At 59.8% G+C, this 230,686-nt stretch carries 178 protein-coding genes, 1 tRNA gene and 1 riboswitch (2 of these 180 running past the window's edge); of the genes, 86 read left to right on the top strand and 93 right to left on the bottom strand.

Translation table 11 applies throughout. The annotated features are described in order from the left end of the window. Together U1A53_RS22475 and U1A53_RS22470 are read right to left on the bottom strand one after the other, a co-directional pair. A protein-coding gene (locus U1A53_RS22475) for a serine hydrolase domain-containing protein (RefSeq protein WP_322284107.1) crosses the window boundary here: on the bottom strand, positions 1–1,184 show its 5' portion. It extends 1 nt beyond the left edge of the window; 1,184 of the gene's 1,185 nt are visible here — the first part of the coding sequence; it begins with the start codon at positions 1,182–1,184; the stop codon is cut by the window's left edge — 2 of its three bases fall inside, at positions 1–2. Positions 1,185–1,213: 29 nt separating this feature from the next. Further along, positions 1,214–2,575, bottom strand: coding sequence for a hypothetical protein (locus U1A53_RS22470; protein WP_322284106.1), 1,362 nt, complete (start codon positions 2,573–2,575; stop codon positions 1,214–1,216). Positions 2,576–2,721: 146 nt separating this feature from the next. Beyond that, positions 2,722–2,830: riboswitch (TPP riboswitch) on the top strand. A gap of 58 nt (positions 2,831–2,888) precedes the next feature. Here U1A53_RS22470 and thiC point away from each other — a divergent pair. From thiC to U1A53_RS22450, 4 genes are all read left to right on the top strand, one after another. Continuing rightward, positions 2,889–4,853, top strand: coding sequence for a phosphomethylpyrimidine synthase ThiC (gene thiC, locus U1A53_RS22465; protein WP_322284105.1), 1,965 nt, complete (start codon positions 2,889–2,891; stop codon positions 4,851–4,853). 3 nt (positions 4,854–4,856) lie between these two features. Next, on the top strand, positions 4,857–6,044 hold the full coding sequence (locus U1A53_RS22460; protein WP_322284104.1) for a PDDEXK nuclease domain-containing protein: 1,188 nt from the start codon (positions 4,857–4,859) through the stop codon (positions 6,042–6,044). A gap of 246 nt (positions 6,045–6,290) precedes the next feature. After that, complete coding sequence (locus tag U1A53_RS22455) at positions 6,291–7,448, top strand: DUF4062 domain-containing protein (RefSeq protein ID WP_322284103.1); 1,158 nt, start codon at positions 6,291–6,293, stop codon at positions 7,446–7,448. Positions 7,449–7,768: 320 nt separating this feature from the next. Beyond that, positions 7,769–8,473, top strand: a complete 705-nt coding sequence (locus U1A53_RS22450) for a hypothetical protein (protein ID WP_322284102.1) — start codon at positions 7,769–7,771, stop codon at positions 8,471–8,473. 10 nt (positions 8,474–8,483) lie between these two features. On the opposite strand, the gene hrpB is transcribed toward U1A53_RS22450, so the two are convergent. Further along, a complete protein-coding gene (hrpB, locus tag U1A53_RS22445) occupies positions 8,484–11,006 on the bottom strand; it encodes an ATP-dependent helicase HrpB (protein ID WP_322284101.1) in 2,523 nt (840 codons plus the stop codon). A 129-nt stretch (positions 11,007–11,135) separates the two neighbouring features. After that, positions 11,136–11,594, bottom strand: a complete 459-nt coding sequence (locus tag U1A53_RS22440; protein WP_322284100.1) for an SRPBCC family protein — start codon at positions 11,592–11,594, stop codon at positions 11,136–11,138. Positions 11,595–11,904: 310 nt separating this feature from the next. Here U1A53_RS22440 and U1A53_RS22435 point away from each other — a divergent pair, with 310 nt between their 5' ends. The 3 genes from U1A53_RS22435 (at position 11,905) to U1A53_RS22425 (ending at position 15,851) form a co-directional block, all read left to right on the top strand. Continuing rightward, on the top strand, positions 11,905–13,794 hold the full coding sequence (locus U1A53_RS22435) for a DUF1592 domain-containing protein (protein WP_322284320.1): 1,890 nt from the start codon (positions 11,905–11,907) through the stop codon (positions 13,792–13,794). A gap of 7 nt (positions 13,795–13,801) precedes the next feature. After that, the gene (locus U1A53_RS22430) at positions 13,802–15,181 is read left to right on the top strand and encodes a DUF1552 domain-containing protein (RefSeq protein WP_322284099.1); all 1,380 of its coding nucleotides are present in this window, start codon (positions 13,802–13,804) and stop codon (positions 15,179–15,181) included. A 94-nt stretch (positions 15,182–15,275) separates the two neighbouring features. Further along, positions 15,276–15,851: a hypothetical protein gene (locus tag U1A53_RS22425; RefSeq protein WP_322284098.1), complete on the top strand. Its 576-nt coding sequence runs from the start codon at positions 15,276–15,278 to the stop codon at positions 15,849–15,851. A 65-nt stretch (positions 15,852–15,916) separates the two neighbouring features. Here U1A53_RS22425 and katG read toward each other — a convergent pair whose 3' ends face one another. The 3 genes from katG to U1A53_RS22410 form a co-directional block, all read right to left on the bottom strand. Next, a complete protein-coding gene (gene katG, locus U1A53_RS22420; RefSeq protein ID WP_322284097.1) occupies positions 15,917–18,169 on the bottom strand; it encodes a catalase/peroxidase HPI in 2,253 nt (750 codons plus the stop codon). 115 nt (positions 18,170–18,284) lie between these two features. Next, on the bottom strand, positions 18,285–19,253 hold the full coding sequence (locus U1A53_RS22415) for a DUF3500 domain-containing protein (protein ID WP_322284096.1): 969 nt from the start codon (positions 19,251–19,253) through the stop codon (positions 18,285–18,287). A gap of 65 nt (positions 19,254–19,318) precedes the next feature. Beyond that, positions 19,319–19,990 carry a hypothetical protein gene (locus tag U1A53_RS22410; protein ID WP_322284095.1) on the bottom strand — a complete coding sequence of 224 codons (672 nt, stop codon included), beginning with the start codon at positions 19,988–19,990 and terminating at the stop codon, positions 19,319–19,321. Positions 19,991–20,134: 144 nt separating this feature from the next. Between U1A53_RS22410 and U1A53_RS22405 the strand changes: the two genes are divergently transcribed. Further along, positions 20,135–20,578 (top strand): hypothetical protein, encoded by a 444-nt coding sequence (locus tag U1A53_RS22405; RefSeq protein ID WP_322284094.1) that lies wholly within the window; start codon positions 20,135–20,137, stop codon positions 20,576–20,578. A gap of 290 nt (positions 20,579–20,868) precedes the next feature. Here the strand turns inward: U1A53_RS22405 and rplQ are convergent, their stop codons facing one another. The 6 genes from rplQ to U1A53_RS22375 form a co-directional block, all read right to left on the bottom strand. Beyond that, positions 20,869–21,357, bottom strand: coding sequence for a 50S ribosomal protein L17 (gene rplQ, locus U1A53_RS22400; RefSeq protein ID WP_322284093.1), 489 nt, complete (start codon positions 21,355–21,357; stop codon positions 20,869–20,871). A gap of 31 nt (positions 21,358–21,388) precedes the next feature. After that, positions 21,389–22,510, bottom strand: coding sequence for a DNA-directed RNA polymerase subunit alpha (locus tag U1A53_RS22395; RefSeq protein ID WP_322284092.1), 1,122 nt, complete (start codon positions 22,508–22,510; stop codon positions 21,389–21,391). A gap of 199 nt (positions 22,511–22,709) precedes the next feature. Continuing rightward, positions 22,710–25,133 (bottom strand): hypothetical protein, encoded by a 2,424-nt coding sequence (locus tag U1A53_RS22390; protein WP_322284091.1) that lies wholly within the window; start codon positions 25,131–25,133, stop codon positions 22,710–22,712. 175 nt (positions 25,134–25,308) lie between these two features. Next, positions 25,309–26,214: a hypothetical protein gene (locus tag U1A53_RS22385; RefSeq protein ID WP_322284090.1), complete on the bottom strand. Its 906-nt coding sequence runs from the start codon at positions 26,212–26,214 to the stop codon at positions 25,309–25,311. 32 nt (positions 26,215–26,246) lie between these two features. Further along, the gene (locus tag U1A53_RS22380) at positions 26,247–27,947 is read right to left on the bottom strand and encodes a hypothetical protein (protein ID WP_322284089.1); all 1,701 of its coding nucleotides are present in this window, start codon (positions 27,945–27,947) and stop codon (positions 26,247–26,249) included. Between the two features lie 256 nt (positions 27,948–28,203). After that, positions 28,204–29,526, bottom strand: a complete 1,323-nt coding sequence (locus U1A53_RS22375; RefSeq protein ID WP_322284088.1) for a Trx7/PDZ domain-containing (seleno)protein — start codon at positions 29,524–29,526, stop codon at positions 28,204–28,206. Positions 29,527–29,629: 103 nt separating this feature from the next. Between U1A53_RS22375 and U1A53_RS22370 the strand changes: the two genes are divergently transcribed. Together U1A53_RS22370 and U1A53_RS22365 are read left to right on the top strand one after the other, a co-directional pair. Then, a complete protein-coding gene (locus U1A53_RS22370; protein ID WP_322284087.1) occupies positions 29,630–30,700 on the top strand; it encodes a zinc ribbon domain-containing protein in 1,071 nt (356 codons plus the stop codon). Between the two features lie 6 nt (positions 30,701–30,706). Beyond that, the gene (locus U1A53_RS22365; RefSeq protein WP_322284086.1) at positions 30,707–31,831 is read left to right on the top strand and encodes a hypothetical protein; all 1,125 of its coding nucleotides are present in this window, start codon (positions 30,707–30,709) and stop codon (positions 31,829–31,831) included. 6 nt (positions 31,832–31,837) lie between these two features. Here U1A53_RS22365 and U1A53_RS22360 read toward each other — a convergent pair whose 3' ends face one another. Further along, on the bottom strand, positions 31,838–32,224 hold the full coding sequence (locus tag U1A53_RS22360) for a hypothetical protein (RefSeq protein ID WP_322284085.1): 387 nt from the start codon (positions 32,222–32,224) through the stop codon (positions 31,838–31,840). A 202-nt stretch (positions 32,225–32,426) separates the two neighbouring features. Between U1A53_RS22360 and U1A53_RS22355 the strand changes: the two genes are divergently transcribed. Further along, a complete protein-coding gene (locus U1A53_RS22355; protein ID WP_322284084.1) occupies positions 32,427–33,299 on the top strand; it encodes a uracil-DNA glycosylase in 873 nt (290 codons plus the stop codon). 29 nt (positions 33,300–33,328) lie between these two features. Further along, the gene (locus U1A53_RS22350) at positions 33,329–34,549 is read left to right on the top strand and encodes a molybdopterin-dependent oxidoreductase (protein WP_322284083.1); all 1,221 of its coding nucleotides are present in this window, start codon (positions 33,329–33,331) and stop codon (positions 34,547–34,549) included. A 1-nt stretch (position 34,550) separates the two neighbouring features. On the opposite strand, the gene U1A53_RS22345 is transcribed toward U1A53_RS22350, so the two are convergent. The 3 genes from U1A53_RS22345 to U1A53_RS22335 are packed head-to-tail and all read right to left on the bottom strand — an operon-like array spanning position 34,551 to position 38,922. After that, entirely contained in the window at positions 34,551–36,704 is a 2,154-nt protein-coding gene (locus U1A53_RS22345) for a response regulator (RefSeq protein ID WP_322284082.1), read from the bottom strand. An 11-nt stretch (positions 36,705–36,715) separates the two neighbouring features. After that, positions 36,716–38,257: an ATP-binding protein gene (locus U1A53_RS22340; RefSeq protein WP_322284081.1), complete on the bottom strand. Its 1,542-nt coding sequence runs from the start codon at positions 38,255–38,257 to the stop codon at positions 36,716–36,718. Beyond that, positions 38,245–38,922: a hypothetical protein gene (locus tag U1A53_RS22335; protein ID WP_322284080.1), complete on the bottom strand. Its 678-nt coding sequence runs from the start codon at positions 38,920–38,922 to the stop codon at positions 38,245–38,247. The genes U1A53_RS22340 and U1A53_RS22335 overlap by 13 nt, the downstream gene beginning before the upstream one ends. A 742-nt stretch (positions 38,923–39,664) precedes the next feature. Between U1A53_RS22335 and U1A53_RS22330 the strand changes: the two genes are divergently transcribed. Continuing rightward, complete coding sequence (locus U1A53_RS22330) at positions 39,665–40,393, top strand: hypothetical protein (RefSeq protein ID WP_322284079.1); 729 nt, start codon at positions 39,665–39,667, stop codon at positions 40,391–40,393. 24 nt (positions 40,394–40,417) lie between these two features. Here U1A53_RS22330 and U1A53_RS22325 read toward each other — a convergent pair whose 3' ends face one another. Next, positions 40,418–41,215 (bottom strand): phthiotriol/phenolphthiotriol dimycocerosates methyltransferase, encoded by a 798-nt coding sequence (locus U1A53_RS22325; protein ID WP_322284078.1) that lies wholly within the window; start codon positions 41,213–41,215, stop codon positions 40,418–40,420. 135 nt (positions 41,216–41,350) lie between these two features. Between U1A53_RS22325 and U1A53_RS22320 the strand changes: the two genes are divergently transcribed. Further along, positions 41,351–43,270, top strand: a complete 1,920-nt coding sequence (locus U1A53_RS22320; protein WP_322284077.1) for a DUF6600 domain-containing protein — start codon at positions 41,351–41,353, stop codon at positions 43,268–43,270. A 109-nt stretch (positions 43,271–43,379) separates the two neighbouring features. Continuing rightward, positions 43,380–43,721, top strand: coding sequence for a zinc ribbon domain-containing protein YjdM (locus tag U1A53_RS22315; RefSeq protein ID WP_322284076.1), 342 nt, complete (start codon positions 43,380–43,382; stop codon positions 43,719–43,721). 6 nt (positions 43,722–43,727) lie between these two features. On the opposite strand, the gene U1A53_RS22310 is transcribed toward U1A53_RS22315, so the two are convergent. Beyond that, on the bottom strand, positions 43,728–44,960 hold the full coding sequence (locus U1A53_RS22310; protein WP_322284075.1) for an SGNH/GDSL hydrolase family protein: 1,233 nt from the start codon (positions 44,958–44,960) through the stop codon (positions 43,728–43,730). Positions 44,961–45,326: 366 nt separating this feature from the next. Here U1A53_RS22310 and U1A53_RS22305 point away from each other — a divergent pair, with 366 nt between their 5' ends. The 4 genes from U1A53_RS22305 to U1A53_RS22290 all read left to right on the top strand — a co-directional run bounded on the left by U1A53_RS22305 (position 45,327) and on the right by U1A53_RS22290 (position 48,854). Continuing rightward, a complete protein-coding gene (locus U1A53_RS22305) occupies positions 45,327–46,610 on the top strand; it encodes a lactonase family protein (RefSeq protein ID WP_322284074.1) in 1,284 nt (427 codons plus the stop codon). 54 nt (positions 46,611–46,664) lie between these two features. Further along, complete coding sequence (locus U1A53_RS22300; protein WP_322284073.1) at positions 46,665–47,129, top strand: hypothetical protein; 465 nt, start codon at positions 46,665–46,667, stop codon at positions 47,127–47,129. Between the two features lie 90 nt (positions 47,130–47,219). Further along, positions 47,220–47,891: a hypothetical protein gene (locus U1A53_RS22295; protein WP_322284072.1), complete on the top strand. Its 672-nt coding sequence runs from the start codon at positions 47,220–47,222 to the stop codon at positions 47,889–47,891. A 333-nt stretch (positions 47,892–48,224) separates the two neighbouring features. After that, positions 48,225–48,854, top strand: a complete 630-nt coding sequence (locus U1A53_RS22290) for an SGNH/GDSL hydrolase family protein (RefSeq protein ID WP_322284071.1) — start codon at positions 48,225–48,227, stop codon at positions 48,852–48,854. 1 nt (position 48,855) lies between these two features. Here the strand turns inward: U1A53_RS22290 and U1A53_RS22285 are convergent, their stop codons facing one another. Beyond that, a complete protein-coding gene (locus tag U1A53_RS22285; protein WP_322284070.1) occupies positions 48,856–49,800 on the bottom strand; it encodes a class I SAM-dependent methyltransferase in 945 nt (314 codons plus the stop codon). A 111-nt stretch (positions 49,801–49,911) separates the two neighbouring features. Between U1A53_RS22285 and U1A53_RS22280 the strand changes: the two genes are divergently transcribed. The 4 genes from U1A53_RS22280 to U1A53_RS22265 all read left to right on the top strand — a co-directional run bounded on the left by U1A53_RS22280 (position 49,912) and on the right by U1A53_RS22265 (position 53,996). Continuing rightward, a complete protein-coding gene (locus U1A53_RS22280; protein WP_322284069.1) occupies positions 49,912–50,880 on the top strand; it encodes an MBL fold metallo-hydrolase in 969 nt (322 codons plus the stop codon). A gap of 718 nt (positions 50,881–51,598) precedes the next feature. Then, positions 51,599–52,867 carry a Gfo/Idh/MocA family oxidoreductase gene (locus tag U1A53_RS22275; protein WP_322284068.1) on the top strand — a complete coding sequence of 423 codons (1,269 nt, stop codon included), beginning with the start codon at positions 51,599–51,601 and terminating at the stop codon, positions 52,865–52,867. Positions 52,868–52,948: 81 nt separating this feature from the next. Beyond that, the gene (locus tag U1A53_RS22270) at positions 52,949–53,185 is read left to right on the top strand and encodes a hypothetical protein (RefSeq protein WP_322284067.1); all 237 of its coding nucleotides are present in this window, start codon (positions 52,949–52,951) and stop codon (positions 53,183–53,185) included. A 139-nt stretch (positions 53,186–53,324) separates the two neighbouring features. Then, positions 53,325–53,996, top strand: a complete 672-nt coding sequence (locus U1A53_RS22265; protein WP_322284066.1) for a HEAT repeat domain-containing protein — start codon at positions 53,325–53,327, stop codon at positions 53,994–53,996. A gap of 9 nt (positions 53,997–54,005) precedes the next feature. Here U1A53_RS22265 and U1A53_RS22260 read toward each other — a convergent pair whose 3' ends face one another. The 4 genes from U1A53_RS22260 to U1A53_RS22245 form a co-directional block, all read right to left on the bottom strand. Then, positions 54,006–56,483, bottom strand: coding sequence for a c-type cytochrome (locus tag U1A53_RS22260; RefSeq protein ID WP_322284065.1), 2,478 nt, complete (start codon positions 56,481–56,483; stop codon positions 54,006–54,008). A gap of 52 nt (positions 56,484–56,535) precedes the next feature. Continuing rightward, positions 56,536–57,279, bottom strand: coding sequence for a platelet-activating factor acetylhydrolase IB subunit (locus U1A53_RS22255; protein ID WP_322284064.1), 744 nt, complete (start codon positions 57,277–57,279; stop codon positions 56,536–56,538). Positions 57,280–57,346: 67 nt separating this feature from the next. Next, entirely contained in the window at positions 57,347–58,402 is a 1,056-nt protein-coding gene (locus tag U1A53_RS22250; RefSeq protein WP_322284063.1) for a serine hydrolase, read from the bottom strand. A gap of 1 nt (position 58,403) precedes the next feature. After that, a complete protein-coding gene (locus U1A53_RS22245) occupies positions 58,404–59,087 on the bottom strand; it encodes a type I 3-dehydroquinate dehydratase (RefSeq protein ID WP_322284062.1) in 684 nt (227 codons plus the stop codon). Positions 59,088–59,202: 115 nt separating this feature from the next. Between U1A53_RS22245 and U1A53_RS22240 the strand changes: the two genes are divergently transcribed. Beyond that, complete coding sequence (locus U1A53_RS22240) at positions 59,203–60,570, top strand: sugar transferase (RefSeq protein WP_322284061.1); 1,368 nt, start codon at positions 59,203–59,205, stop codon at positions 60,568–60,570. A 50-nt stretch (positions 60,571–60,620) separates the two neighbouring features. Next, a complete protein-coding gene (locus tag U1A53_RS22235; RefSeq protein ID WP_322284060.1) occupies positions 60,621–60,971 on the top strand; it encodes a VOC family protein in 351 nt (116 codons plus the stop codon). Positions 60,972–60,978: 7 nt separating this feature from the next. Here U1A53_RS22235 and fabV read toward each other — a convergent pair whose 3' ends face one another. Further along, positions 60,979–62,172 carry an enoyl-ACP reductase FabV gene (gene fabV, locus U1A53_RS22230; RefSeq protein WP_322284059.1) on the bottom strand — a complete coding sequence of 398 codons (1,194 nt, stop codon included), beginning with the start codon at positions 62,170–62,172 and terminating at the stop codon, positions 60,979–60,981. A 79-nt stretch (positions 62,173–62,251) separates the two neighbouring features. Between fabV and U1A53_RS22225 the strand changes: the two genes are divergently transcribed. Beyond that, positions 62,252–63,019 carry a class I SAM-dependent methyltransferase gene (locus tag U1A53_RS22225; RefSeq protein WP_322284058.1) on the top strand — a complete coding sequence of 256 codons (768 nt, stop codon included), beginning with the start codon at positions 62,252–62,254 and terminating at the stop codon, positions 63,017–63,019. Here the strand turns inward: U1A53_RS22225 and U1A53_RS22220 are convergent, their stop codons facing one another. Continuing rightward, positions 63,020–63,349 (bottom strand): cupin domain-containing protein, encoded by a 330-nt coding sequence (locus U1A53_RS22220; protein WP_322284057.1) that lies wholly within the window; start codon positions 63,347–63,349, stop codon positions 63,020–63,022. Between the two features lie 114 nt (positions 63,350–63,463). Here U1A53_RS22220 and U1A53_RS22215 point away from each other — a divergent pair, with 114 nt between their 5' ends. The 3 genes from U1A53_RS22215 to U1A53_RS22205 all read left to right on the top strand — a co-directional run bounded on the left by U1A53_RS22215 (position 63,464) and on the right by U1A53_RS22205 (position 65,883). After that, on the top strand, positions 63,464–64,480 hold the full coding sequence (locus tag U1A53_RS22215; RefSeq protein ID WP_322284056.1) for a hypothetical protein: 1,017 nt from the start codon (positions 63,464–63,466) through the stop codon (positions 64,478–64,480). Continuing rightward, the gene (locus U1A53_RS22210) at positions 64,480–65,505 is read left to right on the top strand and encodes a hypothetical protein (RefSeq protein WP_322284055.1); all 1,026 of its coding nucleotides are present in this window, start codon (positions 64,480–64,482) and stop codon (positions 65,503–65,505) included. The genes U1A53_RS22215 and U1A53_RS22210 overlap by 1 nt, the downstream gene beginning before the upstream one ends. A gap of 168 nt (positions 65,506–65,673) precedes the next feature. Further along, positions 65,674–65,883, top strand: coding sequence for a YHS domain-containing protein (locus tag U1A53_RS22205; protein ID WP_322284054.1), 210 nt, complete (start codon positions 65,674–65,676; stop codon positions 65,881–65,883). 91 nt (positions 65,884–65,974) lie between these two features. On the opposite strand, the gene U1A53_RS22200 is transcribed toward U1A53_RS22205, so the two are convergent. Next, positions 65,975–66,262 carry a translation initiation factor gene (locus tag U1A53_RS22200; RefSeq protein WP_322284053.1) on the bottom strand — a complete coding sequence of 96 codons (288 nt, stop codon included), beginning with the start codon at positions 66,260–66,262 and terminating at the stop codon, positions 65,975–65,977. A 15-nt stretch (positions 66,263–66,277) separates the two neighbouring features. Next, positions 66,278–67,345, bottom strand: coding sequence for a nucleoid-associated protein (locus tag U1A53_RS22195; protein ID WP_322284052.1), 1,068 nt, complete (start codon positions 67,343–67,345; stop codon positions 66,278–66,280). 238 nt (positions 67,346–67,583) lie between these two features. Here U1A53_RS22195 and U1A53_RS22190 point away from each other — a divergent pair, with 238 nt between their 5' ends. The 6 genes from U1A53_RS22190 (at position 67,584) to U1A53_RS22165 (ending at position 73,655) form a co-directional block, all read left to right on the top strand. Then, entirely contained in the window at positions 67,584–67,892 is a 309-nt protein-coding gene (locus tag U1A53_RS22190; protein ID WP_322284051.1) for a DUF2934 domain-containing protein, read from the top strand. Then, a complete protein-coding gene (locus U1A53_RS22185) occupies positions 67,889–68,116 on the top strand; it encodes a hypothetical protein (protein WP_322284050.1) in 228 nt (75 codons plus the stop codon). The genes U1A53_RS22190 and U1A53_RS22185 overlap by 4 nt, the downstream gene beginning before the upstream one ends. Positions 68,117–68,149: 33 nt before the next feature. Beyond that, positions 68,150–68,833, top strand: a complete 684-nt coding sequence (locus U1A53_RS22180; RefSeq protein ID WP_322284049.1) for a hypothetical protein — start codon at positions 68,150–68,152, stop codon at positions 68,831–68,833. Between the two features lie 118 nt (positions 68,834–68,951). Further along, positions 68,952–71,789 (top strand): PAS domain S-box protein, encoded by a 2,838-nt coding sequence (locus U1A53_RS22175; RefSeq protein ID WP_322284048.1) that lies wholly within the window; start codon positions 68,952–68,954, stop codon positions 71,787–71,789. Then, positions 71,786–72,493: a response regulator transcription factor gene (locus tag U1A53_RS22170; RefSeq protein WP_322284047.1), complete on the top strand. Its 708-nt coding sequence runs from the start codon at positions 71,786–71,788 to the stop codon at positions 72,491–72,493. Before U1A53_RS22175 ends, U1A53_RS22170 begins: the two co-directional genes overlap by 4 nt. 73 nt (positions 72,494–72,566) lie before the next feature. Further along, positions 72,567–73,655 carry an SAM-dependent methyltransferase gene (locus U1A53_RS22165; RefSeq protein ID WP_322284046.1) on the top strand — a complete coding sequence of 363 codons (1,089 nt, stop codon included), beginning with the start codon at positions 72,567–72,569 and terminating at the stop codon, positions 73,653–73,655. On the opposite strand, the gene U1A53_RS22160 is transcribed toward U1A53_RS22165, so the two are convergent. Further along, the gene (locus U1A53_RS22160; RefSeq protein ID WP_322284045.1) at positions 73,624–73,860 is read right to left on the bottom strand and encodes a hypothetical protein; all 237 of its coding nucleotides are present in this window, start codon (positions 73,858–73,860) and stop codon (positions 73,624–73,626) included. The genes U1A53_RS22165 and U1A53_RS22160 overlap by 32 nt on opposite strands. Positions 73,861–73,871: 11 nt before the next feature. Between U1A53_RS22160 and U1A53_RS22155 the strand changes: the two genes are divergently transcribed. The 5 genes from U1A53_RS22155 (at position 73,872) to U1A53_RS22135 (ending at position 97,295) form a co-directional block, all read left to right on the top strand. After that, on the top strand, positions 73,872–74,792 hold the full coding sequence (locus tag U1A53_RS22155) for a methylated-DNA--[protein]-cysteine S-methyltransferase (RefSeq protein ID WP_322284044.1): 921 nt from the start codon (positions 73,872–73,874) through the stop codon (positions 74,790–74,792). Between the two features lie 194 nt (positions 74,793–74,986). Continuing rightward, positions 74,987–75,688, top strand: a complete 702-nt coding sequence (locus U1A53_RS22150) for a PEP-CTERM sorting domain-containing protein (protein WP_322284043.1) — start codon at positions 74,987–74,989, stop codon at positions 75,686–75,688. 9 nt (positions 75,689–75,697) lie between these two features. Beyond that, positions 75,698–94,930: a GEVED domain-containing protein gene (locus tag U1A53_RS22145; protein WP_322284042.1), complete on the top strand. Its 19,233-nt coding sequence runs from the start codon at positions 75,698–75,700 to the stop codon at positions 94,928–94,930. Positions 94,931–95,024: 94 nt separating this feature from the next. After that, positions 95,025–95,645 (top strand): OmpA family protein, encoded by a 621-nt coding sequence (locus tag U1A53_RS22140; RefSeq protein ID WP_322284041.1) that lies wholly within the window; start codon positions 95,025–95,027, stop codon positions 95,643–95,645. Between the two features lie 252 nt (positions 95,646–95,897). Further along, complete coding sequence (locus U1A53_RS22135; protein ID WP_322284040.1) at positions 95,898–97,295, top strand: amidase; 1,398 nt, start codon at positions 95,898–95,900, stop codon at positions 97,293–97,295. 99 nt (positions 97,296–97,394) lie between these two features. Here the strand turns inward: U1A53_RS22135 and U1A53_RS22130 are convergent, their stop codons facing one another. After that, positions 97,395–98,366 (bottom strand): hypothetical protein, encoded by a 972-nt coding sequence (locus U1A53_RS22130; protein ID WP_322284039.1) that lies wholly within the window; start codon positions 98,364–98,366, stop codon positions 97,395–97,397. Positions 98,367–98,449: 83 nt separating this feature from the next. Continuing rightward, complete coding sequence (locus U1A53_RS22125; RefSeq protein ID WP_322284038.1) at positions 98,450–99,061, bottom strand: DUF3267 domain-containing protein; 612 nt, start codon at positions 99,059–99,061, stop codon at positions 98,450–98,452. A 243-nt stretch (positions 99,062–99,304) separates the two neighbouring features. Between U1A53_RS22125 and U1A53_RS22120 the strand changes: the two genes are divergently transcribed. After that, positions 99,305–100,036 (top strand): ThuA domain-containing protein, encoded by a 732-nt coding sequence (locus tag U1A53_RS22120; RefSeq protein ID WP_322284037.1) that lies wholly within the window; start codon positions 99,305–99,307, stop codon positions 100,034–100,036. A 408-nt stretch (positions 100,037–100,444) separates the two neighbouring features. Here U1A53_RS22120 and U1A53_RS22115 read toward each other — a convergent pair whose 3' ends face one another. The 7 genes from U1A53_RS22115 to U1A53_RS22085 form a co-directional block, all read right to left on the bottom strand. After that, the gene (locus tag U1A53_RS22115) at positions 100,445–101,359 is read right to left on the bottom strand and encodes a Dam family site-specific DNA-(adenine-N6)-methyltransferase (RefSeq protein ID WP_322284319.1); all 915 of its coding nucleotides are present in this window, start codon (positions 101,357–101,359) and stop codon (positions 100,445–100,447) included. Then, the gene (locus U1A53_RS22110) at positions 101,359–102,213 is read right to left on the bottom strand and encodes a type II restriction endonuclease (protein ID WP_322284036.1); all 855 of its coding nucleotides are present in this window, start codon (positions 102,211–102,213) and stop codon (positions 101,359–101,361) included. Before U1A53_RS22110 ends, U1A53_RS22115 begins: the two co-directional genes overlap by 1 nt. A 410-nt stretch (positions 102,214–102,623) precedes the next feature. Further along, positions 102,624–102,854, bottom strand: a complete 231-nt coding sequence (locus U1A53_RS22105) for a hypothetical protein (protein ID WP_322284035.1) — start codon at positions 102,852–102,854, stop codon at positions 102,624–102,626. 48 nt (positions 102,855–102,902) lie between these two features. Next, positions 102,903–104,507, bottom strand: a complete 1,605-nt coding sequence (locus U1A53_RS22100) for a hypothetical protein (RefSeq protein WP_322284034.1) — start codon at positions 104,505–104,507, stop codon at positions 102,903–102,905. 40 nt (positions 104,508–104,547) lie between these two features. Next, a complete protein-coding gene (locus tag U1A53_RS22095) occupies positions 104,548–105,681 on the bottom strand; it encodes a hypothetical protein (protein WP_322284033.1) in 1,134 nt (377 codons plus the stop codon). Beyond that, positions 105,678–107,009 carry a sulfatase-like hydrolase/transferase gene (locus tag U1A53_RS22090; RefSeq protein ID WP_322284032.1) on the bottom strand — a complete coding sequence of 444 codons (1,332 nt, stop codon included), beginning with the start codon at positions 107,007–107,009 and terminating at the stop codon, positions 105,678–105,680. Before U1A53_RS22090 ends, U1A53_RS22095 begins: the two co-directional genes overlap by 4 nt. A gap of 173 nt (positions 107,010–107,182) precedes the next feature. After that, the gene (locus U1A53_RS22085; protein ID WP_345786502.1) at positions 107,183–108,250 is read right to left on the bottom strand and encodes an SPFH and helix-turn-helix domain-containing protein; all 1,068 of its coding nucleotides are present in this window, start codon (positions 108,248–108,250) and stop codon (positions 107,183–107,185) included. A 169-nt stretch (positions 108,251–108,419) separates the two neighbouring features. On the opposite strand from U1A53_RS22085, the gene U1A53_RS22080 reads away from it, so the two are divergent. The 3 genes from U1A53_RS22080 (at position 108,420) to rpoN (ending at position 113,047) form a co-directional block, all read left to right on the top strand. After that, positions 108,420–110,387 carry a phospho-sugar mutase gene (locus tag U1A53_RS22080; RefSeq protein ID WP_322284030.1) on the top strand — a complete coding sequence of 656 codons (1,968 nt, stop codon included), beginning with the start codon at positions 108,420–108,422 and terminating at the stop codon, positions 110,385–110,387. A 166-nt stretch (positions 110,388–110,553) separates the two neighbouring features. After that, the gene (locus U1A53_RS22075; protein WP_322284029.1) at positions 110,554–111,459 is read left to right on the top strand and encodes a hypothetical protein; all 906 of its coding nucleotides are present in this window, start codon (positions 110,554–110,556) and stop codon (positions 111,457–111,459) included. Positions 111,460–111,628: 169 nt separating this feature from the next. Next, entirely contained in the window at positions 111,629–113,047 is a 1,419-nt protein-coding gene (gene rpoN / locus U1A53_RS22070) for an RNA polymerase factor sigma-54 (RefSeq protein WP_322284028.1), read from the top strand. 15 nt (positions 113,048–113,062) lie between these two features. Here rpoN and U1A53_RS22065 read toward each other — a convergent pair whose 3' ends face one another. Next, positions 113,063–113,893, bottom strand: coding sequence for an AraC family transcriptional regulator (locus tag U1A53_RS22065; RefSeq protein WP_322284027.1), 831 nt, complete (start codon positions 113,891–113,893; stop codon positions 113,063–113,065). Positions 113,894–114,016: 123 nt separating this feature from the next. On the opposite strand from U1A53_RS22065, the gene U1A53_RS22060 reads away from it, so the two are divergent. Beyond that, on the top strand, positions 114,017–114,979 hold the full coding sequence (locus tag U1A53_RS22060; protein ID WP_322284026.1) for a 3-hydroxy-5-phosphonooxypentane-2,4-dione thiolase: 963 nt from the start codon (positions 114,017–114,019) through the stop codon (positions 114,977–114,979). An 8-nt stretch (positions 114,980–114,987) separates the two neighbouring features. After that, a complete protein-coding gene (gene dhaL / locus U1A53_RS22055; RefSeq protein ID WP_322284025.1) occupies positions 114,988–115,614 on the top strand; it encodes a dihydroxyacetone kinase subunit DhaL in 627 nt (208 codons plus the stop codon). 16 nt (positions 115,615–115,630) lie between these two features. Here dhaL and U1A53_RS22050 read toward each other — a convergent pair whose 3' ends face one another. After that, positions 115,631–116,950: a hypothetical protein gene (locus U1A53_RS22050; protein ID WP_322284024.1), complete on the bottom strand. Its 1,320-nt coding sequence runs from the start codon at positions 116,948–116,950 to the stop codon at positions 115,631–115,633. A 169-nt stretch (positions 116,951–117,119) separates the two neighbouring features. Here U1A53_RS22050 and U1A53_RS22045 point away from each other — a divergent pair, with 169 nt between their 5' ends. Then, on the top strand, positions 117,120–120,470 hold the full coding sequence (locus U1A53_RS22045) for a family 16 glycoside hydrolase (RefSeq protein ID WP_322284023.1): 3,351 nt from the start codon (positions 117,120–117,122) through the stop codon (positions 120,468–120,470). 6 nt (positions 120,471–120,476) lie between these two features. Here U1A53_RS22045 and U1A53_RS22040 read toward each other — a convergent pair whose 3' ends face one another. Both U1A53_RS22040 and U1A53_RS22035 read right to left on the bottom strand, forming a co-directional pair. Continuing rightward, positions 120,477–121,091: a nucleotidyl transferase AbiEii/AbiGii toxin family protein gene (locus U1A53_RS22040; RefSeq protein ID WP_322284022.1), complete on the bottom strand. Its 615-nt coding sequence runs from the start codon at positions 121,089–121,091 to the stop codon at positions 120,477–120,479. Further along, positions 121,046–121,372 carry a hypothetical protein gene (locus U1A53_RS22035; protein ID WP_322284021.1) on the bottom strand — a complete coding sequence of 109 codons (327 nt, stop codon included), beginning with the start codon at positions 121,370–121,372 and terminating at the stop codon, positions 121,046–121,048. Before U1A53_RS22035 ends, U1A53_RS22040 begins: the two co-directional genes overlap by 46 nt. 82 nt (positions 121,373–121,454) lie before the next feature. Here U1A53_RS22035 and U1A53_RS22030 point away from each other — a divergent pair, with 82 nt between their 5' ends. Then, positions 121,455–122,876 carry a sulfatase-like hydrolase/transferase gene (locus U1A53_RS22030; RefSeq protein WP_322284020.1) on the top strand — a complete coding sequence of 474 codons (1,422 nt, stop codon included), beginning with the start codon at positions 121,455–121,457 and terminating at the stop codon, positions 122,874–122,876. Between the two features lie 7 nt (positions 122,877–122,883). Here the strand turns inward: U1A53_RS22030 and U1A53_RS22025 are convergent, their stop codons facing one another. Further along, positions 122,884–124,020 carry a M20 family metallopeptidase gene (locus tag U1A53_RS22025; protein ID WP_322284019.1) on the bottom strand — a complete coding sequence of 379 codons (1,137 nt, stop codon included), beginning with the start codon at positions 124,018–124,020 and terminating at the stop codon, positions 122,884–122,886. An 89-nt stretch (positions 124,021–124,109) separates the two neighbouring features. On the opposite strand from U1A53_RS22025, the gene U1A53_RS22020 reads away from it, so the two are divergent. Both U1A53_RS22020 and U1A53_RS22015 read left to right on the top strand, forming a co-directional pair. Beyond that, complete coding sequence (locus tag U1A53_RS22020) at positions 124,110–126,869, top strand: PSD1 and planctomycete cytochrome C domain-containing protein (protein ID WP_322284018.1); 2,760 nt, start codon at positions 124,110–124,112, stop codon at positions 126,867–126,869. Between the two features lie 98 nt (positions 126,870–126,967). Then, positions 126,968–127,285 carry a PadR family transcriptional regulator gene (locus U1A53_RS22015; RefSeq protein WP_322284017.1) on the top strand — a complete coding sequence of 106 codons (318 nt, stop codon included), beginning with the start codon at positions 126,968–126,970 and terminating at the stop codon, positions 127,283–127,285. On the opposite strand, the gene U1A53_RS22010 is transcribed toward U1A53_RS22015, so the two are convergent. Further along, positions 127,272–127,856, bottom strand: coding sequence for a class I SAM-dependent methyltransferase (locus U1A53_RS22010; RefSeq protein WP_322284016.1), 585 nt, complete (start codon positions 127,854–127,856; stop codon positions 127,272–127,274). The two genes, U1A53_RS22015 and U1A53_RS22010, sit on opposite strands and share 14 nt — an antisense overlap. Before the next feature lie 164 nt (positions 127,857–128,020). On the opposite strand from U1A53_RS22010, the gene U1A53_RS22005 reads away from it, so the two are divergent. Genes U1A53_RS22005 through U1A53_RS21980 form a run of 6 tightly spaced genes read left to right on the top strand, consistent with a single transcriptional unit; the run spans position 128,021 to position 133,611 of the window. Beyond that, the gene (locus tag U1A53_RS22005; protein WP_322284015.1) at positions 128,021–129,205 is read left to right on the top strand and encodes a methyltransferase domain-containing protein; all 1,185 of its coding nucleotides are present in this window, start codon (positions 128,021–128,023) and stop codon (positions 129,203–129,205) included. A 7-nt stretch (positions 129,206–129,212) separates the two neighbouring features. Beyond that, positions 129,213–130,169, top strand: coding sequence for an arsenosugar biosynthesis radical SAM (seleno)protein ArsS (arsS, locus tag U1A53_RS22000; RefSeq protein WP_322284014.1), 957 nt, complete (start codon positions 129,213–129,215; stop codon positions 130,167–130,169). Positions 130,170–130,182: 13 nt separating this feature from the next. Further along, complete coding sequence (locus U1A53_RS21995) at positions 130,183–130,818, top strand: hypothetical protein (RefSeq protein ID WP_322284013.1); 636 nt, start codon at positions 130,183–130,185, stop codon at positions 130,816–130,818. Further along, positions 130,815–131,621: a sterol desaturase family protein gene (locus U1A53_RS21990; RefSeq protein ID WP_322284012.1), complete on the top strand. Its 807-nt coding sequence runs from the start codon at positions 130,815–130,817 to the stop codon at positions 131,619–131,621. Before U1A53_RS21995 ends, U1A53_RS21990 begins: the two co-directional genes overlap by 4 nt. After that, positions 131,618–132,328 carry a TVP38/TMEM64 family protein gene (locus U1A53_RS21985; protein ID WP_322284011.1) on the top strand — a complete coding sequence of 237 codons (711 nt, stop codon included), beginning with the start codon at positions 131,618–131,620 and terminating at the stop codon, positions 132,326–132,328. The genes U1A53_RS21990 and U1A53_RS21985 overlap by 4 nt, the downstream gene beginning before the upstream one ends. A 5-nt stretch (positions 132,329–132,333) precedes the next feature. Beyond that, positions 132,334–133,611 (top strand): TIGR04283 family arsenosugar biosynthesis glycosyltransferase, encoded by a 1,278-nt coding sequence (locus tag U1A53_RS21980; RefSeq protein ID WP_322284010.1) that lies wholly within the window; start codon positions 132,334–132,336, stop codon positions 133,609–133,611. On the opposite strand, the gene U1A53_RS21975 is transcribed toward U1A53_RS21980, so the two are convergent. The 4 genes from U1A53_RS21975 to U1A53_RS21960 are packed head-to-tail and all read right to left on the bottom strand — an operon-like array spanning position 133,603 to position 136,503. Beyond that, entirely contained in the window at positions 133,603–134,262 is a 660-nt protein-coding gene (locus U1A53_RS21975; RefSeq protein WP_322284009.1) for a class I SAM-dependent methyltransferase, read from the bottom strand. The genes U1A53_RS21980 and U1A53_RS21975 overlap by 9 nt on opposite strands. A 45-nt stretch (positions 134,263–134,307) precedes the next feature. Beyond that, positions 134,308–135,513, bottom strand: coding sequence for a methionine adenosyltransferase (locus tag U1A53_RS21970; protein WP_322284008.1), 1,206 nt, complete (start codon positions 135,511–135,513; stop codon positions 134,308–134,310). 27 nt (positions 135,514–135,540) lie between these two features. Then, on the bottom strand, positions 135,541–136,161 hold the full coding sequence (locus U1A53_RS21965) for a class I SAM-dependent methyltransferase (RefSeq protein WP_322284007.1): 621 nt from the start codon (positions 136,159–136,161) through the stop codon (positions 135,541–135,543). 21 nt (positions 136,162–136,182) lie between these two features. Then, on the bottom strand, positions 136,183–136,503 hold the full coding sequence (locus U1A53_RS21960) for a DsrE family protein (RefSeq protein WP_322284006.1): 321 nt from the start codon (positions 136,501–136,503) through the stop codon (positions 136,183–136,185). A 185-nt stretch (positions 136,504–136,688) separates the two neighbouring features. Here U1A53_RS21960 and U1A53_RS21955 point away from each other — a divergent pair, with 185 nt between their 5' ends. The 4 genes from U1A53_RS21955 (at position 136,689) to U1A53_RS21940 (ending at position 143,100) form a co-directional block, all read left to right on the top strand. Next, on the top strand, positions 136,689–137,462 hold the full coding sequence (locus U1A53_RS21955; RefSeq protein WP_322284005.1) for a sulfite exporter TauE/SafE family protein: 774 nt from the start codon (positions 136,689–136,691) through the stop codon (positions 137,460–137,462). A gap of 147 nt (positions 137,463–137,609) precedes the next feature. After that, positions 137,610–140,801, top strand: a complete 3,192-nt coding sequence (locus tag U1A53_RS21950) for an efflux RND transporter permease subunit (RefSeq protein WP_322284004.1) — start codon at positions 137,610–137,612, stop codon at positions 140,799–140,801. A gap of 23 nt (positions 140,802–140,824) precedes the next feature. Beyond that, positions 140,825–141,814: an efflux RND transporter periplasmic adaptor subunit gene (locus tag U1A53_RS21945; RefSeq protein WP_322284003.1), complete on the top strand. Its 990-nt coding sequence runs from the start codon at positions 140,825–140,827 to the stop codon at positions 141,812–141,814. Then, complete coding sequence (locus U1A53_RS21940; RefSeq protein ID WP_322284002.1) at positions 141,811–143,100, top strand: TolC family protein; 1,290 nt, start codon at positions 141,811–141,813, stop codon at positions 143,098–143,100. Before U1A53_RS21945 ends, U1A53_RS21940 begins: the two co-directional genes overlap by 4 nt. 63 nt (positions 143,101–143,163) lie before the next feature. Here U1A53_RS21940 and U1A53_RS21935 read toward each other — a convergent pair whose 3' ends face one another. Further along, complete coding sequence (locus tag U1A53_RS21935; protein ID WP_322284001.1) at positions 143,164–143,445, bottom strand: putative quinol monooxygenase; 282 nt, start codon at positions 143,443–143,445, stop codon at positions 143,164–143,166. A gap of 77 nt (positions 143,446–143,522) precedes the next feature. Here U1A53_RS21935 and U1A53_RS21930 point away from each other — a divergent pair, with 77 nt between their 5' ends. The 3 genes from U1A53_RS21930 to U1A53_RS21920 are packed head-to-tail and all read left to right on the top strand — an operon-like array spanning position 143,523 to position 146,171. After that, positions 143,523–144,665 carry a leucine-rich repeat domain-containing protein gene (locus U1A53_RS21930; RefSeq protein ID WP_322284000.1) on the top strand — a complete coding sequence of 381 codons (1,143 nt, stop codon included), beginning with the start codon at positions 143,523–143,525 and terminating at the stop codon, positions 144,663–144,665. A gap of 54 nt (positions 144,666–144,719) precedes the next feature. Next, on the top strand, positions 144,720–145,670 hold the full coding sequence (locus U1A53_RS21925) for a prolyl oligopeptidase family serine peptidase (RefSeq protein ID WP_322283999.1): 951 nt from the start codon (positions 144,720–144,722) through the stop codon (positions 145,668–145,670). A 24-nt stretch (positions 145,671–145,694) separates the two neighbouring features. Then, positions 145,695–146,171 (top strand): Fur family transcriptional regulator, encoded by a 477-nt coding sequence (locus U1A53_RS21920; protein ID WP_322283998.1) that lies wholly within the window; start codon positions 145,695–145,697, stop codon positions 146,169–146,171. A 100-nt stretch (positions 146,172–146,271) separates the two neighbouring features. Here U1A53_RS21920 and U1A53_RS21915 read toward each other — a convergent pair whose 3' ends face one another. Beyond that, positions 146,272–147,822 carry a hypothetical protein gene (locus tag U1A53_RS21915; RefSeq protein WP_322283997.1) on the bottom strand — a complete coding sequence of 517 codons (1,551 nt, stop codon included), beginning with the start codon at positions 147,820–147,822 and terminating at the stop codon, positions 146,272–146,274. Between the two features lie 187 nt (positions 147,823–148,009). Between U1A53_RS21915 and U1A53_RS21910 the strand changes: the two genes are divergently transcribed. From U1A53_RS21910 to U1A53_RS21900, 3 genes are all read left to right on the top strand, one after another. Continuing rightward, positions 148,010–148,663: a TPM domain-containing protein gene (locus U1A53_RS21910; protein ID WP_322283996.1), complete on the top strand. Its 654-nt coding sequence runs from the start codon at positions 148,010–148,012 to the stop codon at positions 148,661–148,663. A 19-nt stretch (positions 148,664–148,682) separates the two neighbouring features. Next, positions 148,683–149,831 (top strand): hypothetical protein, encoded by a 1,149-nt coding sequence (locus tag U1A53_RS21905; protein WP_322283995.1) that lies wholly within the window; start codon positions 148,683–148,685, stop codon positions 149,829–149,831. Between the two features lie 1,249 nt (positions 149,832–151,080). Then, on the top strand, positions 151,081–152,043 hold the full coding sequence (locus tag U1A53_RS21900; RefSeq protein ID WP_322283994.1) for a hypothetical protein: 963 nt from the start codon (positions 151,081–151,083) through the stop codon (positions 152,041–152,043). 31 nt (positions 152,044–152,074) lie between these two features. Here the strand turns inward: U1A53_RS21900 and U1A53_RS21895 are convergent, their stop codons facing one another. Then, positions 152,075–153,433, bottom strand: coding sequence for a DUF1552 domain-containing protein (locus U1A53_RS21895; RefSeq protein ID WP_322283993.1), 1,359 nt, complete (start codon positions 153,431–153,433; stop codon positions 152,075–152,077). Between the two features lie 142 nt (positions 153,434–153,575). Here U1A53_RS21895 and U1A53_RS21890 point away from each other — a divergent pair, with 142 nt between their 5' ends. The 4 genes from U1A53_RS21890 to U1A53_RS21875 all read left to right on the top strand — a co-directional run bounded on the left by U1A53_RS21890 (position 153,576) and on the right by U1A53_RS21875 (position 157,750). Beyond that, positions 153,576–154,049, top strand: a complete 474-nt coding sequence (locus U1A53_RS21890; protein ID WP_322283992.1) for a plastocyanin/azurin family copper-binding protein — start codon at positions 153,576–153,578, stop codon at positions 154,047–154,049. Between the two features lie 24 nt (positions 154,050–154,073). Further along, on the top strand, positions 154,074–154,601 hold the full coding sequence (locus U1A53_RS21885) for a hypothetical protein (RefSeq protein ID WP_322283991.1): 528 nt from the start codon (positions 154,074–154,076) through the stop codon (positions 154,599–154,601). A gap of 187 nt (positions 154,602–154,788) precedes the next feature. Continuing rightward, positions 154,789–156,399, top strand: coding sequence for an ammonium transporter (locus U1A53_RS21880; protein WP_322283990.1), 1,611 nt, complete (start codon positions 154,789–154,791; stop codon positions 156,397–156,399). A 661-nt stretch (positions 156,400–157,060) separates the two neighbouring features. Next, positions 157,061–157,750 carry a PIG-L family deacetylase gene (locus tag U1A53_RS21875; RefSeq protein WP_322283989.1) on the top strand — a complete coding sequence of 230 codons (690 nt, stop codon included), beginning with the start codon at positions 157,061–157,063 and terminating at the stop codon, positions 157,748–157,750. Positions 157,751–157,765: 15 nt separating this feature from the next. Here the strand turns inward: U1A53_RS21875 and U1A53_RS21870 are convergent. Further along, positions 157,766–157,841 (bottom strand) — tRNA-Lys (locus tag U1A53_RS21870). 93 nt (positions 157,842–157,934) lie between these two features. Next, positions 157,935–158,957 carry an alpha/beta hydrolase gene (locus U1A53_RS21865; RefSeq protein WP_322283988.1) on the bottom strand — a complete coding sequence of 341 codons (1,023 nt, stop codon included), beginning with the start codon at positions 158,955–158,957 and terminating at the stop codon, positions 157,935–157,937. Positions 158,958–159,042: 85 nt separating this feature from the next. Here U1A53_RS21865 and U1A53_RS21860 point away from each other — a divergent pair, with 85 nt between their 5' ends. Continuing rightward, positions 159,043–159,813 (top strand): polysaccharide lyase, encoded by a 771-nt coding sequence (locus U1A53_RS21860; protein ID WP_322283987.1) that lies wholly within the window; start codon positions 159,043–159,045, stop codon positions 159,811–159,813. Positions 159,814–159,852: 39 nt separating this feature from the next. On the opposite strand, the gene U1A53_RS21855 is transcribed toward U1A53_RS21860, so the two are convergent. The 4 genes from U1A53_RS21855 to U1A53_RS21840 form a co-directional block, all read right to left on the bottom strand. Beyond that, positions 159,853–163,041: a WD40 repeat domain-containing serine/threonine-protein kinase gene (locus U1A53_RS21855; RefSeq protein ID WP_322283986.1), complete on the bottom strand. Its 3,189-nt coding sequence runs from the start codon at positions 163,039–163,041 to the stop codon at positions 159,853–159,855. A gap of 48 nt (positions 163,042–163,089) precedes the next feature. Beyond that, complete coding sequence (locus U1A53_RS21850) at positions 163,090–165,615, bottom strand: hypothetical protein (protein WP_322283985.1); 2,526 nt, start codon at positions 165,613–165,615, stop codon at positions 163,090–163,092. A gap of 226 nt (positions 165,616–165,841) precedes the next feature. Then, positions 165,842–166,222 (bottom strand): hypothetical protein, encoded by a 381-nt coding sequence (locus U1A53_RS21845; RefSeq protein WP_322283984.1) that lies wholly within the window; start codon positions 166,220–166,222, stop codon positions 165,842–165,844. After that, positions 166,215–166,838: a ParA family protein gene (locus U1A53_RS21840; protein WP_322283983.1), complete on the bottom strand. Its 624-nt coding sequence runs from the start codon at positions 166,836–166,838 to the stop codon at positions 166,215–166,217. Before U1A53_RS21840 ends, U1A53_RS21845 begins: the two co-directional genes overlap by 8 nt. A 491-nt stretch (positions 166,839–167,329) precedes the next feature. On the opposite strand from U1A53_RS21840, the gene U1A53_RS21835 reads away from it, so the two are divergent. Continuing rightward, a complete protein-coding gene (locus U1A53_RS21835) occupies positions 167,330–168,514 on the top strand; it encodes a replication initiator protein A (protein ID WP_322283982.1) in 1,185 nt (394 codons plus the stop codon). Here the strand turns inward: U1A53_RS21835 and U1A53_RS21830 are convergent. Together U1A53_RS21830 and U1A53_RS21825 are read right to left on the bottom strand one after the other, a co-directional pair. Next, entirely contained in the window at positions 168,503–169,387 is an 885-nt protein-coding gene (locus U1A53_RS21830; RefSeq protein WP_322283981.1) for a J domain-containing protein, read from the bottom strand. The two genes, U1A53_RS21835 and U1A53_RS21830, sit on opposite strands and share 12 nt — an antisense overlap. Positions 169,388–169,415: 28 nt before the next feature. After that, a complete protein-coding gene (locus tag U1A53_RS21825) occupies positions 169,416–170,951 on the bottom strand; it encodes a TraM recognition domain-containing protein (protein WP_322283980.1) in 1,536 nt (511 codons plus the stop codon). Positions 170,952–171,272: 321 nt separating this feature from the next. Here U1A53_RS21825 and mobF point away from each other — a divergent pair, with 321 nt between their 5' ends. The 3 genes from mobF to U1A53_RS21810 are packed head-to-tail and all read left to right on the top strand — an operon-like array spanning position 171,273 to position 176,269. Then, positions 171,273–174,530 carry a MobF family relaxase gene (gene mobF, locus U1A53_RS21820; protein WP_322283979.1) on the top strand — a complete coding sequence of 1,086 codons (3,258 nt, stop codon included), beginning with the start codon at positions 171,273–171,275 and terminating at the stop codon, positions 174,528–174,530. A gap of 6 nt (positions 174,531–174,536) precedes the next feature. Further along, positions 174,537–174,953, top strand: a complete 417-nt coding sequence (locus tag U1A53_RS21815; RefSeq protein WP_322283978.1) for a hypothetical protein — start codon at positions 174,537–174,539, stop codon at positions 174,951–174,953. Positions 174,954–174,958: 5 nt separating this feature from the next. Further along, positions 174,959–176,269: a hypothetical protein gene (locus U1A53_RS21810; protein WP_322283977.1), complete on the top strand. Its 1,311-nt coding sequence runs from the start codon at positions 174,959–174,961 to the stop codon at positions 176,267–176,269. Between the two features lie 184 nt (positions 176,270–176,453). Here the strand turns inward: U1A53_RS21810 and U1A53_RS21805 are convergent, their stop codons facing one another. The 3 genes from U1A53_RS21805 to U1A53_RS21795 form a co-directional block, all read right to left on the bottom strand. Beyond that, positions 176,454–176,753 carry a hypothetical protein gene (locus tag U1A53_RS21805; RefSeq protein ID WP_322283976.1) on the bottom strand — a complete coding sequence of 100 codons (300 nt, stop codon included), beginning with the start codon at positions 176,751–176,753 and terminating at the stop codon, positions 176,454–176,456. Between the two features lie 479 nt (positions 176,754–177,232). Further along, a complete protein-coding gene (locus U1A53_RS21800) occupies positions 177,233–177,427 on the bottom strand; it encodes a hypothetical protein (protein WP_322283975.1) in 195 nt (64 codons plus the stop codon). Next, positions 177,424–178,320 carry an ArdC-like ssDNA-binding domain-containing protein gene (locus U1A53_RS21795; protein ID WP_322283974.1) on the bottom strand — a complete coding sequence of 299 codons (897 nt, stop codon included), beginning with the start codon at positions 178,318–178,320 and terminating at the stop codon, positions 177,424–177,426. Before U1A53_RS21795 ends, U1A53_RS21800 begins: the two co-directional genes overlap by 4 nt. A gap of 547 nt (positions 178,321–178,867) precedes the next feature. Here U1A53_RS21795 and U1A53_RS21790 point away from each other — a divergent pair. After that, on the top strand, positions 178,868–182,263 hold the full coding sequence (locus U1A53_RS21790; RefSeq protein WP_322283973.1) for a TM0106 family RecB-like putative nuclease: 3,396 nt from the start codon (positions 178,868–178,870) through the stop codon (positions 182,261–182,263). A gap of 10 nt (positions 182,264–182,273) precedes the next feature. Here the strand turns inward: U1A53_RS21790 and U1A53_RS21785 are convergent, their stop codons facing one another. The 9 genes from U1A53_RS21785 to U1A53_RS21745 form a co-directional block, all read right to left on the bottom strand. Further along, complete coding sequence (locus U1A53_RS21785; protein WP_322283972.1) at positions 182,274–182,885, bottom strand: hypothetical protein; 612 nt, start codon at positions 182,883–182,885, stop codon at positions 182,274–182,276. A 593-nt stretch (positions 182,886–183,478) separates the two neighbouring features. Next, positions 183,479–183,742, bottom strand: a complete 264-nt coding sequence (locus U1A53_RS21780) for a hypothetical protein (RefSeq protein ID WP_322283971.1) — start codon at positions 183,740–183,742, stop codon at positions 183,479–183,481. A 66-nt stretch (positions 183,743–183,808) separates the two neighbouring features. Then, positions 183,809–184,054, bottom strand: a complete 246-nt coding sequence (locus tag U1A53_RS21775; RefSeq protein WP_322283970.1) for a hypothetical protein — start codon at positions 184,052–184,054, stop codon at positions 183,809–183,811. A gap of 696 nt (positions 184,055–184,750) precedes the next feature. Then, positions 184,751–185,113 (bottom strand): DUF6876 family protein, encoded by a 363-nt coding sequence (locus tag U1A53_RS21770; protein ID WP_322283969.1) that lies wholly within the window; start codon positions 185,111–185,113, stop codon positions 184,751–184,753. Positions 185,114–185,422: 309 nt separating this feature from the next. Continuing rightward, the gene (locus U1A53_RS21765) at positions 185,423–185,926 is read right to left on the bottom strand and encodes a hypothetical protein (RefSeq protein WP_322283968.1); all 504 of its coding nucleotides are present in this window, start codon (positions 185,924–185,926) and stop codon (positions 185,423–185,425) included. Positions 185,927–185,961: 35 nt separating this feature from the next. Beyond that, positions 185,962–186,480 (bottom strand): hypothetical protein, encoded by a 519-nt coding sequence (locus U1A53_RS21760; protein WP_322283967.1) that lies wholly within the window; start codon positions 186,478–186,480, stop codon positions 185,962–185,964. A 16-nt stretch (positions 186,481–186,496) separates the two neighbouring features. Then, positions 186,497–188,557: a BREX system Lon protease-like protein BrxL gene (gene brxL / locus U1A53_RS21755; RefSeq protein ID WP_345786503.1), complete on the bottom strand. Its 2,061-nt coding sequence runs from the start codon at positions 188,555–188,557 to the stop codon at positions 186,497–186,499. Between the two features lie 61 nt (positions 188,558–188,618). Beyond that, positions 188,619–191,126 (bottom strand): BREX-1 system phosphatase PglZ type A, encoded by a 2,508-nt coding sequence (gene pglZ, locus U1A53_RS21750; protein ID WP_322283965.1) that lies wholly within the window; start codon positions 191,124–191,126, stop codon positions 188,619–188,621. Continuing rightward, entirely contained in the window at positions 191,119–193,431 is a 2,313-nt protein-coding gene (locus U1A53_RS21745) for a helicase-related protein (RefSeq protein WP_322283964.1), read from the bottom strand. The genes pglZ and U1A53_RS21745 overlap by 8 nt, the downstream gene beginning before the upstream one ends. 27 nt (positions 193,432–193,458) lie before the next feature. Here U1A53_RS21745 and U1A53_RS21740 point away from each other — a divergent pair, with 27 nt between their 5' ends. Continuing rightward, positions 193,459–193,668, top strand: a complete 210-nt coding sequence (locus tag U1A53_RS21740; RefSeq protein ID WP_322283963.1) for a hypothetical protein — start codon at positions 193,459–193,461, stop codon at positions 193,666–193,668. Between the two features lie 128 nt (positions 193,669–193,796). Here the strand turns inward: U1A53_RS21740 and U1A53_RS21735 are convergent, their stop codons facing one another. From U1A53_RS21735 to U1A53_RS21690, 10 genes are all read right to left on the bottom strand, one after another. Next, positions 193,797–196,082, bottom strand: coding sequence for a dynamin family protein (locus tag U1A53_RS21735; RefSeq protein WP_322283962.1), 2,286 nt, complete (start codon positions 196,080–196,082; stop codon positions 193,797–193,799). Between the two features lie 19 nt (positions 196,083–196,101). Beyond that, positions 196,102–199,626: a BREX-1 system adenine-specific DNA-methyltransferase PglX gene (pglX, locus tag U1A53_RS21730; RefSeq protein ID WP_322283961.1), complete on the bottom strand. Its 3,525-nt coding sequence runs from the start codon at positions 199,624–199,626 to the stop codon at positions 196,102–196,104. Continuing rightward, complete coding sequence (locus U1A53_RS21725; RefSeq protein WP_322283960.1) at positions 199,623–200,945, bottom strand: hypothetical protein; 1,323 nt, start codon at positions 200,943–200,945, stop codon at positions 199,623–199,625. Before U1A53_RS21725 ends, pglX begins: the two co-directional genes overlap by 4 nt. Before the next feature lie 66 nt (positions 200,946–201,011). Then, on the bottom strand, positions 201,012–204,515 hold the full coding sequence (brxC, locus tag U1A53_RS21720; RefSeq protein ID WP_322283959.1) for a BREX system P-loop protein BrxC: 3,504 nt from the start codon (positions 204,513–204,515) through the stop codon (positions 201,012–201,014). Positions 204,516–204,520: 5 nt separating this feature from the next. Further along, a complete protein-coding gene (locus U1A53_RS21715; RefSeq protein WP_322283958.1) occupies positions 204,521–205,060 on the bottom strand; it encodes a DUF1788 domain-containing protein in 540 nt (179 codons plus the stop codon). Positions 205,061–205,128: 68 nt separating this feature from the next. Then, positions 205,129–205,755 carry a DUF1819 family protein gene (locus U1A53_RS21710; RefSeq protein ID WP_322283957.1) on the bottom strand — a complete coding sequence of 209 codons (627 nt, stop codon included), beginning with the start codon at positions 205,753–205,755 and terminating at the stop codon, positions 205,129–205,131. Positions 205,756–205,979: 224 nt separating this feature from the next. Next, complete coding sequence (locus U1A53_RS21705) at positions 205,980–206,318, bottom strand: hypothetical protein (protein ID WP_322283956.1); 339 nt, start codon at positions 206,316–206,318, stop codon at positions 205,980–205,982. Between the two features lie 6 nt (positions 206,319–206,324). After that, positions 206,325–206,558, bottom strand: a complete 234-nt coding sequence (locus tag U1A53_RS21700) for a hypothetical protein (protein ID WP_322283955.1) — start codon at positions 206,556–206,558, stop codon at positions 206,325–206,327. Further along, positions 206,555–206,986 carry a dual specificity protein phosphatase gene (locus U1A53_RS21695; protein WP_322283954.1) on the bottom strand — a complete coding sequence of 144 codons (432 nt, stop codon included), beginning with the start codon at positions 206,984–206,986 and terminating at the stop codon, positions 206,555–206,557. The genes U1A53_RS21700 and U1A53_RS21695 overlap by 4 nt, the downstream gene beginning before the upstream one ends. 5 nt (positions 206,987–206,991) lie before the next feature. Continuing rightward, a complete protein-coding gene (locus tag U1A53_RS21690) occupies positions 206,992–207,666 on the bottom strand; it encodes a vWA domain-containing protein (RefSeq protein ID WP_322283953.1) in 675 nt (224 codons plus the stop codon). 78 nt (positions 207,667–207,744) lie between these two features. On the opposite strand from U1A53_RS21690, the gene U1A53_RS21685 reads away from it, so the two are divergent. Beyond that, complete coding sequence (locus tag U1A53_RS21685) at positions 207,745–208,797, top strand: WYL domain-containing protein (protein ID WP_322283952.1); 1,053 nt, start codon at positions 207,745–207,747, stop codon at positions 208,795–208,797. A 139-nt stretch (positions 208,798–208,936) separates the two neighbouring features. Further along, complete coding sequence (locus tag U1A53_RS21680) at positions 208,937–209,908, top strand: tyrosine-type recombinase/integrase (protein WP_322283951.1); 972 nt, start codon at positions 208,937–208,939, stop codon at positions 209,906–209,908. Here the strand turns inward: U1A53_RS21680 and U1A53_RS21675 are convergent. Continuing rightward, positions 209,905–210,300, bottom strand: a complete 396-nt coding sequence (locus U1A53_RS21675; protein ID WP_322283950.1) for a hypothetical protein — start codon at positions 210,298–210,300, stop codon at positions 209,905–209,907. The two genes, U1A53_RS21680 and U1A53_RS21675, sit on opposite strands and share 4 nt — an antisense overlap. Before the next feature lie 148 nt (positions 210,301–210,448). Beyond that, positions 210,449–210,700, bottom strand: a complete 252-nt coding sequence (locus tag U1A53_RS21670) for a hypothetical protein (RefSeq protein WP_322283949.1) — start codon at positions 210,698–210,700, stop codon at positions 210,449–210,451. A 106-nt stretch (positions 210,701–210,806) separates the two neighbouring features. On the opposite strand from U1A53_RS21670, the gene U1A53_RS21665 reads away from it, so the two are divergent. Beyond that, complete coding sequence (locus U1A53_RS21665) at positions 210,807–211,070, top strand: helix-turn-helix transcriptional regulator (RefSeq protein WP_322283948.1); 264 nt, start codon at positions 210,807–210,809, stop codon at positions 211,068–211,070. A 284-nt stretch (positions 211,071–211,354) separates the two neighbouring features. On the opposite strand, the gene U1A53_RS21660 is transcribed toward U1A53_RS21665, so the two are convergent. Together U1A53_RS21660 and U1A53_RS21655 are read right to left on the bottom strand one after the other, a co-directional pair. After that, positions 211,355–212,455 carry a site-specific integrase gene (locus U1A53_RS21660; RefSeq protein ID WP_322283947.1) on the bottom strand — a complete coding sequence of 367 codons (1,101 nt, stop codon included), beginning with the start codon at positions 212,453–212,455 and terminating at the stop codon, positions 211,355–211,357. Next, positions 212,452–213,168 carry a serine/threonine-protein kinase gene (locus tag U1A53_RS21655; protein WP_322283946.1) on the bottom strand — a complete coding sequence of 239 codons (717 nt, stop codon included), beginning with the start codon at positions 213,166–213,168 and terminating at the stop codon, positions 212,452–212,454. The genes U1A53_RS21660 and U1A53_RS21655 overlap by 4 nt, the downstream gene beginning before the upstream one ends. A gap of 250 nt (positions 213,169–213,418) precedes the next feature. Here U1A53_RS21655 and U1A53_RS21650 point away from each other — a divergent pair, with 250 nt between their 5' ends. Further along, complete coding sequence (locus tag U1A53_RS21650) at positions 213,419–216,013, top strand: FG-GAP-like repeat-containing protein (protein ID WP_322283945.1); 2,595 nt, start codon at positions 213,419–213,421, stop codon at positions 216,011–216,013. A 98-nt stretch (positions 216,014–216,111) separates the two neighbouring features. On the opposite strand, the gene U1A53_RS21645 is transcribed toward U1A53_RS21650, so the two are convergent. Beyond that, positions 216,112–216,843: a hypothetical protein gene (locus U1A53_RS21645; protein WP_322283944.1), complete on the bottom strand. Its 732-nt coding sequence runs from the start codon at positions 216,841–216,843 to the stop codon at positions 216,112–216,114. 209 nt (positions 216,844–217,052) lie between these two features. Here U1A53_RS21645 and U1A53_RS21640 point away from each other — a divergent pair, with 209 nt between their 5' ends. After that, a complete protein-coding gene (locus U1A53_RS21640) occupies positions 217,053–217,691 on the top strand; it encodes a PEP-CTERM sorting domain-containing protein (protein ID WP_322283943.1) in 639 nt (212 codons plus the stop codon). A 172-nt stretch (positions 217,692–217,863) separates the two neighbouring features. Then, a complete protein-coding gene (locus tag U1A53_RS21635) occupies positions 217,864–219,411 on the top strand; it encodes a hypothetical protein (protein WP_322283942.1) in 1,548 nt (515 codons plus the stop codon). A gap of 79 nt (positions 219,412–219,490) precedes the next feature. Here the strand turns inward: U1A53_RS21635 and U1A53_RS21630 are convergent, their stop codons facing one another. The 3 genes from U1A53_RS21630 to U1A53_RS21620 form a co-directional block, all read right to left on the bottom strand. Beyond that, positions 219,491–219,700: a hypothetical protein gene (locus U1A53_RS21630; RefSeq protein WP_322283941.1), complete on the bottom strand. Its 210-nt coding sequence runs from the start codon at positions 219,698–219,700 to the stop codon at positions 219,491–219,493. Between the two features lie 137 nt (positions 219,701–219,837). Further along, positions 219,838–220,803 carry a PmoA family protein gene (locus U1A53_RS21625; RefSeq protein WP_322283940.1) on the bottom strand — a complete coding sequence of 322 codons (966 nt, stop codon included), beginning with the start codon at positions 220,801–220,803 and terminating at the stop codon, positions 219,838–219,840. A 50-nt stretch (positions 220,804–220,853) separates the two neighbouring features. Then, positions 220,854–221,687 carry a TatD family hydrolase gene (locus tag U1A53_RS21620; RefSeq protein WP_322283939.1) on the bottom strand — a complete coding sequence of 278 codons (834 nt, stop codon included), beginning with the start codon at positions 221,685–221,687 and terminating at the stop codon, positions 220,854–220,856. Positions 221,688–221,733: 46 nt separating this feature from the next. On the opposite strand from U1A53_RS21620, the gene U1A53_RS21615 reads away from it, so the two are divergent. Beyond that, positions 221,734–223,212: a hypothetical protein gene (locus U1A53_RS21615; RefSeq protein WP_322283938.1), complete on the top strand. Its 1,479-nt coding sequence runs from the start codon at positions 221,734–221,736 to the stop codon at positions 223,210–223,212. Positions 223,213–223,276: 64 nt separating this feature from the next. Further along, on the top strand, positions 223,277–224,011 hold the full coding sequence (locus U1A53_RS21610) for an MIP/aquaporin family protein (RefSeq protein ID WP_322283937.1): 735 nt from the start codon (positions 223,277–223,279) through the stop codon (positions 224,009–224,011). A gap of 1 nt (position 224,012) precedes the next feature. On the opposite strand, the gene ppk1 is transcribed toward U1A53_RS21610, so the two are convergent. The 4 genes from ppk1 to U1A53_RS21590 form a co-directional block, all read right to left on the bottom strand. Continuing rightward, on the bottom strand, positions 224,013–226,151 hold the full coding sequence (gene ppk1 / locus U1A53_RS21605; RefSeq protein WP_322283936.1) for a polyphosphate kinase 1: 2,139 nt from the start codon (positions 226,149–226,151) through the stop codon (positions 224,013–224,015). Continuing rightward, a complete protein-coding gene (locus tag U1A53_RS21600) occupies positions 226,126–227,682 on the bottom strand; it encodes an HD domain-containing protein (protein ID WP_322283935.1) in 1,557 nt (518 codons plus the stop codon). The genes ppk1 and U1A53_RS21600 overlap by 26 nt, the downstream gene beginning before the upstream one ends. A gap of 69 nt (positions 227,683–227,751) precedes the next feature. Further along, positions 227,752–228,780, bottom strand: a complete 1,029-nt coding sequence (locus U1A53_RS21595; RefSeq protein ID WP_322283934.1) for an ROK family protein — start codon at positions 228,778–228,780, stop codon at positions 227,752–227,754. A gap of 61 nt (positions 228,781–228,841) precedes the next feature. Continuing rightward, complete coding sequence (locus U1A53_RS21590) at positions 228,842–230,092, bottom strand: acetylxylan esterase (protein ID WP_322283933.1); 1,251 nt, start codon at positions 230,090–230,092, stop codon at positions 228,842–228,844. 96 nt (positions 230,093–230,188) lie between these two features. On the opposite strand from U1A53_RS21590, the gene U1A53_RS21585 reads away from it, so the two are divergent. Beyond that, positions 230,189–230,686, top strand: the 5' portion of a protein-coding gene (locus U1A53_RS21585; RefSeq protein ID WP_322283932.1) for a type II CAAX endopeptidase family protein. The gene runs 870 nt beyond the window's last position; the window shows 498 of its 1,368 coding nt (coding positions 1–498); the start codon lies at positions 230,189–230,191; its stop codon lies off the right edge, out of view.

The following is a 230,686-nucleotide window of genomic DNA, read 5'->3' as shown; positions in this document are numbered from 1 at the left end:
CACTTGTCTTTCTTCTTCGCCACAGGCGGTGACACCACCTGGATGCCAGCCGCTTCCATCACCAGGTGTTGAAAGGCATCCTTCGGCCTGCCGCTGTCGGGCACGAGGACGTTTTGCACCATGAACACCGTGACGATCTTGCTCTGAGGATCAATGCAGCCGTTGGTCGCAAAAGCCCCGCCATGACCAAAACTGCCCACCGGCATCTGTGCGTTCACCCGCTGTGCCTGGATGTTCACCTGCCAGCCGCAGGCATAGTTGAGCGGTTTGCCGCCGGCGGTCACCGGCGTCGTCATGTCGCGCACGGCTTTTTCACTGAGAATGCGCGTGCCATCCAGCTCACCGCTGTTGGCAATCATCGCATAGAAGCGGCCCATGTCGGCGGCGGTAGAAAACAAACCGCCGGACGGCTCCACCATGTGGGTGACGCTGGCCTCGCTGGTGACAAAGGGATTGTAGCCGGGCGCGAGTTCGTGCGTTTCGTCGTCCATCTTATAGGTGCGGGCGATGCGGGCGCGATGCGCGTCATCAGGATTGAACAGCGTGTCCTGCATGCCGAGCGGACCAAAGAGTTTTGCTTTCAGAAACGCGTCATACTTCATGCCGGAGGCTATTTCGAGGATGTGACCGGCCACCGTGGGCCCAAAACCATACTCGTAGGCACTGCCGGGCTGGAAGGCGAGCGGCGTCTTGATCAACGTGGCGACGTAAGCCTTCAGCGAAATCGCCCCGTCGGTCGGTTTGCGTGAGGGAAACGCAATGCCCGCCGTGTGGCTCAGCAGCATGCGCAGCGTGATGGGCTTTTCGGGTGCGCTGCCATCGGCGAGTTTCACCTTCGCCAGTTCCGGCAGCCATTTGGAGGCCGGTTCATCGAGCGCAAGCTTGCCTTCATCGACGAGCACCATGATGGCGGTGGCGTTGACCGATTTCGTCATCGAGGCGATCCAGAACAGCGCGTCTTTCTCCATCGTCCGGCCTTTCGCCACATCGGCCATGCCTGCGGCGGCGTGATGAACGATCTTCCCCTTCTCCATCACCAGCGTAACGATGCCCGCGGCCTGCTTCGCCTGCACCGCCGCCTCCATCGCTGGGTGAATGGCGGCGAGCTTCGCCTCATCCAGAGCGTGAAGCAGCGCGGGATACAGAACGAGGGTAAAAACAATAGAACGTGCGAGGGGATGCATCGCGAAGAAACGCCCGCGTTGAACGTGATCTAGCGACGGCGTGGGCCGAAGAGAAACAGACCGGCGCCGAGCATCACCAGCAGCACTCCCGCAGGCTCCGGCACGAGGGCGAAATTGTTGCCCACCACATAATCTCCCACGGCGCTGCCGATGAGCTGTCCGTCCGTGGCTGACGTGCCAAACTGATATCCGCCGTAGATGCCGCTGAGCACCGCCTCATCCGCCGCCTGGCTGAAACTGGTGTAATTGCGCGTCAGATCGGTGCTGCCGTCGCCATTGATGTCGCTGCCCAGACTGAAGGCGACACTGTCACCAAGATAGGAGGCAAGGACCGTGGCGGCGGCCTCGCTGATCGTGCTGCCAAGTGCCACGTATTCAGGAAACGAGGGGGAGGTGATCAGCGGCGTCCAGGCCACATCCACATCGGTGCTGCCATTGCCATCGGCATCACCGTTCGCGATGGCGGTTTCAGGGCGCCAGAACTGCGTGTCATAGCTCGTGGCCATGGCGGTGATGCCTGCATCCGCCATCGCCACATTCACCGCCGCAAACAAACGTGCGGTGTCCGTGACGGAGAGTCCGGCGCTCGCGGCCGCCGTTTCCGCCACTTGATTCCACATGCCGGTGGTCTTGACCGTGTCATCGCCCGCCGCCCAGAAGTAGGCCTGGTTCGTCTCGTCGGAGGTGCGCGTGAGGCTGAAGGAGGAACCGATGTCCTTCACCTGATTGTAGTCCGTGGCATACTGGCCCGTCAGCAAATACGATGTGAGCGTGCCGCCCGGCAGCGTGCTCATGTAGGCTCCCGTGCCTGGAATCGCAAAGGTTCCCACCGTTCCCCAGCCCGGCAGCAAGGCCCCTGAGGCAGACGTTTGCGCCCAGTAGCCGGCGGTTCCGACCGGTGAGTACGGCGTGCCGGCCGCCGTCGAGGCACCATCTGTCGAGCGCCAGGTCAGCATGTCATTCGCGATGCTGATGCCCCAGGCGATGCCGTCGTCCTTCGCCTGCCCGTCGGCAATCGCACCGAGCTGCGTGGTGTAGAGCGAGGTGAATGCCGCGCTCGATCCCGAATACAGGCTCTGCATCACCGTGTTCGCCGCCGCGACCATCGCCGCCTCATAGGAGGCTCCCGCCGGGCCCGACCCTGGCGCGACGTAGCTGCCGAAGCCGTAGGTCTGATAGCCGCCGCGAATGGTTTCCGAAGCGTTGTAGATCGAGGTATGCAGGATCGCCAGATCACGCGCCATCACCGGGGCCTCGGTGCCCGTGCGCATCGTGGTCAGCGCCAGCGCATTCCATTCCGTGACAAGGTCCGCACGCACCGCCGTGACTGAGGTCAGCAGCAGTGCGGCACTTGCCAGCAGGCGGGAAAAAGGATGACGAAGAGGGGGCATCACGAGGAGGTAACCGTGTACCGTATTATAAATTCCATAATACAGCAATTCATTTCCCCTTCCTTTACCTTTAGGCCCTCCCCCAGACAGGCCGCTGGCTCTGGAAATTGCCTTTGACCTTCGCCATTGCAGCCGGACAATCCGCCTCGTTACGACAGGGGCGTCCCGCGCAGGGACTGAGACTTTCCGCAGGGAAAGAACCCTCCGAACCTGATGCGGGTCATGCCGCCGAAGGGAGTTCGCTCGGAGGTTTCTCAGTTCACGGCCACAGGCCGCCCCAACCAAGAACGAAGAACCAAGAACTTTCCCCGCCATGATTGCCGATCCCAAAACCTCCTTCGAAGGCCACTCCTCCGAGCAGCTCCCCGCCTCTACCCGCGTTTATGTCCAGGGGCAGATCCACCAGGACGTCCGCGTCCCCATGCGCGAGATCACTCTCTCGCCCACGAAAGCTTTCAACGGTCGCATCGAGGTGAATGAACCCGTTCGCGTCTATGATTGCTCCGGGCCCTGGGGTGATCCCACCTTCCACGGCAAGTCCGAAGAAGGCCTCCCTGCCCTGCGCGAGTCTTGGATCGCCGCTCGTGGCGATGTGCAGGCCTACGATGGCCGCGAAGTGAAGCCCCAGGACAATGGCTACCTCAGCGGCAAGCACGCCGAGTTCGCCAGCACCGCCGAGCGCAACCGCCTCGTCGAATTCCCCGGCCTGCACGGCGAGCGCCGCCGACCGCTCAAAGCCACCGGCCACCCCGTCACGCAGCTTTGGTATGCCAAGCAGGGCATCATCACCCCGGAGATGGAGTTCATCGCCATCCGCGAGAACCTGAAGCGCGCCGAGATCGCCGACTTCAAAGACGATATCCGCCGCGACGACCTCGACAAGCAGCACGCCGGCTCCACGCAGATCCAGAGCGACTACACGCCCAGCGTCTTCAAGCGCTTCCCCCAGCGCATCCCGAACGAAATCACCCCCGAGTTCGTCCGTTCCGAAGTCGCCGCCGGCCGCGCCATCATCCCCGCCAACATCAATCACCCCGAGCTGGAGCCGATGATCATCGGCCGCAACTTCCTGGTGAAGATCAACGCCAACATCGGCAACAGCGCTGTCGCCTCCAGCATCGAGGAGGAAGTCGAGAAAATGCGCTGGGCCACCAAGTGGGGTGCGGACACCGTCATGGACCTCAGCACCGGCAAGAACATCCACGCCACGCGTGAATGGATCCTGCGCAACAGCCCCGTGCCCATCGGCACTGTGCCCATCTACCAGGCGCTCGAAAAAGTGAACGGCAAAGCCGAGGACCTCACCTGGGAACTCTTCCGCGACACCCTCATCGAGCAGGCCGAGCAGGGCGTCGATTACTTCACCATTCACGCCGGCGTCTTGCTGCGCTTCATCCCCATGACCGCCTCCCGCATGACCGGCATTGTCAGCCGCGGCGGCAGCATCATGGCCAAGTGGTGCCTCTCCCATCACAAGGAAAGCTTCCTCTACACCCATTGGGACGACATCTGCGACATCATGGCCGCCTACGATGTCAGCTTCTCCATCGGCGACGGCCTCCGCCCCGGCTCCATCGCCGACGCCAACGACAAAGCCCAATTCGGCGAACTCGAAGTCCAGGGCGAGCTCACCAAGCGTGCCTGGGCCAAAGGCGTCCAAGTCATGAACGAAGGCCCCGGCCACGTCCCCATGCACATGATCGAGGAAAACATGGCCAAGCAGCTCGAATGGTGCCACGAGGCCCCCTTCTACACCCTCGGCCCCCTCACCACCGACATCGCCCCCGGCGACGACCACAACACCAGCGGCATCGGCGCCGCCATGATCGGCTGGTATGGTTGCGCCATGCTTTGTTATGTGACCCCCAAGGAACACCTCGGCCTCCCCAACAAGGAAGACGTGAAAGTGGGCGTCATCACCTACAAACTAGCCGCTCACGCCGCCGACCTCGCCAAAGGCCACCCCGGCGCCCAGTATCGAGATAACGCCCTCAGCAAAGCGAGATTCGAGTTCCGCTGGGAAGACCAGTTCAACCTCAGCCTCGACCCCGTCACCGCGAGAGAATACCACGACGAAACCCTCCCCCAAGACGGAGCAAAAAGCGCCCACTTCTGCTCCATGTGCGGCCCCCACTTCTGCTCCATGAAGATCACCGAAGACGTGCGGAAGTATGCCGCCGAACAAGCCATCTCCGAGGAAGAAGCGCTCCAACGTGGGATGGAAGAGAAAAGCAAAGAGTTCGTCGAAAGCGGAGCCGAAGTCTATCAGCCAGCCTGATCCATGAAAAAGCCGTCCGTCTCCAAAAAAGCGATCACCCCGGCCAAAACGAAGCCGGACGGCCTCACCTCCCTCCTCACCGAAGTCCGCCAGCTCATCCAGAGCGCCCGGCGCGGCGTGTCCACCGTCGTGGACACCTTCCAGGTGATGACCAACTTCGAAATCGGCCGCCGCATCGTCGAGCACGAGCAAAATGGCGCGAAGCGTGCGGCCTATGGTGCGGAGCTGTTGAAGGAGCTGTCTGCGCGGCTCACGGAGGAGTTTGGGAGAGGGTTTTCAGCCGTGAACCTTTCTCAGATGAGGCGGTTCTTTCTCGTTTGGCAGGATCGGGCTCAGATTTTTCAGACAGCGTCTGAAAAATTGGGTGGCACCGGAATTCTTCAGACACTGTCTGAAAAATCCGCCTCGTCAGAGATTCCCCAGACAGCGTCTGGGAAATTGATCCCCACCTCAATTCGCCAGACGCCGTCTGGCAAATCTCCCTTCACCCTCAGTTGGTCGCACTACGTCGTGCTCATGACCATCAAGGATCCGGACGAACGCAGCTTCTATGAAATTGAATCCCGTCAGGCAGACTGGGATGTTCGCGAACTCAAGCGCCAGAAAGCCTCCTGCCTCTACGAGCGCCTCGCGCTCAGCCGCGACAAGGAAGGCATCCGTAAGCTCGCCAAGGAAGGCCAGGTCATCGTCAGACCGGAGGATTTGCTGAAGGAACCGCTCGTGCTCGAGTTCCTCGGCCTCGATGCGCAGACCAGCTACTCCGAGACCGACCTCGAGCAGGCCATCATCAATCGCCTGGAGCACTTCCTCCTCGAACTCGGCAAAGGCTTCCTCTTCGAGGCCCGCCAGAAGCGCTTCACCTTCGATGAGGACCACTACTTCGTGGACCTCGTCTTCTACAACCGCCTCCTCCGCTGCTACGTCATCATCGACCTCAAGCTCGACAAGCTCACGCATCAGGACCTCGGCCAGATGCAGATGTATGTGAACTACTACGACCGCGAGGTGAAGCTCCCGGAGGAAAACCCCACCATCGGCCTCCTCCTCTGCAAATCCGCCAAAAAGACCGTCGTCGAACTCACCCTGCCGAAAGACGCCAACATCCACGCCAAGGAGTATCAGCTCTACCTGCCCTCCAAGGAACTGCTGAAGCAGAAGCTCGACGAATGGAGCGCCGCCGCTTCCCGCTGATGTGAAGCTTGCCAAACGAACCACTCCCATCCACCACTTGCCCATGAAGCTTACGAGAAAACCCTTCCGATCCTGTGGGACTGACAGACAAGCCAACCTCAATGCGGAGGCGCTTCAGCCTGGGATGCCGGCGAGGTCAAAGGAGCCTGTCGAAGCGGGATCGAAAGTTTGCACGAATGCATAGCAGACAAACAAGATTTCTATCGATGAGACATCGCTGTTAACTCTAGCAACCAATATCACTGTATGGCGAAACCACGCATCTTCATTAGCTCCACCTACTACGATCTAAAGTATATCCGCCGAAGTGTGGAGCAGTTCGTGGAATCGCTCGGATATGAGGCGTCAGTTTTTGAAAGTGGAGATGTCCCATTTTCCCATGACGCGCCGTTGGATGAGTCTTGCTATCGTGAGATTGGTCTTTGCCACGTTCTTGTATTGATCATTGGTGGACGTTACGGAAGCGGCACATCCGAAGAACGAGCCAAGAGCGCTGCTCCAAGGACGGAAAGCGCTGCTGCTTTAGAGAAACAGAAGCCCAAGCAGGCGGACAAAGATAGGAAGTATGCTTTCTACAACTCAGTCACAAGCAAGGAGTATCAAACCGCTCGTGAGCTTGATATACCAATTTACATTTTCGTCGAAAAAGGCGTTTTGGCAGAATACGAAACCTACAAGAAGAATCGGAATGTTGAACTTAACTGGGCTCATGTTGACAGCACCAATGTATTTCTCCTACTGGATGATGTTTTCTCTCAATCGAGAAATAACTTGGTCAAAGATTTCGCAACCGCAGACGACATCACGTCGTGGCTTCGTGACCAGTGGGCAGGATTACTGGCACATTTTATCTCGAAGCGCCGGGATGATGTTAATGTCGGACAACTCAAGGCTCAGATGGATTCGCTCACGAGTGTTGTAAATGCGTTAAAAACTTATTCCGAACAGATTGTCCGAAATGTGGCAAAAACTGAATCGGAGACAATTATCAGCAACGTCGATAAGGAACTCCATGCTCGTCAAAGGCAATCGTTGCTTCGGAGTGTGAATGGATTGACTCATATGATCGATGACCACAGCGCAAATGCTGACGCTGTGTTTCAGGCTTTTTCAGATGCCACAGACTTTGACGACCTTTTTGGACGTCTTGACAAATGTATGAATGGCGAGGCGTGCGGTGCAGCCAAGGACATGCTCATCTCCTCACAAAACGACGTTAACAATGTGAGGATAGCGCTAGGACTGAAGCCTTTTGAAAAGAAGGACTTGGGGGATTTCGAATTCCATCACGGACGGATTCATGAAATGCGCGACAGGAGGCTTCGCGAAATGCGAGCGGAGCGAGAGCGTGAAATTAAGGGCAGGAAATCTGAAAAGGATGGCGGGCAGGAATCGAAACCGTAACGGCCAAAGACCTGAAACTCTGGCATGTGGACACCCGACCAAGTCCAAGGTCGAATTCGGCTGCATGGGCAAGAACGGCTTCTTCGACGATCTCAAGATCTGGAACGCGGCACCCGCCAAGTGACGGCTTGAAGAACTGGAGCGGACGCCTAAACTCCCCGCCATGATCAGCGCAGAAGAACTGGTGGGCGAGGAGTGGGCCGAGTGGTATCGGCTGACTCCGGCTCAACGCTGGACAGAGACCTCGCGTCTCTGGCAGACTTACCTTGCACTTGGAGGCTCCCTTGATCCCGAACCCGATACGCAAAGTCCTTTCTTCGATGCGCGAGCACCAGGTCCAGTGCCTGCTCATGGGCGGCCAGGCCTGCGTGTTATACGGCGCAGCGGAGTTTAGCCGCGATACCGATCTGGCGATCCTCGCCAGTGAGGAAAACGCCGAACGGCTCACGAAGGCCATGCAAGCCCTCGAAGCCGAGGTCATCGCCGTGCCGCCTTTCCTGCTCCAGCACCTCAATGCCGGCCACGCTGTTCATTTCCGCTGCCGCCACCCCGAAGCCGCTGGCATGAGGGTGGACGTGATGTCCCGCATGAGAGGCGTGACGGACTTTCCCACGCTCTGGGAACGTCGCACCACGCTGGTGATGGACGACGGCACTCTGTGCGATCTCCTTTCCTTGGGCGATCTCGTGCAGGCCAAAAAAACCCAGCGAGACAAGGACTGGCCGATGATCCGTCGCCTTGTGGAAGCCAACTACTTTGCCAATCAAGCCGATCCGAGTCCTGAGCAGCTCACCTTCTGGTTCCAAGAACTCCGCACGCCAGAACTGCTGCGTGATCTCGCCCAGGCGCATCCTCTCCTCGCCCAAGATGCAGTCACATCCCGTGCTTTGATCCAACACGCTATCACCGATGATGTCCCCGCACTCACCCTGTCTCTGGAAGACGAGGAGCGTCAGGAACGACTCGAAGACCTCGTCTATTGGCAACCTCTGAAGCAAGAGTTGGAGCGTCTTCGTCGGCTGTAAGGGGGCTTCGCTACCTCCACAAAACCCCTGGAAACTTCTTCGCCACCGCCTGTCGATGCTTCGGCCATTCGCGTGCCACGAAACCCGGCCAATCACTTGTGATGGCGAGGCGTTTACCATCAGGCGTGCAGAGCTGGAGTTGCACAGGCAGCCTTCCTTCGCAAAGCGTCGGGTGTGCTGTGAGCGCGAAGCATTCCTGGAGTTTTACCTGAGCTTCGGGAGCGTCGTTGACGTAGCTGAGCTTGATCGTGCCGCCGCTGGGCCAGGGGGTGGTGAGGGGCGCTAACTCATCGAGCCAACTGACTTGGCCTTTGTCTAGATGCTGATGGAAGGCGGGGATGAGGGGCGCGGCTTGGGCTTCTTTGGCGAGGGAGAGGCTGGTAAAGGCTCGGGCGAGGCAGGTGGTGATGGCGGCTTCATCGAAGGGGGCGAACTCCAGTTCGGGCAGGGTGGCGTGGACGAGGTTCACGCGGGCGATGAACTGTTTCAGCCGATGATCCATGAGCGGCAAATCGAAGGCTCCGGCGCGGTGGGCTTCGGCGAGGCAGCGTCCGCTGGCGATGGGATCGAGGTCGCGCTGCTGGGCTTTTTGCTCGATGACGAGATCGCGATAGCGCACGAGCTTCATGGCGGCGACGCGCTTGTTTTGGGCATCAAAGAGGTGCTCCACGGTGGTGCTGAGATGCTGGGGAAACATCTCGGCGATCCACGCAGGCTGCACGGCGGTGGCGAGGCTGAGCAGCGTCTGGCGCGACGGCGTTTCGCGCAGATTGGCAGCGACGATATAGGTGGCGTCGGTCACCACGCTTTCGCGCACGAGCTGGCCTTGGCGTTGATCGGTGAGATCGCACTCGGGTTTGCCGGGAGCGCGGCGTTTGGCGAGTTGATCAACGAAGCCGGCCATGAGGCAACGCAGCAGCGCATCGCTTGATGTCGCCTTGGCATCATGACCAGGAAGCGACTGCTTCACCGCGTGCATGATTTGCTGAAACGTCTGCTCCACCTGGCGGGCGACTTGGGCGTTGATGCCGTAACTGCGGCAGCGATCAAAGCTAAAGCCGTTCGCTTTGGCGAAGTCGTAGGCTCGCATCAGCGTGATGAAATCGGAGTCCGCGCTTTCCTCGAACATCTCGCGCGCGGCCTTGGTTTGCGCATCATCGCGATCCAGTCGGGCGAGCAAGTCGCGACCACTCACCAAAGCGGCGCACAAGGCGGCATCGGGCACGCAGCCGCGCTGGCTGGCCTCGATGAGCATGCGCGAGTAGCGCGGATGCATGGGCAGGCGCAGCATTTGGCGACCGATGGGCGTGAGGTCTGCATCGAGCAAAGCGCCGAGCATAGTGAGCAGGCGCTCGGCTCGCACCACGGCCTGCGGATCGGGTTTGTCCAGCCAGTCAAACGCAGCGGCCTCGCGGATGCCCAGCGAGTGCAGCAGCAGCACGACCTCGGCGAGGTCGCTGCGCTGAATCTCCGGCGTGTTCCGTTCCTCGCGGTCCTTGTGCCCGATCACCGTCCACAAGCGATGACAGGTGCCCGGCGCAGTGCGACCTGCGCGGCCTTTGCGCTGATCCGCACTGGCGCAGCTGATCGGCTCCAGCAACAGCGTGCCGATGCCGCGCTCCGCATCATAACGAGCCACGCGAGCCACGCCGCTGTCCACGACATGACGAATGCCGTCGATGGTGATGCTGGTCTCCGCGACGTTGGTGGCGACGATCACTTTGCGCAGCGAGTTCGGCGCAAAAGCGCGGTCCTGCTCCTGCGGTTCCAGTTCGCCATGCAACGGGATGCAAGCCACACGCTCCCGCGTTCTCAGGCCGCGCAAAGCATCCAGCGTGCCATGGATCTCGCCACGCCCCGGCATGAAAATGAGGATGTCGCCGGGGTCTTCGTCTTGAAGGATGCGTTCCACCGCCTCCGCCGCCTGCACGGTGATCGGGCGCGGATCCGGCATCGAAAGATAGCCCACCTCCACCGGATAACTTTGCCCCTCGGAGACAAGGATCGGGCATTGATCCAAATACGCCGCCACCGGCTCCGCATCGAGCGTCGCCGACATCACCACCATCGCCAAATCCGGCCGCTGCGTCTGCTGCAAATGCTTCACCAACGCCAGCGCCACATCGCTGAGAAGATTCCGCTCATGGAACTCATCGAACACCACGGCACCGATCTTCGACAGCGAGCGATCATCCTGAAGCCAGCGCAGCAGGATGCCCTCCGTGACAAAACAGATGCGCGTGCCGACGCTCGTGTGATCATCAAACCGAATCTGATACCCCACCTCCGCCCCCAGCTTCCCCTCACGCTCCCAAGCCACCCGCGTCGCCACCGTGCGAGCCGCCACCCGCCGAGGTTGCAGCACCACGATCATCTTCTCCCCCGCGATCCCCGCATCCAGCAGCATCTGCGGCACCTGCGTCGTCTTTCCCGATCCCGTAGGCGCGACGAGCACCAAACGATTGCCGTCCTGCAATGTGCGCAGGATCTCAGCGTGGATTTTCCAAATGGGAAGCGCGGTGGAGGCAGGCATGAAGTGGGGCACACATGCTAGGACTCAGCGCGGTGGAATGCGAACGCGAAGCTCGGCCGCAACGACTAACGCAGCACACCCTCCCCTCGTTCCCAAGTGGTGCTTGGAAATGGAAGCATCGATTGATGCTCAGGGCTGGTCGGGGATCTCGGGCTCGACGAGCTGAGCGAGAAGGGTCAATGAATCGTGCCAGCCCATGTAGCAGGCCGAAGCCGGAATCACGGCGGGCACGCCTTCCTGCGTGATGTGCAGGTCGGTGCCGCAGAAGACTTCCTTCAGCACCACCGTGATGTGCATTTCTCCAGGCAGATTTGGGTCCTCGAACGTGTCGGTGTAGCAAATGCGCGTGTACGGCGTGAGTTCGGTGTACGTGCCGCCGAAGAAATGGCTCGATCCGGTGGTAAAATTCGTGAACGACATCCGGTAAGTGCCGCCAACCCGGGCGTCGAGATGATGCACCTTGCCGGTGAAGCCGTGGGGCGGCAGCCATTTGGCCTTGGCGTCGGCATCCAGGAAGGCGCGATAGACGCGCTCCGGTTTGGCACGGAGGACGCGGTGAAGACGGATGGTGTGGGTGTCGGTGTTCATGAGGGATGGAAGATCGGTTTCAATAGAACAGAAAACGGCGGCGGCAGGGTGCAGGATATTCTCCCGACAACGACCTGTTGGGAAAGTGGAATCACGCTCCCATCCACTCCCAATCGGAGTTGCGCGCCGCCTTGGCATCCATGCTCTGAATCACTCCGCCCCACGGCTCTCTGCCTCTCTGCGGCAAACCCGAACAGCCTTCGACCTGTGGCTTGTTCCAAAGCCGATAGAGCCGCGGCCCATCGCCCGTCATATAAAGCCCCGTTTGAAGCCCAAAAATCCCAAAATCCAAAACCCTCGCTGTGGCGTGATGGCACTGTCCCTGCTGTGCCTTGCGCTTGCCTTGACTCACTCGTGTCCGGCGCAGACGGCCGAAGACCAAGAAGCATCCGCGCAGTTGGCGAATGCGAAAAAGTCCTTCAAGCAGCACGTCGAGCCTTTCGTGAAGAATTACTGCGTGGAATGCCACGGGAACCGGAAGTCGAAGAGCGCGATCAACTTCGAGGTGGCGGTGCGGAAGCCCGGCGACGCGGCGTTCAGCGAAAAGTGGACGCAGGCCTTCGCCAACGTGAACGCGCATGACATGCCGCCTGAGGACGAGGACAAGCAGCCGACGGACACGGAGCGCCAAGGCTTCCTGGACAGCATCGCCAAGATCAAATACCTCAGCGCGCGCGATCCCGGCCCCTTTGTGATCCGCCGCCTGACAAAGATGGAGTATGGCAACACGCTGCATGATCTCTTCGGCGTTGATCCAGCAGTGGCCAATGAACTGCCGGATGAAGTGGCGGGCGAGGGCTACATGAACTCGCTCTCGCCGCTGCAGTCGGAGCAGTATCTCGGCATCGCCAATGAAGTGCTGAACCGGACTCTGGCCCCGAAGGGAAAACCGTCCACGGAAGTGCAGAAGCGTCTGTTGGGTGATTTGCCCATGCCCGGAGCCGATCTACGCACGGAGGCGGGCAAGATCGCCCGATCAGTGGCCCGTCTTGCGTATCGCCGCCCGCCCTCGGATGCGGAGGTGGACACGCTGCTGGGTGTCTTCGATCTCGGTCGCGCCAACAAACTCGACTACACGGAATCGCTGCGCCTGATGCTCAAGGCGGTGCTCGTCTCCCCACAGTTCCTCTTCATCACTCCCGCGAAGGAGGCGGACGCGGGCCAGAAGATCGTGCCGCTCGATGATCATCAACTCGCATCTCGTTTGTCCTATCTGCTGTGGGCGACGATGCCCGATGCGGAGCTGTCCGAACTCGCCGATGCCGGTGAACTCCACGAACCGAAGACACTCAAAGCGCAGGCGAAGCGTTTGCTCGCGGGCCGTCGTGCGCGAGCCTTGTTTGACGGCTTTGGAGCCCAGTGGTTGGGACTGGCAGAGCTGAAAGACAAGACCTTCGACACCGCGAAGTTCCCGCAGATGACGAGCGTTATGCGCACGGCGATGTATGAAGAAGCGCGGCTGTTCTTTGACAGCATCGTGCGCGAGAACCGCAGCGTCGTCGGCTTCGTGGACAGTGATTACACCTTCCTCAACGGCACCCTGGCCACGCTTTACGGCCTGGAAAAAACCGTCACCGGACCAGCCATGCGTCAGGTGAAGCTAACGAATGCGAATCGCGGCGGCATCCTCGGCATGCCCGGCATTCTGGCGACGACCTCCTTTCCCAACCGAACCAGCCCCGTGAAACGCGGCGTGTGGGTACTAGAGCAGGTGCTGGGACAACATGTTCCCCCTGCCCCGCCAAACGTGCCTACTTTGGAAAAGCAGGATCAGAAGAAAGTCGCGAACCTCACCCTGCGCCAGCGCACCGAGCTGCACCGCACGAACGCCGTCTGCGCCAACTGCCATAAGATCCTCGATCCCATCGGCTTCGGTCTCGAAAACTTCGACGCCATCGGACGTTGGCGCGATCAGGATGACACAGGCGGGAAGATCGACGCCGCAGGCGAGCTGCCTGGCGGGAAGCGCTTCTCCTCTCCGAAGGAACTGAAGACCATCATCGCCGCACGAAAGGACGATCTGGCGCGTAATTTGACCGAGAAACTTCTGGCCTACGCTCTGTGCCGAAAGCTGGAAGGCTACGACGAGATCGTGGTGGACCGCCTGATTGGAACCATCGCCAAAGATGGCTACCTCATGCAGACGCTCATCACCGAGATTGTCACGAGCTATCCCTTCACGAACCGCCGCATCCAATAACACGCCCATGAGAAGCAATCACCTCATTGATCGCCGCGCCTGCTTGAAAGGCGTCGGAGCCTCGCTCGCGCTGCCGCTTTTGGAAACCATGGGCTGGGCCGAGGCCGTCAGGGGCAAGGCGGTCAAGCCGCCGGTGCGCATCGGTTTCATGTACATGCCGCATGGCGTCATCATGGATCAGTTCTGGCCCGCGACAGCGGAGAGCTTTCTGAAGTCACCCCCGCCCGCTTTGGAATCGCTTCGGCCTGTGCTCGACCAGATTCTGCTGATGAAGGGCATCTCGGGCGTGCCGATCTCTCCTTTCAATGGCGCACCTCATGCGCTGGAACTCTCCACCTGGCTCACTGCGCGACTGCCGGATGTGGACAGGCGCAGTCAGATCAACATCGCCATCTCGGCGGACCAGATCGCCGCGAATTACATGGGCGGACTCACTTCCCTGCCCTCGTTGGAACTCGCGACGATGCCGCAGACGCACAAGGAGAACCAGGAAGGCCTCAACGAAGGTTACTACTCGCACTGCAGCTACCGCTCGCCCACCCAGGCTGTGCCTGCCGAGACAAATCCGCGCAACGTGCTGAACCGCCTGTTTGGAAAGTCTGACAAGCCCGGAAAGGCAGGCCAAACCGACCCGCTGGACCGCCAGATGCTGGACCTGGTCATCGGCGGCGCGAAGGATCTGCGAAAGAAGCTGCCACAAAACGATCAACACAAGCTCGATGAATATCTCGACAGTGTTCGCTCCGTCGAGCGCCGCATCGCCTCCATCGAGTATCGCCAGAAGGAGGCCGCTTTGGAAAAAGCAGGCGTCGCCTCAAGCAAACGCAACGCCTCCGATTCACCATCCATCGAGATCAAGATCCCGGTGGGCGACAAGCGCAGCGAATACATGCAGGTCATGTGCGACCTCAACGTGCTGGCCTTCCAGACCGACACGACCCGCGTCAGCACCTACATCGGCTCCACACCGAATGGCGTTTCCTATCCGGAGCTCGGCTTCACGGACACCCATCACTCCCAAACCCATCACAACAATGAGGCTGGCAAGGCCGGTAAAGTCGCCGCCATTACCAAGTTCAACATCGACCAGTTCGCCTACATGGTGAAGAAGATGGCCAGCCTGCGTGAGGGCGAAGGCACCCTGCTCGACAACTGCCTCATGATGTGGGGTTCCGGCCTTGAGGACGGCAACAAGCACTCCCGCGAAAATCTTCCCTTCATCATTGCCGGCAAGGGCGGCGGCTCCGTCAACACGGGGCGTTTCTTTGCTAATACCAAGGGCAACCAAGGCGACCTGCTCACCACGATTCTCGCCTGCGCCGGTGTGCCGCTGGATCGCCCCATCGGCATCGCGACCAAGCAGTTGACCGAGATGATGAAAGTCTGAGCCGGGAAGCGGAACTGTGCCCGAACCCGATCCTCAGGTCAGCCATTCAGGGCTTGTGCAGCGCTCATTCCCAGCTTCTTAAGGGGTTGCAGCCATGAGCGAGCATCCGCCTCCACCCCCCACTGAATATTTTTTCGAACGGCATCCTTGGAACAACCAGTGGATCCTGTTCGCCATCGCCTTGGTGGTTTCCTGCTTCGACTACCTGGCTGGCCCCATTGTCTTCTTTCCCATCCTGTTCGTGATTCCCGTCGCGCTGATGGCGTGGAACTGCGGACTCCGCACCGCCTTGGTACTGGGAGCCATCCTGTGTGTCATTCGATTCTCCATCCAGTATGCCTGGGGCATTCCCTACACGCTGCCCGTGGCCATCATCAACGCCGGCGTGCGCCTCGCCGTCCTGTTCATCATCACCTTCCTGTGCGGCAAACTGTCCGAACAGACTCAAGCCCTGCGCGCCCGCGTCCGCACGCTCGAGGGTCTCCTGCCCACCTGCGCCTTTTGCAAAGACATCCGGGACGAAACTGGAAACTGGCACCAGATTGAAGAATACGTCGCCTCGCGATCCGAGGCCCGCTTCACCCACGGCATTTGTCCGAATTGCGTCACCAAGCACTACGGCGACATTCTGAACAAGAACCCGAAGAACATCGAGCCGCCCGCTGCCTAAAATGACGCCCCGAACCCATCTGAGGTCCGGGGCGCACTTTCAGATTTAACCTCCAGCCTCGGAAATTACGCGAGGTCGTAGCGATCGAGGTTCATCACCTTGGTCCACGCCGCTAAGAAGTCCTGGACGAACTTCTTCTGCGAGTCCGCCGTGCCATAGACTTCCGCGAGGGCACGCAGCACGGAGTTGGAGCCGAAGACCAGATCGACGCGCGTGGCGGTCCACTTGGAGGCACCAGATTTGCGATCAACGCCTGCGAAGGCGTTCCCGCAGGGCGAGACGGACTTCCACTCCGTGCTCATGTCGAGCAGGTTCACGAAGAAGTCGTTGGTCAGGGCTTCGGGGCGCTGGGTGAAGACGCCGTACGGCGCGCCGTCGGCATTGGTGTTCAAGACGCGCATGCCACCGATGAGCACCGTCATCTCCGGTGCGGTGAGCGTGAGCAATTGTGCCTTGTCGATGAGCAACTCCTCGGCGGAGACGCTGTATTTGCCTTTGAGGTAGTTGCGGAAGCCATCGGCGATGGGTTCGAGCACGGCGAAGGACTCGGCATCGGTCTGCTTCTGCGAGGCGTCCATACGACCGGGCTTGAAGGGCACCTTCGCGGTGACTCCGGCCTTCTTCGCGGCCAGTTCCAGACCGACATTGCCGGCCAGAACGATGACATCCGCCAGCGAGACCTTCTTGCCACCTTTGGCCGTCTTGTTGAACGCGCTCTGAATACCACCGAGAACCTTGAGCACCTTGGCGAGTTGCTTCGGATTGTTCACTTCCCAGTCCTTCTGCGGAGCGAGACGGATGCGTGAACCGTTCGCACCGCCGCGCTTGTCGGAACCACGGAAGGTGGAGGCCGAGGCCCAGGCAGTGGAAACGAGCTGCGAGATGGTCAGGCCCGATGCGGCGATCTTCGCCTTCAGCGACACGATCTCTTTCTCGCCGATCAACTTGTGATCCACGGCGGGGATCGGGTCCTGCCAGATGAGGTCTTGCTTCGGAACTTCCGCTCCAAGGTAACGCGCACGTGGACCCATGTCGCGGTGCGTGAGCTTGAACCAGGCGCGGGCAAAGGCGTCGGCGAACTGTTTCGGGTTCTTCAGGAAGCGGCGCGAAATCTTCTCGTAAGCCGGGTCAAAGCGCAGCGCGAGATCCGTGGTCAGCATGGACGGCGCGATCTTCTTCGACGCCTCATGCGCATGAGGCACGGTGCCGTTGCCTGCGCCATTTTTTGGCGTCCACTGCTGCGCACCGGCGGGGCTCTTCATGAGTTCCCAATCGTAGCCGAACAGGTTCTGGAAGAAGTTGTTGCTCCACTTGGTCGGCGTGGTGGTCCAGGTCACTTCCAGGCCGCTGGTGATGGCGTCGCCGCCTTTGCCAGTGCCAAAGCTGCTTTTCCAGCCGAAGCCTTGCTCCTCAAGACCAGCGGCTTCTGGATCAGCTCCCACATGGGAAGCTGGGCCAGCACCGTGTGTTTTGCCGAAGCTGTGACCACCGGCGATGAGCGCCACGGTTTCTTCGTCATTCATCGCCATGCGGGCGAAGGTGTCACGGATGTCGTAGGCCGCTTTGATCGGATCAGGATTTCCGTCCGGGCCTTCGGGGTTCACATAAATCAGGCCCATCTGCACTGCGGCCAGCGGATTCTCCAGGTTGCGACTGTGGATGTCCCCATCCGCCTTGTCATCGGACACGAGCACCGCGCCTTCTTTGGCGACGCCCTCAGAACCGTGGGCGTAGCGCTTGTCACCGCCCAGCCAGACGGTTTCGCGGCCCCAATACACATCGTGATCCGGTTCCCATGTGTCCTCACGCCCACCAGCGAAGCCGAAGGTTTTGAAGCCCATCGTTTCGAGCGCGACGTTCCCCGTGAGGATCATGAGATCGGCCCAGGAAATCTTCCGGCCATACTTCTGCTTGATCGGCCAGAGCAGGCGGCGCGCCTTGTCCAAGCTCACGTTGTCCGGCCAACTGTTCAGCGGTGCGAAACGTTGCTGGCCTCTGCCGCCACCGCCACGGCCGTCACCCGTGCGATAAGTCCCCGCGCTGTGCCAGGCCATGCGGACGAACAACGGACCGTAGTGGCCGAAGTCGGCGGGCCACCAGTCCTGCGAGTCGGTCATCAACTTCGCGAGATCTTTCTTCAGTGCCGCGAGGTCGAGACTCTTGAACGCCTTCGCGTAGTTGAAGCCCTTGCCCATGGGGTCGGACTTCGTGGAGTGCTGGTTCAGCAGATCGACTTTCAACTGGTTCGGCCACCAGTCGCGGTTGGAGGTGCCGCTGCCTGCGGCGTGATTGAAGGGGCACTTGGCTTCGGTTGTCATAGGTTTGTTTTTGGGATGGGTTGAAAGAAGGTGCTTGGACGAGCTTCACGATTACGCGCAAGGGCACAGATCAGAGATGATTCATTGCTTGGAATCTGCCCTTCGGCCACGCCACTCATGCCGCCAGATGGAAGTAGCCGTGGATGTGTGGCACGCCGCGGAAATACCAGACCATGTCCGGTCCCTCGATCTGCCAGGTGTCCCAGACCTTGTCGTCGCCGATGTCGAAAGCACCGCCGTAACAGGAGACGAAGAGCCGCTCGACGAGCTTCTTGTCCTCAATGGTTTTCATGGTGGCGGTGACGTCATCAGGTCGGAAGCACGCAAGCATGCGGCGCATGGTGTCGAGCAGCTTGGCTTGCTGGTCCTTGCTGAGGTCCGCGCCGCTGATGCCTGGGAGGTCGGTCTTGCTCTTCAGGATGACGGTGGCGGGGTTCTCCTTGCGAGGCTCGCGCCCGACGAGGATTTTCTCCTGCTGCCTGCCATCAAGGGCGGTGAAGAACTCGTTGAAGAGAAGCCCCTGATACCAGAAGGGATTGCCCTCGTGATCCTTGGTTTCACGGAAGGCTTTGGCAAAGTTGCCGTAGAAGATCGGGGCGCTGCCAAAGCCGAGCCCTTTGTCGGTGTGAGCGTTGCAGCGCCGTGTGACGTGATGCCCGGTGTAGATGAACTCGAAGTCCTTGTCTTTCGGTGTGCCGAAGAAGCCGACGGAGGGCGTGTTCTTGATCTGCCCCATGAGATCCTTCTGCACCTGCCAGTTCATCTTCTCACGATACTCCGGTGCATGAAGCGACTCGAAGATCTGCTTCACCAGATCTTGCTGATCCTTGGTGTAAAAGGTGTGCAGCCGCTGCTCGGGGCAGATATACCACCAGTTGCTGATGAACTTTCGTTTCTCGTGATCCGCCGGCAGGACGATCTTTGCGTGCTGCTCTTCGGTGAGGCTCTTGTAGAACTGCATCGGCAGGGAATCTTTGTCCGTGGTGGCCGCTCGCAAGCTGGGGAAAGCGGCAAGCGCGGCCGTGGCACCGAAGCCACGGAGGATCTCGCGGCGACTGAGGCATTTCATGTCGGTGGAGTGCATGATGGATTTCATGTGGCCATGCTCTCTCGAATCCTGGAAAAACGCCAGCATGATTTCTGGTCTGATTACTGCCCTTCCCAGAGCTTCACGTCATCAATCTGGCAGGTGCCGAAGTCGAGGGCCTTGAAGTCGATCTGCGCCTGACCAGTCATGTCGATGTTCTCGCTGTGGAAGATATGCTTCTTCCCGTCGATCATGAGGAGGAGCGTGCCCTTCTTCAACTCGATGGCGACGTTATGCCATTGATTGAGTGCAAAGAGCGGATGCTCCAGCGGCAGTGTCTCGACGTTCTTCTTGATCGTGAGCGTCGTGGCCTTCTCACTGAAGCTGATCGTGTGGATGTGATGGCCGATGTCGAGCAGCGGTGAGCCCTTCGTGTAGGCTTTGCCGTCGTAGCGCACGCGCATCGTGCAGACGAAATTCTCGGGCACTTTCTTGAGCCAGATGACAGGCTTCAAGCCAGCGTGGGATGGATCATCGCTGGCCTTCTTCTTCTCTTGAAACTCCTTTGATGAAGGGCTGCCGGTCAGCACCCCATCCTTGATCGTCCATGTGGTGTTTTGGCGGACTTCCCAGAAGTCGGTGTTGAGTGGTCCGTCAAACGTGTCCGCATACACAAGCTTCGTGCTCTTGAATAACTCCGGCTGGTAGTCCGGGCTGCCAGCCTGAAGGCGGGGAACCGGCGAAAGAGCCAGAAGGACGAGTGAGAAACAGAAGATGCGTGAAGAAAGGTTCATGAGGAGTGTGGGAACGCGGTCTTTGTCCTTGTCTTGCGCGGCAGCTCTGACATGAGCTTCACCCGCTGCCGCTGGAAGGCCGTGAATGAATGATTCTTGATTCGGGCCTCGCGTTGCGTCAGCCTGAGGCACGGAGGATTCATCATGAACACACCCACCGTCGAACCTGCCCCGGACTGGCTCATCTTCGCCATCGTGGGTGGCTTTCTCGTCGTCTTTCCCCTGTTCTGGTGCCTGGTGGTGTGGATTCTCAGCCGCGTCAGCGGATGGCATCGACTGGCGGCCCGGCATGCCAGCGCCAGCCGCCCAGTGACCGGTGCCCGCCATGACGGCGTGACCGGCATGGTCGGCGGTGTGAGCCATCGCGGCACGCTGACGCTGCATTTCGACACCGAGGGCTTTTTTCTGGAGGTGATGCCGCTGTTCAGGATCGGCCACCCGCGGTTGTTCATTCCCTGGTCGGAAATCACCGGACGCAGGCCCTTCGCCGTTCTGTGGTGGAAGGCCATGAGACTCAGCGTGGGCCAACCCATCATCGCCACGATCACCCTGCCGACCGCTCTGGTTGAAAAGCATGACCCGGCATGAATGCGCCTCCATGATGGTTTACCGCAGAGGGGCGGTTAGGCAGAGATGGCAGAGTTATTGAATCAGCATCCTTTTGCCTTCTCTGCTCCTTTGCCTCTCTGGATGAATCCGGAAGTGCGCAACAGCCTCGCCCGCCATTCCCTGCTTGATGCCCTTGGCGAAGTTCGCAAACCATTTACTCACGCATGAGCGCCGACGGACAGGAACGTGTCATCCGCACGCAGCCAACAAAAAACGCGGGAGCCTTGCGACTCCCGCGTTTGGATGGGTCTCGATGAGAGACGCCGGGCTTATTCAGCGGCGGCGGCTTTCTTCTTCGGAGCGGCCTTCTTCTTGGCAGGTGCCTTTTTCTTCGGCGCTGCTGCCTCGGCGGCAGGTTCGGCTGCGGCTTCGGCTTCAGGGGCTGCGGCGGCCTTCGGCACGTAGGCATCGACCCACTCGATGTAGGCCATCGGGGCGGAGTCGCTGCGGCGCTGGCCGAGCTTGGTGATGCGGGTGTAGCCACCGACGCGGTCCTTGGAGGCGACGGCGATCTCCTCGAAGAGCTTCTTCACGCTGTCCTTGTGGCGCAGCGAGGAGAGGGCGGTGCGGCGCGCATGCAGGGTGCCGCGTTTGCCGAGGGTGACGAGCTTCTCCGCGTAGGGGCGGAGGGCCTTGGCCTTGGCGAGCGTGGTGCGAATGCGGCGGTGCTCGATGAGCGAGCACGTGAGATTCATGAGCAGCGCGTCGCGGTGATCCTGCTTGCGCTGAAGTTTGACGATTTTTCTTCCGTGTTTCATGTCCTAAATGGTCTTTTCTTCCTGTGATTGGTTACTCGTCCTCGTCGTCGGCGTCGGGGATGTGGCTGTCCACGAGCTTGGTGAAGTCGATGGAGTCGGCTTCTTCATCGTCGTCGCCGAGCATGCTGCTGCGGGCGAGGAGGGAGACACCGCCAGGGGTGGCCTCAAGCAGCGCAGGATCGAACTTCATGCCAAGAGACAGGCCAAGCTCGGCGAGCTTTTCCTTGATCTCGGTGAGGGACTTCTTGCCGAAGTTGCGGTAGCGGAGCATCTCGCCCTCGGTCTTCATGGCAAGCTGGCCGACGCTGGTGATGTTCGCGTTGTTCAGGCAGTTCGCGGCGCGGACGGAGAGTTCGATCTCGTTGACGCTCATGTTCAGGAGCTTGCGCAGCTCGCTGTTTTCCTCGCTCTGGGCTTCCGGGGCGGCTTCGAATTCGACGGCCTTGTCGTCGTAGTTGACGAAGACGTCGAGGTGGTGGCGCAGGATGGCGGCAGATTGCAGGAGGGAGTCCTGCGGAGTGATGCGGCCGTCGGTCCAGATGTCGAGCACCAGCTTGTCATAGTCGGTGTTCTGGCCGACGCGGGTGTTTTCCACGGCGTACTTCACGCGGGTGACCGGGCTGTAGATGGAGTCGATCGGAATGACGCCAATCGGGGTGTCAGGGCGCTTGTTTTCCTCCCAGGTGGAGAAACCGCGGCCGACGCGCACTTCGAACTCGCACTCGAACTTCGTTTTGCGGTCGAGCGTGCAGATGACGAGGTCCTTGTTGATGACTTCGTAGTGGTTGTCATCCTTGATGTCACCGGCGGTGACGGGGCCTTCTTTGTCGGCCAGGATGGACAGGAGCCGTGGTTCCTTGGCGTCGCTGTGGTGCAGGAACTTCACCTTCTTGAGGTTCAGGATGATCTGAACCACGTCCTCAAGCACGCCAGGCAGCGTGGTGAATTCGTGTTCCGCACCGCGGATCTTCACGGAGGTGATGGAGGCGCCTTCCAGAGAGGAGAGGAGGACGCGGCGGAGGGAGTTCCCAATCGTGTGACCGTAACCTTTGTCGAAGGGTTCGGCGATGAACTGGGCGTAGGTTTCGGTGGCCGTGGCCTCGTTTTTGACAAGGCGGCTGGGCATCTCGAATCGAGCAAGACGTACTGACATGGGATGTGTGATATGGCCGGGTTACCTCCGGGCGAGAATCCTGACATCTCAAAGAGAGGCAGGCACGGAGACCAACGGCGAATTGAGGGGGGGACTCGCGGGGGCGTGGATAATGCAGGTCGATCCCCGGAATGCAAATGGGAATTTCAGACCGGAAACGGACCTGCGGTACACTCGCATCCTGCCTCCCAACAGCCCGTCAGCGCACCACCAGCAGCCGCATGAAACGGCGGGGCGCCACGCTCAGACTCACTGTGTCACGGACGATGACGGTGTCACTGATGATCGTGGGCGTGGTGCTGGGACCACCACTGACCGTCACGATGTTTTCGGCCACCAGACCCGGCCCTGCGGCCAGATTGTTACCGGGCGCGATGGTTGTGACTGTGGTCCATGGGCCGGAGGGACTGTCCGCAGCCTGAACCTCATAGGTGAGGTCCATGGCATCTGGATTGCGAGGGAACGTGATGCTGAGATAGCGCTCACTCTCATGTTCGATGACGCCGACGGGCGGTTGCACCCCCGGTTGGGCGGGAGACATGCCCAGGGCAAATTTCATGAGGTTCGGAATACCATCGCCTGCCGGAGTGGCGGTGTCCGCCGCGTCTCCTGCATTGGCCGTGACACCAAAGTGCTGCTGCCGCCAGGCCTCGACGGGTGCGACGGTGGTGAAAGTGGCATCCGCGCCGTAATAAACATTGCCGATGTTGTCGGCCAGTTTCAGGCAGTAATGGTAGGTGGTGAGAGGCGACAGGCCGGTGACAGTAGCAGCCGGATTTTGTGTCGAGTTGGTGTTCCCGCCACCGATGACGATGCCACCACCACCACCGCCACCGCCGATGATGATACCACCACCTCCTCCACCCAGAATGATGCCTCCAGGGGCGATGCTGGAGCCATACGCGGTGGTGCGGCCGTACTCGAACGTGACGGTGTAGTTGCCCTCATGCATGTGATAGGTGCCATTGAGAGTCGCCGAGGTGGCGCCGACAGGGCTGGCGGCATTCGTGGTGACATCCGGCACCGGCAGTGTGGTGAAGGTGACGTCGGCGCTGGAGGTGGTACCTTCATTGTTCGTGGCCCTGGTGCGGAAGTGATAAGTGGTGCCGGGCGTGAGTCCGGTCAAAGTCTCTCCAACGAGGGAGGAACTGCTCACAGGATAAGATGTCGGCGAGACGGCCTGAAAACCGTAATTGGTGTCGAGACCGTAGTCGAAAACGACCGTGGTGGCGGAACTGCCGGTTTGAAGGCTGACAGCGAGACTCGTGGCGGTGGTGTAACGAGGCGAGAGGATGGCCGACGGCGTTCCCAGCATGGGCGGAGTGGCCGCAGCACTGGTGGTGAACATCACGTCTTCCCCGTAGGTGATGTGGCCGTTGGAGGTGCTGCGCAGCCGGTAGTGATAGACGGTGCCCGGAAGAAGCTGGGACAGAGAAACCGAAGCGATCTTCAGATTGGGGTTCAGCGTGTCACTCTGAACCTGGGAGGCGAATTGGGTCGAGCCATAGCTCGCGGTGGTGCCGTACTCAAAAACGTAGCTGTAGCTGCCGCCACCTGCGCCCGTGTCCACCGTGCCGTTGGCGGTGGCGCTGAGGTCCGTCACGGCCGTCGCCGGCAGGCTGGTGACATTTGAAGGCGTGGCAAAGGTCATGTCGGCCCCGTCATAGTAACCTCCGTCGTTCCACGAGTCGGCTCCACGGAGCCGGTAGTGATAGGTCATGCCGGGGAGCAAATCCGTGAGCGCGGCGCTGACATTGGTCGTCCCGCCGCCGCTCACCTGGAAGGGCGTGGCATTGGCGGTCGAGCCGTAGCTCGTGCTGGTGCCGTATTCGAAGATCATCTGCAACGTGTGCGCCAGCGGTGTTGCCGAACCGGCAACACTCGCGGAAAAACTCGTGACGCCAGTGGCCGCGCCGGTCGTGACAGTGGCGGGCAACGTGGTGGTGAAGGTGGCGTCCGCGCTAGTGGTGACGCCCTGTTCATTGGTCACCTTGACGCGGTAATGGTAGGTTGTGCCGGGAGTCAGCCCGGTGGCGTTGATTTGGGCAAAGGACCGCGTCGTGTTGGTCGCCATCGTTTCAGCCATCGTCACCTCGGCGCCGTAGCTGGCCGTCGGACCATATTCAAAGGTCGTGGTGGCGGGCGAACCGCCGCTGGTGGTGTTCCAGATCACGAAATTGACCAGTGTGTCGCCAATGATGTCCGCGTACGCGGATTGAAACGCGGGTAGAGTGACGGCTGGCCCGGTGGTGAAACTCATTTCTTCCCCCACCCAGCCGCCGCCGAATTGACTCGGGCTGAGCACGACGCGGTAATGATAGGTGGTGTTCGGGAGCAGCCCCGGCGGGCTGGCCGTGACACTGACTGGCATGGTGCCGATCACGTCATAGGGATTGCCATTGATTACGGAAATCGGACCTGGTTCAGCCCAGTACTCGAACCGTACATACCGGTAATTGGTGGTCGAGCCGGGGGTCACCTGCCCGCGCAGAGTGGCGGCGATGTCCGTCACGCCCGTGGCGGCCTGGGTGGTGGCCGATTGTGCCCCGGCTTCCACGGCTGACATCCATAGCAATCCAATCGTCCCGATGATGATGATGATGCGGCGATGGAAGTCTCTCATGTGTGGAGAAAAGCGCGGAAGATCGGCGAAGATGTCCAAACCCACTGGTTCTGGCAAGTGTTTCGTGAGAAGCAGATGCTTTCCCCTTGTTCCCGCCGTTCTACTGCTGCGGCAGTTTGAATTGCAGCCACTTTTCTCCCCGCAGCACGACGAAGGGCAGGAGATCTGCCCTCCATCACGGCTTGGTGATCTGCACGCGGTAGAACTTCCTCGTGCCGGTGGCACTGGTGTCGGTGATGGTGCGCTGCTGGCCAGCGTCCGTCGTAGTGAAGGTGGTGAGCGGAGCCCAGTCCGTAGAAGCGAGCGTCGTGTTGCACTGCACCGTGTAGGTGCGGTCCGGCAGGCGCGGGCTGATGACGATATTCATCTGGCCGGGTTGATTGGGGACGGGAGCGCTGTCGATGAGGAAACGGGAGGTGCCGCTGATGGGGCTGAGGCCGGCGATGAACTCGAAGAAGTTCGTCTGACCGTCAAAGTCAGAATCGAGGGTGGGCGCGGCGTTGGGATTGTTCAGGCCGAAGTATTGCACCTGCCAGGCATCGTCGAGTCCATCACTAGAGTAGCCGGGGATATCATCGGTGTTCACGTTGAGCACGGTGAGGCCCAGTGTGCCGGTGTGTCCGGCATAGACGCCCTGGCCGGTGGCAAGGGTGTCTTGATAGACCGTGGCCGCAGTCACCAGACCGTTCGTGTTGATCCCGATGAGCGGGCCGCTCTGGATGCTCCAGGTGATGCTGGCGACGGGCACGATGTTGGTGGTGAGATCATCGAGCAATGCCACGCCGCTGAGCTGCCGCGTGCCGCCTTCGTTCACGGTCATGGGCGTGGCGACAAGTTGCAGGGCGGTCACTTCGGTAAGCTGGCCGATGTAGCCGTGCTTCGCGGTTTCGGCGGGTGTGGCGACGGTGGAAACGCCCACGATACCGCCTGCACTGCCGTCATTGGTGTAACTCGCGCTGGTGGTGCGTTTGCCGCCGCTGTCGGCAGCATCGGTGACCACTATGTAGTTCGTGCTGGTGCGCGGATCGGCGTGGGCGGTGAGCGTGAGCAGTGCGAGGAAAAACGCAGCGTGTGTTTTCATGGCGTGGTAAAAAGGTGCGCCGCAGTGATGACTCAGTTCCGCTGGTAGAGATAAAAGATTCTGGCGGGTGTCAGCCGCGAGCCATCGGAGAAATAACTGCCGCTGCTGGTCCCGCCCCAAACAATCCCTTCACTGCCGGTCCACACCATCGTGTGGTCGGCTCTCGCAGCGAGATTCGAAGTGGAGGTGGCCGTCCATGCATCAGAGGTGGGCGTGTAATACGCACCGGTGGAAACGCGGGAGCCGCCAAAGCCGCCCCACACGATCATTTTGTCCCCGGTCCACACAGCACCGTGATTCGCACGACCTGAGGGCGCAGCGGTCGCCGACAGCGGCACCCAGATGTCCGTCGTTGGATTGTAGCGGGCGCCGTCACCGAGGTAAGTGCCGTCATAGCCGCCCCACACGATCATCTCGTTGCCAGTCCACACCGCTATGGGAAGTGAGTCTCTTCGCGCGCTCGGTGCATTGCTTGTAGCAATGGGCGCGCTCCAAGTATCCGTCGTTGGATTGTAACGGGCACCATCGTTATAGTAAAGCGCACCCGTGCCACCGCCCCAGACAATCATCTCAGTTCCCGTCCACACGGCATAATGCTGATAACGCGCAACCGGCGCGTTGGTGGTGGACATGGCAGTCCAGACATCGGTGGACGGATTGTAACGGGCACCGGTGTTGTGAAAAGTGGGGCCGCTGCTGCTGCCACCCCAGACAATCATTTCCGTGCCAGTCCACACGGCGCTGTTCTGGGTTCGGCCATTGCTTGGCGCATTGGTGGTGGACGTGGCGGTCCAGACATCGGTGGAAGGATTATAACGGCCGCCTGTGTTGAAGCTGGCAGCACCGGCATTCCCGCCCCACACGATCATTTCGCTCCCGGTCCAGACGGTACGCTGCTTCCACCGCGCGCCTGGCACATTGGTCTGCGTCATGGCAGCCCAGGAGTTGGTCGCGGGATTGTAGCGACCACCGGTGTCCAGATAGCTGCCGTCGTAGCCTCCCCAGACGAGCATTTCCGTGCCAGTCCACACGGCACAATGGTAGCCTCTTAGAGCCGGCGTGTCCGTGGTCTGCGTGGCGGTCCAGGATTCACCGAGGGAAATCGTTGAGTTCCCGAACTTCGTGTAGCCGGCACTCAACAGGCTGGGTGAACTGGAATCGACCGACAGGACAATGCCGCCGCTGCTCACACCGCTTTGATTGCCGGATGCCAGGTTGGCAGCGGCGGCTCCGCTGGCGAGTTGCGTTGATGTGACGGCTCCGTTGGCAAGCTTCGCGGAAGTGATCGCGCCATCAGGCACATTGCCTGCCATCATCGCGTAACCCACCGCCGCAATGCGCTGATCAGGCGTGAGCAACTGCGATCCATTCGTGCCGTCATTGAACCACACGCGCAGACGCACATCGGCGTTGGTAAAGACCGTGGCGGGCACGACGGTCATGTTGGGCAGCGTGGCATCGCCGAGCAGTACGGAGTAGAGGCCTTTTGTTACCGTGAGCGAGACGGCAGCGGTTGGCTGCGAGCCTGCGGTGCTGGTGCCGTCATTGCTCCAGTAGGTCGTGCTGCCATCCGCATTCATGAGGGCGAACTTGAACTGGCCGGTGCCCTCGAAGTTCATCGTGCCCACGGCGACGCGGCCCTGGTAGCTGATGAGCTGTGGCACCTGCGCGTGCAGGACGGTGGCAGAGGCAAGCGCAAGCAGGGCAAAACCCCTCACGATAAGTATGACCATGGTGTATTCCCTTCGGCTAAGGTTGAGGCGCGGCATCTTCCATTCAGCCCGGCAGGACACCCTTACGGTGCCGCGCAGAAAGGAATAAAAACACCCCGCCCGAGAGCGAGGCGGCCCGAGCATCGGGGAAAGAACGCTTTGGCACAAGACATTTGCTTAGCCCCCTGCGAATGATGATCCAGTCACGCTGGCGCTTGTGCTGGGAACGGTTTCCCGCGAGGACGTGGGAAACGGCACGCGGGACGCGTGCGCTCCATTACTGCTGCGGCAGCTTCAATTCCACCCGCTTCCCGCCCCGCATGACCGCGGCAGGAAGTTTTTCTCCCGGCAGGTGATGCAGCAGCAGGTGGCCGATGATGGCGCTTTCAGTGATGCGCTGTTTGAGGTCGCCGACCTCGACCAAGATGTCGTCTTTTTGGAAACCCGCCTGCTTGGCCTTCGCATGCTCGCCGTACTGGCCGACATGGAAGATGCGCAGGGCCATCTGATCCTTGCTGAGGCCGAGGGTGCCGCGCTCGGCGTCCTCAATGTCATCCATCTTCATCCCTCCGAAGGCCATCGCACGCATGGGCCAGGTGCCGGCGCGCTTGCCGATGTCCGACTTCAAGCGCCAGCCGGCAGGGAGATCGAGGATGAGGGCGGTTTCTTTGCCACCACGGAGAATTTTGGCCGGGATCGAGCCGGAATCCGGCGAGCGATGCAGCACCCAGCTCACATCGGCGATGGAAACGAGCGGCTGACCGTTGAGGGAAGTGAAGGTGTCCCCGGTTTGCACGCCCGCCTTGGCCGCGGGTGAATCCGGGGCCACGGCCTCCACTTTGGCGATGTCATCGGTCGCAAGTGTAATGCCGAGTGTCTCTGTGGAAGGCTGCGGATAGATCCATTCGACCGGCACGGGCTTGTTCTGGCTGCGATAGTGCGCGCGGAACGCGTCGCCGACCATGTGGCAATGAACGCAGCTTTGCATGACCTTGCCCTCCCAGTCGAGCTTGCTCGGATACTTGGCGGCGAGCGTCGGAAACTCGACGGGTGTCTGGTAAGGTGTGGGTCCGCCCTGTTTGCCGGTGAGCGTGGCTTTGTTGGCCGGATAGTCCTTATGGATCGCCAATGTGGCATCGAGCGCCTTTTTGAAACTGGCCGTCGTTTTGTTCAGCGGGTCTTTTTGATGGAGCCAGGAGCCGTAGCGACCGTAGATCGTGCCGTCGCCATTGAACATGATCGCCGAAAACGAGAGATCGTAATCAAACTGGAACTTGGCCAGATCGAGTGCGTTCGCATTGATGACGCGGACGCAGACGAATTGATCCAGCAGCGGCACCAACTCCGGCTCCTGCAGCACGCTGGCGTCGATGCCCGCGCAGGACAGGCAGGGAACGCAACGCAACACGACGAGCAGCGGCTTGCCGGTCGTTTTGGCCATACGGAAACCGCCGTCGATGTCGCTCCAGTTCCAGCGGGTGTCGTTTTCCATCTTTGCCTTCTCACCACGCACCGCGCCCTCGCGGTCTTTGACGGTGGCGGCATGAACAGACACGGAAAGGGCAAGCAGGATGGCGGGGAGGTGCAGTTTTGCTTTCATGAACGCATTTTGCTCAGAAGTGCCCGCGTCAGGCAAGCCGGGAAAATTCTTCGCCAGGTTTTTGGAATGGACAGAGTGCGCATTTCTCCGGTAAATCGCGCCCATGTCCGAAGTCACCGCCATTTCAAAATTCGCCTGTCCGGCCTGCGGGGCCGAGGCTGTCTGGACGCCGTCGAAACACGCGCTCGTCTGTCCCTACTGTGGCACCGAGTCGCCTGCTGAGTTGAAGGCTGACGGCACTCTGGTGGAGGAAAACGACCTCGTCGCCATGCTGCGAGCCATCCCGGATGACCAACGCGGCTGGGCGGCAGTGCGCAAGACCGTGAAGTGCCAGAGCTGTCATGCGATCTCGGTTTTCGATGAAAAACGTGTGGCGCAGAACTGCGACTTCTGCGGTTCCCCCGCGATTCTTGCCGTGGACGATGTCGGTGCGCCGATCCGGCCCGGCAGCCAGCTTCCATTCAAGATCGCGCAGAGCCAGGTGCGCGAGGACATCCGCCGCTGGTATGGCAGCCACTTCTGGGCACCGAACGCGCTCGGGCAAAAAGCGCTCACCGACACGCTGCATGGTCTGTATCTGCCTTACTGGACCTTCGACGCGCATGCCGAATGCCCGTGGGAAGCGGAGGCAGGCCACTATTACTACACGACCGACAGCAAGGGTAACCGCACGCGCCACACGCGCTGGGAATATGCCTCAGGTCATGTGAGCACTGATTTTGACGACGTGCTCGTGCCTGCGTCGAAAGGCGTGCATCCGAACCTGCTCGAAAAGCTCCAGCCCTTTCCCACCACGACGGATTTGTTGCCCTACGATCCCGGCTATCTCTCCGGCTGGGTCGTGGAGCAGTATCAGATCGATCTCATCAACGCGGCGCAGGATTCACGCGGTCGCATGGATGACATCCTGCGGAGCCAATGCATCGCCCAGATCCCCGGCGACACGCATCGCAACCTGCAAATCTCCCCCACCTTCAGCGCCCAGACCTTCAAGCACGTCCTGCTGCCCGTCTGGTTGCTCACTTACACCTACGGCACGAAAAACTACCAGGTGGCCGTGAACGGAGCCACCGGCAAGATCACCGGCGAGTATCCGCTGAGCTGGGTGAAGATCACCATCGCGATTGTGATCGCACTCATCATCATCGGCATCTTCCTTGCCTTCCAAGACTGAGCCGCTGTGAGCTTCCGCTTCCGAGAACTGCCCATCGCCATCGCGCTGCTCGCGATTGTCGCATTCTTTGCCTTCAAGGAACCGGCGTTCCTCGGCGCGCGCAATCTGTCGATGCTCGCGACGGAACTGTCGATCACCGCCACGCTGGCGATGGGCATGCTGCTCATCCTGCTGCCAGGACACATCGATTTGTCCGCGGGCAGCGGCGTGGGATTGCTCGGCGGCATTGCGAGCGTGCTGGTGTTTCATCATCACCTGCCCGCTCCTGCCGCGCTTGGATTGGGCCTGCTCTGCGGCGTGCTGATCTGGATGGCGATGGGCGCGTTCATCGTCCGCGAGCGAATGCCATCGTTCATCGTCACTCTTGGGGCGCTGTTGATCTTCAAAGGCCTGTTCTGGCTCGTCATCGACAACGCCACCGTGCCCGTAGCTCCCGGCGGCCAGAGCAATCTCTACTCGCTGCTCACCACCTATTATCTGCCGGTGCATCTCGGCTGGATGCTCGCAGCGGTGCTCGTGCTCGCGTTGGTTTTCACCACGATCAGCGCCCGCAAACGCCGCCTCGCGCATGGTTTCGCCGTGGACAGCAAGGAGATGGCCTTCATGCGGCTGTTCATCACGGCGCAGGCCATCGCGTTGTTTGTGCTCGTCACCGGCCAGTTTCGCGGCATTCCCCTGCCATCGCTCATTCTCGGTGGCGTAACGATGATTGTTTATGCCGTGACACAGCACACGGCTCTTGGCAGGCATTTGTATGCCATCGGAGGCAATACCGAGGCCGCGTTCGTTTCCGGCGTGCCAATGAAACGCACCGTCATCGCGGCTTACAGCGGCATGGGAGCCATCGTGGCCATCACCGGCTTCATGCAGACCGCATATGCAGGTTCATCCACGACGACGGTCGGTGATCTGATGGAACTCGATGCCGTCGCCGCCTGCGTCATCGGTGGTGTGAGCTTGCGCGGCGGACGCGGCACCGTTTTGGGCGTGCTGCTCGGCGCTTTGATCATCGCCTGCCTCCTGAACGGCATGACGCTCATGTCCGTGCCGCCGGAACGCAAATTCATCGCCCGCGGCGTCGTGCTGATTCTCGCCGTGTGGATGGACATGCGGCTGAGCCGCAGAGCGTGACCCTCTTCAATCCTCCCCGGCCTTGCCAGCCTTGTGAGTAGCTGCGATGGCCTCCTCGATGTTGTGCAGGGCCTTGTCGGCGAGGCCGTTCTCCAGATCCTTGGCAGCCTGACCGCTGAGACGGTAGGCGCTTTCCTTGAAGGAACCGTGCTTGTTGCCCCGGTCCTTCGACAATTGGATCTCGGCTTTTTTGAGATACACGACGGCGTCGGCCACTTCTTTGGCACTGCCTTTGGCGAGTTCCTTGGCCTTGGCGAGCTGCTTGAGGGCGGCGTTGATGTTCTTCTGCTTCGGGTAGTCCGGCAGTTTCGGTGATTTGGACTTGTCGGCTCCTGCGGCGCAGGTGACGACGATGAGGAGCACACTGACCGCGAGAGTGAAGATTCGGTTCATGGCGTGAGTGGATGGTTGATGCGGATGTTAAGACTCCGCCGCCAAGTGCAAGGGCTAAAATTCACCACCGCGCAGCAGCGAGCATGGCCATCTCCGCATTCGACATTCATGCATCGTTCGCCATTGATACGCTTCGCTACCCTCCGGGCTCCTTTCAGTCGTCTGTCTCGCTTCGCTCGGCTCTCCATTTGTCATTCCCCACATGTCAGCCGCCTCCAGCCTTCTCAAACAACACCTGCAGCAACGCCAGCTTCAGGGCGTGACGCACATCCCGCTGCGTCCAGGAACGCTGGACAAGGTGCAGGGACTTAGCCGCAAACCTGCAACGCGGGATATTCCTGAACCGGAGCCGATCTCCATCGAGTCCTCGCCCTCGGCACGACGCATTCTCGAGAATCCACCAGCGGAGACGAAGAAAGTCGATTTGATCGAGGTCGCAGGCGATACGATTGAGGAGAGGCTCGCCGCGCTGCGTGCGCTGGCTGAAACGTGGGAGCCAGCGCGTGCGATGAACAGTCTGCGCAAGACGATGGTCTTCGCCGTGGGCGATCCACATGCGTCTTTGATGTTTGTGGGCGAAGCACCGGGCGCGGAGGAGGAAAAACTGCGCGAGCCTTTTGTCGGCCCTGCCGGCCAGAAGCTCACCGCCATCATCAAGGCGATGGGGCTCGACCGACCGCAGGTGTACATCAGCAACATCTGCAAATTCCGCCCCGCGATGGACAACCAGGGCAGCGGCAATCGCAAACCGACTGCCGAGGAGATGCGCGCCTGCCTGCCCTTCGTGCTCACCGAGATCGATCTCATCAAACCGCAGGTCATCGTCGCTCTTGGTGCCACCGCCGCAGAAGGACTCGGTATTCCCGGCAGCGTGGGCGGCCTGCGCGGTCGTTTTCACAGCACCAGCGGCATTCCCACCATGATCACTTATCATCCATCGTATCTCCTGCGTGAGGAGAAAATGGGCGACGGCATTCGTGCCAAACGCCAGGTGTGGGAAGACATGCTCAAGGTCATGGAAAAGCTCGGCCTGCCCATCAGCGAGAAGCAGCGCGGCTATTTCCAGGCAAAGTGAGCCAGGGTGCGACCGTTTGATCTGTCGCCATGAAACCGAAATCGTTCAGCCGCCGCGACTTGTTCAAACTCGGCGCCGCAGGGGCTGCGGCGTTCACCAGCGCAGAAGTACAGGCCGCCGGGAAGAAGGCCGGCCCAGTGTGCGAGGACGGTGGATGCTGCATCACGCCTTCGGGTGATTTTTACAACGTGGAGCGCGGCAATCCGCTGCCCTACAAGCTCCCCATCGAGAAACAACGCGAGATCGGCATGGTGCGCGAGACGTGGCAGCTTGAGATCATCACCGATCCGGCCAGTAACTCAAAGATCGAGCGCCCCATGCTGCGCAGCAACGGCACCGCTCTCACGTTCGACAAGCTGATGGAGATCGCGAAGACGAAGGCGGTGAGTTATTTGAAGGTCATCACCTGCAACAACCTCGCCGATCCGCTCGGTCATGGGCTGTGGGAGGGCGTGCCGTTGCGCGATGTGCTTTGGCACTGTGGTCCGGTCGAAAATCTGCGCCACGTCTGGTATCACGGTCATCACAACGAGGATCCGAAGCAGATGTTCAAATGCTACCTGCCGATGAACCGCGTCTTTGAAGATTCGCCGGGCGAACTGCCGGTGATTCTCTGCTACAAGCTCAACGGCGAATTCCTCACCGGTGAACGCGGCGGTCCCGTGCGCATGATTGTGCCGGAGGCGTATGGTTTTAAATCGGTGAAGTGGCTGCAGCGCGTCGGCTTCACCAACGCGCATCAGTCCGACGACACCTATGCGAACGGCAACAACGACATCAACAGTTGGCTCAAGACCTTTGCCCGCTTCGCCGATCTGCCCGGCAAAATCAGCGTCAGCGACGCCTACACCATCCACGGCAACGCCCAGATCGGCATCTCCGGCCTGAAAAAGGTGCAGTTCTGGCTGCGCGATGTGCGCGAGCCACTTCCTGCGAATGATCCTCACTTCACCAAAGCTCCGTGGCAGGACGCGCAGATCGTTCCCTTTGATGGCACGACGATTGCGGGCTTCAAAAGCGCGCCGTTGCATCCAGCGCAGTTTGATCCTGTCACGAAAAAGCCGCGTGAATGGCCGCTGCGCCACACGCTCTGCCGCTGGGCTGCGAAACCGCTCAAAATCGCCCCTGGCAGCTACGAGCTGCGCTGCCGAACGATTGATGCGAATGACATCGCCCAACCGATGCCGCGTCCGTTTCCGAAATCTGGGAAGAATAACATCCAGAAGATGCTGCTGGAAGTGATGGCGTGAGTCAGGCTCCCAGTGTGCAGCACAGTGTTTTCAGCAGGGTTTCGGCGGTGTAGGGCTTGGGGATGAAGTGTTTGACGCCAGCGTTGACGGCCTTGGCCTCCATGCCGTTGGCATTCACGCCGCTCGCGGCAATGATGCGGACCTCCGGATTGATGCGTATGAGCACCTGGATGGTTGCCGGTCCGTCCATGGTGGGCATCATCATGTCGGTGAGCACCGCCGCGATGTCATGCTGCCGGGACGCGTAGAGTGCAGTCGCCTCGGCTCCGTCGGCCGCCAGCAGCACCTGGTAGCCAAAGGCCTCCAGTGTCTGCCGGGTGATCTGCCGCACCTCGGACTCGTCATCCACGACGAGCACGAGTTCGCCGTGCCCGCGAGGCAGCTCCATGGGAAGGGGGGAGACAGTTCCTGCCTCGGGCACTTCCTGCGATGGCAGATGGACACGGAACTGGGCGCCCTTCCCCACCTCGCTGTGAACGCGCATGAAGCCGCCGTGGTTCTTGATGATGCCCAGGGTGGTGGACAGACCCAGGCCGGTGCCCTTGCCCAGCTCCTTGGTGGTGAAAAACGGCTCGAAGATACGCTCGATCACCTCCGGCGGCATGCCGGTACCGGTGTCCTCCACCTGGATCATAATGTGCGGGCCCGGGTTGCCCTCACCATTGAGGCCGACGTAGTTCTCATCGATCATCAGATTGCAGGCGGAGAGCTTGAGCATGCCGCCGTTGGGCATGGCATCACGTGCATTGACGCAGAGATTGAGCAGCACCTGATGGAGCTGGGTGGGATCGCCCTGAACGGTCCATAAATCCGCCGGGATTTCGCTGCGCACCTCAATGGTCTTGAGGAAGGTCTCATTGGCGAATTTTTCAATCTCCTTGAGCAGATGGCCGACCTGCACCACCAACTGCCGCCCTTCAACCCCGCTGGCGAAGGAGAGCAACTGCCTGACCATGCCGGCGCCACGTTTGGCGCTGCTTTCAATGGTTGAGAGCACGCTCGCGCGGCCCGCGTCTTTTTCCTGGAGCTTCAGCAGCTCGATGGACATCAAGATGGGAGTCAGCGCATTGTTAAGATCATGCGCGATGCCGCCGGCCAGGGTGCCGATGCTGTCCATGCGCTGGGCGCGAAGGAACTGCTGTTCGAGTTTCTTCTTTTCCGTGATGTCCGTGTTGATCGCGAGGATGCCATGCGGCTGACCGTAGGAGTCGCGCAACAAGGTGCAGCGGCCTTCGACCAGCAGCGGCGCCCCGGCCTTGTTGACCTCGTGCAGCTCTCCGTTCCACTCACCATTCCGAACGACGGTGGCGCAGGCCCGTTCAAACGGCGCGGCCTCACGATAGAGCAGCTCGGTGATCCTGCGGCCGATGACTTCCCCGGCGGTCCAGCCGTAGATCAGCTCGGCGCCCTTGTTCCAGTAGGTGATGCGATGCCCAAGGTCGCGGACAACGATGGCATCACGGGTTTTATCGAGCAGGGCGGCCTGTTCGCGAAAGCGTTCCTCCAGTTTGCCGCGCTCCACCATTTCATGCCGGAGGATTTCACAGGCCTGCCGCTCACTTTCGCGGTTGCGCACGGCTTCCTCCATCATGTTCATGGCGGCGAGCCGGGATGACTCCAGCTCCTGCGTGCGCATCTGCACCCGTTCTTCGAGATCGTGCATCTGCCATCTGGATTCCTGGAGCAGCCGCCATTTTTCGGTCAGCATATTGGCCATCTGCAACACCTCGACGGTATCGAAAGGCTTTTTCAGGATGAGCAGGCGGTCACGCGGTGTGATCTGCTCCTGCATCTGATCCCAGGAGTAGTCGGAGTAGGCGGTGCAAATCACGATCTGCATGTCCGGGCAGACGGCCCAGATCTGCCGCGTTGTTTCGATCCCGTCCCAGCCAGGCGGCATGCGCATGTCCATAAAGGCCATGGCATAGGGCCGGCCTTCAGCAAGGGACTGCTGCACCATGGCCAGTCCTTCCTCACCCTGTGAGGCGACGTCAATTTCACAGAACATCGTGGACTTCGATGCACTGGTGCCAAACAGGATCTCCTCGTCGGCCAGCAGATCATCGCCCGTGGTGGCGGGCGGACACAGGATTTTACGGAAATCGGCGTGGATGGCGCGGTTGTCGTCGATGACAAGGATGCGCCGGTTGGTCATGGAGGAGTGCATTATTGGAGGTCTGGGTTGTTGATGGGCAGCCGCAAGGTGAAGACCGCGCCCTGGCCCGGACCGTCGCTGCTTGCTGTCAGAGCGCCGCCCAGCTCACGGGCCGCCAGGGCACCACTGTGCAGGCCGAAGCCGTGGCCTTCGTCCTTGGTGGTGAAGCCATGGCCAAAGATCTGCGTGAGGTTTTCCGCCGCGATGCCGGTGCCATTGTCGATGACGGCGATCTCGACATGATCCGCCTCGACGAGGGTCACGCGTACCACGAGCCGTTTGTCTCCAGTGTTGTGGTCCACGGCGTATTTGGCATTGCTCAGCAAATTCACGAGTATCTGCAGCACCTTGTGGCGGTCGGTCACCACGGGCGGCACGGTTTCATATTCCCGGACCAGATGCACACCGTGGCGGTGCAAAGCGGCATTGTTGATGCGGATGGCGTCCTCGACCATATCGATGACCGGGAAGGTTCCCACCACACCCGACCGGCGGGCGTAGGCCTGCTGCATGGCCACGACTTCCTTGATGTGCTCGATGTTGTTCTTGAGCGACTCCACCTCCTCCAAGATCTCATTCTGGGGTCCGGCCAGTTCATCGGCAAGTTTCACCAGATAATCCGGGAGCACACGGCCCTTCGGGTCGCTGGTGAGAAACTCGGGCAGTGTTTCGCGATGCTCGGTGAGCAAGGCGGCCACACTTTTGAGACGGCCGATTCTGAACTGCCGGACTTTCCCTGCCACCGACTCGGCGGAAACGTTGACGCTGTTGAGCACGTTGCCGACGTTGTGCAGGACGTTGGTGGCGATCTCCGCCATGCCAGCCTGACGCGAAGCATTGACCAACTGCGCCTGCGCGGCGCTGAGTTGCGCGGTGCGCTCCGTCACCTGCCGTTCGATCTCCACATTATTGCCCTCAAGTCTGGCACGACGCATGGCGACCTCGAACATGGCACCCAGCATCCTGCCGTTGGAGAGCAGCAGAAAGGCGTCTTCAAAGAGCACCCAGCCTGCGTGCTCAAGCCAGCGCCAGGGGCTGGCGGTGAGCACGCCGAAGACGGATTGCGGCCAGAACAGGCCACGGGCCAGATGATCTGCGGCCACCACCACCGTGGCCGTCAGAAGCACACGCCAGTCCCGGTAGAACGCGAGAAAAGCCAGCGAACCGAAGACATGGAAGTGTGTTTCAATACGTCCGCCGGTCAGATGGATCAACAGCGCTGAGGTTAGCATCTGGGCGGCGGCAATGACATGGCGTGTCAAGGGCCGGCCGGGCTGCCGCCAGGCCATCCAGACCGGCAGACCGCTGATCGCTCCGCCGAGGAACAGCGCGGCCCATACATGCACATGGGTCTCGCTCGAAACGCCGATCCAGGTCCGGGGAGAGATCCACAACGCGGCGGCAATGCCGGCCACCCACTGGAAGATCATCAGCTTGGCAAACAGTTGATCCGTGTGCTTGTGCAGGTCGTTTTCTGCGGCCTGAAACAGCGCCATCGCGCGTTGTTGCAACGCGGTGTCCGGCGGAGGTGTGTTTGCGATCATGGTTTGCATGCCACACATCCTTTCTGAATTTCTGCCACACCCAGAGCACAGCCGAAGACCCATGTTTGGGCAGGATCAGAACTCTCGTGCCGCACCAGAGACTCCACGGCACTGCGCCCGGGATTGTCCCCGGCATGACTGCGGGAAAGGGTTATGCCGCCTTGGAACAGCAAGGCCCCGGCAGGATCGTAGAGCAACGTCTGGCCTGATGTCAGCGCCTGAAAGCGTCGGGCTTCGACGCCGGCGTGATCACAACGAACACTCACGCCGGGAATGGCTGCCGCGGTATGCCATAAGCCGGTGTGCGCCCACGCCTCGGACATCTCCGCAGGCTGGACGAACAGGACCTGAGCGCTGACCTGCCCCTGGCAGTGCGTCATGATCTGTTCCAGTTCGCCGATGCTGGCTCTGGAGCATGGGCAGTGCGGATGCAGGAACAAGATCAGGCTGTGCATGCCGGTTGACTGCGGCACCAGGCTTGCAACCGGCCATTGTGCGGGAGGATTCCCTGCAAGGCCGGCCGCTTGGGAATAACGCAGCAGCAGGAACATGCCGGCGAGAACGACCACGAGCCAGGCTGTACCTGCGGCCAGGGTGAAACTGACAGCCGGCCGGCCAAGCAGATGCAGTGCCCGCTCAGCGGCGTTGGTATCTTGGGGTTTTATTTCATTCATGGGAAAGCAGGAAAAACTTAGGATCAGAGCCGCCGACGGCTTTCGTCAGGCCCGAGCGCCTCGATCAGACTTCACAACGCTAAACCGGACAGACGGAAGTGGACGGTAAGCAAAGGCTTAAAAACACCTCCGTATTGTCCCGGGGTGGTGGCGGGCAAAGTTTACCGACAAACAGGGAAGTTTGCAGGCACTGGCGCTGATCCACCAGCCGAGCGAAGCAAGCAGGCTGTGCCCGGCTCCATCTCGATTCCGGTGTGCCGCGATTCTAACGGTGCAGGAGCATGAACATCACGTGCATCGCTTTGCGATGGAGCTTTGAAGCCATGTGAAGTGTTGCCGATGCTCCGGTCAGCCGCATAGGCCATGCCATGGTCACAACCAATTTTTCATTGTGTTCCCAAGATCATTGACCATGCTTCCAAGTGCCGTCCTGCCCGGCGTGGCGGGGAGGTGCGCGAAGGGTGCTTTGCGCCAACCAACTTCGCCATTTTGGAGGCCAGCCATGAAAAAACGCACGTGGTTCAAACGGTCCAGCCTGATTTTGTCCGCCGTGGTGTCAATGGCGGCACCCACGGGGAAGATCAATCTGTCCAAGGAGACGAAACCCTCCAAGGGTTGCAAAAAGTCCAAGTCCCCGTTCTCCTGTGTCGCGGGTGAGGAGTACGAGGACAGCAGCCCGCCGTTTGGAGACCGTCCTCCTCATGGGAAATCACAAACTCGACACCTCTCAACCGCACATCATGTGACGCACTCTCCCCCTGCTGAAAAAGTGAGCCAAGCCGAGACTGCGGACAGCCACGCGTGGAAGTGCCACATTAACACCACGGTCTTCTGGATCGGTGAAGATCCCTCAGCGAATAATCCCGTGCCCAACCATGCGAGCAGTTGGGACGAGAACTGGGCGAAGCATTACGGCGGTTACGACGACCCCAGTCCCAAGGCTCGAAAGGGCTTTCTGCCTGCCAACTTCACTCCGAAGCAGAACCCGTTCTATGTGGCGCTCCCCTACAACGACATCGCGCAGAATGGTCATAAGAAAGAAGCTCGCAGCCTCATCCCGTGGTTCAAGGAGGGCTTCACCAGCAAGTGGAAGTCCGTGTGCAAGGGCCGCTGGATCGCCATTCGCAAAGGCGACCGCGTCTGCTACGCGCAGTGGGAGGATGCCGGACCCTTCACCACAAATGACTCGGAGTACGTCTTTGGCGATGCGCGTCCGAAGCCCAATCCCAATCACAACGCCGGTCTCGATGTCTCGCCCGCCGTGCGCGATTTTCTCGGCCTCGATGGCAGTGACATGACGGACTGGAAGTTCGTGGAGTTCGCGGATATCCCCGAGGGACCGTGGGCCGAGTATGGAGAAAACAACCACTTCGTCATGAACCGCAAGGCAGACGACAAGCGCACTCTTGCCATGGCTGCGCCACGGGAAGACCGCGTCATCCGTCGCCGCAGCCATGCTTCGGAAGGCTGAGCGCACACGTCTGCCCATTTTGGTTCAGCTTTTGCGCAGGCACCACGAGCGGTAGGCCAGATCGCCGCCCTTCAGCGCCTCGTACACGCGTGATCCGGGCAGACCGGCGAAATCGCGGCCCAGGGAATGCAGAAACTTGGGCAGACGCTGGCAGATGAGCGCCTCGCTGCGTGCCGCATTGCAATTCATGCCACGCAGGACTTCGTCACGGATGTTGCGTGTCTGCACGATTTGCAACGGTGCGTTGGCCATGACGCTTTCCCAATCAGCGAACTGATCGCGAAAACGAAAATCGGCATATAAGAAGTGGCCGCCTGGGCGCAGCACGCGCGCGACTTCGGCGAGGAAGCCGGGGAAATCAGGGTAGCAGTGCGAGGCTTCGACATTGATGACGGCGTCGAGCGAGTTGTCGGGCAAGGGGAGCTTCTGTGCATCTCCCTGTACAAAGGTGAGGCCGGACACGCGATGGCGCTGCTGGCAAAAATGAATGCCCGTGGGATTGAGATCGAGACCGGTATAGCCAGACGGCTGCATCGTGCGCGTGAGCCACGACGCGCCACCACCATGGCCGCAGCTCACTTCGAGCACCTCTTTGCCGCGCAGATCGACCTGGGTGGCGACGTGATGATAAAGCTGGATGCAGGCGCGGTTCGGTTCGTCATCAGGATCGAGCTTCAAACCGACCGGTGGATCGGTTTCAAAGGCGTAGTTGAGAAACAGCACCTCCTCACCCTGCAACCGCCGCGTGAGAAAAGGATACCACAGCCGCCAGATGCCTTTGCGGATGACCGGGATGGAAAAGAGGCGTTCGAGGAGAGACATGAGGATGGGGAGGGAAGGAAACCAGTCCTCCTGAGGCATCTATCAGGCAGCCAGGAACCCCTTTTGAGCCGGATGATAAAGAGCAACCGTCGTATCCAATGACGATGATAAACACAACTCAACCACCATCCAACCATGAAACATCTTTCTTTTCTGCTGTGCGCCGCCCTTTTCGCGGTGGCCACACCAGTGCCGACTGCCCGCGCGGACGTGGGGATATCCATCGACTTCTTCTACGATGCTCTCGATTCCTACGGTGATTGGATTTACACCCGAAACTACGGTTATGTCTGGGAGCCGAGGGCGTCACGAAATGCCTATTGGTCGCCTTATTCCGACGGCTACTGGGCCTATACAAACGCCGGCTGGACCTGGATCTCGAATGAGGACTTCGGCTGGGCCACTTATCACTATGGTCGCTGGCTGCGCATGTTTGGTCGCTGGGTTTGGGTGCCCGGATACGAATGGGCGCCAGCCTGGGTGTCTTGGCGACAAACCGATGACTACATCGGCTGGGCACCGCTGCCACCCGAAGCACGCTGGAACATCAGCATTGGCTTCAACTGGTGGACGGACAGCTACTACGATGTCGGTCCCGCTTACTATAGCTTTGTCCCCATCCGCTCGTTCGCCACGCGCTCGTCGTTGCGTCCCTTCATCGTGGACCGCAGCCGTAACTTCACCTTCATCGACCGCTCGGTAAACATCACCAACATCACGTATCAGCAGAATGTTGTGAACAACATCTTTGTCGGCGGCCCCGATCCGACCCGCATCGACAGGCTGGGTGAAAACCGCGTGAGACGCCTGACACTTCGTCGCGACGAAGACAGCTTCCGCCGCGACTGGATCGACAATCAGAACGCACGTCATGGAGGCTTCCGCAGCCTCTCCCGCATCGAGAATGATCAGTTGGTGGTTGCCGCCCCCACGGTGAAGAAAGAAGAAACACGAGCTTTGCCGCCGCGCGTGCGTGAACGCTTTGACCGCCCGGAAATTGACCGTGGCTGGAGCGGCCTCAGCGACTCCAATGCTGCGGAGCGTCTGCGTGCTCGACAGCGTGAGGAACTCGCGAAGGCCAAAGCGGAAAAACTGCCGGAAAAAACGCCTCTGGTCGCCACCAGCGATGTGCCGCCGCCTGCTGTGGGCCGGGCTCTGCAACCTCAGGAACGCTGGGGCACCGCCCAGCGCCCCGATCCACGCCGCGTCGATGATGAAGTGCGCAAAGCTCAGCCATTAAGCCCCGAGGGCAAACCCGGCGTGAAGGAGGATCCTCCTGCACCGGGCGAGGCACGCCGTCCTAGCATGCCGGGCCGTGCGGACCGCCCCGGTCTGGGGCCGGACAGTCGTCCAGATTTACGCCCCGATGGCCGTCCCGGCCGTGGTCCCGATGGCCGCCCTGACAGCGATGACCGTCCATCCGGGATCAAGCCTGGGGAGGGTTCAAAGCCGCAACTCGTTCCCGGCAAACCCGGCACTGAAACCAGTCCGAAAGCGGATGGTAAGCCCGCCACCCCCAAGCTGGTACCAGAGCCTAATCTAACGCCTCCCAAGGTGAGGCCTGATCTGCCTGGGAATCGTGATGGCAGGCTTGATTTCGGACCGGGAGGGCGTCGCCCTTTGGCCCCCGATTCACCGCCACCCAGCCCACCCAAAGCGCGCCCGGTGCCCATGCCAGAACCTCAATCCGAGCCCAAGGCACGACCGCCGAGCCCGATGCCCCGACCGGAAGCTCCCAGTGTGAAGCCAGCTCCCATGCCGCAACCTGTGCAACCGCCTCAAGTTCGTCCACCAGAGATTCAGCGCCGCCCCGACGTCCCTGAGAAAGCTCGTGAGGAGAAACGTGCGGAGACTCCGCAGTTCCGCCCCTTCCAGCCCCAAGCACGTCCCATGCCTCAGCCGCCGCTGGCGGCACCCCAGCCGTCGCCTCAGGGCCAGGAGACCCCACCTCAACTCCGCCCACCTCCCCCAGCAAGACAGGCACCCTCACCCCCGCCTGCTCCTCAGCCGGCCGCCCCGCAGGAGAAAAAGCCTGAGGAAAGGCGGCAACGCTGACAAACAGTTCACTCCAGTCGTCGAGGAGGCACGGTTTCCTCCTCGACGAGTTCGAAGAGCTGGGTGGAACCTGTTGTGTTCGAGCAGGATGTGGTTCTTCTGTCTGCCTATGAGCAACCCAGCCTGCCCGATGTGCGAGATGAACGACGTTTTGGACCACCCCGAACGCTTTGAATGCATGACCTGCGGTCACGAATGGCCCAAAGAAGCCGCGCCGGATGCGCCCGATGCCGAACGTGTCGTCAAGGATGCCTACGGTGCAGTGCTCGCCGATGGTGACATCGTGGCGATGATCAAGGACTTGCAACTGAAGGGGTCTTCTCAGGTTCTCAAAATCGGGATGAAGTCCAAGCCCATCCGCCTTGTGGACGGCGATCACGAGATCTCCTGCAAGATGGAGGGAGTGCTCATTGGCCTGAGGGCCTGCTTTGTGAAGAAGGTGGTGAGCTAGCCTTCATCACTCATCGCCCGTCCTCTTCACTTCGAAATGAACCGTGGCGGGTGACGCATACTTGCGCTGGAGAGCTTCCAGGCTCTCCAGTGTGGCCTGGGTTTCCTGGCGCACGGCCTCCACGCCTGGATGGTTTGACAGGAAATTCTCGCTGTAGGATTGCGAGCCGAGGATCTCCATACGCGCATCAGTCACCATCTTCAGTGCGGCGGCCTGGGCATCCCACGGACCACCCGGTTCCCAGCCGTTCGCAGTCATGGAGGAAATGTTCAGACCGGCGGCAAGTTGTTTGTTGGTAAACTTGCCCAAGGCCCGTCCACCGGCGCGCAGATCATACTTTCCGGCCGCGAGGCCACGCACGGTGAGCATATAGCGGTTCAGCTCCTGGGGCACGGGGATGAACATGAAGTTCAGCGCACCGAAGGTGCCGAAGTTGAGCGGCAGCCCTTCGTCGAGCCGGTCAAACACCACGCTGTCCGCCGTCGCCTTCACATTGGTGATCGTGCATCCGCTCGCGGCAAGCGGACGCGCGGATGCCGCATCGATCTCCGCCGATGAAACCTCCGCAGGCGCACCGAGGCCTTTCAAGAGGGCGACCGCCATGGCGAGCTGGCCGAGTTCATTCAAATGCACGCCGTCCTCCACATGCAGCTTCGTGTGCCTGGCCGGATCTTTTTGCGTCTTGTTCACGACGAGCACATGGCGCTGCACCTTCCGCATCGAGCGCAGAATATCGACCGTCTCCGCGCCGAGACTCTTTGCCAGCGCGAGCCCCTCATCGCACATCTGCTGCAAAAAGCCTCTCTCCGAGCGATCCGGGTCTTCGTTGGTGATGGCCGGTGAGCAGAGAAACACGCGCACCTGCTTTTCCTGGCAACGCTCGATGAGCGTGCGCAGCGAGCGGAGATACGCCGCCTTGTGCTCCTCATCCGCCTTCATGCCCCAGCCGATGTCATTCACGCCAAAAGCCACCGTAAGCACCGTCGCATGACGATCAAAGACCTCGCGCTGCAATCGATCCAGGGCGCCCGTCATCGTATCGCCGCCCTTGCCGGCATTGAAAAATTTCACATGCCGCTGCGGATAGCGGAGCAGTGTGTAGTTTTCAATGATCCGGTCGTAGCGCCGCGCTGCCGTGATGCTGTCGCCAAGAAACACCACGGTGTCGCCATCCTGAAAAGCAAACTCTGCACGGAGCGGGACAGCAACGGCCAGCAGGAGGATCCAGAAGAGCTTCATTCTCAGCCAACGATTTTCCAGACAGCATTCTAGCGAATGCCATTGCCGCGGCTCCTATGCACCTGCTGTTCTCCGAACACGCGGAGGCCTTCCATTCGGAACAAATAGCCTCCCGACCGTTCAAGAACAGCAGTTCTGATCGCGGTTGGTCAGGAGGCCGCAAGCACAATGCTTATCTGCCTCCTGCAAAGGCCACTTCGGGGGCGACGAAAAAGACCGCCGCCTCGTCCTTCATTCCATCTGCGGCGAAGCCTGCGGATGGCACGGCAGGAGCAAGTGAAGCGTCTGTATCGGGCGATTGAGCGTCCGAAGGAAGCGAGAGGCTGCAAAGCCGTGATGGTTGGTGACGTAGCCCCATCACTCACCATGATGCCTCCTTTCCCTGTGACTCCGCCCGGCCTTGCCCGCCGTTCCTTTTTCAAAACCTCCTCCGCCTTCGCGTTCAGTGCTGCCCTGGAGCCACTTTTCGGAGCAGAGTCCGGCAGGGCCAGGGCGCCGCTCATGGCCTATGTGGGCACCTACACCTCGCCGTTGAAGAACATGAAGGCCACGCAGGTCGATCTGCCGCCTGGGAACGGACGCGGCATCCATTTGTTTGAGGTGGATCGTGCCACTGGGGCGATGAAACCTGCGGGTGTGTATGAAATGGGCACAAGTCCGAGCTGCCTCGCCTTCAATGCGGACAAAACGCGTCTTTATTCCGGCAATGAGACTGAGCGTCTCGGTGAGAATGAATCCGGCACCGTCAGCGCCTTCGCTGTCGAGAAAGACGGCTCGCTGAAGCTGCTGAACAGCGTCAGTTCCGGCGGCAAAGGCCCGGCGCATTTGAGCGTCCATCCCAGCGGCAAGTTTGTGCTCGTGGCGAACTATTTCGGCGGTTCCGTGGCCGTGCTGCCGATCAAACCGGATGGTAGTCTCGGCGAAGCAACAGATGTGAAGAAGGACGCTGGCAAGATCGGATCCACCAAGGCCACAAACGCCGCACCGGGCAGCTTTGCCATCAGTGGCCATGATCAAACTCATGCGCACATGATTGAGGCCGATCCCTCAGGCAAATTTGTCATTCACGTCGATCTCGGCCTCGATCAAATACTCGTGTGGAAATTCGATGCGGAGAAAGGCACGCTCACCGCGAACGATCCGCCCTTTGTCTCGTTGCCAGCGGGCGATGGCCCGCGTCACTTCGCGTTTCACCCGAACGGACGCTGGTTCTATTCCATCCAGGAGGAAGGCTCCACCGTCGTGCTGTTCGACTATGATGCGGACAAAGGCCGCCTCACCTCACGCCAGACACTCCCCAGCCTGCCACCGGGCTATGCGGGCAGCAACTTCTGCTCCGAGATCGCTGTCTCCACCGATGGCAAGTTCGTCTATGCCGGCAACCGCCTCCACGACAGCATCGCCATCTTCGCTGTCGGGAAGGACGGCACGCTCACTTTCGTGGCCGAAGAGTGGACGCACGGCGACTACCCGCGCAGTTTCACGTTCGATCCGACCAACAGCTTCCTTTACTGCTGCAATCAGCGTGCTGATCACATTGCCGTCTTCCGCGTGGACAAGAAAACCGGCAAGCTGACCTTCACCGGCCACTACACACCGGTCGGCAATCCGTCGCAGATCGTGTTCCGTGATATGGCGAAGACGCAGTAAGCATGCTTCATGCGGTTTGACTGCATTTCCCCAATGTGGAAATGCTCTCATCAAATGCCCCACCTCTTCCGCACTCTTGATGGCACGCTTTGGAAGGCGAGTCAGTCCCTTTCCTTGACGTTCGCCGACGGCACGAAGATCAAGGGGCTCTGGGGCGGCTCCGCACAGAACGAGAAACTCCAGTGGTGGCTCAGCAAGCCGGGGCACGATCTCGCGCAAACCGAGGGAGTCGCTGAGGTCGCGGTCAGAGACGACGACACCGATGAAATCAACTGGGGACCGGCACCGACCGGAGCGAGGTTGTTCTTTGTGCTGGAACCGCCGATCACAGGAAAGAACGGCGAACCTTACCGGATCGCCAAGTTGGTGACTACCGCCACGACTTCTGAAGAAGCCGCTTACTTCCGTGACACTCGCTTCGCGCTCTTCGGCACGTTCAACCCCGAAGGCAGCATTACCATCATCTCACCTCTGCCACCGCCGCCTCCGAAACCGCCTTTGCAGGGCGAACTCTTTTGAGCAGCACACTTGGACCGGTTCAACGCGAGTTTATGAGGCTGTATGGAATCATGATAGACCCTTGGCAGACGGTCGTTTGTGGTGGCCCCAATGAAGTTCCTCGTTCGTGTCAGCGCCATTCTCTTGTCCGTGTCCTGCTTGCGGGCTGGTGATGCTCCTGTGGCAGATCCCGATCTGCCGCAGCCGCTCGATTTCAGTTTCGCGGACGATTTGGTGACCCACTCGCCCTTCACCCGCGCCGTGAATCTACAGGAATCCCTGCAACTCACCGGCATCGCCTATGTCGATGGCCATCCGATTGCCACTGTGTTAAACAAGGAGACGAAGCAGCGATTCGTGGTTTCGGAGGAGCCCAACGCGCAAGGATGGCGGCTCATGACGGCCAGCGCCGGTGCCGATCTCTATCAGACGCAGATTGAGATGCAGGTCGGGGAGGAGATCGTCGCCATGCACTATCAGGGGCAGCAGCTTTCCCCGGGAAGTGCAGGAAAAGACGGCTCAAGGGCTCAAATGGCCGGCTCCAGTAAGAAGGATGGCGACAAAATGCGCCCGTCTTCCTTCCTCGGTGAGCAGGGCCGTGAGATGTATGCCTCTCTCTCGCCTGAAGCGCGTGACAAGTTCAAAGAACTCATGAAATCGCGTCAAGAAAAGCATCCCGAGCTCACGCCGGAACAAACCTCGGACTATGCTCAAAAGGTATTCGCCAAGATCAAAGCGTCTGATCAATCGCCCAAACCGCCGAAGAAGAAGCAGGGCGCTTGAGGAAATGCGGGCCGGACCTTTCCCCCAATCGTTGCGAGGTTGAAGGATGGGATTTTGCTTTGCCAAATTCGTCATCTGCCGCAACGATTCATGGGGCTGCGAATGATGCAGATCGCATCCGGCCCAACCAGCACACACAAGACGATGAGAAGTCAGAAACAAAACAACAAAGCGCCCCGGCCCTTTAAGAGCAATTCATCCGACGGCAAGTGGACCGGTGGCAGTGGAAGCAGTGGCTTCATTCCTGGTCCCAAAGTCGTGCTACGCGTGAAAAAGCCTGACAGTTCCTCGCCACCTGAACCACCTCCACCACAGCGTTAGCTTCGAGAAATCATGATCCGTGCTTTTCTTCTCCTCCTGGCTCTGACGTTGGGTGTCTTGGCTCAGAATAGCACAAAGCCGCGCACGGTGATCGTGTTTGGCGACTCGATCACGGCTGGCGGAGCTTGGGTGAAGCAGGTCGAGAAAGAGTCCGCCGGGACGCTGACGCTGATCAACGAAGGCAAGGGCGGTCGCCCGACGAACTCGGTGAAGGAGTTCGAAGCGATGCTGCAACGGCATTTGAAAACGGACGCTTTGGTGATCGCACTCGGCATGAATGACTCCCGCGACATCACGGCTGAATGCGTGCCGAAGGCCGTGGCGAATCTGCGTGCGATGATCGAGAAAGCGCGCGCTGCTTATGGCGTGAAGCTTCCCCTGCTCCTCGTCGGTCCCACCAACATCAACAAGGCCGCACTCGGGCCAACGAAGCCCATCGGTGATCAACGTGAGGCGAAGCTGCGTGAACTCAGTGATGCCTTTGCGAAACTCGCCACCGAGACGCACAGCGAGTTCGTCAGTCTCTTCGGTGTCGTGCCCGATGTCGCTCTGCTTAAAGACGGCGTGCATCCCGATGCGGCGGGAAATGCCGCCATCGCAAAAGTGATGGGTGAGCGAATGAAATCGTGGCTGGTGGACTGATTTAGCGAACCATCATCCAAAGGGTGCTGGCACCATGACCTGGCGGGAAATCCACCGCCGCTGCCATGCGCATGTATTCCGTGGTGCGGCGCTTGATCTTCGCACAGGCACGTGCCTGTCGTTCCATGACGGTAGGATTGAGCTTCGTGCAGTTGGTGGACAGCAGGATCGCGCACTTGGGTGCCGCCACCTCCAGCGCGGCGAGCATCAGATCCTCAAAGTGCTGCTCCACCTGCCAAAGGCGACCGTTGTTGCCGCGCGAGAACGTCGGCGGATCGAGGACGATGGCATCAAAGCGCTCGCCGCGATGCCCCAGCTTCGGCAGCAACTCCAGCGTATCATCATTGATGAAGCGATGCCCGGCCTCTGCGATGCCATTGAGGGCAAGGTTCTGTTTGCCGCGATCCAGCGACTTGCGGGACAGATCCACGCTCACCGTCTCCGCGCCCGCGAGGCCGGCCACGACGCTGAAACTGCAGGTGTAGGCAAAGGTGTTCAGCAGGCGCTTTGGCTTCAGTGCATGCAGCTTGGCGCGGTTTGCACGTTGATCCAGAAACAGGCCGTGACTGTAGCCCGTGCCGAAATCAAGCCCATAGCGGATCCCTGCCTCCGTCACCACTGTCGTGATCGGCAATGAGGCATCTCCCGATCTCAGGATGGGCGAGACACGCTCATGATTCTTCAATGGCAGGAAGCGCGTGAAGACTCGCGCCGGTGTCCACTGCGCCTGCGCGCTCCACACCACTAGCCCGGCGGCCAGTTCGTTCAGCGCAGCGCCATTCTTGTGCGAGATCATCGCATCATCACCCAGCCGCTCCACCCAGCCCTCCGATCCCGACGCCAGCCGATGTGCCGTCGTGCCTGCCGCTTCAAAGGCGGTGCGCTCAGCCGTAGCAATCCAGGTCGCGGGTTGGATGGCATGGTTGCGGAAGGATGATGGGTTCACCCGGCAACGCCTGTCGCAGAATCGTCGCCCCGGCAACACATCCTCATGAATTGGCGCGGATATTTGGCCGTGTGAAAATCCGCTTTTGGCAGCGTTTCACCACCAGCCATCATGAAATCCATCTTCTTCACTCACCTGTCAGCCGTCTTCGCCATCCTCTGTCTCTCCGCGCTCCCATCTCACGCGGAGGTGAACAAAGTCGAAAACATCGCCCCGAATGTCTATTTCCATGAGGGCGAGATCAAACCTTACGGCCACTGCAACAACGGCTGGATCATCTTTGCGGACTACGTGCTCGTGATTGATGCCAATTTCCCTTCCGGTGCCCGCGTCATCATCCCCAAGATCGAGGCGCTCACGGACAAGCCGGTGCGCTTTGCCTTCGACACGCATCACCACGGCGATCACGCGTATGGAAACCAGGTCTGGCTCGAAAAAGGCGCGACACCCGTCGCGCATGTCGGCGCGCTGGAAGAGATGAAGAAATACGAAACCGGCCTCTTCGGCGACAAACCCGGCCGCTGGCAGGATGCCGCGAAGGGCCGCAAAGATGTCGCCGAGAGCAAGCTCAAGGCACCGACGCTGCTGTACAAAAGCGAGATGATCTTCGACGATGGCAAGAACCGCGTCGAGTTGCTGCACTTCGGCACCGCGCACACGCACGGCGACGGCTGGGCCTGGCTGCCGAACGAAAAAATCCTCTTCAGCGGCGATGCCTGTGTCAACGGTGCCTACAACTTCACTGGCGACGGCAACATCGGCGAGTGGATCAAGACTCTCGAAGCGGTGAAGAAACTCGGCGCAAAGGTTGTCTGCCCCGGTCACGGCCCCATGGGCGGTCCGGAACTGCTGGAGGATCAGCAGGCCTTCTTCATCGCCTTGCAGGATGAGGTGAAGAAGTTCGCCGGCAAAGATCCCGCTGAATTAGAAGCCGCCGTGCCCACCATCATGTCCACGCTGAAAAAGAACGAGCGCATCGCCCGCTACGTCGGCAACTTCCTCCTCGCGCAGGTGGAGAAGGCCTTCATTGAGCAGGGCGGGCAGCCGTTTCCGAAGCCTCCGGTGTCGGCACCAAAATGATGATCGCTGTCAGAACCGAGAAAGTTGGAGCCGTGCGTCTTGAGCGGTCCTTATCTGTCCCGAGCTCTGCTCACCATATTCCCCACAAAGAAGAACGGGAAATTTGTGACACGCAGCCTGCGAAAAAGCCATCTTTGATAATTTTTTCACTTTTGAATTGCATAATATCAAATTAGGCTGATAATTTGTATTTGTCTACTGAATCAGGCAGTCTCTCAGCAGGACAGCTTCTTTCGGCAGAAAAACATCAAGGTTGGCAAAAGGATGAACCGGGTGGCGGGCCCTGGAGGTAGCCCCAAGATGCCACCCGGTCATCTTTTTGGCCGGATCTGAGCCTCCATTCCGTCACATCTTGCCCCCGCTACCTTCACCTCAGCAGCTCTGGAGCGTCGCAGAAGCACACGGAGCGAAATCGTGGGAACAGGAATGGGAACCTGAGTCAGGCGGCAGATTGTTTTAGAAATGCATTCATGATCCCCGGCAGCTTCGCATGCGTCCTCGTTCGTTCAAAACTCCGCAGATGCCGACTCAAACTCACCGCACTGCGCATCGGAAGCTTTGTCCCTCTGCGCCAGCGTCGAGCGCAAGGAGTCCCTGCACGGTTCTTCGTCCCTCCGAACGATGATCTTGGGCTTCCTCAAACATACCTAAAATCGGCACTCCGGTATCAGCATCCTGTCTTGCGCAGAGATCGGGTCCGCGTTCCATGCGGTTTACCATGGAACCCACCATCAAGATCGCCCTCGTCGGTGCCGGCATGTTCGGCGGAGATGTTCACGCACGCGCCTACGCGGACTTGCAGCGCTTCGGCATCGCCGGCCAACTCGCACGTGTCGGATTGGACAAATACTCGCGCGAACTCGCCGGGGTGAAGTTTGATCTCGTCGCCGTGGCCACGCGCAGCGAGAAATCAGCGAAGAAAGCCGCCGCCGCCTTCAAGGACATCACCGGACACGAGCCGCGTGCTTTTCACGGCGATGAGCCGTGGAATGACATCTTGAAGGCGTTTCCCGATCTCGATGTGATGGCCGTGGCCACGCCGGATCATCTGCACACGCAGCCGATCCTCGCGGCACTGGCCGCAGGCGTTCACGTTTTGACGGAAAAACCGATGTGTCTCTCGATCCAGGAGTCGGATCAGATCATCGACGCGGCAAAGGCGAAGAACCTCATCGTCGCCGTGGACATGCACAAGCGCTACGACCCCGACCACCTGCGCATCCGCGATGACATTCAAAATCGCATCGGCGCGCCGCTCTATGGCACCGCCTATCTCGAAGAACCGCTCGAAGTGAGCACCAGCACCTTCAAGTGGGTGGAAAGCAGCGATCCCTTCAGCTACGTCGGCCCGCACTGGACGGATCTGATCTGGAGCTACTACAAATCAAAGCCCGTGAGCCTCACCGCCGTGGGCCAGAAGCAGCGCCTCATCCGCGATGGCATCAACGCCTTCGACGCCGTGCAGGTACGCGTGGACTACGACAACGGCATGTCGATCAACTACCACAACAACTGGATCACGCCCGCCGACTTTGAAGGCCCGGTCAATCAAGGCCACGAGATCCTCGGCGCGGACGGCAAGGTGGAGAGTGACCAGCAGTACCGCGGATTCCGCTGGTGGAACGCCGGTGGCGGCTCGCGCACCAGCAACAACCACTTCACCCGCGAAGTGACGCGCCCAGACGGCACCAAAGGCTACATCGGCTATGGTGTGGATAGTCTCACCGTCGGCCTCGTGGCGGTCTGCCGTGTGAAGTTTGCCAATGAATCACGCGATACTGTCGCCGAACTCTATCCCACCGCCGAAGAGGCCCGCATCACCTGCGCCATCGTCGATGCCGCTGCCCGTGTGCGTGATTTGAACTTCAAATACATCAACGAAGGCAAGGGCGCGACCGTCACCGCCCGCTTCGGCCCGGATGGCATCACCATCATCGATCCGAACGCGGCGGAGGTGTTCCAGCGCATCTACGACCGGCCGCTGTGAGCGGCAGCGGCCCTGTTCATGGCTTGACAGCGGCTCTGATTGTTCATAAACAGGCACTTGCCCATTCAATATAACCTACTCATGAACCTATCCGCCTCTCAACTGCACCGCGCCGCCAAGCTTCAAGAAAAAATCGAAGTCCTCCAGAAGGATCTCGCCGCTCTGCTCGGTGCTTCTTCCTCCTCCTCTACTTCCGACGGCAAGCCCGCGAAGAAAAAGCGCACGATGTCCGCCTCCGCGCGCAAGAAGATCGCCGCCGCCCAACGCGCCCGCTGGGCCAAGCAGAAGGCCGCCGCTCCTGACAAGAAGGGGAAGTAATCATTCCTCATCCGGTCTGAACGACCGCACGAGAAGGCTCCGGCTGATCAAGCCCGGAGCCTTTTTTGTTTTTTGCCGCCATCTCCCCTTGTGCAGCCGGTCCGCTTGCGAAACCCGGAAAGCACGATAGTCATTCCGCATGATTGGCCGCTGGTTCAAACTGCGTCGCGCACGCCAGGCACTGGCAGCGCAAGATCCATCGAAACGGAAGGCCGGGCTGGAAATGATTTCTGATCTCGAGGATCCACAGCTCGCGGATCTCGTGACCAAGATGGCGGTGGCCGACCCGGACATGGACTGCTTCATGGCTGCGCGTGAAAGGGTGCTCAAACACAGCACACCGCGTGTTGTCAGTGCACTGCGCCACCATCTGCTCATGTCCTGGGAGCTCGGCACCCGGCGGTGTGCCGCCGAGATTCTGGGCAGCATCGGTGGCCAGGATGCCATGTATGCGCTGGCACGAGGCGTCGAGGATTTCACTTTTCGCCAGGTGCAGGAGCTTTGCGCCCGCGCACTCGGCAAGATCCGTGATCCGGCGGTCATCCCGCTGCTGAAAAAGATCGCGGATGACGCTTTCTGGTATCCCAGCCGTAAAAAGCGCGTCGGCGGATCAGGCATCGACATCGGCTATGATGTAAATGCGGTGGCCCGGGAGGATGCCAGGGTGCGCGAAGCTGCGCTGGAGGCCCTCGCCAGCATCGGTGGTGGCGAGGTGATCGCCATCATCCGCCGCCACATCAAGGATGCCGACGTCTTGGTTCGCGGCACCGCCGAGCGTCTGCTGAAGCAGTTGGAAACGCCGCAGGCCTGAGTCACACGCTCACTTCACAAACATCGGGTCATCCGGGTTCCCTTTGCTCAGCAGGTAGGCCAGCAGGTCGAGGATGTCGTCCTCCTTGAGCATGAACATCAAGCCGGGCGGCATCATGCTGATCTTGCTTTCCTCGGTCTTCACCACATCGCGGGCATCCACGTTGGTGAAGTTGTTCGGGTCCATCATGTTGGTGCAGACCATCATGATGTTCTCCTTCATGTTGGCGATGCGGCCGATGACTGTGCTGCCATCTTTCTTGGTGAAGACGGTGCTGCCGTACTGGTCGCTGATCTCCTTGTTCGGATCGAGGATGTGTTCCAGCAGGTCGCGCGGGCTGTATTTGCCGGCCACGCTGGTGAGATCGGGGCCGACGGCACCGCCTTCTTGATTGAAGCGATGACAAGCGAAGCAGGTGGCCGCGCCAAACATGTTGCGGCCATTGGCGAAGTTGCGATTGCCTTCCAGACCGACACCGAGGGATTTGTTCAGTTCATCGAGCGTCCACGCTTTGACAAACTGCATCGGCTTCACGGTGAAGCTCGGGGCTTTGGCCTCCGGTTTGGCATCCAGCACATCCTTGATGGCGAGTTTTTCCTCCTCGCTCATCGTTTTGAGCGCGTCCTGCTTGATCTCACCGATGAACAGGTCAAACGACGCACCGCCCTTGTAGTTCGCGGCACGCAGGAACCAGCGGAAGTAGTCGGCGCGCAGTTCCTTCGTCCAGCCGGTTTTCGCGAAGCGCAGGATGCGGGCGTAGTCGATCTGTTCCTCCTGCGTGGGCGATTCATTCACCAGCGGGGCCGCCTTGGCGACGATGCTGGCATCGCCGAGATAGACGAGCACCTCGCACAGGTCGCGATTGAGCGCCGGGTCGTTGGTGGGATACAATGGCGACAGATGTTTGATCAGCGTCGCCTTCGTTTCGGCATCCGGTTCGCCCAAACGTGTGAAAGCGAGCATGTAATCGCGAATCAACGTCACGCGGTCGATGCCCTTGAGCGCTTTGAAGTCGATCTTGTTCAGCGCGGCGAGAATCGGCTGCTGAAGTGATTTGTCGCCGCCACTGCTGCGAGCGAGGGCCATGAGCGCGGTCAATGCGGCGCGCGGATTAGTTTCATTGAGCGCCTTGTCCTTCCATGAGGCCACAGGCTGATGCTCAATGGCGATGCGAGCAGCGAAGCGAAGGTGGCGGTCTGCATCGCCAAGGTGCGGCCATGCGGTTTCGGCCGCCTTCGGATCTTGCCTGCCGTGGAAGGGTTCCAAGTAACCGCGAACCGGCGGCTTCCGCTCAGGCTGGGGCGCTGGCAATACTGATTCGGTCCCTGTGTAAGTGACCCGATACAATCCCGACTGCACCTTGCGGCCACCGATGCTCACATACATCGCACCATCCTTCTTCGAGACCTCGATGTCCGTCAGCGGCAGCGGTGAGGCACTCATGAACTCTTCCTGCACGCCGGTGTAGCCGCCGCCGTTTGGAGCGAGATGCACGGCATACATCTTGCCGTAGCTCCAATCGCAGATGTAGAGCGCGTCTTGATATTTGGCGGGAAACTTCGCACCGTAGCCGAAGGCAACGCCAGTGGGAGAGCCGGGGCCGATGTCGCAGACGGCGGGCAGGCTGTCCTCCCAGCGCGCGGGCCATTTCTTGCTACAGGTGCGCCAGCCGAACTCACCGCCACTCTGCATGAAACAGACACGCGTCGGACGATACCACGGCATGCCAGTGTCCCATTCCATGTCAGCATCGAAGCCGAAGATGTCGCCGTGGCGGTTGATGGCGATGTCGTAGGTGTTGCGGGTGCCGGTGTTGATGAGTTCCCACTTTTTGCCGTCGAGATCGGTCTTCGCCAGCCAGCCGCCGGGCGCAAGAACGTCACGCATGAAGCCACGTCCGAGTATCATCGGGAAAAGCTGGTCCTCGCCCCAATGACGCGGCACGCGACTGGTTTCGCAGCTCGGTTCCGGCGTTTGATTGCCGCACATCACATAAAGCGATTTGCCATCGGGTCCGAGCACCACGCCATGCGGTCCGTGCTCGCCCGCCTTGCCAGGAAACGAGCGCAGCAGTTCGACGGCATCGAATTGATCGTCTCCATTGGTGTCCTTGCAGCGGTAGAGGCCGCGGCCCTGATACGCCTCGTCATTCACCACGCCATAGAGGCTGCCATTGTGAAACAACAGGCCCTGGCAGTGGCCGAAGTCGATGCTGAGCTTCTCGATCTTCGTCTCCGACGGACTGCCATCCAACGCAGGCGGTGTGATGCGATAGAGCGCGCCGTATTGATCGCTGCAGATCATGCGTCCCTTGTCATCCTGCGTCATCGAAACCCAGGAACCTTGATCCGCCTTGGGAACGGAATACAGCAGCTCGGCCTTGAAGCCTTTCGCCATCTTGATGGCGGAAACCGGCGTGGCCTGGTCGGCGATCTGGGCAAAGCCGGCCGTGGTGGCGAAAAGCAGCGGGAGGAGGAGGGATTTCATGGTGGTATGACGATGGAATGAAATGTGGGGACAGGATGTCCCCACTCCTTGGTTACTTCATGAGTTCCTTGACCTTGCCTTCAATGGCGGCAGTCCACATGTCGTAGCCTTTGGCATTGAGGTGGAGCAGGTCGGGCATGATTTCTTTCGGCAGCGTGCCGTCGGGCTGGAGAAAGGTGTTGCCAATGTCCATGTAGTGGATGCGTTTGCCGTCGGCGAAGCCGGAGATGAGGTTGTTCGTGGCGACGTTCTGTTTGCGCATCGCGTCATCCTTCGTCGCGCCGCGTGGGAAGATGCCGAGCAGCAGCACTTTGGTCTCTGGCAGTTTTTTGCCGAGGATGTCGAGGATCATCTTCACGCCTTCAGCGGTCTGCTCGGCAGAGCTGGTGTAAACGACGCCACCGTGCTCCACAGCGGGACGGCCCTGATGGCCGGTATTGTTGGTGCCGATCATGAGCACGACGAGTTTCGGCTTGATGCCGTCGAAGTTGCCGTTTTGCAGGCGCCAGATGACGTGCTCGGTGCGGTCGCCGCCGATGCCGAAGTTCGCGGCCTTGAGCGGTGCCCAAGTTTTGGCCCAGGCTTCCTTGCCATTGCCTTCCCAACCCTGCGTGATGGAATCGCCGAGGAAGACCAACTGTGCCTCGCCCTTCTTGGAAATTTCGTTGAACGACTCGTGCCGCTTCACCCAGCCGCCTTCACGCGGTTTCGGGTCGATGGCGAGATTCTTGGCGGTTTCAGCGAGGCTGACAGCGGCGAAACAGAGGGATGCGAGGAGAATGGCGAATGATTTCATGGTCGGAGGCGGCGATGATGCCGGGGAGCCATGAAACTGGCAAGCGTGATTCCACACCCGCGAGAATTTACGCCTTCAGCGCCCAGTCGAGCAGCGATTGGGCATCCTTCCAGACGCCTTCGCTGGTGTCATTGAGGATGACGACGATGCGGCGGCGGCCATTGCGTTCGCCCGTGGCAACGAGGCAGTAACCAGCCGCCTCGGTGTAGCCTGTTTTCATGCCGTCGCAATAGCTGGCGCTGCGCAGGACGCGGTTGGTGTTGGCAAGGTCGATGGACTTGCCGTCAGGCCGCATGAATTTGAAACTCTGCAGCTTCACGATCTTGCGGATGTCAGGCAGCTTGTCGGCGGCTTTGGCGATGACGGCGAGATCGCGGGCGGTGCTGTAAGGATCGTCGTCGCTGAGCGATGGGAGGCCGTGAGGATTGACAAAGTGGGTGTTCTCCAGGCCGAGCGCTTTCGCCCGTGCATCCATCTTCGCAGCGAAGGCGGCGACGCTGCCGGCATTGTCACGGGCGAGCGCCTGGGCGATGTCGTTGGAGCTTTTCACCATCATGGCGCTGAGAAGATGACGGCGGGTGTAGGTCTCGCCCACCTTGAGTCCGATGCGCACTGGAGCGCATTGCGTGTCCGCCAGTTCAACGGTGACAATCTTGTCGAGATCACCTGCTTCGACAATGAGCAGGCCGGTCATGATCTTGGTCGTGCTGGCGATGGCTCCGCGCAGATCAGGATTCTTCTCAAAGAGCACGTCATCCGATTCAGCATCGATGACAATGCAGCGTCCGGCGGTGATTTGTGGAATCGGTCCGCGCAGGTTTTTGATCTCGATCTCGTGACGGACTTTCTTCGTTTTCTCAATCTCCTCGGCCAGTTGCGCCTTGAGTTGTGCGACCGTGGCTTCGCGGGCAGCAACAGCCGCCTTGTCCTGCTCAATACGTTGACGTTCGGCGGCGATTTCGCGTTCGCGCTTGGCAACACCGGCGACTTTAGCCTCCACCTCCTCCTCGCGCCACTGGAGCTGCTGCTCACGTTTGGGGTCATCACAGCCGGTGATGGAGGCGCAAAAGAGGCCGGCGAGCAAAGCGCGGCGTGCATGACGAAAATGGAAGCGGGTGATCATTTCAGAGTTCGGCGAGGAGTTCCTTCAGGCGGGCAACTGGCCACTGGCCGGGAGCATTCGAAGCGCCAATGAAGCCGTAATTCAACAGACTGCCACATTTTGCCAGCACCAGTCGTGAAACACGACCCCAAGGGCCCATGCCCATGACGGAAAGACGCAGGCGGTGCGTTTCGCCCGCCAGTTTCATGAGGCGGATCAAATCGTCCTGCGTGTTCAGGTAGGTGGCTATCTTCACGGCATCCAGTCCGGCCTGCTGGGCAAAGTTTACCGCGCCACGGAGTACTTCATCGGCGGGTGTGGCCTGGAAATCGTGAAACGAGCCGACCACCGGCACACCGGCGGCACGCGCTTTGGCAATGGTGCCCTGCATCTGGGCGGCGCTGCGCAGTTCGAGGTCGATGAGCGTGGCGAGGTCCAGCAGCGGCTCGATCATGGCGGCACGGGCCGCCGGATCTTCCGGGCCTTGGCCGCCTTCGGCTGGGTGGCGGGCGGTCAGGAGCAGCGGCAGCTCATTTCCGGCAAGCCGGGCACGTAAATCGTCCGCAGGCAGCTTCAACTGGTCCAGCCGCAGCTCTGCCACGTCACACAAGGCGGCGCGTGAAGTCGCATCCAGGGACGTGAAATGCTCCAAGGCTGCTGGATCGGCCACCACCCCCACAGCGAGCGGCCGGGAGGAGAAGAGCAAGTTTTTGGAGGAAACAAGTTGTGCCATTGGCTAGGTTGACTATAATTTCAATAGAACTGAATAAATTTCAGCCACTATTAACGACATTATGCTGGGCAGGAAGCAAGAAATCAATTTGCAGCTCACAGAGTTGTTCGACAGCGCTCTGCTGGCGTTCTGCCTCTGGTTCGGGCATTTCCTGCGCTCGGAGCTTGTGCCGGTGTTCATGCCAGATGTGGCGGTGATTCCGCCACTGGAGAAGTTTTACTGGGTCATCGCGGTTGTGGCCCCGTTCATGCCCATTGTTTTGGAGGCACGCGGTTTTTACTCGAACATCAGCAACAAGACGCTCGGACGCTCGGTACGCCAGCTTGCGGAAGCGCTGGCCGTCATCGGCATGTGCATCGCCTTCTGCATGGTGTTCTTCAAATGGTCGATCGAGAGCCGCGCCGTGGTCATCTTCTCCGTCTCCCTCGGGGCGCTGTCACTGCTGCTGCGCGAGGCCTGGCAGCGCGACATGCTGCGCCAGCAGATGATTTCTGGCAGAGGCCGTGAGCGCGTGATCATCGCCGGCGCACAGACCGACCTGGACGCCTTCCTCATGAACATGAGCGCCGAACAACGCGCCGAGATCGAAGTCGTGGGGCAGATCGACATCACGCAGCGCCCGGTGGTAGAACTGGTGGCGGCCTTGCACGAGCACTCCATCAGCCGCGTGCTCTTCGCCGCCCAGCATGTGCATTTCAGCAAGATCGAGGAAGCCGTACAGGCTTGCGAAACCGAGGGTGTCGAGGCCTGGATTGCCGCTGACTTCTTCCAGACCGCCATCGCGCGGCCGACCTTCGACGTGCTCGGTGGACGCCTGATGCTCGTGTTTCACAGCACGCCACAGGCCTCATGGGAACTGCTCTTCAAAGGCATCGTCGATCGTGTCGGTGCGCTCATTCTACTGCTGCTTTCGCTGCCGGTCTGGCTGGTGGCGATCATCGGCATCCGCATCGGATCACGCGGCCCGATTTTCTTCAAGCAGGAACGCGCCGGGCATTACGGCAAGGCCTTCACCATGTGGAAGTTCCGCACCATGCATCAGGATGCCGAATCACAGCGTGCGGAACTCGAAGAACACAATGAGATGGACGGTCCCGTTTTCAAAATCACCAACGACCCGCGCATCTTCGCCTTCGGTCGCTGGCTGCGCCGCAACAGCATCGACGAACTGCCGCAGCTCATCAACGTGCTGCGCGGCGAGATGAGCCTCGTCGGTCCGCGTCCCCTGCCCGTCTATGAGATCCAGCGCATCGAAAAGCATGCGCAGCGCCGCCGCTTGAGCGTCAAACCCGGCCTGACGTGTCTCTGGCAGGTCACCGGCCGCAACGGCATCAAGAACTTCGAGGAGTGGGTCGCACTCGATCTCAAGTACATCGACAACTGGTCCTTCTGGCTCGATCTCAAAATCCTCGCGCAGACACTTCCCGCCGTGATTCGCGGCAGCGGCGCCAGTTGAGTGGAGGATTCGCTGTCCTCGTCGTCTGAACTGTGGCACAGACGAGGAACATGAAAGTAGAACGCCTCAAATACGTCATCTGGGCCGCCGACATGAACCGCGCCGTGAATTTTTACGCACAGGTCTTTGGCGGCACCATCCTCAAGCAGAACGACATCATCAGCGAGGTGTCCATCTGCGACGGCATCATCGGCATCCATGGCGGCGGCGAAGGCAACCGCACCTGGACCGGATTGAGCTTCCAAGTGCCTGATGTGATCGAAGGCGCGCGTGAAATCGTCGCCGCAGGCGGTCAGCTCACGCGTGAGCCTCAGCCCGAAAACGGCGAACCGCCGCATCTGGCGATGTGCGTGGACACCGAGGGCAACGAAATCATGCTCACGCGCAAACGCACGCACTGATCATGGTTTACGCCAGCGATGGCACGCGGACATTCACATCGACATCGGCATTGTAGTCCACGCCTGCGAGGCCGAAGCCAAAGAGGCGCAGGAAGCTGGACTGGTAGCCTTCGAAGTCGCCGAGTTCGGCAAAGTTTTCGGTGTTCACCTCGGCCCAGCGTTTGCCGACGAGTGCTTGAACAGCGGGAGCCATTTCCCAGTCATCGACACGAATGCGTCCGGCTTCATCGGGCTGCGGATTGCCGTTGTAGAGCCGCTCGCGGAAGAGGCGGTCCATCTGCTCGATGCAATCCTCATGCGTGCCCTCGGCCTTCATAACCTTGTAGAGCAACGAAATGTACAGCGGCACCACGGGAATCGCGGAACTGGCCTGTGTAACAAGCGCCTTGTTCACGGAAACCCAGGCCTTGCCCTTGATGGTGGCCAGTTTGGTGTCGAGCACACGCTGCACGCGCTCCAAGTCTTCCTTGGCGCGGCCGATGGTGCCGTTCTTGTAGATCGGCCAGGTCACTTCAGGGCCGATGTAACTGTAGGCCACGGTTTGCACACCGTCGGCGAGAACTCCCGCGCCAAGCAGGGCATCGATCCACATCTCCCAATCTTCACCGCCCATGACAGCCACAGTTTGGGTGATCTCGTCGTCGTTGGCAGGCTCGATGGTCACTTCATTGACCACGCCTGTGCCGGTGTTGAGATTCTTGTTCGTGTAAGATGAACTGCCGATGGGCTTGAGCACCGACTTGAAGACCTCTCCAGTCTTCGGATGCGTGCGGCGTGGGGAGGCGAGGCTGTAGATGACGCAATCGACCTGTCCGAGGTCTTTTTTGATCGCTTCGATGACTTCGGTCTTCATCGCATCCGAGAAAGCGTCGCCGTTGAACGAGCGTGCATACAATCCGGCGGCCTTGGCCTCGTTTTCGAAAGCGGCGGAGTTGTACCAGCCCGTGGTGCCGCAGCGATCGGCCTCGGCGGGTTTTTCAAAGAACACGCCGATGGTGGCCGCGTTCGAGCCAAATGCCGCCGCGATGCGCGAGGACAGGCCGTAGCCGGTGGAAGAACCGATCACGAGCACCTTCTTCGGTCCGTTGGCGATGGGGCCGCGTCCTTTGACGACGGCAATCTGGTCAGCGATGTGTTTGGCACAACCGGTGGGATGCGCGGTGGTGCAGATGAATCCACGAATTTTAGGGGCGACGATCATAGTTGGATGATTTGAGCGTTAGCAGCCGCGAGGGGGCTGGCAACTTGTTTTCCCGGCCCGCCTCCGACATCATGGGCGCATGAATGTCCCCACCTCACCGTCTCCCGAACAGCGTTTCTCGGATCGTGTGGAGAATTACGTGCGCTACCGTCCGCGCTACCCGCAGGAAATCACCACGATGTTGCAACGCGAGTCCGGACTCACTCCGCAGTCAGTCATCGCCGACATCGGCTCTGGCACCGGCATTTCAGCGGAGTTGTTTTTGCGCGCTGGCTGCACCGTGCATGCCGTGGAGCCGAATCGCGAGATGCGCGAGGCCGCTGAGCGTCTTCTCAGCCATCATGGCGGTTTTCACAGCGTGAACGGCAGTGCGCAGGCAACAACACTGCCGGACCACAGCGTTGATCTCATTGTTGCCGCGCAGGCGTTTCATTGGTTCAACACGCCCGAGACTCGCGTCGAGTTCACCCGCATTTTGAAGCCCGCCGGGCAAGTGGCGCTCATCTGGAACGAACGCAAGCTCGACGCCACTCCGTTCCTGCGTGCCTACGAGCAGTTGCTGCTCACTTTCGCGACGGATTACACCAAGGTGCGACATGAAAACACCGACGCTGGCGAATTGAGATGCTTCTTCATCGGCCCGTATGCCACGCATGCGTTTGCCAACGAGCAGCACTTCGACTTTGAGGGACTCAAAGGTCGTCTTCTTTCCAGTTCCTACGCTCCCGCCGAAGGCCAGTCACGCCATGACGAGATGATCGTCGAACTGCGGCACATCTTCGACGCGCATCAGACTTCAGGGCAGGTTTGCTTTGAATATGACACGCGCCTGCATGTGGGCCGCTGATCACGCTATCGTCAGCGGCCCGTCGAACATCGTCAGGCTGACGACTTCTGTCTTCGCCACATGTGGTCCGTGCTGCACGCCTTTCGGGGCGAAGAACAAGGTGCCTGGAGTGTAAGCGATGTCGCTTTCCTCCCATTCGCCGGAGAGGATCCAGGCCCATTCATTGGCCACAGGATGCGTGTGAGCCGGGATGGTTTTGCCTGCGTGAAACTTCCGCAGCACCACCACGCCACCGGTCGATTCGTTCTTGTGCAGGATCTTCAGCTCGACGCCTTCATATGGCCCCGGCTGCCACGGTTTGTCTTCAGCGAGTGCGATGTAAGGGAACATGCCGCCATGCAACGGCGGAACCGCACATGCAGCAAGCGCGGAATCGGGATTGACCGCCCCCCTGCCCTTCACAAACCTTGCGCACGTTGGCATGCGCGTGTTATGGTCGGGCCCATGGAACCCGCCACATGGGCCGCGCTCGGCGACGATGAGCTGCTGGAGAAAAAAATCTCCCATCTCGGGTTGAAGCTCGAAGCGACGGAATTACAGCCGCTGATCCAGCAGCTTTATGACGAACTTTCCGCGAAAGGCCTGGTTTTTCTTCCTCCGTGTCATGTGGGAGATGAGTGGTTCGTGCCGGTGGGCATTCCGGCGATCTTCATCCCTTTTTTCCTGGTGAATGACCGGCTGCGCAAGCTGGAGCGGAAGATGATTCTCGAAGTCGAAGGCGAAACGCCCGAGTGGTTCATGAAACTCATGCGACACGAGGCCGGGCACGCCTACTCCTACGCCTATCAGCTCTACAAAAAGAAGCGCTGGCAGCAGACTTTCGGGCTGGCTTCGACGGAGGAGACCGACTTCTACCGCCCGCGACCTTACAGCCGTTCGTATGTCGTGCATCTCGACGACTGGTATGCGCAGAGTCATCCTGATGAAGATTTCGCGGAAACCTTCGCCGTATGGCTCACACCTGGACTCGACTGGCGCGAGCGCTACAAAGACTGGGGGGCATTGCCGAAACTCGAATACGTGGATGAACTGATGCGCTCGCTTGCGGGCAAACCGCCGGTGCATCAGCCGGAGTATCACGTGAAGGATTACGATTTCCTCAACATCAAGCTCAAGACGCACTACGCGAAGAAGCGCAAGCTCTACGAGGACTCGTATCCCGATTTCTACGACAACGACCTGCGCCATCTGTTTGCCGCCGGGCCGGAAGTCGCAGGGCGTGTGAAAGCATCCGTGCATCTGCGCCACCGGCGCCGGGTGTTGATGGAGTCGGTCTGCCAGTGGACCAACGAAAACAAATACCGCGTGAACAAGCTGCTCACGCGCCTCATCGAGCGCTGCAACCAGCTCGACCTCCATGTGAAGCACGACGATGCCCAACTGGACCTGCGCGTGTCCGCCTACGTGACCACGCTGGTGATGAACTATCTGTTTACCGGCAAATTCAAACGCACCAAGTAATGACGCCGAAAAAAAAGCTCAAAGTCCTCGCGCTGTTCGACGCCATCGCGCCAACAACACTCGACCAGGATCTAAGTGAGGAGTTTTTGACGGAGGACTGGAAGACCGAGGTCCATGTGCTGAATGCGCTGCGTGAACTGGGCCACACGACGGAGTATCTTGCCATTTTCGATGATCTCGACCTGCTGCAGCAGAAGCTGCAGAGCTTCCAGCCGGATGTGATCTTCAATCTGGCCGATCAGTTCAAGAACAACCGTGCTTTTGACCAGAACATCGTTTCGTTTCTCGAGATGAACGGCGTGCCGTTCACCGGCTGCGGCTCGACCGGGCTCACGCTGTGCAAGCACAAGGGCATCTCGAAAAAAATCCTCAGCTATCATCGCATCCGCACACCCGCCTTTGTGGTCATCGCACGAGGGCGACGCATCGCGCGTCCGGCAAAGCTGCGCTTTCCCATCCTCATCAAACCGCTCAAGGAAGAGGCATCTCTCGGCATCTCCCAGGCATCGTTTGTGTCCAACGACGAGCAGTTCAAGGAGCGCGTGCAGTTCATCCACGACAAGTATGCCAATGACGTCATCGCCGAGGAATACATCCACGGGCGCGAGCTGTATGTGAGCCTGATCGGCAATCTCCGACTGGATGAGTTCCCGATTCGCGAGCTGGTGTTCAAGGAGGTGCCGCCCGACGAGCCCAAGATAGCCACCTTCAAAGCCAAGTGGGACGATGAATATCGCGAACGCTGGGGTCTCAAGAACCAGTTCGCCGAGGATCTCGATCCAGCCGTGGTGCGCGACATCCAGCAGACCTGCAAACGCATCTACCGCCTGCTCACGCTCGACGGATACGCACGCATGGACCTGCGCCTGACTGAGGACAACAAGGTCTATTTCATCGAGGCCAATCCGAATCCGATTCTTGCCTCCGACGAGGACTTCGCGCTATCCGCACTGAAGGCCGGGCTGTCGTATCCTCAGCTCATCGAACGCATCCTGCGCCATGCCCTGCGAGCCGTGCGTGGATGACTCCGGTCGTATGCTTTCGCCCGGACTGAGCGCGCATTTTCCGCGCACTCTCACACAAGATCGGCACAGGCCGTCCCGGAAGGAAATGCGTTTTGTCATTCGTGACATTCTTGCCCAATGAATGGGCATGGTCACGCTCTTACACCCATCAAACCAACACCGACTGCCATGAAATCATTGCTTACCATCCTCGCCCTCAGTTTCGCCGCCGGGATCGCTGGAGCCGATCCCGTCAACAAGTGCTGCCCGGTCACCGGCAAGCCAATCATTCCGAACTGCAAGACCACCTACGAAGGCAAGGAAGTGGGCTTCTGCAGTGGCAAGTGCTTCAAAGAATTCAAAGCCGATCCAAAAAAATACGCGGGCAAGATCAAGTAAGCGCTTCAACTCATCACTCCGCATCCAGTGCGATGAATGGCGGCCGGGAAACCAGTCGCCATTTCATTTTCGGGGCGAAAAACACATGGGATCACTTCACACCGCGCACTTCAAAACCTTCCGCCTCGAGCACAGCACGCACCTTGGCGGCCTGATCGCCTTGAATCTCGATGCGTTTGTCCCTCACCGTGCCGCCACAACCGCAGGCAGCGCGGACGCGTTTGGCGATGGTTTCGATGACAGACACCGGCAGGTGCGTGGCGAAGTCCTTGATGACGATGACTGTTTTGCCGCCGCGATGCGCAGTCTCGCGCTGGAGGACGACGCGCCCCATTTTCCAGAGTCGCTGCGGGGAATCAGGATCGGCGTTCGGATTCATGGCGCCTAAAATGACTCAGTTCGCGCTGATGTCCTTGTTGTAATAGACCTTCACGAACTTCATGCCCTTCTTGTCATCGTAGCCGCGTTCGATCTGGGGATCGGTGTCGCTGCTGCCGGGCTTGATGTGGATTTCGACGCCGGTGTCGAGGCGGAGGACGGCGGCGATGCGTTTTCTGGCCTTGGTGAGGTCTTTCTTGGAAATCTCGAAGCTGGTCTCCAAGGACTGGCCTTGCTCTTCTTCGATGCGGGCGCGGTGCTCGCCGAATTGGGCGATGGTTTCGGGATCTTTGAGCACATCACGCTCAAACTCCTGCAGCTCGAATTTTTCACGGTCTTCGAAGTAGTCGAGCGCGTCTTTGGCGGCGTTCGCGGTTTCCCAGGGCGGCGTGTCGTCATCGGTGGACTTTTGTTCTTCGAGGAAGGAGACGGCCATCTTCGCGTAGGCGTTGGTGAGGAAGGCGGCGTCGGGCACGGCCTCCACGCCGAGGAATTCGCGGACCCAGAAGCGTGAATCGCTGCCGCTGCGGTCGAAGGTGAGGACGTAGTAGCCTTTTTCGGCCCAGTGATCGAGGATGAGGCAGCCTTTGTCGATCTTGTCGGGATTGATGCCGTGCTCGGTGCTGAGCTGGAGGTCGCCGTTGCGCGGCGTGATGGTGAGGAAGGGCACCACGCTGTCGCTTTTCAAGATGCAGAGGCCATTCACCAGTTCGCCCTCGATATGAACTTCCTTGAGCATGGCGATGCAGAGGTCGCCCGCCTTGATGTTGGGGTGATTGGACTTGGCGTAGAGGCGCTGGGCGATCTCGATGCCTTTGGCGAGGAGATTGTCATTGTCGGCAAAGATGGCTTTGGCGCAGTTGTTCACCTCGTGCTGAGCCAGCGAGGCGTGATGCGTGAAACGATGGGCGATGCAGGCTTTGAAGGGCTTAATGAAGAGCGCGGTGAGGTTCTCCTGGTCTTCCTCGGCGACCTTGAAGACTTCGCGGGAGGTTTGCAGCGGCTCTTCGCGCTGAGGATTGCCGACCTTGGCGAGGACGACGTTGGTAACGGTGGCGGTGTTGAGGCGGAGCTTGACGGACATGCGGGGCGCGGAGGGTAGAAAGGGAATGGGATTCGCCAAGCATTTCATGACGGTACCGTCGCCTATGCGCAGCCGACATGCGCCAGAGCAAGACAGGAGTAGTGGTGGCAGAGACAGCTCCGTCGGGGTTTTCCCTGATGCGCCAAGCAGGGGAAGAGCTGATTGCGGAAAAAACTGGAATTGTTCAGACTGGCCGGAAAAACAGCCTTTCGCATTTCCCACTTCACCCCCCAAAACCATGATCACCCTGCATGCCCCAGTGCTCACCACGCCGTGCGAATCATCCAGCCTTGGCTCATATCCATCCGACAAGGAAATCGCCCTCCTCGCCTTTGAACATTGGAAGCTGGAGGGCTGCTCACATTTGCGCCCGGAACACTGGCTCAATGCCGAAAAGGAGCTGATGGAGGCTTATGCGGCGCAGGGAGGGGCTTTTGCTCCGGCGGATTCTGACAGGCTGGAGGAATTCTGGGAGAAGGAGACAGAAACGATCTCCGGTTTTGCCCACAGCAATGAACTCAATCTCACAACGAAAGGATGGCCATGAACGAGTCCAACATGCCCCATGCATCGGAATCCATGGAGTCACCTGATCCGGGCATTGCAGACAGCGCGGCGTCCGCCAGCAGCCAGTCCACCCACAAGCACCTGACTGGGAACACCGAGGCGTCAAATGGCCACGGTGCAAAAGACGTGTTGAAGCAGACGGCGGGAGTCCGTCTGGCGTACAGATCCGTCGCGAGCTGGTATCACGGCGGGATCAACGAATAATTCCCGTATTCCATCCAATGACAGGAGGTTCTCATGAACGGATATTTCCGAGGAAGCCGTCTTCTCGCGGGCGTTGCGCTTCCAAGAGCGACGCACACGGGGCTGGTGACGCATGATGAGCGCAAACAAGACTTGGAGCGAAAACGCAGGCGGGCGCTTCAATCCGCCACCATCAGGAGCGCGTCATACCCGAACGTCCGGTTCGTACAACCCATACGGTTGAACTGGGCGCGATACGAGCGAGTGACGCGTACGCTGCATGGGAAAATCACTGCGGCAGGGGTGATGGTGACTGTCATGGCCATGATCATGCTGGGATGGAAAGCGGCCGGCGGAGAGCACATCACGCCTGTGCGATGGCTTTACAGCGTAGGATCAGGCTGGTTTATCACCTGGATGATCCGGCTGGCAATGTTCACCTGCCTCGCAGCCCCCCGCTTCGTGAGTTTCCAGAACGGGAGTATCCGGCTGTCCGGGTTCGGCACCTTGAAGCCAGGGCAAATCCTGCGTTGGTCGTTTGATTACCATGTGATGCCGGACGAGCATGACAGCCCCTGCATCCGTTTGGAAATCCTCTGCCGGTGGTTCTGGTGGAAGCGCCGATGGACAATGCTTCTGGATGACGGGGCGGAGGCAAACCGTCTGCAGCACCTGCTGCAAACACAGACCTCTCCTGCCGCCGGGCCCACGGCCATATTGGGTGAATCATGCAATTGAGATTGATGCCAGAATCTTGAGTCATTAGGATCATCCCATGCCTCGCGCATCTTCCAGGCGACCATCTACGACCGGCCCCAAAGCCAAGAGGGTGAAAGCGGCACAGAGCCGTTCGGCAATGTCAGCCCCCGACAAGAAGACATCGAAGAAACGGCACAAAAAATCCGCAGCCGCCACACCGACTCTGAAACGCCAGTTGCAGTCGAAATTGCGTTCGCAAAACAAGGCATTGCAGCATATCCGCAACCAGCTTGAGCTGCGAAACGAGGCGTTGCTGCGCGCCCAGACAGAAATTGAGGAGGGTCTCCAAAGCTACGCCGCGCTCTATGATCTGGCCCCCCTCGGCTACATGACCCTGGACACGCGGGGACGGATCATGCAGATCAACATCACGGGCAGCATCCTTCTGGGCTATGCCCGCCCGGAGGCTGCTCGCCAGCCATTTTCGCAGTTCCTGAATGACAAGGACGATCGTGCCTTGTTTCAGAAACATCTCGAGTCCTGCCAATCTTCCGGTTCCAACGTGATCACGGACCTGCACCTTGCCTGTCACGGCATGCAGACCGTCAGACAGGTGCAGATCATCTCCATCCCAAAAGGCTCTGAGAAGGCGCGGCGTTTTCTCACGGCGATCATTGATCTCACCGAGCGCAAGCAGGCGGAGAAGGCCGTGCGCGAAAGCGAGGAACGGCTGGCGGGCATCGTCGCCTCCGCGATGGATGCCATCATCACTGTAGATGCCGGTCAGCGCATCCTGCTGTTCAACAAGGCGGCGGAAAGGATGTTTCACTGCCCGGCGGAGAAGGCGGTCGGCACCGACATCGGACTCTTCATCCCGCAACAATTCCGCCAGCGGCATGAGCAGCACATCAAGCGCTTCGGCCGGACGGGTGAAACCAGCCGTGCGATGGGCAGCCTGGGCGCGATCAGCGGCCGGCGTGCCGATGGCGAGGAGTTTCCCATCGAAGCGTCCATTTCTAAAACCGAGATCGCAGGCCACCAGCTCTTCACTGTCATTCTGCGGGACATCACCGATCGGATCCGCGCCAAGGAGGCGCTGGCGGCGAGTGAGCAACGTTTCCGCGTGATCATGGACTGTGCGCCGGTGCTGGTCTGGGTGAGTGACACGACAAAGCTCTGCACGTGGTTTAACAAGCCCTGGCTGGAGTTTGTGGGCCGGACGATGGAGCTGGAACTCGGCAACGGCTGGGCTGAGAACGTGCATCCCGATGATCTGGACCGCTGCCTCACGATCTATACGACCGCCTTCGATGCACGTGTGCCTTTCGAGATGTCCTACCGGCTGCGCCGTCACGATGGCGAGTACCGCTGGTTGCTCGACAAAGGCATCCCTCTCCATGGTTCTGCGCAGGAATTCACCGGCTATATCGGCAGTTGCGTGGACATCACCGACCGCAAGATCGCCGAGGCGGCTGTGCGGGCCAAGGAGGCGCAACTGTGGCTGATCACGCAGAACACCCCCGTGATGCTGACCCAGTGCAGCCGCAACCTGACCTACACGTTCGCCAACCGCGCCTGCGCTAACATGCTCCGCCTGGAACCCGAGGAGATCATTGGCAGGCCAATCATTGAAGTGCTCGGCAGCGCGGCGTTCGAGCTCATCCGACCGCACATCGAGCAGGTGCTGCAGGGAAGACGTGTTGAATACGAGGCGGAGATTCCGTATCCGCAGTCTGGCCGACGCACCGTGCATGTGGTCTATGTACCTGACACGGATGCACTGGGCGGAGTCACGGGCTGGCTGGCCTCGATCACCGACATCACCGAGCGCCGGATGATCGAGAACGAGCTGCAGCGCGAACGCGCCTTCCTGCGCCAGGTGATCGATGCAACTCCGAGCATGATCTTTGTGAAGGACCGGGAGGGACGTTTCCTCCTGGGCAATGAAGCCCTCGCCCGCAGTTGTGGCACCACGGTGGAAAATCTCACGGGCAAGACCGATGCCAGCTTCCACCGCACCCCCGAGCAGATCGCCCACTTTCAGAAAATCGATCATGAAATCATGTCGAGTGGAAAGGCCCTGCGGACTCCCGAAGAGGAGATCACCCAGGCAGACGGGCAGGTGCGCTGGTTCAGTACGGGCAAGGTGCCGTTGTTCAATGATGACGGAACTTGCGACAAGGTGCTGGGTGTGGCCACGGACATCACCGAGCGCAGACAGGCGCTGCAAAGGCTGGAACACGCCAAGGCGGAGCTGGAACAGCGCGTGGCGGAGCGCACCTCCGAACTGCTGGCTCAGATGGATGAGCGGACCAGGCTCGAAAACGCACTGCTCGACATCTCCGAGCAGGAGCAGCGAAGACTCGGCCAGGATTTGCACGACGGCCTTTGCCAGTCGCTCTCTGGTCTCGCATTCATGGCCCGATCACTGATGAAAACACTGGAGGAGCGGAACCTCGCCGAGCCAACCGCCAAAGCGGCGCGTCTGGCGGACTTGATTCATCAATCCGTGGAGCAGGCACGCGGCATTGCCCGAGGACTGCACCCCGTTGTCATGGATGCCGAGGGCCTGGTGTCCGCCCTGCGTGAGCTTGCCGCGCAGAGCAATGGTGAAGTGTCCTGCAGGCTGCGCTGCGAGCGCATGGTTCCCATCGCTGACAACATGACGGCTCTGCACCTGTATCGCATCGCGCAAGAGGCGGTGGCCAATGCCTTGAAGCACGCCAGGGCGCGCACCATCACCCTGAGTCTCAGACTGTGGCAGAACCTGCTTACCTTGAGCGTCGCGGACGACGGCCATGGGCTTGCGGATCCGGTTCAAACAGGCAATGGTATGGGGCTGCGGTTGATGCGGTATCGTGCTGACGTGATCGGGGGGAATTTTTCCATCCAGCGGCGTAAACTCCGGGGAACCCGGATGACGTGCTCTCTGCGCATGCCTGACGCCGACCCATATCAACCACAGACTCTTGCACGGGAGCAGGGAAAACGATGAAAACCATTCCCAACCAGAAGCAACTGGATCATGCGGGCTGCCAGCAGCGCCTTCTCATCGTCGATGACCATCCCATTTTTCGCAGGGGCATCGCCATGCTCATCGAGCATGAGCCAGATTTTGTCATTTGTGGCGAGGCGGAAACCGCCGCCCAGGCCATGCAACTGGCGGAACGCCTCGCCCCCGACCTCGTGATCACAGACATTTCTTTGAAGGACGTGAATGGCATCGAGTTGGTGAAATCCCTCAAGGCCATGTATCCACACCTGCCAGTGCTGGTGTTGTCCATGCATGACGAATCCCTGTATGCCGAACGCGCCCTGCGTGCCGGAGCACGCGGCTATTTGATGAAACAAGCCCCGCCTGATCAAGTCGTGACCGCCATCAGGCAGGTGCTGCGCGGGGAACTGCACCTCAGCTCCACAGCCAACTTCCTGATGCTGAACGCCTTTGCGTCGGGCCAGCGCGACAAGAACACGAGTTCCATCGAACAACTCAGTGACCGCGAACTGGAAATCTTCGAACTGCTCGGCCAGGGCCGGGGCACCAGCATGATCGCGCACGACCTCCATGTGAGTGTCAAAACCATTGAGGCGCACCGTGCTCACATCAAAACCAAGCTCGGGCTGTCCACCGCCCCCCAGCTTGTGCGCGCCGCGGTCGAGTGGGTGACCCAGCGCGAGGCAGGCCGCAGAACGACCTGAGGGCATCATCCCGGCAACGGACTTCGATTCACCCGCTTGCAGACGGCACGCAATACGTCGAGGTCATGCTCGCATGACAGACACCCACGAGAACCAGCCTCCCAAAGCCGCCTGTGCGTGGCTGGTGCGCCTGCCGGAGATTTTTGAAGGGATCGCTGCCGATGTTTTGCAGCGGTTCGGCGCGATTTCGAGCACCCGCCTGGGTCAGGACTATTATTTGATCAAGACAGCGACGCCGGAGGCGATTCAGAGGTCGGAGGTGGCGAAATTTGCGCGGTGGAATCTGCCGATGGACCACACCTGGCCGTGCAATGCGCAGAAGATGGACGGCTTCATCGAGAAGGCGGCGCAGACGCTCATCAAGAAGTTCGGCGAGAGGAAGCCGCAGGGGATTTTCATTGGCACGCTGCATCCGACGTCGCCGGACAAGTATTACAAGGGCCTCGCTTCGAACCTGCGCGGGCGGGTGCTGCAATTGTTCCCGAAACTGGCCGCCGGCGCGGTGGAGGAGCAGGATGCGACGGCGGAGACGCTGTTTTGCCTCGTGGGCAAAGAGGGTTTGTTTTGCGGGATGCAGAGTCCGCGTGCTTCGAACGGCCTGTATGCCGGTGGCAGCAAGTACATCGACCAAGATGCGCCGGACACGATCAGCCGTGCGGGTGCGAAGATCGCCGAGGCACTGCATTACCTGCTGCTGCACCGGCCGCCGCTGAAGGAGGGCAGTCATTGGCTCGAACTGGGAGCCTGTCCGGGAGGAATGACGTCGGAACTGCTCGCACGCGGCCAGCGCGTGACAGCGATTGATCGTGCGCCACTGGACAAACGTCTCGATGGCCGGCCTGGGTTGAAGTTTGTGCTTGCTGATGTGGCCGAATTTCAACCACGCGCTGGAACGACGTATGATGCGCTGCTGTGCGACATGAACGGTCCGCCGGAGGAATCCATCGAGCAGGTGATCCGCCTCTCACGCTCTTTGAAGAAAGGCGGGCTGGTGGTTTTCACGCTCAAAGTGCCGCGCATCGAGAATGTGGAGGAACCGTGCGAGTTGTTCCGGCTGATCGCCTCGATGTCCAAGGCTGCGGGGTTGAGCCTGTTGGCGCAAACGCACCTGACTTACAACCGGCATGAGTTCACTCTATTTCTGGAGAAGCCTCGGGATTGACCTCTGAATCAGGCAGCTTTTCAGGCACCAGCAGCACCGCGCCTTTGAGCAGGCGGCAGAACTCCTTCTTGGTGACACGATGCAGCGTCCCCTCCCTGGTGGCGGGGTCTTTCATGATCTTGTACTCGATGGAAAGCCGCGCCCATTCGACGATGCGGAGGTAATCATCCCCTTTTTTCCAGATCTGGCCTTGTTCCAAGTTCATCGGCCCCTCTAATGCCCGGTGCCTGCTCGCGCCATGAGATTTCCACATGGGTTCGCACCCATCAGGAGCAAGAAGCGGGTGGTGTGTGGCCGATTTGCGCAGAAATTCGGGGCATGAATGATTATGAACGTGTGGCCCGCATTATCCGCCACCTGGACGACCACCATGTGGAGCAGCCCGGTCTGGAGGAACTGGCGGCCCACCTCGGCCTGAGCCGTTTTCATTTTCACCGGTTGTTTTCACGCTGGGCGGGAGTCACTCCCAAAGATTTCCTGCAATGCCTGACGCTGGAGCATGCGCGTGAACGGCTGCGGCAGGGGGAAAGCGTGTTCGATGCGGCGCTGGACGTCGGCTTGTCATCCCCGGGCAGGCTGCATGACCTGTGCGTGACATTGGAGGCGGCCACGCCGGGTGAAATCAAGGGCGGTGGAGAAGGGTGGACGATTGAGGCGGGTTTGGCGGCGACTCCGTTCGGCCTGTGTTGCATCGGAAACGGGCCGCGAGGAGTTTGTCATCTGGCATTTGTCGAAAGCGCGGAGAGAACGACAGTGAGCGAGGCCATTCTGGCTTTATGGCCGAAAGCGGAACTGCGCTGGAACAACGTGACGGCCCGACGGATCGCCGCTGAGGTGTTCCAACCAGGAGGGGAAACGCATCTGCGGGCACTGGTGCGTGGAACACCGTTTCAACTGCGTGTCTGGCGTGCGCTGCTGCGCATTCCGCCGGGCGGGATGGTCAGTTACGGACATCTGGCGACGGCGATTGGACATCAGGGGGCGGCCCGGGCTGTTGGAACGGCGGTGGGCACAAATCCGCTGGCCTATTTGATCCCGTGCCATCGCGTGATCCGGGAAACCGGTGTGATCGGGCAGTATCGCTGGGGGCACGAGCGGAAACGGGCACTGCTGGCGTGGGAAGCGATGAATGGCTAACCCGGCAGGGCGGGGAGTGCTGATAGACAGTTCAGAGGTCTAAAATAAAGCAGAATTCAGCCTTGTTAGCTGGATTTGTTGTTATTATAATTATAATATATCTGGTATATTAGACCCAAAGCCTCTCTTGCATGCTAACGCCTCTCGGCCAGCCCGAGCTCATCTGACCGCCCCCAATACGCAAAAAAAAGCCCATGAAAACACACTCCTCCATCCCAAGGTTCCTCTGCCTCGTGCTAGCGCTGGCCTGGATGCATGGCGCGCATGCCAGCACGATCTTCTGGGGCAGCCAGTTCAACGACCTGCTGTTCGACAGCAACGGCCAGCCGCTGGACACGAGCTATTCCTTCGAAATCGGCTCGTTTGGCAGTTTCGTGCCGACCTATCAAAACGTCGATCAGTGGGAGGCGAACTGGAAGGTGTTTGACCGTGCGTTTGACCCGGATGCGAATGGCTGGAATGCGGCGGAGCAATTTTTCGTGGGCACGGTGAACCACAATCTCGCAGGCGGCTCGGACTCACCTGATGCGAATCCTGCCGATGTTTTTGCCCAAGATGAGGTGGCCTACCTGTGGGTGTACAATTCCAAGAGCATCGTGCCCAGCAGTGAATGGGCGCTGGTGACGGACGGCAGCAACACAGCCAACATCTGGCGCTTCCCCGATCCCGCTGATGACTCGGGCTCTTACAACTGGGATCTTATCACTGCGGACACCCCCATCATCGGCGGAGTGAACGACATGCAGGGCGACGGAACCTTCTCGGTTAATCCAGGGACTTTTAGTCTGCAGACCGCCGTCGTGCCGGAACCCGGCTCTGCCTTCCTGCTGTTCGCAGCCGCAGCTGCGCACCTGACACGCCGAGCCCGACGCCTGACACGCCTGACCATGTCCTGAGAGCACCCCATGAGGGAGAACACATCACGAACCGACGCCCCAGCGTGCCGCCTGCCAGCGGGGCGCTTTGTCGCTTCGTTGTGCGGCGCGCTGGCGGCCGTGCTCATGACCAGTGGGGTGGCACAGGCTCAGACCTCGGACTTTGGTGACTTCAGTTTGTTTTCAAGCGCCAGCAGCACGGTGGTGACGACCCTGAAGATCGGTGCCACCACGGACAAGGAATCCGCCGCCACGACCAATGCGACGGCGACTGGCGATGACCTGACCGGCAGTGATGACGAAGACGGAGTCACGGTGCCTGTGACCATCGCTCGAGGTGTCTCCGGCAGTCTGGTGGTGAATGTGACCAACACCACGGGCTCCACCACTTATCTCAATGTCTGGATCGACTGGAACAACAATGGCAACATCACCAGCGCGGGGTCACAGATCGCAACGAACGTCACCGTCGCCTCCGGCACATCGAACTCGAACCGCACGCTCAATTTCACCGTGCCGTCCAATGCCACACTGGGAGCAGTGGGTGTGCGTGTGCGTCTGACGAGCGTCAGCAGTCCCGGAACCGACGGCGCCGATGGGAATGGCGAGGTGGAGGATCACCTGCTCACCATCATTCCTGAAACGGATTTTGGTGACTACGGGTTGTTTGCCTCTGCCACGCAGGTGGCCAACTCCAACATCCGTATCGGCACGAACGCCACCGACACGGAGGCCAGCAATCCGAGTACAGGCACTGCAACGGCGGATGACACAACGGGTGTGGATGATGAAGACCTCACCATGCCTGCGCTGACGGCGGGCACATCGACGATGCTGGCCATCCCTGTCACGGTGAACGCAGCCTCGCTTTCAGGAAGCACCGCGCGCATCAATGTGTTTGCCGACTGGAATGGCGACAACGATGTGGTGGACACGAACGAAACCCTGTCGGCCCAGACGGTCAACATTTCCGGCACTTACAATTTCACACTCACACCGCCTGCGGGCATCACGGCTGGAACCAAGTATCTGCGCATACGCATCAGTGAAAGCAGCACGGCTCCCATCTTCAGCGGGGCATCGACACTCAAGGGTGAGGTCGAAGATTACGCGATCGTGGTGGGAACAGCCGATTTCGGTGACCATGCGTCTTTCCCCAGCGCCAGCAGCACGGTAAACTCGACATTGAAAATCGGTTCCACCACGGATGCCGAGATCACCGCCACGACCAATGCCACGGCCACGGGCGATGACACCACCAACCTAGATGATGAAAATGGTGTGACCGTTCCGGCCAGCGTGGTACTGGGAGTGGCGGGCAGCCTGACGGTGAACGTCACCAACACGATTGGCTCCACGACCTATTTGAACGCGTGGATCGACTTCAATGGCAACGGCGTGCTGACGGACAGTGGCGAGCAGATCGCCACGAATACCACGGTGGCCTCAGGAACCTCGAACTCGAACCGCACCGTGAACTTTACGGTGCCAGCCACAGCCACTCCAGGTGTGGCGGGGGTGCGCGTGCGTTTAACCTCCACCAGCACCCCAGGCCCCGATGGTGCAGATGGCAGTGGTGAGGTCGAGGACTATGTCATGACACTGGCCTGCCCCACCGTCACGATCAGTCCCACGACTCCGGCGGTCCCGGGCGTAGGCACGGCGTATTCGCAGTCGCTCACCGCCTCCGGCTCCACCACCACATTCACCTATGACGTGACCTCCGGCGCTTTGCCGGCAGGGCTGAGTCTTGATGAGAACACCGGTGTTCTTTCCGGCACTCCTACCAGCAGCGCGGCGGCATCTTTCACCGTCACTGCGACGGGGGCGAATGGCTGCACCGGTTCGCGTGCTTATACCGTCACCCCGGTCTGTCCCACGATCAGTCTGACACCCACCACGGTTCCAGATGCCTACATGGGCAGCGCCTACAGCCAGACACTCACGGCTTCTGGTGGCACAGCCCCCTACACTTATACAGTGACTTCAGGCACGCTGCCGACGGGCTTGTCCTTGAGCACTGGCGGCGTGCTCAGCGGCACTCCCACCACCAGCAACGGCGCAGGTGTCAGCGTCACGATTCGGGCCACCGACACCTACGGCTGTCAGTTCAGCCGGTCCTACGTCGTGCAAGTCTGCCCTGTCATCACGGTGAATCCAGCCTCCGCAGCGAGTGCGGTGGTTGGCACCAGCTACCCACAGACAATGAGCGGCAGCGGCGGTGCCGCGCCTTATACCTTCGCGGTGACCAGCGGTGCATTACCTTCCTGGGCCACCTTGAACCCCAGCACGGGCGTGATCAGTGGCACGCCGAACAGCACCACGAGCGCCACGTTCACCATCCGCGCCGTGGACGCGAATGGCTGCCAGGGCACGCGGGAATACACCATCACCCCCGCCTGCCCGACCATCACGGTGAATCCCGCGACACTGCCTGATGGCGTGGCGGGCTTTGCTTACAACCAGACCTTGAGCGGCGGCACTGGCACCATGCCTTACACTTTCGCGGTAACAAGCGGTGCGCTGCCTGCTGGACTGAGCTTGAACACCAGTACCGGTGCGATCACCGGCACGCCTGTCAACGGAACAGCAGCCACGTTCACGGTTCGTGCCACGGACAACTATGGATGCACCGGCACACGCAGCTATACGATCGCACCGGTGAACATTGAGTTCGGTGACTGGAACGGCTCCGGTGCCGCCACGGCCTCAGCCAGCACGATTCGCAACACCAACATTCGTCTCGGTGCCACGGTCGATGCCGAGGCGGCCACCACCACGAACGCTGCCGCAACCACGGACGACCTCGCTGGCACGGATGACGAGGACGGCGTGGCCATTCCTGCCTACCTCACGCAGGGAGCCAACGTGACCATCCTGGTGAACGTGTTCAACAACAACGCGGCTGGCCGCTACCTCCAGGGATGGATCGACTTCAACAATGACGGCACGTTCAACAACACGGATGTCGCCAGCGGTGGCGAGCGCATTTACAATGCGGCGGTTCCTGCCAGCGCATCCTCGCAGACGCTCAACGTCATTCTCACCGTGCCTGCGGGTGCAAGTGCTGGCACGCAGCGCGGTGCGCGTTTCCGTTTCACCGACAACGCGGCCACCACACCCACCAGCAGTGGTGCGAATGGTGAAACCGAAGACTACGCCGTCACCATCGCCAGCCCGCCGGCCACCGGCAATCTGGGACTGCCGATCGTTCAGGAATGGTTTGTGCCACAGCCGGAAGCCCAGATCCGGGAAGACTACCTCGTGCTGGCTCCCAAGGTGAATGCGATCGCGGACTCCGTCATCACTGTCACCGTGCCCATTGCAGCCACCAAGATCGTGTTCGACCACTGGGAGGATGGTTATGAGATGGATCTCAAAAACCCAGTGCAGCCGGGCACCTTGATCTGGGGAGACGGCAATAACGCCAACGGCAAACCTCCAGGCTATGCGAACGATCCGGCCTCGTTCACTGCCGGTTCCGTCATCACCATGCGCAACAACGTGCCGTTGCCGCGTAATGCATCCGCCATTCTGTATGACGGACGTGACCGCCTTGGCTCGACTTATGGCATTGTGATGACCCGGGCCGCCTGGTTCACGGATCCCGGGCCACTTCTCGCCAACTCGGTCGAAGTGCGTGCTTTGAATGACTGGGGCAAAACCTTCGTGCTTCCCGTGGGTGAAGACATCATCTATCCGTCGCCACTGAGCAGTTCCATGTTCGAGCACTGCGCTGCGTACATCATGGCGGCGGAGAATGGCACCACGGTGCAAATCGACAAGGACGCCAACGGCACCGTGGAAACCACCGTGACCCTCAACAAAGGCGAATCCTATCTGATCAACTCCGGCATCAAGAAAGGGGCCGCCATCACCACTTCCAAGCCCGCGCAGGTCATCGAGTTCTTTGGTGACATCAATGCCAACTTCGAAACCCGTGGCGCCAACGTGCCGCCACGCGAGAAATGGTCGAGCGAGTACTATGCGCCTGTCGGCACCGCCGCTGACGGAGATGACACGCACGTTTTCCTCTACAATCCGGACACGGCTGCCATCACGGTCAACTATGCGACCCAGACGGGTTCCGGCTCCTTCTCGATTCCTGCAAAGAGCACCTACCGTTACCTCATGCCGCAGAACTCCGGAGCACGTTTCACCAGCGTCGGCAGCAAACCCTTCTGGGGTCTCGGCACCGTGGGCGCGGAGGCCAACCAAAACAATGTGCATGACTGGGCTTATGCTCTGGTGCCCAAGGATTTCTTGAGCACCGAGGTCGTCGTCGGCTGGGGAGCTGGCAGCGATGACGGCAGTCAGAATGGCAGTCCGATCTGGGTCACGCCCACCAAGTCCACCACCATCTATGTGGACTACAATGGTGACCGCAATGGCCCTTTGACCGATCCCTCAGGCCAAAAATATGACCTCGCGTTGAACGCCAGCCTGCTGTCCGTCAATCGCATCTATGAATCGGACAAAGACCAGTCCGGCACCCGCTTGTACACGCTGGACGGCACGCAGATCATTGGTGCCTGGGGTCAGGATCCCGCTGTCGCGGGTCCGGCACGCCCCTTCCTCGATCTTGGCAACACTCTGCCAAACTATCCTGCGCCTCTCCTCTCCAAGGTGTCGAACATCGTGCTGGACACCGCACCGGCCGGATACAGCATCGGCGACGTTCTCGAATACACGGTCACGCTCGAGAACAAAACCCTCTTCGCCCTCACGGCGATCAGCATCGTGGACACGCTGCCAAACGCCAAGCTGACGTACGTGCGGTATTCCACGATCCGCGATGGCATGGCCGTCACAGAGAGTGGAACCACACCGTTCCCGCTGGATGAAAGCGGCCTGGTGATTCCGATCCTCAATCCGAAGGAAAGCACCGTCATCAAATTCCGCGCCACAATCACAGCGTCGGGCACCATCAGCAACAGCGTCAGTGCTGCTGGTTATCCTGGCCTGGCCGCGACCGATGTCGTCGAAGTGATTCCTGGAGGAGGCTCCTCCTCTGTCTGCACCCTCGACTTCACCAACAATGTCGGCACCTCCGTTTCCTACCAGCCCGGTGACGGCATCCACGCCACTGTCAACGACAACGATGCCAACACCGCCACGGCGGCGGTCGAGACTATCACAGCCCATATTACCAACACGAACACAGGGGACGTGGAGACGATCACGCTGACTGAAACCGGCCCGAACACCGGCATCTTCCGCAACACAACGCCGCTGCCAACTTCCACGACCGCCGGCCTGGGAACAGCCGACGGCACACTCAACGTTCAGGTTGGCGTCGTCGTCACGGGAACTTACACGAACGGAGTGACCGGGGAGACGGGCATGGACACCACCACGATCGTCTCACCGAGCCTGTTCAAGCAACTCTACCTCGACGCCGATGGTGCCAACGGCGACATGACCGGCGATCTCGACCGCATTGATCCTGTGGTCACGGGTGACAGCACCACGTCGGAAACAGCCACTTTGGCCCCAGGAGGCGTTTCCGCCATTGTCGCCGCCGCGACCACCTCGGGTTCCAGCGGATCCGTCGCCTCCGGAGGCACGCTCAGTTTCTCCCACACGCCGGGCAGTGGTGACAACCGCCTGCTGCTGGTGGCCATTTCCGTGGGCAACACCACCGCGAACGATGCCGACCCTGCTCCCGGTACCGTGACGGGTGTGACCTTTGGTGGCACCGCCATGACCCAGGTGGCTGCCGCTTACAGCGGTGCCGCAGTCCGCACTTACATCTACCGCCTGATCAATCCGTCCTCGAGCGCTGCCAATGTGGTTGTGTCCATCGGTTCCACGGCGTCATCCGTCATCGCCTCTGCGACCACCTTCACCGGCGTCCATCAAACCACGCCGTTGGGCTCGTCTTCCAATTATGCCGCCAACGGTAGTGATTACTTCGTCTCCGGCACCTTCGCCTCGGCCACGGACGAACTTGTTTATTCCAGCGTCGCCGTGGACGAGTATTCATCCGTCAACCAAGGCGTTTCCTCCGCATCCGGGCAGACGCAGCTCTGGAACAACAGCGGCTTCAATTATGTGAGCGGCGCTTCCAGCACCAAGCCTGGCGCCGCATCCGTGTCCCTGCGCTATGACATTCTCGACTACGAGGACGCGGTGATGGCCGCCGTGTCGATCAAGCCTGCGGCCGATGCCGCGGGCAGTGGCGCCACCTGGACACAGACACCCGCGTTTGCCGAAAACTTCAGCATGCCGGCCGGTGGCAATCTGGGCGTCACCGCCTACGCGGAGTTTCCGCCTGCGGTGCTCCCGGCCACCCCGGCCATCACCGCCACGCTCAAAAATGGCGGCGTCACCATAGCCTCATTGGACAGCCCCAACGCGACGCTGGTGAGCGGCAGCGGAGGGCAGCCGGTGACCCTGGACGCCACTTCGACATCACAGAAGCGCGCAGGCACCGGAACTGGCACAAGCCCGACTTTTTCCTCTCACACCTGGGCTCACACCACCGGAACGGGAAGCAACCGGCTGCTGCTCGTCGGTGTCGCCATTGAGTCGGACATCCAAAGCACCTTGGTGAACAGTGTCACCTACTCCGGCCAGTCCCTGGTGAAAGTTGGATCTCAACAATCTGCGGAAGGCGAGGCCCGCATGGAAATCTGGCGGCTCGTCAATCCTCCCAGCGGAACAGCCAATGTCGTGGTCACGCTCAATCAGGCCTGTGACGACGCGGTGGTGACCGTGGCCTCCACGTTCAGCGGTGTGCATCAAAGCACACCCCTGGGCACCTTTGCTTCCGCCCAGTCGGATCAGGGCGACTCAGCACCCGCCCCTTCGCTCACACTCGTCTCCGCATCAGGAGAGTTGGTGTTTGATGTTCTGGCGCTGGATGATGCTGATACGATCACAGCGCCCGGCAGTGGACAGACGCAGCGCATGAAACTGACCCAAGCCGATAGCGACTCCGGCATCACTGGAGCTGCGAGCACCAAGGCCGGGGCCTCCTCGGTGTCGATGTCCTGGACGACCTCGCCTGATTCCTGGGCACTGGGGGCGGTTTCGATCAAACCGGCCACCACCGGCACTTCGATCTACCGTCTCGACTGGAACACCGTGCTCGCCAGTGCCGTGAATCTCGTCTCCGGCCAGTCTCTCAGCCTCACCATCGCAAACGCGGGCGAGGCTGACTTCTCCGTGCTCTACGACAGCAGTACTTATCCTTCCAAAGTCAGCCTGCCGACAAACACCGTCATCCACACTGACTCCATCGCTGTTTATGACGCCCCGTATCCCGGTGGCACTGCCACCACCGCGCCAAATCTCGGCGAGAAAGTGTATGTGCGCGTCACCGTCGGCGATCCCTTCGGTGCCTATGACATCACGACCGTTCCTTTCACCATCGACGCGCCTGGCAGTGCCAGCGACGTTTCCGCCACGCTGACCGTGGCCAATGTGGTCGAAACCACTGCGGCGACGAAGACCTATCAATACGTCTGGACTGCTGGCAGCCTCGAAGGCCCCGTCACCATCTCCGCCACCGCCAAGGAAGGCTATGAAAACACCATCACCTCGTCGAAATCGGCCATCGTCACACTGAGTTCGCTCGATCTCGGAACGCTAGGCTTCGCGGTCTTCACCACGGGTTCGAATGGCACCGAAACGACGACCTTTGCTCTCAACGAACAGGTCGCGGTGCGTGTGACGGACATCGACCAGAACATCAACATTACTGTCGCCGAGACTCTCCTCGCCACCATCACCAGCAGCAGCGGTGACAGCGAGCAGGTCACGCTGACCGAGACGGGCATCGACACCGGCGTCTTCGTTTACAGCATCCCCGCCAGTTCCACGGTGGCAGGCAGCAGTAACAATGGAACTCTTTATGTTCCGGCAGGTGCTGTTTTGACCGTGTCTTATGTGGACCCCACAGATTCAACCGACACGAGCAACGCAACCGCCACCGTTCCCGCCATCATGCCTGATGTTTCGGTGATCCAAACGCTGCTCTCGCCCGCCGACGGCCAGATCATCGTGGGTGAGGCAGCCCAGTATCGCATCCGTGTGACGAACACGGGCAACACAACGCTCAACACCGTTCAAGTGGTGGACACTTTCCCCGCCGCCAGCCTGAGCTATGTCTCCGCTTCCGCGACTCCCACCACCGTGGCCAGTGGCAGCCTGACCTGGACCAATGTGGGACCGCTGAACTCAGGACAGAGCGTGGACTTGATCGTGAACTTCACCGGCCTTGCCGCTGCGAATCCCGCCCTCAATACGGTGAACGTCACCACCAGCGGCGGCCCTACCGCGTCCTCCAGCGTCCCCGTCATCGTGACACGCCCGGCCGTGACGGTGACCAAGACGCTCGTCAGCCCCAACCCCGGCCCGGCGAGCAAGGGTGACGACGTCGTGTTCAACCTCACGCTGCAAAACACCGGCACCACGACGCTCACGACCCTGCCGCTGGAAGACACCTTCAGCGATGCCAATTTCGATTACGTTTTTGCCACCATCACGCCCGACGCCTTCGGTGCTGGCAGCCTTGTTTGGAATGACGTCACCGATGTTGGCAGCCTCGCCGTCGGCGAAACCTTCACAGTCACCGTCACTCTTCGTGCCAAGGGCAATGCCAACCCGGCCAGCAACACCGTGGCAGTCACCAACGCGTTTGATGCCAATGGCGATCCCGTGCCTTCCTCCAGCAGTTCCGCCAGCCTCCAACTGCTCGCCGCCACGATTTCCGGCTCGGTTTACGAGGACATCGGCACCGTCGGCTTCGGCGGCGGCGACACCGCCTTGGAAAACGTGACCATCACTCTCTACAGCGATCCAGATGCCGACGGTGATCCTGCGGATGGCAGCGTTCAAGCCTTCACCACCACCGACGAAACGGGCTACTACGAGTTCCTCAACCTCGGTGCGGGTGATTATGTCATCGTGCAGGACAATCTCCCGACTTTTGTGAACGTCGCGGACACCGGCGGTGCCAATGACAACCGCATCCCGGTGAATGTCACGATGCTCATCAGTTATCCGAACAACAACTTCCTCGATGTCATCCCCATCCCGCTCGACTTCGGCGACTGGAATGGCAGCGGTGCCGCCACCACCACGGCCAGCACCATCCTGACCACCAACATCCGTCTCGGTGAGATCGTGGATGAGGAGGAAAGCGTCACTCCCGACGCCGACGCGACCGCCGATGGCAATGACGAGGACGGCGTGATCATGCCCGCCAGCATGACACATGGAACGAACGTGGTCATTCCGGTCAGCGTGTTCAATCTTAACACGGCAAACCGTTACCTTCAGGCGTGGATCGACCTCAATAATGACGGCACGTTCAACAACACCGATGTCGCCAGCGGTGGCGAGCGCATCTACAACGCCGCCGTCCCCGCCAGCGCGTCCTTGCAGACCGTCAACATCAACTTTGCCGTCCCCATGAATGCCAGTGTCGGCCCGCAGCGCGGCGTGCGCTTCCGTTTCACTGACAATGCCGCCACCACACCGGTGAGCAGCGGCGCCAAGGGCGAGACGGAAGATTATGTGGTTGCCTTCCTGGCACCCACGCAGGACTTCGGTGACTTCAGCGGTTTTGCCTCCGTCAGCAGCACCGCCAACTCCGCGCTTAAAATAGGCGCGCTCACCGATTTGGAAGGCGCCCAAACCACGAACAGCGCCGCCACTGGCGACGATACCACCGGGGTCGATGATGAAGACGGCGTGACGATGCCCGCATCGATCGTCGCAGGTGGCCTGATCACAGTTCCGGTCAATGTGACCAACAACACCGGAGCCGCCGCCTATCTGAATGCGTGGATCGACTACAACAACAACGGCAGTGCTTCCGACGTCGGCGAACAGATCGCCACCAACGTGCTCGTGTCGGATGGAACGACTGGAGCCACGATCAACGTCACCTTCGACGTTCCCACGAGTGCCTCGGTGGGCGGAGGGCGCGGAGCGCGTTTCCGCCTGACCAGCACGGCCACTCCTGGCCCGACGGGTACAAACGGCATGGGTGAGGTAGAGGACTATGTCGTTTCCATCGCCGCGCCGACCTTGGACTACGCTGACTTTAATCTCTTTTCGTCCGCCACCAGCGTCGCAAACAACCGGTTGCGCATCGGTGCCTTGGTGGATGTGGAAGGCCAGGCCGCGACGAATGCCGCCGCGACAGGTGACGACACCAACGGCAGCGATGACGAGGACGGCGTGACCGTGCCTGCGTCCATCACCCAAGGCACAGCCACAAGCCTGACGGTGAACGTCACCAACACCATCGGCTCCACCGCTTATCTGAACGCCTGGATCGACTTCAACGGCAACGGCGTGCTCACCGACGCAGGCGAGCAGGTCGCCAGCAACACGACGGTCGCCTCCGGCACTTCAAACTCGAACCGCACGGTTGGCTTCACTGTGCCTGCCATTGTGAAGGTCGGCACGGCAGGCGTGCGTGTGCGCCTGACCAGCACGAGCAGTCCCGGACCGGATGGTCAGGATGGAAGTGGCGAAGTGGAGGACTATACGACGACCATCGTGGCCAACACAGACTTCGGCGATCTTGCCACATTCCCCAGCGCCAGCAGCAAGACCAACAACACGCTGCGCATCGGCAGCCTGACGGATTCGGAAGGTGGCCTCGACACGAATGCCAATGCCACAACGGACGATTTGAACGGCAGCGATGACGAGGACGGTGTAACTATCCCTGCCAGTATCGCCCAGGGGGCCGCAGGCAGTCTGACGGTCAATCTCACCAACACCAGCGGCAGCACCGCTTACTTGAACGCCTGGATCGACTTCAACCGCAATGGCGTGCTCACGGATGCTGGTGAACAGGTTGCGGTGAACACCGCCATCGTCACCGGCACCTCGAATGCCAGCAGTGCCATTAATTTCACCGCGCCTGTTGCTGCGAGCCTTGGAACGGCGGGCATTCGCGTGCGTCTGACCAGCGTCACCACACCTGGAGTTGATGGCCTGGATGGGAATGGTGAAGTCGAGGACCACACCGCGACGATTGTCATACCCACGACTGATTTCGGCGATGAACTCGATCTGGCAAATGCCAGCAGCACGATCAGCACCAACCTCCGCCTCGGAGCGCTGGTGGACGCGGAAGGTTCGCCCAGCAAGACCGCCAATGCCGATGGTGATGACATCACCGGCAGTGATGACGAAGATGGATTGTCCTTCCCCTCCGTCACCGCCGGCCAGCCGGTGACACTGCCGGTGACGGTGTCAAACACATCGGGCGCAGAAGCCTATCTCAACGCCTGGATTGACTTCAACAACAACGGCGTGCTCACCGACGCGGGCGAACAGGTCGCCACCAATGTCATCGTGTCCGACGGAACTACGAACGACACGCTGAACCTCAATTTCAACATCCCGACAAATGCCGTCACCGCCGCCACCAGCCTGGGCACTCGGTTCCGGCTCACAGACATCCAAAATCCAGGCCCTACCGGCCAGGCAGGCCAGGGGGAAGTGGAAGATCATCCGATCGTCATTCTGGCACCTCTGACCGACTTTGGCGATTTCAGCGGCGCACCGGAAGTCTCCAACACCGCCAGCACCAACCTGCGCCTCGGCACGTTGGTGGACACGGAATACGCCTCCACCCGCAATGCCTCCGCCACCGGCGATGACACCAACGGCGTGGATGACGAGGACGGCGTCACGCTGCCGTCGATGACCGCCGGCGCGCCGGCGACGATTACCACGGTGGTGACCAACAACACCGGCTCCACGGCCTATCTGAACGCCTGGATCGATTTCAATAACAACGGCGTCTTCAACGACAGCGGCGAGCAGGTGGCCAACAATGGCTCGATCACCACCGGCACCAGCAATGCCTCGCGCAGCATCAATCTCACGGTGCCGCCCACCGCCGTCACCGGAACAAACCTCGCTGTGCGCGTGCGTATCTCCAATGACCTCTCACCTGGCTCGACCAGCGCGGGCGGCGTGGGTGAAGTGGAGGACTATGTCATCAACATCGCCGCCCCGACGACGGATTTCGGCGACTTTGCCAGCTTCAGCAGCGCCAGCAGCACGGCGGCATCTGGACTGCGCCTCGGTACATTGATTGACACCGAGTACACCGCCACCATCAACGCCGCCGCCAGCGGGGATGACACCATCGCGCAAGATGACGAGGACGGCGTGGTCTTCCCTGCCATGACCGCAGGCGCTCCGGCCTCCATCCCGGTGCAGGTGACCAACGTGACCGGCACGAATGCCTACTTGAACGCCTGGATCGACTTTAACAACAACGGCAGCATCGCCGATGCGGGCGAGCAGATCGCCACCAACGTGCTGATCGTCTCGGGTACGAACAACGTCACGCAGAACCTGAACTTCACCGTCCCCGCCGCATCGCTGACCGGTGTGAATCTCGGCGCGCGCTTCCGCTTCACCAGCACCACCAGCCCGGGCGTGTCTGGCAGCAGCGGCAACGGCGAGGTGGAGGATCACCTCGTCACCATCCTCGCGCCGACGACGGATTTTGGCGACTTCAGCGGCTTTGCCGACGCTTCACAAGGGGTCAACCCCGCTCTGCACATAGGTACGTTGCTCGACCCTGAATTCGTCTCCATCCGCAACGCCACCGCCACCGGTGACGACACTGCGGGCGTGGATGACGAGGACGGTGTGGCGGTACCCTCCATGATCGCCGGCCAGACGGTGACGATCCCGGTCACAATGACCAATGAAACCGGTGCCAATGGCTTCCTCAACGCATGGATCGACTTCAATAACAACGGCGTTCTGACCGACAGCGGCGAGCAGGTGGCCACGAACATCATTGTCCCCACCGGCACAACCGACGGCGTCACCAATCTGACTGTCACAGTGCCCGCCACGACGGTCACCGGCACAAATCTCGGCCTGCGCTTCCGCCTTTCCGCGCCCAGCGGCCTTGGTCCCACCGGCACCAACCCCCTAGCCGGTGAAATTGAAGACTACGCCGTGGCCATCGCCGCCCCGACGACGGACTTCGGCGACCATTCAAACCTGGCCGCCGCCAGCAGCACGCGGAACGCAAGTCTGCTAATTGGAGCCACCGTGGACACTGAATTTGCCGCCACCACGAATGCCACGGCCATGGGAGATGACACCACCGGCCTCGATGACGAAGACGGTGTGGTCGTGCCTGCCAGCATTGATCCCGGCTCCAGCGCCACTCTTCCCCTCACAGTACAGAACAATTCCGGTGCCAACGCCTGGCTGCATGCCTGGATCGACTTCAACAACGATGGGGTGCTCAACAACGCCACCCTCGGCAGCGGCGGCGAGCGTTTGGAAGCGGCCCGGTTGATCTCCCCGATGAACACCGGCACCATTCTGCGCGAGTACTGGACCGGCATCAGTGGCAGCAGCGTTGTCAATCTGACCAGCAATGGCAATTACCCCAACACCCCCACGGGTTACGACTATCGCACCAACTTCACCGCCCCGGTCGATTGGGCGGACAACATGGGGCAGCGCATGCGCGGCTGGATTTATCCTCCCGTCAGCGGTGAGTACACCTTCTGGGTGTCCGGTGATGACGAGACACAGCTTTTCCTCAGCACGGACGAGACAACCGCCAACGCCGCGCTCATCGCCCGCGTGCTGGTATGGACCGGATCGCTGGAGTGGACGAAGTATTCAGAGCAGAAGTCGGTCAAGATCACGCTGGAGGCTGGAAAGCCCTATTACATCGAAGCTTTGATGAAGGAAGGCGGCGGTGGCGACAGCCTGGCCGCAGCCTGGGAGCTTCCAGGCACCAGCACCGGTCCAGTCGTCATCGCCGGCCAGTATCTCGCCCCTTGGAGCGTGAATCCGCCCTTCAAAAGCGCGCAGCAGGTCACCTTCACCGTGCCGGTGACGGCCAATCCGGGTGCCAACCGCGCCGTGCGGTTCCGGTTGACCAATTCGTCAAGCACCGGCCCCACAGGTGCCTCGGGCAGCGGCGAAGTCGAGGACTACGCCGTGGTCATCGCCTCGGCGACGAATGATTTCGGTGACTGGAGCGGTGCCGCCAGCGCTGCCAACGGTGTGAGCAGCAACCTGTTCCTGGGCACACTGGTGGACGCCGAATATCTGGCGGCCACCAATGCCACCGCCACCGGGGACGACAACGCCGACACTGACGACGAAGACGGCGTGACACTGCCCTCCCTCACCGCCGGCGGCACTTTCAACGTACCGGTCACCGTGACCAATCTCACTGGCTCGGCGGCCTATCTCCATGCGTGGATCGACTTCAACAACAACGGTGTTTTCACTGACAGCGGCGAGCAGTTCATCTCCAACCTTGTCGTGGCCGCTGGTAGCAACGGCCTCGCGCTCAATCCCAGCATCACCGTGCCAACTACCGCCGTCACTGGCACGAACATCGGTGTGCGTTTCCGCCTCACGACCACCGGCACACCTGGAGCCACGGGCAATGCAGGAGGAGCGGGCGAAGTGGAGGACTATGTGGCCAGCATTGCCGCTCCCACGACAGACCAGGGTGACCACTCCCGCTTTGCAGCGGCCAGCAGCACCGCCAGCAATTCCCTGCGCATGGGAACCTTGGTGGATGCCGAGTACACCGCCCTCACAAACGTCGCCGCCACCGGAGACGACACCACAGGCGTTGATGACGAGGATGGTGTGACACTGCCCTCCCTGATGGCGGGCGCACCGGTCAGCATTCCTGTGGTCGTCACCAACAACAGTGGCGTGGCGGCCTATCTCAACGCCTGGATTGACTTCAACAACAACGGCGTGCTCACCGACGCCGGTGAGCAGGTCGCCACGAACGTGGTGGTCGCCACCGGAACTGCCAACAGCACACGCAACCTCGCTTTCACCGTGCCGCCTGCCGCTTTGACCGGAGTTTCACTCGGAGTGCGTGTCCGGCTGACCTCCCTCTCCACACCTGGCCCCACCGGACTCGATGGAACGGGCGAGGTGGAAGACTATGTCACGACCATTTCACCGCCACCGCTGGACTATGGAGACTGGAGCGGCTTGGCAGATGCATCGTCCACCATTGATCCGGGTTTGCGCCTGGGGACTCTGGCAGACACGGAATTTGCCTCGACACGCAACTCCACGGCCTCAGGCGATGATAATACCGAACTGGATGACGAAGACGGCGTGGTGCTTCCCACCATGACCGCTGGCGCTCCAGCCACCATTCCGGTGGTGGTGACCAACACGACCGCCGCGCCGGCCTATCTCAACGCGTGGTTCGATTTCAACAACAACGGCTCCGTCGCCGATGCGGGCGAGCAGATCGCCACCAATCTCCTCGTCGCTTCAGGAACGACCGCCGCCACGATCAATCTCAACCTCACCATTCCCGCCAACGCAATCACCGGCGCCAGCCTTGGGACGCGCTTCCGGCTGACGAGCATCCTTTCACCCGGAGCCACCGGGAATTCCGGCCTCGGGGAGGTGGAGGATTATCCGGCCACCATTTCCGTGCCCGTCACCGACTATGGCGACTTGAGCGGTGTGGCGGACGCATCCAACATTGCCAGCTCCGATCTGCGCATGGGAGCCTTGGCCGACACGGAGTATTTGCCGACGACAAATGCGGCTGCTACTGGCGATGACACCATCGGCAGTGATGACGAGGATGGCGTGACGCTCCCCGTTCTGATGCCCGGCACCGCCAGCAGCGCCGTCGTGGTGGTCACCAACAACAGCGGCTCTCCCGGTTATCTGAATGGCTGGATCGACTTCAACAACAACGGCTCCTTCACCGATGCGGGCGAACAGATCGCCACGAATCTCGTCATCGCCAATGGAACGAATGGCGATTCTCAAAACATCGCCTTCAACATTCCGGTGAATGCCATCCCAGGAACACGCGGGGCGCGTTTCCGCCTCACCACCCTCCAGGATCCAACATCCTTCGGCGCTGGCGGCACAGGGGAAGTGGAGGATCACCTGTCGATGATCAGTTGCGTGCCATTCAACATCAGCCCGGCTTCGCTGCTCGCCTCCACCGTCGGCACCGCTTGGTCGCAGACACTGACCACCGCAGGCATCCATTCTCCGTTTGTTTTCAATGTGACCAGCGGTGCCCTGCCGGCCGGTCTGGCGCTTGACAGTGCCACGGGCGTCATCAGCGGCACCCCCACGAGCAGTGCCACGGTCAGTTTCACCGTCACCGCCACAGATGCCAACGGCTGCACCGGCTCACGTGACTACACCATGGCACCCGCTTGCCCGGTCATCAGCATCACTCCTGCATCGCTCACCCAGGGCACCGTTGGCACGGCCTACTCACGCACGCTCACTGCCAGTGGCGGCACCGCACCCTACAGTTCGTGGACCGTCATCAGCGGAGCCCTGCCGGCCGGCCTGAGCCTGAATGCCGGCTCCGGCATCATCTCCGGCACACCCAGCGCAGCAGCCAATCCCGCCACGAGCATCACCGTGCGTGTCACTGACACCTATGGATGCCAAGGCACGCAGACGATCAGCCTGCAAATCTGCCCGGTGATCACTCTCAGTCCGGCCGGCCTGGCCAGCAGCACGGTGGGCACGGCCTACAGCCAGACCGTGAGCGCCAGCGGCAGTATCACGCCATACACCTTTGCCGTCAGCAGCGGCAGCCTGCCTGTTGGATTGACTCTCAATCCGGGCACAGGCGTGATCAGTGGCACGCCCACAACTTCGAACACCGCCACCTTCACCCTCCGCGCCACGGACGCGCACGGTTGCTCCGGCACGCGCAACTACACGCTCACACCTGCCTGCCCGGTGCTCACCTTGGTGCCTTCCACACTGCCCGCCGCCTATCTCGGCGGTGCCTATAACCAAACCCTCACCACCTCCAACGGCACCGCCCCCTATTCCTATTTCTTGCAAACCGGCGCTCTGCCCACCGGCCTCTCCCTCTCCAGCACCGGCATCATCGCCGGCGTGCCTTCCGTCACCGGTTCCTTCGCCTTCACCATCCGTGCCACGGATGCTTACGGCTGCTTCTCAACGCTCGATTACATCCTGGTCGTGCGCACGCTCTCGCTCGGCAATCTCGTCTTCGAGGACTCCAACAACAATGGCGTTAAGGACACAGGCGAACCCGGCCTCGAAGGCGCGCTCGTGCAGCTCTTTGCCACCGGCGATGATAACGCCATCGGCGGCACCGGCACCGCTGCGGACCTCCAGACGGGAGGCGACATTCTCACGCCAGCCTCTGGCACCTACCTCTTCACCAGTGTTCCGCCTGGCAAATACTACGTCAAAGTCACCCCGCCGGCCGATTACACCCTGACCGGCGGCACTGCCGCCACCACCGACGATGACATCGACAACAACAACGACGGCGCGCAGCCCGGCGGCTCCGGCACCGCCTTGTTCAGTCCGGTGATCACCCTCACCGGCGCGGCTGAATCCATCACCGATGGCGACACCGACACGGACACCAACCTGACCCTCGACTTCGGTCTCTGGTCCAGCGTGGCCGTCGGAAACTTCATCTTCCTCGACATCAACGGCGACGGCGTCCGCAACGAAGGTGAAAGCCTCGGCAACATCTTCGTCGAACTCTACGCCCAAGGTGCCACTCCGGGCGTGGATGAGCCTGTCAGCGTCGGTTCCTCCGGCTGCAGTTGCAAGGGACGCTACTACCTCGAAGATTTGAATCCAGGCAGTTACTTCCTGCACATCCCCGCCTCGCAGTTCGTCACCGGCATGCCCTTGGAAGGACTCCAGCCGATGTCCGCCGTCGTCGCGGGCGATGACGATGCCGGACAGGATCTCGTCTTCAACAATGACCCCGCCGTCAATGGGGCCAGCACTGCGGTCTTCACATTGCGTCCCGGCCTGTGCCCCGTCGGTGCCGCCGAGTCGGGCGGTGAGGGTTCCCTCGATGATGACATCGATGCACGCGTCGATCTCACCCGCGATCTCGGTGTCGTCGCTCCTGCTGGCAGCGGTTTCGCCGCAGGCGAGCGCGCCAGACGTTACATCGTCACCGACGGCTTCACCGCCACGGTGCTGCCCGGCGCGACGACCTTCGCCACATGGGCTCAAGACAGCGCCCTCGGCGGTGCCACGGATGATCCTGACGAAGACGGGCTCGCCAACCTGCTCGAATACGCCCTCGGCACCGATCCGGTCAATGCGCTTCAGCCCAACCGCTTCACACTCACACAAGACAGCGCCGGCAGCATCATCGCCCTGCTCACCCAGCCCATCGCCACGCGTGATGACATCATCATCAAACTCGAATCGCTCACCGATCTCACCCAGGCCGCTGATCCCGCCGCATGGAAACGCGTTTCCATCGCCGCCACCACCACCTTCAACGGCGACGACACCCTCACCCGCCAGTACGCCAATCTCGAAAAACTCCTCGTCTTCAAGGGCCTCGACACCGGCTTTATCCGCCTCAAGATCGAACTCGATGCCAACCGCGATGGCGTGCCCGAGGCCGCCGTTGCCTCCAACACTCATGCCTGGAGCCGTCAGTCCTTCGCCAGCGGCACGCGCACCTTCAGCATGCCGCTGCTCAAGCTCGCCGTCTTCACTGGCCGCGTCAGCTCTGTCAGCGCCAACGAGATCGTGCTGCCCTATATCCCCACCCTGCCCTCCGGCTCGCATTATCTCGAAGTCATCGATGGCACGCTCGCCGGACAACGCTTCGAAATCGACGCCGCCGCCAGCTCCGGCAACACCCTCGTGCTGCATGATGCTGCACCATCCTTCGCCGCCCTCACCAACGCCCGCATCATCGTCCGTCCGCATCACACCCTCGGCGAACTCCTCGCTCCTGCCGTCTTCACCGCCGAAGATCGCGTCCTCTTCTTTGACAATGCCACGAACAACTTCACCACACTCACCCACAGCGGTGATGCCTGGCTCAAAAACGTTCTCAGCATGAACTCGCGTCCGTTCGCCGCGCACGAGGCCGTGCTCGTCCAGGTTCGCGGCTCCGGCACCGTCCTCACCTTCACCGGCGAAGTCCGCCCCAACAGCTTCACCACTGCGCTCACCACCGGCACCCAGTTGATCGCCCCCGGCTGGCCCACATCACTCGCAGCCCCCGTCACCGGCCTCCGTTCCGGCGCCGCACCCGAAACCGCCGACCGCCTCCGCCTCTGGAATGGCGACACCGCACCTGAATCAAGCGGCTACACCAGCTACTACCTCGACAACAGCACCACACCGCCGTCCTGGCAGTCACAAACCGGCGAACCCTCCGCCGCACCATTGCAAAACGCCTTCCAAGGCCTCTTCCTCATTCGCGAAACATCGTTGATGCTGAATCAAGGCGCACCGTGGTAAGCCGCAACGGCCTACGATCACCACGGCGGGAAAGATGCCGGACGTTTGATGCTGACGCGTGAACCGGCGGAGTGTGAGCCACGTTCATATTGTTATGAAAACACTCATTCCAATCAACCAACGGCTGTTCTGTCTGATGGCCGTGCAACTCCTCACGATGGCGGCATTTGCACAAGAGACCGTCGTCTCGCCATCTTCGCTTGAACGCAAGCGGCTCGACCTTCAGGAGCAAAAATTGGAGCTGCATAAAAAGCAGCTCGATCTGGAGCAGCAGCAGCTCGTCTTGGAGCGCAAGATGCTGGAAGTGGCCACCGCACGCCGAGCCCTTCAGGTGGAGGAAACCGCCACCTCGGTGACCATGAAACTCGAGGGCGACGTGCTCTTCGACTTCGACAAGGCCGTGGTCCGTCCGGATGCCGAAAGGCTGCTCGAAAAAGTCGCCATCGTCCTCGGCGAGTTTCCGGAGGGCAAAGTGACCGTGGAAGGTCACACCGACTCGAAAGGCGGCGACAAGGTCAATCTCGACATGTCCCAGCGGCGTGCCGACGCCGTCAAAACATGGCTGGTGAAAAAGAAAAGCGTGCCGGAGAAAATGATCTCCACCCAGGGCTTTGGCGAAACCCGCCCCGTCGCCCCCAACACCAATACCGACGGCAGTGACAGCCCCGAAGGCCGTCAGCAAAACCGCCGGGTGCAGATCACCGTGGAGAAATAAGCCTCACCGAACACGATCCCAGCGTCGCCGAGTCTGGCAGTCCACCGCCCCGTGTCCTGCTTCATCTCGACGAACCCAACACTCGAGAATAAAAAGTGCGACGGGCAGGCGTCTCCGTCGCACTTCCTGAGGGTGCGCCAAAACTCATCCGGCACCTGCTGTCATGGATCGCCTCCTGGCCCGTTCATGCGTCATCTTGATCCTCACCTCCGATCTCATCGACATGCCGCTGTTTGAATGTCTATTGTCATCATGCTCAAGCCACTTCATGCCCTTGCCTCCTGGCTCTTGCTGGCGCTTGGACTGATTGTTTGCTCCAGCGGCTGCGTGGTTCCGCCCAAACGACCCGCAGGCTCCTCGCGCGATCACACCTTCATTGCTTACTGGCCGCCTCCCAGGAACAGCCAGCGATTGAAACTCGCCATCAAGGACAACATCGACATGCGTGGAGTCGTCACCACGGCTGGTTCCGAACATCTTGCCAGGAACAGCCCGCCTGCGGCCCGCGATGCCGCCTGCCTCGCCATCGCGCGGCAACGCGGTGTGCACATCGTGGGGAAAGTGAACCTCAGCGAGTTTGCCGTCGCTCCCTCGGGCATCAATGACTACTTCGGTACTCCTGCCAACCCCTTCAACAGTTGGCGGAAGTACGTTCCAGGTGGTTCATCGTGTGGCTCGGCCTGCGCCGTCGCCGCCGGGAAGGCCGACATTGCCTTTGGCACGGACACGGGCGGCTCCGTCCGCGTCCCCGCCGCCTGCTGTGGCGTTGTGGGTTTGAAGACGACCTTCGGACTCGTGTCTCTCAAGGGCGTGTTTCCCATCTCTCCGCAACACCTCGACACCGTCGGACCACTGGCGCTGGATGTTGCAGGCGTGGCGCGTGGCATGGACCTCTTGCAGCGTGGCTTTGCCGCACGCTATGCCGCCGCCGTCAAAAACCGGCCCGCGGCCAAAGCCATCAAGATCGGGCGGCTCGTCCTTCGCGGCACGGACCCCAAGATCGACCAGGCGGTGGATGACGCGCTCGCTCGCGCTGGATTCGAAGTGATCATCCTCGAGGATGCCTTGCGCGTGAAGTGGGAACAGGCCCACAAGGACGGCACCACCATCGCCGCTGCGGGCGCCTGGATCAGTGACCGCCAGTTCAGCGCCAAACTCGGTGTCAGCGCCCGCACCCGCTCCATCATCTTCGTCGGCGGCGTCGCTTACAGCACGCAGTATCACGCGGCACTGGCGCGGCAGGCCGACTGGCGGCGCACGCTGCGCCAGGTGTTCAAGCAGGTCGATTTCATCGCGCTGCCGACGCTGCAGGCGCCTCCGCCGCCGATGCCGCCCACGCTGCGAGTGGACCTCTTGAGAGCGGAGGCCGAAATCGCAAACCTTCAAAACATCAATGCGTTAAATCCGCTAAAGGTTCTCTCAGACGTTCCCGCCACCGGCCTGCGGCTGCTGGGCATTGATCTCTTCGAAGCCAAGATGCTGAATCTCCAAAACACCGTCGCGGTCAATTTTGCCGGCAATCCCGCACTGGCTCTTCCGGTTCCCCTGCCTCGTGGACGCGTTCCCGTCACCAGCCTGCAACTCATCGGCCCGCCCTTGAGCGAGGCGGAACTTCTCGCGACCGGCCGTCTGATCGAAGCCAGCCGCTGACAGGAAAGGTAGGGCGCTTGGTCCGCCAAGCGCCGTCGTCCGCACGCCAGAAAACCATCAGCGGCGAACGAAGGATCATCCGCCTTACCGCATCGCCCCCTAAAACAGGTGATACGCCTTTTCCTCCCACTCGCGCTTCAACGCCGGGTCATCGACGTTCCGCAGCAGGTCGTAGTAGCTGTAGGGGTATTTGAACGCATGGCCGATGTCCACCGCATGGTCGCCGCGCTTCTTCCAGTACTCGGCACTGTTGGGCCGCAGTGGATTTGGATTGTGATCGGGAATGCGTCTCGCATCCTTGTCGGGCCCACGACGGGTGACGGTCACGTATTGGCGGAAGGCGGTGCGACAGCTCTCAGCCCATTCCACATCGCCCATTGCTGCCAGTTCAACCAGCGCCTGGCCGAAGGTCAGCATGTGTCCGGCAAATCCCTGCCCAAATCCGATGAACCGGTCCACCGATGCGCTGGCCTCACGCAGGATGAACGTCGAGGCCGCCGCCGCATCGTTGAACGGCGGCGGATCAACGTCCGTGTCCGGCACCACATCAGTCCGGGGTTTGAAGGACCGGATCAATTTGCACACGCCGTCGATTCTCTCCGGCGTCGCCGCGCTTGGCAGGAGACGGAAGCCCTTGATTGCCAGCATTGCCATGATCGCATTGTGGCCCACCTCGCGCAGCACCCCGCCACCCTCCGCCAGCGCCTGACCGATCTTCTTGACCTGCTCGGGGTCAGGCTCAGCCTCGGGAAACGGCTGGCACAGCGGCTTCGACGCCCAGTTCAGATCAAACAGTTGAGCAATCCGCGCCGTCGCCTGCTCATCCAGACCATTCTCCACACACATCAGATGAGCGGAGACCAAGCTCGCCCCGCGATGCCCGTCGGAGAAATAATTCAGCTCGTGCGCCCTCGCCAGCGCATTGAGCCCCAGCAGCACGAGCCGCTTCTCTTTCGGATCATGCTCAGGCTCCGCCGACTGTCCGCTGCCGCCGAGCGCACCGGCCAGCAGACCGCAAACACCCGACGATGTTCGCCACGCGAAATCCCGACGATTGAGGTTGGCATTCATGGAGTCCGATTTCCATTCATCCTACCGGCCCGCTTGAAAAACAGCCACCACAAAATCCTCGCCACTTCCGCCGAGGTGCATCATCAGTTTGCATTCACATCCTTGGGCACCGCCCAGTAGGTTTGCCACCCCTGGTTGTGAATGCGGGCATCCGCAGGTGCTTGCCGCAGCAGCCGCAGACACGCCGCCGCGTCGCCCACACACAGCGCCGCGTGCAACAAGCTGAAAAACAACACGCCGGAGAGCCATGCCCCCGACAGCCACGGCACCGCCAGCAGCGGCAGCAGAGTCAGCCCACAGAAAGGAGCCGCCAGCATCCACAGCACACGCCGACGCGGCAGCGGCTCGTCACACAGCACATAGGGAATGCCGCGCTGCCGCCAGAAGCCCACCACCAGGTTCGGTGAGCGCAGCCCGCATCCATACGCCAGCGCGTGAATCAACTCATGCACCGGCACCAAGGCCGCCAGCAGCATCAGGAAACCCGGCAGACTCCAAGGCTGCCGCCGAAACAGCGCGCGCCAGGCCGGTCCCTCGTCCAGAAAGAACCCCGTTGCCGCCAGCAAGAATGGAACCGTGCATAGAAGAGCCACCACCACGAAACGGCGCGCATCGGGCGTGCGCAGTGGCGTCCAACCCGCCGTCACCGGGTCAAACGTTCGGCTCTCAGGAATGGGACCGTTGATAAAACGCATACGCTCTCCAGCCGCCCAACATGGATGATCGCTGCCATCTGCCGGGGCCTGTCACCCATTGGCTAGGCGACACACAGATGGGAAAAGCACGGGCGTGCTGCTTCACAACTCTCGTTTTACCCTCCCACGCCCTGCTCAGGCAATCCAAAAAGCACCGTGACGATCCCCAGGATTCACACCTGACAGAATCAGTGATGCTTGCCGGATCTTGACTCCGCCCGATCCCGCCGTCAGCATAAAGTCATGAGCATTTCCGCAAGCCGCCACTTGGAGAACGTCTTGGTGTTCAGCAAGGCGTCGTGGTATGTGCATCCCACCGTCTCGGCCACCAATCATTGGTTCCTTCATTTTGGCTGGGACATTGGAGTGAACATTGATCAGACGGACGACCCGGAGAAGTTCAACCTTGATGACCTGATGCGCTATCAAGTGCTCGTGCTCAACAGCACGACCAACTTTGGACAAGACCTCACCGACACGCAGAAGGCCGATCTCGTCACTTGGTTTCGGCAGGGCAACGGCATCGTGGCGGTTCACGCGGCGGCGGTTCACCATCAGGCATGGGATTGGTATGGCCGGCTGGTCGGCTGCGACTTTGCCGCCGATTCGCTGCGCACCCACGCGCGCCTGATCATTGATCCCGACAACGCCAGCCATCCCGCCGTGAAGCCCTTTGCACCGGAGGTCTGGATCACCGAGGAGTGGCTCTGCTACGACCGGGCCGTGACCGGCCAGCCTGGAGTCAAAGTCCTCATGCGACTGGACGAATCCACCTTCGAGCCCGTGCGGGAGAAATTCCAGCAGATGGGAGTGAAGCCGATGGGCGCGGATCACCCCGCCGCATGGACGCGCGAGACGGAGGGAGGCCGGTTTTTCTACACCGCCATCGGCCACGATGCCCGCGTGTTGAACACCGGCTTCGGCCGCCGTCACATGCTCGAAGCGTTGCGCTGGGCCGCTGGCGAGACGCCATGAGCAACCGCCACACGATTCAACCGGCATTGCAACGGCTTCTTCCTGACGCGCAAACAACGGCTCACCCGCTCGTCTGCACCCGCCAGCAACGCTTCGCGTAGCACTGCGCGCCCGCGAAGCAGAATGAGCCCGGCGAATGGAAGATCGCACGCACCGACAGCACAGCGTAGCCGCTCGAAGTCACCTGCGACCTCAGTGCCGATGCACAATCCGATCAAGACTTCGAAAAACTCCCCGGCACCGTCACTATTCCCACAGGCCAGCGCTTCGCCCTCGTGCGCGTGCAATCGCTCGCGACCGCACAGGACACCCACACCGTCTTGCTGACCTTGAAGCCGGGGCAGCTCGGCGCTCACTCAGGCTGTCCCTCCGCCTCGCTGGTGGTGATTCGGAACTAAGCCACCGTGCTCATGCAGCCGAATCCAATGCAAACAACATTGGCTGCTCGACAGGACGAACAATGGCAGCCTCTTCAATCGTCGGAAAATTCGAAATCAGTGCCTCAATCATCGGGTGTCTCAAATTTTCCGACGATCCCACATGGTAAAAGTGCTCTCGCTTCAACATGTGGAAATCAGCACGGCTCCAAACAAGATCAATCGCGCTGTTCGTACGGAACTCATTACTATGCCAGGTGGAGAGCAGGAAGTCGCAGGGCAGTGAGCCGAGGCCAGCCGCCAGCGCCACTTCATCGGCGTCAGACCAAGAATTGAAGTAGTCCACATGACGCCCGGCGTAAGGTGGATCGGCATACACGAAGTCCCCGGCCTCGGCCATCGCGAGTGTTTCGCGGAAATCACGGACCTCAAAAGTCCAATCCACAGATCTCAGCACCTCCGTAATCTGTCGGACTTGGTTGGTTATTTTCGTGACGTATGCCTGGGCGAACCGCTCCGGCTTGTGGCAGTAAGGCACGTTGAATTTACCCTTTCGATTGAAGCGGATGACGCCGTTGAAGCACGAGCGGTTCAAGAAGAGGAAATCAAGCGGTGTCGGGGCTTCATTGAACCTTGTGCGCACCTCGTAATAGTAGGGCTCACCTTGAGATTTCAGCTTTTCGCCTTCGCTGGTGAGAAACTCTTTAGTCGTCGCCGCAGTGATCTTTCCTCTCTGGATGTCCTGATAGAGGCTGATGATGTGGCGGTTCGTATCGCAAAGCAGGGCCTTCTTTGGCTGCACATTGAGAGCCACAACGCCTGAGCCGCAAAACGGCTCGATCCATCGCGAGTATTCCCGCGTCTCGGCGATCTTCTGAATCACAGAGACGAGTTTCGTCTTTATCCCCTGGCACTTGAGGGGCGGGACCAAAGGGGGACGGCTCATCATTCGGCCTCCTCAATTTCGGGTTCATCCTCGGCGAGGTTCGCGATCTCCTTTTCGTGTGCCTTCAGCGTGTCGCTTCCCCTCTGCTTGTATTCCAAGTAAGTCTTCAGATTCATGTATGGACGCTTCACTCCCACCGCCTCGGCCATGTCCCGCGTGAGGTAGAACATCCAGTAGTCGTCGTAAACCTCTTCGCCCAGCGAGGCAAACGGGCCGGAGCCACTGATCAATGTGGCGATGCTGTCGGCTGACCCGATGTTCTTGGTGTTTCCACTTCCAGGCCGGGCTGTCGCAATACGGAACTTCGGTTGAGCGAAGAACTCGAAGTCTTTGATGACGGACGGAATCTTGGCGAGGTCGGCAAGAGAGAACTGCTTTCTCTCATCCGCCACGTCGTCGCACTTGGTGTAGATGACTCCCAGAACGAAGTGCGCAGCGTATTGGCTGTACGGGTAGAGGGTGTTCTTGTTGCTATCCCGATTCCTGAAATAGCCGGTGAACGCACCGAGCGTCATGCCATTCACTTTGGTTTCGCTTTCCCGGTAGGTGCTCTTGATGTCCACCGCGAACCGATTGCCAGATGCTTTGTGCGTGAAGGTCAGGTCGGGATAGAAATTTTGGTGCTGGCACAGCTCAATTTCCAATCCGTGTTTCTTGGCGAACTCGACGAACATCGGGAACAAGAGCAGTTCCAACACCTTCGAAACAATCTTCGTGTCAACCGAGATGGAATAAACGCGCTGATAAACGTCGATGAACCCCTTGATGATCCACTCTCCCTCGTTGGTGGCAACGGCCTTGGCGAACGAGGACGCATGCTCCTGGAGGTGTTTGAGGAATTGTTCGGGGGTCATCGTGATGGCGTGGAGTGTACTTGAGATATTGTCATTTCAAAAGCTCATTTAACAGGGGGCTGCTTCGCTTAGCGATACAGGCGGTCAACCCATCATCAAGTCTGCGTGCGAAAGGTGGAGGCGAACAACTTCGCTCCCCGGTCCGTGGCGATCAGGCTCACTTCCTTTTCGCGCTCTGGCTGATGGCGCAGCATCGCCAGAGCGAGGCGCTAGGAGTCGGTCAAGGGTCGCGGCAAGGGAGCGAGGTCGGGTGCGATGAATGTCGCCTTGGCCTCGGGTGACATGATGAGGTCACGGGAGTAGAACAGGAGAAGGGTGCGCTTTTGCGTGAGCTGGGTCTGGGCGTCGAGGAAGGCATCGGCGGAAGCGGCGGGGCCGAACTGGCGGAGCGTGGTGTGGACGAGTTTGAACTAAGCCTGAGTCATCGTCTCGTGATAGCCGCCCGTCGGGGTGTCGGCGATGCCTCGCGCGGCATTGTAGGCGCGAATGCCTGCGCGCATCCGACACAGTGCTTCATCGAAAGGGAAACGTGTGAGCTGGAGGTAGGCGATCTTGAGATGCGCGCGGTGATTCCAGCATTCGAGTGGAAGCGACTGGTCCTCGAACTGTCGCAGGAATTCATCGTCGATTTCAAAGTGCATGTCGGTGTTGTTTGATGGCAGGTTCGGGATGCAAGCACCGTCATGCGATCACCGATCCGTGGCGATCAGGCTCACTTCCTTTTCGCGCTCCGGCTGATGGCGCAACAGCGAAGTGTGCAGCATTGCCATCGCGAGAGTGTCGCAGCGTGATGCGGCGGAATAGACGTTCTCGCGCACGGAGGCGCGGGGCAGCGGGCTGTCGTCCGGCCAGAACTTCTTCGCGCCCCAGGTGGCGAACCATTCGGCACGGGCGAGGTATTTGTTATCCTGCGTCATCTTGAAGGCGGCATTCAAGAGGATGATCGCGTTGCCGATGGATCCCGCTTCGATGTCGGGCTTGCGCTCACCCTTGGTCGCGGGCTTTTCGTTGAGCGCGGCGTCGGGATCGGCGGTGAGATAGTTGTCGGCACAGGCGAGCAGCAGCTTTTTGTAGCCTACATTGCCCGTCTGCTGAAAGCGCGCGATGAGCGAGGGCACGACCCAGGTGTGCGGATGCTGGCCGGTGTAAGAGGAGCGCCAGCCGCCGGTGTAGGGAATGCGGCGCGGTGGCAGACCGAGATCCAGCTCCTCCTTTGTCAGCCAGTACTCCGTCGGCGCGAGCGTCTTCGGATCGGCGAAGAGAATGAAGCCTTTTCCTCCCGGACCCGGATCATGCGCCATCGCGAGGAAGGAGGCGTCGGCGCTTTTCGCCAGCGCGAGCATCCGCTGCCGCAGCGCCTCGGGCATGGCGGGTGCGGCGGCCTCCAGCTCGATGGCGAGCGCCACGGGACTCTGCGAGTAGATGTATTGGGTACGCTTGCCGTTCCGGTCGAAGGCAAAGTCACCCGAGCCGTGCGGGATCGCGCCTGACGTCGGATCGCGACGCGACTCGTAGAAGGTCACCATCTCCTCGACCGCTTGCAGCATCTCAGGATCAGCCTTGTGCTTGTAAGCCGCAGCCCAGGTGGCGATGTAAAAGCCGCCGTGGCGTGGGAAATCCATGCCGCGTCGGCTTGGGGTCTTGCTGGAGATCATCGCGTGTCGCGAGAAAGAGATCGGCTTCTTCGTGTGATCCACCTGATGCCGCCACAGCGCCTGCGCGAAACGCAGACACTGCTCCGGCGCGATGCTGAACGACTTCTCCCAGAAAATCCACGGCCGGTAAAACTCATGGATCTGGTCCGTGTAGGGCCCGGTGGTCGGGTTGCCACCCGGTGCATTGCGCAGCAAGTCCCAGCCGAGATGCTCGCCCCAGCAGTAGAAGCCGTATTTCGGCTCCTGGCAGTTCTTCAAAAAGTAGCCGATCACCCGGTCCGCCTCAGCGGCATACTTTGCCTCGCCCGTCAGCTTCGTGAGCGCATGCAGCACCTGATACAGGTTCAGGTCGTGATGCACGTTGGCGATGTTCTTGAACTCCTGCGGCACCCGAGCCGTCACCAGATTGCCGACCTTCCCCGGCGGAATCTGAAAAGTGTCCCGTGTCAGCACGATGGGAAACAGCGGCGACTTTGGCTCCGGCAACTGCGAGCGGCTTTGGTCGATCATCGCGTCCGCATATCGCCGCACGATGCCGAGGAGATCCGGCTGGTCCGCCGGAGCGGCGGCGAGTCCAGTTCCGCAGACGGAGAGGAAAACAAAAAACAGCATCTGTGATCCGGTGGTACGCATGTTCATGGTGAAGAAGGCTAATCGTAATCAGGCGGACGGTTCTTCATCACCTCGTGAATGCCACAGCATCATCCGTGATGAGAAAATCCTCTCCCCACAGCAGCGGCATTACTTGGTGTTTGTCGAAGGCGGCGCGGTTGCGGCCCTGCATCAGCGGGCCGGTGCGGTTGCCGCCGCCACCGTGCATCATCTCGTATTCGTGCAATGGCAGGCGGAAGAGCGGCTTCATCGTTTTCAGCGCGGCAGACATCGCACGGTCGCCCTGGAACTGACCCAACGACATGCACACGTTTGGTTTGAAACCTTGGGCGATGCCCTGCTTCAGCCATTCAACCGCCGGCACATGATTCTCGCCGCAGGTGATGAAGGTGATGCCGGCCAGCTTGAAGAGATAGCAGATCGTCTCCGAATCACGCTCCGGGTTTTCCGGGTTCGGCACACCGCGACGCTCGGTGCCGATGCCCGTCGGTTCATTGCGCGACATCTGCGAGCCCAGCATCGTGAAGATCTCCACCGGACCCAACTTCTGTACCTTGCCGTACTCCGGCACCGTGAGTTTGTCGGCAAAGTCCTTCCAGATCGTCTTGAGCTGCGCCGGGCAGATCATCGGTTTGCCAGCGGCAGTCATGCTCCGGGCCAACGAGTAGTCCGAGTGATCGTGATGCCGGTGCGTGATGAGGTACACATCCACCAGCTTCGCCAGCCGCTCGCGCTGATCCGGCCGCCAGTAGAAGCCGCTGCCGTATTCATCGCGCGTCTCCGGCTCGCCCCCGTTGTTGATCGGCCCCTGGGAAAACTCCACCGCCACCGTGCCCTGCGCCGTCTTGAAGACATAGGACGACGAGTAGAACTTGAAGGCATGAACGCCCGACGTGACCCGCGTCCGCTCCAGTTTGTCGAGGCCGATGTCCATGCGCTTGAGGTAAAACTCATGCACCGGTTTCAACTGACGCTTGCTCAGGATCGTCCAGCCCTTCTGGATCTGCACCGTGATGTGCTTGTCCAGCGACGCCGTGATCGCCGCCCGCTGATCGCCAAACTCCCAGCGCGGCGGATACGCCTCCATCGCCCGCCCGATCTCATCCAGCGTCATCGAGTCCGAAACCGGAACCGTCTGCGCGTGGCAAAGGCTGACAGCAGACACGAGCAGGGCGATGGAACGGAGCGTGATGTCATTCATGGTGACACGGGCGGCTTGGCCTGTTGAGGTTCCACTTTGGGCTTTTTCTTGTTCTTTTTCTTCTTCGGCGTCGCGGCGGGTGTGACGTGCTGGCCGGAGGCGGGATCGAGTTTGGCGAGGACGGCCTGCAAACGCAGACGTGCGGCAGAAGCAGCTTCGCTTTGACCGTCGGCGGTCACGGGTTTCTCGACGAATGGCGCATCGCTCATGTCGAACAACTCACCTTGGTGAGTCAGTTTCCAGCCCTGCTCGCGGACATACCACTCGGGCGCGGTGTTGTGCTCCACATAGACCCACTCACTCGGGCTGCCTTTCTCTCCGCGCAGTTGTGGCGCGAAGCTGCGGCCATCGAAGATCACATCGGCGGGCAGTGGAGCGCCGCCGAGTTCGGCAAACGTGGGCAGCAGGTCCGTGAAGTCCACGAGATCCGGCAGCACACGATTTTCCGAGATGGTGCCTTTCCAGTTCGCGATGAGCGGCACGCGGCTGCCGCCTTCCTGCATGCTGGCCTTCATGCCGTTGATCAGACGACCGCCGATGGTGCCTTTCTCGTGCCCATACTTGGCCGTGCCATTGTCGCCGGCGAAGACAATCAGCGTCCGCTCCCGCAGACCCAGCCGGTCCAATGCGGCGACCAGTTTGCCAAGCTCCTTGTCCATATACGCCACGTTGTCCTCATAGAGCGCGTCTGGATCCGTAGTGTCGGCCTTGCTGTCCGGCGTGCGCACGATGGGATTGTGAATCAGGTGTGTGGGATAGTAGAAGAAGAACGGCTGCTCGCGATGACGCTGAAAAAAGTCCACGGCGAACTCCAGGCACACGTCAGGATAAAAGATGGGCTTCTCTGTCTTCACTTCCTGACCATTCTTCGTGTACGTCGTCTCCCAGAAATAACCGCTCGCCTCAGGATCGGTCAGGTACTCGTCAAAACCCCAGTCGCCCGGCGTGTCCGCCATCTGCCGCCACTTGCCCGCCATGCCGGTAGCATATCCCGCCTGTTTGAGCAGCTTCGCGACGGACGGCTCGGTCTTGAAGGAGGGCTTATTGCCCGTGCGAAAGCCGTAGCGCCCCGTCATCAATGCGCAGCGTGACGGATTGCACGTCGGCATCGAGTAACCTTGTTCAAAGCGCAGACCCGACTTCGCGAGCGCGTCGATGTTCGGTGTCTTCCCTTTGAAGCAGTCCGAGCCGTAGCAGCCCACGCCGTTGATCCCATAGTCGTCGGCCAGGACGAAGACGATGTTGGGCGGCGGCGTGGCTGCAAAAGATGCTGCGCCTCCGGGACCGAACAACGAGAGGAAGAGAGCGCGGATGAGGATGAATTTCATGGAGGCACGTCTGGGTCAGAAGGCGCAGACCCGCCGTGCCGCCAGAAACGCCGGGATGCACGGCGGCTTTCATCGCGCCTTCATCCATTCCAGGCGCAATTCAACTTCATGGAGGGCAAAGCTTCCGCTTTGCCGAAGTCGGCAGCGCCGGAACGCTGCCCTCCGTGTGCCTGCTACTGCGCCAGAAATTCGTCGAGCGCCGCCTTGGTGATGCGGTACTGCGTGCCGATCTTCTTCGCCTTGATCTGACCGCCTTCGATGCTGGAAATGACATCTGCTTCGGTGACACCGAGTGTTTGCGCAACCTGGGCGGGCGTCAGGATATCGACGGCGGGAGCCGTAGCACCGGGAAGCGGCGGCGGTGTGGCCGCACCGGCGGCGGGATTCACATTGAACGCGCCCTGCGCCATCATCTGCTGCGCCATGCCAAAGCCCATCGCGATCTCCGCGGCGGCTCCGGCGGGTCCGCCGCCGCCTTTGGCCATGCCTTCGGCCATCTGGAACTTCACGTAGTCGTTCAGATTGCCGACGGCGCTCATGCTGCTGCGCTTGTCGATAGCAGCCTCGACTTCCGGCGGCACGCTGGCGTTTTCGAGCACGAAGCTGCTGATCTCGATGCCGTACTTGCCCTGCGTGATCGGATTGATGATCGGCAGCAGCGCCTCGCCAAGCTCGGAGTAGCGCGTCGCGAGATCGAGCACCGGCACCTTGGCGGTGGCGAGCGCGTCCGAAAACACGCTGATGATGCGGCTGCGCATCGTGTCGGCAAACTCATCAAGGCGGAAGTGATGGTCCGAACCGGCCACCTCTTTGAGGAAGAGCTTCACATCCGTGATCCTGAAATCGAAGGTGCCGAAGGCCCGCACGCGCACAATGCCGAAATCGGTGTCGCGCATCATGATGGGGTTGCTCGTGCCCCACTTGTTGCCGGTGAACAGGCGGGTGTTGACGAAATACACGTCCGCCTTGAAGGGCGACTCAAAGCCGTACTTCCAGCCCTTGAGCGTGGAGAGGATCGGGATGTTGTCCGTGACAAGGTCATGCTTGCCGGGGCCGAAGGTGTCGCCGAACTCGCCGAGATAAACAAACTGCGCCACCTGCGACTCGCGCACGATGAGCTGGGCGCCACGCTTGATTTCCTTGTCCTCGTCCGGGAAGCGCCAGGAGAGCGTGTCGCGTGAATCATCCGTCCACTGAATGATTTCCAGAAACTGTCCTTTGAGGTAATCCATCAGGCCCATAGTCGTGAAGAGGTGTGTGTTTGGTTTTTTTCGAGGCGGGCGGAGTGTAGAGAAAGGCTTTCGCTTTGGCGAGTGCAATTCTCGACAAGGCTTTGTAAGGCTGCTCTCAGCCGCATGGCCAGCATTGCCGTTTGATTCCTTCATGTGCTGGCTAACATCTCCGCCTCGTATGTCACTTGCCGACCAACTCCAAGCCGCCGCCAATTCCGGGCAACTCCTCGCCGTCAGCCACGACAACATCCGCGCCCTGCTCGCGGCCAGCGACAATCCGCTGTACCGCGCCAGCATCGAGGAACTCGCCGCCGCAGGCCAGTGGGCGGAGCTCAACGACCGCTTCTTCCAGGCGCTGAAGTTCGGTACCGGCGGCCTGCGCGGCCGCACAATCGGCAAAATCGTCACGAAGGCCGAACGCGGCAGTGCTCCCGAGGACCAGCGCCCGGAACAGCCCTGCGTCGGCACCAACGCGATGAACTTCTACAACGTGAGCCGCGCCACCCGCGGCCTCGTGACGTACATCAAGAACTACCGCGCCAATGCAAAGCTCACCGGCAAGCCGAGCGTCGTCTTCGCTCACGACACACGCCATTTCTCGCCCGAGTTCGCGAAGTTCTGCGCCAAGATCGCGATGGATCATGGGGCCAATGTTTATCTGTTCGACGGCTGCCGCGCCACGCCGGAAATGTCCTTCGCCGTGCGCCAGCTTCGCGCCGACGCAGGCGTAATGCTCACCGCCTCGCACAACCCGGCGCATGATAACGGCTACAAGGTGAACTTCAACGACGGTGCCGGCATCGTCGAACCGCACGCCACCGGCATCATCAAGGAAGTGAACGCCATCAAGGGTGAGGAATACGTTTCCCTGCCCGAAGCCCAGCGCGGCAAGCTCACCATGCTCGGCAACGAGATGGATCAGAAGTACCTCGCCCGCGTCGAAACGATGATGCTGCAGCCCGAACTCCTGCAAAAAGAGGAGGCCAAGAAGCTCAAGATCGTCTTCACCGCGCTGCATGGCGCCGGCGGTGTTTTGGTGCCTGTGCTGCTCAAAAAACTCGGCTTCAACTTCCTCACCGTGCCTGAGCAGGATGTGCTCGACGGTCGCTTCCCCACGGTGAAATCACCCAACCCGGAAAACGCACCGGCTTTGAAGATGGCCGTCGATCTCGCCAACAAGGAAGGCGCGGACATCGTCATCGGCACCGATCCTGACTGCGACCGCATGGGCGTCGGCGTGCGCGATGCCAAAGGCGAGATGGTTTTGCTCACCGGCAATCAAGTCGGGTCGCTCATGGGCTGGTATCGACTCAAGACGATGTTTGAGCTCGGCATCCTCAACGAATCGAACAAGAAGAATGCCGTCTTCCTCAAAACCTATGTCACCAGCCCGATGCAGGACGCCATCGCCGCAAAATTCGACATCGGCTGCGTGAACACGCTCACCGGCTTCAAATGGATCAGCTCGAAGCTCGCGAAATACGAGGCCGCGCTGCCCAACGACATCTTGAACCGCTATCGCGACCTCAACGCCGCCGACAGCCGCGCAGCGCGCCTCAAGCACAGCAAGTTCCTCGTCTTTGGTGGTGAGGAAAGCTACGGCTACATGGGCGATGACTTCAGCCGCGACAAAGACGGCAACGGTGCCGTGGTCATGTTCGCCGAACTCGCCGCCTACGCCGCCAGCCGCGGCCTCACCGTGGTCGGCCTGCTTGATGAGGTTTATTGCGAGATTGGTTATTTCCTCGAAGTGAACCAGAGCAAGGTCTTCGAAGGTGCCAGCGGTGCTGCGCAAATCGCCAAACTGGCCGACAGCTACGGCTCCAATCCGCCGAAGGATGTCGATGGCTCCGCCGTCATCAACGTGCGCGATTTCCGCAAGGACGAGATCAAGGACGAGGAAGGTGACATCGTCTCGAAGGAAAAAATGCTCTTTGTCGATCTCGCCGACGGACGCAGCTTCGCCGTACGTCCTTCCGGCACCGAGCCGAAGATCAAATACTACATGTTTGGCCGCAGCATTCCCGCCGCCGGCCAGAAGCTCAGCAGCGATGAACTCAACGCTGCGAAGGTCAAAGTCACCGAGGGTCTCGTCAACATGTGGACCTGGCTGGAGAAGGACATCGACGCCCGGCTTGACTCATAGGCCACCGGCATCCCCACAGCCTCTGACGTACAAACGAGGCACCTGCAATGCGGCTGAACAATCTTCAGCCGCATTCGTCTATCATCCCATTGAGGCCCAGACCCGTAACTTATCTGTAGGAAAATGCGGCTTGAAAAAGCCAGAAATTTAAGAACTGTTAACTACTATGAACTCTCGAACCACTCACATGAGCCTGAGCACTTCCTTTTGGCTGGGTTTGTGTGCCGCGATTGGCCTCGCTTCATCTCTTCAGGCCCAGAGCCAGCAGCGTTACTACCCGCAGACGCCACCAAGTGGTTATACGCAGCCGCAATACAGCCAGCCTGCCCCGCCGCCCGGTTACCAGCAGCCAGCTCCCGGCTACGGCTACCCGCAGCAACCGCAGAGGCAGTATGAAAGTCCCATCGAGTTCCTGCCCAAGTTCGGCAAGCGCATGAGCGAAGTGGTGCGCCGTCTTTTTTATGGGCAGGATCCCACCGGCTGGGATAATCCTCCTCCCGGCTACGGCCAGAACGGTGGCTACAGTTTGGATGCCAGTCCGCGTCAACAGACAGCGCCAAACTATCCCCAGCAGCCGCCTCCCGGTTACTCCCCGCAGCCTCAGCAGCCCGGCTATCAATATCCACAGCAGCCGCAGGGGCAGACCCAGCCACGCTACAATTATCCGCCGCAGCCAGCGAATCCGCCTCGCACACAGCAACCGACGGCACCTCCAGCCAAGGGTGCAACACCTGCTCCGACCACACAGGGAAAATCAAATACACGCACCTACTCACCGCCCAAGGTGAATGATTCGCCCTCTAAGACGCAGAGCACTCCTCGCGTGAAAGAACCAGCGCAGGAACCACCACCGCCCACGACAACCACCCGTCGTTCCGAGTCCACACCCAAAGAACCACCCACCACAGCCTCCAGCGGAGGATCCGGATCATTTTTGAAGGGCAAGAAGACCTCGAAACCGGGTCGTGTGATCAGCCCTTATCCGCCTTACAAGGAACTCGACATCACCGGCCTCGAAAGCGGCTCGCTGGCGCTTGATCCGACCACCCAGAAAGTATTCGAGGTGCCCTGATCGGATTCCAAACAAGCTTTGTGCTTTCAAGGAGGCCCCGGTAGATGCCGGGGCCTCTCCTTTTATGCCAGCGATGCATCTATTTCTAAATTCAAAAAGAAATCCGCCGCTGGCCTGATGTTTGCTTGATAAGGGAGGGTGGCAGCGCTTGGCTGCCACCCAACCATTCATGGCCGACCACGGACTCCAGCAGATTCAGTCTCAAAAGCTCTCTATCGGGCCGCAGATGCAGCAGAGCTTGCAGATTCTGCAGGCACCGACGCTGGAACTCCGGCAGATCATCCAGCAGGAGATCGAGATCAATCCCGTGCTCGAACTCGAAGCACCCGAGACCTCGATTCAGGACGCCATTCCCGATGACCCCGATGATCGCAGCGTCGATGACACCGACATCGACGCCCTCACGCGCATGGACGATGAATGGCGCGAATACTGGCAGCAAAGCCGGCAGCAGACCACTGCCCGCCGCAGCGATGACCAGGAGCGCTGGCAGTTCTTGATGGATTCCATCGTCGCTCCCACCACCCTGCAGGAGCATCTGCTTTCACAACTTCACACCTCGGATGCAAAGCCTGCTATTGCTCCACACGTCGAATTTCTCATCGGCAATCTGGACGACCGCGGTTTCCTCAACACGCGGATCGACGACCTGAGCCTTCAGCACGCCATTCCCATCGACGGCCTACGCACCGCCAAGAAACTCCTGCAGAGCTTTGATCCTGTGGGCGTCGGTTCAGAGGATTTGCGCGAGTGCCTGCTGGTGCAGTTGGAGCGCCTTGGAAAAAAACAAAGCCTCGCCTGGCGCCTCGTCGATCAATACATCGACGACCTTGCCAACAAGCGTTACCCGATCCTCGCGCGCAAACTCGGTGTGCCGTTGGAACAAATCTCACGCGCGGCGGACTTCATCAGCACGCTCGACCCACGTCCGGCGCAGCGCTTCGCCATCTCATCGAACAACTACGTCACGCCTGACGTCGTCGTCGAGCGCCAGGGCGGCGAGTGGGTGGCGGTGATGACGAATGACGACCTGCCGCACCTGCGCATTAGCAACACTTACAAGGACCTGCTCAGCCAACCCGGCAACAACGGTGAAGTCCGCAACTACGTGCGCGACAAGATCCGCAGCGGCAAGTTTCTCATCCGCTCAATTCACCAGCGCCAGCAGACGATCCACCGCATCGCCACACAGATCGTCAAATACCAGCGCGAATTCCTCGAAAAGGGCACCAGCTTCCAGCGCCCGCTGAACATGGCCACGGTGGCTGATGAGGTCGGCGTTCACGAAACGACCGTCAGCCGCGCCATCTCCGGCAAATACATTGCCACGCCGCATGGCGTCTTCGACCTGAAGTTCTTCTTCTCACACGGCGTGAAGACCGAGTCCGGCGACGATTTGAGCAACACCAGCGTCAAAAATGCCATCGCCGAACTCATCAAGACCGAGCCAAAGCACAAGCCGCTCAGCGACGACAAACTTGGCAAACTGCTCGACAAACAGGGCATCAAAGTTGCCCGCCGTACCGTGGCAAAGTATCGCGAAGCGCTCAACATCCTGCCCAGCCACCTGCGCAAATCATTTTCGTAAACTACACCGGTCCAATCAAAGGCTCTCCTGCCGATACGCCGCAGGTGAGGCGTTGCGATACTGCCTCAGCATGCGGCTGAAGTAATACCGGTTCACCAAGCCGCAGGTCTCGGCGATGGCCTCGATGCTGTCCTCTGTGTGGCGTAGGAGGCGGCAGGCTTCGTCGAGGCGATAGTCGAGCAGTACTCGCATTGGCGGCTGCTGGATCTCTTGTTGAAACAAGTGGTTCAAATTCCGCACGCTCAGCCCGGCGTGGCGGGCGATTTGATCGGCGGTGAGTTTGAGGCCGAGATGTTGGCTCATGAATTCCATCGCCTTCACCACACGGGTATCGAGCCTCTGCTGCTCCCACACACGGGCGGGCAGTTTTTTGACCACCTCGGCCACGAGTTGGATGGACACCCACGGAAAGCGCGTACAGCCGGGTTTCGCGCCGAGTTTGATCAACTCCTTGAGCAAACTGCGTTGCGACGGAGTAATGAGAAAAGCGTAGATGCCTGGCGCAACGCGGTCTGCGAGCGGACCGAGATTGAAGTGCGAGTACCACTTGCTGAAAGGACGCAGCGTCGTCGTGCTGAAGGTGGTGCGTGGCGGGATCAGATACACGGTGCCAGGTTTCAGTGCCGTACTCGTGCCGTCGATCTCCACCACGCCTCCCTCCTGCATCGGCCAGTAGAGCCGCCAATAAGGATCGTTCAGCCGGCGCAGTTCCCACTGTTGAAGCTCGATTTTGCGTGTGGTGAGGATGTCCACCGTCACTCCAGGCAGGGCGACGCTGCGGTGGCCCTGTACGCGATGCGCGGACCCGGCGGGCACCACGCTGAGGATGGAGTTCTGGTCTGGCATGGCCGGATTGCTGAATCTGACACAAGTCTGGCGGGCGCGGACATGGACGGCAAGCAGGATGTTTGCCATGATCGTCACCTCTGCTAAATCCGACACTCACACCCACTCAGCACTCAAACCACCATGGCCGACATCACCACCAGCGCAGCAGACAAGAAGGAAAAGGAATACTTCACCAGCATCCCACAAGAAGCGCCGGGCTTCTTCCTCAAGGGTGCCCACCAGTATGACTGGGGCCTCAAAAACCGCCTCAGCCGCGTCTTCAATCCCAAGGACGGACGCACCGTCATGCTGGCCTTTGATCATGGTTACTTCCAGGGTCCGACGACTGGCCTGGAACGTGTCGATCAGACGATTCTCCCGCTCGAACCGTATGCAGACTGCCTCATGCTCACGCGTGGCATCCAGCGCAGCGTGATTCCTGCCTCGACGACGAAAGCCATCGCCCTGCGTGCTTCCGGTGGCACCTCGATGATCAGCCCTATGGAAGAATGGGAAGGCGAAATCGATGGTAAGAAGGCCAAATTCGGCCGCCCGGGCTTTGAGCCGCTCTCCAATGAAAGCACTGCGCTCAACATCGAAGAAGCGATCCGCCTCAACGCGAGCATTCTGGCCGTGCAGGTCTTCATTGGCGGCGCGTATGAGCGTCAGTCGTTGAAGAACCTCACCGATCTCGTCGATGCGGCCAGCCGCTATGGCATCGGCGTCATGGGCGTGACCGCCGTGGGCCGTGCGATGGCACGCACACCGCAGTATTTCCGTCTCGCGACGCGCATCATGGCGGAACTCGGCGCGAACGTGGTGAAGTGCTATTACACCGACACCGAATTCGACACCGTCACCTCCTGCTGCCCGGTGCCGATCGTCATCGCGGGTGGTAAGAAGCTCCCGGAACTCGAAGCATTGACGATGTGCTACAACGCCATCCAGCAAGGCGCGAATGGTGTCGATATGGGCCGCAACATCTTCCAGAGCGATGCGCCGATCAGCATGATGCAGGCCGTGCGCGGCGTGGTGCATGAAGGACTGACGCCTGCACAGGGCTTCCAGATGTACAACGATCTCAAGGCCAAAGGCACCAAGTAATCGCCACCATGGAACTCAAACCCAACCAAGTGCGTCTCATGATGCTGAAGGTCGCGGACGCGATCATTGAGGCTGAGCCGATGCTTTCCCAAGCCGATCGTGATCTCGGCGACGGCGATCATGGTCTCGGTATGAAACGCGGCATGGAGGCTGTGAAAGCTCAGCTTGAGCCCATGGAGCCCAGCAGCGTGGAGCAAGTCTTCGTCACCACCGGCACTGCCATGATGACGAGCATGGGTGGTGCCTCAGGAGCCATTTTTGGCACCGTTTTTCGTGCTGGCGGCAAAGCTCTCGCCGGACGTGACGCTTTCGATTCCGAAGGCCTCGCGCTCCTGCTCGAAGCCGCGCTCGAAGGCGTGATGAAACGCGGTGGCGCCAAGCCCGGCGACAAAACGATGATCGACGCCGTGGCTCCCGCCGCCGCGAAAGCTCGTGAATCCATCGCGCTGTCACTGACGGATGCTCTCAAAGCCGTCGCTCAAGCCGCGGCCGATGGCACGGAGGCCAGCAAGGCCATGATCGCTCAATTCGGTCGCGCCAAAACCCTCGGCGAAGCCTGCCTCGGCTTTCCGGATGCCGGCGCGTGCTCCGTGACGATCATGCTGAGCACGATGCGCGACTATGTAACGGCATAGTTTTGGGCCACGCCGCCTACTTCGACTTCAAGCCGGCCGTGTTCACCGCGATCACGCGATACTCGTGCTTCTTGCCCGCTTCGGCCTTCGTGTCGGTGAAAGTCATCTTCACGAGTGGATTCGTGGGCGTGTCGCTGTATTGCAGACCTTGGAAAATCGGGCGGCCAAAGGGGTTCGCTGGCTTCTCGGGCACCGTGGCGATCTGCTGCCCGTCGCGTTCGATGACGAAGTGAGCGAGGCCGCTTTCGAGATCGGCATCGGCTTCCCAAGTCAGTTCGTTGCCTTTGATTTGGAGATTCGTCGGCGCAGGCGGCGGTGTGGTGTCGGGCAACGCCGTGTCTTTGACATAGTGCGCCCATGCTTTGGCGATGGCCTCGTTCGGCAGCCACATGGCTTTTTGTTTGTCACCATCAAACTTGGCCACAGCAACCGCTTCCGCGCCGAGCAACGGAGCGAGCCATGCTCCATCGGTGGGCATGGCATTGAGCGGACCGCCGCTGTCTTTCGACAAACGAACGCTGAGACACGCATCAAGCCAAGCGATGGCCATGTAACGTTGATTGCCGCACTCATGCGCGGTGAGCGGATCGACGGCCACGCCGATAAGTCCGCCTTTGCCGCGCACCGTGGTGAAGAAATACTCATTCGCAGGCCAGACCCCGGCGAAGCGGCCTTCCTTGACCGTGACGCCTTCTTTCGTGCCCGGATTGCACATCATCGGCACGCTGAGCGCGGCATCAGGAATGGTGTGTGTCTTGATCGTCGAGCGTGAAGGATTCTCCTTCAGTAAAGGAACACCCGAGCGCAGCCACGCCGCCGCGATACGCTCAGGATGCGTCAGAACCATGCCGCCGGCCCAATGTCCGCCACCGCTGTGGCCCCACAGAGCCCATGGCACTTTCGACAGCTCTGGATGGCCGCTTTTCGCGCCGAGATCGACGAGGCACTTCTGAAATGCCGCGCTGGAACCATTGCGCGGGTCGCACCACATCTGGCAGTCAGCTTTCTCCGGCTGCTCATACGAGGGAGAGAGCAGCGCGCAGTCATGCTTCTTTGCCAAAGCCTGCCAGTGCAGGTCAAAGGCACCCGTGAGGCCCGATTTACATGATCCTTCGCCACAGCCGTGCTGATGCACGATCACGCCACGCACGGCCTTCACGCCGGGCGGAACCCAGATCGTGTAATTCACCGGGAAGATCAGTTCGCCCGGCTTCGTCGATGCTTCGTAGCGCACACGATAATGAGGTGCCTCGGCAGGCGGAAAGACATCGTAAGGTGCGTTTTGGGCGCACAGTGAACCGGCAAGGGCGAGAAAGAGGAGGGCAAAAGGTCGCATGGTGGAGATGAAGAGGTGAAGCGGAGATAGAACGAGCGGAAGTCATCATTCAAATCAGGCGAAGTTCATTTTGCATCCGTCCGCCGTGTAGTTTCGCACCTTGCCAGATCCGACACAGCTTTTGCTGGCATGTTTTGAGAGAGCGCCGCGTTTAACCACGCGACCAACCATGAAACGTCTCCTTCTTCTCTCACTTCTCCTGCCATCCTTTGCTGTCGCTCAGGACGGCTTTAAACCTCTCTTCAACGGCAAAGACCTCACCGGCTGGGATGGCAATCCGGAGCTGTGGAAGGTGGAGAATGGCGAGATCGTCGGCACCACCACTGGACCGGAGCAGTTGGCATATAACCAGTTTCTCATCTGGCGCGGCGGCGTGGTGAAGAACTTCGAGCTGAAGGCCAAAATCAAGCAAGCGGGCAACAACACCGGCATCCAGTATCGCAGCAAAGAACTGCCGGAGAACGGCAAGTGGTCCGTCGGCGGCTATCAGTGTGATATTCATCCGGCGCATCCAAACAACGCGATGGTCTATGAGGAGCGCGGCCGCGGCATCATCTGTCAAAACGGCCAGGGCGTGGTCATCGACCCCGAGGGCAAGCGCTGGCTTGCCTCCGAGCATGAACCGGTGAAGGTCGATATCGCTGAGTGGCACGAGTACACCGTCATCGCGCAGGGTAATCACCTCATTCATAAGATTGACGGCCAGGTGACCATCGACCTGCTCGACTTCGAACTGGCGAAACGTTCGCTGGAAGGCCTGCTTGCCTTCCAGATTCATCGCGGCCCGGCGATGAAGGTTCAAATCAAGGACGTGATGCTCAAAGAACTGCCGGAAGGTGGTGTGGTGTCGTTTGAGAAATCCGCGATCCCCAGCGACGCGCAGATCATTGAGGCGAAAGCGCCGGGAAAAGGCAAGGCGAAGGCTCCCGCAGCTCCCAAAGCCCCCGCGAAGGGCAAAGGCGCCGATAAAGCCAAAAAGAAGGCCAACCGCCCGCAAGCCGTCGGACCTGCCATCGGCGCGAACGTAGCAACGCCGGTCTCGAACATCAAAACACTGCCCGATTTCAAGGTGGCGCTGCTTTACAGCGTGCCAGGCGGCGAACAGGGCTCGTGGGTAAACCTCTGCACCGATGACAAAGGCCGCATCTACGCCAGCGATCAATACGGCGGCCTCTATCGCTTCAACGCACCCGCCGCAGGCCAGCCTCTGAAAGCCGCCGACATCGAAAAAGTCGCCGCTGACATCCGTGGCGTGAACGGCATGCTGTTCGCCTTTGGCGCGCTCTACCTCGGCGTGAACGACTACGAGAAAAAAGTTCCCAACGGCCTCTACCGCGTCACCGACAGCAACAACGACGACATGCCGGACAAAGTGGAGATGCTGCGCGAGTTCGACGCGGGCAGCGATCACGGGGTGCATGCCATTTTGAAGACACCGGACGGCAAAGGCCTCTACCTCATCAGTGGCAACAACGCCGTGCTCAAGGAAGGCCCGAAGGCCGGCACGCCAGACAGCTCGCCGGTGGCGAAGCTCTGGGGCGATGACCATCTGCTGCCGCGCATGCCTGATGGTCGCGGCCACAACCGCCACGTCATGGCTCCCGGCGGCATCGTCTATCGCTTCACGCCGGATGGAAAGACCTTCGAGATCTTCGCCAGCGGCTTCCGCAACATCTTCGACGGCGGCGTGAACCGCGATGGCGAGTTGTTCGTCTATGACGCGGACATGGAGTATGACTTCAACACCTCCTGGTATCGCCCCACCCGCGTGAATCACGTCGTCAGCGGCGGCGAATACGGCTGGCGCAACGGCGCAGGCAAGTATCCCGAGTTCTACTTCGACAACCTGCCCGCCACACTGAACATCGGCCCCGGCTCGCCCACCGGCACCACCTTTGGCTACGGCGCGAAGTTCCCCGCGAAATACCAGGAGGCCTTCTACGCGCTCGACTGGAGCTGGGGCAAAATCTACGCCGTGCATCTGAAGCCCAACGGCAGCACCTACACCGCCACGAAGGAAGAATTCGTCACCGGCGGCCCCCTGCCGGTCAGCGATGCGATCATCGGCAAAGACGGCGCGATGTATTTCACGATTGGTGGGCGTCGTGTGCAGAGCGGGCTGTATCGTGTGAGTTATGTGGGGAAAGAGAGCACGGAGCCAGCTAAGCCTTCGGTAGCTGAACTGGCAGCCACTCCGCGCGGCCGAGAGATTCGGAGACGTGTCCTCGAGGCCTTCCACGGCAAACAAGACTCCAAAGCCGTCTCCACTGCCTGGCCGCATCTCAGCAGCCCCGACCGCTACATCCGCGCCGCAGCCCGCACCGCACTGGAGCATCAACCCGTCACCGAATGGGAAGCTAAAGCGCTCGTTGAAACCAACGTCACCGCCCAACTCGAAGCCCTGCTCGCCCTCACGCGTGCCACCGGCGTGTGCCCCACGCATCGCGCCGCTGATCACGTCGTGAACAACGCCATGCGCGACAAGCTTTGGGCCGCGCTGCTCAAGCACGACTTCACCCAGCTCACGCCCGAGCAACGTCTCGCCTACGTTCGCCTCACGGAGATCGTTTTGCATCGCTTCGGCAATCCCGACGACGCCACCGTCGCCGCAATCATCGCCAAGCTCGATCCCGCGTATCCGGCGGACAACTTTGAGCTCAACTGGCTGCTCACCGAAACGCTCGCCTACCTGCAAGCGCCGAACACCGCCGCCAAAGGCATGGCCCTCATCGCCGCTGCTGAAAGCCAGGAGCCGCAGGTCGAATACGCCCGCAGCCTCCGCTTCCTCAAGACCGGCTGGACGCCTGAACTGCGCAAGCAGCAGCTCGAGTTCTTCCTCAAAGCCGCGAACTACAAAGGTGGCAGCAGCTTCGCCATCTTCATCGACTTCATCCGCAAAGACAGCCTCGCCACCTTCACGCCGGACGAGTCTGCGCAGTTCGCCGAACTCATCGCCAAGAAGCCCGAGGTGAAATCCGCCATCGAAAACGTCGGCGCCATGTTCGTGGGCCGCACACCGACGATGTGGACGCTTGATGAGCTCAGCGCCGCCGCCAAGACCGGCATGAAAGGCCGCAGTTATGACAACGGCCGCAAGATGTTCAGCGCCGCCGCCTGCTACACCTGCCACCGCTTCGGCAACGCCGGCGGCATGACCGGCCCCGATTTGACCGGCGCTGGCGGACGCTACAGCCCGCATGACCTGCTCGATCAAATCATCAACCCCAGCAACGTCATCAACGAGCAGTTCGCCCCCATCGTTGTCACCAAAAACGACGGCAGCATCATGACCGGCGTCGTCGTGAACCTCAGCGGCGACGGCGTCACCCTGAACACCGACCTCACCGATCCCAATCAGCGCGTGAACGTCGATCGCAAAGAAGTGAAGAGCATCGAACTCAGCAAAGTCTCCCCCATGCCCCCGATGCTGCTCGCCATGCTCAAGAAAGACGAAATCCTCGACCTCCTCGCCTACGTCCTCAGCGGCGGAAACAAGGAGCACGCCATGTTTGGGAAATGAGTAAACTCACAGAGCGCGGCTCACCGCCTTCTGAATGTCCGCCTTCACCTTGGCCCAAGTCGTGTTGATCAGGGTGTTCGGCGTTTCCGTGTCCTCGGCGTCCTCGAAGTAGATCATGCTGCGCAGCGGGATCATCGGGTCGTGATTGGGAAACTTCAGCTTGTAGCAGCGCATGACTTCGTCGAGGCCCAATTCTTCGAGCAGGGTGTGAAGGTCGTAGAAGTCCTTTTTCGCCCCGCGATTGCTGATGGCCCCGAGCTTCATCGCAACCACATCCGGCAGGCTCATCATCCTCACGCCCTCGATTGTTTCAAAAGGGTGAAGCAGCGGGTAAGGATAGGTCACAAAGTCCACTTTCACGTCCTCGACGAAGGCCATCATGCCGTTGCCGTTGTCGTTCGTGAGTTGAAAAGATGGGAAATCCGCCTCCAGAGCCGCCGATACGATCTTGTTGTCGAACTTCTCCGGTCGGAAGAAATCGAGGTCCACCGACATGCGGTGTCCGAAGCGCAGCGCCAGCGACGTGCCGCCAACCAAGGCAAAGCCCTCCGTGCCCGCATGCGCACAAAGCCTCTTCAGTAAATCCAGGGTGCCGGGGGGAACGGCCTCGCGGTGCAGCATCGGAAGTCCTCCTTTCTCAAATCCAGCGCCAGGCATAGCAACGCGATGTTTTGCGGGCTGATGCTGCGGAGCTGAGTGACCACGCTGCGCAGACGTTCATCACCATAATGGCGGCGGATGGCTTTCCAGCCCTCCAGTGCTCCCACCACCAGCACCCGGTCGATGATCTGCTTGGCGTGAATTTCTGTGTCGAGGTTGGCCGGATTTACATCCCAAAACCACGACGCAGGCAAGCCGAGCGGCGTTTTGGCGCAGCCTTGAGGTGGGGTTGAGGTCTTCATGCGGCTTGATGCTACCGCTTCGATGCCAAAGCTCAACTCTCCTCTGCCAGAACTCCCATTCCTCATCGTTTCCACGCACCTCATGAAACGCCTCGCCCTTTTCCTCTTCGCCCTCTGCTCTACGCTCTTTGCGGCACAGCCCGACTCCGCCAAGGCTCCGACGGACAAGCCCAACATCCTCGTCATCATTGCCGACGACCTTGGCTACGCGGACATCGGCGTGCATTGCGGGAAGGAGGTACCGACGCCGAATATCGACGCGCTGGCGGCCTCGGGGGTGCGATGTACGAATGGGTATGTGACCGCGCCGTATTGCAGCCCGTCGCGGGCGGGGTTTCTCACAGGGAAGTCGCAGACGCGGTTCGGGCATGAGTTCAATCCGCATGTCGGCGACGAGGCGAAGCTCGGGCTGCCGCTCGATCAGCGCACGATTGCCAATGTGCTGCACGATGCCGGTTACGCCACGGCACTCGTCGGCAAGTGGCACCAGGGCTTCGACGCGGCGCATCATCCGCAGTCGCGTGGGTTCGATGAGTTCTTTGGCTTCCTCGTCGGCGGGCACAACTTCTTGCTCCACAAGGACGCCGAGCCGGAGTTCGGCTCCGCGCATTCGCATGACATGATCTATCGCGGTCGCGAGGTGCAGCACCTGGATGGCTACACGACCGATCTCTTCACGGACGAGGCGCTCGGCTTCATGAATCGCAACGCCGCGAAGCCTTGGTTCCTCTACCTCGCCTACAACGCCGTCCATACGCCACTGGAGATCGCCGAGAAGCTCAAGAGCCGCATCCCGGCCCCCGTCACGGATGAAAACAGGCGCGGTTACCTCTCGCTGCTGCTTGGGCTGGATGATGCGATTGGCCGAGTGATGGCCGAAGTGAAGGCGAAGCACCCGAACACGCTCGTATTCTTCTTCAGCGACAACGGTGGCAGCGGAAGGAAGCCCTTCTTCGCCTATAACACCGGCATCAACACGCCCCTGCGCGGCGACAAAGGCCAGACGCTCGAAGGTGGCATCCGCGTGCCGTTTTTCGTGAGCTGGCCCGGCCAACTGCCCGCAGGCAAGACCTACGACTACCCGGTCAGCGCCATGGACGTTCTGCCGACCGCCTGTGCCATCGCCAATGCGAAGCAACCCGACGGCATCGAAGGCGTGAACCTCCTCCCGCATCTCATCGGCGAAAAAGCCGCCGCGCCGCATGAAACGCTCGCGTGGCGTTTCGGCCCGCAGAAGGCCATCCGTCGCGGCAACTGGAAACTCGTTGATGTCCGCGACATGGAGGCGAAAACACAGTCGGGATGGCAGCTTTATGATTTGAGCACCGACATCGGCGAAACCAAAAACCTCGCTGTCGAGAAGCCGGAACTCGTCGCCGCTCTTTCAAAAGCCTGGGAGGACTGGAACTCGAAAAACATGGCTCCGCAGTGGCACGGCAGCCCAAATGAAGATCCCACCGCGCCCGCAAAGCCTGCCGCGAAGGCCAGGCAAAAGAAGAAGTGAGCATCACTCACACAAACCGCCGTGCGATCTGCATGTAGAACGCCTGCGCCGCCTCCACCTCGGCGCATTCGACGTATTCTACGGCGGCATGAGCTTGATCGATGCTGCCGGGGCCGAACAAGACCGTGGGGATGCCCAAACGTGAGAACTTGCTCGCATCGCTGCCAAACGGCACGCCGTTGACACCATCCTCGCGGTTCATCTCGCGCAGCACGTCACGGGAGAGTTGAACCAGCGGGGCATTGGCATCGGTTTGAAACGACCAGTCCTGCAGCATCGGCTTTTCCATGTCCGCGATCACGTCGGGATGTTGTTTCATCAGTGCGTCAAGCATCGACTGATAATGCGCGAGCACCGTTTCAACTTCCTCACCGGGCAGCAGACGACGGTCAATCTCGATCACGGCCTGGTCTGGCACGAAATTCACCTGCACACCGCCTTGGATGACGCCCACGTTGCAGGTGGCGGGTCCGAGCAGCGGATGTTGCGCCTGCTGCATGCGCTCGTGATCCTCGTTCAGCGCCAAAACGATGCGCGACATGGCCGTGATCGCATTGATGCCGAGATGCGGCTTCGCACTGTGCGCAGCCTTGCCCCTCGTGCGAATTCGCCAACGCAGAACGCCTTTGCTGGCGATCACACATTTGAACTCCGTCGGCTCTGCGACCACGGCGGCATCCGCTTTGAGGCCTTCACACAATTTGACCACGCCACGAAACGAAAACTCCTCGTCCACCACGGCGGCAAGCCAGATCTCGCACGGCGGCAGTTCGCCGCTCGCATGAATGTCCGCCACCGCGTGCATCATCGCGGCCAGACCGGCCTTGTCATCGACGGAGCCGCGCCCGTGAAGTTTCCCATCACGAATGACCGGGTCGAAGGGGTCAATCGTCATGCCTTTGATCGAAACCGTGTCTGTATGCGCCTCAAAGACGATCCGCCGTGACGGGTCACGGCCAGGAATACGGGCGATGACGTTGTTGCGGCCCGGAAACACCTCCTGCTCCCACACTTCGATGCCGCGCTGCTCAAAAAACTGCCGCACATACGCCGCCACCTCTTTTTCGCCGGGACCGCCGTCGTACGAGCTGTTGATGCTGTTGATACGCACGAGTTCGGCCAGGGTCTGGAGCACGGGAGACATGCCCGAGCGTAGCCACATCGTCCCTCACGGCAAGAATCCGCATCAAAAGGGCGTTGTTTGACCACCCCAGAATGACCAAGGCATCATCCATGCGCTGCTTGACCATGCTTTGCCTCACCACCGGCATTGCAGGCGCCGCCGCGCCGACGGATGCCGAGAAGACCGCCTTCTTCGAGAAAACCATCCGCCCCCTCCTCATCAACCGCTGCTACGAGTGCCACTCCGTCGAGTCCGGCAAAAGCAAAGGCGGCCTGCGACTCGATTCACGCGACGCCGTGCTCAAAGGCGGCGACAACGGCCCCGCGCTCATCGCGGGCAACCCTGAAAAAAGCCGCATCATCGAATCTGTCCGCTATCACAATCAGGATCTCCAAATGCCTCCCAAGGGCGCCATGCCCGCCGCAGAAGTGAAGGCGCTCGAAGAATGGGTCAAAATGGGCGCTCCTGATCCGCGCGAAGCCGTCGCGGATGCCAAGCATGCGGCCCCGCGCGTGATCGACATCGCCGCAGGCAGCAAGCACTGGGCCTTCCGCCCGATTGCGAAACCTAAAGTACCCAGCGTGAAGGCGGAGAATCCGATTGATGCCTTCATCATTGAAAAACTCACCGAGAAAAGTCTCACGCTCGCCGCACCTGCGGACAAACGCACGCTCATCCGCCGTGCCACGTTCGATCTGACCGGCCTGCCGCCCACACCAGACGAAGTGGAGGCCTTCCTGGCCGACAAGTCGCCGGATGCCTTCGCGAAGGTCGTGGACCGCCTGCTGCGCTCACCGCATTACGGTGAGAAATGGGGCCGCCACTGGCTGGATGTCGCGCGTTACTCGGACTCGAATGGTCTCGATGAAAACATCGCCCTCGGCACCGCATGGCGTTATCGCGACTACGTGGTGAAGTCGATCAATGCGGACAAACCCTTCGACCAGTTCCTCACCGAGCAGCTTGCTGGCGACCTCCTCGAATCGAAAGACATCCCGGCGCGCCATGAGCGCATCACCGCCACGGCCTTTCTCAACCTCGGCGCGAAAGTGCTCGCCGAGCCGGACAAGGACAAGCTCGCCATGGATGTCGTCGATGAGCAGATCGACGTCATGGGCCGCGCCTTCATGGGCCTCACGCTTGGCTGCGTGCGCTGCCATGATCACAAATTCGATCCCATCCCGCAGGACGACTATTACGCGCTCGCCGCCATCTTCAAAAGCACGCAGAGCTTCAGCGTGGATCGCATCGGTGCCTTGAGCACCGCGTACGAATCGCCCATGGGATCGCTCGATGACTTCGCGGCGGTGAAATCGTCCGAACGCATCCTCAAACAGCAAAAGGAAGCCGTCACCAAGGCCGAAGCGGCGGCAACCAAGGCGCTGCGTGATGAAGTGCGCGGCAAGGCCGCAGATTACCTCATGGCCGCATCTGAACTGCCCGTGGCTCCCACCTTGAGCCAGGTGAAACCTGTGGCGGACAAACATGGCCTGCGTGCGCATGTGCTGCTGAACTGCCGCGTCTATCTCGCCGCCAATGAATCGAATGCTTTCTTCACACCGTGGCAGGACGCGGTCAAAGCCACAGGCAGTGCCCAAAGTCTCCGTCCTTACTTCGTCGCCATCTTCAATGCTGCCGCACAGATCAAAGTTGGCCCCAAGGACAAGGCGGATGACTCCCTGCTCCATCAGGCTCGTGCCGAACTGGACAAAACCGCCGGTTTTCTCGCCCTGCCGCCTGAACCGATCATTCTTTATCCCAAAGAGATCGCCGACAAGGTGCGCGCCTTGCAAGACACCATGATGACCACGGAGAGCAATCTCCCTGACCTGCCCACAACGCTGGCGGTGTCCGAGTCGCCCAAGATTCTCAAAGAACTGCCCATCCACATCCGTGGCAATCATCTCGCGCTCGGAAAGCCGATCCCACGCGGCTTCGTCCAGGTCGTTCAAGCCTCGCAAAAATCGAAACCGCAGTTCCCCAGCGATCACAGCGGACGCCTCGAACTCGCCCGCTGGCTCGCCAGCCCGGAACACCCGCTCACCTCGCGTGTCATCGCCAACCGCATCTGGACCTGGCATTTCAATCAAGGCATCGTCGCCACGACGGACAACTTCGGTCTCCTTGGCCTGAAGCCCACGCAGCCCGAACTGCTCGACTGGCTGGCACGCTGGTTCACCACCAACGGCTGGAGCTTCAAGGACATGCATCGCCTCATCATGAGTTCGCGCACCTATCAGCAGAGTTCGACCGTCCCGGCACAAGCCGCACTCGCCGATCCTGAAAATCGCCTCCTCAATCACTTCCCCGTGCGCCGTCTCGAAGCCGAGGAAGTCCGCGATGCACTGCTGCATGTCGCGGGCAGCATCGACACCACCATCGGTGGCAAAACCATCCCGCGGCGCAATCGCGAGTTCGTCTTCAACCACACCTCCAAAGATTTCACCACCTACGGCAGCACCCGCCGCGCGCTCTACCTGCCCATCATCCGCAACAACCTCTACGATCTGTTTCAGCAGTTCGATTACCCCGATCCCTCGACCTCCACCGGCCTGCGCAACAGCACCGTCGTCTCACCCCAGGCGCTGCTGCTCATGAACAGCGATCTCGCCAATGACGCCGCGCAAACTTTCGTGAAACGCCTGTTTGCAACGTCCCCCGACAAAGAACAGCGCCTCCGCGCCGCCTACCGCATCGCCTTTGCCCGCGAAGCCACCGACGACGACCTGCGTCGTGCCGAGAACTATCTCACCGCCAGCAATGCCGCCCTCAATTCCAGCCAGCAGGACTCCGACAAGCGCGAGCAGCAAACCTGGGCGCAGCTCTGCCAGGCGCTGATGATGAGCAACGAGTTCATCTACCTCCGCTGAATCGCGGCTATTGAATTGGCACAAAGCCGAAATTGAATTCGTGGGAAGTCGTCGCATGCTTCGTCTCAGGTATCGGAATCATTCCTTCACCCGCCGCCGTGGACCCCAAGCTCATCAACCGCGAAATCCTGCTCTCCTTCTGGAAGGTGCATGTGCTGCATCATGCCGCCGAGGGCGAGGTGATCGGCCAGTGGATGCTCAAGGAGCTGGCGCACCACGGCTACGATGTCAGCCCCGGCACGCTCTACCCGCTGCTCAAGCGCATGGAGACCAACGGCTGGCTCACCTCCACCGTCGATCCGGCGCGTGGCCCCAAGGCTCCTCGCGCCTACAAAATCACCAAAGACGGCCGTGCGGTGCTGAAAATCGTGCAGAAGCAGCTTCGGGAGCTTGGCGTGGAAGTCAGCAAGCACTGAGCTGCCGCATGAGCCTCATGCCATAGTGCCACGGGGGCAGGTCGATCACTTTGCTTTCGCAAACCAGGCGGCCTGTCTGCCCGGCCCAACCGATGATTTGTTCGGGACGCGGACGGATGTCGAGGGACGGCCCGCGCGGCGTGGCGAGATCATGCCGCCAGTGAATGATGAGCACGCTGCCACCGGGACGCACGACACGCGCCGCCTCGCTCAGCAGCGCCACGGGCTGCTCGCAGTGCAGGATGTTGAAAAGCAGCGCGGCATCCTGCGAGGCATCGGGCAGGCCAAAGCCGTCCTTCATCACATCGCGCAGTTCACAGCGGAGATTCGAGATGTCTTCCTCGGCGGCGCGTTCAGCCGTGCGGCGCACCATGTCAGGCTCGATGTCCACCGTGGTCAGTGTGCCGGTGATGCGCCGGGCCACGGGCAGTGAAAAAGTGCCGTAACCGCAGCCCAGTTCCACCACATCGCGCAGCGTGCCGTCCACGCCAAGACGGTCGAGGATGAGCGGCACATCGAGCAAGGTTTCCCAATAGGCCTCCTCGGGCATTCCGCTGTCGCGCATTTTCATGATGGGCATTCTTTGGCGCAGACGCGTGGGATGAGCAAAGTTCTTCGCGGTGAAGATTAGCGGCTGCTTTCTGGAATATTTGGGAATAAAAATCCGCTTGCTGCATCGTGCCATGACGGCCCTTGCGCACCCCTTACACGATTCGCTTTCGCTTTTCCAATCTCATGTCCCTGCCGCAAACGACTGCCAGCCACACTTCTGCCGAGTCCGCAACGCGTGACCGCTATGCCGCTGCCGCCAAGGCCTCTGAAGCAGCGCTGTGCTGCCCGGTGAACTACGATCCGCAGTATTTGAAGATCATTCCCGCCGAGGTGATCGAGAAGGACTACGGCTGCGGTGATCCGTCGAAGCATCTGCATCCGGGCGAAACGGTGCTCGATCTGGGCAGTGGCACGGGAAAGATCTGTTTCATCGCCTCGCAGGTCGTGGGACCGAAAGGGCGCGTCATCGGCGTGGACATGACAGACGACATGCTGGAGGTCGCCCGGCGCAACGCCCCCATCGTGGCTGAGCGTGTGGGCTACGCAAATGTCGAGTTTCGCAAAGGCCGCATCCAGGACTTGGCGCTGGATTTGGAGATTCTCGATGCCGAGTTGAAGAAGCATCCCATCACCGATGCTGCGTCCTACCTCGCAGCCGATGACCTCGCCGCTGATCTGCGCGTGAAGCATCCGCTGGTGGCCGATGAATCGGTGGATGTGGTCGTTTCCAACTGCGTGCTGAACCTCGTCGATGCCCGCATGAAGCGGCAGCTCTTTGATGAAATCTTCCGCGTGCTGAAAAAGGGCGGGCGGGCGGTCATCTCCGACATCGTGAGCGATGAGGACGTGCCGGAGGACATGCAGCGCGATCCCATCCTGTGGAGCGGCTGCATCAGCGGCGCTTACACCGAGGAAGGCTTCCTCAAGGCCTTTGCTGACGCCGGCTTCCATGGCATCGAGCTTCTGAAGCACGACGAAATGCCGTGGCAGACGGTGGAGGGCATTGAGTTTCGCAGCGTGACCGTGCAGGCCTGGAAGGGCAAGCAGGGGCCGTGCTTCGAGCGGAATCAGGCCGTGATTTACAAAGGCCCCTTCCTCAAGGTGCTCGACGACGACGGCCACGCGCTGGAGCGCGGCAAACGCTACGCCGTGTGCGACAAAACGTTCCAGCTCTACCAGCAAACGCCGTATCGCGACCACTTCGCTTTCATCGAGCCGCGTGTGCCTATTCCTCTGGAGCAGGCGCAGCCCTTCGATTGCACCAGCATGAGACTCCGGCATCCCAAGGAGACCAAAGGCCAGGACTACAACGCCACCACCGAGGCTGCGAACTGCCGCGAAGGCGGCGAAGGCACGAGCTGCTGCTGACACCGACATGAACCGCTTCATCGAACAGCTCCAACGGCACCGCGTCCCGTTCACGCGCGGTGCTTTTCAGACGCTGCAAATCAACGTGGGCCGCAAGTGCAACCAGACCTGCACTCATTGCCATGTCGATGCGGGGCCGCAACGCACGGAGATGATGGATGAGGAAACGGCGCGCAAGGTCGGCGCATGGATCATCGAGCATCGGCCTGCCATCGTGGACATCACGGGTGGCGCGCCGGAGCTGAGCGAGCACTTCCGCTATTTCGTGAAAACAGCACGATCCATCGGTGCGCATGTGATTGACCGCAACAACCTCACGATCATCGAGACGAAATCCCACGCCTATCTGCCGGAGTTTCTCGCGCAGCACGAGGTCGAAGTGGTGGCATCATTGCCGTGCTACTTGGAGGAGAATGTGGACGCGCAGCGCGGTGGCGGCGTCTTTGAGAAAAGTCTCAGAGCCCTGCGCAAGCTCAACGCTGTCGGTTACGGCACCAACCTGCCGCTGACGCTGGTTTACAATCCCCTCGGCCCGAAACTGCCGCCGGATCAGGTGGAGCTGGAAGCGGACTACAAGCACGAGCTGAAGCAGCGTTACGGCATTGTCTTCACGCGGTTGTTCACGATCACGAACCAGCCCATCGCGCGTTTCGCCGCTGATCTGCGGGCGCACGGCCAGTGGGATGCCTATCTCGATCTCCTCGCGAACAGTTTTAATCCCGCCACGGTCGCGAGCCTGATGTGCCGCACCACGATCAACATCGGCTGGCGCGGCGAGGTCTTCGATTGCGACTTCAATCAGATGCTCGGCATGCAGCTCCGCAACTGCAAGGATCTCTTTCTGTGGGAGGTGACGCCCCAGAGCCTCGGCGACCATCCCATCCGCACGGGTAATCATTGCCTCGCCTGCACGGCGGGCGCGGGGAGCAGTTGCGGCGGGGCGCTGGATGCCTCAGCTTCCTGACGTATTGATTCACATGACAAAGCTCACCGCCATCCTCGCCAGCATCATCACCGCCCTCGGTGTGCCGAGTGACTGGCACAGCCTGAGCTTCCGCAGCATCCCGCCCGTTCAGTCAAAGGTGCAGAAGGACAAGATCACGCTCAAAGTGGACGCCTCTGCCGGTGGCCTCGTGCGCCGCCTGCCAGCAGGCACTCGTGTGAAGCGGTTCATCATCACCGGCAGTGTCACCGGCCAGTTGAAGGTGGATGAGAAGCGTCTGTGGGAGAAAGGCAACGACGATGCCTATCTGCGCGTGGGCCTCATCGCCGAGGGCGGGCGCTCGCTCACCATGCTGGAACGTCTCGTCGCTCCAGCGTGGATTTGCACCCTGGATGACGTGCTCTGCGCGGATGGGCGCGCGCCTTCAGCCATCCGCAATCACCTGCTGGTGCCGCACGCCGCCTGGATCGGCAAACAACGCGCCAATCCGAACATGAAGCAGCTCGTCGATCACATGGTCGCCATACCCGGCGCGGACGGGCGCTTCACCATGACCGTGGATCTTCCGCAGCCCATGAATGTGCTCGGCCTCTGGCTCATGGCGGATGGCGATGACAGCGGCTCCAAGTTTGAAGTGGTCATTGATTCGATCCAACTGGAGTCGCCATGAACCTCGCGGATCTGAAGCCATACCTTGCCTTCGGCCTGCTGGCGCTGCTGCTGCTGTGGGAGACGGTCGCGCCCTTTCTCGTCTTTCCAGAAGGACGGGCACGGCTGGTGCATGGCCTGCGCAATGTGCTGCTCGGCGTGGGCAATGGCTTGTTCACCGCGTTCGCGTTTGCCGGGATCTGGTGGTTCACGGCGGAGACCTCGGCAAAGCACGGCATCGGCCTGCTGCACTGGCTTTCGTGGTCTGCGGTGACGGAGGGCATCCTCGCCGTGCTCCTGCTCGATCTGTGGACCTACGCCTGGCACCGGCTGAATCATCGTCTGACGTTCCTGTGGCGTTTTCATCGCGTGCATCACTCCGATCCGCACATGGATGTCACCACGGCGAACCGCTTCCACCTTGGCGAGATCGTGCTCTCCTCCGTGCTGCGCATCCCGCTGATTTTCCTGCTCGGCATCCAGCTCGAACAGCTCGCGATTTACGAGATGCTGATGTTTGCCGTGGTGCAGTTTCATCACGCCAATATCAGCCTTGGCAGCCGGGGCGACCGCGTGCTGAGCTGGTTCATCGTCACGCCTTTCATGCACAAGGTGCATCACTCGCGCTATCAGCCGGAGACAGACTCCAATTACGCCTCATTCCTGTCCGTGTGGGATCGCCTGTTTCGCAGCTTCCGTCGCAGCGACGATCCCGCGAGCCTGCGCCTGGGTCTGGATGAGTTTAGCGATGCACGCAGTCAGACGCTCGCCGGGATGCTGGCAACGCCGCTGGCATCGAAGCCCCGCCCGCACGACAGCCCGTGAAGAAGACCTCCAAGCTGACCCTCCGCATCATGGTCGTGCTCGCCTTTGTGGTGGCAGTTGTGCTCTTCGATCTGGGCGCGTGGCTGGAGGTCGCCATCGCCCGCGTGGAGACCCTCGGACCGTGGGGACCGGTGGTATTCATCGTGGTCTATGTCATCGCCACGGTTTTGATGCTGCCCGGCTCTGCCCTTGGCCTGGCCGCCGGAGCGCTCTTCGGCGTGGTTTATGGCACAGGCATCGTTTCCATCGCCTCCACGTTGGGTGCGGCGCTGGCATTTCTCGTCGGACGCTTCCTGGCCCGCGACGCCATCGCCGCGCGCATGGCGGGGAATCCGGCCTTCGCCGCGCTGGACCGTGCGCTCACCGACGACGGCTGGAAGATCGTGGCGCTGGCGCGCCTCTCGCCAGTGTTTCCCTACACGCTGCTGAACTACGCCTTTGGTCTCACGAAGGTGCGCTTCACTCATTACGTCCTCGTATCATGGATCGCCATGCTGCCCGGCACGGTGCTTTACGTCTATCTCGGCTCTCTGGCCCGCGTGGGTGGCAGAGGCTCGGAAAAGACGCCAGCAGAATGGGCCATGTATGCCGTGGGGCTTCTGGCCACCGTGCTTGTCACTGTCATCATCACGCGCATGACGCGCCGGGCCATCCGCGAGGCTGGCCTGGCCCGTGAATCAGCGGAACACACACCGCCGACCTCCTGAGTCTCATGCCGTACGACGCGCTCATCGTTTTCACCCGGCTGCCACAGCCCGGCAAGGCCAAGACGAGGCTCATCCCCATGCTCGGAGCGGAAGGCGCGGCGGATTTGCAGCGGCGCATGACCTTGCAGACGGTGGGTCGCGCCTGGGCCGCCTGCGCCGCCAGCGGCACCCGCCTGATCATCGCGCATGAAGGCGGCACAGGGAGTGAGATGTGCGACTGGATCGGACCACTCTGTTTTCATGAGCAGACTCAGGGCGATCTCGGTGCCCGCTTGACTCATGCCATGATGATGGCTCATGCGCAGGGCGCTCAGAAGATCGTCATCATCGGCACCGATTGCCCCGATCTCACCGAGGAGCATCTGTCGGCCGCTTTTGCGATGCTCGATGAATCCGATGTTGTGCTTGGTCCCGCGCACGACGGTGGCTATTACCTCATCGGCATGAGGGAGCCGCAACCGAGCTTGTTTGAAGCCATTCCCTGGAGCACCGCAGAAGTCTTCGCGGTCACTCAGCAACGTGCCAGTGAAGCCGGGTTGAGCCTCAGTTCCCTGCCAACACTCGCGGATGTGGACGAGCCTGCGGATGTCGCCCATGCCGAAACTGCATTGGCAAACGGGTGCAGCGTGACCGTGATCATTCCTGCACTGAACGAAGCCGCCGCATTGCAAACGCTGCTGCCCGCCGTGCAGGCCGGGAAGCCGCTGCAAATCATCGTGACCGATGGTGGCAGCACCGACGACACCGCTGCTGTGGCCGCGCAACATGGCGCGGAGATCATCCACGCGCCGCGCGGACGTGCCCGGCAGATGAACGAGACCGCAAAGCACGCACACGGAGAATATCTGCTCTTTCTTCACGCCGACACACTTCCGCCAGTCAACTTTGCAGAAATCATTTTCCGCCACCTCACACCCGGCGTTGCCGCAGGGGCCTTCCGCTTTGCCTTGCGGGAAAAGATCGTGCTGCAAGGCATGATCGAGGGCTTCACCCGACTGCGTGGCAAGGTCTTTGCGATGCCGTATGGCGATCAGGGCCTGTTCCTGCGCCGCCGTCTGTTTCATGCCATCGGCGGCTTCCCCGACTGGCCCATCCTCGAAGACGTGGAGATGATCAAACGCCTGCGACACCTGGGGCAGTTCGTCATCACCCCCGAAGCTGCGGCCACCTCCGCCCGCCGCTGGCAGCAAAGCGGCGTCCTGCGCACTTGGGCACGTCATCAGCTCATCCTTGCCGGTCATGCGCTCGGCGTGTCACCGCAGCGGCTCGCGAAGCTACGCTGAGGCAATCACTTCGCCCGAAACGCAGAGAAATGCACCGCACAGCCAGCGGGTCGGCCACAGGCGTTCCACCAGTCGCGCCATGATGCCGCCGCCTGACAGGACGATGGCACTTCGAAGTTGCAGATTCGTCACTGGCAAGCCAGCGAACAGTGCCCGCACCTCTGCCGCCGTGTGCCAGTGCGCTCCTTGATACGCGCCCTTGCCACCACCGCGCCCCTTGTCACGCCAGAGCAGGCTGTGCCGGTTCAGCAGCCCGATGGCGAAGCGTTTCTTCGTCACGCGCAGCATCTCACGCACCGCCTGCCGCTCATCTGGGATGAAGCACAGCGCCGCCACGGACACGCTGAAATCAAACGCCCCGTCTGCAAACGGCAGCGCCTCACCACGAGCATTCTCATAACGCTCATCACGCACCGCATGAGCACGCGCAAAGCCAAGCGATTCTTCATCAGGATCAATCCCCACCAGCTCTCCACTCACCTCCTTTGCCAGCAAGCGCGTGAAGTAGCCCGTGCCGCAGCCTATGTCGATCAGCGACGCATCCTGCTCCGGCCTCAGCATCCGCTTCAGCAGTGCAAACTCCGCCGCGCCAATCCACCGCCCGCGCGGCGTCTGATACCACGCATCATAGTCTTCTGGTTTCAGAGTCATGCCTTTATCCATGTGGGAAGGAAACGTCGTGGAATCACAATGCTCTCAGCACACCGGCCATTCGCCGCGAATCAGTTGTGCGGTGAACTCCTTCATGTTCGCCAAACCGCGCTCGATGAAGGACGCGGCTGCCGGTTGCACATCGGCGAGCGCGACTCCGGGCTCCAGGATCAACTGGGCGAACGCGATGGCGGGCTGGTCAATGGGCGCGCCGATCTGACTGCCCAGCCACACATACACCTCGCGCACACCCGGCACGCTCTCATGGATTTCTGCCGCCAGCCGATGCGTGAGCAGCGTGTAGATCTTCCCCACATGGCTCACGGGATTTTTCCCCGCCGCCGCCTCGGTGCCGATCGGGCGGTTCAGGCTGATGATGCCATTGACCTTGTTCCCCCGGCCTACCTGGCCGCAGTCGCCACCTTCCGCCGAGGTGCCCAGCACGGTGAGATACATGCCTGCGTCACCACGCGTCGGATCATCGAGTGTGTTCAGGGTTACGGTCACGCGGTCCAGCGTCCGCTGCTCGTGCGACAGCCGGTCCGCCAGCGCGGCGGTGATCTCCTGCTTGCGTGCGAAGTAGGAGGCAGCATCCGGCACAAAGCGGTCCACGAAGGCCACCGCCACGGTGAGATCGAGTTTCCGGTCACGGCGGTAGCCCATGACCTTCACGTCCTCTCCAGCCTCGGGAAAACGCTGCTTGAACGCAGGCGAGTTCAGCTCCCGCTCGCACAAGAGCACGAGCCGTTCGGTCTCGGTCATCGGCGCATAACCCACCGCGACTGAGGTGTCATTGGCACCGATGATCTCGCGAGCGAAGAGATCGGCGAGTTCCGGGGAACCTTCCTTCAACTCGTTCTGGAAGATGACATGCTTCTCCGGCTCCACAAAACGCAGATGGCTCCGCAACCACTGTTTGGCACCGGCCTCGGCGATGGCCTCGATGTCGATCCGCATGCCGCCACATTCCGCAGCAGCCCGGTCTCCATAAATGAAGCGCATGGGGGCAGTCACTTTGCCGCCCCCGAGGCGCGGCTCGGTGCGTCCGGCGGCGAGCAGGCACTTGTCCACATTGAAATGAAGCACGCGACCAAACGCCGCGAGATACTCACGGCACAGCGCCAGCGAAATGTCCTCCATAATCGCATCACAGATCGTGTCGGGATGACCTATGCCTTTGCGCTCCACCAGCTCGAAGCGCTGCTGTTCACCCGGCGTCTGGTTGAGGGTTTCTACGGTGATCTTAGGCATGGAAAGTGGGGTGGGGAGCCAAGACTATCATGCCGCCACACCGCGACGGAAGCGGTAATAGCCGAACGCCTGCTCCGTCTCCCACGGCGTGTGGTGCGTTTCTTCCGCCTGCTCCAGCAGTTCAAACTCCGCGCCCAGTTCTACGCACACGCTGGCCGCATCATGTCGGCACACCTCCAGCCCACTGCACTTCTCCGGTCCATGCAGGGCGAAAGCTGCGATGATCACCTGCCCGCCCGGCGGCATCGTGCGCCGCAACGCCTCCACATACTTCCGCCGGTCCGCTGCATCCGTGAGGAAATGAAACACCGCGCGGTCATGCCACAGTGCAAACGAGTGCGGCGGCACGAACTCCGTCACATCCGCCACCAGCCATTCCACGAGCGCCGCCTTCTCCCTCAGCCGCGTGCGTGAGTGTTCCAGTGCCGCGTGGGAAATGTCCAGCACCGCCAGCCGCGAGTAGCCAGCCTCCAGCAGATGATCCACCAGCGTCGAGGCACCGCCACCCACATCAATGATGCCCGCATCTTTGCTGATTCCAGTCCGCTCGATCAAGCCCAGCGACACCTCTGGGCGCACCTGATGCCAGCTCACATCATCCGGTGCCTTCGTCGTATAGACCGTGTTCCAGTGTTCGGTTCGATTCATGGCTCAAGTGACCGCCGCCGTTCAAAACGTCAATACTTTGTCCGAATCTGCGACGATCTGATAAAGGTCCGCCATGGTGGACAGCGGGCAGAGTTCGGAGCCTTCCGACTCGCGCAGTTTCAGACAAGTGCCGCAGGCCAGGACTGAACCGCCTGCATCAAGAAGTTGCCGAGCCATCCCCGCCACATCGAAGCGCTCCGTTCCCACCTTCTCGATCTCCACGCCCTGCCCCAGCAGAAACACCCGGACCTCATCCTTTTGTTTCCGCGCAAAGACACCGAGCCGCAGCGCATTCCAGCAGGTTTCAGGTTCGTTGGTGGAGATGACGATGCCGAGCTTCATGGTGAAGTGTGCCATCTCACACCGAGTGCGGTCAATGTCCGTTGCTACGTTAATTTTGTGCGCCCTCAAGCAGCAGAACCCGTGTGAGGAAATTCTTGCACCTGCCTGTCACGCCGCCTATTACGGCAACCGTAATCGGAGCCTGCCATCATCTGCCAGCCACTTGAATAGACAAACCGCAACAAATGGAAACCCTCATCATCGCCCTGGCGGCCTTCTTTGCCGCTGCGCTCACGCTGCTGTCCGGCTTTGGGCTGGGGACGCTGCTGATGCCGGTGGTGGCGCTGTTCTTTCCGGTGGAGGTCGCCATCGGCATCACGGCGGTGGTGCATCTGGCGAACAATCTGTTCAAGCTCGGCATCATGGGCTGGCACGCGGATCGCCGGGTGGTGCTGCGCTTTGGGATTCCAGCGGTGCTGGCAGCGTTTGCGGGCGCGGCGCTGTTAGGCTGGCTGGGACATTTGCAGCCGCTGGCGGAATACACGCTCGCAGGGCGGGAGTTCACCATCATGCCGGTGAAGCTGACCATCGGGCTGTTGATCCTCGCCTTTGTCTTGATGGAGCTTTCACCGGCCTTTGCCGCGCTGACCTTTGATGCGCGACTGCTGCCGCTGGGCGGCTGTGTGTCGGGCTTTTTCGGCGGTTTGTCGGGCAATCAGGGCGCGTTTCGCAGCATGTTCCTGCTGAAGGCCGGGCTGACGAAGGAGCAGTTCATCGCCACCGGTGTCGTGCTCGCCGTGATCGTCGATCTGGCGCGGATGCCGGTCTATGGCTTCGAGCTTTTCAGCACGGGACGCGAGATGGATTACCGGCTCGTCACCGTGGCCTGCCTCGCGGCCTTTGCCGGGTCATTCCTGAGCGCAAGGCTGCTGAAAAAGCTCACGATCCGCTCGGTGCAGATCCTTGTCAGCATCCTGCTCATCGGCGTCGCCTTGGGCTTCATCACCGGGGCGCTCTGATGACCCATTTCACCTCCTCCCAGCCTTTGATTAAATTCTTGAAAATTTTGCAAGCAGCAAACACTCCCCGCGTTTTACGGCGCTCGTAATCGCTGACCGTTCAGACGCTTGCGTCACCTGTCCTTCTGATTTCGTCCTTTCTCCCGCATGAATCTCGCCCGCTTTGCCCTCCGCCATCCCTGGACTGTCCTCGTTGCCGTGGTGGCGGTTTGTTTGGGGGCGTGGATCGGGCTTCAGCGCATGACGCGGGACATCTTTCCGCCGCTGGGCATTCCGACGATCTATGTGGCGCAGCCGTTTGGCGGCATGGACCCGCTGCAGATGGAGGGCTACCTGACCTACCGCTACGAGTATCACTTCCTCTACATCGCGAACATTGAGCATGTGGAGTCGAAGTCGATCCAGGGCGCGTCGATCATGAAGCTGCAGTTTCACCCTGGCACGGACATGAGCCAGGCGATGTCCGAAACGGTGGCGCAGGTGAACCGCAGCCGCGCCTTCATGCCGCCGGGCACGGTGGCGCCCTTCATCATGCGCTTTGACGCGGGCAGCGTGGCGGTGGGGCATCTGGTGTTCTCCACGGACGATCCAAACATCACTCTCAATCAGATGCAGGATCAGGCGCTGAACAAGGTGCGCCCGGCCTTCGCCACACTGCCGGGCGTGTCTGCGCCTCCGCCGTTTGGAGGCAGCTCGCGCGGCATCGTGGTGAATGTGAACCCGGACCGCATGAAGGCCTACGGCTTGTCTCCCGATGACATCGTGGAGGCCATCGCGAAGGGCAATCCGATCAGCCCCTCCGGCAACATGAACCTCGACGGCAAGTATCCCATCGTGCCGACCAACGCCATCGTCTCCAACGTGAAGGATCTGGAGGCCGTGCCGCTGAAGCGAACGGAAGCGGGCGCGGTGTTCATCCGCGATCTCGCCACCGTGACCGACTCCGCCGATGTGACCACCTCCTACGCGCTGGCAAACGGCAAACGCACCGTCTATCTGCCTGTCACGAAACGCGCCGAGGCCTCCACGCTGGAAGTCGTGAAAAAAGTGCGCGCATCCATTCCCGAATTCCAAAAACTGCTGCCGGACGGCATCAAGGTGAGCTTTGAATTCGACCAGACGCCGGTGGTGAACCGCAGCATCCAGGATCTCCTCAAAGAAGGCGCGCTCGGAGCCGTGCTCACCGGCTTGATGGTGCTCGTCTTCCTGCGCGACCTGCGCACGGCCTTCATCGTCGTCATCAACATCCCGCTCTCGCTGCTGGCCGCCTCCTTTGGCCTGTGGATCAGCGGGCAGAACATCCATCTCATGACGCTCGGCGGTCTGGCGCTCGCGGTTGGCATTCTCGTCGATGAGGCCACGGTGACGGTGGAAAACATCCACACGCATCTCGCGCGCGGCAAGCCGCTGGCCCGCGCCGCGCTCGACGGCACGCTGGAGACCACGCTGCCGCGCCTGCTGGCGATGCTTTGCATTCTCGCGGTTTTCATTCCCGCCTTCTTCATGATCGGCGCGGCCAAGGCATTGTTCGTGCCGCTGGCGCTGGCGGTGGGCTTTGCGATGTTCGCGTCCTTCATCCTCTCCAGCACGCTGGTGCCGGTGCTGTCCGTGTGGTTCCTGCCAAAGAACGCCAAACATGACGAGGAGCGCCTCAGCCTCATTGCCCGCATGTATCAGGGCATCGTCAAAGCCGCCGTCACCATGCGCTGGGTGCTGGTGCCCGCCTATCTCGGCGGCGCGGCGCTCATCATCGTGAGCTTCGGGCCGTTCCTCGGCTCGGAGATTTTCCCGAAGACGGACACCGGTCAGTTTGCCATCCGCTTCCGCGCTCCCAGCGGCACGCAGGTCGGCATCACGGAGAAGATCGCGCAAAAGATCCTCAAGATCATCGCTGACGAGGCGGGCGGACAGGACAAGATCGAGATGTCCATCGGCATGGTCGGCGTTCACAATTCCAGCTTCCCGGTGAACCTCGTGCATCTCTGGAATGGCGGCCCTGAAGAGGGTTGGCTGGCTGTGCAGCTTCGGCATGACTCCGGCGTACGCGTCGATCCTTTTCAGGAAAAACTGCGCGAGATCATGAAGCGTGAACTGCCCGATGTGCGCCTGTCTTTTGAGCCGCAGGACATCGTCAGTCGCGTGATGAGCTTTGGCTCGTCCACGCCGATCGAGGTCGCCGTCAGCGGCCCCAGTTTGCCATCGAGCAAGGAGCACGCGGAGAAGCTGCTCGCGAAACTCAACGAACTGCCCTTCCTGCGTGACGCGCAGATCGCGCAGACGCTCGACGCGCCCACGGTGAATGTGCAGATCGACCGCGAACGCGCCGGTCTGCTCGGCGTGAACGTGCAGGATGTCACGCGCAGCCTCGTCGCCGCCACGACATCGAGCCGCTTCACTTCGCCCGTGTTTTGGGCCGATCCGGGCACCGGCATCAGCTTCAACGTGCAGGTGCAGATTCCCGAGGAGCGCACACAGACACTCGAAGACCTCGGCAACACGCCCGTCAGCTCCAGCAGCGGCAAACCGGTGCTGCTGCGCAACTTGGCGAAGATCGAGCAGGGCACCGCCGTCGGCACCTACGAGCGCTACAACATGGTGCGCGTGGCCAGCATCACCGCGAACATCCAGGGCGTGGATTTCGGCAGCGCCATCAAGGCCGTGCGCAAGGCCATCGCCGAGGTCGGCCCCGCGCCCGATGGAAAAACCAAGGTGGACATCCGCGGCCAGGTCGTGCCTTACGAGCAGCTTTACACCGGCTTCAGCAGCGGCCTCGTCATCGCCATCGTCGTGATCTTCCTGCTGCTCTGCGCGAACTTCCAGTCGCTGCGCCTCGCCATTGTCGTCGTCTCCACCATGCCCGCTGTGCTCGCCGGGGTGGTGCTGGCGCTGTTCTTCACCGGCACCACCATCAACATCCAGTCCGCCATGGGCGCGATCATGGCCGTGGGTGTCGCCGTGGCGAATGCGATCCTGCTCGTCACCTTTGCCGACCGTGCGCGCCTGGCCACGAAGGGCGACCGCCGCGCCGCCGCCATCGAGGGCGCTGTCAGCCGTCTGCGTCCCATTTTGATGACCAGCTTCGCCATGATCGCTGGCATGATGCCGCTCGCCCTCGGACTCGGTGATGCCGGAGATCAAACCGCGCCGCTCGGCCGCGCCGTCGTCGGCGGTCTCGCGCTCGCCACTTTCGCCACGCTGTTCATCCTGCCCGCCGTCTTCGCCATGCTCGCCAGCAAGAAGGCCACCTCCGCCTCGCTCGATCCTGATGACGAGGAGAGCGCGCTGTTTGAAGGCATGGCACCGGTTCTCCATCATCGTCCCACCGCCACTGAGAACTGATCATTACCCCCACTCTCCCTCCCATGCGCATCCTCTTTCCTCTCATCCTCCTCACCACCAGCGCCCTCGCGCTCGACCTTCCTGCCACGAAGCCGCAGAAAGGCACCATCCACCGCTGGATCAGCCTGCCCGCCAGTTTCGCGCCATGGCAGCAGGTCGAGTTGAAAGCGCGTGTGGCCGGTTACATCGAGAAAATCACCGTCGATAAGGGCGATGTCGTCACCGCACAGCAGCAGCTCATTCAAATCGAAGTCCCCGAACTCAAGGCTGACCTCATCGGTCACCGCGCCGAGGTCGCCGCCGCCGAGATCGAGGTGAAACGCCTGCACGAGGCACGCGCCAAGTCTCCCGACCTCATTTTACCTCAGTCCGTCGATGATGCTGAAGCCAAGCTCGCCATCGCCAAGGCCGGCATGGAGCGCACCAACGCGCTGATCGACCTCGCGCAGATCAAAGCGCCCTTCGCCGGAACGATCACCGACCGCCGCGTCGATCCCGGCGCGTTCGCTGCCGCAGGAGGCGACACCTTGCTCCAGCTCACCGATGTCAGCACCCTGCGCCTGCAAGTGCCCGTCATCGAGATCGAAACCGCCCAGCTCAAAGTCGGCCAGCAGGTCGAGGCCAAGGTGGATGCCCTCGGCGGGGCCATCGTCAAAGGCACGATCACCCGCATCGCCGGAACGCTCGACTCCGCCACGCGCACCATGCTCATCGAGGCCGACTTCAAAAACGACGAGGGCAAGCTCCGTCCCGGCATGTTCGCCACCGCGCGCCTCGCCGTAGAGCAGCATGACAACGCCACGATCATCCCCGTCGCGGGTTTGGTGAAGGAGAAGGCCAACAGCTTTGTCTTCAAGCATCTGGACGGCAAGGCCGTGAAGACCGCCATCAAACCCGGCTTCAACGACGGCGTGAACGTCGAGGTGCCTGAGCTAAAAGCCGATGAAGTCATCCTGCTGCCGGGCACCGTCACCCTCACCGACAAGCAGGCCGTAACCATCGCTAAGCCATGAAACTCGCCCTTTCCTTTCTTTTCATCGCGACACTCGCCCACGCCGACCCCGCATTCGTCGATCTGCGCACGGTGATGAAGCTCGCTGGAGCCAAGAACGACGAGATTCAGCTCGCACGCGCCAAGCATGACGAGGCGGTGGCCGAATCGAAGCAGGCGTGGCAGCGCTTCTGGCCCGCGCTGAGCTTGGGGGCCGGTTATCGCGGGCATGACGGGCGGTTGCAGGACATCGGGGGCAACGTGTTCAACGCGAACAAGCAGCAGTACAATGTCGGTACCGGTGTCATGATCGATTGGTCACCCGGTGACATTTATTATGCGGCCCTGGCCTCCAAACAGCGCGCCCTCGCCGCTGAACACCTCGCCGAAAAGTCACGCATCGACATCGTGACGCAGTCGGTGGAGCGCTATTACGATCTGCTCGCCGCTGAAGCCTCGATGGTCATCATCGAGGACGATCTGCAACTGACCGAGGACTATGCGAAGCAGCTTGAAGGTGCCGTGACTGCCGGAACAGCTTTCCGCGCTGATTTGCTTCGTGTTAAATCGCAAATCAGCCGCGCGAAGCTCGCCATTCGCCAAGGCGAGGAAGCCCGCGATCTCGCCGCCGCAAGACTCGCCGAAATTCTCCGCCTCATGCCCGATGCGGCGCTGCGTCCTGCGAAATCCGATCTCGTGCCGGTGAAGATGATGTCTGGCAAAGGCGTTGCCACGATGATCTCGCTCGCGCAACAGCATCGTCCCGAGGTTCAGGCCGCACAGGCCATTCACAGCTCGATGGACGCGGAAAAAGACCGCGCACGCATCGCGCCGATGATTCCGAGCGTGCAGGCCGGCTACACGGTGGGTGGATTCGGCGGTGGTCCCGGCGTGGGCAGCCAGCAGTGGGGCAACTTCGGCAGGCAGCAGGACTTTTATGTCGGTCTCGGCTGGAAAATCGGCCCCGGAGGGCTGTTTGACCGCCAGCGGCAAAACATCGCCAATGCACGCGAAGAAGGCGCCTCGCTGCAAACCAGCCAGGTCCGCGCCGCCATCGGCCGCGAAGTCGTCGAGGCCGCCACGCGTTCGCAATCGGCCAACGACCAGATCAAGATCAACGACGAAGCCGTCGATGCAGCCGAGGAGATGACCAAGCTCGCCAAGGAACGCCAGGCCAGTCAGATCGGCGTGGTGCTCGAATACCTGCTGGCACGTGAGGAACTGACCCGCGCCCGTCAAAGCCGCGTGAAAGCCGTGACGGATTTCAACAAGGCGCAGCACGCGCTGAAGCGGGCGGTGGGAAAGTAGCCCCGTTGCTGTGCAACGGGATGCCGTCCCAGACTCCAGTTGCACAGCAACTGGACAACTTTGTCACAGCACCGGGCCTTTGACCGCCCAGCGCTTGAGGACGAAGCCAGGGCCTTTCTCGCGCCATTTGGCGACGTGCGGAGTCGTGTAGTGCAAATCGAAAGCGGCTTGATCAACGTAGCTCTCGCTGAGGGCGAAGAGATTCAACTGGGTGTTGTCGCGGCTGACTTCAAAGCGCAGGCAGCCGGGTTCCTGGCGCGAGGCGGTGGCGTTTTCGAGAATGACGGCGAGGAATTCGTCGATCTGCTGCGGATCGATCTCAAGGATGACGATGACGTTGACCATGAGCGCAAGAGAGAGGCGAATTTTGCTAAACATGCAACCTGCGTTCTGCGTATGATGGCAGTAGCATCCCCATAGCCATGAAACTTCGTCTCGTTCTTCCCGCGCTGCTCGCCCTCAGTCTTCACGCCCAGGATACCAAGCCTGTGGCGGCTCCTGCGAAGCCTGCCACACCGCCTCCGGCACCTGCTGCGGCCCCCAAGCCCGCTCCAGTAGCCCCAGCAAAGGTGGAAACGAAACCGGCTCCTGCGCCTGCCACTCCTCCGGCAAAACCAGAAACGAAGCCTGCCTCAGTTCCCGCCAAAACTGCTACACCGTCGCCAGCACCCGCCACAGCCAAGCCTGCCACGCCAACACCTACCGCTGCGAAACCGGCCACACCACCGGCCAAGCCCGCGACTCCAGCACCGAAGCCTGCAACACCCGCTCCCGCTGCGGCACCCAAGCCACCACCGCCGAAGCCGGTCGCGGTTTTCCCCGACAAGGCGCTCGAAGCCGCAGTGCGGAAGCAGGTATTCGCGAAGCGTGACAACCAGGAGGTGCTGACTGCCGAAGATGTGGCAACGGTTTCGATCATCGAAGGCAAGAAAGCGGGCATCAAGGATCTCGCCGGTCTCGAAAAATGCACCGCGCTGGCGTCGCTGACACTGCCAGAGAACCAGATCACGAATCTGGCCCCGATCAAAGGGCTGGAGCGTTTGCAGTTCCTCGATGTGTCGAACAATCAGATCAGCGACATCGCACCGCTGGCGGCGTGCAAGGCGCTGCAATACATCGAACTCACGGGGAACAAGGTGACGGATGTTTCTGCGCTGGGCGGCATCCAGGCGCTCACGTCGCTCTACTTGGCGGGCAACCAGATCAAGGATGCGACGCCGTTGTTCAAGTTGCCGAAAGTGTGGACGCTTTATCTCGAAGGCAATCAAGTGACGAACCTCGCTGGCATCGGCGGCATGAAGTGGCTTTCCATGCTTTCACTCAAGGGCAACGGCGTGACGGACATCTCACCGCTGGAGCCACTGACGGAGCTGCAGTTTTTGTTTTTGGAGAACAACAAGATCACCGACCTCGCGCCGCTGCACCGCATGTGGAAGAAGGACAACGACGGTGCGCGTGAATGGGCGCCCTACTGCCAGATCTTCATCGACGGCAATGCCATCGACGAGGCCTCGAAGAAACTGGTGGATGAGATGAAGAAGGCCGGGGCGCGTATCACGCCGTGAAAGTGGGCGTGCAAAATTCTTGCCGCTGAGGGCAGGCACGGCTTAGCATGGGGCATGAATGCGTTTCTTCGCCTCCTTGCCCTCGGCTTGCTGTTTTCCAGCGCACAGGCCGCCAATCCACCGCGTGAGTGGACTTCCAGCGACGGGAAATCGAAGTTTCAAGGCGACCTCATTGAGTTCACCGACAAGGAGGTCAAAATTCGCCACCGGAGCAACTTCAATCAGTACCGTCTGCCGCTGGACCGGCTCTCAAAGGAGGATCAAGACTACATTCGAGGTCTGCTGCGTGAGAAACGCCGTGATGCGGGGCTGAAGGAGGGTGTTTATGCAGAGAAGGTGACAGGGCAGTTCGTCAAAGGCGTCTCGAAGCAGGGCCTGAACTACCAGCTTTGGGGCAATCCCAAGCTCGATGCCACCAAGCGCTATCCCATCGTCATCTGGCTGCATGGTTCAGGCCAGAGCGGCACCGACAACGAATCGCAGCTCGGCGGTTCTCCCAAAGTGCTGACCACCGAGGACAATCAGGCCGAGCGTCCGTGTTTTTTGCTCGCTCCACAGTGTCCTTCCTTGGAGATCGGCTGGAAGAACGAGGTGGCGGACAAGCTGCTCGCGCTCATTGCCGATCTCACGGATCACCTGCCGATTGACGAGAACCGGCTTTATCTCACTGGTTCGTCGATGGGCGGCTTTGGCACCTTCAGCATCGCCGCGAAGTATCCGCAGGTGTTTGCCGCCTGCGTGCCGCTGTGTGGCGGGGGTGATGTCAAAAGCGCGGAGATTTTGAAGCAGACGCCGTTCTGGGTCTTCCACGGCGACAAAGACGACATGGTGCCAGTCGAGCGCTCGCGTGTGATCGTGGAGGCGGTGAAGCAGGCGGGAGGCGAACTCATGAAATACACGGAACTCGAAGGCGCTGGTCATGGCATCACGGGGCTTGTTTATCCGCGAACGGACCTGCATGAATGGCTGTTTCAGCAGAAAAAAACTGCAGCAACGCCGAACTGAGAACCGCGAACGGCAAGCGACGCAATGCTTCACCATCATCACTCCGCCACCTGCCGCCATCACGACACGGATTCGGCGATCGAGCTTGCCGCCACGTTGCTGGAACGCGCACGTGAAGCCGGATTGCGGCGCACCAAAGCGCTGGAGAACATTCTCTCCATTCTCGTTTCCACGCACCAGCCGCTCTCCCTGGCGGACATCGCGGAATCACCCGATCTGACCAGCGGCGCGGACAAGGCCACGGTCTATCGCGTGCTGATCAAGCTGGAGGAGCTGGGATTCATCCGCCGCCTGGGTCTGCACGACCGCAGCACTTACTACACACTGCTCCAGCCCGGCCAACACGACGATTACCTCATCTGCACGCAGTGCGGCCGTATCCAACGGCTGGACATCTCCTGCCCCGTCGAGGCGCTGGAGAAGCAAATCGAGAAGCAGTCCGGCTTCCGCAAGCTCTACCATGAGCTGGAGTTCTACGGACTGTGCCCTGCGTGTGGGTAAACAAGGAAACCGGGGCGGCAAGATCACTCCCGATTTGAAACAAAAACTCCCCGCATCTGTGTCACCAGCGCGGGGAGTTGAAAGAAACTTGACCGTTGAATCAAGGGGGAGCAGAACCGACCGACGTGCCACCGCCGTTACCCGGGGTTCCAGGCGTATTGTTACTTGGGTTGGGGGTATTACCCGCACCAAGGTTGCCATCACTGCTCGTGGTAGTCTGCGTGGTTCCACCATCGGTGCTGGTGGTAGTAGCTGAACCAGTTTCATTGTTCTGTGCATCCTCATTGGTCACAGTGGTGGTCGTGTTTCCATTCCCATCCGTGGTTTCGGTCATGGTGGTGGAAGAACCATCGCTGTTTTCTGTTTCCGTTACCGTGGTCGTGCCGCCGTCAGAGTTGTTAGTTTGAGTCACGGTTGTGGTGCCCGTCTGCTCTGTTACACTGAGCACCGAACGCTCCCCGGTCACAGGATCAGGCGCGCTCATAACAGTGGTTTTAATGACGGAATTATCGTTCTGAGAAGCACCATTCTGAGATTGTATTTGCAGGGCATTGTCACCCGTCACGTCGCTGCTGCCAGCACCCGCGCCATAAGCGTCTGTGACAGTCACCTCGACCACCGTTTGAGTGCCATCGGAATTGTTGATTATGACGGTGTTGGTGGTGACGATGTTGATGACATTGCCCGTTGAGGAACCGGTAGCCTGGAAATCAGGCGGATTGAACTCCGGCTCCCAGCGAAGCGCCAAGTAACGGGTTTTGACAGGCTTGGCAGGCTTGACCTTCAGAGAACCCGAACCACGAGTGTCCTCCGCGACCGCCACAGGCGATTTGGCATTGAATTCGGTCGGATCAAAGGCCAGACGACCGCGCCAGTCTTCTTTTTCCGGCAGATTATCAAATGCGAACACCTCGAAGCGCACTGGTCTAGGAGAATGCACCGAAGCAAATTCATTCAGAATGCGAAGCTGCCCAAAGTCGTAAATGACTGTGCGATACTTCTCATCGGACTCGGGGAAGGAAAATTTGTTGTAGGTGACCGCTGTGTCGAGCCCGTTGGCGGGCTTGGGTGCTGCGTAAATGACGCGAGCGCCACCAAGGCCACCGATCAGATCCATGGGCTTGCCCTGCTTGCCCTCTTTATCCTGTTTCACGGCATAGCCTTTGTCCGTCTGGCCACCAAAAAAGTGCAACGCCCGTATCATGCCGCCTTTGGAGAGAGCCAGCTCAAGCTTGATGAATTTGGCCTGCATGCCGGCAAATTTGAACTCCACGGTGCGATCCGCAGCCGAGAAAACTTTCTCTTCGAGCACTGCCCAGCCCTTTTTATCGGCGCTGGCAGAGAGTGTGGCCCGCCCTTCAATACCATCATTCACAAAGGATGACTGAGAGATCAACACTGGTTTGCCCAAGTTGATGACCACAAAGCTCTTGCCAGCAGAGACCGTGGCAGGCGCGGTGATGTCATCGGACAAAACTGCATCCGCCTGTCCAAAACCCGAGGAACTGTCCAACGAAGCGTTGCTATGAGGCCCGCTAATCGCAATATCCACCGGGCGCTCCTTGATGATTGGAATGCGGGACCATTTGGCATGGATGGAACCGGCTGTCAGCAGACTGCCGAGGATGGCGATGGTGGAGGCGAGCTTCATGATCGATGAATGAAAATTTTGAACCTTGAGTTCGGTGTTGGAAAGCAGGAAAGAATCCGCGTTCGTTTTTTATTTGTTGAATCAATATTAGTTACACCACAAAGGCTCTGCGGTGTAAACATTTTTTCTGTGCCATGAGTGAGGAAATAGGGCTTGATTAACTGTATATTCCATATATTCTAGACACATGAACTGTCCACGTTGCCGCGCACGTGTTTTCCCCCAACAGAACACCTGCCCTGCGTGTGGTTTTTCCGCCACGCTGCTCCATAGCTATCTTGGAAATCAATGGGTTAGGCTGGAGCGTATCACGGACGCAGCCCACTGCCTGCGATTGGAGGAATCTCGAAAGATTGAGATCATTTTGGATAATTTTGAAAGAAGCTTTCCACAAGCTTTTTTTGCCGCTTACCTAGGTGTGCTCCCCAGCGGCTTGAGTGTCGCCGAACTGGGCTTCTGGCTGCTGAACCAAGGTGCCTTCAACACGCACTCCGTCAGCCGACGAAATGACTTTGGGATCGTGCTGGTGGTGGATCCTTCCGCGCAAACTGCCAGCATCACTCTGGGATATGCTATCGAGAAATGGTTTGGAGACGGTTTTATCACTCGTACTTTGCAAACCGCTGGAACCCACCTGAACAAGGGTGCCTTTGGCATGGCAATCGAAGCCGCCAGCACCCGCTGTGGCGAAGTGCTAAGAAAACACGCGCATGCCATGGCTTGGAAACCCGATGTCACCACGGCGGCGGGAGTGAGCCCCGACATGGGGCTGCAGCCACTGCGCGGAGGCCACAAGCCTGCATCACGACCCCTCGCAGGCTTTTCCAACACGAGGTTATGATCCAGCACCCTTCAGCCAAATGAAGCGTTTACTTCAGCTTTGCACCTCTCTCGCTCTGACGCTGCTTGCACTGATCTGTACAAGTACCTCGGCTGATGTGCCCCAGCATGCTGAAAAAGCCGAAGAAGGCGCGCTGCCGCTTCCACGCTGGAGCGAACAAGAACTCAGAGCCTTTCGCGAGAGCCTCCCGTCGGCGAATGACCCTGGCGTGCTGCTTCCTGGAAATGGTGGACCGATTACCGACATCAATGAGTTGCTCCGCACACCAGTGTCCAGCGGTCCGCGACTAGATCATTTTTTCAACAATCAGGACGGCGAACTCTCCCCCCGCCTGCGATCCGAGGACATGCGGCTGTTTCTGCCCGAATCCATCCTCGGCCAGCCCATCCAGAACCAGACAAACAGCGCACGGATACCCACCCCGTTGTCGTCCCTAAAGGAGGTTCCCCCCGAATTTTTAGCCGCCTGCGCTCAGGCTCTGCCGAAGGAATACCTGATCGACCCCGATCTGCTTGTCCCTGAAATGCAGAATCATGACATGATGCGCTTCCTGGAGTTCCACGCCCGTGATGCCCGCATTAAGTTAAGCATTTTGATCATCGCTCATGATTGCAAGCTGCCGGAGGGTTCCGAACTCGGGAAAATCGCCTCAGGGAGTCTCCTCCAAACAGATGCCAGCCTGCTGGTTTACCCGCTAGGCGAGCCTTGGAGAGCACGCTTGTTTGTCAGCAAGTCTGTGCATGATCAAACCTCCACCGAGTTCCTCAGCGAGACGATACAAGCATGCCTGCACGAAGCCCTGCAGGCCAGCGATGTCCACGATCAGCTCCATCGTTACGCAGTGCATCTCTCAACACGCCTGTTCTGGCTGCAAAGAGCTCTTGGCACTGCTCCCACAACTGAGGTGGGCAAAGACCAACCTCTGGCGGAAGTCACGCCCGAAGTGAAAACAACCGTCCAACACACCACCAGTGTCCTTTTCATCGTGATTTGGAGTTCAGCGAGCCTGCTTATGCTCGGGGTTGCAGGAGTCGCAGGCCGTCAATTTCACCGTCATTTGCGGCTCAGGCGGCAAAGCCGCGTATGGATCCTGCCAGAACCTGAAACTGTTCCCCGGCTCGGGGGTGCTTTTACAGGTGGAGGGGGAGGCATGATCCGATATGCCTGATTTCCAGCCATTAGGGCTACCCTCCACAGCCCAGACTTTTAGAACTTCAATTTGTCAAAACCAATCCTTGAATGATAATTGCTGAAATTGACCATAATGATTTGATGGGATGAACCCAGACATGCTCCAGTTCCAATGCGGATTCTGCCGCACCACTCTGACGGTACCGGCTCATATGGCCGGTGTCTCAGGACCATGTCCCAGTTGCGGACAGACAGTTACTTCGCCCACACCTGCACCCGTAGCGCTACAGGCCCCACAGTGGCCCCAAGCACCTGCGGCGGATCAAGCCCCTGTGGCTCCGCCCGCTTGGTCCCCTCCTCCCCAATCCCCCTTGATGGGAGGGATGGCAGGTGCAGGCATGCCATCACCAAGCACAGGCCTGCCGCCAAAACGTGCTCCGGGACAGCCGCCCCTCACCGCCACACTCGGTGGAGCCGCAGGCCAGATGCCTTGGTCATCCACTCCGCCATCCCCAGGATTCCCGTCACCCAATCCTCTCGATGCGCCCGCAGGAGGTTCAGGAGGTGGTTTGCCCAACCACTCACGTCTGATCCCCGGCGCGCCCGCATTGCCGAACATGATACCCGCAGGCAGCTTGGGTGGAATGGCTGGCACACTGCCAGGATCATCACTCCTCGGCAGAGAGGTGCCGCCCGCACCCGTTTCCCCAGTGACTCAGCCTCTCCATCATACAGGTGGCCTTCCCTCCCTCAGCCTGGGTGCGGCACTCGGGCAAGAACCATCCTCCACAGCTCCCGCCGCACCAATTCCAGCAGGGCGCAGCATCGCCAGTCTGCGTGCGCCGCGTGGGACGAATTTCATTCGGCTCGCCTTCGCCGCAATGTTCCTGCTGGGATTCCTCGGCCTCGTTGGTTTTCTGCTGAAAGACTATCTTCCTGGCATCTTCCCAAGCCTGGCAGGTCGTGATGGAACAGAGGAACCCATCAAGGAAGATTCTCACATTCCGACGATCACAACCTCCCCACTCATCTCTAATCCAGCGCCCGACACATCGCCCAGGCTGTCCGACAACTCCGGCCCGGAAACAGCAGCCCCCCCCCCTTCTGTGTCATCCACTGCGGAAACCAAACCGAAACCGATGCCAATGACGGTCGGTTTTGACCCCACGGAGTCGATTCCACCCAAGGCTCCACCTGCCTCGCCCGAGGAAATTGCCACAGTCGGGTCTGCCAGTTCTCCCAAACCTGCCGTCGCAACCGCAGTGCCAGTGGATGACACACCCAAAATGCCTCAAGCATCGGACGCGTTGCTCGAAGTACCCTCCAAACCGGCGTTGAACGCAGAGTCGCACGCTCCGATGACCGCCCCGCCTTCCAGCGGACTACAGACGCATGTCATGGCGGAAGACGATGCTCCGCCCGAGGCCAAGCCCGCCGTGGAGGCGCTCAAAAAATTCCTCGCTTCCAGTTCTCTCGCCGAACGTCTGCAACACACCCTCGGTGCCGAGCACATGAAGCCGTTGATGGAACGCTACTACACACGTTCGGCCGACGGCCCCATCATCGTGGACCGCATTCAATTCGTCCGCATGGATCCCAACCCCGAGCTCGGTTCCGGCAAACACTGCATCTTCAGTCTGGAAAACAAAACCTGGGAGTTCCCGGTTCCAGTGATGCTGGAGGAACAGCCCGACGGCTTCAAAGTGGACTGGCTCGCCTTTGTCGAATTCAAAGACCGCCTGCTGGAGAAGTTCTTCCAGGCCTATCAGGAAGGCCCGGCACGGTTTCATGTCGGCATCATCCGCCATCACTATTTCGAGGATGGAGTGCCGAATGTGGATCGCAAAGACGCCTTCCGGGTCGGCCCGGCGCCGCCCAATTCATACCAGGCATCCGTATTCCTCGACAAAGATTCTGCCCTCGCCCAGGAACTGCGCATCCGTCTGCCTTGGGAAACCCATGTCTGGGCCGTGGTGGAACTCGAATGGAAAAAACTCGGCTCCCAGCAATGGGTCGAACTCAGTGCGGTCCCCCAAATGCACTGGTACTCATTGCCGATGGCCCCCAGACCGATCTCCACACCGCAGAAAGCGCTCGAAAGAGAAGAGCCGCCCCCTGGGATTTCTAAAAATGGCGTCCGTGGTAAATCCAGCGGTCAGTCTGAAAGCACCCTGCCCCCTCCAGGCATCAAAAAATCCAATCCCAGCCTGCCTTCCACCATCAAACGCCCGCTTCCCTCGGGTCGTTGATGAGAAAACTCCAACGTCGGGCGGCGTGAGCTCAGCTCACTTCCAGTTTGCCCGTGCTGTCGCCCACTTTCTCCGCAGGCACGCCCAGACGGTCCAGCAGTGAGAGATACAGGTTCGTCATCGGTGTCTCGCCCGGCAGAACAATGCGTTTGCCTGGTGTGAGGGTGCCGCCTGCACGCCCGGCCAGCAGGATTGGCAGGTTGTCGTGATTGTGGCGGTTGCCGTCACCGATGCCACCGCCGAACACGATCATCGAGTTGTCCAGAAGCGTCGTATCGCCTTCCTTGATGGATTTCATCTTGTCGAGGAAGTACCCGAACTGGCGCAGGTAAAACTGGTCGATCTTCGCGATCTTCTCCAGCTTCTGCGGATCGCTTTGATGATGGGAGAGGTAATGATGCGCGTCCGGCACGCCCAGTTCGGGAAAACTGCGGTTGCTGCCATCATGTGCGAGCATGAAGGTCGAAAGACGCGTCGTGTCCGTCTGAAACGCCAGCACCATCAGGTCAAACATCGTGCGGATGTGCTCCTCATAGGAATCCGGGATGCCTTCCGGGATTTTCACATCCGGCATTTCCGCCGAAAACTTCTCCGCACGCTCGATGCGCTGCTCAATGTCACGCACGGATGAAAAATACTCGTCCAGCTTGCGGCGGTCGCTCGCATTCACCTTGCCTTGCAGGCTTTTCGCCTCGTCCAGCACCGTGTCGAGGATGCTCTTCTGCATGCGTTTCGCGCGCGCCGCTTCGGGGCCTTTGCCTGCGGTCGCTCCCAGGCCAAACATGCGTTCAAACACCAGCCGCGGATCCATTTCAGGCGCCATCGGCATCGTTTCATTCTTCCACGCCAGGTTAAACTGATACGCGCAGGAATAACCGGAATCGCACTTGCCGGAGCTGCGCTGGCCATCGGTGCTCAGTTCCAGCGAAGGCAGCCGTGTCAGATGACCGATCTTCTGCGCCGCGATCTGGTCCACCGAAATGCCGAGGTGAATGTCCGCGCCGGCGGTTTTCTTCGGCATGCAGCCGGTGAGGAACGTCGCCGTCGCACGCGCATGATCACCACCGCCATTGCCATGGCTGCGCGCAAAATCCTGCATCAGGCCGGACACCACCATGAAATCATCGCGATTCTTCTCGATCTGCTTCAGCGAAGGCGAAAGCTCATAGCTGGTGCCCTCGCCTTTCGGCATCCACTGCTCCACGTTCACGCCGTTGGGGATGTACAACCACGCGGCGCGAACCGGTTTGGCAGCAGGTTTGGCGGCCGCGAAGGCACGTGTGCCGGCGGACTCCAGAAATGGCAGTGAAATCAACGAACCCAGCCCCCGCAAAACATGGCGGCGGCTGAGCGAATGGGCGGCGAGGGAGGTTTCGCGAAACTCGTTCATGCAGGATGACTAACGGCAGGGTTGGAAAGAAACTTTCGTGCCAGGAGGCTGGCATACCATACGACAGGACCGCGAAAGTAGTTGAAATTCCGGGGCGTCGCGGCCCGATTAGTGGCTCCCCGCAAATCCCACCCATAAAAACATGAAGCAAGCCTGCCTCCTCCTCACTGCCATCACCGCACTCAGCCTTCCCGCCCTCGCGCAGGATGCGAATGTCGCCACCATCGAACTCAAGCCCAGCGCGAATCCTTCGACACCGCTTGCCTATGAAAAGACCGAGCTTGCCGTCAAAGCCGGCCAGAAGATCAAGCTCACCCTCAACAACACCGGCGGCATCCTCCCCCAGCCGCATAACTTCCTCCTGCTCAAGCCCGGCAAACTGGATGCCGTGGGCGCCCTCGCCAATGCCATGCTCGCCGACCCCCAGGGCATGGCCAAGAGCTACATCCCCGAGGCCGCCAAGCCCGACATCCTCGCCAACACCAAGCTCGTGCAGCCCAACTCGAGCGAGACCATTGAGTTCACCGCCCCTGCTGAAGCTGGCGACTATCCCTACATCTGCACCTTCCCCGGCCACTGGATGCTGATGCGTGGTGTGATGCACGTCACCAAGTAATCCCACCAACCCAACGCGCCCTCCATGAAACACTTCCTCACCACCACCCTCCTCGCCTTGCTCTCGCTCACCTCCGCCGTTCACGCGGAAGATGGGAAGCTCGAAGTCGCCGGCCTGACTTTCAAATTCGCCGCCCCTTGGGCCAGCGTCGAAAGCACCGGCATGTTCCGCGCCGGAACACTCGCCGCCAAAGTGGAAGGCGTGGAGAAGCCGGTCGAGGCGGTATTTTACCACTTCCCCGGCCCTGGCGGCGGTGGCGGTGTGGAGGCCAACGTCCAGCGCTGGCTCGGCCAGTTCCAGGGCACGCCGGAATCCAAGCGCGAGGAAATCGACTCAGGTGGCAAAAAAATCACACTCGTGACCGCCTCCGGCACTTACAATGATGGCCCGCCCATGGGAGCCAAGACGCCGAAGGCGGACTACACCCTCGTCGCCGCCATCGTCCCCACCGAAGACTCCAACATCTTCATCAAGCTCACCGGCCCAAAAGACGCCATCGCCAAGCTGACCGAAGGCTTTAAAAAGATGGCCGGCAGCCCGTTTGTAAAATAACCGCAGCACGCTCCAAGCGCGCTTCACTCAGAGGCAGGTGGCATCCACCTGCCTCTTTCTATTGTCCCAGCCGTGGGTTTTTGCAGTCAGAAAGCCGCGCATGATCCGACCCCGCCAAAATCCTCCCCAAACTTGGCACGCACCATGCTTGGTTCTGCGTCGGAGTTAAAATCCACACACCTGACTTATGCTGAAACTCAACCACACTCGAACCTGGCGCAGCATGGCAATTGCTGCGGTTGTCGCCCTCACCTCACTCGCATTCAACCCCGGCGACGCCCGAGGTCAGACTGCGGCTCCGGCACCCGCTGCCGCCCCTGCCCCGGCAGCTCCTGCACCAGCCCCTGCTGCGGAGCCTGCCCCAGCCCCCGCTGCTGCCGCTCCCACGCTGGAGGCGGTCGCCAGTGATGTGGCTGACATCAAACAGTACTTCAACAACATGGCTCCCGCAGGATCGCTGACAGGTCTCTCCGGTCCTGGGCACAACGCCTTCCTCATGGTCTGCGCTGCTCTGGTGCTGTTCATGACGCTCCCCGGTCTGGCCTTGTTCTACGGTGGTCTGGTTCGCTCCAAGAACGTCCTCTCCGTGCTCGCCCAGTGCCTCGGCTGCGCCGGTCTGGTCGCCATCCTGTGGTACTTCGTGGGTTACTCGCTCATCTTTGGCGAGCATCTCGCTCCTGAAGGCGCTCCCAAAGACTGGGCCGCTCCTTCCTGGGCTCCCTACCTCGGCAGCTTCAAGTACTTCTTCCTTGAAGGCGTCGGCGCTGCTCCCAACACCAACTACGCCGGCTGGCCGAGCCAGTCCGTGTTTGCCATGTATCAGCTCATGTTCGCCATCATCACCCCCGGCCTCATCGTCGGTGCCATTGCTGAGCGCATGAAGTTCTCCGCCATCATGCTCTTCATCACCCTCTGGATGTTCCTCGTTTACTTCCCGCTCGCTCACATGGTCTGGGGCTTCGACGGTCTCATGAACGGTGTCTGGAACACCGGTTCAACCGTTCCTGCCATCGACTTCGCCGGCGGCACCGTGGTTCACATGTCCTCCGGCTGGTCGGCTCTCGTTCTCTGCATCCTGCTCGGCAAACGCGCTGGCTACGGCAAGGAAAAGATGGCTCCTCACAGCATGGTCCTCGTCATGGTCGGCACCGGCATGCTCTGGGTCGGCTGGTATGGTTTCAATGCAGGTTCCGCTCTTGCCGCTGACGGCATCGCCGCCAACGCCTTCATGACCACCACGCTCGCCGCCGCCACCGCCTGCTTCGTCTGGGCCGTCGTGGAAAAAATCCACAAAGGCAAGCCCTCCGTCCTCGGCTTCTGCTCTGGCGCTGTCGCCGGCCTGGTCGTCATCACTCCGGCTGCTGGTTTCGTGAATGCCAAGGCCGCCATGATCATCGGCGTCCTTGCCGGTGTCATCCCTTACCTCGGCGTCATGATCCTCAAGCCGCTCCTCAAGTATGACGACGCCCTCGACACCTTTGGCGTCCACGGCATCGGCGGCACCCTTGGAGCCATCGTCACCGGGGTCTTTGCCAACAGCAGCATCAACGGCAACCTCACCACGGCGAACGTCTATGTGAACGCGGATATCGCCAAGGCGATCGCCGACGCTGGCGGTCAGGGTGGCATTGTGATGAACCAGCTCAAGGCTTGCGGCATCACCATCGCCCTCTCCGTCGTCGCCACCGTGGTCATCACCCTCATCGTGAAAGTCCTCGTCGGCCTCCGTCCGACACCCGAGGAAGAAGCCATCGGCCTCGACCTCACCGACCACGGCGAAGCAGGTTACGAACATTAATCCACGCAGGGCACGTCCCCTGCTAACTCCAAAGCCGGGCTGGTTCACTCCAGCCCGGCTTTTTTGTGCCCCGGAGGGCCGCGGCGCACGTGAGATAGGCTGCCAGCCTGTGGATCGAAAGAACAGGCTGCTTGCCTCACGCTCCTCCTTGACCGCGCAGCGCTATATGAACCCACAAGCCAACCAATGGCATTGGCCGTGCCAACCCATCTGAGAAAATGAAACCAGCACAGCATCTCGGTCCTGAACCCTCCTCTGTTGAGGCAGCACGGCGAGCTTGTCGCAGCCAGCGTTCACACACTTGCGGCTGCGATTTGCTTGCGGCACCGGCAACGCTGTTGACGGAGAAAAGAGAACCTACTCAAACTAAACATGCCAACGCCTTGCCCACCTCGGAGCGCTTGTCCCGGTTCACTCTTCCGAGACACCGGCAAACGCGGTGCTGGTCAGCTTCGGAAACAACTTTGGTAGGCATGCGATTGATTCGTCTGCTCCCCGCAGACTCACCCCTGCGGGGCAGCCCTTTGGGCTGTCTCAAACACCTGCATCCTTCGGCGTTTGTGTCCTGATGATGACGAGCGTTCCCTGCCGCAGACCTTGAACTTGATCAAGCCTCAGAAAGCTGCTTGCCCTCACTGACGCTTTTCGTCATCATCACCGCATGACACGAACCCTCCTCGCCATCGGCGCGCATTATGATGACTGTCCTTTTGGCATTCCGGGGACACTGCTGCGGGCCGTGCAGAAGCATCAGCGCGTCGTCATCCTCAGTTTGATCGGTGATTACTCCAACTGGCCGCCGGTGCGCGGGCGGGAGCAGGGGCTCCTTGATCTGTCGAAGCAACTGGCCGCCGAGCGCGGCATGGAGATGCGCTTCCTGCCGTTTAAGAGCATGGGTTTTGAGCCGACGCTGGCAACGAAGCGCGCCGTGGCCGAGGTCGTCGCCGACGTGAAGCCGGACACCGCCTTCATGCTCTGGCCGCGCGACCGTCATGCTGATCACGAGGCGGCCAGCGCCATCTGCCACGCGGCCTTGTCACAACCGGCGCGGCTGCTCGGTCGTGACGAGGTCAGATCGCCCTCCCGTGTTTACTGGTATGACAACGGTCCCGGCCACACCATCGGCTTCGAGCCGGACACGTATGTGGATGTTTCTTCCGAATGGCCCGCCGCCAGCGAGTGGCTGGGCCGCCTGATGGCCTTCGTGCGCAAAGAAGAGTATGACCCCGCGAAAAACGATGCTGCCATGGACACGAAAACCGTGCTGTCCCGCTATCGCGGACTGGCCTGCGGCGCCAAGTATGCTGAAGCGCTCAAAAGCGTGCGTTCAGTAATCACTTCCGACCTGTAAACCACCCTTTGCAGATGGTACCCCCGGTAGGATTCGAACCTACGACCAATTGATTAAGAGTCAACTGCTCTACCAACTGAGCTACGGAGGCGTGTTTGAAAAAACAAACGGTGTTGGAGAAGGGCGCGAGTAATAACCGTCTCCGCCTGCCGCGCAAGTTCGTTTTCCCCTCACGGCGAAACTTTCAGGTGCTGGAGCAGGAACCGCACGGCATCGGGCTTCGTTTCGGCGGGATCCTGGGCGAGGACGCAGGGGACTTCGTCGGCGCGGCATTCTTTTTGGATCTCACGCGCGTGATGGATGCAGTGCAGCGATTCGTGGGCGCGGGAACGACCTGGGTATTGTTCAAGAACAGCGGCGGATCGTCCTTGGTGATCCATGAGAGCATGTCGCACTCTTTGAGCACGGCCTTGCCCTTGTCCGTGGTGAAATCGGCGATGGAAGGCAGGCGGTAAAACAGCGCGGCTTCGGCCTCGCTGGTGCGGAACTCGGGTTTGGCCGGGCCCAGGAAGGACTCCCAGCGTGTCACATCATAGGTGGCCTGCGTGGCGTTGCACACGGCACAAACGAGGCGCGTGGATTCGCGCAGCACCGGGTCTTCGGCCTTCGGATCGGCCATGTCGTCATGCGTGGCGAGCCAGAGCGAGGTTCCCGCGCCCGCCGAGCCGCCCATGGACGCGAAGCGCATCTTGTCGAGCTTCCACTCACCGGCTTTCGATCGCGTGAACTGCACAGCACGCGCGCACTGCCGCAGGATGTCCTGAATCGGCATGGCATCGAGAAAAGGATAATTCACCGCCACGCAGGACACACCGCTGGCGAGGAGCTGGCTCATTTGTTTGTCGGATGACCAGCGGCTTTTGTCGCCGTTGCGAAAACCGCCGCCGTGGATCAAAAACACCACCGGCGTGGGTTGTTCGGACTTCGCCAGATAGAGATCGAGCTTGTTGCGCTCATGCGGACCGTAGGCCACGTCGGTGACATCGGGCTTCAGGCCGTTCGCGGCTGGTTTGGCCTCGCCAGAGGTCTTGGGCTTCATCTTGGCGAGAAATGCCCGGCCTTCATCGAGCGTGAGGATGCCGTCTTTGTTGGTGTCCGCCTGCGGGTAGCTTTTCAAACCCTCACGCAGCCGGTCATTGTTCTCCGAGGTGATCTGGGCGGCCGCCGTGGCGGCAAAGACGAGGGGAAGAAGCAGCGCGCTTTTCATGATGGCCGATCACAACGACTGGACGCCTGGATGTCCAGCATGAAATTTGCATGCCGCCGCGCCAGCCCTGTGGTAACTCCCGCCCATGCGTCTCCTGGCCTTTTTGCTTCTCGTTCCGGTCCATTTCGCTCCTGCGGCGGATCTGCCGCTGAGCGTCACGATTTCTGGCGAGGCCGGGCCTTACACCAAGGAGCGCTGGAAGGCCGACTGGCCGGGCTGCGAGTTTGAAGGCGGCATCAAGGAGGGACGCGTCGCTGTCATTGAGCGCGATGCGTTGAAATGGCTGCGCGTGAATTTCGCTGTTGGCAAGATCGGCCCGGAGGAAGGCGGTGCGGGCTGGCGCTTGCCCATGGGGAGGCATCAGAAAGCGGAGATGAGCTACACGCTGCGCTTCAGCAAAGACTTCGACTTCGTCAAGGGCGGCAAACTGCCCGGACTTTGCGGCGGCCCTGAAAACGTGAGCGGTGGACGGCCTGCGAACGGAAAGAACGGCTTCTCAGCACGCCTCATGTGGCGCAGAGACGGACGCGGCGAGGCTTACGTCTATCACAAGAATCAAAAGGGCGATTATGGCGACAGCTTTGCCTTTCCCGCTGACTTCAGCTTTCCCACCGGCACACCGGTCAAGGTGCGCATCGCCGTGACCATGAACACGCCTGGCAAACGCGACGGCGCACTGCGTGTGTGGATCGACGAAAAGCTTCTCGTCGAACGCACCTACATGGAATGGCGCAGCGTGGACACCTTTGGCGTGGACGGACTCTACTTTGAAACCTTCCATGGCGGCGGTGACAAGTCCTGGGCTCCGACGAGGCCATGCTGGGTGGAGTTTGCGGAAATGCGGATCACCAAGTGAGTCTCTTTACTGCCGAAGCTGATCTCATGTTCAAGCTTGTCAGTCACTTAATGCCGGGGGTTCCGTCAGCTCAAACACCCGCACCGCGCGATCCCTCCCATCCGTGGCGAGCAGGCGACCATTGGGGCTGAAAGTGAGGCTGCGGGGTAGGCCTTCGATGGCTGTGAAGGTTTGCAGGAGGGTGGCGTCGGCGTAGCGCCAGAGTTTCAGCGTGTGATCGGAGGAGCCGGTGGCGAGGAGGGGCTGGGTGGGATGAAAGCGGACGGCGGTGATGGTGGCGTCGTGGGCGCGGAAGCGGTGTCGGATGGCGAGCGTGTCGGCATCGAGGATCATGATGAAGCGGTCGCTGCCGGCGACGGCGATGAGGCGGCGATCTGGGGATACGGCGAGGGCGTAGAAGGCGTCGTCGTGATCGAGCGTGGCGAGGATGCGGCCCGTTTGCGGATCAAGGATGGCGATGCTGCCTTTTTGATTGTTGTCGGGCTGGAGTTCGCTGGAGATGGCGATGATGTGGCCGTGGGTGCCGGCAAAGATGGCTTTGTAGCTCTCGTGTTTGAAATCGTGAAGCACGCCGCCGGTGCGGGTGTCGTGGACGATGAGATGATTATGCGGTTGAGGTGTGGTGCGGAGGAGGCGTTCTCCTTTGGCATCGAAGTCGAGGTGCATGGTGTTGTCGTTGCCTGCCTGAGCAGGCAGGGACCATTGTTCGCTGACGCCGTCTTTCGTGGTCTGCCACAGGCTGAGCGCGGCTCCGGGGGTGGTGAGGCTATTTCGCGAATAAGCGGTGGCGATGAGGCCGGTGGCGGGATGGACGGCGTTGACGGGGTGATTTTTGGCAAACGGCGTGCCCATCGGCGTGGGTTGGCGCGGGTCAACCACGTTGAAGCGTGCCCGCAGACCGCCTTCGGTGCGTGCGAGCAGCTCGGTGTCGGAGAGAAAATGGCAGGACCAGCCTTCGTCACCACCGGGCAGCATCTCGGCGAGCGGTTGATCGGGCAAGCGCCAGATCTGCGGCGGGGATTGCTGCGTGAGGAGGTGTCCGCTCGTGTGATTCACGCTGAGCGGTAGATGGCCGGTATAGGCGGTGATGCCGTGGAAGGTGCCGTTCGGTGTGAGATCGCCGGGATGCCAAAAGGACAGCGCACGGCTGACGGCGAGGCTTTGTGAACCACTGCCGCCGAGGGTGATGACATTCCTGCCCGCACTGTAAGCCACCTGTGCGATGGGCATGGCGGCGACGCGCTGGCGTTTGATGAGGAGGCCGTTGTTGGAATGGTAAACCTCCACATCGCCGGAGATGAGGCCGATGACGAGTCGAGCATGATCGGGACTCGCTGCCATGGAGTTCGGGTGCGCGTTGAGGCGCCCGAGAAAGGCGGGGCTGCCATCGGTGAGCTTGATGCCCCTGAGGACGTAGTCTTGGTGCTGGATGAGGGCCAGAGCATGTCCATGCGAGGCAAAGATCATGCGCAACGGACGGAAGGGTTTCGTCCAGCGCACCGCGCCGGTTTCGGTGTCGATGAGGTGAAGCGCTGCGCTGTCGAAGTCCGCAAAAGCCGCCAGCGTGCCGGTGGCATTCAGCGCGAGGGTTTGCAGATACGGATGCTCGGTAGCCTCGGAGTGCGAGACGGGGAAGGTCTTCAGCTTCGCTCCCGTGGTGAGATCATACAATGCGGCCTCGCTCGCTGAACTCGTGCGTGTGAGGAGACGTTTGCCATTGGCGGAGATGCTGAGGCGCAGCTCGCCTGAGTGACCGGTGTCGAGGGTGCGGAGGAGTTTTTTGCTCACCACATCCACGATGCCGATGCGTCCATCGCGACTGGCGATGGCGAACTGCGCGGCGGCGTTTCCCACCGCACAAACATCCGTCACTTGCTCGCAGAAGCCTGGGATCATGAGCGTGCCGAGTGAGGAATCACGCTTCGCAGCGAGATAGTGCCAGCTTTGGTCCCGCAAAGCCGTGGGCACGACCTCCAAGGCGCTCGTCATGCGGGTCACGTCGCCTTCTTTGAGTGCGACATCGGCCAGAGCGATCTGCGCGGTGGCCAAAGATTGTTGGGCGTGTCGTTCGCTTGCCATCACCTTCCACACAAAGCCGAGGCTGATGAGAAGCAGCGCGGCGAGGGATGCGGTGACGACTTTGTGCCGCAGCAGCAGGAGCTGAAGCTGCTTCATCGAGCCTGCGTCCTCCGCCCGCGTGGCAAAGCCGTTTTGATAAGCCTCGATGTCAGCGCTCAAGGACGTGCCTCGGTCATAGCGCCGCGCTTTGTCGAGATGCAGCGCCTTCATCGCCACGGCAGAGAGCGCCACAGGCACACGCGCCCCGCGAATGTGCGGCAGCGGACGGATGAGCTTCGCCTCCAGCACCTCGCCCTTCTCGAAGACCTTTCCCCGGCTGCCAGACTGCGAGGCAAAAGCCGTTGGAGCCGTGATTTCACCTTTGCTGACCTTCTCCAGCACCTCCAGCGCCGTTTTGCCCTCCACCGGCGGACGCAGCGTGAGGATGGCGTAAAGAATGCCGCCCAGCGCATAGATGTCCGAAAGCTCATCCACCTCCGCCATGCTGCCGCGGGCTTGCTCCGGGGACATGTATTGCGGAGTGCCGAGGACGGAGCCGTGCAGGGTAGATGAGAGTTGAATGTTGAGAGTTGAGAGATGGGGGAAATCGGGGATCTGGCTCTCAACACTCAACTCATCAACACTCAACCTTTTGGCGAGTCCCCAGTCCATCACGAGCACCTCGCCGAACTCGCCAACCATGATGTTCTCCGGCTTTAGATCGCGATGCAGCACGCCTTGGCTGTGGGCGAAGGCGATGGCGTCGCAGACTTTGCGGAAGATGCCGAGCAGGCGCGTGAGCGGATAGTCGCGCAGCGCCTCGGGCACTTCTTTTCGCAGGTCGGTGAGGATGGCTTGCAGCGTGCGACCTTTGACGAGCTTCATCGAGTAGAAGAGCGGCTGGCCGCTCTCCCACACGATGTCGTAGATGGGCACGATGTTCGGATGCGCGAGCTTGGCGAGCACCTGGGCCTCGCGCAGGAAGCGCTGTCTCATGCGTGCGTCTGCGTTCGCCTCCAGCAGCATGACCTTGATGGCCACGGTGCGGTCCAGCTTCCCATCTCGCGCCTCCAGCACACTGCCCATGCCGCCCGTGGAAATTTCCGCGCCGAGCTGGTAGTTCTCCACGCCGAGGGGCGGTGGAGTTGGGGCTGGAGAATCGGCGGGCATGGATGATTTGGAGGACAGCAGAATGGGGGACAGCAGAATTTCAGAAACTTATTCTGTTGTCCCTATTCTGCTGTCTTTGATGGCTTGGTTCAGCGTGGTCGGTTTCCAGAGACGGCATTCGTCATTCGCCACGGAACAGGCGAGCTGGCGACCGCTGGGGCTGAAGATGAGCTGAGTCGGCGGCTGGATAGGGCCGCGCAGTTCTTCGAGCAGCTGACCGTTGTCGGCGTCCCACAGGCGCACGCACAGATCCTGCGATCCGGTGGCGAGGATGCGCCGTGTTGGATGGCAGGCGAGAGCGGTGATCGGCCCGTCGTGCGCACGGAACTCATGCACGACGGCCAGCGTGTCGGCATCGCGCAGGCGCACCATGGCATCCGCGCCCGCCTCGGCGAACTGGCGGCCATCGGGCATGACGGCCAGGAAGTTCATTCGCGTGGGATGCGGGATGCTGCGCTGTTGTTTGCCGCTGGCGGCGTCCCAGAGCACGATGTGCTCCTCGCTGTCCTTGGAAAAACGCAGCCCATGCATCGTGACGAGGCCGATCATGCGCCCGGTGGCGGGCAGCCAGGCGATGTCGTTGAACTGCACGATCCGGCCCTGCTCCAGCGCAGGGAGCGGCTCGCCAGCGAGGGTGAAGCGCTCGACCTTGTCACGGAAGATAGCCAGTTCATTCCCGGTCGGGTTGAGACGCACGAGATGGTCCTGGCACTGCGTGGTGATGGCTCGTGTTTGGCGCACGGAGTCACCCTCGCGCTCCAGGATCAAAACGGGCTGGCGGGAGTCTCCGGTGTGGATGGCCGCCACGGCACCACTTGGACTCGTGGAGAGAAAACGGTAGCCGCTGTTTTTGAGTGTCCACAGGGTTTTGGTGCCTCGATTCACGATGGGCGCAGACTGCGGATTGGCATAGCTGACGAGGGTGTCATCCGTGCCGAGGAATCCGAGGAACGGCGTGGGATGTGATGGGTATTTCAGCAGCGTCGGCGTGTCGCGCACATCCCAGACTTTCAGGCCACTGAGCCCGATCGCCAACTCGCCGGTGAGCGGATGCACGGCGGCGGAGGAGATGCCCTGCCTGCCGCCGAGCAACGATCTGATCACCGCTCCGTTGCGCGGATTGCGGAGCTGCACGACCTGAAGGCTGTCTGCGGACTGCCACGCGGTGATCAGCACGGCGCGGTCCGGCGTCCAGCCGATGAAGTGGTCCCGCGAGCGCGGTCCAGGCCCGGCGAACCGGGTGAGCACGGTGTCGTCGTGGAGATCGAAGACGATCACCTCGGCGCGGTTGTCGAGAGCCGCGAGCAAGCCCTCCCGGCAGGCGGCGAGGTCGATGACGTTGTGATATTCACCCGGCAGACGGCGGATCGTTTGGCCATCGCGCGCATCCACGATTCGCAGGCCGCTGGAGGTGTTGCTCACGATGACCTGCCGCCCATCGGGGGAAAAGGTGGCAAAGATCGCGCCCGGCGGCCCCTCCTGCCACAGGAGCGCACCGGTGGCGCTGTCCCAGATTCGAATCGAAGCCGGGTTGTTGTTCACGGGTCTGCATCGTTGCAGCAGCAGGCTGCCATCGGCATTGAACATCAGGCTTTTCGTCTCCGGCGCGTCCCAGCGCAGGATTTCCTGCCCGCTGCGAATATTGCGGACAACGATGCCGCCGGGGCCGTCCCATTGCCCGATGGCGATGCGCTCTCCATCGGGTGATACAGCGATCCTGGGTATCGCCCACGAGGTGGAAATGCCGGCGGCAAACTCCTTCAACAACTTGCCGCTGCGGGCATGGATGAAGGAGATGCCTCCACCCGACTGCGCCACCGCCAGACCGCCCGGCGTGCGTGGCAGTGGCGCGAGACTGAATGCCTTCGGTGGATTGAGCTGAATCGTGGTCACCGACGTGTCGGACTGTCCAAGCAGATAGTGCCAACTGCTGTCACGCATCTCGGCGGGCACGGTGTGGAGCAGTTCCTGCATCCGCACGCCATTGCCATTGCGCAGGGCCGCATCCGCCAGCCCGATGACGGACCGCGCCTCGCCTGCCACGGCCCGGCGTTCCTTTGTCCGCAGATTCACCATGAAGCCCAGGCTGACGACCAGCAGCGCCGCGAGCGAGGCAGTGACGACTTTGTGCCGCAGCATGAGAAGCTGGAGCTGTCGGAGTACTCCCGCCTGCTCGGAGGACGTCGCAAAGCCGGTCAGGTAGGCGTCGATGTCGGCGCTGAGGGCGGTGACACTCGCGAAGCGCTCGGATTTGTCGAGCCGCAGCGCCTTCATCGCCACGGAAGACAGCGCCGACGGCACCAGACCACCGCGCAGATGCGGCAGCGGCTTGATCTGCTTGGCTTCGAGCACCTCGCCTTTTTCAAAGACCTTTCCACGACTGCCGGAGCTTGTTTTCAAAGCCGTCGGTGAAGTGATCTCTCCACGGCTGACCTTCTCCAGCACCTCCAGCGCCGTCTTGCCCTCCACCGGCGGCCGCAGCGTGAGGATGGCGTAAAGAATGCCGCCCAGCGCATAGATGTCCGAAAGCTCATCCACCTCCGCCATGCTGCCGCGTGCTTGCTCGGGGGACATGTATTGCGGAGTGCCCAACACCGCGCCAGCGAGTGTTTGTGAAAGGGAGCGCGGACACTCCTGTTGTATTCCATAATGTAGCACTGTGTTGCATTCATTTGCAAAGCCTTGCAGCACAAGGGTTCGGCGATGGTTGCGCGTTGCGCCCAATTGCATCCAGTGGGGCTGAATTGCACGTTTTCAGCCCGTGGCTGTATAAAATGGCTGTATAAAACCGGAGGCTTGATCAGGCAAGGTAGCCGTGATTTTTGAGCCATTCGGCAAGTGCTTCGGCAACGATGTCGCGTTGCGTGAACGGGTCAAGCCTCTGGATTTTCCGGTCCATTGATGCTCTGAGGAGTGCGGTGCTGATCTCGGGTTCGATGCGAACATTCAGGGAGACGGCACCCGCCATCGTGAACTGAGGCAGTGCGGAACTTGGTGGCACCTGGGCGGTTGGTCGTTGTGCAAAATTTTCTTTCAGTGCTGCTCTTGCCATAGGGGTATTCTCCTTCTTTGAGGTTGCTTCAGATTTCGGTTTCGGCTCTGCCTTGGCAGTCTTGCCGGTTTCAAGAAAACTCTGCTCATCAGGGGTAAGCGCGTCGTCGAGTGAGCGTCGGTTAACCACGGGTCATATCCTTCATGAGCTGCTGCATTTCGAGAGAGGCCAGCAAAGCCCCTGCGCCCATTTGCCAGACCACTTTGGCCTGCCCTGCGGAGTCCGCGAAGCTTTGACGAAGGCACACTCCAGCGGTGACATCCACGCCAAGTTTTTTCGCGGCGTTCATCATTTCACGGCTGAGGCGTCCGCGCTTTTGCAGCTTGTTGGGGATGAGAAGTCCTTCCGGTTTGCCTTTGCGTGTTTTCTGAGCTTCGCGAAGAAGCTGCACGGCTTTGGAGGCTGCGCGGAGATCAAGAATTGACGGTCCGCATGGAAAGAACACGCGGTCAGCACGGAGCATGATGGCCCTGGTCGTTGCTGAAAGTCCTGCGGGGCCGTCAATGACGATGTCATTCGCATCGCCCGCGAGTTTGGCGAGCCGATGAATTATTTCCTCCGGCGAGTCGATTTGCTCAAGCTGGATCGGCAGTGCCAGTTCCTTGATCCATTGTGATGCCGAAGATTGCGGGTCGGCATCAATGAAGATCACGCTGCGCTTCTTTTTGACGAGCCATGCCGCCAAGTGAACTGCGATGGTTGTTTTGCCAACACCGCCTTTTGAATTTGTGAGTCCGTAAATCATGTCTGCCTCTTTTTGGCAGAATAGTGATTTGCTCCTGTCACCGATAGCCTCTCGAATGTTTTGCTGATGCGTGCCTGCATTTTTCTTCGGAGGGTTGCAAACTTGCAACACAGCTTGCTAGCTAGCTTGCTAGTTTTTGGTTCTTCCCTGCCAGACACCCGGAGGCAGGCGAGCCTTTCAAAAAGGCGCGTCGGCTGCCGACGGGGTTTAAAGGTTTTATTCTTTACTGTTTAAGTAAGGTTTAGGGAGCTGGAAAGGCGCGGCAGGCTTGGGCTTGAGGGCTGCCAAGGTCGCTGCTCTGACGATGGCGGGTCGTTGAAGTGACGATAGCAAAGTCGCTGGCCTGACGTGGGTTGGTCGCTGCTCTGACGATACGGTCGCTGGCATGACGATTCAAAGGGTTGCTGGTCTGACGATGGTTGGAAAGTTTGGATAAATCCGGCCCAAAGGTCGCTGCTCTGACGATATTGTTTTTTCAAACCAATCATGCTATGCCGAAGGGCATGGGCAGGATGATTGAGGGTGGGATCAAAGAACATCAGAACTTGGAAAGGTTCATAGCGTCCTCGGCTGACATCGCCCCCAAAGACCAGATTGATCTGATGGCGCGTTGCTGGTTCAGCCTGACACCCGGAAGAACTGAGGCCATTCAGCACGAGTATGTGGACGCGAGGTCGGGCCAAACTGAAACGGTCCGCATCACCGGCAGCGGTGAACACGGCATTGCCACGATCCACGATCAGGATTTGCTCATCTATGCCATATCGCAATGGATCGAAGCCAAAAGGAAGGGACTTGAGCCTTCGCGCCGAATTCACTTCACCCCGTATCAGTTCCTCGCATGGATGAACCGCGAACCCGGCGGCGGGCAATATCAGCGGCTCAAAGATGCCCTGCACCGCCTCAAGATGACGAGCATTCAAACCACGATCCGTTCCGAACAAGGCAAGCGGAGCCGCAAACGCATCAGGCAGTTCTCGTGGATTTCAGAATGGGAGATCACGGAAGAAAAAGGCGAAATTCGCGGCATTGAAGTCGTGCTGGCCGAATGGCTCTTTGAAAGCATTCAGGACTTCCATGTGCTGACTCTCGACAAACGGTATTTTGATATTTCCGGCAGTGTGGAGCGCTGGCTTTATCTCTATGCGCGAAAAGCCACGGGAGGCCCGACAGGCGTCTGGAAAGAGACGTTCAAGAGCCTTTACCAGAAATCCGCTTCGCAGCAGGCATACAAGCACTATGCGAGCACGCTCCGAAAGCTGGTGAAGAAGAATGACCTGCCGGGGGTTAGGCTGGAGCATGTGAGTTCGGCTCAAGGCAAAGACATGCTGCTCATGGAACGCAGAGAAAAACGGGCGGTGATTGAGGCCAAGGAACATCCGGTTCAAGAGGCGCAGCTTGTGCTTATCGAGCGAACGCCTTTGGAAGAAACCTGGGAGAACGTGCTGGAGTTGATGCGCAAACAAATTGGAGCAGACCAAGTGAAAGCTTGGCTGGAAAGGTTGCAGCTTGGCGAGCTGGTAGATGGCACTCTCACCTATCGCGCAAACCTCAAATTCGTGGCGGATTGGGTGGAAACCAATTTCAAACACAAGCTGGAATCAGCATGGCAGTCGATGGGTCATCCGGTGACTTCGGTTCGCATCGAAACGAAAAGCCGAAAATCAGCCGCCTAGAGTTCGGCGGAAATACTCAATGGCCTCATTCAAAGTCGCCGCTTTTTCGGTGGTCCCTGCGTCCGCGTTGTTCGGATCGGGATGGACGGTCTTGATGAGATGGCGGTAATTCAGTTCGGCCTGCTCCAGTGAATGGGGAGGCATCAGTCGCAACACTTCTGCGGAGCGGAATTCCAATGCCTTCACTGCCTGCTCATCCTCGGCTGTCTGGGGAGGCCGCTTCGCCCTTGGTTTGCGGGTTCCTGCCGCTGGCAGTGGGACTTCAGCAGCGCCGCTCCCTGGCATCTTCTCCTTGGCGTCTTCAATGATGTCCTCGTGCTTTTTCTCCGAGCGGATGCCATACCAGAAATTGATGAACTCCTTCAGCCACATGGCGACGGCGACAAGGATCAGCCATGTTGAAAGGCGGTGTTCTGTGAAAAAAGCGCGAAGCATCGCCGCAGTGGTCAAGGCCAGAAAAGGCTCGACCCAGAGATGCACCATCAGCTCGGAGCGCGGGTTGCCGCGAAGCTGGCTGAAGCCGGGAAGCAGCAGCAGGTGCGATGTCCCTGAATAGAAGTCGTGCTTGCCCTGCCTGCCCACTTCCCGTGAAAAGGCCAGCATAAGGTGCAGCAGATACAACGCAGCCGCGCCAAGACCGAAGCTCGCCACGGCCCAATACTTGAACCAAACGCCCTGCTCTATCCACGCGTAGATCGAGAACAGGAGGTGCGCCCAAACGAAGGCGAAGAAAACACTTTTGGGACTGAGAAACGAAAAGCCGAATCGGGAGCGCAGGAACACGATGGCCGGCATCGCCAGCCAGTGCAGGATGGGACTGAGGATGGGGACGCTTGGCTGCGCTCCCGTGGATTGAATTTGCCGGTCCTTCATGTGTGGATTTGTTCACCGTTGCCCTGCCCTATGACTTTTGCGAGAAGACATGCCGGATGAAATTCTGAGCGACCGGCTCGCCCTTCTTGGTCGCGAGCCATCGCCGCCCGCCTTGAAAAATGATCGAGTCCACAAGATATTCAGATTCAGGGCCACCCGTGCGCAGCATGGTGAACTCTTGCGGCTGCACGACGTATTCCACCACCATGCTGCCGCCTGCGTTCTGGCTCATCGTGCCGCCTTTCGCCATCCCTTCATTTAATCCACCGTAAAACGTCGCTTGCCGCGTCTTGCCGATGGAATCCGCTGCCCAGTTGTTCGTGGTCGGGTCGCCGTTGGCGTGGAAAATCTTCGTTTGAAGGTTGCCAAGGAAGCTCTCGGCATCGGAGCGGGAGTTTTGTCCGCCGAAGGCCGAAAAGTAGCTGGGGAGGTTCTGAGTCAGGTAAACGGTGCAGGCGCGGGAGCTTCGCGCCGTGCTCTGGAAGAGCGCGTCGTAGGAATTGACGAAAAACTGTGATTCGTCCGCCCAAAGGAAAACGGGGCGAGCTGCGGCCTGGGCAGCTTCGCGGCTCATGTCCGCAGAAATCCTCCGTTCAACGGCCCTCTGCCAGATGAACTTGAAAAGCACCTGGGCGAACTGGCCCAGCTCATTGAACTCCTTCACCGGCAGATTGAGGATGATGATCTTGCCGTTGAACGTGTCCTCGGGGGTGAAGGTGAGATCGGTGCAGAACAGGTCACGCAGCAGGCCGCGCAGAAAACAGTCGGCCATGCTGGTGAAGGTGGAGACGATCACGGAGCGGGTTTCAGGGGCGAGGCTGGGAAACTCCCGCAGCCAGAAGTCGCGAGTCAGTTCCAAATCGTTCGCCCTGCCCTTATCTTTAGTTTTTGCCGTCGCCACTTCCAGCAATGCAAAGCAGGCCGATTTCTTCTGCCAGTCGGGATTCTCTGCCTCATCTGTGGAGCGCGGCGCGGACGTGATGATCCGGTAGAGGGACGGCAGGTCGATGTCGTCCAAAGCGAGAACGGCGAGGTCAATCGCATTCCTGAGAAGTTGCTTCAATGTGCGCTGCCAATAGGCATCCTGCCCGCCGCCCTGCCCTTGTTTTCGCTCGGCGGCTTCAAGCACGCTGCAAAACAGGTTCACGAGGTTTTCGGTGTGCCCTGCCCCGGTTCCTGGCCGCTTCAATTCGTAGCGCAGGAAGTTGAACCTGTGGGGTGAGTCGGGGCCGACAATGAGCAATTCTGACTCACGGCCTGCGGCCTTGGCGAAGCGCTTCCATGAGAGCACTTCGTCGTTCTTGGCAGTCAGAACCAGTCCGCCTAGATTGGACTCCATGAACGCCTTGGCGAGGGCTTGCCCACTCCCTGATGATTTGCCAGAACCGGTCGCTCCCAAAATCTGGACACCCTCAAAGGCATCCTTCAGGCACCAGTAGTTTTCAGCCCTGCTGGTCTTGCCGTCTGCACTCAATTCCAGCAACGCCTCGTCGTCATCAGGCCAGTTTCGTTTTGCGCCTGTAGGGGCAGATGGGGGACGTTTGGCGAGGCTGAATTCATCCATGAGGGGAGGGTGCTGGGGTCACTGCAAGCTAGCCGCGCAGCCGCTCTGCGGCGAGCAAAAACCACAGCCTTAGCACTGCTAAGGAGAGATGTCTGAAGATCATATTGCTATGTTGCTAGCTTGCTAGTTTCCTAGCTCGGTAGCCTCCTTGCTAGACGGCAAACTTGCTCGGAAACTGCCTTCCCAGCTTGCTAGCTCGCAACCTGACAAGGTGGCAAGTTCGCTGCCTTGCTGGCTCGCTCAATAGCTTGCTAGCAGGCAAATTTTGCCGAGTAAGCGGCGAAAATGGATTCGCGGAATCAGATGTGGTAGAATGAACCGATGCTCAGAGTTGTAGCGCACACGAGCGCGGCAGCCGCCCGCAAATACTATGCGGAAGGTCTGAAACGCGAGGACTACTACTCCGAGAAACAGGAGGTGGTAGGCAAGTGGCATGGCCGCGCTGCGGGCCTGCTGGGGCTGTCCGGGGACGTGGATCGGGAGCAGTTCGCGGCGCTGGTGGAGAACCGCAATCCCCTCACTGGGGAGAAGCTGACACCCCGCACGAAGGAAGGTCGCCGGGTAGGGTATGACCTCAATTTTCACGCGCCAAAAAGTCTCTCCGTGCTTTATGCGCTAACGCAGGACAAAGAGGTTTTGAAAGCGTTTCGGCAGGCGGTTTCTGACACCATGACGGAACTTGAGGCGAGGGCGGAAACCCGAGTCAGAAGGAAGGGGGCGCGTGAAAACCGCGTCACTGGAAACCTCGCCTGGGCCGAGTTTGTTCACTTCACCTCCCGCCCGGTCGGTGGCATTCCCGATCCGCATCTGCACGTTCACTGTTTCACTTTCAACGCGACTTTCGACCAAACGGAGGCGCGATGGAAAGCTGCGGAGTTCGGGGCCATCAAGCGCGAAGCGCATTACGCGGAAGCGGCGTTTCATGCCCGCCTGACGGCAAGTTTAGTGGCTCAAGGCTACGCCATTGAGCGCCGGAAAAGCGGCTGGGAAATCAAGGGAATGCCCGCCAGCGTGATAGCGAAGTTCTCGCGGCGCACCGCTCAAATTGAGCGACTGGCCGATGAAATGGGCATCAAGGACGCCAAGGCCAAAGATGCTCTTGGGGCTGCAAGCCGGGAGGGAAAACGACACGGCATGACCTTTTCAGACCTGCTGGCGGCGTGGAGTGTCCGGCTCACCGATGACGAAAAGGTGCAAATCTCCAAGGTTTGCTATGAGCGTGGGCAGGGTGGAGCCGAAAGGGTGACTGCGGGGCAGGCCGTGGACTATGCCATTTCCAAACTGTTCGAGCGGCAATCGGTGGTGGAACGCGGCCATATCCTGGCGGCAGCGCTTCGCTTTGGCGTTGGGCAAACGACACCGGAGGCGATCAAAGCTGAGTTTGAGCGGCGGCAGTTGATTGGGCGCAAGATCGGCGATGAGCATCTTTGCACTTCCGTGGATGTTCTGGCAGAAGAAATCGCCCTCCTTGCTTTTGTTCGTGCTGGCCGGAACTCGGCCATGCCGCTGGGCGGCAAGGGCAGGCTTTCATATTCTGAAAAGCTCTCCGAGGAACAGCGGGCAGCGGTCAAACATCTGCTCACCAGCCGCGATCAGGTGATGGCGATTCGCGGCGGTGCTGGCGTGGGCAAGACCACGCTCATGAAAGACGCGGTGGCCGCGATTGAGGCGCAAGGATTAAAGGTGTTCGCCTTTGCTCCCTCTGCCGTCGCTTCCCGTGAAACCCTCCGTGAAGCGGGGTTCGCGGGTGCCGATACGGTCGCCCATCTGATGCTCAACACCAAGCTGCAAAAGCAGGCTCGTGGGCAGGTCATCTGGATCGACGAGGCGGGCCTGCTTGGCACAAGGGACTTGTGGCGCATCATGGAAATCGCCGGGCCTAAAACGCGCGTCATCCTCACTGGCGACACCGCACAGCACGCGCCGGTGGCGCGGGGTGATGCGTTTCGCATCCTGCAAAAACATGCCGGTCTTCGCGTCGCGGAAGTGACGGAGATCCGGCGTCAGGAAGTTGAGGACTACAAGAAGGCCATCGAAGCCATCAGCAAAGGCGACCTCCGAACCGGTTTCCGTCGCCTGGACAGCCTGGGAGCGTTCGTGGAAATTGCAGACGAAGCGCAGCGTCACCGGGAACTGGCGGCTGATTACATCGCCTTCGGGCGACGGGGCGAGTTTCCACTGGTCGTCTCTCCGACCCATGCGGAGAGCGCCAAGGTCACGAACGCCATTCGTGAGGCTCGCCGGGAGGCGGGACAGCTCGGCGCGGAAAAGAAGTTCCTTCAATACCAGAACTTGCAGTGGGAGGAAGCGGAGCGCCAACTTCCTGAGAACTACCGTGCCGGTCTGGTTGTTCAGTTCCATCAGAACGCCAAGGGCGTGAAGCGCGGCGAAATTTTCAAGGTGCTGGGGCAGGGCGAAAACGGCACGGTGCAAATTCAGAATAAGGCAGGCAAAACCCGCACGCTGCCCCTCAACGAGGCCGCAAAGTTTCTGGTCTATGAGGAACGCGAGATCGCCCTGGCAAAGGGGGACCGCATTCGCATCACACGAAACGGAGAGAGCACGAACGGCAAACGCCTCAACAACGGCAACCTCTTAGCTGTGGAGAAGTTCGGCAGGAAGGGCGAGATCGTCCTCAGCAACGGGGCCATTCTTCCGGCAAACCACGGCCATATCGCGCACGGCTATTGCCAGACCTCGCATTCCAGCCAGAGCCGGAGCGTCCGCGACGTGCTGGTGGCACAAAGCGCCGATTCGTTCCTTGCCAGTTCTCGTGAACAATTTTATGTGTCATGCAGCCGTGGCAAACAAACCCTCCGCATCTACACTGACAACCGCCGCGAATTGCAGCAGGCGGTCGGCAACACGTCCACGCGAATGTCCGGCGTGGAACTGGCGGAACTGACCTCGCAGGAACTCTCCAACTTCATGAACGGCGAACTGGGTGCAAAACAATGGCGGGAGGCTGTTCACAGCCGCAAAGGGCTGGACGGTGCCAAAACCTTCGTCAAGCAGCTCACCGAGCACCGGAAGGTCGAACCGCGCAAAACAGGCGAGGTCATCGACTGGAAGGGCTACGTCGAGATGCGCCGGAACCTGGTTGGCGCGGACGGCAAAAGCCGCTCCAAGGGCTATCCTTCAGAACCGAGAAAGGGCAGTCAAAGCAAAGGCATCGCACGGCCCAAGATAAGCCAGCACTCGGACGCGAGGATCGCTGAACTGAAGGCGGCGCATGAAGCCAAGAAGACAGGAGTCGCTCAAGAAAAACCTCCAGCATCGAAAGCCCCTCAAGATCGCAAAGAGCGGCTCGTGAAAGCTTACGAGTCAGCGGCCAGCCATTTCAAGAAAGTGGCGGACAAGGTGCGCGGCAGGTCTGCGCCGGGAGACAAAGAGAAAGAGGTCAAGATGGGGAGGGCAAAAGTAAAACCGTTGCAGAACAGCAACGCGGACCGTGCGGCGGAGCACTCCAAAAAGGAAAAAGCAGCAAGTATTAGGAAGACCGGCGAGGGGCAGGCTAAAAACAGAACTGAAACCAAGACGAAGCAGGCCGCGCCGCGTCCCGTCGTCATCAAAAAATGAGGCACTATGGCTGACAAAATTGACGAAATTCTCAAGGCAAGACAGGCGGCTGAAAAGCCTGCCGAACTGACGCCTGATGGCGATAAGTTTTTCTCCATTCTGATCGGTGAAGGGATGCAGGAGAACTTCCTGGAATTGCAGTTCCGCAACGGGCTGCAAACCTGTTTCAGCTATACGGATTTGCTATGGTTCAACCATGACCCGGAAAGCGGCTGCATCGACCTGGAATTTGGCGGCTTCCTCATCACCATCAAAGGCCGTGGCCTGCGCACAATCTTCAACGGCGTGAAGGGCAAGCGGGTCGCGTGGGTGAAGGAAGCGGACAGCAACCTTCAGGATCACAAAGACAACGAGTGTTTTGTTGAAGAGATCAGCATCACTCCGCCGAAAGGGTTCACTGAGGAAGCACCTGCCGCCGACTAAACTCCATGAACTGGCGCATACTGAAGGCGTTCCCGAAATACGCGATTGCCATCGGCGTGGTGCTGCTCAGCACGGGCTTGTTTGGTGCATGGTGGTTCTTCAAGCGCACGATGCCGCGCTGGGAGTTTGCGAAACCTGATCCCGCCGTGGTGGCAGAGATCAAAAAGAAAGCTGAAGAGCTTCCCGACAAGCTGGGCTGGCTGGCCCTGGTGGGCGGTGACCTCTATGACATCAGCACAGGTGAAGTGATCTTCAAAAACTGGCTGCGCGGCATTCCGATGCGCGTGTTTTACTATCCTGAAAGCAGGCATCTCATGGTGCAAGCGGAACGCGGCATCATGAGGTTCGGGCTGGATGGAAAGCAGGACGGCGTGATGGGCGTTGAAACGCCGCCCGCATTCACCAATGACGGCAGCCAGGCCATGTATGTGAAGGACGGCGACATCTGGATCGCGGGTATTGACTGGACCGCATTCAAGTTCATCAACGAGCGGCAGGCCACGCATTACGGCCAGTTCAATGCACTATACTTCTCTGCGAACCTGTCGCTTGCCTCTGAAAAAGCTTGTCTGGTAAACCAACAGGGCAAGCTCTTGCGTGTAGATTTGAGCACGGGTGACTTGCAGCAAATATCGTTGCCCCTGCACTATAACATGAAGCGCCGCTCGCCAGACTGCGAGGTCATGCTGGGTGAGGAGGAAGCAAGCCTCTTTGCTTTTGACATCGACAAGCCGGAAGCCGCCATGTTCCCTAAAAGTGCGGGCAAGGTCTCGGATTATCAATGGCTGAACAATAATGCCTGCGCGTTCCTTCTGCCTGGGAAGACGGTGGGAGTGTTTGATCGCAAGAAAGGAACGATAGAGGAAGTGGCGACATTGCCTTTTGACTGCCAGAAGTTTTCCATGCCGTCGCTGGATGGGCGGTATTTGCTCTGCTTCGGCGGCAACGGGTTGGTGCTGGTGGATGTTCAGGCAAAAAAAGCGGAGAGCCTTGACATCAAAGCCGACAATATCACCTGGGTGAGCCACGACACGCTGATCTATTCACGGGAAATCCCGGACATGAAACTTCGCGGCACCTGGATCAAAACCATTGGCAGTGAACCGCAGCGAGTGTTGGCCGAACCTTATCTTGTCGGCTACGACAAGTCAGCTCCGCTGGCTTTGATGCGCGAGCTTGGCGTGGTAGTCTTCGCGACTCGCAATGGGATTTTCAGGATGAAACCTGATGGCTCAGAGCTTCGCGAAGTTGCCAAGCTCAAACAGCCTGTGGGGAGAATTCAAGCGGTGGAGATGTGGGGCAAGGGGCCTCAGTAGTGAGCCAATTGCCGCTGCAGTAATCGTGTGAAGAACTCAAACTCTGGTTTCTGAGTCTATAGGCGATGCCTTGCGGAGCCGCACCAAGGGACGGGCAGGGCGGGGACTTCCAAAAGTATTCGCAGAGTGAGCGAAAGAGAGCGGCGCTTCTGGTTCATGGCATTGCATCGGGAGGCGTGGCCGCCTACGCCATCAGAGGGCGCGGCGGTGTCGCTGCGGCAATCGCAGCGTTGAGCCGTTTGGAAACAGCGGAAAGTGTAGGCTGCGAATCGCATAGTTTTTGAAGTTCTTGGAAGGCAAACTTTGCAGCATCTAGCAGGTCGGGTGCGCCTCGGAACAGATCGCGGGTCATCAGCAAGGCATACTCGGATTCAATATCTGGCGTGAAGTCGATCATTTGTTCGATGCATTCCATTGAAGTTTGATGCCCTGGGAAAAGGGGCGTTTCAAAATCAGCGTCTTGATTGTTGGTGTTGTCGTTCATGGCTCTGTCTCCTTTTTATGTTGGGCGGCGCCTCTCGCTGCCTGATGGCAAAGCAAAACAAAGTCCCTTCAAGCCGAAGCGAAGCGAGCCGGTCAAAGCCGAAAATTGGGGGAGACCTTCAGGGGGAACCAATTTTCTGCTTGAGCGGTCGGCGGGGACTTTAGCTTGCCATCTGAAAGGCAGGGAGTGCGCACCCTCCAAGTGTTGGGAGACTGCCAAAATGACGGCACATCCGGCCTGATTTGCGCCCCTATCGGGGCAATGCCTCAAGGTGAAGATGCAATCTCCGGTCATGCGCCATATTGCAGGATAACGAGACAGCGCGGCGATAGCTGAGGCATTGATAAACCTTGCCTTGCGGCTTCCGGTTCTGCGTTTCGATCACGGCAACGCGCCAAGCGGCGCGGGGCTTGTCTTCTATTCTGACGGCTCTGGCGTGGGGTCCGGTGACTTTGACAAGGGCATTCATGGTGTGCGCTTTAGTCGATGCGTTTGGAGATGATGCCGCGCACGATGGCGACGACGGTTTCGAGCGGCTGGCGCATGGGGTCGCCAGTCCAGCCAAGGCACGCGGCGCGAAGTGCGAGCTGGTTTTCCAGCTCGTCAAACTCCGCATCGGTAAGGTCTGCCAATTCGATCAGCTCGGCATCTGAGAGGGCAAGCAAGGAGCTCATGGCAGAACCTCCGGCTGAATGTTCAAGATGTAGTTGGCTGCCTTCTGTGCCTGCGATGCAGCGCGGACAATCCAGCTTTTGGCGTCCTTGCCTTTGAGGGCATCAATCCAGCTTTGCAGGTAGGCGGCGGAGTTGCTGATTTCGTCCTCCATGATGCCGGCGTGGGCGTTCAGGAATGAAGCACCCATTTCTGCCACCAATTCCTCCTCGGCATAGACTTTGCGGGCCGTGTCGCCAGCGGCATCAATGCCCTTGTTCTCAAGCAGTGACTTACGGGCAAGGCGTGAGGCGTGGCCGGTGCTGTGACTCAGCTCGTGAAAGAGGGTGGAATAATACGCTTCTTCACTCTCGAAGAAACCACGCTCCGGCATGTGAACGCTGTCAGTCTTGGGCCGATAGCAGGGAACCGCATTCCCGTCATGGATGGCGGGGGCGTTTGGCATCGCTGCGACGATCTCGCGGGCGCGGTCTGTCTTCTGTGTGATGGAAAGCTCGGGCAGATTATCGGGCTGCGGGAATTCGATGCCTTCGATCTGCGAAGCATGAAACACGGTGTAAGCCTTCAAAAAGCGGCGCGTCTCTGCCTCGTCCTCAATGGCGGGGGCTTGGTCCTCGTGCCTGGTGTAGGTGCCGTATTTCACGACAAGGGAACCTTGTTCCCCTTTGCGGACGTGTCCGCCAAGCTCCTTGGCCTGAATGAAGGTCAGGAAGTGAGGCGAGGTGAAGCGCAGACTTCCAAGCAGGAAGACGTTAATGCCCTGATAGGCTCTGCCGGTGGAGAAGTTGCGGGGAAATCCGACCTTCGAGAAGTATGGCGATTTCCAAGGGACAACCCCTGATTCAAGCTGGGTGATGATGCGGTCTGTGACCTGTTCGTAGATGTCTGGTTTCATGTATGTTTCCTCCTGTTGCGGGTTTGCGCAAAGCACTCGGGCGCGCGCAAAACATGATGACCAAACCGCCGTAGGACGGGCGGCAGTCACAGGGAGGCTCCGCCAGAGGGGCATCCCCAAAGTCCCGCAGCGAGGCACGAGAGAGGACAATTTGGGGAGACTGGTGGATGCCCTTGACGGCGCGAACGTCCGGGAGGCATCAGAGCCGACAAGCGAGGCACAAGCGGTCGGCGTAGTTCACCGCCGCAGGGCGGGAAGATTCACACGGAAGAAGCCGGAAGCGCAGCGGACGGTCAGGCGGTAGCGAAGCGCCCGGCTTTCTTCGGTGTTCAGTATCGTGGCAGGTAGTGACGTGGTTTGGCTCGCCGTGTCTTGACTCTTCAAGGCTTGCTGAAGGCGAGACGAATGGCGTCACGCGGCAGGCGAGGGCGTTACGGGACACCTCCCGTTAGAATGGGTAGCCGCCCACGAAGTAGCGGCGAGGGAAAGGCTTTTCCCCCCGCCGAATCTGCTTTTGTAATACTGATAAATTGGTAAACTGAAGAATATGTTGATTCAGAATGGTGTGTTGCAACTCAGCGGGTCCGATCTAGTCGGGCATCTTAACTGCCGCCATTTAACCGGGCTGGAGTTTGCTGCTGCAAATGGTGAGCTGAAAAAATCAGTCAATCGCGACCCGCTCTTGCAGATTCTTTGGGAGCGTGGCCTGGAGCATGAAAAGGCTTACGTTGAACATCTCCGAAACGCGGGGTTTGATGTTCACGAGGTTGTTGGCGTTGGAGTAACTGAGGAACTTGTGAACGCGACATTGAAAGCGATGCAGGCCGGTGTGCAGATCATCTCGCAAGGGGCTTTCATGCAAAATGGCTGGGGAGGGCGAACGGACATCCTGCGTCGCATCGAAACACCCTCATCTCTCGGAAGCTGGTCATACGAAGTGATTGATACCAAGCTCGCAAGCGAGACAAAGGGAGGAACGATTCTCCAGTTGTGTCTCTATTCAGACTTGGTGGGAGCTAGCCAAGGGGTGCTTCCTGAGAGGACTTTCGTCGTAACGCCATGGACAAATTTTGAACCACAGTCTTATCGCATAACGGACTACTCCGCCTATTACCGCTCTGTGAAAGCGGGGCTTGAGCGCAGCATTGCGACTGATGCCAACCGCGAAATTTATCCAGACCCGAAAAGTCACTGTGATATTTGCCATTGGCGGGTGCCATGCGATAACAAGCGCCGCGCAGATGATCATCTCTGTCTGGTCGCAGGCATCTCCAAAGTGCAAATCAATGAACTGCAAAATCATGGGGTCAGCACTACAAGCGAATTGGGTGCGATGCCTTTGCCTTTGAGTTGGAAACCTGATCGTGGATCGGCGCAGTCCTACGAAAGAATTCGCGAGCAGGCTCGCATTCAGATAGAGGGCAGGACTGCCGGAACGCCGATATTTGAAGCATTACCCTTAATGCAGGGATTTGGTTTGAATTGTTTGCCGGAGCCTTCACCTGGCGACATCTTTTTCGACCTTGAAGGCGATCCGTTTGTTGGTGAGGGAGGTCTTGAGTTTCTGTTTGGTTACGTCACGCTCGACAATGATGGCAAGCCCCAATATACGGGCAATTGGACTCACTCGCGTGAAGAGGAAAAGCAGGTCTTTGAGCAATTCGTTGATTTGGTAATGGAAAGGTGGGCACGTTATCCAGACCTGCACATCTACCACTACGCCCCCTACGAGCCAAGCGCGTTAAAACGACTGATGGGCCGGTATGCCACACGCGAAGAGGAAATCGACCGGATGCTGCGTGCGGAGCTGTTTGTTGACCTCTACAGCGTTGTCCGTCATGCGGTGCGTGCAAGTGTGGAGAGTTACTCAATCAAGAAGCTCGAAGTGTTTTATGCCTATGTGCGGAACACGAGTTTGCCTGATGCCAATGTGGCGCTGACGCGAGTCCAGGCTTGCATGGAATTGAATAATTTCGCAGGCATCACGGACGAAATGAGGGAAAAAGTGACCGATTACAATCGCGACGATTGTGTCTCGACACTTGAACTGCGGAACTGGCTTGAGCAGATTCGCTCCGATCTGCTGGCGAGGGGGCAAATTATTGATCGTCCGTCCCCATTGGACGGAGCCGCAAGCGAGGACATCAGCGAATGGCTACAGCGGGTGAATGCGCTGATAGCGCGACTGACCAATGATGTGCCCGTTGATGTTGCAGAGCGGAGCGCAGAGCAGCATGGGCGCTGGATTCTTGCCAATCTTCTCGATTGGCACAGGCGTGAGCTGAAAGCCGTGTGGTGGGAGTATTTTCGGCTTCGTGATCTGTCGAGCGAAGACTTGCTGGATGAACGGGTCGGCTTGTCCGGTTTGGAATTCGTCGGAAGCGCCGGGGGGACTGCAAAAGCCCCCGTTCATCGTTATCGGTTTCCACTGCAAGAATCTGAGTTTCGAGGGGGTGAGACACTTCATAAGGTCGGTGGTGACAAATATGGAGCTGTGGTGTCGATCAATTTGGAAGAACGTTGGGTTGACATCAAAAAGCGCGGCGACACCGCCAATATTCATGCCGATGCGGTGTTTGAACATGCTGTGATTGGCACTGATGAGCAGGCGGCTGCGCTGATGCGAATCGGCGACTATGTCGCAGAAAGCGGGATTGCAGGGCTTGGCCGCTATCAGGCAGCGCGTGATCTACTCCTTAAAGAACCGCCGCGCATCGGTGGGCAGGCGATTCACACGGCTACAGAATCAACACTCGAATCTGCCTGTCGGGTTGGTTTGAGCCTTGAGGGAGGCGTATTGCCAATTCAAGGACCGCCTGGGACGGGCAAGACCTTCACCGGGGCGCGAATGATTTGCGACATGGTAAAAAGCGGTAAGAAGGTGGGAATTACAGCGAACAGCCATACCGTAATTCGCAATCTCTTGGACGAAGTGATTGTCGCCGCTGGGGAGCAGGGCATGGACATTCGCTGTATTCAAAAGGCCAAGGAAAAGGAAGATGACATCGACCACCTCTGTTTTGCGAAGAGCAATGCTGACTTGTTTACGGCGCTGAGTCGTGGAAGCCAAGTTGCTGGTGGAACAGCGTGGCTTTGGTCGCGGGAGGAAGCCTTTGAGACTGTGGATGTCCTGTTTGTAGATGAGGCGGCTCAAATGTCGCTGGCGAACGTCCTTGCCGTTTCCCATGCAGCAAAGAGTCTTGTGTTGCTGGGAGATCCGCAGCAACTAGATCAACCGATGCAGGGTAGTCACCCTGAAGGCACAGACGTATCAGCTCTCAATCATATTCTGGATGGTCACCAGACGATCCAGGCCGGAAGGGGTTTGTTCTTGGAAGAGACGTGGCGTTTGCATCCGGCAATTTGTGCTTTCACCTCGGAGTTGTTTTATGAAGGGCGTTTGCAGACGAAGGAGGGGCTGGAGGCGCAGGAGATCAAGTCGGCCAGTGTAGTTCGTGGTGCAGGACTTCGGTATGTGGCTGTGAATCATGAGGGCAATCAAAGTTCTTCACCGGAGGAGGCTGATAGAATTCGAGATCTTGTGACAAGCATACTTGGGAGCGGAACAACATGGATTGACCGCCATGGCGTAGAGAGGACGCTCAGACTTGAAGATGTGCTCATCATCGCGCCCTACAACGCACAGGTGTTTGAAATTCAAGAGCGTCTTCCTGGGGCAAGAGTGGGCACGGTTGATAAATTCCAAGGGCAACAAGCGCCGATTGCGATTTATTCCATGACGACATCTTCTCACGCCGACGCGCCGCGAGGCATGGAGTTTCTTTACAGTCTGAATCGCCTCAATGTCGCAACTTCACGAGCCAAGTGCGTGTGCATTGTGGTTGGCTCTCCGCTTCTGTTTGAAGCAGAATGCCGAACACCTCGGCAGATTCAGTTGGCAAACGCGTTCTGTCGCTACATGGAGCTGGCCCAGCATATTTAGCCACTGCCCGTCACTTGTCGGGGAAGCCGTCTTTGTTTTCTTTCCACCATGATTTCCATTTGGCGACGCCCTCTGCCGTGGCGGCGGATTTCAGTTCTGTCTTGGTAAAGGGAGCAGAAGGGATGCCCATCTTGGCGATGGCAACGGCAAAATCTCCGGGCGGCACCTCCAAGTTGGATTCGTCCATAAGTTCGATGAGGAGACTCACGGCGAACTTGTTGTTCGCGGCGGTCAGGCTGTCCAGCGTGGTCTGCCGGTAGTTCATGAGCATTCCCGATTTGGGCCTTCCTTCCTCCTTTTTGAACAGGCGCTTGATGTAGTCAGCGGCGGTCGGGCATTCGCTGATGTATTGGGCAGCTTTGGCGGCAATGGCCTTCTTCTGTGTCTCTTTGGAATAGACGTAGAAGTTCTGTTTGAAGAACATCAGCAGTCCGGCCACCGCGTCATCGCCCGGTAGCGCTTTCACCTCGTCGAGAGCTGCGACGTCGCCGCGCATGAGGCGTTCGCTCGCGGCCTTCAGCACTGACATCGTTTGTTTCTGCTGCTCTGTCTGCGCAGAAGACGGAATGAGGGGAAACAGACAAAGCGTGACGGCGAGAATGGTGTGGGATCTGCGGCTCATAGTGTGCGTGAATTGTAGATGAAACGACCCGGTTGCCGAGAAGTGTTTTGTGAAAACGAAGGGCAAGCGGCGGTGCCACAAGGCCCGCCTGTGCAGGCATCCTTGGGAAGTCTCCACAGAGACGCGCTTGCCCCGCCTGCGAGAGCAGGCGCTTCAGAGCGGACGGAACCGCAGATGTAGCATGGACCGGCGACAAGAAGGGAGGGCGAAGGCGGGCAAAGTGGTCGCGGTCCGGCGCGTCTGCGGATCGGTCCAAGAGGTTGTGGGGGAGCAAGCTGGCCTTTGTCAGCAGAGGGAGGGCTTGCCCCGACCATTATGATGAAGGCGGGATTGCTCGCGGTGGGTTTGACTGGCACGGAAGCAGCCGGTAGCGAAGCGGAGGGTCAGGCAGAAGCGAAGCGTCCGGCTGCTTCGGTGTGCGACATGGGGCAGGCAGTGACGTGGTTTGAAACGCCGCGCCTTGACTCTTCAAGGCTTGCTGAAGGCGGATCGAACGGCGTCACGCGGCGGGCGAGGGCGTTACGGGACACTTCCCGTTGGAATGGGTAGCCGCCCACGCAGTAGCGGCGAGGGAAAAGCTTTTCCCCCACACCTCATTCGATGTTGTATTCATCAGTTTCGTCATGAGCCACTTCGGTGACGTAGTATTCCAAACGGTTGATACGCCAATAGCCATTGATGATGACCGCCGTGTTGTAGCCGGGGCAGTCGATGAGAGTCCAGATTTTCGAGTTGGGTTGTGTGCGTAGAAAATCAATGTCGTCGTGGGTATCGAAAGCGATATGGTCGGTTCCGAGCTTGGTGATGGGTTTGAACTGCTCAAACCAGGTGTCGTAGTCGAGTTGAATGAAAGCCATGGCGGTTCTCCTTGGAGAGTTGGATATGAAAAAAGAATGCCGCGCCCGAAGGCGCGGCATCATGGTTTAGGCAGCTTGTGCCTCGGCAGCAGCGGGTTCGCGTTCCGCGATCCACTGCTCGGCCTGCTCAAGAGCGGCTGTCAGCTTCGACAGGTGGGATTTAAAGAAGCTGGTGGTTTGCTTCCAATCCTCGCCAGACTTGTAGCTGCGGGACACGGTGACGCTGTAGCGGGTTTTGCCCTGGTCTTCATTGGACCAGATGGTGACTTTGACTGCGCCGTTTTTGATTTCGTGGGCTGGTTTGTTATTCATAGGTTCTCCTTGTTTAGTGGTTTCTCCCCGAAGGGATTGGGAGCGTGAATAGCAGCCGGTGAAGCAGGGCGTTGTCATGCCCAACACGGGAGCGCAGCGAATGGAGCGGGCCGGGTATTGACTGCCCTGCGCGGCTGCTACGTTTCCAAAATTCCAAGTGAGAAACCCCAAGGAGACCATGAAGAACCGCCCACAAGAACGGGGGCAGGAACCTGATGGACTGACTTGTCGCAAAACCTTTACCGCCGTGTGTAGCTTCCATGCGAGGGTGCAAAACATCCTTCACTTTGAACCTGTCGTCTGACGCATCGCGCCTCCCTGCTCAGTGTTCAGAAAGCGGACGGAACCGAGCCGGGGCAATGAAAGGTGATCCGCCGGAGGGCGAAGGCGGGCGGAGGAAATCACCGGCTTGCCTGGCGGAGGTTTGGTCCAAGAGGTGGACGGGAAGCAAGCTGGCCGTTTGGCGGTGAACGGAGGGCTTGTCCCGACTGAGGCGACGAATGGCGGGATTGCTCGTGGTGGGAGCGCGGAGCCGCATGGCGAGGGCGTTGCGGGATACCTCCCGCTGGAATGGGTAGCGCCCCACGCAGTAGGCGCGAGGGAAAGGCTTTTCCCCGCAGATGAAACTGAACTTAGAGAATCAGTGATTAGCGGAGAAAACCCGCCCAAGTTGCCTTGGGCGGGCAGGCTGCCCTGCTAGTATTCGCTGGGCAGCATCAGCACGTTGTCTGTGAAGTAGAAGGCAATCTCATCGAGAGGGAAATCGGTGAACTCGATTTCCTTGGTGAAGACGATTTTTGAATTGCCATCTTCACAGGCAAGCGTCGCGCTGTGGTCAGGGTTGACCTTCAGCCGCCAGACCTGAAAGGCTTCGGCTGCGACTTCGCGAATGGGTTGAGCGAAGGCGATTTCATCGAGGAGCCAGTAGGCTCCGCCGCTTTCAGCGACGTGTTGTGCGCCTTCGGTGTAGAGCACGTTGCGTGCGAGGCCGTGGCGATACCATTGTTCGGTGCCGGTGAACTGGCTGAGGTCTGCTTTTGTGAGTGTTTTCTGCGTCATAGTTTTGCTCCTTGTTTTGGTTTCACCCCACTGCGGGGCGACGGTGCAAAGGCGGGAGCTATGAGGCTGGCGGTCATGCCCCCAACACGGGAGCGAAGCGAATGGAGCGGGCCGGGGGTTGACGGTCAGACGGCTTCCGCCATAACCGAGCCATATCCGCAGTGGGACCAAAACCGGGAGCAGCGCAGAATTACGAAGCAAAGCGGGACTGTGAGCCGACAACAACACTCAAAACATCACAACGGCCTTCCTGGGCGCTCGCGTGATTTTTGCTTCGACAGCAACCGATGTTGCAGCGTGGGCGGCGTATTACCTCGGGGGTGGACCCGCGTCGAAGGGCAGGTTGAAATACTCGAACACTGCCTTGGTCCGGTCGAATATCTGGCGCTCGCTCATTCCGGCACGCTCACACATCTCATTCATCGGCACAAAACCACCGCTGATGAATCGAACGACCTCCAAGGGACTGATGCTGACTTTGACCTGGCTCTGACCTTTCACCTTCAGCGCGTCCAGGGATTCGAGACAGCACATCACCATCATCATCAGGTTTTCAGAGTCCAGATTGCAGAAAAAAAGCCAGTAGGGCCAGACCTCCCAAAGCTGCTTGTAGAACGCTCTGACTTCTGGGATGGCGTAGATCTCTCGGGGGTCGTGATTGTAGCCGTCGATCATCAGAGCCACGCTGTTCATCATGGCTTCCAGCTTCTTGCCTGTCGGCAGAGCGCTATCGCCGAATCGGGACAGGAAATCTTTGGCATCACCGGCTTCCACACGATCCCGGCTGAACTGATAGAGGATGAGATCGGACATGATCGAAGATGAAACTGCTTCGGTTTGTCCTCAACTCAAACTCGCTTTGACCAAGCCACTGCTGCACGAACATGAGGTGCCTCGGCATTCACGTCGGTGCTGATGCGTGTGTGGAGTTTGCGGTAGTCGTTGAGGACACGAAGGGCGTCTTCACCCATCTCCTGTCCGGCAAAGAGTTCCGGGGCAGTGTCGGCGAAGTTAAGGCCCAACTGCACGCCTTTGCCATGGACCTCGGCACCGAGTTCGTAGTTGGTCAGTAGCAGGCGTCGCTTCGGACTGGTGGTGGCACCGCAGGAATCGAGAAACCAGGTGGGTGATCCGGTCGAGTCGGCATGGAGCAGCACCAAAAGCTTTTTCTCGATGTGCCAGAGATCGCGCAGCGTTTCTTCGGTGATCGAGAGTGTGCGCAGATGCACCACCGTCTGGAGAAAGGCGAGATAGGCCTCCGAGTAACCCGCCCCATCGAAGTTCGGAAGTTCAAAGCGCGATTGCAGGCCGGAGAGATAAACCGTGGACCGGTTCAGGGCTTTGGCGAGATCGGCGAAGGTGAACATAAGCGGGGCTTGCAGATCACACTTTGAAATAGGTGATTTCAGCACCCCGTGTCAGGCGTGCTTCCTGCATCGCTTGCGCGAGTGAGAATGGTCCCGTTTCATAACGCTGGAAGATGTCCATGCCTCGGTCAATGGTGATTTTCCATCCGGTGTCCGTGGTGATGTTTCGAGCGTGAAAGTTGGGACTGGGATCGTCCTCCCATGTGAATGCGATGCGGGAACCGGCGAACGAGTCGGCGATTTGGTCAAGATTCTCCGCCTGTTTGACGCACGAGTCAGGATCCGATTGAGTCCTCAAGTGCACGGTGACCTCATCGCCCTCCGGCACCAGATCATGGACCATTTGCAGGAACTCCATCAGGTTCCTAGCTTGGAAGAACATGCGAACATACGGATCGCAAATGGTGATGCTGCGTGCGCCGGTGAGGTGCTTGGCGAACAGACGACGGTAGCTCCAGCCCTTGGTGTTCTCGGGGATCACGACATGTCCAGGCTGCGGTTCATCTGCGACAGCGGTTGTTGGCGTTGCAGGAGACGGCTCAGCCGCAGGAGGAATGTCTTCATGGACCTCAGGACCTGGCTCACCATTGACGGCTTGCTGAGTTCGCTGCCCAGCAAAGGTTGGATACTGAATTTCTTCAGGGGTCAGCACCGTTACTGGCGCACCTCCACTGAGAGGTCTGTAGATAAAGTCGTGGCGCTTGAAGGTGTCGTCGATGCGCAGGATGTGTTCACGCACACGCCGACGAGATTCCATAGAGAAAGCCAGCAGTTCCTCAGTCTCCACGGGAGTGCATTTGCCATCCGGGAAGAGGATCTTCATCAGCCCGGAGAAAGTCTTTTCAAAGCCGGTCTGATCGCGTGTGGAGACTTCAGAGGCGACCTCAAAGTGCTGTTTGTAAGCCCCTGTGAAATCTTCCGTTCGCAGGTGCTTCAAAACCTCGGCGATGAAATCAACGACAAAGCCATATCCGTTGGTGAAGAGGTCATGCCGGATTGGAGCGACTTCCCAGCCTGGGTTGTAGGCGTGGATGCGGTCGAGGAAGGCGGAGTCGATATACTTGTCAGGCAGCGGCTCGAAGAAATGGGAATGCTTGAGCATGTAGGCCACGGACTTCTTGGTGTTGCCCATGAACACCATCGAAGCTTCGGCTGTGAGCTGCTCGATCCCCCGTGAGAAAGTGCGGTTGGCCATGTAGTTCTTCATGATGTCCACCAGCGCCTTGTCCACCTTCTTGTCCTTGCCGGCGAACTCGTCGAAGCAAACGCAATCCCAATAGCCGACGAGGCCGATCTTGCCGCTGGAATTGCTGACGAAGAGTTTTGGGGCGGTGACTTCCGAACCGGAAATGAGCATCCCGTGAGGCGAGAACTCCGCGTAGATGTGGGATTTCCCAGTGCCCTTCGGCCCGAGTTCGAGGAGGTTGTAATTGCGCTCACAATACGGGATGAGGCGAATCAAAGTCAGCATCTTTGCCCGCCGCCCGAACATCTCGGGATTGAAGCCCATGCTCTGCATCAGCACGTCCATCCACTCTTCGGTGGTGAACTGCGCCCGAGCTGTCAGAAACTGGTCGTAGTCCACGCTGGCTACCTGAATCGGCTTCAGCGTGTCGATCTGCCATGGACTTGCCTTGGGGTCTTCGGCGACTTCATAGGTCACATCGGTGATACACCAGATGCCACCCACCAGCAGCTTCGGATACCTGCGGACAAAATCGTCAGACACAGGCACTTTCTTGAGGCCCAAGTTGGTGAACTCGGCTTCGTAAAATCCGCCCTTATCGTTCAGTTCAACGGTCAGCTTGTCGATGACTTTGTGCCGCCCCTTTTCCTTGATCGTGGACTTCACCAGTTGCGCCTGGTTTCGATGCACATAGTGCTTGGCCAGGATCTTCTGAACGGATTCCAGGCCCGCCTTGATCACTTCATTGTCATCGGTGGCGCAGTGCTGACCCAGCAGGTATTCCAGCACGTAGGTGGGGACCACCGCGTTCTGCTTTAGTCCTTTGGTCAGGTCTTTACGCACTACCAATCCGGGGAAGTGCTGGAGTATTTTTTGATCCAACGGACTCAAAGGACGTGGCTCGGCGACAAATGTCTCCTGCTCTTCATTGACTGCGGGATCGGGTGTGGATTCAGTGCTCATCGAAGTCGCTGGTGAAGGGTTTCTGGAGTTTGAGGCTGTGCGTCTTGTAAGTCACGATCTGGATCGTGCCGGAGACGGTTTCTTCGAGGCGCAGATCCACCTCGCGGTTGTTGAATGTATCGGCAGCGGCGGAAAGCACCAAAAGTAGGGTCGTCTCTCTCTGGCGTGCTTCCGACTCTTTGGAGTCAAAGGTATGCGTCTTGATCTCTGACAAACTCGTGCCGTCTTTGGCAAAGATGCCCACGCGGAGCGTGCGGGGCAGCACCTTGCCTTGAGCGGGCCGGTCCTGGAAAAGCGCGATGGAAAGTTGACCCGTAGTGATCTTGGCGGGCACGCGCAGCAGCTCGATCTCTACTTTGTCCGTGTCATCAGCGCGGGCCTTGTGAATCTTGACCACGGGCACCACCACCTCTTGCAGACTGCTGCCGCCGTGGACGTAGCGCATCCCAGAGCCTTGAAGCGGAAAGCGCCCGAGCGAGAGAGGAAATGCGGCTGACCAGTCACCGGCCAATCCCAGTTCAGTGCTGTCGAATATCTTCACTTTGGCGTTCGGTGGGATGTCTAGTCCTAGCGCAAACCGCCGATTGCGGAACGTCCATTCGCCGGCGGTTGGCAGGGGCGTGGCATCGTCTTTAGCCACATCGTCCTGCTGGAAGAGGAAGCCGTGATCCGCCGTGAGCAGCATGTTGCTGCCGTTGATGTTCGCCACTTTCTTGATGATCAGATCTAGCTCCGCGAAGGCTTGCTCCACGGCATCGAAAGTTTTCGCCTCCGTGCCAGCCGCATCGCCGGTCTTGTCGATGATGTTGTGGAAGATGTAAATGACCTCGTGATCGCGCATCAGCGCACGGCCCTCGGTCTTCGTGTTCAGTTCCAGGAACTCTTCTGCTTGAATGGCTGTCGCTTTTCCATCACAGGCGAGGCTCAGGATCTCGCGGCGATTGGCCGTGCCCGTAGCGCCGCGTCCATCCACGGTCACTGTTGCCGTTATTGCGTCCACGGTCAGTTGCTGACCGGGCAGCAGAGCCGCCATCCCGAGCTGGGTGTAGGATGGCAGGGAGCCAAACAGCGCCTCCACCTCAGCGGTCCAGCGATTGGCGGAGCGCAGCCGCTGCGCAAAATCAGATGCCGCTTCATAGCGGAGGGCATCAGAGATGATCACGAATACCTTCTGCCCCTTTGTCAGGAATGGCTGCACATAGTGGCTGAAGAAACGCCGCTGGGCGATCACGTCGGAGCACCCCCACGATTCCATGCCGCGAACTTGATCGCTCCAGCGGTCGGCCAGCGGGAGGAGGAAATTATTCACATAGGACTTCTCCACCCATTGAGAGATTTGCTCCATCACCTGCACCTGACCGTAGCGGCGCAAGTTCCAGGTGCAAAGGCGGTAGGCCATGTCGATCCGCCACCAAGTGGTCACATAACGACTCACGCCACTGGTGACAGAGTCCATTGTTAGCTCAGCCCCGGCCAATAGTTCACGCAGTTCCACCGCTTGCTCCAGGGCGGCATAGCCATGCTCGTGCTGCGGCCACCAGATGGAGCCCCGTCGCTGCTGCACCACCGCACGCAGGTCCATGGCGGCGGCCCCGTTCGCAAACGACTGGCAGAGCCGGTGCAGAGTAAACTTCTCGAAAATCTCAAACGTATCGCAATCGCCGAGTGTTTTCCGCTCGTCCAGCCCGCCAAGTGCGGCGACGATTTGCAGTTCCTTCTCCATTTGGTGCGCCCAGTCGCGAAACCAGAGGCTGTGTGTTTGGCTGTCCTTCCACCGTTGCAGGAAGACTTTCGCGTGGGGGTGCAGTGCCGCCTGAGTGTCCAGCGGATTGGCTCCGCGAAACAGTGACACGGCGAAGTCCCGCAATGAAGGGACTGCCGCCGTGTAGCCAAAGAGGCGCTCCACTTCCTGCCAAAACGGTTCCGCCAAGGCCGCCGCCCCGAGGCACTCGTCCACTCGATCCGTTGCGATTAAATCCGCTTCCGGGTCCGTGCGGAGAAAGCGCAGCAGCATGGCATCCACCTCCACGTCGGTGTCCGCGAGCACCGCCATCATCTTGAGCCGGATCTCCCGGCTCTGGTCGTCCCTGCCGATCATTTCCTTCAGGGCTTGGACGCGCTTCGCGCTGTGGAAATACTTGCCATGCGCTTCTGCGAGATGGAGAAATTCGTGCGGTAGGCCGACTTCCTGGAGCGCCAGCGAGGCCTTGTCCGCCTTGTATTCATAGCCTTGCAGCAGCAGGTCCAGCAGCCAGTTGTCCGCATCCGCCGGGCGGGCTGTGGGCACATAAATCAGGAACTTGGCATCGGGGTTCGGATCACGGACGATGCGCACCTTGGTGCCAAACTCATTGCCTGCCACCGTGAGCTTGACCACGCTTTCATCGGGATAGCCGTTGAAGGTCTCCACCCATTCACCCGTGGCATCATACCAAAAAACCAAACGATGGCGTTGGAAGACCTGTTGGAGACTATTGTGGATTCGGGAGTCAGACATGGCTACAGGGGGAGCTGAAAAGTGCGGCAACGTAGTGAAGTTGATCGGCAGCGAAATCGAGATCGGGAAACTGATTCTGGACAAATGCCTCGAACGAATCACTCAGACCTTCGGGCGTGAAAGCGACTGCCTTGTTTGTATTTTCGCCGAGACGATCCAGAAGCGCCGGATCAGCAAAGCTCCATGTTCCCGAGAGATCTCTCTTGATGTGAAGCAATCGATGAGCGGACGCACCGTCATGCGACTTCGTTTGGAGCAGGGCGACCACTAGGACATCAAATTCTGGTTCATCATGAGGAAATAGCGCTGCGCTAACAAAGCCCCCTGCATCAGACGACATCGCCTGGCGTCCAATCGTATCAATTGCAGGATGTCCAAATGCCAGCAACGGCACGGACGACTCCCTCATTGCTCTTGCCCGATCAAAGGTTCCCTTCACAGAGCGTTCGCCGACAGGAAAACGGTGTTTCAGGAATTCCGGGAGCAGGAAATCATACAAGTCCTCATCCTCCCGGTGCATGAGCCGGCGACCGTTGGTCTTCAACCACACGTCCAGCCACTCGTGCAAGCTATCCAGCGTCAATGAGCCGCCAACCAGCTTGTCAAAGCGCTCGGGGTTGAAAGGAGCGACGGCATGTTTGAAAACGGTTTCGTAAGCCACTTTGAAAGCTTCTTCTGCGCGGCGTATACCCTCGGAAATCTCCTCCTCGGATGATCTGGTGTTGGCCCTAGCGAGAGAGTCCGCAAAGATCTTGTCATAGTTGATGAACTCCTGGGCGAATCCGAGCAATTGATCTCGCACGTCGGAAGGGACCAGGCCCGTCACTTCACTCAACCTCGTGACTGATAACTCCACCCTCTGCTCGTGACATTCGCTCAACCGCTGATCCAGTTCATTGTGCAGTCGGTAATTGAAGACCTGCATGTCCCGTTGTTGCCCGATGCGGTGGACACGTCCGATGCGCTGGATGACTCGAAAGGGATTCCACGGGAGATCATAGTTCACTACGATGCTGCAGAATTGCAGGTTGATACCCTCACCGCCCGCTTCCGTCGATACGAGGAATCGACAGGCAGGATCGTCTCGGAATCGCCGCATGGCCTCCCTGCGGGCCTCCACTCCCATGCCGCCTTGAATTGTGGCGACAGATCCCACTCCGTGGCGCTGAGTAAGCGACTTTTCGAGAAAGCTCAAAGTGCCCCGGTACTCTGTGAAAATCAGAAACTTCTCTGACACGTTGCTCTGGATTCCAGCATTGATCAGGCGGCACAGTTCGTTCCATTTGGCTTCGGCGAGTATGGGACACTCCAGGAGTTCCTGGAGCATCTTCACTTCGCTGGCGGTGAAGGCATCTCGCAAGAGCTTGGCCTGGAGTTCCTCCAGAGTGCGTTCCTCTTCCTCACCGACAAATCGGCTATCTTCAGAACTCTCCAGTTCGGATTCCATTGAAGCTACAATCATTTCAATTTTTCTCAGCCGCGTGAGGCGTTTCTGAAGTGCCGCCCTGACAGCGGCTGCACTGCTCGAAGCAAGCTTCTGAAAAGTGACCATCACAAAGCCGAGAGCCCGATTTCGTGGATCGGCTGGGTCCTTCTCGGCCACACCATACCCTTCGCGGAGATATTGAGTCAGCGCCGAGTGAAACTGCGCTTCTCCAGAATCCAAGGCGGCGAGTGACATTTTCTCGACCTTCACCTGCTTGAACAGCAGCTCGCCTGTCGCGTCACGGACCTCGGATTTCCGGTTCTTGAGGATGAGATCGCCAAAGAATATCCCCGGCTGCTGGCGTGAGAAGGACACATCGGGTTCCAGGGCCTTCAGCAGATTGCGAAACTTGCCGTCATTGCCATCGTGGGGTGTTCCTGTGAGCAGGATGAAATCACGAGTGCGTTGGCTCAGTTGCTCGGCTAGCCGATAATTGAGGGTCTTCTCCGTTTTCCTGCCATAATCACGAGCCGTCAGCCGGTGGGCCTCGTCGAAAACGACCAGATCCCAATTCGGGGCTTCCAAGAGAATTTCCAGATGGCTTTTCCCCCGCAGGTGCTTGGTTGGAGCATCCAGCTTCAGCGTATCCAGAGAGGCTATGACCCTTGGATAGCTAAACGCACGCTGCCCGTCGATGTCATGGCGGTAAACCTCAAAACGGACCCGCAGCTTATCTTCGAGTTCCTCCTGCCACTGGCTGATCTGCCCGGCAGGACAGACCACAAGGCAGCGCTCCAGTTCTCGTCGCTGCACGAGGGCATGGATGATCATCCCAGTTTCGATGGTCTTGCCCATGCCCACCTCTTCAGCGATCAGCACGCGACGGCGTTTACGCTCCACCACCTCATGCACGAGACACACTTGGTGCGGAAGAAGATCGGTTCGAGCATTGCCCAACTGTCCGTGCTGGTTGCCTATCCACAGCTCAGCGCATCGGACACGAAGACGCACAGCTTCCAACTCGGACCACCGGCCGTTGGCCATGTCACTCCAAGGATCACGAACCAGTTCCAACTGCTCGATTGGAAAGTCTCGCATCTCTGGAAGGGCGACTGAGGGAGGTGTCCATGGAAGCCGCCGGAAAAGCACGCGAGCCTGGTGTCGGCCAACTCGTTCGACCTTACCGATCAGCTCGCCCCTAGTGTCCGCCTCAGCAAGCCGGACGAGATCTCCCGCTGCAAGACTCATGCGGCCTCCTTTGCATTCCAGCTTTCAACTTCCTGCTCCATCTCCAACCACTGTTTCACACGCTCCTCATCACCCTCTGAAGGGTGCTGAGCCATTCGCTCCAGCCGCTCAGCTTGTTCTTGAAGACCTGTTTCAATCTCCTCAAAGAATGTATCAATGCTCTTTTCCATCGCCGAGGTGAGACCATCCCAGTTCTGTCGAACCGTATCTTTTACCAGATGGCTGATTTTCTGGATGCTTCTCAGGACTCCGTCATTCAAATGATTGCGCATTCTCGCCGATGAACCCTTGCCGATCTCGTCCGCTATCTCGGAATACGTGGGCTGCAAGAAGGTCCGAATTTGAAGGGCGAGGGCGGGCCGAAGTGCATCGAACTGCTCCGCCTCCGCATCATATTGCTCCAGTTGAAGATCGAGGTTCTGCCGTGTCTGTTCGACCAGGTCTTGGTAGGTGGACTCGATCAGGCTAATACGTTGATCATCCTGTCCCTTGGCTTGATAGACAAGCTTATCCATAGCCGGGATGAAATCCAACCGGAGGTCGTCCAGGAGCTGCTTGCGCAAGCTAGCCCTGTGAGAGATCCATGACGAATTGAGGGCCTCGACGCAGAAGTCCGCGAGGTCACCATTAAAATCGATTTCATATCCACGGGAAGTGATGTGCTGTCCGTTTTTCCGACCTGCACACCGGAGACTGGCCCAATGCAGGGTCATCCAGTCCTGAAGTTTCCTGCGGGTTTTGGTGCCGAAGTCCGCGGCAACCTGTTCGAGTAGTCCGCCAAATTCTTCGTGAAATCGGCGCTTCAGGTTCACGACTTTCGTTTCGGTCGCTTCGTGATGAGATCCAACACACCGTAGGAGCTCGTTTCGGAGTCCTTGGTTAACTTCATGGATAAACGCACCTTTGTTGGCCAATCGTTGTTCAATTCCCACCCTCTGACTGCGAAAAAAGCGGGCCACCAGGCCCGTCTCCTTTCGATAATCGAGCTGAAGTTTGTTCCAGAAGTGTGACTGGATGTAGTTCTCCGTTTGCCGACGAAGGTCTTGTTTCAATGTCGGAATTCCGGTGTTCACGGGTTTTTGATCAAACCGCTTAAAGCCATCTGCCAGGGCCGTGTGATTCAGAGGATCGCCGAGCACCCGATTCCGCAAACCGTCGTCATCCAAGGCTCGATAAACCCTGGGGCTGAGATAATGGAGAGGTAGTTGTTCCACGAATCCCTTCAAAACTTCGATCTCATTGAGTGCAGAGTAGCGTTGATGCACGAGACTCATGATTTGCTTTTTGAGATGCTTGCCGATCTCCTCACAGTATTCACGAGTCTTCTCCCATGCAGATCGTTCGTCCTCTTCATCCAGATTTAGCTGGTCCACAAACGTCTTGAGTACAAAGACCCGAACCTGATTGCGCTCCGACGCGCCAGCGACGTCCGGCAGAATACTACTCTCTTTGAACCAGTCCATCACCGTGCTGTGTAGCTGGGTTTCCTTGGTGACAATCGCCAGTCCGCCGACCTTTTGTTTGAGTCTGGCATTCACCTGATCGTCATACGGATTGAAAGCATTGGTCCCTGGCATGTCCACCAGTTCCATGGCGGGGTGCCACTCTGAAAATGCGCCTTCAATGAGACATTCATCCACAATGAATGCCCGCTGTCCCTTGGCGGAGAGGTTTTGTTGGATGGCCTTCTCCGTATCCGGTCCGACCACCAGTTTTTCGACCGTACCGAGCAAAGCCATTTCCTTGAAATTCTCCGACTGCCGACGGCAACGGCTGATCAGCTCCGCAGTGTTTGGGACGGATTCAGCCTCGATTTCAAAAAGCCGTAGAAATCGCCCCAGAAGCCCGCACACCACTTCCCGGCGTTTCGCTTCTGATTCCTCTTCGACCAGAACTTGTTCCGCGTCCTGACACTTCTGTTCAAGATCCCGCTTAAAATCGTCCTCGGTTGCATACCGGAACTCGATGGTAATGTCCTTCTGTTTCTTGTATCGGCAGCGAACAATAGTAGCGGAACACGCCCCAACATGCCCCTCGGGCAGCACCTTGCGTCCGAGCAGAACATTGATCAGAGTGCTCTTTCCATTTTGAGTATCTCCCAGGAAACGAATGGAAAAGCAGGGAGGCTGGCTTGCTTCTTTTTCGATTCGGCGCAGCTCTTCGAGTCGCTTGTTTAATTCCTTGGCATCATCTGGATCCCTTGAAACCATTGGAAGCTTCGGCAGTAACACGGTTTCAAACTGGCTAATAGCGCTTTGAATCTGGGAGATGATCTGTTCCATAAGATTGATTATTTTTGAGTTAATCCTCCTCCTTTGCCGCCAGCCCGGCGATGGGGGCGAGGGCTTCGCCGAGTTTTAGGTAATTGGTCTTCACGCCATCATCGAGGTCCAGTTCGATTCGGGCTTGGGCGAGTGGCAGCATGGTCTGACGCTCCCATTCCTCACATTCAGTGAGGATTTTGGTGAGCTTGTCAGCTTCCTTGCGGGCATCCGTTTTGGCTTTGGCGGTGCTGGCTGTGGCTTGCTCTTGAACGAGGTGCGGAAGGCGGTTGCGGAGCTTTACCTGGTAGTCGCGGAGGTAACGGTTCAGGACGAGGTTCATCGTGTCCCGGGTGTAGCGGTGCAGGTAGAGGAGGACGCTGAAGCCTTTCTTCGGACTCTGGACCAGCCAGTAGATGGGGCGCTTCTTGTAGGTCTGGAGGTGGTCTTTGTAGAAGTCGTTCAGGAAATACTTCCGCAGGTCTTTGCCGAGGGAGTCTTCGATGAAGCGGAGGTTCTCGCGCAGCGTGGCTTCGCCGAAGGTGGCGCGGAGGAAATCGCGGGTGCGGGCCACGATGTCGTCCTCGAACCATTCACCGTCGAGCACGGGAACGATGCCGTCCTCGTCGGGGGCGAAGGTGAGTTCGGCCAAGGGCTTCCCCACTTTTTCCAGAAACTCACGCAGGGAGTCGCCGGCGTTGGCGAGGATGAGGCCGGGGTGGTCGGGGGAATAGCGGCCCATCATGCAGCCGACGGCATAGGAGAGGAAGGCGGCCAAATCGCGGCGGGCCTCGGCGCGGGCGAGGGTGATTTGCGCCTCGGGCACTTCGGGCTGCAACTCGCCGTCGAGGCCGTAGGCGGCGATGAAGAGCCGGTTGTTCTCCGTCTCCAGCTCCTGCATCCGGCGGATGGCGGCGGTGCTCTGCGCCTCCCAATTCCGCCAGCTCGCCTCCAGCGTCGCGCCCTTCAGCCCCGGCCGCAGCAACGGCTGGTCGCGGAAGTCCCACGAGGTCTCGAAGTTGTCCCAGTCGGCGCGGGCAAGGAAAATACACTCATCGACAATGCTCACAATCCTATCTGCTATTTGATAGAGTGACTTGTGATATGGGATGCGCCCAATTTCTCCGACGTTGATTGCAATGGTCGGATTTATGAAACCAATTGTTTCGTAGCTCAGGGAAGTGTTCAGCAGTCCAAGCACAACTCGCCAGTTTGTATCTCCAATGGCAAACCCGCTGGAGCCACGGCCATCAAAAAGCTGGCCTGAAGGCATATAGCGAAAAGCATTCCGTCCCGACGTAACATCAGACCAAGTCACCCCTTCGCGAAAAATATAGTCGAGGTTATAGTTATGCGATCGAATGCGACCTTGATCCGCACCGAAGTTTTTGATCTCACGACCGTCATCGCTCCAGTCCACGAGGAGTTCCCCGTTCCCAAACCATTTTCGGAACGCTCCGCCTTTTTGATATGGAAACCAACGTTTCCCTGATTTCAATGCAATGTCCCGCGATGGCGCGTCCATCTTGATAGTTGACGGGGCTACTTCAAACCAAAGTCGGAGAAACCGCTCGTTATTCGCCGTCGATAGACCAAGCCTCGTTTGGAAACGTTTTATAAGAGGTTCGGATTCTTGGAAAACATTAATGAAGGCTTTACTGATCCAATACGCGATTGGCAAACCAGTGATGCCACGGAAACTCGAGCTTGTTGCGGTGTAATTGGGAAAGTCGGCAACATTGAAAAAGTTCGCTTCAATTTCTTCATTCGACTGAATTTCTCCCGGCCGCTTGAACAAGCGTTTGAACACTCCCGGCATTTCCGGGTTCTTTGATGACTGAATAACAAATGCACAGCTCCCGAAATCGCCACCCCAGACTCCTCGACCACAGTGAACAAGGCTGGAAATGTGAGTCTCTTGCAAGAGCTGTTCCCTCAGACTCTCGAACCCTTTTAGGAACATCCAGTTCGGCGTGGTGATCATCGCAACCCTTCCGCCGCAGTAAGCGAGTTTCAAATTCCGAAGTATGAAGGCCGAATAGGTATCAGCTTTACCCGCCTCCCAATTAGTCTCAACGAAGTCCTTCAACTGTGGGTTCATCGCTGCTGCTGCCATATACGGTGGATTGGCGGCAATGACGTGATACCGCTGGGTGAGCGCCTCGGCTTGTTCGAGCACGCGCAGGACTTTGAGGTGCGTCTCGCGCAGGAAGAGCTGGCCGCCGAGGTCCTTCGCCTCGATGGCGCGGCGGACGTCGGCGATGGCCCGTTCGTCGAGGCACGGCTGGATGAGCGAGCCGAAGTTCTTCGCTTCCTCGAACTGGTGGAGCAGCCGAAGCATCGGCTGATTGAAGAGGTCGCCCAGCCCGAGGGCGCGGATGTAGTCGCGCAGCTCGTTTTCCGCGAAGCGCACGTCGCGCAGCTCGATGATGCGGGGCCGGACGAGGTGTTCGGGCTGGAAGAAGCGACGGGACTTTTCCCGGGCCTTGAAGACGAGGGCCAGCTCGGCGAGTTGGGCGGCCCGGGGGCAGATCTCCAGCCCGTGCAGATTGTGCCGCAGGATGAGGGCGGGGATCTCGGTGGGCGCGTGGCCTTCCTCCTCGTAGATGAGGGTGAGCAGGTCGAAGGCGTAGGTGAGCATGTGCCCGCTGCCGACGGCGGGGTCGCACAGGCGGATTTCCTCGGGCTTGGTGATTTTGAGGAAGTCGTCGGGCGAACCGCCGGGGGCATTATTTTCGCCCGCGATGTAGTAGGGCATGTGCTCGCGCAGCCGGGAGCCGGGGCGATTGAGCAGCCAGAGCCGGCCGAGGGAGTTTTCGACGAGGTAGCGGACGATCCAGTGCGGGGTGAAGAGCTGGGTGACGGCGGGGATGTCCTCGGTGGGCACGGCGCTCTTGCGGGCCATGACCTGGTCCTTCCGCTCGGAGATGTAGAACTGGTAGAGCCAGCCGAGGATCTCGACATTGGCCCGCTGCCCGTCGCCGCAGTCCTCGTCGCTGATCTCGGTGCGAAAGCCGTGGACGACGGAGTGCTCGGTTAGGAGGTCATCGGGAAGGAGCAGCTCGGTCTCGTCGTCGAGTTTCTCGAAGAGGTTCGGCAGCAGGGCGTGGTAGAACCGGCAGGCGGCGAGGACAAGGTGGCGATAGACTTCGCCCTGCGCATCCGGCGACGGGATGCGGCCATCGAGGAGGTCATTGAGCCGGGCGGAGTCGGTGTGGGACTTCAGTTCCTCGGGCAAGGCTCCGGTGCGGGTGAGCTTGAGCAGCTCGGGCTGGGTCTCCGCCGCGCTGGCCGGCGTGAGGACGCGGGCACGGAACGGATGCCAGCCGCGGGCGTCCATGAAGCGGAGCGCGGCGAGGCGGTTGAACCAGGTGTAGGCGACACGTTCGTTGAGGCCGGGGCGGTCGGCCTGCGCGAGCTTCCGCAGAGCCGCGACTTGCGGAGCGAAGGTGGTGAGGTAGTCGGGCGTCTGGGCGGTGAGGGCGAAGTCGAGCTTGCGCGTGACAGCCTCCATGAGTTGCTTGCGGACGGCTGGGGCGAAGGTCTTGAGGGCGGAGGTGTTCACGAGAAAAGATCTTTTTGGGTGTCCTGAGCGGCGGGGCGCTCTTTGGCCGCGCTGTATTCTTCCAGCATCGGGGGCTCGTTAAAATAGGCGTCCATCAACTTCACGAACTCATCGTCCTTGAGCATGTCGTAGGTCACATCCTTGAAGATGAAGGAAACTTTCATGGCCTCGCAACGCTTCTCGGGATCACCAAAAGAATGGAGCAGATCGTCGATGACCCGGAAGCGGACATGCTCGGGTCGAGGGGTGGGGCCGAGTTGCTTCTGCCATTTTTCAGGAAGCTGCTGGAGGACGTCAGGGAGGATGGCGTCGGCAATTTCTTCTGCGGTTTTTCGGAACAGGGCGGCAAGCACCTGTTTCAGCGCATGCGAAAAGATGGCGAGCGTGTGCTCTAAATTCGTGACGGCGGTCTTAAATTCGTCAATCTGTGCTCTTCGGATGATCTTGCCGACGCCCTTTACCGGGCGAAGGAATTTTTCATCAATGGCATTTCGGACAGCCTCAACCGTGGCTTGGGAAACAAAAGGTCCGCAGATTTGCTCTGATTCAATACCGGGCTCGCCTCCGCCCACCAGCAGATCTTCGCTGTCGAGGAGTTTCACGGCACTCGCAATTTTGCGCGCAAGTTCCTTGTTCTTTCTGGCAACACTGACCAGGTGCTTCGGCAAGGCCACTGTGTGCTGCGACACACGATAGCCGTCCACATGAAGTTCCACGAACTGGATGCGGGCATTGTAAACATTCACTGCGCGAGCGAGATCGAAGTTCTTGGGCGGATTCTGTTTCAGGTCCTGCTGGACCGCCTCCAATTTTTTCTGGTCCAAAACATCCAATCCCAAGGTGCGGGTCGTTACGCCATCAGGACCACTGCCCAAATCCGCTTCCAACGCAGCGGGCGGCTTGGTGAGAACGATGCCGTTAGCCTTGGGCTGGGACTGCGGCTCCGCGTTGGAAACCACGGGCGATTGGCCCGGCGGTGCCTCCAACTGCCGAGGAGTGGGGCTGAAAACAAAGGTCTGGTCGTCAGCGATGACCACGCAGATGCGGACGCCCGGCTCACCGCCCAAAGGTTCGGCGGCGGCGGAGGCGGCTTTCTGCAAAACCTCCAAGCCCTCCAACGAACCGTAACCCATCCGGCAAATCTCCGGATCCACGTCGAGAATGACGGTGACGTTTTTTGGCCCCAGTCGCAGCCAGGCCTTCGCAATGGCCTTCGCCAGCGGCGGCCAGACTCCCGGCCCGATCATTACGATTCTTTGAGTTGCGCCATTGATCGCCTCAATGAGCAAGTCATCGGTGATGGTTTGAAGGGCTGACATGTTTAACTGATGATGCTGGATATACTGAGGCAGTGTATCGTGCGTGATTTGTGTAGTCTGGTCGTGCTACAGGCTGATGCGGTTGCCTTTATCCAACTCGGCCTGGGCCGCTGTGCGGAGAGCCGCGAGCCATTGATCGAGGTCAGTTTCGGAGGCGATGTAGGGGAGGCTGCACAGAGGGCGCAGGCTGGTGGCGGAGGTGTAGCGGACGGGCGGGGGAGGCGGCGATTTTTCACCGGTTTTACCGGGAGGCGGCGGTGCCGGGGCTGCGAGCCGCGAAGCCAGGGCAAGCTGAGCCGGGTAATCCTGCGTGAGGTAGCGTTGGAGCCGGTCACGAATGCCGGTCACGAAACGGGCGGTTTGAATCGCTTCACGTGCTGCATGGGTAAGTGCCAGCACTTGGGTGCGACCGGGCTCATCAAGAGCGGTGAAATCTTCGACCGCCTGGAGACGTGCCTGCTGCGTGTCCAAGGTGGCCAGAGCTTGCTCACGCTCGGCCTTGAGCAGGTCCGCTAGAATACCGCGCAACTTGGCGACTGCTGTCTTGGCCGTAGGGACTCCATTCCCCCGATAAGGATGAAGGGATGCCGCGAGGTCGCGCAGGGGCTGCACTTCAGCGGCGGGCACTTCGGCGAAGTTGGCCTCCTCTTCACGCAGGAAGGTGATGGCCTCATCAAAAGCATTGCGCTGCGGGCCATGCATGAACGCTTTGATCGGAGAAAGGAAATCGTCCTTTGCCGAGAGGAGGTCGTCCTGGAAGTCGGCCAGATGGTTGAGCAGGTAGGTGTAGTCCTTTTCAGCCAGCGTGGTGAGACGTGCGACGATGGGGCGCAGAGGTTCAAGGAAAGGATAGCGTGCGGCTTGATCGAGCAGCACGGTGAGATCGCGAATTTCGGCGACGAGGGCTTCGGCAGTGAACTGGCCGGCGGAACGGGCATCCGTGCCGCTATTGGAGCGGTCAAAGAAATCGTGATGGAAGGTCTTGAGAGCGTTGACCTTGGTGGCGTCAAACTGCTCCTGCAGCCGCACCTTCACGCTGCCGTGCTGGCGAGTGTTTTTGAGGTGATCAAAGGCACTGCGGGCATCGAGAAGCTCTGCCGCACGCAACTCAACTTTGCCCATGCGGAAGAGGCGGCTGACGAGGGTGAGCACCGCCATGGGATACCAACCGTAGGGACGCTTGCCGAAGTTCCGAACAATCTCCTCGATGGACGTGCGTGAGCCATCATTCTGGTTCCGCATGACGTAGGTGAGAATTTCCTGCTCGGCTTCTGACGGCGTCTGAGTGCCACTGGTGAGCAGATCATCTTGTGAGAGCAAAGCCTGAGATAGGGTGGTCTCGTCATAGGCCCCCTTCAACATGCGCAGACTGGGGAAGGAGAAAGAAATGAGCTCCTGGCAAGCCTTGGAGAAACGGTTGCGGGCATCGCCTGCTCCAACGCTGTCGAGCCGGGAGCCATTGAGGTAGAGTGGGGCCTTGCTCAGGAACTCACTGGCCATGTCCCGCATGGTGGTGGCGCGGAGGCCGTTCTGCTGACTGCGCTGGTCGAGAATGGCTTTGCGAGTATCGTCTCCGCCACCGGTGTTCTGCTGGACGTATTTCTTGGTCTTGAGATAAAGCCGGGCTTGATCCGTCAGACGTGTGTCAGCGGGGAGAACAGTCAGGAGTTCCGCTTTCCCCGTATTCTGAGCAGCCAGGGTGGTGGCGTCGGTGTGATTGGGGTGTTCGGGAGTGATGATGTTGAGAGCAATGTCCGCCTCTCTGCCGATCAGGGCATCATCCAGCTTCCGCGCATAGGAGTAGTCCTGACCGTTGCCTTCATAACGGATCTTCGGATCACGCAAGACGTCTGAAAACAGCACCGTGGCGAGCAGATCTGCCACCTGTGATTCGTCGATCTCGGTATTTTTGATCTCGACCTCGATGTCCTTTTCCGTGTCGGTGAGGAACTCGAACAGATCGCCATTGCGTTGCAGATATGACTGACTTTCCAGCTCAGCCAATGCCTTCAGGATCGCTTTCTCATGAGCACGAATATCGAGATTAGGCCGGTCGATCAATAGAATGGCGACATTGCGCGGAGAGGCTTTAAATTCACGCACCCATTTGAGAAGGAAGAGGGATTTGAGAATACGGATGGGGATGCCTTCCCCCAACTGCCGTTCTGCCATTTTGATCGTGGTCTGCATGTCACCACGGATCGAGGCGGAAATGCCATCATACATGAGATCGAAGGTGGCGAGATGCCCCACCTCCTGAAGGCGCACCGTCTTGGCAACCTCTTGGAAAACAGCGAGCATGGAGCGCTCTCCGACCGAGAGATATTTGCCCGTGAACACGCCATGCTTTGAGAGCTGCTGGATCGCGAGCTGAAACAGGTCGAACTGATAGGTGTGAAAGGGGTAGAAGCCGCAGAACTCATCACTGCCACGCCAGCCTTTGAAGTCCCGAGAGTTGTCGCCAAATCGATAGAGTGTTTGGAGATTGTCCTTTTCACGGTCGTAAATGTCAGTGAGGACTTCGGGTTCTTCTTCCTTTTTCGCCAAGAGTCGTTTTTGAATAACTTCCCGCACATCGTCACTGGCCAAAGTGAGTTGAGTCTTGAAGCGCCCGATGATTTTGGAGATGTAGTCTTGATCCAATCTCGTCTTGAAAGCTCCCAATATCCCATCGAGATCGGCCTGTGATGTCACGAAAACCCAAGCTCTGCCTTTGCAGACGGTGCCGAGTGTTTCCGCCACAGTCTGGAGATTGAGCATCCGCTGGGAGTCCTGGCCGATGAACTGCCCCACCTCATCCACAAAGAAGTTCAGGCGGAATCCAGCAGGCTGGCGGGTGATGTAGTCCTTCACCATCTGTGCGAAGCTTTCGATGGAGACCCGATAATCTTCACGGACTTGCCGCATCAGATTGGAGGCTTCGGTCTCGGCGACCCCAAAATGCTCGGCGTAGGCTTTGGCGAAGGCAGCTTTCCGTGCCGTGGCAATGGCCTCGCGATCCTTTTCCCAGGTGGCACCATTGACCTTGAGGTAGGTTTCTTTGAAGGGAACGAAGTCACCGCGAATGTCGAGATCATGCTCAAAGCGGGCAATGTAGCCCTGTTTGCCGTAGTAGCCTTGCAGCTCGTTCAAAACCTTGACGAACACTTCAAGAATAGGCGCTGAATGGTCGCCGCCGATGCCGTCGAACTTCTGATCAATGTTGAACAAAATACTGCGCGATGGGATGGCCGTGGCCTTGCGCAAATTGGCCTTCACGATCTCATCTTCAATCTTGGGCAGCACAATATCGGACGGGCGAACGCCTGTGGACAGCGGCTGTCCGTCAAGAATGAGGGACAGGATCTTCAGCAGGTGAGATTTACCCGAGCCAAAGAAACCGGAGATCCAAACGCCGTTGGCAGTCAGTTCCGTGAGGTAGCGGTCGGTGAAGACACCAAGCCCACGGGCAACATCGCGGGTAACGACATACTCCTCCAACTCGGTCTGGAGATTGCGGTCGTCATCGGCCTTGATGACGCCATCAATGGCGCGCTCAACGGGTTTAAGGAACAGCTCGTGGATTTTCATGAAAGTCAAAGACGGTAGTGATCGAGATTGGTGGCTCGATAGTAGGGGTTGTTAATCCGAGGGCTCGGGATCGAACCAAAAAGACGCAGGTGGGAACCACCGGCTGGGTCTTGAGCGTATTCACCGGGAAAGAAGATCACCACCGGATGCCTGAGCATGGCAGGCTGAAGTGATTCCAAGATGGTGTGGGTTCGCAGGAACGGGAAGATCCGTCCTGGGCCGGTGATGAGCGTCAACTGCGCCCCATCATCTCCGATCTCTCGAATCAAGCGCGGGATCAGGTGAGTCTTGGGGTCTGAGTAGTTCTGGAGTGTTTCGAGGATCTCCACCTTCTCGGAGTCGGATTCACCCTTCAAGAGGTCATCAAGGATGTCATGCTCCTCCAATTCCTCTAAAACCAGGCTGAACAAGTCGAGGGATTTTAGAGTGATGCCGGTGCTCCGCAGCCGGCCCACGAGGCCATCGACCATTCTCCGAATGGCGTCTTCCTGCGAAGGCTCATAGGTTTGAATGAAGATGGGCACCTCGTTGGCGAGCCCTTTCATGGCTAGAAAATTCGGATGACTGAGGGTTTTGAAAAGGCGCTCAGACAAGTCGTTCATGTTCATGCAGGTCAGCGGCTTGGAATTTCAATGTCTGGAACCAGGAACCCTGCCAACCAACTCGGGCTGTCTGTGTTGATGACGTGCAAAACTGCCGGCGAGAGGGCTGGCCGCTGAATGGTCCCAAGCGAGGTCCCTTTTACAAGCAGGCCCGCCTCGGTGAGCATCCGCAGGAGCACTTGCCGGATTTTGTTCTTCGATGAGGTCGTCAAGCGAACAAACTCCGGGTGAGACAATCCTTTGGTCTCCGCATAAGCCTCATAGTCGGAATGACGCAGGATTGGATCGTGAACGGAGAGCTTGTCCCTCAACACCTCCGCTGCAAATTCGAAGGCAAAGCGGATGTGTTTACACGCAGCTAGCCAGGCGATAGCGGTGCGATCTTCTGTGGTGGCTTGGGCGAGAAAGGTGATCTGATCATGAGTCAATGTCTCCAACCGCTGACGCAGCTCCCGCTCAAGACGTATCGCGCTGCTCGCGCTCCGACATTGGAGAGCGTTCATCGAGAGAGTGCGGTCTTTCGCGAGATCCCAATTGCCTGTCTCCAAATAGTATTCCGCAACGATCCTCGCCAATTCTGGACGCAATGATGCGGCGGTGAAACTGAGGTTGTATTCATGTGGGTTGGTGGTGGGCATTCAGTGAAACTTCTATGGCTGGCTGGCATCTAAGCGGGGCATGCCCCTGACGGCAAGGAATGGTGCTCAGTTCTTCTCAGGAATCTGACGACCTGTGCCGACGGCATCCCAAGCCGGAATCCACGCATTCAGATCGAACCCGGAAATCTGGCTCTATCGAGCTAGTTCCTTGAACCAGCAACCTGAACGCTTCTCGATGGTGTCGTGATTTCTCATTTCGCGTTTCATGTGGGGGCGTGCTGCTGTTGCCATTGCACCATCTGGTGGTGGATGTCGTGGTAAGCGGAGAGTTTGGGACGCTGGGTGGGGCTGGCGGCGATGGCGGATTTAAAATTGCCGTAGGAGATGCTGGTGGTGAGGGCGCTCATGAAGCGTGGCAGATCAGCGGCAGGGCAAAGGATGCGCCATGGGTAGTCGGAGCCTGCATACGAGGCGATGGGCGTGCCTGTGCCAGCCGCCTGGGCGAGCTGACCGAGATCCTCCCGGCAGCGAGCGCGAATATGAAAGGTGTCCGGTTCTTTGCGGACGATGGAGAAGAAACCGAGTTGGGTGCAGAGCCACATGAATGATTAACTGGAGAGGTTGGATTGTTGTCTGAACAGGCAGGCGACAGAGCCAGCGCTGGCGGTGGCAAGCACGAGCGCGACGGCGATGATGCCGGAGAGGAGAGCGATAAGACTGCCGAGGAGGGTGAAGGCTGACATGAGGCTCAAGGGGGAGGGCTTCACGACGACATTGAGCGGGACATGTCGTGTCACTCTGCGGACAAGGCGTTGATGCCAGGGGCGGCGGCGGTTGGTCATGCAATTTTCCCTTCATTGTTCACATCCCAAACGGCCAGCAGGAGTTGCGGGGCCATGATCTCGGGGCGTCTGGCGCGGATGAACTCCAGCGCCTGGGGCAGATCCCAGCCGTGCTGACGCACCAGATGGCTGGCCACCACCATGACGGAACGGCTTTTTCCGGCGTGGCAATGCACGAGCAGCTTCGGGTGCTGCTGGGAATACTTGCCAACGAGGCTGACGGCGCGCTCGAAAAGCCGGGGATCGTTGCCGGAGCCGTCGCGGAAGTGGTAGCTGGTCAGGGCCTCCACCCCGCAGTCCGCCGCCGTGAAACGGGAGAGCAGGCCGTTGAGACAGAGGATGGAGCGTATGCCCGCCTGCTCCTGAACGGCAAGGTCTTCAGCATCATGGCAGTTGCCGATGGCGATGGTATCGGTGATGAAAGTCATGCGATTTAGTCGGGCTTTTGCTCCTCCTCTTGCACGATCTGATTCATGGGCTTGGCATCGTCCTCCACCGCCTGGGCATCCATGGTGCCGCTGCTTTTCATGCGCATGGCGCGGACTTTACGCGACATGGCGCTGCCAGTGGATCTCACGCCCTTGGCACTGAAGCTAATGCTGGCGGATATGCCTGTGTCCATGCGCATGGTGGCGGCGGTGGCCATGGCATCCTGATTGGCAGCGAGGAAGAGGAACTCCCAGCCTTTCTGATCGCGGTAGAGGCGGATGAGATCGCCGATGTGCTTGATGGTGTATTCCTGCGAGGCGTTTTCTTCGCCATCGGTGAAGATGGCGAGGATGACTTTGCCGGGTTTGTCGGCGTCAGGCAGAGCGCTGATGCGGCGGTCGGTTTCTTTGATGGTGCGGCCAATGGCATCGAGCAAAGCGGTGCTGCCGCGTGGCGTGTAGGTAGCAGCGGTGAGCTGCGGCACATCCTGAATGGGCATGGCGGCAACGGGCACTTCGTAGGCGTCATCAAACTGGATGAGCGAGAGGCGGGCATCGCCGTGAACGTCGAGCTGGGATTTGATGAAGTCATTGAAGGCAGCGACGGCGGGTTCCTGCATGGGTTGCATGGAGCCAGAGCGGTCGAGGATGTAGGCGATTTCGGTGAGGTGTGGGTTCATAGACACGACAACCCTGCCACAGGGGGTGGGACATTTGTGGGGCGACAGGGGAACTTTCTGCGGTATTTCTTCGCTAACATGTCCAAAGCATCCGCTTCCCGAAGATCACGAACCAAAGATCCGCTTCCCGCTTCGGTCATCCGCAAAGGCACCAGCCGGATCGCCATGTGGCGGGTGCTGGAGATCCACAAGTTCGTGCAGACAGGCAAACATCCGAACTGCTCCACTCTGGCGGCAGAAATAGAGGTGACGCCCAAGACGATCCAACGCGACATCACTTTCATGCGGGACCAGTTGGATCTGCCGCTGGAGTATGATCAACTCAAGCATGGCTACTACTACACGCGGCCAGTACATGAGTTTCCCATGCTGCATCTTTCGCGCAATGACCTGGTGGCCTTGTTCCTGGCGCGGCATGCTTTGGAACCGCTGCGCGGAACGCGGCTGGAGCGCATGCTGAGCGAGAGCTTCAGCAAGATCGCCGAAGCATGCCCTGGTGAGATTTCCATCGAGTGGCATGAACTGGATGAGGCTTTCTCGGTGAAGGCATCCGGTGTGCTACCGGCAGATGTGACGCTGTTTGGTGATCTACTCGATGCGGTGCGTGCCTGCCGGGAGGTGAGCTTTGAATATCACAAGCTCACGGGAAATAAACCGGAGCAGCGCACAGTGCATCCCTATCATGTGGGTCAGATCGAGCACGGATGGTATTTGCTGGCGTATGACCCAGCTCGGAAGGCTGTGCGCACCTTTGCCCTGCAACGCATTACGAACCTGAGCCTGCTGAAGACGAAGTTCGTGCGTGATCCACGTTTCAATGCGCGGGATCATCTCGGTGGTGGCTTTGGCGTGTGGAGCTACGCTGGCGAAGAGAAGCGCACACACGAGGTGCATATCCGCTTTGAAGGCTACGCCGCCCGCGTGGTAGGGGAGCGGATGTGGCACACGACGCAAGCCATTCGCAAATTGAAGCCGGATGGCAGTGTCATTGAGTTTCAGGCGGACTTGTCCGGTCTGGAGGAAATCACCCGTTGGGTGCTGAGCTGGGGCAGCAAGGCAAAGGTGATCGGGCCACCAGAGCTGCTGAAGCGAGTGCAGGAGGAGTTGGAGGGGATGGCGGTGATGATCTGATCGTGACGAAGCTCTGTTGCTCAAGAGCCCACTTTTCGACATTCCTGGCAAAATAATTATGTTCAGCTAAATATAAACGACCAGGTATTGATAATGTATTTTATCAATACTATAATACATTGAGGGTGAGGTAGTTGGAATGGTTAATGGTTCTTCAGGGTTGGTCGTCGAAACGAGCGAGCGTTTGCTGACGGCATCAGAGTTTCAGAATTTGGCGGATGTGCCGCCAGAGGTTGAGTGGTTCGCGAACATCGAGAACGCGAACACGCGGCGAGCATACAAGAACGACGTTCAGGAGTTCATGCGGTTCGCGGGTATTCACCAACCGGAAGAATTTCGCCTGGTGAAGCGGTCGCACCTCATTGCGTGGCGAAAGCAGCTTGAGACGCGGGAACTGCAAGCAGCCACGGTTCGTCGCAAACTCTCTGCGGTGGCTTCATTGTTTGACTACCTGTGCGAGTGCAATGCCGTTCCGTTCAATCCGGCTGATGGAGTGAAGCGTCCCAATCAAGGCACGAATGAAGGCAAATCTCCTGCGTTGGGTGATGCTGAGGCGAAGGCTCTGCTCGAAGCACCCGCATCTGACACGCTCAAAGGGCTGCGTGATCGAGCTATTCTTTCCATCCTGCTGTTTCATGGTTTGCGTCGAGCTGAATTGTGCTCGCTCGCTGTCGGTGATTTGCAATCGAGGCGCGGTGTGATGCACTTTCGTGTGCATGGCAAAGGTGGCAAAATTCGCTTCCTGCCGGTGCATCCGCACAGCTTGCAGCGTATCAGCGAATACCTGGAGCACGCGGGGCATGGAGACAAACCCGACAACGCGCTCTTTCGTCCGATCAAGAACTCATCCGGCAGTCTCGATGATGCGCTGACGGGACACGGAGTTTACAAGGACGTGGTGATAAAGTATGCGCGTGTGCTTGGCCTCGATCCGAGTGCTGTGTGCGTGCATGGACTGAGGGCGACAGCGGCAACGAACGCACTGGATCATGAAGCTGACATTGCCAAGGTGCAGGAGTGGCTGGGTCATGCGAGCATCGCGACCACGCGGCTATATGACAGGCGCAAAACCAAGCCGGAAGACTCGCCAACTTTCAAAGTGAGCTACTAGCGGAACCACCAGCGCAGCTTCCGACGACGCTGCTTCGGCTTGGGTTTGAGCAGAGACTCAATGTAGGCGATGACATCGGGTTCTCGGAAGCGTTTGGAGTCCTTCCAAACCTTGTTGGGAATGGGCAAACTGAAGAACTCGCGCAAGTCCTCATCCTGTCCTGCTGGTTGCTCGTGAACCCGTCCCCTGATGGCAGCCATGACGGCTGTCAGATGCAGAATGATGAGGTTCACAAAGATGCGCTCCTCAAGTGTGATGGGCTTGATGTCGAGTTTTGCTTCTGCGTTCAGAACTCGCAGAAGGTTTGGCTTGTCGATCACCTGCTGCCAGATGGAGCGATGATGCTCGGTGATGTTGAGCAAGTTGGAAATCCGGCGGATTCTGGTATCCACGAGAAAGGATCGTCCGGTAAAGAACAACCCGGCAACGATAGCGACGGTCTGCAACAGGTTGAACCAGTTGGCCCCGAACCACTCCACAAAAATCCCCACACCCTGCCTTGTAACAGAATGTGGGGACGAAGGCAAGAGGGGTGCGATCTCATGCAAGGCGAGCGATGTCGCCTTTGGCGCGAAGCAGAATCTCGCGTGGGATGCGAATCACCCGCTCCTCCGCTGCGCAGCCTGCGGAAGCGGGAAGTGCCGGAATGGCTGCTGCGGTGATGTCCTGGCCGATGATGGCGAAATCGCCACTGTCGAGTTCCAGGATGTCAGGGCAGCCTGATGAACTCGAAGATTGTCTCCCGCCCTCGTGAGGATCGGGACCGATGCGACGCTTAACGATGATGTTCATAATAGTGGATGTTGTTCTGAAAACGGAACATTTGTTCCGAATACCGAACATTGTTCCGAAATCAGAACCGCCGCAAACGGAATCTGATCTATTTTCTTGGATTGTAATGTCCCGCACTGCCAAGAACCTCATCGGTCCACAACTCGCCAAGCACCGCACGCACTTGGCGATGTCGCAGTCAGAGTTTGCGGGCCTGTGTCAACGAAGTGGCTGGGATGTTTCGAGGGAAACCTTGGCAAAGATCGAGTCAGGCATCCGATGCGTGACTGACCTTGAGCTGGTCGAGATTTCGAGCGCTCTGAAACTACCTTTGCCAGTGCTTTTCCCGCCAGATGAACAGCATCGTTTTGGTCGGAAGGTGACTCAATGAAAACCTTCTTCTGAAGATGACAGACAAAGCCACATACACTCCAGCAGAGTTTGCCGCCCTCTTCGGCAAAGAACGCACCTGGGGCTATCGGCAGCTCTACGCGGGAAAAGTGAAGGCCATCACGAAGCTGGGCCAAACACTCATCCCACAGTCAGAGGTCGATAAACTACTCAATGGCGCTGAGCGCTACCTCGGCGCTCCATCGCACACGAAAAGGGTGGCGAAGCGGAGGGCGAAGAAAAAAACGCCTTCATCTAAAGGCGCGAAGAAATGGACTGCTGCACTCAAGCAGCGAAGGAAACACGGGTCGCCGCCGCCAGAGAATGCTCGTTCCGAAGATGTCCGTAAACCTTCATTGCCAAAATCCCTCCATCCCGATGACCCAGCCAGCGCGAGACAGTCGGTATATCAACGCCTGACTCGATACAAATCGTCGCGAAAAGATGGCGCAAGTCGTGGTGACTGAGCGGAGGGATGCCAATTTTGTTGGCCGCCCGCCCCATTGCTGCATAGGCGCTTTTCACACGAATCACCGGCTCATCGACCGAAGCGGGTTTGCTACGCGCCTTCATCTTCTCCAGCAACTCTCTGGCGGCTGCAATCATCGGAATGCGCCGAAACAAGCCGTTCTTGGTGCCGTCTGTGGGATCACCAAGCACAAGGAATTCGCCTTTTGAAAAATCGCAGTGCTTCCAAAGCACGAACTTTGATTCACCGAGACGCATCCCAGTGTAAGCCAGAAACTCCACGAAATCGGCTCGATCCTGAGAGGTCCAGCCACGAGCGGCGCGAAGTGCCGCCACCCACTCCTTGAAGTGGCTTTTGCTGGGCAGCTTACCGGAGAGGTCTTTTGGACGAACCTTTGCCCGCTTGACCTCAAGAGCCGGATTGGTGCGGCGCACCCCTTGTTTGATGGCGATTTTGAACAGGGATTTCAAAATGAGGAGGCAATTGTTGAAACGAGTGGCTGACATCACCTTGACCGCCTCACCTGCCCATTGCTCACAGTGCTGAACAGAGATTCGACGCATCTCCAAGGCGGCGAAATCGGGCCAAGTTTTCTTGATGAGTCCGACAATTTCCTTCCAGTAGCGCTTGGTGCTTTTCTTGGTGGATGGGTCGTTTTGAAGCTGGCTTTCGCGGATGACTAGCGCCTCCGCTCCAGTCATTTTTTCAGTGATGACGGTATCCTTGCCCAGCTCATCACGATGGGCGTTGTCTTGAAGGATCTCGTTGAGTTGGGGTTTCGCCACACTCAAAACCTTGGTCTTGAGACTGCGAAAAGTCGGTTTGCCGCCGATGGAGAGACGGGCGTAATACGTGCCCTTCTGGTGGCGGTAGAGATGAGGGATGCCGGAGAAAGTCCAAGTCTTTGAAGCGCTCATAAGAAGCCGCTGTTACCCACGGAGAGGGGCGGCGAAGTGAGTATAAAACAAGTGTATAAAAACGCAAGAAGAACCGGCGCGACCCTCAAATATACAGGTAAAACAGGGCTGAAAAGCTGTTTTGTAATAGGACACTCCTGTCCGCTGTCATCGCGCTCGTCCATGCGGACAGGAGTGTCCGCGCTCCCATCCTTGATCAGCTTCGCCAGCCCCCAATCCATCACGAGCACCTCGCCGAATTCGCCGACCATGATGTTCTCCGGCTTCAGATCGCGATGCAGCACCCCCTGGCTGTGGGCGAAGGCGATGGCGTCGCAGACTTTGCGGAAGATGGTCAGCAGGCGGTCGAGCAAGTAGTCGCGCAGCGTTTCAGGCACTCCTTTGCGCAGATCGAGGAGGATGGCTTGGAGCGTGCGGCCTTTGACGAGCTTCATCGAATAGAACAGCGGCAGGCCGTCCTCCCACACGATGTCGTAGATGGGCACGATGTTTGGATGCGCCAGCTTCGCGAGCACCTCCGCCTCGCGGATGAAGCGCTGGCGCATGGCCGCGTTCGCATTGGCCTCCAGCAGCATGACTTTGATGGCCACGGTGCGCTTGAGTTTGGCGTCCTGCGCCTCCAGCACACTGCCCATGCCGCCGGAGGAGATCTCCTGCCCGAGCTGATAGTTCTCCACGCCGAGCGGTGGTGGGGATGGTGAGTCGGCGGGCATGATGGAGGATAAAACGGGGCGGCAATAGAATACAGTCCCGGTTGGTGCGGCGATGTTTCAGGAAGAATGAAGACAATTGCGAATCGCAATGGTGTCAACGCAACCACCCGGGCACAGGGAAGACAGGGACGGAACTTCTGAAATGCATCTGAGGCATTCAGCAAAAAAAAAATGGTTTTTTCCTGAAACACCGCTTCGCAAAGCGGGCCTGAAAGGAGTGCTGACAACACAGTTCAAAACAAGGAACACCATGAAAATACATATAAAAGCATCAACCGCCCACTGCGGGCTTCTATCGGGGCTGCTCTCTCTGGCCGGAGTTTTCCAGGCAGCAGCCCAGAGCAACGTCACATTCGCTCCCGCCGTCAATTACCCCATGTTGGGCACCAATGCGAGCTACGTGGCCATCGCGGACCTGGATGGCGACGGCAAGGCTGACATTGCCGTGACGAACCAGTCCGACTCACGGCCCAATCCCAATGTTTCCATCTTGCGTGGGGCTGGCAACGGCTCCTTTCAGAACATCGGCAGCTATGGGGTGGGCTCCGGCCCCCTCAGCGTCGCTGTGGGTGATGTTAATGGCGATGGCAAGATGGATCTGGCGGTCGGCACCCACAATTCCGGAGCCGTCGCCATCCTGCTCGGCAATGGAAGCGGCGGATTTGCGCCATCAGTCTTCAATTTCCTTTCCGGTGGCAACGTGATGGACGTGAAGATGGGTGATTTCAATCACGACGGCTGGCTGGACCTGGCGGTGATCGACACTTGGGACAGCGCCCGGCGCAACACGGTCCGGATTCTCTTGGGCAACGGGACGGCCACCTTCGCACCGGCGGTGAGCTACCAGGCGACCAATCCAGGGACCATCGTCGCCCGTCTCGCCGTGGTTGATTTTAATCACGACGGCAAGCTCGATCTCGCTATCGGCAGCCAGAACTCCGGGACGGTTTCGACCTTGCTGGGCAACGGCGATGGAACCTTCGGTTCGCCGGTCCTGCACAGTGTGGGGAATAACCCCATCTCTGTCATCGCCGGAGATTTCAATGGGGATGGCAAAGCCGATATCGCCGCGTCGAACAACGCTTCCTCCTCCGTCACCATCCTGCGCGGCAACGGGGATGGCACCTTCCAGGCACCGATTCATTCGGCAGCTCCGGGGCGTCCAACCGCTATCGCGTCGGGCGATTTCAATGGCGACGGCAGGCTCGATCTGGCGGTGACCGCTGAACTTCCTGATCGAGTTTTGATTCTCACAGGCGACGGCACTGGTGCTTTCCCGGCACGCTTCAGCTTCATCGTCGGCAGTGCCCCGGTGCATGTGGGCGTGGGGGACTTCAATGGCGACGGCAAACCTGATCTGGCCGTGGCAAACCTGGGCACCCACAACGCCTCGGTCCTCCTGAACACCACGGTATTTCCCGACAGCGCCCCCATCGCCAACGCCGGTGCCGACTTCAGCGTGAACGAAGGACAAGCCGTCGCACTTGATGGAACCGGCAGCAGCGATCCTGAAAACGCCCCGTTGACGTATGCCTGGACACAGGTGCCCGGCGGCACCGCCGTGACCCTCACCGGAGCCAACACCGCCAGTCCGACCTTCACCGCTCCGACCGTCGCACCCGGCGGCGAGACGCTCAGCTTTGACCTCACCGTCACGGCCAATGGCGTGAGCACGGTGGACACCGTCAGTGTCACGGTCGTCAATGTGAACCACCCGCCTGTGGCCGATGCTGGTGCCGACCAGTCCATCGCCGAGGGCTCCCCAGTGGCCCTCGACGGCTCAGCGAGCTTCGACATCGACAACGATGTCTTCACCCATGCCTGGACGCAGGTCAGCGGCCCCGCTGTCACCCTCACCGGCGCTGACACTTCCGGCCCGACCTTCACCGCTCCCTACGCCGGCACAGGCGGCGCGACCGGCGTGGTGGCCACGCTCGTCTTCGAACTGCTCGTGGATGATGGCTTCCAGGCCGATGCACCCGCCACCGGCTACTCCTTGGCAAATGTGCGTGACCGCGTGACCGTCGAGATCACTAACACGAACAATCTGCCGATTGCCGCCGCAGGTGCTGATCAGACCGTGGACGAAAACACCGCCGTGGCGCTCAACGGCTCAGCCAGCAGTGATCCCGACAGTGACACGCTGACCTATGCGTGGACTCAGACCGGTGGCCCGGCCATCACCCTCACCGGTGGCGCGACTGCGACGCCAAGCCTCACCGCTCCCTTTGTCAGTGCCGGTGGCGCGGACCTCACGTTCTCCCTGACGGTGGACGACGGCTACGGCGGCACCGCGACCGACACGGTGGTCGTCCATGTGCAAAACATGAATGATCCCCCGCTCGCCTCCGCTGCGCAGCCGACGATCGCTCTGCTCTGGCCCCCAAACCACCAGATGGTGGCCGTGGGCATCACCGGCGTGAGTGACCCGGACAACAACGCCACCATCGTCATCACCGGCGTCACCCAGGACGAGCCCACCAAAGGCTGCGGCGATGGCGACACGGCGATCGATGCCGTCATCGATGGCGACACCGTGCTCCTGCGCGCTGAGCGCTCGGGCAACGGCGACGGGCGCGTGTATCGCGTTTACTTCACCGCCTCAGATGCCGAAGGAAGCGTCTCCGGCGTGGTCTATGTGACCGTGCCGCACAGCAAGAAGAAGCCCGCCATCGACAGCGGCGGGGTCTATGACTCCACCGTGAGCACCCCGCGTCCCCCGAAAGGTCAGGGAGGCGAGGATGATGACGATGATGATGACGACAGGGACCACGGCAAAGGTGGCAAGGACGACCACGATGACAAAGGCGGGAAGGGTGACGACAAGGGCAAGAAGGGCAAGTAACCGAAGCACGCCCCAGCCATGACAAAGGGCGGGACTCGCAGGGGTCCCGCTCTTCATTCATGCCCATCGGACCTCCGGGATGAAAACAAGGGGAGGGACTATTTCCCCGCCAGCACACCTTGCAGCCAGGCCAGCTCGCCGGGGATTTCTTCGGGCGTGAGGACGGTGCGGGCGACTTCGTCTTTGAGCAGCGTGCGGAACTTCACGCGGAGGCGGTGGATCAAAATGCGTGTCGCCACTTCGCTGGAACCGATTTTTTCGGCGATCGCGCGGCAGGACGGTGGTTCTTTGTCCCACATGAGGTAGGGCAGCAGCAGGTCGAAGACTTCTTTGCGGCCTGCGGCCTCGTAGGCCTCGCGGAGCCTCGCGCGCACACCGGCGAGCAAATCCTGTGACCAGACGTGGGTGAAGAGAGCATCAGGATCACTCTCGGTCTGCGATTCGAGCGCGTAGCGTTCCTCGGCGGCCAGTTCATCGAAGGAGACGTGTGGAATGCCGCCGCCGCGTTTTTGCGTGCCGTGGTGGCGGAAGTGATCGCTGAGGAGATGCTTCAGGACGCCGACCAGCCAGGAGCGCAGCTTGCCGGAGCCTTCCTGGGCCATGAGGAGAGCGTTTTCGGTGATGAGGCGGTGAAAGAAGGCCTGCGTGAGATCCTCCGCATCCGGTGCCGCATGGCCGCTGCGGCGCAGGTAGGCGTAGATGGGATACCAGTAGCCCATGCACAGCTTTTCCATCGCTCGGGCCGCGTCGTCGGCATTTCCACCCTGCACGGCCTGAACGAGCGTCCAGTGTGTCGTGGGGAAGTCGGCATAGCGAGAGGCGTCGGGCATGTCTGCTGCGGCTGATTTGCCATGTTTCGGCCTAAAAAGGAAGCTCCAATACCGACCCAGGAAGCTTTTTTGAAAAAAGTTCGGTGGCAGGTGAAACAACGCTTCTCAAACCGGGCCTGAAGCAGGCGGGCGATGCAACTTCTGGCTGGCCGCACAACGCGGCCTTTCGGCAGCCATCATCCTCAACCCACACCCAAGACAGAAAGAACATGAAAACCAAACTCAATACAACCAACGCCCTTCGCGGGCTTATCACGGGACTGCTACTGTTCATCTCAATGGCTTTCCATGCGCACGCCGCCCTGGTGGTTACCACCACAGGCACTCCGGATGCCGGTGAATCAACCTGGATTTTCTCTGGCAGTTACACCGTTGCAACGGGGGGGCTCGTGAGCGCGGGCACTACTTCGGCATCGGTGGTTACCGGATGGTCCGGCGTTGGCGATTATCTTGGAAGCTATCCACCGGGATCCGTCGCCAATGGGCTCCACTATTTCAACGAGCTCGGAAACGTGCAACTGACTGGCTCCGTGAGTGGCGTTCTCTCCATCGATTCTATCGAAGTTTATAATGGAGGCGGCAACCTCGACGCTTGGGGTTTTGCATCAAGTTTTGATCATACCTATGTGACAGGTGAAACGCTTACCTTCAGCGGCACGGCCGTTCTGCCGGTTGATATCCTTTCGTTCGGTGGAGACTATCTTTCCTCCCCACCGGTCAGCTTTACGGTGACTCAAAACGGCGCAACTCTGATGTTCAACCCGGAATCCGTCCCCGAACCCTCCCGCGCCTTGCTGCTGCTGGGCGGTCTGGTGGGAGTGATGTTCCGCCGCCGTCGGCTCAGCTAGCTGGCGGCTACTCTCTGAGGCTTGACGAGCCGCCTGTTGGTCACAGCCAGGCAAGGCGGATGGATTTTCATGTCGTGCTCGTCCGGCATCTTTCAAAACCGCCCAAAAGGAGCATTGACCTTCTCCGGCCAAACCGGGACACTCGGGCTAATTCCAACCAGGGAGGTCAATCATGAACGAACCGCAATCCCGTCGCGAGTTCCTTGCCGATGTGGGCAAAGGCACTCTTCTTGCCACCATCGGCCCCGCGCTGGCCGCTGAACTCGGCATCACCACGGCTGTCGCTGAAGAAGCGTCGGCAGCGCTCAACTTCGGCGGCATGGAGTCGCTCGTCTGCTTCATGCAGGAGACGCCTGTGTCGAAGCTCCAACCCGCGCTTGCCGCAAAGCTCAAGGACGGTGTGCCACTGAAACAACTCGTGGCCGCAGGCGTGCTCGCGAACGCGCGCACTTTTGGCGGCGAGGACTACATCGGCTTCCACACGCTGATGGCGCTGCATCCTGCCCTGAAAATGGCCGGCTCCATGCCGGACAAACAGGCAGCGCTGCCGGTGTTCAAGGTTTTGTATCGCAATACCAACCGCATGCAGGAAAACGGCGGTCGTGGCGACGAGGTGCTGCATCCTGTGACCGCAGGCGAGGACAAACCGACTGCGCAGCAGCTTCACGACGTGGTGAAACGCAAGGACACCGCAGGTGCGGAGAAAATCTTCGCCACCCTGATGCAAAACAGCGCGGACGACGGCTTCAACGCTCTGCTCGAATGCGTGCAGGACAATCCTGAGGTGCATCGCACCGTGCTGCCGTATCGCGCATGGGATCTGCTCGATCTCGTGGGCCGCGAGCATGCCACCACGATGCTGCGCATGTCCCTGCGCTACTGCTTGAACTCAGAAAAGTATCGTCGGCCTGAATGGGACGAGCACAGCAAGGCGCTGACGAAGCTGATCGACGAGCACAAGCTGATGGGACGCGATCCCGGCACGCGCTCGATGGAAGATTCGGTGATGGAGAAGCTCAGCATTACCATCTTCAGCGGCACGCCCGAAACGGCCGCTGGCGCGGTGGCTGCGGCGCTGGCGGAAGGTTTTGATCCGCATGAAATCGGCGAGGCCATCTCGCTCGCCGCGAACCAGCTCGTCCTGCGCGACCACGGCCGCCCGCCGGAGTGGGAATCACCCGGCAAACCGGCTGGCAGCACGCATGGCGACTCCGTCGGCGTGCATGCAAGCGATTCGGTGCATGCATGGCGCAATCTCTCGCAGGTCAGCAAAGGTCGGAACGTTTTCGCCTGCCTCATCCTCGGGGCGTGGCAGGTCGCACGGGATCGGGGTGGTAATGGCGTCCAGCGTTTCCTCGAATGGGAGCCGCTGCCTTCGAAGCGCCAGATCAGCGCGTCCACGGATCAGGCGAAACTGCTCGCCGAGCTCGACGAGAACATCCGCCTGAATCTCCAAGGCCATGCCGCTGGCGTCGTGCATCGCTGCGGCATGAAGGGAATCGCCCCAGAGGCTGTGTTTCAGACCTTGTTGCGCTACGCCGTCAGCGAGGATGGAGCGCTGCATGCCGAGAAATACTTCCAGACCACCTGGGATGAGTTTCATCGCACGCGTCCGGCCTTCCGCTGGCGTCACCTCACCGCTCTCGCACGCGTCACCGCCAGCGAGTTCGGCCGTCCGGCACCGGGTCAGGCTGAGGCGCGAGAACTGCTCGGCGTTTAACTTGCTTCGCAGCACTCAATCATGCGTGGTGGATGACCCTGTGTCATCCACCACGCTGCTTTTTTGAGAGGAGTGCCGGTTACAGGCGCAATCCCGCGCCAATATTGGTATTGGCATTGATGGAAGGGCCCGAGCGGCGGGACGGCCCCCGGTCATAATGGCTCGAGTGGTTGTGGCCATGCCCCCAAGAGGGGCGATGCGCATGTCCACGACCTTCGACATAGGTGTCACAGCTGGGCAGCACCATCATCATTGATCCAAGGGCGAGTAGTTGGCGGATGTATTTCATAGCGTATGGAGGGTGGTTTCTAACAGATCGTTTGATCCCACTCTGCGGACGTATGAAAATATTCCGCTGAACAGCGGGTCATATGAACGCCACCTGTCAGCTGCAAAAACCATCAACCGCCGTGACGGGTAGCACGCTCAGCGCTTCTCGGTCGCATAGGCCTCATAGGCCTCGGCGATCTTGCCCGCTTTCTCGTCTCCTTTGTGGAAGATGAAGCGGTGACGGAGCTTGATGCGCTCGCCCTCCTTCAATTCCATTGCACCGCTCTCGGTCTGAATCTTCAACTGGGACAGACCAAATGGGTTCGCGGTGAAGAGGCCGTAGGTGCGTGCGTGCCAGGGCGTGGGATGGCGGAAGCTGCTGGGATGGTTCAGCATGGCGATGCCGAGGTGCTCGCCTTCGACCGGGCCGTGGAAATCACACCACTTGGCGCGTTTGCCCCAGCTATCCGCATCCTGGTGGCCTTCGCTGTTGATGATCTTGCCGCCTTCTTTCGCATCGACGGACATGCTGTGTGGCACGCGGATACTCAGACCGGAGTCTTTTTTGTCATCGACCGTCACCGTGCCCTTGGAGGCGATCAAATCGATGTCCACGTCGATCACGCGGGTTTCGCCATCCACACGAAAGGTCAGGCTGCGCTCTTCGGTGATGATGACCTTGCCATCGGGATCAACGTAATCGGACAGCGCGTAGATTATGCCGCTTTTGCCGCCCTTCAGTTCCTTGAACTCGCGATGCTTGATGGCTCCAAGGTGCTTCACGCGTTCGCTGGTCTTCGGATTCGCGCCGAAAGTCGCGAGTTCCGCCCAGGTGTCGTAACCGCCGATGTTCTCATGGCCGAAATTCAGACCGCGATGGTGCGGATGGTCCTGTTTTTCACCCTCGACATTTTTCATCGGATGCGAACGCGTCATCGACTTGCCCGTGGGGCCGTAAATCGGCCAGAGGTAGGGTTTGTTCGCCTGATCGACGACGTATTCAGCGAACACCTGGCCGTCCACCTTCACGATGGCGCCGCCGGTGGCGGTTTTTTCGACGGTGAATTCAGCGGCGCTGGCAAAGGAGGCGAGCAGGAGTGATGCGGCTAGGAGGAGTTTCATGGTGGTGGTGGCAGTGAACGTGCCTGAGTCTGGAATGCTTTCGCAGGAGGTCAATCCCAGCCACGGAAGAAATCGAGCGCATTGCGGGTCGTGTCTGCAGCCACCTGCTCGACCGATTCATCGCGTAGCGCGGCGATGGCACGCGCCGTGTCCGCCACATAGGCCGGTTCACAGCGTTTGCCGCGATACGGCACGGGTGCGAGATAGGGTGCGTCGGTTTCGATCATGTAGCTGCAAGCGGGCACCACACGGGCTGTTTCCGCGATGACTCCGGCGTTTTTGAAACTGACGATGCCGGTGAAGGAAATGAGGTGCCCGCGCTCCAGCAGCGGCTGTGCCTGCTCAATGGTGCCGGTGAAGCAGTGAAACACACCACGCAGGCGATCTCTGAACGGCAGCACAAGCGCGGTGAGATCCTCCCAGCTCTCACGATTGTGCAGAATCACATTCAGCTTCACTTCCGCTGCGAGTTCGAGTTGCGCCGTGAGCACCTGGGCCTGATGCGCCTTCCAAGCATCGAGTGTGAAGCCCTCCGGTGGCGCATGAAAGTAATCGAGGCCGATTTCGCCGATGGCGCAGACCTTCGGATGCTCTGCAAGCTCGCGCAATTCGTCGATCCAAGCGGTGCCGGAGATCGTGTCTGCATCACAAGGATGAATTCCGACCGCCACGCGCACATCCGGCTCGTGTTCGGCGATGGCGAGCAGCTTGCGCGCGTTTTCGAGATCGGTGGCAGGCGCGACCATGCGCGTGATGCTTGCGGCGCGTGCGCGTTCGAGCACGGCGGGGAGGTCGTGATCAAACTGCTTGCTGCCGAGGTGGGTGTGCGTGTCGAAAAACATGCCCTGCGCCTTCGCATGCGTCTTCCGGGTGTCAAGCGTCACGAATTTGTCCTTTTCCCGCCCCCGTGGTTGGTGATACACCAGCAGCATGCCATTCCGCTTGTTTTTCTTCGTTTGCACACTGCTGCCGCTGACTGTCTCAGCCGCGCCGGAGGATTATTTTGGCATTCATGTGGTGGATGAGACCACGGGACGCGGTGTGCCGCTGATCACGCTGAAAACAACCAATCACATCGCGCTGACGACGGACAGCGCGGGCTGGATCGCCTTCAACGAACCGGGTTTGATGAATCGCGTGGTCTATTTCGGCGTCGAGGGGCCGGGCTATGCGCTGCCGAAGGACGGTTTTGGTTTTGCGGGGGTGAAGCTGACTCCCGTGTCTGGAAAAACGGCGGAGGTGAAGGTGTTGCGCACGAACATCGCCGAACGCATGTGTCGGCTCACCGGACAGGGCATTTATCGCGACAGCACGCTGCTGGGGCATGAGGTTCCCCTGCCCCGGCCGAACCTTTTCGCGGATGTCATGGGCCAGGACTCGGTGCAGGTGGTGCCATGGAAGGGGCGCTACTTCTGGATCTTCGGCGACACGCAGTGGCCGAACTACCCGCTGGGCAATTTCCATTCCACCGCCGCATGGAGCGATCCGCCGGACAAGGGAGGCCTCGATCCCGAGCACGGCATTCACTTTGAATACATCACTGATGACAAGGATGCCGTGGCCAAGATGCTGCCGGTCGAAGAACCCGGCGTCGTGTGGTTGTTCGGCATGCACACGGTGATGGATGCGGCCAACAAGGAGCATCTCATGGCGCATTACTCGCGCTGGCGTGATCTCGGCAAGCGGCTGGAGCATGGCCTTGCGGAGCTTGATGAATCCACCGAGCGCTTCCGCCGCATCACCGTGCTGGGAGACGAGTTTGAATGGCAGCATCCGCGACACAATGCCGTGCGTGTGAAGGGCGCGGATGGCGACTGGATTCACTTTGCCGCGCCATTCTGCCAGACGCGCGTGAAAGCGGACTACGATTCGGTGCAAAACACCTCCAGCTACGAGGCGCTGGCCTGGTCCACGGAGCATGGCGATTACGTCTGGCAGAGCTCGTTGCCGCCCACGTCTCAGAAGGACGAGGAGAAGCTCATCGCTGCCAAAAAAATGCCGCTGGAAAAGGCGCGCATGCAGGTGGTGGATGCGCAGACGGGCAAGCGCGTGCTGCTGCATGCCGGCAGCGTGCATTGGAACAAGCACCGTGAGCGCTGGGTCATGATCGCTGTGCAGGAAGGTGGTGACGTTTCGTATCTCGGCGAGATTTGGTATCTGGAGGCAAAACAGATCGAAGGTCCGTGGCGCAAGGCGGTGAAAATCGCCACGCATCCGAAATACAGCTTCTACAACCCGAGTCATCATGCGTTCTTCGACCAGCAGGATGGCCGGATCATTTACTTCCAAGGCACCTATGCGGAGACATTCTCCGGCAATCCTGTCGCCACACCGCGCTACGACTACAACCAGCTCCTGTATCGGCTGGATCTCGATGACGAGCGGCTGAAAGCGGCCCGGGCGGAATAGAGTCTTGCCCTTTTTCACACGGCCCGATAGCCTGCGCGGAAATTCAATCCATCCTACCACCGCCATGTCCGCCAATCTCGCAGAACTCCTCGGCACGATGATCCTCATTCTCCTCGGCGACGGTGTCGTCGCGAATGTGGTGCTCAAGCAGACGAAGGGGAACAATGCGGGCTGGATTGTCATCACCGCCGGCTGGGGCTTTGCCGTGGCGGTGGCCGTTTACTGCACCGGAGCCATCAGCGGCGCGCATTTGAACCCGGCGGTGACGCTGGGCATGGCCGCGATTGGAAAATTCGAGTGGGCGCTGGTGCCCGGCTACATCGCTGCGCAGATGGCGGGCGCGTTCCTCGGCGGCGTGCTTGTCTGGCTGGCCTATCTGCCGCATTGGAAGGTCACTGACGATCAAGGGGCCAAACTTGCCGTCTTCTGCACCGGTCCGGCGATCCGCCACACCGTGGGCAATGTGATCTGCGAAATCATCGGCACCGCCGTGCTCGTGCTCGGCGTGCTGGCGATCCTGTCGCCCGCGAATCTGGTCCCCAACTCCGGCTTCGACAAAGGCTTCGGCCCTGCGCTCGTCGGCATGCTCGTGTGGTCGATCGGTTTGTCCCTCGGCGGCCCCACTGGCTATGCCATCAATCCCGCCCGCGATCTCGGCCCACGCCTTGCGCACTTCGTGCTGCCAATTCCCGGCAAAGGCAGCTCTGACTGGGGCTATGCATGGATTCCGGTGATCGGTCCAGCCATTGGCGGCATCATCGGGGCGCTGGTTTACAAGGCGCTGTGGCCGGTGGTGTGACTTATTTTGGCGTATGCGGCACGAGAACGTCGGGTGATTCATTCGCCTGCCGCGCACGCTTGGCCATTTCGCGGGCGAATTGTTCCTGGGAGCGGCGGGATTTAGCTGCGGTGACGTGGGGGAGGTGCCAGGTGGCGTCGGATTTCAGGGTGCGGCCACGGGCGGTGTCGGCGAAGTGGGTTTCGAGGATGTGCAGCAGGCGTTTGCGGGCCTCCTTGTCTTCGACGGGCGTGAGAAGCTCGACGCGCTTCGAGAGATTGCGGTTCATGAAGTCAGCGCTGGCGATGAAGACGGCGGGCTTGCCGCCCTGACGGAACCAGAAGATGCGGGCGTGCTCCAGATAGCGGTCGATGATGCTGACGACGCTGATGTTTTCGCTGATGCCTTTGATGCCGGGGCGCAGGCAGCAGATGCCGCGCACGTTGAGGCGGATCTTCACACCAGCCTGCGAGGCCTCGTAGAGCGCCTCGATCATCTGGCGGTCTTCGAGGGCGTTCATCTTGAGCATGATCTCGGCGGCCTCGCCCTGACGGGCGCGTTCGGTTTCGCTACGGATCATGGAGACGAGGCGCTCGCGCAGGCCGTAGGGCGCCATGCTGAGCTTGTTGAAATGCACGAAGCGGGAACGACCGGTGACGGTGTTGAAAAAGGCGGAGGCGTCTGCGCCGAATTCTGCGCGGCAGGTGAGCAGGCTGATGTCGGTGTAGAGCTTCGAGGTGGCCTCGTTGTAGTTGCCGGTGCCGAAGTGCATGTAGCGCGTCATGTGGCCGGATTCGCGGCGCATGACGAGGCAGACCTTGGCGTGTGTCTTCAAACCGGCGACGCCGTAGATGATTTGAGCGCCCGCATTGATGAGATCGGCGGCACGTTCGAGATTGCGGGCCTCATCGAAGCGCGCTTTCAATTCCACCAGCACAGTGACGTGCTTGCCGGCCTCCGCGGCACGGATCAAGGCGGAGATGATGCGGCTGTTCTTCGCGGTGCGGTAGAGGATCTGCTTGATGGCGATGACGTTTGGATCAGCGGCGGCCTCTTCGACGAGCGCGAGCACGGGATCGAAGCTCTCATACGGATGGTGCAGCAGGATGTCGCCACGTTTGATCGCATCAAAGATGCTCTCGCCGGGCGTGATCGCAGTGCTGGCATGGCTCTCCCATGACTCGACCTTCAATTCATCGAAGCCGGATATGCCGGCGATCTGGAAGCAGGCGCGAAGATCGAGTTCACCAGGAATGTCATAGACCTGCGCGGTTTTCGCGCCGCAAAGATCACGGATGATGCGCGTGTGATCGCGCGAGGCGCCGGATTCGATCTCGATGCGGATGGCGGGGCTTTTGAGCCGCATTTCGAGCACTTCCTCCATCTCGCTGGCGAGGTCGAAGGCGCTTTCGTCATCGACGGTGATGTCAGTGTTGCGGCTGACGCGGAAGCGGGCGGGTATGGAGACTTTTTCAGCAGGGAAAAACTCGCCGATGAACAGTGTGACCACATCTTCGAGGTTCACGTAGAGATGCTGGCCGCCATCAGGATCAGGGACGACGACATGGCGCGGCAGGTTGGCCGGGAGAGGCAGCAAAACGTGGCGTTTCTCGGTGCTGCTGACGGTACACAGCAGGACGATGTTGAGAGCCGGGATGGCCGCGCGGGCACCTGCATCATCAATCACGACGGGCGAAAGCACCGGGAAGATGTGCTCGTCAAAGTACTCGCGCAGATGTGTGCGCTGCGCGGGAGTGAGATCGGCGATGGGGAGGCGGCGGATGCCTTTTTCCAGTAACAGCGGCATGAGCTGCTGATTTAGGATGTCATACTGACGGGCGACGAAGGCGGCGGCATGCTGATGAATCTGTTCCCACTGCTGCGTGGGCGTGAGCCCGGCGCTGTCACGCGCGCGGAGGCCCTGCTCGCGCAGGAGCTGGAGGCCGCCGACGCGGACCATGAAGAACTCATCAAGGTTCGAGGCGGTGATGGCGAGGAACTTCACGCGTTCGAGCACGGGCAGATCGGCACGCGCGGCTTCATCGAGCACGCGGGAGTTAAACGCGAGCCAGCTCAGCTCACGGTTGATGAAATGCTCCTCGGTCAGGCGCAGCTTCGGCGGTGCGGGACGTGGATCAGGATTTGGCGAGGAGGATGTCATAACCGTAAATTTCGCGGAAGAGGTCGCACTTGGAGTCGATGGCAATCTGCTCGACGGTGGTATCGTCAGCGCCCTGGGTCAGCACGATGAGACGTGAGCCTTCGGGGCGGAGCTGGATGGATTTGATGCGCTGGGCGTGGCTGCGGTCGAGTGAATCGGCGAGGCGCAGCAGGGCGGCGAGTTTGAGAACGATCATGCGCTCTTCACGTGTGAGATCGGAGAAGTGCGGGTGATTCGGCTCGGGATTGTAGCGGCGATGATAGCGGGCAAGCAGGGCCACCATTTCTCGGTCCTGGCTGCTGAGGCCGAAGATTTCGGTGTTCAGCAGGATGTAGAGGCTGTGCTTGTGATGCTCGCGCGGGCTGATGAACATGCCGACCTCATGCAACGTGGCGGCGACGCGGAGGACGAGCTCATACTTGGGATCGAGACTGTGTAGGTGCTGCAGCTCACGAAAGAGCTGGCGAGAGAAGCCGGCGACGTGATCGGCGTGTTTGCGGTCGGTTTTGTAGCGCAGGCCGATCTCACACGCGGCCTGCATGACCTCCTCCTGGAAGATCGCGGTGCGCGAGCCGGAGGTCATCAGATCGAGCATGAGTTCGAGCTGGAAATCGCCTTCGGGAACCCAGAGCGAGTCATCGCCGAAGCGGCGGGCGAGGGCGAGATTGGTCTGCAAGGCGGGCACGATGCCCTCGGCGCCGGTGTAGTGCAGGTGCAGCTCGCGCACGAGCTCGTCGGGCGTGAGGCGCGCGAGTTTGTCAGTGAGACGGGAGAGGCCGTCTTCCAGCACGCGGTGAGCGCCGTGGCGTGCTTTGCCGAGACGCGGCGCGACGCTTTGAATTTCCGCGCCGATGGCGACGTGATGGTCGATTTGCACGTCGGAATAATCCTGCGCGAGGTGATCGACGACGCCACGAATGTGCTCTTCGAGATGCAGCATCTGCTGCGGTGCCTCATCATCGGGCGTGGCGACGGCCTCGCGCGCACGGAAGATACCGAGGCGGTAGTTGCTGTAAGCGGCGAGGCGGCCCTGCTGGAAGTAAATCGCGCGCGTGTTGCCGGGGCCGATGTGGGAGACAAACGTGTTGCCCTTGGCCAGCATGGGATTCTTTAACAGCAGGCGCTGGGCGATCTGATAGACGAGGCGGGTCATGTTGCCGTCGTCGATGAGGCTGGGGATGACGCCGCTGTGAACCTGAAGGCGGTTGAGGAAAATTTCGTGGTTGGAGGCCTCGGCGAGGATGTTCGTGGTGAACAAACGCAACTGCGAGGATGGGATGCCGTACTCACGCATCGTTTGCAGATAGTCGCGCAAGATGGCCGCGGCCTGATCGACCGTGTTGCGCGAGATGCTGCGGGCGCGGAAGATGTCGCGCGCGACGGGCAGCGGGCGGTCGAGGCTTTCGATGCGGATGAACTGGCCGCGGTCATCCTTGCGGCCGATGACGAGCGACACGGAGGCCGCGCCGACGTAGATGACGGCGTGTTCGGGCGGAGACTGAAATGCGACCGGCGGTGTCACGTCACTCATGGGCGGCCTCCTTGGAAATGACGAATGGCTGACGAGTCATGGCACGGCGCAAAATGGAGGGTTGATTCGTCATTCCTTTTCATGGCGCATCCACGCCACCGCACCGGCGGCCACGGCCTGGCCGCCGAGTTTGGCGAGCGAATATTTCACACCTTTGGCGAGTTCAGGAATGGCGTAACGATCGACCTCTTCTTTGAGCAGGTTCAGGTAGAGGCCGGGGAGTTCTTCGACGAGTCCGCCGCCGAGCGTGATGCGGTCCGGGGCGAGCAGATTGACGACCGTGGCGACGCCCATGCCGAGGTAGCGGATGGAATTGCGGAACATGACCATCGCCGCGTCCTCGCCGCTGCGGAAGGCGTTGGCGAGCGACTTGCTGCGGATGCTGCGGAGCGCGCCTTCGGTCTTTTTGTCGAGATCAGGAAGCTGGCCGCGGTAGCAGGCGAGACCGGCCTGCGAGGCGAGCGCGAGGCGGCTGGTGAGGTCCTCGAGCGTGACCGTGCCAAACACCGGGCTGCCGATGTGCGTGCCGGGCAGCAGAATGTTGCCGAGTTCCATGGCTGAAATGGCGCGGCCCATGATGATCTGGCCATTGTACACGAAGCCAGCGCCCACACCCGTGCCCGGAAACACACCGAGCAGCGAACGCGCGCCTTTGCCAGCGCCGAGGGCGTACTCACCGTAGGTTCCGGCATCGACATCATTCAAGACGGCCACCGGGGCCTTGAACTCACTTTGCAGCAGCTTGCGCAGCGCCATGTTCGACCAGCCGAGGTTCGGGGCGAAAATCAGGATGCCCTTCTCCGGATTCACGAGGCCGGGACAACCGATGCCGATGCCCTGGATGCCTTTGGGGTTCACTCCGGCCTCTGCAATCGCCTCATGAATGGCTTTGACGATTTTGTTGCGTCCTTTGGCGGCACCGTCGGAACCGTTGGTCGATTTGCGCGCGGAGCCGAGCACGTTGTAGTTCGCGTCGAGCACCGAGGCCATCATCTTCGTGCCACCGAGATCGAAGCCGATCCAGAACGGCACGCTGCGGAGTTTTTTCGGAGCTTTGGCGGCCTTGGCTGGTTTTTTGGATGCTTTTTTAGCTGGCATACGCCCGCAAGACACACGGGCTTGGCGAAATGGGCAAGTGACATTCTGACGGGCGTCGAAATCACTTCACCCAATGCCGTGAGGCGAAGTTCATGTATTGGGTCCAGTCGAAGTCGGTGACATCGTGTTTACCGGTGCGGACGTGGTAGCCGATGAAATCGCCGACAGGGGTGTCGATGGCGGGGTGTTCGTCAGCCACGACACCTTTTTTGCCGAACAGGGCATACACGGGATCGGCGAACTTGCCGGAGAGGAATTCGCCCTTGGGATCGGCCCACTGGTCTTCGACAGCGCTGGCGATGTAGATGGGACGTGGCGCGGCGAGGGCGATGAGCATGTGCATGTCGATGGGACAGGCGGCGGCGTTGTTGGCGTAGCTCGCATACTTGGGCGTGAACCAGTGCGGGAAGGCCTTGGTGATGATGGCGGTGGTTTCGCCGAAGTCGCGGCGCATCAAAGCGGCTCCGCCTTCGCCGGAGTTGTTGGAGATCACAAAGCCAAAGCGTTTGTCCTGTGCTCCGGCCCAGAGAGAGGTTTTGCCGAGACGTGAATGGCCGATGACGGCGAGATGCTTGGAGTCGATGAGCTGGTCGGTTTCGAGGTAATCAACGATGCGGCTGAGCCCCCAAGACCAAGCGCCGATGGCGCCCCACTCGCCATCTTTCCAAACCGTGTTCGCGCCATCTTTGCTGACGGCGGCACGCAGTCCTTCCTTCCAGCCGTCGGCGTGGTCAGGCTCGATGTCGCCATAGTAGGCGGTGGCGACGGCAAAGCCGCGTTTGAGAATCATTTCGAGCGGCCAGCGGCTGCTTTCGGTGCCGCGTGAGGCTTCCGTGGCACGATGATTGACGATGTTCTTCTCTTTGTTGTCGCGCATCCAACGAGTGTTGAGCGGAACGTCGGTTTCTTTGCTGACGGCGTGGTTGCCGCCGAAGCTGAGGCCGACGAAGCAGGGCGCGGCCTTGGTGGCATTGGGCGTGTAGAGCATTACATCCATGCCGGGCCATGCGGGCCGATCTGGCAGCGAGATGTGGATGAATTTGCGCGTGGCGAGACCGCCGAGAGCATCCGTCTTCGTGGCAGTGACTTCAAACTTGGGCGTACCGATGCTAGTGGGTGTTTTGCCGAAGACATGGACCTCGAAAAGCTTCAGGATTTCAGGACGGCGTTTGTTGGTCCACTCCTCAACCGTGGTGAGCTTTAAATCGGGCAGCGGGTGGTTACCTACTTTGGATTCGTCGTAGTTCACACCGGGGCGGGGCGTTTGGGCAAGGGCGGTGGTGGCGAGAGCGAGAACAAGGAGAGTGCGCATGATGGGAAGAAGGAACGTGATGGGTGAGGTGGATTTAACGCTGAGTGAATAAAGCGTGCCTTGGCTGGCAAGGTGATGTTTGATCGGCGGAAGACTATGGAATCTGCCGCCTCACCACCGCCGCTGCCTCAGGCAATGAACTATCGTCATTCCAAACTGGGCCTGGTGCTGGCGCTCTGTGTGATCACCGCGTGCGCGGTGTTTGTCGTGCGGGTGCAGACGATGGAGCGTGAAGAACCTACCTCAGAGGTGAGGCCGAACCGCATGCTGGAGCTGATGGCACGCTATGCGGTGGGAGTGAAGAGCTTTATGGAAGGAGACGGGCAATTATGTCAAAGGAATGTGGAACTGGATGCAGCTCTGCTGGGAGATTTGACCGCTCATTCACGCACGGATGAGGACGTGCTGCGCCTTTTGATGCTGAAGGGCTGGATGGCGGATCAACCGCCAGATGAGGCGAAAATGACCGCTCTTGCGCAAAAGAACGAGAGTTTGAAGGCGGATATGGCGATGCTGGGAAGGTTGTCATCCATTCAAGACGTGGCTGCTGATGAAGATTGGAAGCTGTTTTTCAAACGGCATGGCTGGATGGCT

It is taken from the genome of Prosthecobacter sp. (genome assembly GCF_034366625.1).
Taxonomy (GTDB): Bacteria; Verrucomicrobiota; Verrucomicrobiia; order Verrucomicrobiales; family Verrucomicrobiaceae; genus Prosthecobacter.
This window is presented reverse-complemented; position numbering and strand designations above follow the sequence as displayed.

Coding starts and splice junctions, on each gene's coding strand:
- U1A53_RS21905 (WP_322283995.1), top strand. CDS start 148,683: ATGAAGCGTTTACTTCAGCTTTGCACCTCTCTCGCTCTGACGCTGCTT.
- U1A53_RS22075 (WP_322284029.1), top strand. CDS start 110,554: ATGAACTCTCGAACCACTCACATGAGCCTGAGCACTTCCTTTTGGCTG.
- U1A53_RS22375 (WP_322284088.1), bottom strand. CDS start 29,526: ATGAAAGCAAAACTGCACCTCCCCGCCATCCTGCTTGCCCTTTCCGTG.
- U1A53_RS21795 (WP_322283974.1), bottom strand. CDS start 178,320: ATGAAACCAGACATCTACGAACAGGTCACAGACCGCATCATCACCCAG.
- U1A53_RS21835 (WP_322283982.1), top strand. CDS start 167,330: ATGCCGAAGGGCATGGGCAGGATGATTGAGGGTGGGATCAAAGAACAT.
- U1A53_RS21950 (WP_322284004.1), top strand. CDS start 137,610: ATGAATCTCGCCCGCTTTGCCCTCCGCCATCCCTGGACTGTCCTCGTT.
- U1A53_RS21680 (WP_322283951.1), top strand. CDS start 208,937: ATGGTTAATGGTTCTTCAGGGTTGGTCGTCGAAACGAGCGAGCGTTTG.
- rpoN (WP_322284028.1), top strand. CDS start 111,629: ATGGCCGACCACGGACTCCAGCAGATTCAGTCTCAAAAGCTCTCTATC.
- U1A53_RS22050 (WP_322284024.1), bottom strand. CDS start 116,950: ATGCGACCTTTTGCCCTCCTCTTTCTCGCCCTTGCCGGTTCACTGTGC.
- U1A53_RS22320 (WP_322284077.1), top strand. CDS start 41,351: ATGAAACATCTTTCTTTTCTGCTGTGCGCCGCCCTTTTCGCGGTGGCC.
- U1A53_RS22295 (WP_322284072.1), top strand. CDS start 47,220: ATGAAGTTCCTCGTTCGTGTCAGCGCCATTCTCTTGTCCGTGTCCTGC.
- U1A53_RS22125 (WP_322284038.1), bottom strand. CDS start 99,061: ATGCGTTTTATCAACGGTCCCATTCCTGAGAGCCGAACGTTTGACCCG.
- U1A53_RS21810 (WP_322283977.1), top strand. CDS start 174,959: ATGAACTGGCGCATACTGAAGGCGTTCCCGAAATACGCGATTGCCATC.
- U1A53_RS22270 (WP_322284067.1), top strand. CDS start 52,949: ATGAACCTATCCGCCTCTCAACTGCACCGCGCCGCCAAGCTTCAAGAA.
- U1A53_RS22220 (WP_322284057.1), bottom strand. CDS start 63,349: ATGTTCCCTTACATCGCACTCGCTGAAGACAAACCGTGGCAGCCGGGG.
- U1A53_RS22260 (WP_322284065.1), bottom strand. CDS start 56,483: ATGAAATCCCTCCTCCTCCCGCTGCTTTTCGCCACCACGGCCGGCTTT.
- U1A53_RS21815 (WP_322283978.1), top strand. CDS start 174,537: ATGGCTGACAAAATTGACGAAATTCTCAAGGCAAGACAGGCGGCTGAA.
- U1A53_RS22405 (WP_322284094.1), top strand. CDS start 20,135: ATGAACACACCCACCGTCGAACCTGCCCCGGACTGGCTCATCTTCGCC.
- U1A53_RS21760 (WP_322283967.1), bottom strand. CDS start 186,480: ATGTTCACCTTCGCCGATCTCGCCAAAGCCCTGAACCGGTCCACGGTT.
- U1A53_RS21770 (WP_322283969.1), bottom strand. CDS start 185,113: ATGACGCAGAAAACACTCACAAAAGCAGACCTCAGCCAGTTCACCGGC.
- U1A53_RS21920 (WP_322283998.1), top strand. CDS start 145,695: ATGCTTCACCATCATCACTCCGCCACCTGCCGCCATCACGACACGGAT.
- U1A53_RS22180 (WP_322284049.1), top strand. CDS start 68,150: ATGAACGGATATTTCCGAGGAAGCCGTCTTCTCGCGGGCGTTGCGCTT.
- U1A53_RS21710 (WP_322283957.1), bottom strand. CDS start 205,755: ATGCCCACCACCAACCCACATGAATACAACCTCAGTTTCACCGCCGCA.
- U1A53_RS22025 (WP_322284019.1), bottom strand. CDS start 124,020: ATGTCTCCCGTGCTCCAGACCCTGGCCGAACTCGTGCGTATCAACAGC.
- dhaL (WP_322284025.1), top strand. CDS start 114,988: ATGGAACTCAAACCCAACCAAGTGCGTCTCATGATGCTGAAGGTCGCG.
- hrpB (WP_322284101.1), bottom strand. CDS start 11,006: ATGCCTGCCTCCACCGCGCTTCCCATTTGGAAAATCCACGCTGAGATC.
- U1A53_RS21935 (WP_322284001.1), bottom strand. CDS start 143,445: ATGGTCAACGTCATCGTCATCCTTGAGATCGATCCGCAGCAGATCGAC.
- U1A53_RS22335 (WP_322284080.1), bottom strand. CDS start 38,922: ATGAATGAAATAAAACCCCAAGATACCAACGCCGCTGAGCGGGCACTG.
- U1A53_RS21930 (WP_322284000.1), top strand. CDS start 143,523: ATGAAACTTCGTCTCGTTCTTCCCGCGCTGCTCGCCCTCAGTCTTCAC.
- ppk1 (WP_322283936.1), bottom strand. CDS start 226,151: ATGACATCCTCCTCGCCAAATCCTGATCCACGTCCCGCACCGCCGAAG.
- U1A53_RS21660 (WP_322283947.1), bottom strand. CDS start 212,455: ATGAGCGCTTCAAAGACTTGGACTTTCTCCGGCATCCCTCATCTCTAC.
- U1A53_RS21685 (WP_322283952.1), top strand. CDS start 207,745: ATGTCCAAAGCATCCGCTTCCCGAAGATCACGAACCAAAGATCCGCTT.
- U1A53_RS22170 (WP_322284047.1), top strand. CDS start 71,786: ATGAAAACCATTCCCAACCAGAAGCAACTGGATCATGCGGGCTGCCAG.
- U1A53_RS22410 (WP_322284095.1), bottom strand. CDS start 19,990: ATGAACCTTTCTTCACGCATCTTCTGTTTCTCACTCGTCCTTCTGGCT.
- U1A53_RS21855 (WP_322283986.1), bottom strand. CDS start 163,041: ATGCCCGCCGATTCTCCAGCCCCAACTCCACCGCCCCTCGGCGTGGAG.
- U1A53_RS21715 (WP_322283958.1), bottom strand. CDS start 205,060: ATGAAAGGGCTCGCCAACGAGGTGCCCATCTTCATTCAAACCTATGAG.
- U1A53_RS22110 (WP_322284036.1), bottom strand. CDS start 102,213: ATGACCCCCGAACAATTCCTCAAACACCTCCAGGAGCATGCGTCCTCG.
- U1A53_RS21925 (WP_322283999.1), top strand. CDS start 144,720: ATGAATGCGTTTCTTCGCCTCCTTGCCCTCGGCTTGCTGTTTTCCAGC.
- U1A53_RS21965 (WP_322284007.1), bottom strand. CDS start 136,161: ATGAATCGAACCGAACACTGGAACACGGTCTATACGACGAAGGCACCG.
- brxC (WP_322283959.1), bottom strand. CDS start 204,515: ATGAAAATCCACGAGCTGTTCCTTAAACCCGTTGAGCGCGCCATTGAT.
- U1A53_RS22265 (WP_322284066.1), top strand. CDS start 53,325: ATGATTGGCCGCTGGTTCAAACTGCGTCGCGCACGCCAGGCACTGGCA.
- U1A53_RS21765 (WP_322283968.1), bottom strand. CDS start 185,926: ATGTCCGATCTCATCCTCTATCAGTTCAGCCGGGATCGTGTGGAAGCC.
- U1A53_RS22340 (WP_322284081.1), bottom strand. CDS start 38,257: ATGCAAACCATGATCGCAAACACACCTCCGCCGGACACCGCGTTGCAA.
- U1A53_RS22350 (WP_322284083.1), top strand. CDS start 33,329: ATGAAACCGAAATCGTTCAGCCGCCGCGACTTGTTCAAACTCGGCGCC.
- U1A53_RS22355 (WP_322284084.1), top strand. CDS start 32,427: ATGTCAGCCGCCTCCAGCCTTCTCAAACAACACCTGCAGCAACGCCAG.
- U1A53_RS21900 (WP_322283994.1), top strand. CDS start 151,081: ATGCCTCAAGCATCGGACGCGTTGCTCGAAGTACCCTCCAAACCGGCG.
- U1A53_RS21615 (WP_322283938.1), top strand. CDS start 221,734: ATGCCATTCCGCTTGTTTTTCTTCGTTTGCACACTGCTGCCGCTGACT.
- U1A53_RS22100 (WP_322284034.1), bottom strand. CDS start 104,507: ATGAACATGCGTACCACCGGATCACAGATGCTGTTTTTTGTTTTCCTC.
- U1A53_RS22045 (WP_322284023.1), top strand. CDS start 117,120: ATGAAACGTCTCCTTCTTCTCTCACTTCTCCTGCCATCCTTTGCTGTC.
- U1A53_RS21840 (WP_322283983.1), bottom strand. CDS start 166,838: ATGATTTACGGACTCACAAATTCAAAAGGCGGTGTTGGCAAAACAACC.
- U1A53_RS22085 (WP_345786502.1), bottom strand. CDS start 108,250: ATGGGCCTGATGGATTACCTCAAAGGACAGTTTCTGGAAATCATTCAG.
- U1A53_RS21725 (WP_322283960.1), bottom strand. CDS start 200,945: ATGTCAGCCCTTCAAACCATCACCGATGACTTGCTCATTGAGGCGATC.
- U1A53_RS22305 (WP_322284074.1), top strand. CDS start 45,327: ATGATGCCTCCTTTCCCTGTGACTCCGCCCGGCCTTGCCCGCCGTTCC.
- U1A53_RS22155 (WP_322284044.1), top strand. CDS start 73,872: ATGCCCGGTGCCTGCTCGCGCCATGAGATTTCCACATGGGTTCGCACC.
- U1A53_RS22200 (WP_322284053.1), bottom strand. CDS start 66,262: ATGAATCCGAACGCCGATCCTGATTCCCCGCAGCGACTCTGGAAAATG.
- U1A53_RS21635 (WP_322283942.1), top strand. CDS start 217,864: ATGAACGAACCGCAATCCCGTCGCGAGTTCCTTGCCGATGTGGGCAAA.
- U1A53_RS22030 (WP_322284020.1), top strand. CDS start 121,455: ATGAAACGCCTCGCCCTTTTCCTCTTCGCCCTCTGCTCTACGCTCTTT.
- U1A53_RS21610 (WP_322283937.1), top strand. CDS start 223,277: ATGTCCGCCAATCTCGCAGAACTCCTCGGCACGATGATCCTCATTCTC.
- U1A53_RS21990 (WP_322284012.1), top strand. CDS start 130,815: ATGAACCTCGCGGATCTGAAGCCATACCTTGCCTTCGGCCTGCTGGCG.
- U1A53_RS21780 (WP_322283971.1), bottom strand. CDS start 183,742: ATGGCTTTCATTCAACTCGACTACGACACCTGGTTTGAGCAGTTCAAA.
- U1A53_RS22395 (WP_322284092.1), bottom strand. CDS start 22,510: ATGTCAGTACGTCTTGCTCGATTCGAGATGCCCAGCCGCCTTGTCAAA.
- U1A53_RS21690 (WP_322283953.1), bottom strand. CDS start 207,666: ATGAACCCACACCTCACCGAAATCGCCTACATCCTCGACCGCTCTGGC.
- U1A53_RS21955 (WP_322284005.1), top strand. CDS start 136,689: ATGGAAACCCTCATCATCGCCCTGGCGGCCTTCTTTGCCGCTGCGCTC.
- U1A53_RS21825 (WP_322283980.1), bottom strand. CDS start 170,951: ATGGATGAATTCAGCCTCGCCAAACGTCCCCCATCTGCCCCTACAGGC.
- U1A53_RS22345 (WP_322284082.1), bottom strand. CDS start 36,704: ATGACCAACCGGCGCATCCTTGTCATCGACGACAACCGCGCCATCCAC.
- U1A53_RS22210 (WP_322284055.1), top strand. CDS start 64,480: ATGACGCCGAAAAAAAAGCTCAAAGTCCTCGCGCTGTTCGACGCCATC.
- U1A53_RS22195 (WP_322284052.1), bottom strand. CDS start 67,345: ATGTCCGTCAAGCTCCGCCTCAACACCGCCACCGTTACCAACGTCGTC.
- U1A53_RS21740 (WP_322283963.1), top strand. CDS start 193,459: ATGCACGAGACACACTTGGTGCGGAAGAAGATCGGTTCGAGCATTGCC.
- U1A53_RS22460 (WP_322284104.1), top strand. CDS start 4,857: ATGAAAAAGCCGTCCGTCTCCAAAAAAGCGATCACCCCGGCCAAAACG.
- U1A53_RS22440 (WP_322284100.1), bottom strand. CDS start 11,594: ATGAACACCGACACCCACACCATCCGTCTTCACCGCGTCCTCCGTGCC.
- U1A53_RS21700 (WP_322283955.1), bottom strand. CDS start 206,558: ATGACCAACCGCCGCCGCCCCTGGCATCAACGCCTTGTCCGCAGAGTG.
- U1A53_RS21960 (WP_322284006.1), bottom strand. CDS start 136,503: ATGAAGCTCGGCATCGTCATCTCCACCAACGAACCTGAAACCTGCTGG.
- U1A53_RS22095 (WP_322284033.1), bottom strand. CDS start 105,681: ATGAATGACATCACGCTCCGTTCCATCGCCCTGCTCGTGTCTGCTGTC.
- U1A53_RS21830 (WP_322283981.1), bottom strand. CDS start 169,387: ATGAAGGACCGGCAAATTCAATCCACGGGAGCGCAGCCAAGCGTCCCC.
- thiC (WP_322284105.1), top strand. CDS start 2,889: ATGATTGCCGATCCCAAAACCTCCTTCGAAGGCCACTCCTCCGAGCAG.
- U1A53_RS22105 (WP_322284035.1), bottom strand. CDS start 102,854: ATGCACTTTGAAATCGACGATGAATTCCTGCGACAGTTCGAGGACCAG.
- U1A53_RS21995 (WP_322284013.1), top strand. CDS start 130,183: ATGACAAAGCTCACCGCCATCCTCGCCAGCATCATCACCGCCCTCGGT.
- U1A53_RS21735 (WP_322283962.1), bottom strand. CDS start 196,082: ATGGAACAGATCATCTCCCAGATTCAAAGCGCTATTAGCCAGTTTGAA.
- U1A53_RS22060 (WP_322284026.1), top strand. CDS start 114,017: ATGGCCGACATCACCACCAGCGCAGCAGACAAGAAGGAAAAGGAATAC.
- U1A53_RS22175 (WP_322284048.1), top strand. CDS start 68,952: ATGTCAGCCCCCGACAAGAAGACATCGAAGAAACGGCACAAAAAATCC.
- U1A53_RS22300 (WP_322284073.1), top strand. CDS start 46,665: ATGCCCCACCTCTTCCGCACTCTTGATGGCACGCTTTGGAAGGCGAGT.
- U1A53_RS21775 (WP_322283970.1), bottom strand. CDS start 184,054: ATGAATAACAAACCAGCCCACGAAATCAAAAACGGCGCAGTCAAAGTC.
- U1A53_RS22360 (WP_322284085.1), bottom strand. CDS start 32,224: ATGAACCGAATCTTCACTCTCGCGGTCAGTGTGCTCCTCATCGTCGTC.
- U1A53_RS22455 (WP_322284103.1), top strand. CDS start 6,291: ATGGCGAAACCACGCATCTTCATTAGCTCCACCTACTACGATCTAAAG.
- U1A53_RS22190 (WP_322284051.1), top strand. CDS start 67,584: ATGATCACCCTGCATGCCCCAGTGCTCACCACGCCGTGCGAATCATCC.
- U1A53_RS22385 (WP_322284090.1), bottom strand. CDS start 26,214: ATGAAAACACACGCTGCGTTTTTCCTCGCACTGCTCACGCTCACCGCC.
- U1A53_RS21885 (WP_322283991.1), top strand. CDS start 154,074: ATGAAACACTTCCTCACCACCACCCTCCTCGCCTTGCTCTCGCTCACC.
- U1A53_RS22290 (WP_322284071.1), top strand. CDS start 48,225: ATGATCCGTGCTTTTCTTCTCCTCCTGGCTCTGACGTTGGGTGTCTTG.
- U1A53_RS22430 (WP_322284099.1), top strand. CDS start 13,802: ATGAGAAGCAATCACCTCATTGATCGCCGCGCCTGCTTGAAAGGCGTC.
- U1A53_RS21945 (WP_322284003.1), top strand. CDS start 140,825: ATGCGCATCCTCTTTCCTCTCATCCTCCTCACCACCAGCGCCCTCGCG.
- U1A53_RS21640 (WP_322283943.1), top strand. CDS start 217,053: ATGAAAACCAAACTCAATACAACCAACGCCCTTCGCGGGCTTATCACG.
- U1A53_RS22135 (WP_322284040.1), top strand. CDS start 95,898: ATGCTCAAGCCACTTCATGCCCTTGCCTCCTGGCTCTTGCTGGCGCTT.
- katG (WP_322284097.1), bottom strand. CDS start 18,169: ATGACAACCGAAGCCAAGTGCCCCTTCAATCACGCCGCAGGCAGCGGC.
- U1A53_RS21875 (WP_322283989.1), top strand. CDS start 157,061: ATGACACGAACCCTCCTCGCCATCGGCGCGCATTATGATGACTGTCCT.
- U1A53_RS22250 (WP_322284063.1), bottom strand. CDS start 58,402: ATGATCACCCGCTTCCATTTTCGTCATGCACGCCGCGCTTTGCTCGCC.
- U1A53_RS22435 (WP_322284320.1), top strand. CDS start 11,905: ATGGCACTGTCCCTGCTGTGCCTTGCGCTTGCCTTGACTCACTCGTGT.
- U1A53_RS22065 (WP_322284027.1), bottom strand. CDS start 113,893: ATGCCAGACCAGAACTCCATCCTCAGCGTGGTGCCCGCCGGGTCCGCG.
- U1A53_RS21590 (WP_322283933.1), bottom strand. CDS start 230,092: ATGCGCACTCTCCTTGTTCTCGCTCTCGCCACCACCGCCCTTGCCCAA.
- U1A53_RS21705 (WP_322283956.1), bottom strand. CDS start 206,318: ATGTGGCTCTGCACCCAACTCGGTTTCTTCTCCATCGTCCGCAAAGAA.
- U1A53_RS22130 (WP_322284039.1), bottom strand. CDS start 98,366: ATGAATGCCAACCTCAATCGTCGGGATTTCGCGTGGCGAACATCGTCG.
- U1A53_RS22165 (WP_322284046.1), top strand. CDS start 72,567: ATGACAGACACCCACGAGAACCAGCCTCCCAAAGCCGCCTGTGCGTGG.
- mobF (WP_322283979.1), top strand. CDS start 171,273: ATGCTCAGAGTTGTAGCGCACACGAGCGCGGCAGCCGCCCGCAAATAC.
- U1A53_RS22005 (WP_322284015.1), top strand. CDS start 128,021: ATGTCCCTGCCGCAAACGACTGCCAGCCACACTTCTGCCGAGTCCGCA.
- U1A53_RS22415 (WP_322284096.1), bottom strand. CDS start 19,253: ATGCACTCCACCGACATGAAATGCCTCAGTCGCCGCGAGATCCTCCGT.
- U1A53_RS21650 (WP_322283945.1), top strand. CDS start 213,419: ATGAAAATACATATAAAAGCATCAACCGCCCACTGCGGGCTTCTATCG.
- U1A53_RS22275 (WP_322284068.1), top strand. CDS start 51,599: ATGGAACCCACCATCAAGATCGCCCTCGTCGGTGCCGGCATGTTCGGC.
- U1A53_RS22145 (WP_322284042.1), top strand. CDS start 75,698: ATGAGGGAGAACACATCACGAACCGACGCCCCAGCGTGCCGCCTGCCA.
- U1A53_RS21890 (WP_322283992.1), top strand. CDS start 153,576: ATGAAGCAAGCCTGCCTCCTCCTCACTGCCATCACCGCACTCAGCCTT.
- pglZ (WP_322283965.1), bottom strand. CDS start 191,126: ATGTCTGACTCCCGAATCCACAATAGTCTCCAACAGGTCTTCCAACGC.
- U1A53_RS22160 (WP_322284045.1), bottom strand. CDS start 73,860: ATGAACTTGGAACAAGGCCAGATCTGGAAAAAAGGGGATGATTACCTC.
- U1A53_RS22205 (WP_322284054.1), top strand. CDS start 65,674: ATGAAATCATTGCTTACCATCCTCGCCCTCAGTTTCGCCGCCGGGATC.
- U1A53_RS21790 (WP_322283973.1), top strand. CDS start 178,868: ATGTTGATTCAGAATGGTGTGTTGCAACTCAGCGGGTCCGATCTAGTC.
- U1A53_RS22450 (WP_322284102.1), top strand. CDS start 7,769: ATGCGCGAGCACCAGGTCCAGTGCCTGCTCATGGGCGGCCAGGCCTGC.
- U1A53_RS22470 (WP_322284106.1), bottom strand. CDS start 2,575: ATGCCCCCTCTTCGTCATCCTTTTTCCCGCCTGCTGGCAAGTGCCGCA.
- U1A53_RS21665 (WP_322283948.1), top strand. CDS start 210,807: ATGTCCCGCACTGCCAAGAACCTCATCGGTCCACAACTCGCCAAGCAC.
- U1A53_RS22185 (WP_322284050.1), top strand. CDS start 67,889: ATGAACGAGTCCAACATGCCCCATGCATCGGAATCCATGGAGTCACCT.
- U1A53_RS21670 (WP_322283949.1), bottom strand. CDS start 210,700: ATGAACATCATCGTTAAGCGTCGCATCGGTCCCGATCCTCACGAGGGC.
- U1A53_RS21600 (WP_322283935.1), bottom strand. CDS start 227,682: ATGAGTGACGTGACACCGCCGGTCGCATTTCAGTCTCCGCCCGAACAC.
- U1A53_RS22225 (WP_322284058.1), top strand. CDS start 62,252: ATGAATGTCCCCACCTCACCGTCTCCCGAACAGCGTTTCTCGGATCGT.
- U1A53_RS22090 (WP_322284032.1), bottom strand. CDS start 107,009: ATGAAATTCATCCTCATCCGCGCTCTCTTCCTCTCGTTGTTCGGTCCC.
- U1A53_RS22325 (WP_322284078.1), bottom strand. CDS start 41,215: ATGTCTCTCCTCGAACGCCTCTTTTCCATCCCGGTCATCCGCAAAGGC.
- U1A53_RS22120 (WP_322284037.1), top strand. CDS start 99,305: ATGAGCATTTCCGCAAGCCGCCACTTGGAGAACGTCTTGGTGTTCAGC.
- U1A53_RS22390 (WP_322284091.1), bottom strand. CDS start 25,133: ATGAGAGACTTCCATCGCCGCATCATCATCATCATCGGGACGATTGGA.
- U1A53_RS21865 (WP_322283988.1), bottom strand. CDS start 158,957: ATGAAAAGCGCGCTGCTTCTTCCCCTCGTCTTTGCCGCCACGGCGGCC.
- U1A53_RS22370 (WP_322284087.1), top strand. CDS start 29,630: ATGTCCGAAGTCACCGCCATTTCAAAATTCGCCTGTCCGGCCTGCGGG.
- U1A53_RS21805 (WP_322283976.1), bottom strand. CDS start 176,753: ATGAACGACAACACCAACAATCAAGACGCTGATTTTGAAACGCCCCTT.
- U1A53_RS21860 (WP_322283987.1), top strand. CDS start 159,043: ATGCGTCTCCTGGCCTTTTTGCTTCTCGTTCCGGTCCATTTCGCTCCT.
- fabV (WP_322284059.1), bottom strand. CDS start 62,172: ATGATCGTCGCCCCTAAAATTCGTGGATTCATCTGCACCACCGCGCAT.
- U1A53_RS21970 (WP_322284008.1), bottom strand. CDS start 135,513: ATGCCTAAGATCACCGTAGAAACCCTCAACCAGACGCCGGGTGAACAG.
- U1A53_RS21850 (WP_322283985.1), bottom strand. CDS start 165,615: ATGTCCCCCGAGCAAGCACGCGGCAGCATGGCGGAGGTGGATGAGCTT.
- U1A53_RS21915 (WP_322283997.1), bottom strand. CDS start 147,822: ATGAAGCTCGCCTCCACCATCGCCATCCTCGGCAGTCTGCTGACAGCC.
- U1A53_RS21625 (WP_322283940.1), bottom strand. CDS start 220,803: ATGAAACTCCTCCTAGCCGCATCACTCCTGCTCGCCTCCTTTGCCAGC.
- U1A53_RS21910 (WP_322283996.1), top strand. CDS start 148,010: ATGAACTGTCCACGTTGCCGCGCACGTGTTTTCCCCCAACAGAACACC.
- U1A53_RS22040 (WP_322284022.1), bottom strand. CDS start 121,091: ATGCTGCACCGCGAGGCCGTTCCCCCCGGCACCCTGGATTTACTGAAG.
- U1A53_RS22310 (WP_322284075.1), bottom strand. CDS start 44,960: ATGAAGCTCTTCTGGATCCTCCTGCTGGCCGTTGCTGTCCCGCTCCGT.
- U1A53_RS21630 (WP_322283941.1), bottom strand. CDS start 219,700: ATGAAATACATCCGCCAACTACTCGCCCTTGGATCAATGATGATGGTG.
- U1A53_RS22020 (WP_322284018.1), top strand. CDS start 124,110: ATGCGCTGCTTGACCATGCTTTGCCTCACCACCGGCATTGCAGGCGCC.
- U1A53_RS22235 (WP_322284060.1), top strand. CDS start 60,621: ATGAAAGTAGAACGCCTCAAATACGTCATCTGGGCCGCCGACATGAAC.
- U1A53_RS21880 (WP_322283990.1), top strand. CDS start 154,789: ATGCTGAAACTCAACCACACTCGAACCTGGCGCAGCATGGCAATTGCT.
- U1A53_RS22255 (WP_322284064.1), bottom strand. CDS start 57,279: ATGAAATCATTCGCCATTCTCCTCGCATCCCTCTGTTTCGCCGCTGTC.
- U1A53_RS22115 (WP_322284319.1), bottom strand. CDS start 101,359: ATGAGCCGTCCCCCTTTGGTCCCGCCCCTCAAGTGCCAGGGGATAAAG.
- U1A53_RS22010 (WP_322284016.1), bottom strand. CDS start 127,856: ATGAAAATGCGCGACAGCGGAATGCCCGAGGAGGCCTATTGGGAAACC.
- U1A53_RS22380 (WP_322284089.1), bottom strand. CDS start 27,947: ATGGTCATACTTATCGTGAGGGGTTTTGCCCTGCTTGCGCTTGCCTCT.
- U1A53_RS21800 (WP_322283975.1), bottom strand. CDS start 177,427: ATGAGCTCCTTGCTTGCCCTCTCAGATGCCGAGCTGATCGAATTGGCA.
- arsS (WP_322284014.1), top strand. CDS start 129,213: ATGAACCGCTTCATCGAACAGCTCCAACGGCACCGCGTCCCGTTCACG.
- U1A53_RS22280 (WP_322284069.1), top strand. CDS start 49,912: ATGAAATCCATCTTCTTCACTCACCTGTCAGCCGTCTTCGCCATCCTC.
- U1A53_RS22080 (WP_322284030.1), top strand. CDS start 108,420: ATGTCACTTGCCGACCAACTCCAAGCCGCCGCCAATTCCGGGCAACTC.
- U1A53_RS21645 (WP_322283944.1), bottom strand. CDS start 216,843: ATGCCCGACGCCTCTCGCTATGCCGACTTCCCCACGACACACTGGACG.
- U1A53_RS21695 (WP_322283954.1), bottom strand. CDS start 206,986: ATGACTTTCATCACCGATACCATCGCCATCGGCAACTGCCATGATGCT.
- U1A53_RS21895 (WP_322283993.1), bottom strand. CDS start 153,433: ATGAACGAGTTTCGCGAAACCTCCCTCGCCGCCCATTCGCTCAGCCGC.
- U1A53_RS21655 (WP_322283946.1), bottom strand. CDS start 213,168: ATGCCCGCCGACTCACCATCCCCACCACCGCTCGGCGTGGAGAACTAT.
- U1A53_RS22315 (WP_322284076.1), top strand. CDS start 43,380: ATGAGCAACCCAGCCTGCCCGATGTGCGAGATGAACGACGTTTTGGAC.
- U1A53_RS22140 (WP_322284041.1), top strand. CDS start 95,025: ATGAAAACACTCATTCCAATCAACCAACGGCTGTTCTGTCTGATGGCC.
- U1A53_RS22035 (WP_322284021.1), bottom strand. CDS start 121,372: ATGAAGACCTCAACCCCACCTCAAGGCTGCGCCAAAACGCCGCTCGGC.
- U1A53_RS22425 (WP_322284098.1), top strand. CDS start 15,276: ATGAGCGAGCATCCGCCTCCACCCCCCACTGAATATTTTTTCGAACGG.
- rplQ (WP_322284093.1), bottom strand. CDS start 21,357: ATGAAACACGGAAGAAAAATCGTCAAACTTCAGCGCAAGCAGGATCAC.
- U1A53_RS21785 (WP_322283972.1), bottom strand. CDS start 182,885: ATGAGCCGCAGATCCCACACCATTCTCGCCGTCACGCTTTGTCTGTTT.
- U1A53_RS21980 (WP_322284010.1), top strand. CDS start 132,334: ATGCCGTACGACGCGCTCATCGTTTTCACCCGGCTGCCACAGCCCGGC.
- U1A53_RS22215 (WP_322284056.1), top strand. CDS start 63,464: ATGGAACCCGCCACATGGGCCGCGCTCGGCGACGATGAGCTGCTGGAG.
- U1A53_RS21595 (WP_322283934.1), bottom strand. CDS start 228,780: ATGCCAGCTAAAAAAGCATCCAAAAAACCAGCCAAGGCCGCCAAAGCT.
- U1A53_RS21975 (WP_322284009.1), bottom strand. CDS start 134,262: ATGACTCTGAAACCAGAAGACTATGATGCGTGGTATCAGACGCCGCGC.
- U1A53_RS21940 (WP_322284002.1), top strand. CDS start 141,811: ATGAAACTCGCCCTTTCCTTTCTTTTCATCGCGACACTCGCCCACGCC.
- U1A53_RS22150 (WP_322284043.1), top strand. CDS start 74,987: ATGAAAACACACTCCTCCATCCCAAGGTTCCTCTGCCTCGTGCTAGCG.